This window comes from Streptomyces cavernicola (assembly GCF_029968035.1).
Classification (GTDB): Bacteria; Actinomycetota; Actinomycetes; order Streptomycetales; family Streptomycetaceae; genus Streptomyces; species Streptomyces cavernicola.
Map to the genome: position 1 here is coordinate 1 of NZ_JASCIQ010000006.1, position 228,520 is coordinate 228,520.

At 72.4% G+C, this 228,520-nt stretch carries 193 protein-coding genes and 5 pseudogenes (1 of these 198 cut by a window edge); 92 read left to right on the top strand and 106 right to left on the bottom strand.

The window, feature by feature from the left end:
• Positions 1–175 precede the first annotated feature (175 nt).
• Positions 176–1,021 carry a class I SAM-dependent methyltransferase gene (locus tag QIS96_RS07350; protein WP_282541596.1) on the bottom strand — a complete coding sequence of 282 codons (846 nt, stop codon included), beginning with the start codon at positions 1,019–1,021 and terminating at the stop codon, positions 176–178.
• 139 nt (positions 1,022–1,160) lie between these two features.
• On the opposite strand from QIS96_RS07350, the gene QIS96_RS07355 reads away from it, so the two are divergent.
• Positions 1,161–1,751 carry a TetR/AcrR family transcriptional regulator gene (locus QIS96_RS07355; RefSeq protein WP_282541597.1) on the top strand — a complete coding sequence of 197 codons (591 nt, stop codon included), beginning with the start codon at positions 1,161–1,163 and terminating at the stop codon, positions 1,749–1,751.
• Positions 1,752–1,802: 51 nt separating this feature from the next.
• The gene (locus QIS96_RS07360) at positions 1,803–3,059 is read left to right on the top strand and encodes an MFS transporter (RefSeq protein WP_282541598.1); all 1,257 of its coding nucleotides are present in this window, start codon (positions 1,803–1,805) and stop codon (positions 3,057–3,059) included.
• 46 nt (positions 3,060–3,105) lie between these two features.
• On the opposite strand, the gene QIS96_RS07365 is transcribed toward QIS96_RS07360, so the two are convergent.
• Positions 3,106–3,828, bottom strand: a complete 723-nt coding sequence (locus tag QIS96_RS07365; protein WP_282541599.1) for a C39 family peptidase — start codon at positions 3,826–3,828, stop codon at positions 3,106–3,108.
• Positions 3,829–4,019: 191 nt separating this feature from the next.
• Between QIS96_RS07365 and QIS96_RS07370 the strand changes: the two genes are divergently transcribed.
• Positions 4,020–5,117: an ArsR/SmtB family transcription factor gene (locus QIS96_RS07370; RefSeq protein WP_282541600.1), complete on the top strand. Its 1,098-nt coding sequence runs from the start codon at positions 4,020–4,022 to the stop codon at positions 5,115–5,117.
• Between the two features lie 51 nt (positions 5,118–5,168).
• Here QIS96_RS07370 and QIS96_RS07375 read toward each other — a convergent pair whose 3' ends face one another.
• The gene (locus tag QIS96_RS07375; protein WP_408907141.1) at positions 5,169–5,612 is read right to left on the bottom strand and encodes a (2Fe-2S) ferredoxin domain-containing protein; all 444 of its coding nucleotides are present in this window, start codon (positions 5,610–5,612) and stop codon (positions 5,169–5,171) included.
• 276 nt (positions 5,613–5,888) lie between these two features.
• Between QIS96_RS07375 and QIS96_RS07380 the strand changes: the two genes are divergently transcribed.
• The 4 genes from QIS96_RS07380 to QIS96_RS07395 all read left to right on the top strand — a co-directional run bounded on the left by QIS96_RS07380 (position 5,889) and on the right by QIS96_RS07395 (position 9,647).
• Complete coding sequence (locus tag QIS96_RS07380) at positions 5,889–6,635, top strand: HNH endonuclease family protein (RefSeq protein ID WP_282541601.1); 747 nt, start codon at positions 5,889–5,891, stop codon at positions 6,633–6,635.
• A complete protein-coding gene (locus tag QIS96_RS07385; RefSeq protein WP_349017372.1) occupies positions 6,632–6,898 on the top strand; it encodes a hypothetical protein in 267 nt (88 codons plus the stop codon). Before QIS96_RS07380 ends, QIS96_RS07385 begins: the two co-directional genes overlap by 4 nt.
• A gap of 409 nt (positions 6,899–7,307) precedes the next feature.
• Positions 7,308–7,874: a PadR family transcriptional regulator gene (locus QIS96_RS07390; RefSeq protein ID WP_282541602.1), complete on the top strand. Its 567-nt coding sequence runs from the start codon at positions 7,308–7,310 to the stop codon at positions 7,872–7,874.
• Positions 7,875–7,922: 48 nt separating this feature from the next.
• Positions 7,923–9,647, top strand: a complete 1,725-nt coding sequence (locus QIS96_RS07395) for an acyl-CoA dehydrogenase family protein (protein ID WP_282541603.1) — start codon at positions 7,923–7,925, stop codon at positions 9,645–9,647.
• Positions 9,648–9,808: 161 nt separating this feature from the next.
• Here QIS96_RS07395 and QIS96_RS07400 read toward each other — a convergent pair whose 3' ends face one another.
• The 21 genes from QIS96_RS07400 to QIS96_RS07500 form a co-directional block, all read right to left on the bottom strand.
• Positions 9,809–10,741, bottom strand: a complete 933-nt coding sequence (locus tag QIS96_RS07400) for a peptidoglycan-binding protein (RefSeq protein ID WP_282541604.1) — start codon at positions 10,739–10,741, stop codon at positions 9,809–9,811.
• Positions 10,741–12,306: a DUF6519 domain-containing protein gene (locus QIS96_RS07405; RefSeq protein WP_282541605.1), complete on the bottom strand. Its 1,566-nt coding sequence runs from the start codon at positions 12,304–12,306 to the stop codon at positions 10,741–10,743. Before QIS96_RS07405 ends, QIS96_RS07400 begins: the two co-directional genes overlap by 1 nt.
• Before the next feature lie 100 nt (positions 12,307–12,406).
• A complete protein-coding gene (locus tag QIS96_RS07410; RefSeq protein ID WP_282541606.1) occupies positions 12,407–14,563 on the bottom strand; it encodes a hypothetical protein in 2,157 nt (718 codons plus the stop codon).
• Positions 14,564–14,708: 145 nt separating this feature from the next.
• Positions 14,709–18,488: a putative baseplate assembly protein gene (locus QIS96_RS07415; protein WP_282541607.1), complete on the bottom strand. Its 3,780-nt coding sequence runs from the start codon at positions 18,486–18,488 to the stop codon at positions 14,709–14,711.
• Positions 18,485–21,655: a putative baseplate assembly protein gene (locus tag QIS96_RS07420; RefSeq protein WP_282541608.1), complete on the bottom strand. Its 3,171-nt coding sequence runs from the start codon at positions 21,653–21,655 to the stop codon at positions 18,485–18,487. The genes QIS96_RS07415 and QIS96_RS07420 overlap by 4 nt, the downstream gene beginning before the upstream one ends.
• A complete protein-coding gene (locus QIS96_RS07425; RefSeq protein WP_282541609.1) occupies positions 21,652–22,050 on the bottom strand; it encodes a GPW/gp25 family protein in 399 nt (132 codons plus the stop codon). The genes QIS96_RS07420 and QIS96_RS07425 overlap by 4 nt, the downstream gene beginning before the upstream one ends.
• On the bottom strand, positions 22,047–22,379 hold the full coding sequence (locus QIS96_RS07430) for a hypothetical protein (RefSeq protein WP_282541809.1): 333 nt from the start codon (positions 22,377–22,379) through the stop codon (positions 22,047–22,049). Before QIS96_RS07430 ends, QIS96_RS07425 begins: the two co-directional genes overlap by 4 nt.
• A gap of 28 nt (positions 22,380–22,407) precedes the next feature.
• The gene (locus QIS96_RS07435; RefSeq protein WP_282541610.1) at positions 22,408–22,944 is read right to left on the bottom strand and encodes a phage baseplate assembly protein V; all 537 of its coding nucleotides are present in this window, start codon (positions 22,942–22,944) and stop codon (positions 22,408–22,410) included.
• A gap of 48 nt (positions 22,945–22,992) precedes the next feature.
• On the bottom strand, positions 22,993–24,132 hold the full coding sequence (locus tag QIS96_RS07440; RefSeq protein ID WP_282541611.1) for a hypothetical protein: 1,140 nt from the start codon (positions 24,130–24,132) through the stop codon (positions 22,993–22,995).
• Complete coding sequence (locus QIS96_RS07445; protein WP_408907142.1) at positions 24,125–24,511, bottom strand: hypothetical protein; 387 nt, start codon at positions 24,509–24,511, stop codon at positions 24,125–24,127. Before QIS96_RS07445 ends, QIS96_RS07440 begins: the two co-directional genes overlap by 8 nt.
• 10 nt (positions 24,512–24,521) lie before the next feature.
• A complete protein-coding gene (locus QIS96_RS07450; protein ID WP_282541612.1) occupies positions 24,522–25,208 on the bottom strand; it encodes a hypothetical protein in 687 nt (228 codons plus the stop codon).
• Positions 25,205–25,906 carry a hypothetical protein gene (locus QIS96_RS07455; protein ID WP_282541613.1) on the bottom strand — a complete coding sequence of 234 codons (702 nt, stop codon included), beginning with the start codon at positions 25,904–25,906 and terminating at the stop codon, positions 25,205–25,207. The genes QIS96_RS07450 and QIS96_RS07455 overlap by 4 nt, the downstream gene beginning before the upstream one ends.
• 8 nt (positions 25,907–25,914) lie before the next feature.
• A complete protein-coding gene (locus tag QIS96_RS07460) occupies positions 25,915–32,958 on the bottom strand; it encodes an eCIS core domain-containing protein (RefSeq protein WP_282541614.1) in 7,044 nt (2,347 codons plus the stop codon).
• Entirely contained in the window at positions 32,955–33,251 is a 297-nt protein-coding gene (locus tag QIS96_RS07465; protein ID WP_282541615.1) for a hypothetical protein, read from the bottom strand. The genes QIS96_RS07460 and QIS96_RS07465 overlap by 4 nt, the downstream gene beginning before the upstream one ends.
• Complete coding sequence (locus QIS96_RS07470; protein ID WP_282541616.1) at positions 33,242–35,335, bottom strand: ATP-binding protein; 2,094 nt, start codon at positions 35,333–35,335, stop codon at positions 33,242–33,244. Before QIS96_RS07470 ends, QIS96_RS07465 begins: the two co-directional genes overlap by 10 nt.
• 36 nt (positions 35,336–35,371) lie before the next feature.
• On the bottom strand, positions 35,372–36,307 hold the full coding sequence (locus tag QIS96_RS07475; protein WP_282541617.1) for a DUF4255 domain-containing protein: 936 nt from the start codon (positions 36,305–36,307) through the stop codon (positions 35,372–35,374).
• A gap of 94 nt (positions 36,308–36,401) precedes the next feature.
• Positions 36,402–37,151 (bottom strand): hypothetical protein, encoded by a 750-nt coding sequence (locus tag QIS96_RS07480; RefSeq protein ID WP_282541618.1) that lies wholly within the window; start codon positions 37,149–37,151, stop codon positions 36,402–36,404.
• Positions 37,148–37,888 carry a T4 family baseplate hub assembly chaperone gene (locus QIS96_RS07485; protein WP_282541619.1) on the bottom strand — a complete coding sequence of 247 codons (741 nt, stop codon included), beginning with the start codon at positions 37,886–37,888 and terminating at the stop codon, positions 37,148–37,150. Before QIS96_RS07485 ends, QIS96_RS07480 begins: the two co-directional genes overlap by 4 nt.
• Before the next feature lie 70 nt (positions 37,889–37,958).
• Positions 37,959–38,483, bottom strand: coding sequence for a phage tail protein (locus QIS96_RS07490; protein ID WP_282541620.1), 525 nt, complete (start codon positions 38,481–38,483; stop codon positions 37,959–37,961).
• A 40-nt stretch (positions 38,484–38,523) separates the two neighbouring features.
• A complete protein-coding gene (locus tag QIS96_RS07495; RefSeq protein ID WP_282541621.1) occupies positions 38,524–40,389 on the bottom strand; it encodes a phage tail sheath family protein in 1,866 nt (621 codons plus the stop codon).
• Between the two features lie 419 nt (positions 40,390–40,808).
• Positions 40,809–41,249, bottom strand: a complete 441-nt coding sequence (locus QIS96_RS07500; RefSeq protein ID WP_282541622.1) for an STAS domain-containing protein — start codon at positions 41,247–41,249, stop codon at positions 40,809–40,811.
• Between the two features lie 355 nt (positions 41,250–41,604).
• Between QIS96_RS07500 and QIS96_RS07505 the strand changes: the two genes are divergently transcribed.
• On the top strand, positions 41,605–42,792 hold the full coding sequence (locus QIS96_RS07505; protein ID WP_282541623.1) for an acyl-CoA dehydrogenase family protein: 1,188 nt from the start codon (positions 41,605–41,607) through the stop codon (positions 42,790–42,792).
• Positions 42,793–42,816: 24 nt separating this feature from the next.
• Here QIS96_RS07505 and QIS96_RS07510 read toward each other — a convergent pair whose 3' ends face one another.
• Positions 42,817–43,833: a zinc-dependent alcohol dehydrogenase family protein gene (locus QIS96_RS07510; RefSeq protein WP_282541624.1), complete on the bottom strand. Its 1,017-nt coding sequence runs from the start codon at positions 43,831–43,833 to the stop codon at positions 42,817–42,819.
• 178 nt (positions 43,834–44,011) lie between these two features.
• On the opposite strand from QIS96_RS07510, the gene QIS96_RS07515 reads away from it, so the two are divergent.
• A complete protein-coding gene (locus tag QIS96_RS07515) occupies positions 44,012–44,905 on the top strand; it encodes a helix-turn-helix transcriptional regulator (protein ID WP_282541625.1) in 894 nt (297 codons plus the stop codon).
• Between the two features lie 35 nt (positions 44,906–44,940).
• Here the strand turns inward: QIS96_RS07515 and QIS96_RS07520 are convergent, their stop codons facing one another.
• The 5 genes from QIS96_RS07520 to QIS96_RS07540 all read right to left on the bottom strand — a co-directional run bounded on the left by QIS96_RS07520 (position 44,941) and on the right by QIS96_RS07540 (position 52,363).
• On the bottom strand, positions 44,941–45,882 hold the full coding sequence (locus QIS96_RS07520) for a LysR family transcriptional regulator (protein WP_282541626.1): 942 nt from the start codon (positions 45,880–45,882) through the stop codon (positions 44,941–44,943).
• Between the two features lie 56 nt (positions 45,883–45,938).
• The gene (locus QIS96_RS07525; RefSeq protein WP_282541627.1) at positions 45,939–47,144 is read right to left on the bottom strand and encodes a glycine C-acetyltransferase; all 1,206 of its coding nucleotides are present in this window, start codon (positions 47,142–47,144) and stop codon (positions 45,939–45,941) included.
• A gap of 50 nt (positions 47,145–47,194) precedes the next feature.
• Positions 47,195–48,226 (bottom strand): L-threonine 3-dehydrogenase, encoded by a 1,032-nt coding sequence (tdh, locus tag QIS96_RS07530; RefSeq protein ID WP_282541628.1) that lies wholly within the window; start codon positions 48,224–48,226, stop codon positions 47,195–47,197.
• A gap of 312 nt (positions 48,227–48,538) precedes the next feature.
• Positions 48,539–49,741, bottom strand: a complete 1,203-nt coding sequence (locus QIS96_RS07535) for an MFS transporter (protein ID WP_282541629.1) — start codon at positions 49,739–49,741, stop codon at positions 48,539–48,541.
• Between the two features lie 303 nt (positions 49,742–50,044).
• Complete coding sequence (locus QIS96_RS07540) at positions 50,045–52,363, bottom strand: FdhF/YdeP family oxidoreductase (protein ID WP_282541630.1); 2,319 nt, start codon at positions 52,361–52,363, stop codon at positions 50,045–50,047.
• A 193-nt stretch (positions 52,364–52,556) separates the two neighbouring features.
• On the opposite strand from QIS96_RS07540, the gene QIS96_RS07545 reads away from it, so the two are divergent.
• The 7 genes and pseudogenes from QIS96_RS07545 to QIS96_RS07575 all read left to right on the top strand — a co-directional run bounded on the left by QIS96_RS07545 (position 52,557) and on the right by QIS96_RS07575 (position 59,941).
• Positions 52,557–53,696, top strand: a complete 1,140-nt coding sequence (locus QIS96_RS07545) for a Dyp-type peroxidase (protein WP_282541631.1) — start codon at positions 52,557–52,559, stop codon at positions 53,694–53,696.
• Positions 53,693–54,505, top strand: a complete 813-nt coding sequence (locus tag QIS96_RS07550; RefSeq protein ID WP_282541632.1) for a family 1 encapsulin nanocompartment shell protein — start codon at positions 53,693–53,695, stop codon at positions 54,503–54,505. Before QIS96_RS07545 ends, QIS96_RS07550 begins: the two co-directional genes overlap by 4 nt.
• A gap of 182 nt (positions 54,506–54,687) precedes the next feature.
• Complete coding sequence (locus tag QIS96_RS07555; RefSeq protein WP_282541633.1) at positions 54,688–55,341, top strand: hypothetical protein; 654 nt, start codon at positions 54,688–54,690, stop codon at positions 55,339–55,341.
• 134 nt (positions 55,342–55,475) lie between these two features.
• Positions 55,476–56,351 (top strand): oxygenase MpaB family protein, encoded by an 876-nt coding sequence (locus QIS96_RS07560; protein ID WP_282541811.1) that lies wholly within the window; start codon positions 55,476–55,478, stop codon positions 56,349–56,351.
• Positions 56,333–58,558 (top strand): serine/threonine-protein kinase, encoded by a 2,226-nt coding sequence (locus QIS96_RS07565; RefSeq protein WP_282541634.1) that lies wholly within the window; start codon positions 56,333–56,335, stop codon positions 58,556–58,558. The genes QIS96_RS07560 and QIS96_RS07565 overlap by 19 nt, the downstream gene beginning before the upstream one ends.
• Positions 58,559–58,690: 132 nt before the next feature.
• Positions 58,691–58,945, top strand: a pseudogene (locus tag QIS96_RS07570) (FAD-dependent oxidoreductase); the annotation flags it as partial.
• 84 nt (positions 58,946–59,029) lie between these two features.
• Entirely contained in the window at positions 59,030–59,941 is a 912-nt protein-coding gene (locus QIS96_RS07575) for a hypothetical protein (protein ID WP_282541635.1), read from the top strand.
• Positions 59,942–60,510: 569 nt separating this feature from the next.
• On the opposite strand, the pseudogene QIS96_RS07580 reads toward QIS96_RS07575, so the two are convergent.
• Positions 60,511–62,372 (bottom strand): annotated as a pseudogene (locus tag QIS96_RS07580) (serine hydrolase).
• Positions 62,373–62,548: 176 nt separating this feature from the next.
• Between QIS96_RS07580 and QIS96_RS07585 the strand changes: the two are divergent.
• The 3 genes from QIS96_RS07585 to QIS96_RS07595 all read left to right on the top strand — a co-directional run bounded on the left by QIS96_RS07585 (position 62,549) and on the right by QIS96_RS07595 (position 66,609).
• On the top strand, positions 62,549–63,664 hold the full coding sequence (locus QIS96_RS07585; protein ID WP_282541636.1) for an NAD(P)H-dependent flavin oxidoreductase: 1,116 nt from the start codon (positions 62,549–62,551) through the stop codon (positions 63,662–63,664).
• A 159-nt stretch (positions 63,665–63,823) separates the two neighbouring features.
• Positions 63,824–65,374: an acyl-CoA synthetase gene (locus tag QIS96_RS07590; RefSeq protein ID WP_282541637.1), complete on the top strand. Its 1,551-nt coding sequence runs from the start codon at positions 63,824–63,826 to the stop codon at positions 65,372–65,374.
• 134 nt (positions 65,375–65,508) lie between these two features.
• Positions 65,509–66,609, top strand: a complete 1,101-nt coding sequence (locus tag QIS96_RS07595) for a calcium:proton antiporter (protein ID WP_282541638.1) — start codon at positions 65,509–65,511, stop codon at positions 66,607–66,609.
• Positions 66,610–66,736: 127 nt separating this feature from the next.
• Here QIS96_RS07595 and QIS96_RS37970 read toward each other — a convergent pair whose 3' ends face one another.
• Positions 66,737–67,255, bottom strand: coding sequence for a cytochrome P450 (locus tag QIS96_RS37970; protein WP_456316820.1), 519 nt, complete (start codon positions 67,253–67,255; stop codon positions 66,737–66,739).
• 35 nt (positions 67,256–67,290) lie between these two features.
• A complete protein-coding gene (locus QIS96_RS37975) occupies positions 67,291–67,803 on the bottom strand; it encodes a hypothetical protein (protein WP_456316821.1) in 513 nt (170 codons plus the stop codon).
• Positions 67,804–67,994: 191 nt separating this feature from the next.
• Between QIS96_RS37975 and QIS96_RS07605 the strand changes: the two genes are divergently transcribed.
• Positions 67,995–69,539 carry an acyl-CoA synthetase gene (locus tag QIS96_RS07605; RefSeq protein ID WP_282541639.1) on the top strand — a complete coding sequence of 515 codons (1,545 nt, stop codon included), beginning with the start codon at positions 67,995–67,997 and terminating at the stop codon, positions 69,537–69,539.
• 207 nt (positions 69,540–69,746) lie between these two features.
• Here the strand turns inward: QIS96_RS07605 and QIS96_RS07610 are convergent, their stop codons facing one another.
• The 6 genes from QIS96_RS07610 to QIS96_RS07635 all read right to left on the bottom strand — a co-directional run bounded on the left by QIS96_RS07610 (position 69,747) and on the right by QIS96_RS07635 (position 74,949).
• The gene (locus tag QIS96_RS07610) at positions 69,747–70,268 is read right to left on the bottom strand and encodes a GNAT family N-acetyltransferase (RefSeq protein ID WP_282541640.1); all 522 of its coding nucleotides are present in this window, start codon (positions 70,266–70,268) and stop codon (positions 69,747–69,749) included.
• A gap of 37 nt (positions 70,269–70,305) precedes the next feature.
• The gene (gene paaK, locus QIS96_RS07615; RefSeq protein WP_282541641.1) at positions 70,306–71,604 is read right to left on the bottom strand and encodes a phenylacetate--CoA ligase PaaK; all 1,299 of its coding nucleotides are present in this window, start codon (positions 71,602–71,604) and stop codon (positions 70,306–70,308) included.
• A 56-nt stretch (positions 71,605–71,660) separates the two neighbouring features.
• Entirely contained in the window at positions 71,661–72,503 is an 843-nt protein-coding gene (locus QIS96_RS07620; protein WP_282541642.1) for a polysaccharide deacetylase family protein, read from the bottom strand.
• A 108-nt stretch (positions 72,504–72,611) separates the two neighbouring features.
• Positions 72,612–72,974 (bottom strand): hypothetical protein, encoded by a 363-nt coding sequence (locus QIS96_RS07625; RefSeq protein WP_282541643.1) that lies wholly within the window; start codon positions 72,972–72,974, stop codon positions 72,612–72,614.
• 56 nt (positions 72,975–73,030) lie between these two features.
• Positions 73,031–73,462 (bottom strand): VOC family protein, encoded by a 432-nt coding sequence (locus QIS96_RS07630; protein WP_282541644.1) that lies wholly within the window; start codon positions 73,460–73,462, stop codon positions 73,031–73,033.
• Positions 73,463–73,884: 422 nt separating this feature from the next.
• Positions 73,885–74,949: a glycoside hydrolase family 5 protein gene (locus QIS96_RS07635; RefSeq protein WP_282541645.1), complete on the bottom strand. Its 1,065-nt coding sequence runs from the start codon at positions 74,947–74,949 to the stop codon at positions 73,885–73,887.
• A gap of 240 nt (positions 74,950–75,189) precedes the next feature.
• Here QIS96_RS07635 and QIS96_RS07640 point away from each other — a divergent pair, with 240 nt between their 5' ends.
• A complete protein-coding gene (locus tag QIS96_RS07640; protein ID WP_282541819.1) occupies positions 75,190–75,639 on the top strand; it encodes a hypothetical protein in 450 nt (149 codons plus the stop codon).
• 30 nt (positions 75,640–75,669) lie between these two features.
• Here the strand turns inward: QIS96_RS07640 and QIS96_RS07645 are convergent, their stop codons facing one another.
• Together QIS96_RS07645 and QIS96_RS07650 are read right to left on the bottom strand one after the other, a co-directional pair.
• The gene (locus QIS96_RS07645) at positions 75,670–76,422 is read right to left on the bottom strand and encodes a VOC family protein (RefSeq protein ID WP_282541646.1); all 753 of its coding nucleotides are present in this window, start codon (positions 76,420–76,422) and stop codon (positions 75,670–75,672) included.
• A 73-nt stretch (positions 76,423–76,495) separates the two neighbouring features.
• The gene (locus QIS96_RS07650) at positions 76,496–77,374 is read right to left on the bottom strand and encodes an NmrA family NAD(P)-binding protein (RefSeq protein ID WP_282541647.1); all 879 of its coding nucleotides are present in this window, start codon (positions 77,372–77,374) and stop codon (positions 76,496–76,498) included.
• Between the two features lie 63 nt (positions 77,375–77,437).
• On the opposite strand from QIS96_RS07650, the gene QIS96_RS07655 reads away from it, so the two are divergent.
• Positions 77,438–78,034 (top strand): TetR/AcrR family transcriptional regulator, encoded by a 597-nt coding sequence (locus tag QIS96_RS07655; RefSeq protein ID WP_282541648.1) that lies wholly within the window; start codon positions 77,438–77,440, stop codon positions 78,032–78,034.
• A gap of 44 nt (positions 78,035–78,078) precedes the next feature.
• On the opposite strand, the gene QIS96_RS07660 is transcribed toward QIS96_RS07655, so the two are convergent.
• On the bottom strand, positions 78,079–79,725 hold the full coding sequence (locus QIS96_RS07660; RefSeq protein ID WP_282541649.1) for an acyl-CoA synthetase: 1,647 nt from the start codon (positions 79,723–79,725) through the stop codon (positions 78,079–78,081).
• A gap of 168 nt (positions 79,726–79,893) precedes the next feature.
• Here QIS96_RS07660 and QIS96_RS07665 point away from each other — a divergent pair, with 168 nt between their 5' ends.
• The 5 genes from QIS96_RS07665 (at position 79,894) to QIS96_RS07685 (ending at position 84,286) form a co-directional block, all read left to right on the top strand.
• Entirely contained in the window at positions 79,894–80,703 is an 810-nt protein-coding gene (locus QIS96_RS07665; protein WP_282541650.1) for a crotonase/enoyl-CoA hydratase family protein, read from the top strand.
• 21 nt (positions 80,704–80,724) lie between these two features.
• On the top strand, positions 80,725–81,678 hold the full coding sequence (locus tag QIS96_RS07670; RefSeq protein WP_282541651.1) for a Zn-ribbon domain-containing OB-fold protein: 954 nt from the start codon (positions 80,725–80,727) through the stop codon (positions 81,676–81,678).
• Positions 81,679–82,746 carry a thiolase domain-containing protein gene (locus tag QIS96_RS07675; protein ID WP_282541652.1) on the top strand — a complete coding sequence of 356 codons (1,068 nt, stop codon included), beginning with the start codon at positions 81,679–81,681 and terminating at the stop codon, positions 82,744–82,746.
• On the top strand, positions 82,739–83,905 hold the full coding sequence (locus tag QIS96_RS07680) for a thiolase domain-containing protein (protein ID WP_282541653.1): 1,167 nt from the start codon (positions 82,739–82,741) through the stop codon (positions 83,903–83,905). Before QIS96_RS07675 ends, QIS96_RS07680 begins: the two co-directional genes overlap by 8 nt.
• Positions 83,906–84,043: 138 nt before the next feature.
• Positions 84,044–84,286 (top strand): DUF397 domain-containing protein, encoded by a 243-nt coding sequence (locus QIS96_RS07685; protein WP_282541654.1) that lies wholly within the window; start codon positions 84,044–84,046, stop codon positions 84,284–84,286.
• Positions 84,287–84,577: 291 nt separating this feature from the next.
• On the opposite strand, the gene QIS96_RS07690 is transcribed toward QIS96_RS07685, so the two are convergent.
• Both QIS96_RS07690 and QIS96_RS07695 read right to left on the bottom strand, forming a co-directional pair.
• Complete coding sequence (locus QIS96_RS07690; RefSeq protein WP_282541812.1) at positions 84,578–85,573, bottom strand: 2-hydroxyacid dehydrogenase; 996 nt, start codon at positions 85,571–85,573, stop codon at positions 84,578–84,580.
• Positions 85,574–85,617: 44 nt separating this feature from the next.
• Positions 85,618–86,787: a lactate 2-monooxygenase gene (locus QIS96_RS07695; protein WP_282541655.1), complete on the bottom strand. Its 1,170-nt coding sequence runs from the start codon at positions 86,785–86,787 to the stop codon at positions 85,618–85,620.
• Positions 86,788–87,544: 757 nt separating this feature from the next.
• Between QIS96_RS07695 and QIS96_RS07700 the strand changes: the two genes are divergently transcribed.
• A complete protein-coding gene (locus tag QIS96_RS07700; RefSeq protein ID WP_282541656.1) occupies positions 87,545–88,996 on the top strand; it encodes an aldehyde dehydrogenase family protein in 1,452 nt (483 codons plus the stop codon).
• A gap of 174 nt (positions 88,997–89,170) precedes the next feature.
• Here QIS96_RS07700 and QIS96_RS07705 read toward each other — a convergent pair whose 3' ends face one another.
• The 3 genes from QIS96_RS07705 to phnA form a co-directional block, all read right to left on the bottom strand.
• Entirely contained in the window at positions 89,171–90,304 is a 1,134-nt protein-coding gene (locus QIS96_RS07705) for a TIGR03364 family FAD-dependent oxidoreductase (RefSeq protein WP_282541657.1), read from the bottom strand.
• Positions 90,305–90,487: 183 nt separating this feature from the next.
• Complete coding sequence (locus QIS96_RS07710; RefSeq protein ID WP_282541658.1) at positions 90,488–91,831, bottom strand: MFS transporter; 1,344 nt, start codon at positions 91,829–91,831, stop codon at positions 90,488–90,490.
• Between the two features lie 227 nt (positions 91,832–92,058).
• The gene (gene phnA, locus QIS96_RS07715; protein WP_282541659.1) at positions 92,059–93,306 is read right to left on the bottom strand and encodes a phosphonoacetate hydrolase; all 1,248 of its coding nucleotides are present in this window, start codon (positions 93,304–93,306) and stop codon (positions 92,059–92,061) included.
• A gap of 235 nt (positions 93,307–93,541) precedes the next feature.
• Between phnA and QIS96_RS07720 the strand changes: the two genes are divergently transcribed.
• Positions 93,542–94,462 (top strand): LysR family transcriptional regulator, encoded by a 921-nt coding sequence (locus QIS96_RS07720; protein WP_282541660.1) that lies wholly within the window; start codon positions 93,542–93,544, stop codon positions 94,460–94,462.
• Here the strand turns inward: QIS96_RS07720 and QIS96_RS07725 are convergent.
• A complete protein-coding gene (locus QIS96_RS07725; protein ID WP_282541661.1) occupies positions 94,459–94,899 on the bottom strand; it encodes a hydrolase in 441 nt (146 codons plus the stop codon). The two genes, QIS96_RS07720 and QIS96_RS07725, sit on opposite strands and share 4 nt — an antisense overlap.
• A complete protein-coding gene (locus QIS96_RS07730; RefSeq protein WP_282541662.1) occupies positions 94,896–95,630 on the bottom strand; it encodes a leucine-rich repeat domain-containing protein in 735 nt (244 codons plus the stop codon). The genes QIS96_RS07725 and QIS96_RS07730 overlap by 4 nt, the downstream gene beginning before the upstream one ends.
• Positions 95,631–95,686: 56 nt before the next feature.
• On the opposite strand from QIS96_RS07730, the gene QIS96_RS07735 reads away from it, so the two are divergent.
• From QIS96_RS07735 to QIS96_RS07745, 3 genes are all read left to right on the top strand, one after another.
• Positions 95,687–96,304: a CGNR zinc finger domain-containing protein gene (locus QIS96_RS07735; RefSeq protein ID WP_282541663.1), complete on the top strand. Its 618-nt coding sequence runs from the start codon at positions 95,687–95,689 to the stop codon at positions 96,302–96,304.
• Between the two features lie 197 nt (positions 96,305–96,501).
• Complete coding sequence (locus QIS96_RS07740) at positions 96,502–96,954, top strand: ACT domain-containing protein (protein ID WP_282541664.1); 453 nt, start codon at positions 96,502–96,504, stop codon at positions 96,952–96,954.
• 179 nt (positions 96,955–97,133) lie between these two features.
• Positions 97,134–97,634 (top strand): hypothetical protein, encoded by a 501-nt coding sequence (locus QIS96_RS07745; RefSeq protein WP_282541665.1) that lies wholly within the window; start codon positions 97,134–97,136, stop codon positions 97,632–97,634.
• An 88-nt stretch (positions 97,635–97,722) separates the two neighbouring features.
• On the opposite strand, the gene QIS96_RS07750 is transcribed toward QIS96_RS07745, so the two are convergent.
• Positions 97,723–99,675: an N-acetylmuramoyl-L-alanine amidase gene (locus QIS96_RS07750; protein ID WP_282541666.1), complete on the bottom strand. Its 1,953-nt coding sequence runs from the start codon at positions 99,673–99,675 to the stop codon at positions 97,723–97,725.
• 498 nt (positions 99,676–100,173) lie between these two features.
• Between QIS96_RS07750 and QIS96_RS07755 the strand changes: the two genes are divergently transcribed.
• Both QIS96_RS07755 and QIS96_RS07760 read left to right on the top strand, forming a co-directional pair.
• The gene (locus QIS96_RS07755) at positions 100,174–100,680 is read left to right on the top strand and encodes a hypothetical protein (RefSeq protein WP_282541667.1); all 507 of its coding nucleotides are present in this window, start codon (positions 100,174–100,176) and stop codon (positions 100,678–100,680) included.
• A gap of 103 nt (positions 100,681–100,783) precedes the next feature.
• Positions 100,784–102,220, top strand: a complete 1,437-nt coding sequence (locus tag QIS96_RS07760; RefSeq protein WP_282541668.1) for a flotillin family protein — start codon at positions 100,784–100,786, stop codon at positions 102,218–102,220.
• Between the two features lie 108 nt (positions 102,221–102,328).
• Here QIS96_RS07760 and QIS96_RS07765 read toward each other — a convergent pair whose 3' ends face one another.
• The 4 genes from QIS96_RS07765 to QIS96_RS07780 form a co-directional block, all read right to left on the bottom strand.
• On the bottom strand, positions 102,329–103,585 hold the full coding sequence (locus QIS96_RS07765) for a cation:proton antiporter (protein ID WP_282541669.1): 1,257 nt from the start codon (positions 103,583–103,585) through the stop codon (positions 102,329–102,331).
• Between the two features lie 4 nt (positions 103,586–103,589).
• Complete coding sequence (locus tag QIS96_RS07770) at positions 103,590–104,060, bottom strand: cation:proton antiporter regulatory subunit (RefSeq protein ID WP_282541670.1); 471 nt, start codon at positions 104,058–104,060, stop codon at positions 103,590–103,592.
• A gap of 217 nt (positions 104,061–104,277) precedes the next feature.
• Complete coding sequence (locus QIS96_RS07775) at positions 104,278–105,189, bottom strand: alpha/beta fold hydrolase (RefSeq protein WP_282541671.1); 912 nt, start codon at positions 105,187–105,189, stop codon at positions 104,278–104,280.
• A gap of 211 nt (positions 105,190–105,400) precedes the next feature.
• Positions 105,401–106,531 (bottom strand): aminoglycoside phosphotransferase family protein, encoded by a 1,131-nt coding sequence (locus QIS96_RS07780; RefSeq protein WP_282541672.1) that lies wholly within the window; start codon positions 106,529–106,531, stop codon positions 105,401–105,403.
• Positions 106,532–106,763: 232 nt separating this feature from the next.
• Between QIS96_RS07780 and QIS96_RS07785 the strand changes: the two genes are divergently transcribed.
• Positions 106,764–108,263 carry a DNA-binding protein NsdB gene (locus QIS96_RS07785; RefSeq protein ID WP_282541673.1) on the top strand — a complete coding sequence of 500 codons (1,500 nt, stop codon included), beginning with the start codon at positions 106,764–106,766 and terminating at the stop codon, positions 108,261–108,263.
• Between the two features lie 179 nt (positions 108,264–108,442).
• Here QIS96_RS07785 and QIS96_RS07790 read toward each other — a convergent pair whose 3' ends face one another.
• Positions 108,443–109,882, bottom strand: a complete 1,440-nt coding sequence (locus tag QIS96_RS07790) for a PP2C family protein-serine/threonine phosphatase (RefSeq protein ID WP_282541674.1) — start codon at positions 109,880–109,882, stop codon at positions 108,443–108,445.
• 581 nt (positions 109,883–110,463) lie between these two features.
• Between QIS96_RS07790 and QIS96_RS07795 the strand changes: the two genes are divergently transcribed.
• Positions 110,464–110,634 (top strand): hypothetical protein, encoded by a 171-nt coding sequence (locus tag QIS96_RS07795; protein WP_282541675.1) that lies wholly within the window; start codon positions 110,464–110,466, stop codon positions 110,632–110,634.
• A 61-nt stretch (positions 110,635–110,695) separates the two neighbouring features.
• Here QIS96_RS07795 and QIS96_RS07800 read toward each other — a convergent pair whose 3' ends face one another.
• Together QIS96_RS07800 and QIS96_RS07805 are read right to left on the bottom strand one after the other, a co-directional pair.
• Positions 110,696–111,922: a lactonase family protein gene (locus QIS96_RS07800; RefSeq protein ID WP_282541676.1), complete on the bottom strand. Its 1,227-nt coding sequence runs from the start codon at positions 111,920–111,922 to the stop codon at positions 110,696–110,698.
• 91 nt (positions 111,923–112,013) lie between these two features.
• Complete coding sequence (locus QIS96_RS07805) at positions 112,014–112,832, bottom strand: NAD(P)H-dependent oxidoreductase (protein WP_282541677.1); 819 nt, start codon at positions 112,830–112,832, stop codon at positions 112,014–112,016.
• 225 nt (positions 112,833–113,057) lie between these two features.
• Here QIS96_RS07805 and glxA point away from each other — a divergent pair, with 225 nt between their 5' ends.
• Both glxA and QIS96_RS07815 read left to right on the top strand, forming a co-directional pair.
• Positions 113,058–115,058, top strand: a complete 2,001-nt coding sequence (glxA, locus tag QIS96_RS07810) for a radical copper oxidase GlxA (protein WP_282541678.1) — start codon at positions 113,058–113,060, stop codon at positions 115,056–115,058.
• A gap of 488 nt (positions 115,059–115,546) precedes the next feature.
• Positions 115,547–116,608: a Ppx/GppA phosphatase family protein gene (locus QIS96_RS07815; protein WP_282541679.1), complete on the top strand. Its 1,062-nt coding sequence runs from the start codon at positions 115,547–115,549 to the stop codon at positions 116,606–116,608.
• 25 nt (positions 116,609–116,633) lie between these two features.
• On the opposite strand, the gene QIS96_RS07820 is transcribed toward QIS96_RS07815, so the two are convergent.
• Positions 116,634–117,107: a MarR family winged helix-turn-helix transcriptional regulator gene (locus QIS96_RS07820; protein ID WP_282541680.1), complete on the bottom strand. Its 474-nt coding sequence runs from the start codon at positions 117,105–117,107 to the stop codon at positions 116,634–116,636.
• Positions 117,108–117,176: 69 nt separating this feature from the next.
• On the opposite strand from QIS96_RS07820, the gene QIS96_RS07825 reads away from it, so the two are divergent.
• From QIS96_RS07825 to QIS96_RS07835, 3 genes are read left to right on the top strand one after another with little or no spacing between them, the layout of a single operon-like run.
• Positions 117,177–118,007 carry an alpha/beta fold hydrolase gene (locus tag QIS96_RS07825; protein ID WP_282541681.1) on the top strand — a complete coding sequence of 277 codons (831 nt, stop codon included), beginning with the start codon at positions 117,177–117,179 and terminating at the stop codon, positions 118,005–118,007.
• Positions 118,008–118,037: 30 nt separating this feature from the next.
• Positions 118,038–119,363, top strand: a complete 1,326-nt coding sequence (gene dgt, locus QIS96_RS07830; protein WP_282541682.1) for a dGTP triphosphohydrolase — start codon at positions 118,038–118,040, stop codon at positions 119,361–119,363.
• 22 nt (positions 119,364–119,385) lie between these two features.
• Positions 119,386–119,679, top strand: coding sequence for a hypothetical protein (locus QIS96_RS07835; protein ID WP_282541683.1), 294 nt, complete (start codon positions 119,386–119,388; stop codon positions 119,677–119,679).
• A 134-nt stretch (positions 119,680–119,813) separates the two neighbouring features.
• Here QIS96_RS07835 and QIS96_RS07840 read toward each other — a convergent pair whose 3' ends face one another.
• Positions 119,814–120,698 (bottom strand): esterase/lipase family protein, encoded by an 885-nt coding sequence (locus QIS96_RS07840; RefSeq protein ID WP_282541684.1) that lies wholly within the window; start codon positions 120,696–120,698, stop codon positions 119,814–119,816.
• A gap of 154 nt (positions 120,699–120,852) precedes the next feature.
• Here QIS96_RS07840 and QIS96_RS07845 point away from each other — a divergent pair, with 154 nt between their 5' ends.
• The 3 genes from QIS96_RS07845 (at position 120,853) to QIS96_RS07855 (ending at position 124,852) form a co-directional block, all read left to right on the top strand.
• Entirely contained in the window at positions 120,853–121,575 is a 723-nt protein-coding gene (locus QIS96_RS07845) for a class I SAM-dependent methyltransferase (protein WP_282541685.1), read from the top strand.
• A gap of 383 nt (positions 121,576–121,958) precedes the next feature.
• Positions 121,959–123,329, top strand: a complete 1,371-nt coding sequence (locus QIS96_RS07850; protein WP_282541686.1) for a M20/M25/M40 family metallo-hydrolase — start codon at positions 121,959–121,961, stop codon at positions 123,327–123,329.
• Positions 123,326–124,852, top strand: a complete 1,527-nt coding sequence (locus QIS96_RS07855) for a YfcC family protein (protein ID WP_282541687.1) — start codon at positions 123,326–123,328, stop codon at positions 124,850–124,852. The genes QIS96_RS07850 and QIS96_RS07855 overlap by 4 nt, the downstream gene beginning before the upstream one ends.
• Positions 124,853–124,872: 20 nt before the next feature.
• Here the strand turns inward: QIS96_RS07855 and QIS96_RS07860 are convergent, their stop codons facing one another.
• The 4 genes from QIS96_RS07860 to QIS96_RS07875 form a co-directional block, all read right to left on the bottom strand.
• Positions 124,873–125,352: a carboxymuconolactone decarboxylase family protein gene (locus tag QIS96_RS07860; RefSeq protein ID WP_282541688.1), complete on the bottom strand. Its 480-nt coding sequence runs from the start codon at positions 125,350–125,352 to the stop codon at positions 124,873–124,875.
• Positions 125,353–125,484: 132 nt separating this feature from the next.
• On the bottom strand, positions 125,485–126,870 hold the full coding sequence (locus tag QIS96_RS07865; RefSeq protein WP_282541689.1) for a vWA domain-containing protein: 1,386 nt from the start codon (positions 126,868–126,870) through the stop codon (positions 125,485–125,487).
• Positions 126,867–127,757, bottom strand: a complete 891-nt coding sequence (locus tag QIS96_RS07870; protein ID WP_282541813.1) for an AAA family ATPase — start codon at positions 127,755–127,757, stop codon at positions 126,867–126,869. Before QIS96_RS07870 ends, QIS96_RS07865 begins: the two co-directional genes overlap by 4 nt.
• A 370-nt stretch (positions 127,758–128,127) precedes the next feature.
• Positions 128,128–129,300 carry a serine hydrolase domain-containing protein gene (locus QIS96_RS07875; RefSeq protein ID WP_282541690.1) on the bottom strand — a complete coding sequence of 391 codons (1,173 nt, stop codon included), beginning with the start codon at positions 129,298–129,300 and terminating at the stop codon, positions 128,128–128,130.
• 153 nt (positions 129,301–129,453) lie between these two features.
• On the opposite strand from QIS96_RS07875, the gene QIS96_RS07880 reads away from it, so the two are divergent.
• Positions 129,454–129,954 carry a hypothetical protein gene (locus QIS96_RS07880; RefSeq protein ID WP_282541691.1) on the top strand — a complete coding sequence of 167 codons (501 nt, stop codon included), beginning with the start codon at positions 129,454–129,456 and terminating at the stop codon, positions 129,952–129,954.
• 18 nt (positions 129,955–129,972) lie between these two features.
• Here the strand turns inward: QIS96_RS07880 and QIS96_RS07885 are convergent, their stop codons facing one another.
• From QIS96_RS07885 to QIS96_RS07900, 4 genes are all read right to left on the bottom strand, one after another.
• Positions 129,973–130,485: a GNAT family N-acetyltransferase gene (locus QIS96_RS07885; protein ID WP_282541692.1), complete on the bottom strand. Its 513-nt coding sequence runs from the start codon at positions 130,483–130,485 to the stop codon at positions 129,973–129,975.
• A gap of 453 nt (positions 130,486–130,938) precedes the next feature.
• Positions 130,939–132,690: an aa3-type cytochrome oxidase subunit I gene (ctaD, locus tag QIS96_RS07890; protein ID WP_349017373.1), complete on the bottom strand. Its 1,752-nt coding sequence runs from the start codon at positions 132,688–132,690 to the stop codon at positions 130,939–130,941.
• Between the two features lie 229 nt (positions 132,691–132,919).
• The gene (locus tag QIS96_RS07895) at positions 132,920–133,231 is read right to left on the bottom strand and encodes a zinc-ribbon domain-containing protein (RefSeq protein ID WP_282541693.1); all 312 of its coding nucleotides are present in this window, start codon (positions 133,229–133,231) and stop codon (positions 132,920–132,922) included.
• 166 nt (positions 133,232–133,397) lie between these two features.
• Positions 133,398–133,871, bottom strand: coding sequence for a carboxymuconolactone decarboxylase family protein (locus tag QIS96_RS07900; RefSeq protein ID WP_282541694.1), 474 nt, complete (start codon positions 133,869–133,871; stop codon positions 133,398–133,400).
• 183 nt (positions 133,872–134,054) lie between these two features.
• Between QIS96_RS07900 and sigJ the strand changes: the two genes are divergently transcribed.
• The 4 genes from sigJ to QIS96_RS07920 all read left to right on the top strand — a co-directional run bounded on the left by sigJ (position 134,055) and on the right by QIS96_RS07920 (position 137,636).
• Positions 134,055–135,011 carry an RNA polymerase sigma factor SigJ gene (gene sigJ / locus QIS96_RS07905; protein ID WP_282541695.1) on the top strand — a complete coding sequence of 319 codons (957 nt, stop codon included), beginning with the start codon at positions 134,055–134,057 and terminating at the stop codon, positions 135,009–135,011.
• 98 nt (positions 135,012–135,109) lie between these two features.
• Positions 135,110–136,252, top strand: coding sequence for a diaminopropionate ammonia-lyase (locus QIS96_RS07910; protein WP_282541814.1), 1,143 nt, complete (start codon positions 135,110–135,112; stop codon positions 136,250–136,252).
• Between the two features lie 137 nt (positions 136,253–136,389).
• A complete protein-coding gene (locus QIS96_RS07915; RefSeq protein ID WP_282541696.1) occupies positions 136,390–137,193 on the top strand; it encodes a class I SAM-dependent methyltransferase in 804 nt (267 codons plus the stop codon).
• Between the two features lie 287 nt (positions 137,194–137,480).
• Entirely contained in the window at positions 137,481–137,636 is a 156-nt protein-coding gene (locus tag QIS96_RS07920) for a hypothetical protein (protein WP_282541697.1), read from the top strand.
• 244 nt (positions 137,637–137,880) lie between these two features.
• Here QIS96_RS07920 and QIS96_RS07925 read toward each other — a convergent pair whose 3' ends face one another.
• Positions 137,881–138,465: an ATP-binding protein gene (locus QIS96_RS07925; protein ID WP_282541698.1), complete on the bottom strand. Its 585-nt coding sequence runs from the start codon at positions 138,463–138,465 to the stop codon at positions 137,881–137,883.
• 270 nt (positions 138,466–138,735) lie between these two features.
• Between QIS96_RS07925 and QIS96_RS07930 the strand changes: the two genes are divergently transcribed.
• Positions 138,736–140,685, top strand: coding sequence for an ATP-binding protein (locus QIS96_RS07930; RefSeq protein WP_282541699.1), 1,950 nt, complete (start codon positions 138,736–138,738; stop codon positions 140,683–140,685).
• Between the two features lie 43 nt (positions 140,686–140,728).
• Here QIS96_RS07930 and QIS96_RS07935 read toward each other — a convergent pair whose 3' ends face one another.
• Positions 140,729–141,793, bottom strand: coding sequence for an NAD(P)/FAD-dependent oxidoreductase (locus QIS96_RS07935; protein WP_282541700.1), 1,065 nt, complete (start codon positions 141,791–141,793; stop codon positions 140,729–140,731).
• Positions 141,794–142,023: 230 nt separating this feature from the next.
• Between QIS96_RS07935 and QIS96_RS07940 the strand changes: the two genes are divergently transcribed.
• Both QIS96_RS07940 and QIS96_RS07945 read left to right on the top strand, forming a co-directional pair.
• The gene (locus tag QIS96_RS07940; protein WP_282541701.1) at positions 142,024–143,037 is read left to right on the top strand and encodes a LacI family DNA-binding transcriptional regulator; all 1,014 of its coding nucleotides are present in this window, start codon (positions 142,024–142,026) and stop codon (positions 143,035–143,037) included.
• A 99-nt stretch (positions 143,038–143,136) separates the two neighbouring features.
• Positions 143,137–144,066, top strand: a complete 930-nt coding sequence (locus QIS96_RS07945; protein WP_282541702.1) for a carbohydrate kinase family protein — start codon at positions 143,137–143,139, stop codon at positions 144,064–144,066.
• 548 nt (positions 144,067–144,614) lie between these two features.
• Here the strand turns inward: QIS96_RS07945 and QIS96_RS07950 are convergent.
• The 4 genes and pseudogenes from QIS96_RS07950 to QIS96_RS07965 all read right to left on the bottom strand — a co-directional run bounded on the left by QIS96_RS07950 (position 144,615) and on the right by QIS96_RS07965 (position 149,737).
• Positions 144,615–145,387: pseudogene (locus tag QIS96_RS07950) on the bottom strand (aquaporin).
• Positions 145,388–145,513: 126 nt separating this feature from the next.
• A complete protein-coding gene (locus QIS96_RS07955) occupies positions 145,514–146,962 on the bottom strand; it encodes a tannase/feruloyl esterase family alpha/beta hydrolase (RefSeq protein ID WP_282541703.1) in 1,449 nt (482 codons plus the stop codon).
• A 188-nt stretch (positions 146,963–147,150) separates the two neighbouring features.
• Positions 147,151–148,671 carry an amino acid permease gene (locus QIS96_RS07960; RefSeq protein WP_282541704.1) on the bottom strand — a complete coding sequence of 507 codons (1,521 nt, stop codon included), beginning with the start codon at positions 148,669–148,671 and terminating at the stop codon, positions 147,151–147,153.
• 55 nt (positions 148,672–148,726) lie between these two features.
• A complete protein-coding gene (locus QIS96_RS07965; RefSeq protein WP_282541705.1) occupies positions 148,727–149,737 on the bottom strand; it encodes a hypothetical protein in 1,011 nt (336 codons plus the stop codon).
• Between the two features lie 385 nt (positions 149,738–150,122).
• On the opposite strand from QIS96_RS07965, the gene QIS96_RS07970 reads away from it, so the two are divergent.
• The 3 genes from QIS96_RS07970 (at position 150,123) to QIS96_RS07980 (ending at position 154,470) form a co-directional block, all read left to right on the top strand.
• Entirely contained in the window at positions 150,123–151,589 is a 1,467-nt protein-coding gene (locus tag QIS96_RS07970; RefSeq protein WP_282541706.1) for an FGGY family carbohydrate kinase, read from the top strand.
• Positions 151,590–151,741: 152 nt separating this feature from the next.
• Entirely contained in the window at positions 151,742–153,187 is a 1,446-nt protein-coding gene (locus QIS96_RS07975) for an FAD-dependent oxidoreductase (protein ID WP_282541815.1), read from the top strand.
• Complete coding sequence (locus QIS96_RS07980) at positions 153,181–154,470, top strand: NAD(P)/FAD-dependent oxidoreductase (protein ID WP_282541707.1); 1,290 nt, start codon at positions 153,181–153,183, stop codon at positions 154,468–154,470. The genes QIS96_RS07975 and QIS96_RS07980 overlap by 7 nt, the downstream gene beginning before the upstream one ends.
• Before the next feature lie 147 nt (positions 154,471–154,617).
• Here the strand turns inward: QIS96_RS07980 and QIS96_RS07985 are convergent, their stop codons facing one another.
• Positions 154,618–155,070, bottom strand: coding sequence for a hypothetical protein (locus QIS96_RS07985; RefSeq protein WP_282541708.1), 453 nt, complete (start codon positions 155,068–155,070; stop codon positions 154,618–154,620).
• A gap of 198 nt (positions 155,071–155,268) precedes the next feature.
• On the opposite strand from QIS96_RS07985, the gene QIS96_RS07990 reads away from it, so the two are divergent.
• The 3 genes from QIS96_RS07990 to QIS96_RS08000 all read left to right on the top strand — a co-directional run bounded on the left by QIS96_RS07990 (position 155,269) and on the right by QIS96_RS08000 (position 159,898).
• The gene (locus QIS96_RS07990) at positions 155,269–157,143 is read left to right on the top strand and encodes an FUSC family protein (protein ID WP_282541709.1); all 1,875 of its coding nucleotides are present in this window, start codon (positions 155,269–155,271) and stop codon (positions 157,141–157,143) included.
• A 60-nt stretch (positions 157,144–157,203) separates the two neighbouring features.
• On the top strand, positions 157,204–158,526 hold the full coding sequence (locus tag QIS96_RS07995) for a DUF1266 domain-containing protein (protein WP_282541710.1): 1,323 nt from the start codon (positions 157,204–157,206) through the stop codon (positions 158,524–158,526).
• A gap of 427 nt (positions 158,527–158,953) precedes the next feature.
• Positions 158,954–159,898, top strand: coding sequence for a TauD/TfdA dioxygenase family protein (locus QIS96_RS08000; RefSeq protein ID WP_282541711.1), 945 nt, complete (start codon positions 158,954–158,956; stop codon positions 159,896–159,898).
• 56 nt (positions 159,899–159,954) lie between these two features.
• Here the strand turns inward: QIS96_RS08000 and QIS96_RS08005 are convergent, their stop codons facing one another.
• Both QIS96_RS08005 and QIS96_RS08010 read right to left on the bottom strand, forming a co-directional pair.
• Entirely contained in the window at positions 159,955–160,791 is an 837-nt protein-coding gene (locus QIS96_RS08005; RefSeq protein ID WP_282541712.1) for a DUF4097 family beta strand repeat-containing protein, read from the bottom strand.
• Between the two features lie 156 nt (positions 160,792–160,947).
• The gene (locus tag QIS96_RS08010; protein WP_282541713.1) at positions 160,948–161,469 is read right to left on the bottom strand and encodes a hypothetical protein; all 522 of its coding nucleotides are present in this window, start codon (positions 161,467–161,469) and stop codon (positions 160,948–160,950) included.
• Positions 161,470–161,825: 356 nt separating this feature from the next.
• Here QIS96_RS08010 and QIS96_RS08015 point away from each other — a divergent pair, with 356 nt between their 5' ends.
• Both QIS96_RS08015 and QIS96_RS08020 read left to right on the top strand, forming a co-directional pair.
• Positions 161,826–162,914 (top strand): glutathione S-transferase family protein, encoded by a 1,089-nt coding sequence (locus tag QIS96_RS08015; protein ID WP_282541714.1) that lies wholly within the window; start codon positions 161,826–161,828, stop codon positions 162,912–162,914.
• A 134-nt stretch (positions 162,915–163,048) separates the two neighbouring features.
• Complete coding sequence (locus QIS96_RS08020; protein WP_282541715.1) at positions 163,049–163,621, top strand: DUF4232 domain-containing protein; 573 nt, start codon at positions 163,049–163,051, stop codon at positions 163,619–163,621.
• A 143-nt stretch (positions 163,622–163,764) separates the two neighbouring features.
• Here QIS96_RS08020 and QIS96_RS08025 read toward each other — a convergent pair whose 3' ends face one another.
• On the bottom strand, positions 163,765–164,169 hold the full coding sequence (locus QIS96_RS08025; protein ID WP_282541716.1) for a DUF5997 family protein: 405 nt from the start codon (positions 164,167–164,169) through the stop codon (positions 163,765–163,767).
• 179 nt (positions 164,170–164,348) lie between these two features.
• Here QIS96_RS08025 and QIS96_RS08030 point away from each other — a divergent pair, with 179 nt between their 5' ends.
• On the top strand, positions 164,349–165,179 hold the full coding sequence (locus QIS96_RS08030; RefSeq protein ID WP_282541717.1) for a LysR family transcriptional regulator substrate-binding protein: 831 nt from the start codon (positions 164,349–164,351) through the stop codon (positions 165,177–165,179).
• A gap of 30 nt (positions 165,180–165,209) precedes the next feature.
• Here QIS96_RS08030 and QIS96_RS08035 read toward each other — a convergent pair whose 3' ends face one another.
• Together QIS96_RS08035 and QIS96_RS08040 are read right to left on the bottom strand one after the other, a co-directional pair.
• Complete coding sequence (locus QIS96_RS08035) at positions 165,210–165,899, bottom strand: maltokinase N-terminal cap-like domain-containing protein (RefSeq protein ID WP_282541718.1); 690 nt, start codon at positions 165,897–165,899, stop codon at positions 165,210–165,212.
• A 96-nt stretch (positions 165,900–165,995) separates the two neighbouring features.
• Positions 165,996–167,195 (bottom strand): hypothetical protein, encoded by a 1,200-nt coding sequence (locus tag QIS96_RS08040; protein ID WP_282541719.1) that lies wholly within the window; start codon positions 167,193–167,195, stop codon positions 165,996–165,998.
• A 425-nt stretch (positions 167,196–167,620) separates the two neighbouring features.
• Here QIS96_RS08040 and QIS96_RS08045 point away from each other — a divergent pair, with 425 nt between their 5' ends.
• From QIS96_RS08045 to QIS96_RS08055, 3 genes are all read left to right on the top strand, one after another.
• Entirely contained in the window at positions 167,621–168,370 is a 750-nt protein-coding gene (locus QIS96_RS08045) for a cupin domain-containing protein (RefSeq protein ID WP_282541816.1), read from the top strand.
• 439 nt (positions 168,371–168,809) lie between these two features.
• Entirely contained in the window at positions 168,810–170,003 is a 1,194-nt protein-coding gene (locus tag QIS96_RS08050) for a cytochrome P450 (protein ID WP_282541720.1), read from the top strand.
• 32 nt (positions 170,004–170,035) lie between these two features.
• On the top strand, positions 170,036–170,233 hold the full coding sequence (locus tag QIS96_RS08055; protein WP_282541721.1) for a ferredoxin: 198 nt from the start codon (positions 170,036–170,038) through the stop codon (positions 170,231–170,233).
• Between the two features lie 365 nt (positions 170,234–170,598).
• Here the strand turns inward: QIS96_RS08055 and rbsD are convergent, their stop codons facing one another.
• The 4 genes from rbsD to QIS96_RS08075 are packed head-to-tail and all read right to left on the bottom strand — an operon-like array spanning position 170,599 to position 175,574.
• Positions 170,599–170,988: a D-ribose pyranase gene (rbsD, locus tag QIS96_RS08060; protein WP_282541722.1), complete on the bottom strand. Its 390-nt coding sequence runs from the start codon at positions 170,986–170,988 to the stop codon at positions 170,599–170,601.
• Complete coding sequence (locus tag QIS96_RS08065) at positions 170,985–172,949, bottom strand: ABC transporter permease/substrate-binding protein (RefSeq protein ID WP_282541723.1); 1,965 nt, start codon at positions 172,947–172,949, stop codon at positions 170,985–170,987. The genes rbsD and QIS96_RS08065 overlap by 4 nt, the downstream gene beginning before the upstream one ends.
• Positions 172,939–174,507, bottom strand: coding sequence for a sugar ABC transporter ATP-binding protein (locus QIS96_RS08070; RefSeq protein ID WP_282541724.1), 1,569 nt, complete (start codon positions 174,505–174,507; stop codon positions 172,939–172,941). Before QIS96_RS08070 ends, QIS96_RS08065 begins: the two co-directional genes overlap by 11 nt.
• The gene (locus QIS96_RS08075) at positions 174,504–175,574 is read right to left on the bottom strand and encodes a LacI family DNA-binding transcriptional regulator (protein ID WP_282541725.1); all 1,071 of its coding nucleotides are present in this window, start codon (positions 175,572–175,574) and stop codon (positions 174,504–174,506) included. The genes QIS96_RS08070 and QIS96_RS08075 overlap by 4 nt, the downstream gene beginning before the upstream one ends.
• A 575-nt stretch (positions 175,575–176,149) precedes the next feature.
• Between QIS96_RS08075 and QIS96_RS08080 the strand changes: the two genes are divergently transcribed.
• Positions 176,150–177,271 (top strand): MerR family transcriptional regulator, encoded by a 1,122-nt coding sequence (locus QIS96_RS08080; protein WP_282541726.1) that lies wholly within the window; start codon positions 176,150–176,152, stop codon positions 177,269–177,271.
• 90 nt (positions 177,272–177,361) lie between these two features.
• Here QIS96_RS08080 and QIS96_RS08085 read toward each other — a convergent pair whose 3' ends face one another.
• Positions 177,362–177,592 (bottom strand): hypothetical protein, encoded by a 231-nt coding sequence (locus QIS96_RS08085; RefSeq protein ID WP_282541727.1) that lies wholly within the window; start codon positions 177,590–177,592, stop codon positions 177,362–177,364.
• A gap of 264 nt (positions 177,593–177,856) precedes the next feature.
• Between QIS96_RS08085 and QIS96_RS08090 the strand changes: the two genes are divergently transcribed.
• From QIS96_RS08090 to QIS96_RS08100, 3 genes are read left to right on the top strand one after another with little or no spacing between them, the layout of a single operon-like run.
• Entirely contained in the window at positions 177,857–178,831 is a 975-nt protein-coding gene (locus QIS96_RS08090) for a metallophosphoesterase family protein (RefSeq protein ID WP_282541728.1), read from the top strand.
• 21 nt (positions 178,832–178,852) lie between these two features.
• Positions 178,853–180,151: an MFS transporter gene (locus QIS96_RS08095; protein WP_282541729.1), complete on the top strand. Its 1,299-nt coding sequence runs from the start codon at positions 178,853–178,855 to the stop codon at positions 180,149–180,151.
• Complete coding sequence (locus QIS96_RS08100) at positions 180,148–181,167, top strand: TolB family protein (RefSeq protein ID WP_282541730.1); 1,020 nt, start codon at positions 180,148–180,150, stop codon at positions 181,165–181,167. The genes QIS96_RS08095 and QIS96_RS08100 overlap by 4 nt, the downstream gene beginning before the upstream one ends.
• Positions 181,168–181,261: 94 nt before the next feature.
• Here the strand turns inward: QIS96_RS08100 and QIS96_RS08105 are convergent, their stop codons facing one another.
• Entirely contained in the window at positions 181,262–182,587 is a 1,326-nt protein-coding gene (locus tag QIS96_RS08105; protein ID WP_282541731.1) for an AMP-binding protein, read from the bottom strand.
• Positions 182,588–182,799: 212 nt separating this feature from the next.
• Between QIS96_RS08105 and QIS96_RS08110 the strand changes: the two genes are divergently transcribed.
• A complete protein-coding gene (locus QIS96_RS08110) occupies positions 182,800–183,363 on the top strand; it encodes a GNAT family N-acetyltransferase (RefSeq protein ID WP_282541732.1) in 564 nt (187 codons plus the stop codon).
• A 6-nt stretch (positions 183,364–183,369) separates the two neighbouring features.
• On the opposite strand, the gene QIS96_RS08115 is transcribed toward QIS96_RS08110, so the two are convergent.
• Positions 183,370–184,389, bottom strand: a complete 1,020-nt coding sequence (locus tag QIS96_RS08115; protein WP_282541733.1) for a LacI family DNA-binding transcriptional regulator — start codon at positions 184,387–184,389, stop codon at positions 183,370–183,372.
• Positions 184,390–184,779: 390 nt separating this feature from the next.
• Between QIS96_RS08115 and QIS96_RS08120 the strand changes: the two genes are divergently transcribed.
• The 6 genes and pseudogenes from QIS96_RS08120 to pulA form a co-directional block, all read left to right on the top strand.
• Positions 184,780–186,054, top strand: a complete 1,275-nt coding sequence (locus QIS96_RS08120) for an extracellular solute-binding protein (protein ID WP_282541734.1) — start codon at positions 184,780–184,782, stop codon at positions 186,052–186,054.
• Between the two features lie 62 nt (positions 186,055–186,116).
• The gene (locus QIS96_RS08125) at positions 186,117–187,127 is read left to right on the top strand and encodes a carbohydrate ABC transporter permease (protein WP_282541735.1); all 1,011 of its coding nucleotides are present in this window, start codon (positions 186,117–186,119) and stop codon (positions 187,125–187,127) included.
• 5 nt (positions 187,128–187,132) lie between these two features.
• Entirely contained in the window at positions 187,133–187,999 is an 867-nt protein-coding gene (locus QIS96_RS08130) for a sugar ABC transporter permease (protein WP_282541736.1), read from the top strand.
• Between the two features lie 56 nt (positions 188,000–188,055).
• Positions 188,056–189,726: a glycoside hydrolase family 13 protein gene (locus tag QIS96_RS08135; RefSeq protein WP_282541737.1), complete on the top strand. Its 1,671-nt coding sequence runs from the start codon at positions 188,056–188,058 to the stop codon at positions 189,724–189,726.
• Entirely contained in the window at positions 189,714–190,778 is a 1,065-nt protein-coding gene (locus tag QIS96_RS08140; protein ID WP_282541738.1) for a LacI family DNA-binding transcriptional regulator, read from the top strand. The genes QIS96_RS08135 and QIS96_RS08140 overlap by 13 nt, the downstream gene beginning before the upstream one ends.
• 377 nt (positions 190,779–191,155) lie before the next feature.
• A pseudogene (pulA, locus tag QIS96_RS08145) lies at positions 191,156–193,741 on the top strand (pullulanase-type alpha-1,6-glucosidase); the annotation flags it as partial.
• A 194-nt stretch (positions 193,742–193,935) separates the two neighbouring features.
• On the opposite strand, the gene QIS96_RS08150 reads toward pulA, so the two are convergent.
• From QIS96_RS08150 to QIS96_RS08160, 3 genes are all read right to left on the bottom strand, one after another.
• Entirely contained in the window at positions 193,936–195,195 is a 1,260-nt protein-coding gene (locus tag QIS96_RS08150; protein ID WP_282541739.1) for an aminotransferase class I/II-fold pyridoxal phosphate-dependent enzyme, read from the bottom strand.
• Positions 195,196–195,312: 117 nt separating this feature from the next.
• Positions 195,313–196,092 (bottom strand): alpha/beta fold hydrolase, encoded by a 780-nt coding sequence (locus QIS96_RS08155; protein ID WP_282541740.1) that lies wholly within the window; start codon positions 196,090–196,092, stop codon positions 195,313–195,315.
• Between the two features lie 95 nt (positions 196,093–196,187).
• Positions 196,188–196,754, bottom strand: coding sequence for a GNAT family N-acetyltransferase (locus QIS96_RS08160; RefSeq protein ID WP_282541741.1), 567 nt, complete (start codon positions 196,752–196,754; stop codon positions 196,188–196,190).
• A gap of 241 nt (positions 196,755–196,995) precedes the next feature.
• Between QIS96_RS08160 and QIS96_RS08165 the strand changes: the two genes are divergently transcribed.
• On the top strand, positions 196,996–197,502 hold the full coding sequence (locus tag QIS96_RS08165; protein WP_282541742.1) for a MaoC family dehydratase: 507 nt from the start codon (positions 196,996–196,998) through the stop codon (positions 197,500–197,502).
• Here QIS96_RS08165 and QIS96_RS08170 read toward each other — a convergent pair.
• Positions 197,450–198,205, bottom strand: coding sequence for a hypothetical protein (locus tag QIS96_RS08170; protein WP_282541743.1), 756 nt, complete (start codon positions 198,203–198,205; stop codon positions 197,450–197,452). The two genes, QIS96_RS08165 and QIS96_RS08170, sit on opposite strands and share 53 nt — an antisense overlap.
• Before the next feature lie 188 nt (positions 198,206–198,393).
• Between QIS96_RS08170 and QIS96_RS08175 the strand changes: the two genes are divergently transcribed.
• The gene (locus QIS96_RS08175) at positions 198,394–199,188 is read left to right on the top strand and encodes a hypothetical protein (RefSeq protein ID WP_282541744.1); all 795 of its coding nucleotides are present in this window, start codon (positions 198,394–198,396) and stop codon (positions 199,186–199,188) included.
• 148 nt (positions 199,189–199,336) lie between these two features.
• On the opposite strand, the gene QIS96_RS08180 is transcribed toward QIS96_RS08175, so the two are convergent.
• Positions 199,337–199,951 carry a maleylpyruvate isomerase family mycothiol-dependent enzyme gene (locus tag QIS96_RS08180; RefSeq protein ID WP_282541745.1) on the bottom strand — a complete coding sequence of 205 codons (615 nt, stop codon included), beginning with the start codon at positions 199,949–199,951 and terminating at the stop codon, positions 199,337–199,339.
• Between the two features lie 112 nt (positions 199,952–200,063).
• Here QIS96_RS08180 and QIS96_RS08185 point away from each other — a divergent pair.
• The 3 genes and pseudogenes from QIS96_RS08185 to QIS96_RS08195 form a co-directional block, all read left to right on the top strand.
• A pseudogene (locus tag QIS96_RS08185) lies at positions 200,064–200,897 on the top strand (LysR family transcriptional regulator); the annotation flags it as partial.
• Between the two features lie 106 nt (positions 200,898–201,003).
• Complete coding sequence (locus tag QIS96_RS08190) at positions 201,004–201,426, top strand: helix-turn-helix domain-containing protein (RefSeq protein WP_282541746.1); 423 nt, start codon at positions 201,004–201,006, stop codon at positions 201,424–201,426.
• A 10-nt stretch (positions 201,427–201,436) separates the two neighbouring features.
• Positions 201,437–201,853 carry a VOC family protein gene (locus QIS96_RS08195; protein WP_282541747.1) on the top strand — a complete coding sequence of 139 codons (417 nt, stop codon included), beginning with the start codon at positions 201,437–201,439 and terminating at the stop codon, positions 201,851–201,853.
• Positions 201,854–201,919: 66 nt separating this feature from the next.
• Here QIS96_RS08195 and QIS96_RS08200 read toward each other — a convergent pair whose 3' ends face one another.
• From QIS96_RS08200 to QIS96_RS08215, 4 genes are all read right to left on the bottom strand, one after another.
• Complete coding sequence (locus tag QIS96_RS08200) at positions 201,920–202,687, bottom strand: hypothetical protein (protein ID WP_282541748.1); 768 nt, start codon at positions 202,685–202,687, stop codon at positions 201,920–201,922.
• Positions 202,688–202,822: 135 nt separating this feature from the next.
• Positions 202,823–203,056 carry a hypothetical protein gene (locus QIS96_RS08205; RefSeq protein ID WP_282541749.1) on the bottom strand — a complete coding sequence of 78 codons (234 nt, stop codon included), beginning with the start codon at positions 203,054–203,056 and terminating at the stop codon, positions 202,823–202,825.
• 360 nt (positions 203,057–203,416) lie between these two features.
• Entirely contained in the window at positions 203,417–204,847 is a 1,431-nt protein-coding gene (locus QIS96_RS08210) for a GntT/GntP/DsdX family permease (protein ID WP_282541750.1), read from the bottom strand.
• Between the two features lie 192 nt (positions 204,848–205,039).
• The gene (locus QIS96_RS08215) at positions 205,040–205,588 is read right to left on the bottom strand and encodes a gluconokinase (RefSeq protein WP_282541751.1); all 549 of its coding nucleotides are present in this window, start codon (positions 205,586–205,588) and stop codon (positions 205,040–205,042) included.
• Positions 205,589–205,738: 150 nt separating this feature from the next.
• Between QIS96_RS08215 and QIS96_RS08220 the strand changes: the two genes are divergently transcribed.
• The 4 genes from QIS96_RS08220 (at position 205,739) to QIS96_RS08235 (ending at position 209,150) form a co-directional block, all read left to right on the top strand.
• Entirely contained in the window at positions 205,739–206,440 is a 702-nt protein-coding gene (locus QIS96_RS08220; protein ID WP_282541752.1) for a FadR/GntR family transcriptional regulator, read from the top strand.
• A 737-nt stretch (positions 206,441–207,177) separates the two neighbouring features.
• Entirely contained in the window at positions 207,178–207,768 is a 591-nt protein-coding gene (locus tag QIS96_RS08225; RefSeq protein ID WP_282541753.1) for a TetR/AcrR family transcriptional regulator, read from the top strand.
• Positions 207,765–208,778 (top strand): DMT family transporter, encoded by a 1,014-nt coding sequence (locus QIS96_RS08230; RefSeq protein WP_282541754.1) that lies wholly within the window; start codon positions 207,765–207,767, stop codon positions 208,776–208,778. The genes QIS96_RS08225 and QIS96_RS08230 overlap by 4 nt, the downstream gene beginning before the upstream one ends.
• Positions 208,779–208,802: 24 nt before the next feature.
• The gene (locus QIS96_RS08235) at positions 208,803–209,150 is read left to right on the top strand and encodes a VOC family protein (protein WP_282541755.1); all 348 of its coding nucleotides are present in this window, start codon (positions 208,803–208,805) and stop codon (positions 209,148–209,150) included.
• Between the two features lie 13 nt (positions 209,151–209,163).
• On the opposite strand, the gene QIS96_RS08240 is transcribed toward QIS96_RS08235, so the two are convergent.
• The 4 genes from QIS96_RS08240 to QIS96_RS08255 all read right to left on the bottom strand — a co-directional run bounded on the left by QIS96_RS08240 (position 209,164) and on the right by QIS96_RS08255 (position 214,014).
• The gene (locus QIS96_RS08240; RefSeq protein WP_282541756.1) at positions 209,164–211,140 is read right to left on the bottom strand and encodes a DUF2264 domain-containing protein; all 1,977 of its coding nucleotides are present in this window, start codon (positions 211,138–211,140) and stop codon (positions 209,164–209,166) included.
• Positions 211,137–212,117 carry a hydroxyacid dehydrogenase gene (locus tag QIS96_RS08245; protein ID WP_282541757.1) on the bottom strand — a complete coding sequence of 327 codons (981 nt, stop codon included), beginning with the start codon at positions 212,115–212,117 and terminating at the stop codon, positions 211,137–211,139. The genes QIS96_RS08240 and QIS96_RS08245 overlap by 4 nt, the downstream gene beginning before the upstream one ends.
• 71 nt (positions 212,118–212,188) lie before the next feature.
• Positions 212,189–212,737 (bottom strand): ATP-binding protein, encoded by a 549-nt coding sequence (locus QIS96_RS08250; RefSeq protein WP_282541758.1) that lies wholly within the window; start codon positions 212,735–212,737, stop codon positions 212,189–212,191.
• Positions 212,738–212,802: 65 nt separating this feature from the next.
• Positions 212,803–214,014, bottom strand: coding sequence for an APC family permease (locus QIS96_RS08255; RefSeq protein ID WP_282541817.1), 1,212 nt, complete (start codon positions 214,012–214,014; stop codon positions 212,803–212,805).
• A 250-nt stretch (positions 214,015–214,264) separates the two neighbouring features.
• Here QIS96_RS08255 and QIS96_RS08260 point away from each other — a divergent pair, with 250 nt between their 5' ends.
• From QIS96_RS08260 to QIS96_RS08275, 4 genes are all read left to right on the top strand, one after another.
• A complete protein-coding gene (locus QIS96_RS08260) occupies positions 214,265–214,795 on the top strand; it encodes a hypothetical protein (RefSeq protein WP_282541759.1) in 531 nt (176 codons plus the stop codon).
• A 117-nt stretch (positions 214,796–214,912) separates the two neighbouring features.
• Positions 214,913–215,509: a TetR/AcrR family transcriptional regulator gene (locus QIS96_RS08265; RefSeq protein ID WP_282541760.1), complete on the top strand. Its 597-nt coding sequence runs from the start codon at positions 214,913–214,915 to the stop codon at positions 215,507–215,509.
• An 85-nt stretch (positions 215,510–215,594) separates the two neighbouring features.
• Entirely contained in the window at positions 215,595–216,029 is a 435-nt protein-coding gene (locus QIS96_RS08270) for an SSI family serine proteinase inhibitor (RefSeq protein ID WP_282541761.1), read from the top strand.
• Between the two features lie 154 nt (positions 216,030–216,183).
• Positions 216,184–217,353, top strand: a complete 1,170-nt coding sequence (locus tag QIS96_RS08275; protein WP_282541762.1) for an acyltransferase family protein — start codon at positions 216,184–216,186, stop codon at positions 217,351–217,353.
• Here QIS96_RS08275 and QIS96_RS08280 read toward each other — a convergent pair.
• A complete protein-coding gene (locus tag QIS96_RS08280; protein WP_282541763.1) occupies positions 217,317–218,030 on the bottom strand; it encodes an HAD family hydrolase in 714 nt (237 codons plus the stop codon). The two genes, QIS96_RS08275 and QIS96_RS08280, sit on opposite strands and share 37 nt — an antisense overlap.
• 46 nt (positions 218,031–218,076) lie before the next feature.
• Positions 218,077–218,571, bottom strand: coding sequence for an Lrp/AsnC family transcriptional regulator (locus tag QIS96_RS08285; protein WP_282541764.1), 495 nt, complete (start codon positions 218,569–218,571; stop codon positions 218,077–218,079).
• 252 nt (positions 218,572–218,823) lie between these two features.
• Between QIS96_RS08285 and QIS96_RS08290 the strand changes: the two genes are divergently transcribed.
• The 3 genes from QIS96_RS08290 to QIS96_RS08300 all read left to right on the top strand — a co-directional run bounded on the left by QIS96_RS08290 (position 218,824) and on the right by QIS96_RS08300 (position 222,740).
• Complete coding sequence (locus QIS96_RS08290; protein WP_282541765.1) at positions 218,824–219,807, top strand: M23 family metallopeptidase; 984 nt, start codon at positions 218,824–218,826, stop codon at positions 219,805–219,807.
• A gap of 227 nt (positions 219,808–220,034) precedes the next feature.
• Positions 220,035–221,546 (top strand): FUSC family protein, encoded by a 1,512-nt coding sequence (locus tag QIS96_RS08295; RefSeq protein ID WP_282541766.1) that lies wholly within the window; start codon positions 220,035–220,037, stop codon positions 221,544–221,546.
• Positions 221,547–221,645: 99 nt separating this feature from the next.
• Positions 221,646–222,740, top strand: a complete 1,095-nt coding sequence (locus tag QIS96_RS08300) for a lactonase family protein (RefSeq protein WP_282541767.1) — start codon at positions 221,646–221,648, stop codon at positions 222,738–222,740.
• A 158-nt stretch (positions 222,741–222,898) separates the two neighbouring features.
• Here QIS96_RS08300 and QIS96_RS08305 read toward each other — a convergent pair whose 3' ends face one another.
• The 5 genes from QIS96_RS08305 to mmuM form a co-directional block, all read right to left on the bottom strand.
• Positions 222,899–223,825 carry a sirohydrochlorin chelatase gene (locus QIS96_RS08305; protein ID WP_282541768.1) on the bottom strand — a complete coding sequence of 309 codons (927 nt, stop codon included), beginning with the start codon at positions 223,823–223,825 and terminating at the stop codon, positions 222,899–222,901.
• A gap of 295 nt (positions 223,826–224,120) precedes the next feature.
• Positions 224,121–225,104 (bottom strand): N-acetylglucosamine kinase, encoded by a 984-nt coding sequence (locus QIS96_RS08310; RefSeq protein WP_282541769.1) that lies wholly within the window; start codon positions 225,102–225,104, stop codon positions 224,121–224,123.
• Complete coding sequence (locus QIS96_RS08315; protein WP_282541770.1) at positions 225,101–225,778, bottom strand: uracil-DNA glycosylase; 678 nt, start codon at positions 225,776–225,778, stop codon at positions 225,101–225,103. Before QIS96_RS08315 ends, QIS96_RS08310 begins: the two co-directional genes overlap by 4 nt.
• Before the next feature lie 374 nt (positions 225,779–226,152).
• Positions 226,153–227,238, bottom strand: coding sequence for a WD40/YVTN/BNR-like repeat-containing protein (locus tag QIS96_RS08320; RefSeq protein ID WP_282541771.1), 1,086 nt, complete (start codon positions 227,236–227,238; stop codon positions 226,153–226,155).
• A gap of 130 nt (positions 227,239–227,368) precedes the next feature.
• On the bottom strand, positions 227,369–228,334 hold the full coding sequence (gene mmuM, locus QIS96_RS08325) for a homocysteine S-methyltransferase (protein ID WP_282541772.1): 966 nt from the start codon (positions 228,332–228,334) through the stop codon (positions 227,369–227,371).
• 63 nt (positions 228,335–228,397) lie between these two features.
• Here mmuM and aroQ point away from each other — a divergent pair, with 63 nt between their 5' ends.
• A protein-coding gene (gene aroQ, locus QIS96_RS08330) for a type II 3-dehydroquinate dehydratase (protein WP_282541773.1) crosses the window boundary here: on the top strand, positions 228,398–228,520 show its 5' portion. Its footprint extends 339 nt past the window's final position; only the first 123 of its 462 coding nucleotides appear in the window; its start codon is at positions 228,398–228,400; its stop codon lies beyond the right edge, outside the window.

Here is a 228,520-nt window from a genome sequence, read left to right on the forward strand (position 1 = left end):
TAGGCCCTGTCTTCAATCTCCCGCCTGCCCCGCGACGCCCGGCACGCACGCTCGCCGCGTTGCGGAAATGCCCTAGTAGCTCCGCTACGAGACCATTCCCGCGCCTTGCGATCGCACGCACCGGACGCCGCGGGGCCCGCCCGTCGGGCGGACGACGGGAGATTGAAGACAGGGCCTAGGGATGCACGGCCGTCACCAGCCATGCGGTGCTGGGCAGGCTGACCCCGTCGCGCTCCTCGTACGCCGTCAGATGCTCGATGAGCGCGGCACGCGCGCGCCCGGCCGTCTCGGCGGAGACCTGGCCGGTCAGCTGGCGTCCGGGGCCGGTCGCGAGCAGGAAGTCCGCCGCGTCCTCGGCGTCCCGCCCCCAGATCCCGGACGCCTCCACATGCTCGGTGTCGACGTCGGTGAAGCCGGCCTCGGAGAGCACCGCGCGGACCCGGTCCGGCTCGGAGAAGGCGAACATGCCGGGCCGGCCCGGCTGTCCGAAGTCGCCGATCGGCAGGTACTCGCGCAGCGTCAGCATGGCGGCCAGCCAGCCGTTGCCCTCGGGCTCGGCCGGGCAGACGAACGCGAGCCGGCCGCCGGAGCGCAGGGCGCCCCCGATGTTGGCGAACGCGGCGACCGGGTCGGCGAAGAACATCACCCCGTACCGGCTGATCGCCGCGTCGAAGGCGCCGGGCGAGAAGGGGTGGACCTGGGCGTCGGCCCGTTCGAACGTCACGTTGTCCAGGCCCTCGCGCGCCGCACTCGACCGGGCCCGGTCGAGCATCGGGGCCGACAGGTCGATCCCGAGGACCCGGCCGCCCGACCCGGCCCGCCGCGCCGCGAGCCGTGAGGTCTGCCCGGCCCCGCAGCCGATGTCGAGGACCCGGCCGGCGGGCCCGAACCCGGCCGCGTCGAGCAGGGGTTGGTTGAAGCCGGAGTTGACCGCGTCCCAACGGTCCTGGTTGTCCGCCCAGTACGCACCCTCGGGGCCGTTCCAGGACTGTTCCTGCTCGGTGTTGACGACGTCACGCATCTGTTGCCTCCTGCTGGGGCCGGTGCCGGCGAACCTATGATGGGCGTACGCCCAAACAGTATGGGCAAGCGCCCAAACTCTCAACGTCCTTTGAGAGAGCGGGTGTTGACCGGTCGCGAAAAGAAGGTGGGGTGGTCCTGTGGCGCCGCGAGGAGTGGCGATACCGGATGCGCGGGAGCGGCTCTTCGCCGCCGCGGAGCGAGTGCTCGAACGGGACGGGCCCGGCGCGCTGACCAGCAGGGCGGTCACCGACGAGGCGGGCTGCTCCAAGGGGCTGCTGCACACCCACTTCGCCGGGCTCGACGCGTTCGTCGCCGAACTGTGCCTCGACCGCTTCGCCCGCGCCGCACACCAGGCCTCCGAACTCCCGGCGCGCGCGGGCGAGGGTGCCGTGGCCGCGACGCTCGGCTCGGTCGCGCTCGCCCTGCTCCGGTCCGGCGGCCCGACGATCTCGGCGCTCGCCCTCTCCCGCCCGGCGGCCACCCTGCGGGTGCGGCAGGCCCTGGAGTCCGGTGCGCCCGGCTTCGACGCGATCGAGGCGGCGATCGCCGCGTACCTCGACGCCGAGCAGCGGCTCGGCCGGATCGCGCCGACGCTCGACACCGCTGCCGCCGCCCTCGCCGTCGTCGGCGCCGTGCACCACCTCCTGATGACCGCCCACCCCGGCGGCCCGGACCCGCAGGAGCGGATCGAGCGCCTGGTGGAACTGCTCGTATCGCAGGCCGAGTAAGGCTGACGGGGAGGAGTGTACGTTCGTACGCCTGGCTTGTAGGGTCGCCGTATGACTGCCGACGTCGACGTACGGGACCGGCCCGCGCAGGCCGTGCGGCGGGCGCGGGCCGCCGTCGCCGTGCTGTTCTTCACCAACGGGGCGCTGTTCGCGAACCTGTTGCCGAGATATCCGCAGATCAAGGCAGACCTCGGTCTGGCCAACGCGCAGTACGGGCTCGCGGTCGCCGCCTTCCCGGTCGGCGCCGTCGTGGCCGGGCTCGCGGCCGGGGCGCTCATCCGCAGGTTCGGCTCGGCGCGCGTGGCCGTCCTCGGCACACTGCTCACCGGCGCGGGCGTGCTCGCCGCAGGCTCCGCGGACACGGCCGTCCTGTTCGCGGGCGGACTGTTCCTGGCCGGGGCGATGGACGCGATCGTCGACGTCGGCCAGAACGCCCAGGGCCTGCAGGTGCAGCGCCGCTACGGCCGCTCGATCATCAACTCCCTGCACGCCGTCTGGTCCATCGGCGCCGTCACCGGCGGGGCGATGGCCGCGGGCGCGATGGCCGTCGGCCTGTCCCGTACCGCCCATCTGACGGCCTCGGCGGTGCTGCTCGGCCTCGCGGCCTGCGTCGCACTGCCGTACTGCCTGCCGGGGGCGGGCGGTACGCCGGGAGCGGACGGCGCGCCGGAACAGGGCTGCGGGGAGGGCGAGTTGGCGGCATCGGGCGGCGGCGAAGGGGGCCGGGAGGTGCGGCCGCGTCCGGCGGGCCGGTTGCCGACCTGGTGCGTCCTCGCCGCATTCGTCCTCATCGCCACCGCGGGCACGCTCGTCGAGGACGCGGGGAACTCCTGGGCCGCCGTGTACCTCGCCGACGCGCTCGGCGCCTCCGCGACCCTCGCCGCCGCCGGCTTCATCGCCCTCGTGGGCGCGCAGTTCGTCGGCCGGATCCTCGGCGACCGGCTCGTGGACCGGTTCGGGCAGCGGGCCGTGGTCCGTGCCGGCGGGCTGCTCGCCGCGGCCGGCATGGGGCTCGCCCTCGCCGTGCCGACCGTCTGGGGCACCGTGCTCGGCTTCGCCGCCGCCGGGTTCGGGGTGGCGACGACGGTGCCCGCCGCCCTGCACGAAGCCGACGAACTGCCCGGCCTCAGGCCGGGCACGGGCCTCACCGTCGTCTCCTGGCTGATGCGGCTCGGCTTCCTGGTCTCGCCGCCCGCCGTCGGAGCGGTCGCCGACGCGACGTCGCTGCGCGCGGGCCTCCTCGTCGTACCGCTCGCCGGGCTGCTCGCACTCGGCCTCGCCGGAGTGCTGCGGCCCCGGCAGCCGTGAGGGACGGCGCCGGGGCCGCGCGGGGGCGCGCAGGTACGGGCCGAGGTCAGGCCGCGTAGCCCTTCGGCGGTATCAGGGAGGCGAGTTGGGCGAACGACAGCCAGTAGATCTGGTTGCCGCCGAACGACGCCGGGTCGGCGATGAGCACCGTGCCCTGCACGTCGTCGTAGCCGATCACCGTGAAGTAGTGGTAGACGGTCTGGTCCGACGGGTAGCCGGGCGGCTGGTTGCCGGGCGGGGCCACGATGTTCGCCACGATCGGATAGCCGTGGTCGACGTCCGCGACGATGTCGCTCCACAGCAGGTCCTTCTGGGCCTGCGTCGGCGGGTCGTCCGGCATCTCCCGCGTCACGTACCGGCCCGCGTCCACCCGGGAGTTGAGGACCTGCGTCACCTGGCTGATGTGCCCCGTGCCCCACTCCGTGGTGCCCAGCTCGGCGGCGAGCGTCGCCTGGTCCGGGACGGCCACGCGGGCCGAGAGGGCGATCCGGGTCGCGGCGGGCCCGCACCAGTAGCCGGTCTCCTGCACCTGGTAGTCGACCTCGACGGTCCGCACGTTCGAGGTGCGCACGGGCTCCACGTGCATCCGCGTGCCGGGTTCGTTCCGCCCGCTCACCAGGGCGGTGCCGGCCCGCGTGGAGTGCCCGGCGGCCGTGACCGAGGTGGGCGCGGGCCGGTCCTGCGCACCGGCCGGGCTGATCAGCGCGGCGAGCACGGCACTCGCGGCGAGGCCGGTCGTCAGGACGGACGGGACGAGTCGTCTGCGCATCAGGGCTCCTGGAGGGTTGTCCGAGTGGGGGGTGCGCCCGTACGGGGGTGGGGCGTTCGTGCTCGCCGCCCCGTGTACTCGCGTACGGAGACGGGGCGCATCGGATGCTAGGGAGACCTCGGCGCGGGCGGGCCACGGGAGTTCGAGCTGAACCGAAATCCCCTTGTGGCAAAGGGAGTTACTCTCCTCGCATGGCGGGGGCGCTGCGTATCCACTTCAGCGACCGGGACTTCCGGTACGTGCAACTGGCGAGGACGGCCGACCCGATGTGGGAGGCGTTCCTCGGGCTCCATGTGCTCAACACACCTCCCGGCTGCCTGCCCGCCCGCCTCCACCCCTGGCGCCGGCGCGCGGCGCAGCGGCTGCGGCAGGGCGAACTCCGTACGACCTGCCGCATGTTGCTGGACCTGGCGCCCGTCGACGCCTCCTACTTCCCCGACTTCCTGACCCCCGCCGAGTCCGAGGAGGGCCTCACCGAAGCGGTACGGGCGCTGCGCGCCACCCCCGCGTCCCGCCTGGCCAGGGAGTTGCGCGAGGCGGCACGGCACCGGCCGCTGCCCGCCTGGACCCGCAGGCTCGCCGCCGGCGACCGGGCCCTGCTCGACCGGGTCGCGGACGCGGTCCTACGGTTCCACACCGAGGTGATCGCCCCGGACTGGAGCGAGATCGAGGCCTTCGTCGCCGCCGGCCGGGAGGAGCGGGACGCGGCCCTCGACGGCGGCGTCGTCGGCGTCCTGGCCACGCTCGTGCCGTTCGTGTGGCGGGACCCGGTGCTCAGCGCGCCCTACCCGGTCGACGCCGAACTGCATCTGCGCGGCCGCGGCGTACGGCTCGTCCCGTCGTACTTCTGCTACAACGTGCCGATCGCCATCGCCGACCCCAACCTGCCGCCCGTGGTGGTGTATCCGGCCGCCGGACACGAGCGGCTCGGCGGGCGCGAGCGGACCTTCGCGGGCGACGAGGCCCACGGGCACGGGCGGGCTCTCGTGGGTGGGCGGCCCTCCGGCGCCCGGTCCGGCGCGTCCGATGGCTCCGGAGTACGGCACGCGGGTGCGTTGGCGGCGCTGCTCGGCGCGGGCCGTTGCCGGGTGCTCGGCGCGCTGACCGTCACGCACACCACGGGCGCGGTCGCCGCCCGCCTCGGCATGCCCGCCTCCACGGTCAGCGGCCACCTGAAGGTGCTGCGGGACGCGGGCCTTGTGGCGAGCGAACGGAAGGGGACGCATGTGCTGCACCGCCTGACAGGCCGGGGGCGACACCTCTTGGACGGTCACCTCCCGGACGGTTGACCCGACCGACCGACTGATCGTTTGACCGGCCCGCTGCGCGCGCGGTGTTCCTCAGCGGCGCGTGCGCGCGGCCTTCGCCTCCCGGGGCGGCGGCACGAACTGCAACTCCAACGCGGCCGGGGGAGCGGCCACTCCGGGGCCTCCGGCCGTGACCCAGGCGATCAGCTCCTCCGTGCAGTCGTCGCCCATGGCGAAGCCGATCCAGGTCGCCTTGCCGCCCGCCTGCCGACCGGCCGTCGACGGCTGTACGACGATGACGTTGGCCTGGTCGCAGGGCCCGAGGCAGTCCGAGACGCGCACGGCGACCCGGCCGCCCGAGTCGGCGGCGGCCGCGTGCAGCCGGTCGAGCTGCCAGTCGTGGTCGATGCGCGGGTACTTGCGCGGGTTGCCGCAGCAGCAGCCCCGGCACACGACCAGGGTGCACGGCCGGGCGGCCGCCGCACCGACCCGGAACCTCGGCCCGGAACCGCCCAGGGGCGCCGAACGGCCGTTCACAGTGCGCCCCTCACGGGCAGGCCGGGGCTCGCCTGCGCGGCGGCGGTGAGTGCGTCGGTCATCGGGGTCGTGCTCCTTCGGCGGCGGATTCCGTCCCCCTGATCTCATCAGAGCCCGCCGCGCCGCCGACCGGCGGGTCGGGCCGTGCGCGGCACGGGGGACGACACGGGGGACAAGTCGACCGCGTGAGCGGAGAGTTGCCGCCCGTTGGCGGAGCCCGGCCCGTGGATAGGCTGCGGCGCGACGGGGTTCGGGGTCGAGAGGAGTGCGGGTCTCATGGGACGTCAGCAGTGGTGGGGGCGGGGCCTGGCGGTCCTTGCGGTGCTCGCCGTGGCCGGGTGCTCGCCGACGGGCGGCACCGCCGCGCCGGACGCGACCGACGGCAAACCGTCCGCGAGCAGCAGCGCTTCCGACGGCGGTACGGACACGGACACGGGTGCGGGCGGCGGTGGAGGCGAGGAGGCCGGGACGTTGCCGGGCGTGCCGACCGTCGAACAGGCCCGTACGCAGCTCGCCGCTCTGAAGGTCGCGCCGCAGGGCTCGATGAGCGGCTACAGCCGGGAGAAGTTCCCGCACTGGTCCGAGCAGGGCGAGAACTGCGACACCCGCGAGGTCGTCCTGGAGCGCGACGGCACCGACGTACGGCGGAACGACGAGTGCCGGGCCGTGTCGGGGAGCTGGGAGAGCGTCTACGACGACGAGGAGTTCACCGACTCCTCCGACCTGGACATCGACCACATGGTGCCGCTCGCCAACGCCTGGCGCTCCGGTGCGGACGACTGGACGCAGACCCGGCGCGAGGAGTTCGCCAACGACCTCACGCACCCGCAGCTGATCGCCGTCTCCGCCTCGTCCAACCGCTCCAAGGGCGACCAGGGCCCGGACGAGTGGCAGCCGCCGGCCAAGACGTACTGGTGCGTGTACGGGCGGGCCTGGGTCTCCGTGAAGACGACGTACGAGCTGACCGTGACCGAGGCGGAGAAGAGCGAGCTCGACGAGATGCTGGGGACCTGCGGGGCGTGAGCGGGCGGCGACTCGTGGCGGATGTGCAGGCCGGGCCCGGCGGGGTCATGACCGACGAAGTCGGCGTGGTGACGGGGGAGTTGACGGTCGCTGTCGAGGAGCTGCCGGGCGGGGCGGTGGGCGTGACCGTGCAGTACGTCGGGGCGGAGGAGTGGTACACGGTGAGTGGGAGCCCGGTCCCTGCGGGGGGTTTGCTTGCGGGGGTGTTTGAGGAGGTGGTCGCTCGGGTGCGGCGTGGTGGCGGAGCGACGGTGTCGGGCTAGGGCTTCTTTCTTCCCCTCCCCGCCCCTTCCCGAAAGTCCTGCGGACAGCTTCGGGGCATCGCCCCTACCCCCTTGCCCGGGGCTGCCGCCCCTGGACCCCGCATCGGGGCTTCGCCCCGGACCCCGGTTGTTCTTTGGCTGCCCGCTTCGTCGTGGCTGGTCGCGCAGTTCCCCGCGCCCCTGTCGGGGCACGTACAGCTGCCCAAATTCAGCCCCTCCGGCGTTTGAGATGGGGGTCCCCCTGCTCGAGCGCAGCCGAGAGCTTGGGGGAGGGGGTCCGGGGGCTGGCCCCCGAAGCGCCGCAGGCTTTCGGGAAGGGGCGGGGTGGGGGAGACGCCGGGGGTGAGGCGTGTCTCACCCGGGCCGCACCCGCTTGCTTATGCAACAAGTTGCATAGCAAGATCCCCGCATGGCGATCGAGCACGCGATCCTCGTGTCCCTTCTCGAACAGCCGGGCTCCGGCTACGAGCTGGCCCGGCGGTTCGAGCGATCCATCGGATACTTCTGGACCGCCACCCACCAGCAGATCTACCGCGCGCTCAAGCGGATGGAGACCGACGGCTGGGTCGACGTCCGTGAGGTCCCGCAGCGCGGGCGGCCGGACAAGAAGGAGTACTCCGTCGCCGACCTCGGACGGGCCGCGCTCACCAGCTGGCTGCACGACCCGATCGAGCCCGAGAGCGTGCGGCACGACCTCGCCGTGAAGATCAGGGGCGCCGCCTTCGACGACCCGAGCGCCCTGATCCGCGAGGTCGACCGGCACCGGCAGGCGCACACCGACCGCCTCGCCCGCTATCTCGCCGGTGAGGAACGGGACTTCGCGGACCGCACCGACGGCGGCCCCTACGGCCCGGCCCACGCCGAGCGGGAGCTGCAGCACGCCGTGCTGCGCGGCGGCATCGCGTACGAACGCATGATGATCGCCTGGCTCGACGACGTGCTCGCCACCCTGCACCGCTTTCGCCCCGAGCGCTGAAGCACCACTTTCAACCCCCGCCCCCCACCTGCGAAAGGCGGCACCCTCATGGCCGACCAGCTCCTCTTCAACCCGCACACCTACGACCCGGCGCACTTCGACCCCGAGACGCGGCGGTTGCTGCGCGCCACCGTCGACTGGTTCGAGGCGCGCGGCAAGCGGCGGCTGATCGAGGACTACCGCGACCGTGCCTGGCTCGCCGACTTCCTCGCCTTCGCCGCCGAGGAGGGCCTCTTCGCGACCTTCCTGACGCCCGCCGCCGACGCCGGGGACGGCGAGTCGGACAAGCGCTGGGACACCGCCCGGATCGCCGCACTCAACGAGATCCTCGGCTTCTACGGCCTCGACTACTGGTACGCCTGGCAGGTCACCATCCTCGGCCTCGGCCCGGTCTGGCAGAGCGACAACGCCGCCGCCCGCGCCCGCGCCGCCGGGCTCCTCGCGGACGGCGAGGTGTTCGCGTTCGGCCTGTCCGAGAAGACACACGGCGCGGACATCTACAACACCGACATGCTGCTCACCCCCGACGGCGAGGGCGGCTTCCGCGCCACCGGCTCCAAGTACTACATCGGCAACGGCAACGAGGCCGGCCTCGTCTCCGTCTTCGGCCGCCGCACCGACGTCGAGGGACCCGAGGGCTACGTCTTCTTCGCCGCCGACAGCCGCCACGACGCGTACCACCTGGTGAAGAACGTCGTCGACTCGTCGAAGTTCGTGAGCGAGTTCCGCCTTGAGGACTACCCGGTCGCCGCCGCGGACGTTCTGCACACCGGCCGCGCCGCCTTCGACGCCGCCCTGAACACCGTGAACGTCGGCAAGTTCAACCTGTGCACCGCGTCCATCGGCATCTGCGAGCACGCCATGTACGAGGCCGTCACGCACGCCCGGAACCGCATCCTGTACGGCCGCCCCGTCACCGCTTTCCCGCATGTGCGGCGGGAGTTGGCCGACGCGTACGTCCGGCTCGTCGGCATGAAGCTGTTCAGCGACCGCGCTGTCGACTACTTCCGCACCGCGGGCCCCGACGACCGCCGCTACCTCCTCTTCAACCCGATGACGAAGATGAAGGTGACCACCGAGGGCGAGAAGGTCGTCGACCTCATGTGGGACGTCATCGCCGCCAAGGGCTTCGAGAAGGACAACTACTTCGCCCAGGCCGCCGTCGAGATCCGCGGCCTGCCGAAGCTCGAAGGCACCGTGCACGTCAACCTCGCGCTGATCCTCAAGTTCATGCGCAACCACCTCCTCGACCCCGCCGAGTACCCCGCCGTCCCCACCCGCCTGGACGCGGCCGACGACGACTTCCTGTTCCGCCAGGGACCCGCCCGCGGCCTCGGCTCGGTCCGGTTCCACGACTGGCGGCCCGCCTTCGACGCCTACACGCACCTGCCCAACGTCGCCCGCTTCCGCGAACAGACCGACGCGCTCTGCGAGTTCGTGCGCACCGCCGCGCCCGACGAGGCGCAGAGCCGCGACCTCGACCTGCTGCTCGCCGTCGGCCAGCTCTTCGCGCTCGTCGTGCACGCCCAACTCGTCCTGGAGCAAGCCGCGTTGACAGAACTCGACGCCGACGTCCTGGACGAGCTGTTCGCCGTCCTCGTACGGGACTTCTCCGCGCACGCCGTCGAGCTGCACGGCAAGGACTCCGCCACCGAGGCGCAGCAGACCTGGGCGCTCGGCGCGGTCCGCCGCCCGGTTGTCGACGAGGGTCGCTCGGGCCGCGTGTGGGAGCGGGTGGAGGCGCTTTCGGGGGCGTACGAGATGAAGCCGTAGCCCGGCTTGGGCCGTGTGGAACGGCATGCCCCGTTCCACACGGCCCACTTGTTTCTCCCCGCCCCGCCCCTTCCCGGAAGCCTGCGGCGCTTCGGGGGCCAGCCCCCGGACCCCTGCTCCTCAAACGCCGGAGGGGCTGGATTTGGCGGAGGGGCTGAATTTCAGGACTTGGACTTGGGCACCCTCAAGAGGTCCCAGCTGACCTTGCCCGGGATGCCGTCCGCGTCCTTGCCCTTGAAGCGCAGGTGCTGCTGCCAGGCCTGGTACGACTTGCGGTCCGCGTCCGTCCACTCGGGGCTCGGGCCCACGTCGTAGCGGCCGCAGCCCTCCTCGACCAGACGCCTGCCCATCGCCTCGATCACCGGGTGCACCTGGCCCACGTGGAAGAAGCCGCTGCCGGGGAACTCCGCGTGGCCCGCGGGCTGTTCGGGCTTCGGGCGGGGCTTAGGCTGCGGGTCCTCCGGCTTCGGCTGCGGCTTCGGCATCGGGTCCTTGCCGCCCCCGCCGCGCAGCCGCTCCGCGATGCGCTTGCGCATGCCGTCCATGGTGAAGCCGCGCGGGTCGACCTTGCCGGGCTGCCACTCCTTGTGGCCGATCACCGAGCGCTCGGTCCAGCCGTGCGCCCGGCAGATCGCCGCCGACACCCGCTCGATGGCCTCCTTCTGCGCGGCCGGCCACTCGTCCTTGCCGTTGCCGAGGTTCACGCACTCGAAGCCGTAGAAGTGCCGGTTGCCGTCCGTGTCCGTCGAGTTGTCCGCGGGCAGCCGCCGCTCGTCCACGACCGCGCTCAGCACGTCCCGGTCGCCGAGGCCCGCGTGGTTGGCGCGGCCGTTGCCGACCAGGTGCACCTCGCCCTTCTTGTCGATAACGCCGTGGCACAGCGGGCCCGGCAGGCCCGCCCGGCCCTCGTAGCAGAGGTTCACCGAGCCCTCGGTGCCCGACGACGCCGTGTGGTGGATCATCACGCCGTTCACCGGACCCCACGGGCCCTTCGTGTTCCGGTTGTGGCGGCGCCAGTTGCGCACCTCGTGGACCGTGAGGCCCTCCGCGCGCAGAATCTCCACCAGCTTCCCCGCCGACAGCGGCTTGGCCATCACAGCCCCCCTTCGTCGACGATCGCCTCCGCGGCCGCCGTCGTCTCCGACCTGCTCATCCCGGACGGCGCGGCGTTCTCCGCCGCGTATTCCTCGTCCCGTGCCCGCGCCTCCGCCGCCAGGTCCGCCTCGCTCGCGTGCGGGATGGAGCGGGTCGCGAGCGCGCTGAACGCGAGCCGCAGGTCCACCGGCTCCTGCTCGCCCTTGACAAGGGCGAGCGGCGCGTAGTGCCGCACGATGCCCGCCGGGCGGGCGAGCAGCGGCTTGCGGGCCGCGTTCACCGGCCACTCCACGTCACCGGTCGCCGTGCGCGCCGCGACCGTCCAGTAGTCGCCTGCGCGGTAGCGGCCGCCCTTCTCGAAGTACACCTCCGCCCCGTCCTCCAGGGGCAGCCACACACCCTCCTCGACCTTGACCGCGCCGCCCCGAAGGGCTGCCGTACGGCCCTTGCGGCGCACGCCCTCGCGGTGGTCCCAGCGGCGCAGGAACGGGTGCAGCTCCGGGCGGCGCCCCACCCGCGGGTCCGGCTCGCCCGACAGACGCACCCGGCGCCCCGGCAGGTCCAGCTCCTCCACCCGGAGCAGCGGCAGCGGCTCCAGGCGCGACACGTACGCGGTGTCCCCGAACTCGACCAGGTCGCCGACGTCCAGGTCCAGCTTGTCGTCCTGGCCGAGCGAGGCCAACTCGACCCAGGTCCCGTCGAGTTCCTCCACCGGGAAGACGACGGAGCCGTTCTCCCGCGACCACTTGAAGGTGGCCTCGTCCGCCGCGCCCGCCTGGTGGATCTCGACCCGGTACAGCTGGTTCTCCGGGCCCCGGTAGCGCGCCTCGGGCTTCACCAGGCACGGGTCCTCGTCCGCGTGCTCGGGCCGCTGCGCGCGCGCCGCGAACCGGGCCGTCGACGCCTGCTCCCGCGCCCACTTGTCGAACGCGGAGCGCACCTCGGCCGGGTCGGCGCCGTCCGGGTCGTCCAGGTCGAGCTGCGAGGCGGGCAGCGGCAGGGCCTGCCACACGACCTTCGCGCGCGCCGCCGTGTCCACGAGCGTCGCCCCGAGCGCCACCTCGCGCAGCGCCGGGTCCTCGACGGCCGTCACCGCCCGCTCCCACACCTGCAGGTACATCACGTACGGGTACGTGGTGGGCAGCCGGTCGCCGGGCCGCTCCGGGTCGCGGTACGCGTCGGGCTGGTCCCAGTAGTGCCACACGGTCGGGCCCGCCGGGGCCTCCTCGTCGTCGTCGGCCGAGTCGCCCTCGTCCGGTACGGCGTCCCCGTCGGCGGGCCGGTCGGCCTCGCAGAGGATGCCGTCGACGTAGTAGCGGCCGCCGTGGATCTCCAGGTCCTCGATCTCCCGGTTGTCGCCCGGGAAGTGGATGTGGAAGCCCGCGTTCTCGCGCGGCCCGCCGTGCCGCCCGATCAGGTCGGCGGCGAGCGTGCGCGCCTGGTGGAGCTGGATGGCGGCCTGCTCGTTGGCGTCGGCGTCCAGCTGCACGCGGCCCTGCTGGGCGAGGACCGCGGAGTAGTGCCGGCCGGGCCGGAACGTCGAGCGGGAGAGGTCAGCGTGCATGAAGGGGGTCCCCCTGGTTCAGGAATGTGCGGTTCAGCAAGTCGGTGGCAGGGCACGAGAGTTGAGGCGCGTCCCGCGCGCATGGGGTGGTCACGTCACGTCATGTCACGAAGAAGATCCCGGCGTCCGCTCCCGCGGGCACGTACTCGGCGAGCCGGGCGCGCAGGCTGTCCTCCCGCTGCGGCCGGTACAGCTCGTGGAACGTGCCGAGTTCGGCCCCGTCGTCCGCGCCGCGCCGGATCTCGGGCGCGCAGCGGTCCGCCAACTGCCCGTACCAGGGCGTCCCGTACCGCTCCGACACGAACAGCGGGCGCACCCGCGACGCCGCCTCCGGGGACGGGCCCGCCAGGTCCGGTTGGCAGCGGTGCCTGCGCGGGGTGCGGGAGCCCGGCGGGACGTACGAGTAGCGGACGCAGCCGACGCCGCGCCGGGCCACGTGCACGCGACCGGTGAAGATCGCGTTCTCGGCGATCTCCACGGCGTGCGTGTGCACCTCGCCGATCACCGTCGAGCGGTGCAGGTGCAGGACCGCGTGCGCGTGGCGGCAGTCCGGGGCGGAGATGGCCTCGCGGTCGCTGCCGGTGGCGTCCAGGACGCTGTCGCGGATGTGGATGTCGAGCGGGTCCTCGGACACCTCGTCGCCGATCACCTCGATCGTGCCGAGGATGCTGTCCTCGACCTGCAGACAGGCCGTTGTCCGCTCCAGGACGATGCTCGGCTCCTCCGGCGAGTGCGGGTCGCACTCCGGCTCAAGTGACCATCCCGGTACGAGAGTTGAATGCCTGACCACGACCGCGTCGACCGGGCCCGTGACGTTGATGCCGCGTCCGGCGACGAGCAGCCCGTCGAGTGTGACCCGCGGCCGCTCGCCGGGTGCGCAGTCCTCGTCGAGGCCGCGGATGTTCAGCGCGTCCGGCCGGTTGCTGTACCAGTCGAGCAGCCGGATCACCGGCCGCGCGCCCTCGGCCGCCCGCAGCTCGAACCGGTCGCCCGGGTCCAGGTCGAAGTCCAGCTGTTCCTGGTAGGCGCCGCTGTGCGTGATCTCCACGATCCCCTCGGGCCCGCACCGCCCGGCCCTGCGGTCGTGCTGCCAGGCCCGGAAGGCGTCCATGATCCGCTGGTACGGCTCGTCCGGGCCGACCCGGTAGAACTCCGCGTCCGGCCGCTCGGGCCGCGTGCGCTCGTACTCGCCGCCGCCCATGTCCGCCCCGTACGCGTAGTGGTAGTCCACCCACACGCCCTGCCGGGGCGCGGAGCGCGAGCCGAACGCGATCCGGCCCAGCTCCGGGTCGACCGCCACCTGGCCGCGCTTCGGCCGGTAGCGCCAGTCCGACAGGTCCGCGACGACGATGTCCGACATCGGCACCGGCCGGTCCTCGCCGTCGCGCCGGATCACGAAACTCTTGCCGGGCCCGTAGTAGTCGGCGAGCCGGTCATGCAGCTGGCGGCGGCGGATGAACGCGGGCACGTTGTCGACCGTCGCGATATGCGTTGCGGAGGGCTCCGGCACCGGCTTCGTCACGAGCGGGCTGTCGTTGCCGAGGATCGAGAACGTGTACAGGTTGCGGGCCCGGTCGATGCAGTACGCGGGCGACTGCGTCAGTGCGTACGCCTTCAGCCGCCACACGAAGAGCGCCACCCCGGCCGGACCCGAACTCCCTTGCCTGCGCGCCGAGTTCGCGCGGCGCACGTCGACCGTGCGGGCCGTCGACCCGAACGGACCGCCCGCCAGGTCGAGTTCGGCCCCTTCGCGTACGTCGACGAGGCGGCCGCGCGTCGTCCGGTGCGGCGCGCCGTCCGCGAGGAGCTTCACCGGCTGCTGGTGCGCCACGAGCCGGGACAGCTCCACGGCCCGCGCCGGCCACGCCGCGACCTGCTCGGAGATCTCCTCCAGGAGGTGCAGCGTGCCCTTGCGGCGGCGGTGCGCGACCGTCGCCGCCACGTCCGCGCGCGGCGCGAGCGCCTGCGCGAGGGCCGCCGGGCTCGACCCCTTGAGGCCCGTCGTCAGGACCCGCTCGTAGCCGGGCAGCGTGCGGTGCCCCACCAGGTCGCCGATGTACGGCAGAACCCAGGGCGCCGCCGTCTCCACGAACAGGTCCTCGTAGCCCTGCTCCACGCCGTCCCGCACCCGGTCCAGCTGCTCCGCCATCACCGCGAGCAGCGCCCGCAGCGGCGCTGCTTCTTCGGTGTCACCGGCATCCCGAAGCCGATGCCACTGCGGAAGCAGCTCCGCGAGCGAGTCCGGTTCCCTGGACATCAGTTGACCTCCTGTACGAACTGCGTGGGTCGGGGGCGGCGCGAGGGCAAATCCAGCCCGTCTGGGGGCACCTCCCGGCCGAAGGCTGGGGGAGATTGAGGACGAGCCCGGAGGGCGATCTGCGGTGAGCGGGTCAAGGGCGCCATCACTTGACCTCCGTAAGGACCACCGTGTCCGCCGCGCGGGGCGAGAGCAGCGCCAGTTGGGCGGGGCGGATCCCGCGGAACACGAACACCGTGCGGCCCTTCTCCAGACGCCGCGTGTCGACGATGTCGGGGTTGAGGCGCAGGAGCTCGGCGAGCGGCAATCCGTACCGTGCGCAGACCGAGGACAGCGTCTCGCCGCCCTCCTCGCGCACCGTGTGGACCCGCTCGTCGTACGTCGCCGTGCGCGCCGGAACCGCCGCGCGCGGCTCGCCCGGGTCGCGGACGATCTCCAGGAGCTCGGCGGGCGTCGCCGAGGCGGGGACGCCCGTGAACACGTCCACGTCCACGTAGTCCACGCCCGGCACCGAGTGCGCCGTCGCGAGGACCTCCGAGAGCGCGGCCGGACGCCCCAACTCCCGCCCCTCGAAGCCGAGTCGGCGAAGGAGAGCCTGCCGAAGCCGGGGCTCCACGACCGACCAGGTGTGGTCGGGTGCCACCTTCACGCGCGCGGCGAGCAGCAGCAGCACCAGCTCCCGTACGTCCACGCGCACCGCGAGCCGCGGGTCCCCGTACTCCGCGAGGGACGACCTGAGCGCCCGCAGCACGTCGGCGTCCTCGGCGATGGGCACGTCGTCCGTGCCTGCCACCGTGACGTGCAGGAGCCGCCGCCGGCCGTCGTACAGCTCGCGCGCGGAGGCGCGGCCGATGCCCGCGCGGGAGCGCGCGAAGTCCTCGTAGTCGACGGGGGAGACGAGCCGGTCGAGCGCCGCCACCGCGAGCGGCACCGTCCGGCGGGTCAGGCCGGGCCCGTCCGCGTCCGAACCGCCCGTCGCGGACACCGGGTTGGTGACCGCGGTGACGCCGAGCGGCCGCGTCACCGCCTGCGTGATCCGGTCCGCCGGGACGTTCGCGGCCCGGCCGGTGCCGAAGCGGTAGCGGGCCCGCACGTTCTCGTGCCCGCTGGGCAGCCGCGCCCCGTGCACACCGTCCCCGAACGTCACCGTCGTACGGCCGTCCGCGGTGGACCCGCTGATGTAGACGCGCTCGCGCGGCCCGCGCCCCGCCAGGCTGTCGACCTCGTGCCACAGCACCCCGTCGACCCGCACCTCCAACACCGGTGTCGCACCGAGGGGGTTGTCGGCGGCGAGCCACGTCAGCGGCGACTGCCAGAGCGCGAACGTCTGGTTCGTACGGTCCGAGTCGCCGCTGCCGATCGGCTCGTCGCGGCCCTCGCCGTGCGTCGCCGCCACCACGTTGCCGAGGACCTTCACGGTCTCGCGGCGGTAGCGGTACGCCAGGTCCGTGGTCAGCCTGAGCCGCGTGTGCGGCGCGCCGCCAGGCGGCACGGCGTCGGCCACCGCCTCCGCCTTGTCGAGGACGACGACCTCGGTGGCCTCCACCCCCGTCGCGCCGGGCACGTCGCTGCGCTCACCGGACACGATGAGCGTACGGCCGGGCTGCAACCCCTCGTACAGCGCGGCGAGTTCGAGCTCGTTGCCGTGCACGTCCTCGCCGAGCGGCTCGTCCGCCATCCGCAGGGCCTCGCCGGCCGCGTGCACCGTGGTGTCCCGGATGTGCGAGAGCAGCACGTCGAACTCGTCCAGCCACGGGTCGGCGAGCACCAGCTCCGTGCCGCGCCCGGTGATCCCGTAGTTGGTGTACGCGGCCGTGCGCACCGCCTTGACCTGCGTCGTCACGAAGGACAGCTTCGGGTCGCCGGGGATGCCGCCGTCCTTCGGGTCCTTGCCCTTGCGCGGCCGCTCGATCGCCACCCAACTGCCGACCGTGATCCGGTCGTACACCGAGTCGAGCTGCAGCACGTTCCGGTTCAGCGGCTCCGGCTTCGAGGCGATCACCACCTCCACATGGGAGGGCGAGCCGCCCACCGTGTACGACACCGCCACCTCGTACTCGCCGTGCGTGAACTGCCGGGACTCGCCGGGGCGCAGCGCGACCTCGCGCGGCTCGCCGTTGTGCACGATCACCTGCACGTTGCCCTCGTCGTCGGGCCGGGACACGAACAGGCCGCGCTCCGGAAGCCCCGCGAGCAGCCGGGCCGTGACCCCGGGCTCCTGCGAGTCGGTCGGACGCCGGCCGAGCCAGCTCAGCTCCCGGTCCTGCCCGGCCCGCGCCGACAGCTGCACCCGGCCGGGGCCGAGCGGGAACTCCACCGGCTGCGCGCCGATCAGGTTCTCCGACCGCTGGTCCGCGCCCGCACCCTCGACGTACTGGAACTCCGCCTTCTCCGGCACCTTCCCGGACGTGTCGAAGACGACCCGCACGGACGCCAGGACGGCCCCGGTCAGCGGCCAGTCCGCGGTGCGCACCACCCGGCCCCGGTCGTCCTGCACCGGCTTCAGCGGCGCGGTCGCACCGAACGGCGTGGCCCGCGCCCGCATCGCCAGGGTCGCGCGCAGCAGTTGCTGTCCTCCGCCGGGCGCCTTCACACCCCGCCAGGCCCGCTGCAACGGCCCCGTCAGTTCGGGGTGCAGGGCGGCGAGCAGCCGTACGGGATCGGCGCCGGGCTTGCCGACTCCCGTACTGCGCACCCGTGTTGACGCCTTGCTGCTCAGGGCGGGCAGCAGCTGCCCGAGTGCGGCGAGAGGGTCGCCCGCCTCGCCTGTCGCCGTCGCCTCGACCGGTCCCGGGGACTCCTCCTCGCCCACCGGCTGTGCGGGCGCCAACTCCAGGGCACGCTCGGCGAGTTCGGCGAGCACCGCCTCCAGCTGCTCGAACCACGCCGCGACGTCCTCGTACGCCGCGGCGAGCACCTGTGCCTCGCCGAGCCGCTCGACCGGGCCCGCGAGCCGGGCCGCGAACCGCTCGGGCGTGCCCGCCGACGGCAGGGTCTCCCGCAGGGGTGCGAGCACCTGCTCGTCGAAGTCCTCGATGTACCGGCTGATCGGGCGCGGGTTGGGCACCTCAGGTGTCGGGGGCTCCTCGCCCGGCTCGCCGGGGCCCTCCGGCGCGGCGATCCAGCGCTGCGCCTCGTCGACCAGCTCGCCCAGGCTCGGCGGGGCCGAGCGGGGCAGGGCGAGCGCCGTCACGTCGTCGTCCCGGTCGACACGCACCCGCGCCACCGGCAGCAACTTCCGTTCCCCGCCCGCCTGTTCACCGAAGACGAAGAGCAGCTTGTCGCCGGTCTGCAGCTGGGTCGAGGTGCCTTCCACGAACAGCTCGGCTCGACGCTGCAGGTCCTCCGGGGTGATGAGCGTGGGCCGCCGGCGGCGCACCTTCAGCTCGTTCCAGTCCCAGCGCGCCGTGAGGTCCTCGGCGGTCTCGAAGGTCTGCGCGTCCTCCTCGGCCGACGCGGGCACGCTGTGGCTGCGCGCCCCGCGCGGGACGAGCACCTGCAGCGACTCGGCCCGCGGATCGCGGTCCAGGCGGTACGCGAGATGCGTGGACGCGGCGACACCGGGGCGCGGCCGGTGCCCGACCAGACGCCCGAGCAGCACGAGCGAGCGGTGCTCGTTCGCGGTCCGCAGATAGGCCTCGTCGGCGATCCGCTCCGAGTGGAACGTGAGCAGGTCGCCGAGGACCGCCGTCGCGTCGAGCAGCCCGACCGCCGGGTCGTCCGGGGTCCGGACGGTGAGCCCGGCGAGCGCCGGATAGGCGGGCGAGGCGAGCCGGTCCACCTGCGCAGCCAGGAACGAACCGTACGTCCCCACTCGGTAGTTGAGGGCCGTACGCCCTGGCGGGTTGTGCGGGGCGACGGGGGCCCGCCGCTCGTCGTGACCGCCGGCGGCGCACGCGCCGCCGCAGGAGCATGCGTCGCTCATCGGGCACCCCCCAGGGTGATCTCCAGGAGGCCGTTCTCCGGCCGGTCCGGGTCGTTGTCACACGTGGCGATCTCCAGCGGGCCGAGCCGCAGCACGCCGTCCTCCCTCTCTCCGCGCTCCTCGTGGAACAGCCGCTTGAGCCGCGTCACCTGCACGCTCTCCACCCCCGGCACCGCGGCGGCCACCGCCACCAGGCGGCTGAGCCGCACCGGCTCGCCGAACGTCAACGCGTCCGGGTGGAAGAAGCCGAGCCTCCCGCCGGGCAGGCGTCCCGTGCCGAGCACGCGGTACAGCTCGGCGAGGATCTGCCCGTGCTGGTGCCCCGGCAGCGCGCACACCGTGAGCGCGATGTCGAGCGGCACCGTCCGGGCCGGGCCCACCACCAGGTCGTGTCCGATCCGCCGGTATGCCTCCAGGGAGTGCGCCACCGCGTCGAGCAGCTCCGGGGACGGTGTGCCGGTGCCGTGTGCGTCGACCGCGACGTGCGCCTCCTGCACACTGCCCGTCCAGCGGATCTCGGCGGCCGCCCGCTGCACTCCGGGCAGGCCCGCCGCGAGCGCCGCGTAGTCCTCGGCGGTGACGGCACGCAGCCGGGTACGCCGCAGGTCGAGCGGCGCCAACTGCCGTACCTGCTCCAGGGGTTCGGGCTCGACGCCGCCGGTCGCGGGCAGCGGGTTGCGCACCCCCGCCACCGGTACGGGCGCACCCGCGGCCTCGTCGTCCGGGTCGCGGCAGATCACCAGGTGGTTGATGGCCTCCGCGCCGACGTTGCCGCCGGTGCCGCCGCCGAGCCGGTAGCGCAGCTCCAGGCGCGCGCCCGGCGCGGGCCGCGCCCCGTGCACCCCGTCGCCGAAGCGCAGCGCGAGCCGGCCGTCGTCCTCCAGCTCGCCCACGAAGTGCCGGTCCCGAGGCCCCGAGTCGAGCAGATCGCGGCGCGGCTCCCACACGTGCTCCCCGTCATGCACCCGTACGGCGGGCAGCGCACGCCGCGGGTCCTGATCGAGGGCGGCGCCCGCAGAGCCGCGAAGGACCGGCTCGTCCGGGTGCAGGCCCGCCGCGTACGCCGGGCCCCAACTGTGGGCGATCTCCCAGGCGATGTGCCCGTCCAGCACCGTGCCCGCACGCGCCCGCGCCGTGAGCACTTCCAGACGGCGCCGCTTCTGCGCCAGCAACTGGTCCTCCCGGTGAAGGAGTTCACGCAGCGCCCGTACGGGATGGGCGCGCAGCTCGAAGCGCTCGACGACCTTCAGGCCGAACACCACGGTCAGCTCGTCGATCTCCTCGTCACCGAGCCCGTCGCAGTCCCGGGCGCTGCGCCACAGCTCCACCAGGCGCTGCCGCACCCGGCCCGGGATCGCCGCCAGCCGGTCCGCCTGACCGGCCGCCACCAGGGCCGGGTCCGGGTACGGGCCGACCTGCGCGACGGGGGAGCGGGACAGGCGCGGCCGGAAGCGCGGCACGATCCCCGGGTACACGGACTGCGCGAGCAGCGTCCTGAGTGCCGCCGCCTGCGCGTACGCCGTGCCCGGCACCACCCGCTCCTCGCGCGTGCCCGCCCGCTCCAGGCCGATCCCGGCCCGCGTGACGGCCGCGTCGCCGACGACGGCGAACAGCTCGCGCACCTCGTCGGCCGTCAGCTGACTGCCGCAATCCGCCTTGTCCGTAAGGGAGTTGACGAGCCGTCCGGGCGCGTTGCCCTCCTCGCGGTCCACGCACCCGAAGACGGGCGGCGCGCAGTCCCCGGCGACCGCCGGATCGTGCGGGGCCGTCACGGTCTCCGCGAGTCCGTCACCGCACCAGCCGAGCGTCCGGCCGTGGTCGACGAGCACCACATTGCCGCGCGCCAGCGTCACGTCCTCGACCGGCTCGCAGTTCCGCCCGCCGAGCGCCGTGAGCCGCAGCGGGAAGCGCAGCGCGTCCTCGGCCGCCCAGGTCACCTCCAGGACCGGCTGGTCCTCGACCCGGTCGAGCCCCGGCGTGACGGACGTAAGACGCACCACCTGCCGCCGGCTCGGATCGGCGTCGCCCGGCGTGCCCGTACGCGCCCCCTTGACCTCCTCCAGGATCAGCAAGTCACCGGGAACCAGGTCGAGTTGACGTGCGGCACACGTCTCCGGGTCCTGCCAGGCGTCCCGCAGCGTCGCCGCCGTGGCGCCCTTCGGCAGCGCGCACACGTCGCCGCCCCACGTCCACAGGCGGATCGCGTTGTGCGCCGCCCGCAGCCGCAGCGGCTCGTCCGCCGCCACCGGCTCGAACACCTCGACCGAGCCCCGCTCGTCCAGGTCCGTCAGGTCGCCGTCGTCGACGACGGTGCCCGGCTCCGGCCGGTCGTGCGGGTCGAGCGAGCGCACGTCCACTGACGCGAAGCGGTACGTCCCCGGCAGGAGCGTGTGCTCGCCGACGGTCTCCACGGCCACGTACGCCCGCGCCGCCTGCCCGTCGTGCATCGCGTAGTCGATGAGCCGCACATGCCGCCGTACGGAGACCCGCCGCCTGGCCGTGTCCAGATACGCCTCGGTCGCGACGGCGTCCTGCTGGTAACTGATCTGGTCACCCGTGTACGCGAGCAACTCGACCAGCGTCATGCCGAGGTCCGCCGGGTTGCGCTCCACCCAGTCGGGGGTGGTGAGGGCGAGCCGGTCGAGGAGCAGCTTGCGGATGGTGTCGTAGTCGCGGGCGGTGTAGTCGACGACGGGCGCGGCGGGGAACTCCGGCTCGTCCCGCGTCTCGTCCCGGCAGTCGAAGGGTGTCGGACAGTCCGGCCGAAAGCTGAACTCCGCGCTGTGGTACCGCTGTTCGAACCCGCGGAACGGCACGTCACCCGGCCGCCCGTACGGATCGGTCTCCACGATCGACAGCCGGTACCGGGACGTGTCCCCGGCCCGGTCGACCGTCACGTACAGCCGGTCGTCGAGCTCGGGGTCCTCCTCCCGCTCGACGCTGATGTCCACGGCCTGGACGTCCGTGATCCGCCGGCCCCCGTCGATCCGCACGTTCTCGGCGCACAGCCCGTGCGGGGCCTTGCCGAGGAACGTGACGGTCAGGACCAACCCGTCGTCGCTCACCTCGACCGCGTCGACCCCGTTCAGCTGTGCCGCCCGGATCCGCGCCCGGCGGCTCGTGCCGGAGTGGTCGCCGGCCGCGTGGTCGGTGGTTGCGCTGGTCACGCCGCGGCCCTCCCCTCGAAGACCTCGTCCCGCACGGTCCCGGTGGCCCGTACGGCATACGCCAGACCCACCCGTACGACGTTCTCCTCACCGGACACGTCCAAGGCCTCCACCTCGATCAACTCGCCCAGCCAGCGCTGCAGCGACGCCTGCACGGACAGCTCCAACGTGCTGGTCAACTCCGGGCTGTTGGGCGCGAAGACCAGATCGAGCAGACCGCACCCGAAGTCCGGCCGCATGACCCGCTCGCCGGGGCTGGTGAACAGCACCTGCTCGATCAGATCGCGTACGTGCGCGTCATGGTCCGCGTGCGCGGTCCGCCCGCGCCGGTCCACGCGGAACGGAAACGCCCAGTCACTGCGCACACGGGTACGGGCCTGGCCTCGGGCGCTCATCGGACGCTCACCTCTCGCTGCGCACTGTGGACTACGGGCGGCCCCTGCGGCACCGACGCCGCCGTGAAGCACTGCGCCGCCGAGGTGTCGAGCAGCACCGGAGCGCCGTCGATGGTCACGCCGCTCGACCCGGCGTCCCAGCGCACCGCGACGCACGGCGACGGCACGCCGTCGACGGTGTGCGGGCAGCCGGTGACCGTGAAGGGGTGCGCGGCGGTGGCGACGGGCGCGCCGTCGATGCGCACGGCCGCGCGCTCTGTCGCCGCTGCGGCCCGCCCGCCGTGCGGACAGCTGACCACCGCACCCGCACTGAGCAGATTCCCGGATATCCCGGACACGTCTCTTCGTCCCCCGTCTCTATCGCTTCGCAGCGACGCTGAACTGACCGTTGTTGACTCGGACTTCGTTTCCCTCGAGGGTGATCTCCGCCCCGGCCCCATTGGCGATCACCACGGTCTCCTCGGTGATCCGGATGTACGCGCCGTTCTTGGCCTGCAGCAGAATCCCCTCGTCGGGACCCGCCGGATCACTCATCACGATCTTGTGCTCGCCGGGCGTCTGCACGACCACGGGCTTCACCTGCGAGTCCGGCTGCACGAGCCGCCGCGCGTCGTCCGGCAACTCGTCCTGCTCCCCGTACCAACACCCCGTCCAGATCGGGAAGCTGGGATCCCCCTGCTCGAACTCCACCCACACCCCGGCCCCCGGCGACGGCACCACGAACTGCCCCGCCTGCGGCCCGGTGAACGGCAGACACGGCAACGCCCAGGTCGACGGCTCGTCCCCGAGCACGTCCGGAACCTCGACGGTGACCCGGCCGATGTGCAGCGGATCGTTGTTGTCGACGACTCGGCCGCGGAACTTGCCGAGGTAGCGGTTGCTGGGTGCGGCCATGCTGTGCTGCTCCTGGTGTGTGCGGTGTCTCTGTCTGCGTCTGCTGGTCTACGGCCGTACGTAGGCGCTGCGCGCCTCCAAGCCCTCCCGGCTGAGGGTGAAGTTCTGCTGGAAGGACCCGGGCCGCAGGACATGCGTCACGGACTTCACGAAGTAGTCCCCGTCGTACGCCCGCCCGGACCCGCGCACCCCGACGAGCTGCCGCGGCTGCAGCAGATACCCGTGCCGGTTGACGTCGAGCGAACCGGACCCGGAGATCACGTCGGCGGAGGTGGCGGCACGGGCGAGAAGCTCGGCTTCGGCCTGCTCGGGCTGGAACTTGGCGGTCCCGGACAGCCTGCGCTGCTTCAACGCCGGCGTCGGCCGCCTGCCGAGCGGCGGGCGCAGCGGGCTGATGGACGGCTGCGGGAGCGGAGTGGACTGCCGGGTGCTCGGATCCTGCCAGCGCGCCTGCGGCTCCTCGCGGGCGGTCCCGTCGTACGCGAACGTCAGCTGGTCGACGGTCGAGTTGGCGTCCATGTTCACGTTCAGCGCGTGCTGCCGGATGCCGACGCGCACCTCGGGACCCCAACGGGCGGACGACTGGCCAGGGTTGGGCCCGGGTTCGAGATAGAACACATACCCATTGGCCTTGGCCAGCTCATTGATGTACTGCAGATCGGTGCTGGTCTGGTAGTGCACGCGCAGGTTCTCGCGGGGCGGCTGGGAGACCTTCTCGGCGTAGACGTCGGGCCGGATGCCGTAACCGGAGTACCGGCGCAGGATGTTGAGAACCCGCTGCGAGGGCGGCAGATTCGGGTACTTGTCGGTCCGCTCCTGCAGATCCATGGCGAGGCTGAGGTCTTCGCCGGTGACGGTGAGGGTGGAGTGCCCGGGTTGGTTGCTGGCCCCGACCTCCTGCCGCACGATCAGCCCGTCGAAGAGCACTTCGGGGGTGCCGCGCACGGTGACGGTGATGATGAGGCGGGTTTTGGGGTCGAAGAAGCCTTGGGGGAGGAGGGTGCGGCTGATCAACCCGTTCTTGGTCAGGTCGAAGGCGAGCTGGAATCCGCTCCGCTCCCCGGCGGTGGCGGTGATCTGAGCGGAGAGCAGCGCCTCCGCGACCTCGGCGGGCACGGGGCGGGCGAGCTGGGGCCCCATGTGCAGGGTGATGTGAACGGGGCCGCGCCCGACGGGGAGTTCAGCCACGGCTGTCCCCTCGGGGGAAGTGCCCGGCGAGAGGTATGTCGACCTGGCGTCCGGGCTCCTCGGTCAACTCCCGTGGATCGAGTACGGGGTTGGCATCGGCGATCTGCCACCACTGGCTCGGGTCCCCGAAATACCGCTGCCCGAGGAGGTCGGGCCGCTCACCGGTACTGACGGTGTGCGTCTGGGTGTCGCCGTCGGCGGTCTCCTCGATGGGCGGCAGCAACCGCCGCTTGGCGTACCGGACTTCGGTCCCGTCCGGCAGCCGGTGCACACCGATCTCGGCGTCGTGGTAGCGGCTGGTACGGGGGTAGGGGTGCGCCCCGGGTATCGCGTCGAGGGCGCTCTCGTAGGGCTCGATGCCGTCGATGTTGCTGCTCATGTGGTGTCCGTCAGCTCCTTCCTGCGCCTATGTGCCCGGAGTTGAGCCCGAGGGTCCCGAGCCCCGCCGTCCGTGCGGCCCCGGCGAGGCGCTCCTTCTGCGCGAGGTGCGCGTAGTACAGCTCGGCGCCCCGGTGCCCCATGGGCAGATCGCTGACGGTGAGCACCTTCAACCCGATACTGAGACTCGCTCTGATCGGGTTGAGGTTGACGTCGAACGCCGATTCGTTGATGGACAGTTCGGTCAGCCGCACGGGCATGACGCGCTTGCTCCCCCAGGTGAAGAGGGTGAGCGGCATCTCGATCGGACTGATCTCGATGGTCCCCTTCTTCGACTGCCGGCTGGCCTCGCGGAGCTGGGCGGGCGTCGGCTGCACGAGCATTTCAAGCACGGCGAGTTGGGGGTGGATCCCATCGGGCGCGGCGATCTCGAACTGATCGGTGGCGTCGATCTCGGCGGTGAACTTCCAGGTCTCGGCGGCGGGTCCCTTGAGGCGCAGGGCCTCGTTCCGGTCGCCGCTGCCGGCCCCACCCCCGCCGGAGTCGCCACCGCTGCCCGCGGTTTGAGGGGAGAGGCTCCGCTCCAGGGTGTCGGGGTTGAACTGGAGGACTATGACGCGCTGGGGCGTGCCGAGTTCGGGATCGACGAGCACTATTCCGGAGCGGATGGGTTTGGGGATGTTGGCGTAGCGGGTCACAGGCGCTCCTGGAGGCGGGACTGGAGGTCCGTGTAGTCGTGGTCAGGGAAGAGCCGGGGGAAGACCTCAAGCATTTCCTTGAGGCCTTCAACGAGGGGAACGAATCCGAGACCGCAGTGATCCGGCCGGCAGTACAGGTATTGCCAGCCGATGACGCCCTTGGTGACCAACAGTGCTTCCAGATAGCCCGGGTAGTCCAGATCCATCGGCATGGCACCCTGGCGCATGTCGAAGAACCACACCTCGGGATCCGTCGCGCCCGGGGTGGCACGTAGGAGGGCCATGCGGCCAGAACCGGTTTGGGGCGTGTCGTCGAAGTAGCGCAGTTCGCTGTAGAGGGCGCGCTCCCAGTCGTCCTCGCCTTTCCAGGTCTTGTCCATTCGCTTGTTGACCAGCGCAGCCATGATGTGAATGAGTCTGAACTCGCCGACGAGCTTTGAATCGGCGCGCCGGGATCGCCAGGCCGCCTCCACTTGTCCGTAACGGAAGAAGTATTCCTGAAACCGTCGACTGAGTGGCAGATCTTTGTTCTTCGCGAGACTCTCGAACACGCTCTGAGCATCGTCGAGGGCATAGGGGACTTCGCCACGTTGGGCTCGGTGTACGTCGATCTCGGCGGCCTCTCTGATCTCCTGGAGGGCCTTGGCGCAATGCGCCTCGAATGGATACCGAAATTCGGAATCATCATTGTCTGTCATGGCACACCCTAGTTCCAGCTCACTTCGCCGTCGTCGATGAGCTTCTCGTACTTATCCGCCATGGTTCCCAAGCCCGCCAAGGAGATCTTGGTGCCCTTGGCGTGATCTCGCATGACCTCTTCCAGCTGAGCCTTTCCGCCTATTTCCGTGAACGTGCCACCATCTTCTTGCATCTTCTTGCGGGCATCGACGAAGTGCTGGGCGAGGTTTGGATGCTTGCCCCCGAGGAGCCTGCCCCGGATGGTAGGACCGCCGACGCTGTTGATCGCCAGACGCGTCTTTTCGTTCTCAGCGACGGGATCAGGGCTCTGATCCCAGTACTTCATCTGACCTCTCTGCTGCCAGTCCTCCCGTCTCTTCCCTGTCCCGCCGACCTTTTCGTAACTTCCGTACTGCGCATAGATATAGCTGGGCAGGTGAGGGAAATCGGAATGCTGGAACTTCGCGCCGGTTTTGTACCAAATCAGCCTCGTCCTGTCCGGAATGGCGTCGTAGGCTTCCTGCTCGATGTTGTTCAGGAAGTTGATGTTCGACTCCGGACCCCGGGCCGGGACAAGATTGTTCCCCTTCGCCTTCCCGCCGATCCGCTCCGGCAGCAGATGCATGCGTACCCAACGAGAGCCCTCGCTCAGCCCCCGGTTCACGATGTCGGTCCAGCCGGGTGGCTGGCCCCACGCCGCCTCGCCGGCATCCTCTCCCTTTCCGCCGAACACCGTTTTGGAAGACGTGCCGAGGTACTCGTGCTCGTGATTCTCCTCCGGTCGCCGCTGATTCTCGCGCAGTGACACGTCATGGAAGGGATGGAACTTCGGTTCGGGAATGTCGAAGTAGAGCCGGTTCCTCGCCTCCTTCGCGAACTCCTTCATCTTTTGCGCGAGGTCGTACGTCTTCTTGTTGGCTTCGGTCTTTTTCTTCGCCTCATCCGTTTGCACGGGAATTCGGGCCTGGATATTCTTTGCTTCCCCGTATTTCTTGCCGGCCTCTCTCAGGTACTCCAGCTGCCGCGCCTTGTCCTTCTTGGCCTCCTGCCTCTGGAGGTCCTTGCGCCAGTCCCGCATGAACGACGGCACCTCCTGCGGCGTGCTGTGGATGTACAGCGGAGCCCGGGGACCGCGGCCGTGGAACCGCAGGGTGTGCCGTTCGCCGTCGTCGGCGTCGGTGTACCTGACCGTCGGCAGGTCAATTGCCTGCTGGGTTGCCTGGTCTTCCTCGTCCTTCCGAATCTTTTCCTTGGCCTTGTCGCTCTTCGGCCGCCCGGGTTCGTCTTTGTCCTTGCCGTCCTTGCCGTCCTTGCCGTCCTTGCCGTCGGTGTCCTTCTTGCCGTCAGTGTCCTTCTTGCCGTCAGTGTCCTTCTTGTCGTCCCGATCGGTCTTGTCCTGGTCCTTGCCCTTGTCGTCCTTGCCTGGGTCCTTCTTTGTGCTGTCCGGGTCGTCCTTCTTGCCCGGGTCCTGCTTCGGCTTGGCCGGTGGCGTCGGCTTTGTGTCCTGCTTGTCCTTGTCGGACTGCTGGTCCTTGTCCTTCGGCTTGCCGTTCTTGTCCTTCGTGGACGGCGGCGTCGGCTTCGTGGACTTGTCGCTCGGGGCGTTCTTCTTGTCGTCGGACTTGCCGTCCGTCTTATCGTTCTTGGGCGTGGGGCCCTTGGGCTTCGTCGGCTTGGGGGAGGGGGAGTCGGAGTCCTTGTCCTTCGGCTTCCCCGGTGCCTGCGTCGGCTTCTTGTCCTGGGGCTTGTCCGGGGCGTCCTTGTCCTTGGGTTTGGCCGGGCCCGGCTGGTTCTTCGGCTTTGCCGGAGGCGTCTTCGGCTTGTCCGGGCCGTCCTTGTCCTTGGGCTTGGCGGGCGCATTCCGGTCCTTCGGCTTGCCCGGCCCGTCCTTGTCCTTCGGCTTCGTCGGAGGCTGGACCTTCGCCGGAGGTGTGGCCGGCTGCGTCTGGGTCTTCGGGGGAGTCGACGAGGGGGCGTCCTTGTCGCCACCCTTGTCTCCGCCCTTGTTCCCCGCCGGCGGGTCGCCCCCGCCGTCCTTCCCCTTGTCCCCGCCGGCGCCGCCCTTGTCCTTGCCCAGCCCCGCCGCCACGCCCCTCAAGCGGCGGCCGACCTTCGACACGTACTTGCCGATTCCGCTGAGCAGCAGCTCGTACGCCATTTCCAGGAGCACCACCACGCCCGCCGCTATCGCCTTCGCGAAGAGGACGCCCGCGCCGCCCTGGCGTACCGACTTCAGCCAGGTGATGACCGCGCCGATCGCCTTCAGGATCTCGCCGAGTGAGCCGATCGCCGCCTGGATCGCCTCCAGGATCGCCGCGCCCCAACCCGCGCCCGGGATGAGTTTCGCCAGGACCTTCGTGATGACGATCTCGCCGATGATGAAGGGGAGTTGGGGGACGATCGCGTCCCAGACTTCCTTCGCGATCTTCTCTAGGGTCCACCCGCCCTTCATCAGCTTGTTCCAGACGGCCTCGGTCAGGCCCGTGATCTCCTTGACCTTGTCGTTGAACCACTGCTTGACCGCGTTCTTCACCTCGTTGAAGAGGTGGTTCTTCGCACCGTCGTACGCCGAGTTCTTCGCGCCGCTCAGCCAGCCGCCCGGGTCGGAGAGGATGTCGACCAGGATCATCATGAACTCGCCGAACGCGGAGATGAACTTCGTCGCGAAGTCGAGGACCCCCTTCAAGGCTTCCTTGCACGCCTTCAGGACGTCCAGGAGCATCTTCTTCAGCATGTTCAGGATGTCGCTGAGCAGCTTCGCTATCGACTCCAGCAGATCCTTCATGATCTGCTTCAGCGCGTTGGCGAGCCGGGTCACGAAGGCGAGCGCCGCGTTGATCAGGTCCGTGATGAACTTCCGTATACGGCGGGCGATTTCGATGACCGCCTCCACCAAGGACATGACGAACTCGATCAGGTCCTCGATGAACTTCTTGATCATCTCGACGATGCCCTCGCGGGCGGCGTTGATCCAGCCCTCGACCGTCTCCTTGAACTTCTTCAGCGCCCCGATGATCGCGTCACGGGCATCCTTGATGATCTTTACGATCTTGTCCCGCAGCGCGATGAACTGTTCCTTGATCCAGTCGAGCGCCTTGGACAGCCAGTTCTTGGAGTCGTTGGTCTTCTCGTCCTTCTTCTTCTCCGCGTCCTCCTCGGCCTTCTCGCCCTTGTCCTTGACGTCCTTGTCGCTGGTCTCCTTCTCCTTCTCGACGTCCTTGTCGGTGTCCTCCTCTTCCTTCTTGACGTCGTCGCGGACCTTCTTCTCCCGGTCCGACTTCTTCGTGCCGAGCTTCTTCAGCTCGTCGTCCTGCTCCTTGGTCCAGTCGGTGCGTTGCTTGTCGACGTCGTCGAGTACGCCTTCGCGCTTGCCCGTCTGCTCCTTGGTGTTGGACTTGACTTCCTTGTCGACCTGCCGCTTGTGCTTCTCCTCGGACTTACGGGTGTCCCGGTCCTTCTTCTCCCGGCCCTTGCCCATGTCCTGACGGCCGTCGCTCAGCGCCTTCTTGAACTGCGGCTTCCGCTCATGCTCGGCGACCTCCGAGGCCGCCTCGGGCGGTACGGCACCGGTGTTCGCGCCGCCCCCGCCGACCTTCGCCTTCCCGCCCTGCTCCTTCGGGACCTTCCCCTCGAGCCGTTCCTTCGGCGCGTCCGGATAGACCTGGTCCTCGCCCATCTTCCGGCCGGCGTCGTCCGCACCGGTCTCGGCGGCCTCCTGGCTCTTGTCGTCGGTGTTGCCGCCCTGCTCCTCGGCCTTGTCGTCGGCCTGGCCCTTCATATCGACACCGGGCGCGGTGCCGTTCTGGGCCTGCTTCATCGCCTCGTCCTTGGTGGGCATCCCGGCGAACTGCGCGGCCAGATCCTCCGCCGAACAGTCGAGGCCGATCTTCTCGCCGACCCAGCCGATCGCGTACCCGGCCATCATCCCGACCTGGTCGAAGAAGTCGGGCTCCTCCATCTCCTCGGCCTCGATCTTGCCCTCGGGCTTCTTCTCGCCCTTGACCTCGGCCTTCTCGTCCTTCGCGTCGTCGGCCTTGGCGGCCTTGTCCTGGTTGTACTCCGCGGCTTCCTCGGAGTCCGGCTTGCCGTGCTGCGTCTTCGGCGCGCCCGTGGGACGGTCCATCGCGGGAGGCTTGGACGCCAGCTGCTTGTGCTCCTTGCCGACGTCCTTGTCCACCGCCCCGCCGACGCTGTCCATCGCCTCGACGGCCTGGTGGGGCTTGAGGTTCGACGCGGTGGAGAGGCCTTCCTCCGGTGAGACTCCGGACAGGTTCGGGGCGGCCTTGGAACCCTTCTTGCCCTTGGCCGCGCCTCCCTTGGCCCCGCCACCACCACCCCCGCCCTTCGATCCCCCGCCACCGCGCCGCGGTGCAGCTGATGGGGCCTTGCCGCCGGAGGAGTCCCCGCCCCCGGATTCGGTCTTGCTCTCCGCCTTGCCCTCCGCCGTGGGCTCGGCCTTGCTTTCCTGCTGCGGCGCTTCCTCCTTCGGCTTCTCCGTACGCGGCTCCTGAGCCCGCGGGCTCGGCTTCTCCGTACGAGAGGCGGAGGACGACTCCGTACGAGAGCCCGAGCTGCCCGGACCCCCGGACTCCGATGGGGAGTTGTCCGGCGTGGTGGACTGACCGGCTGCCGACCCGGAGGAGTCGGACTCCGCCGAACCGCCGCCCGAATCGGCGCTCTGCGACGAACCCGCGTCGCTTCCGCCCTGCTCCTTCGGCCCCTTCGACTCCTGCGGGCCGGGGGATTCCTCGGCCTTCGCCGCCCCCTTCGCGCCCTCGTCGGCCGCCGCCTTGTCGCCCGCCGGGGCCTTGTCACCCTCCGCGCCGGACTTGGCCGAGTCCGCAGGGGAGTCCTTGGCCGAAGTGTCGGAACGGGACTCCGCGGAGCCCTTGTCGCCGCCGCCCGAGGCCTTGTCACCCGGCCCGCCCGCCGTGGGCGTGCCCTTCTCCTCCTTAGCGGCCTTCTCCGCCGTGTCGCCGCCCGACTCCTTCGTACGGTCCTTGGCGTCCTGGACGGTGGCCTCGGCCGCCGCCGGGCCCGCCTTCGGATCATCGCCCTGCTTCGGGTCCTTCGAGGCGACCCCGAGCCCCGGCTTCGGCTCGGACTTCTGCTCGGGGTCGAGCTCGCTCTTCTTACGGCGGGACTCCTCGGCCGCCGACTCCTCCGCGCCCGGCACCGGCGGAGAGTCGTCCGTGCCCGGGTCGTCCTTCTCCGCTGCCGCCTCCCGCTCGGCGTCCTCCTCGTCCTCCCGCTCGCGCGCCGCGTGCACCTTGTCCGCCTTGGTCGGCGGCGGGGCCTGGAAGGACGGGGTGGGTGCGGTGGCGCTCGCGGAGGACTCGTCGATCTGGTCGGACGTCGGCACGTTCGACACATCGAGGTCCTGCTCCGGCAGGAAGTCCTCAGGCCTGAGCTTGACGTCCCAGGCGCTCTCCTCACCGCCGCCGACCTCGACCTCGGAGTCTCCGCCCCGGTCCTCGGCCTCCTCGCGCTCCTCCTCGCCCAACTCGTCCTGGGCGCGCGCCCCGTCGAGCGTCCCGGACCGGCCCGGGAGCTGATCGTCCTTGCCCGCGGTCGTGGGGGAGCCCTCGTCGCGCTCGGGCGCGTCCTTCTTGGCGGCCTCGGCAGCGGCGGCGCTCTCCCGCTCTTTGGCAGCCTCCTTTTCGGCGGCGTCCCGCGCCGCCGCGTCTTCCTGCCCGGCCTGCTCCTCGGCCTTCTTCTCGGCTTCCTCGGCCCCGGCCCGGTCCCCGTCCTTCTTGTCGCCCTGCTTGCCCTTGTCCTCCTGCTGCCCCTTCTGGCCGTCCTTCTGCCCGGTCTGACCGGCGCCCTGCTTCTCGCCCTGTTTCTCGCCGGCCTTGGCCCCGGCCTGGGCTCCGTCAGTCTTGGCCCCGCCGGCCTGGGCTCCTGGCTTGCCGGATGCCTCCGCACCCGGCTTCTGCTCCGACTGCGCGGCAGGCGACGTGGGCTGCTCCCCGTCCCCCTTGGTGCTGGACGCGTCCCCACCCGTCTTCGGGTCGGACTCCTTCTCGCCCTCGGCCGCTCCGGCCTCCGCACCAGGAGTGCCGCCCTGCGGAATGGTCCCGCCCGCGTTCTCCGGCGTACTGCCCGCGGCCGGCTCGGAGTCCGAGTCCGAGCCTTCCTTCTCCGGGCCCGGAGCAGGCCCGGTCCGCTCGCTGCGCGCCTGCTCCTGCTCGGCGTCCTCCTGCTCCTTCGCGCGCTCCGCCCGTACGTCGTCGGCCGTGTCCTCCTCGACCTCGGGCGCGAGCAGTCCGCGCTGCCGTGCCGTGGCCTCGCTCTCGTCAGGGCCGTCCTCGTGGATCTCCTCGACCAGGTCCGCCACGAAGTCGTGCTCCGAGGTGAGCAGCCGGTGCTCGAGACGGTCGAGGACACGCTCCTGCAGCTCCTCCGAGAGCGCGGCGAGGGAGACGCGGACGCGCTGCGCGCTGTCCGTCGGGTCCGAGCGCAGCGACCGGATGACCGTGTTGGCGAGCCGGTCGACCACCGCGGCCGGATCCAGCTGCTCCAGGCGGCCGCGGTCGGCGTGCACGGTCGCGTACCGCATCCACGTCGGCGTGCCGGACTCCCGCTCGACCGCGGCCGGCTGCTCGCCGCGCGCCACGGCCTGGGCGCTGTCCTCAGCGGCACGCTCGGCCGCCTGGTGCGGGGCACTCACCGCGCCGAGTTCGCGCCCGGCCGTCAACGCGCCGCTGCTGTACGGCTGTTGGATCGTGTGCAGCAGCTCATGCGCAAGCAGCGCACGCCCCTGCTCCGTGCCCGGCTGGTACTTGCCCTCGCCGAAGAACACGTCCTGGCCGACCGCCACCGCGTCCGCGCCGAGGAGTCCGGTCAGCGCCCCCGCATCCCGGTCCGTGTGCAACCGCACCGCGCTCAGGTCGTGGCCGAGCTGTTCCTCCAACTCCCGGCGTACGCCCGCGTCCAGGGGCTGGCCGGCGCCGCTGACGATGTTCTTCGGCTCGGGGGCGCGGTTCTTCGCGGCGCGTTCCTTGCGCTTGCGGCGGCGTTCTGCCGCGGCCCGGTCCGCCGCCTGTGCGTCCTGGGACGCGGAGGTCGTCATCGGGTCACCTCCCCGCGCCCCGAAAGACCCGAGTGCACCGCGCGCGCCAGCTCCTGCCCGAGGCGACGCGCCGACAGGCCGGCGGGGAGTGGCGGCAGGCCGGAGAGAGCGTCCACGGACACGCCGCCCGCAGCCGCCAGCGGCACGCCGTGTTCTCGTACGAGACGGGTCAACTCCCGCTCGAACGATGCCGACACGCGGCCCGGGTCCACCCCCGGGCCGAAGCCGTCAAGGACCAACTCGCCGATGTCCAACCGGATTTCGCGCGGCTCGCTGTTCTCGTTCACACCCATCCGCGGACCTCCGTCGGCGTCAAGGAGCGTTCCAGTTTCAGGTACTCCGTACGGGCCGCGGCCAGCATGTGCCGCATCTGCAGCCGGTCGCCCTCCTCGGCGGCGAGGAACGCGCCGGACAGGGCGATGTTGCGGATCGAGCCGCCCGCGACGGTGAGTTGGGCGAGCAGCTGCGGGTCGATGCCCTTCGTCGGGGTCTGCGGCGGCAGGACGCGGCGCCAGATCTCCGCGCGCTCGTGTTCCGCCGGGAACGGGAAGTCGACGACGAAGCGGATACGGCGCATGAACGCCGTGTCGAGGGCCTTCTTCATGTTGGTGGTGAGGATCGCCAGTCCCCGGTACGCCTCCATGCGCATCAGGAGGTAGCTGACCTCCAGGTTCGCGTACCGGTCGTGGCTGTCCTTGACCTCGCTGCGCTTGCCGAACAGCGCGTCGGCCTCGTCGAACAGGAGGAGCGCGCCGCCCCGTTCGGCCGCGTCGAAGACCTTCCGCAGGTTCTTCTCGGTCTCGCCGATGTACTTCGACACGACCTGCGAGAGGTCGATGATGAAGAGGTCGAGCCCGAGCTCCTTCGCCATCACCTCGGCCGCCAGGGTCTTGCCCGTGCCCGAACCGCCCGCGAAGAGGGCCGTCACGCCGAGGCCGCGCCGCAGCGTCGCCGCGAAGCCCCACTCCTGGTGCACGGTCGCCCGCTGCCGTACGTGCGCCACGATCTCCCGCAGCACGCTCGTCTGCCGCTCGTGCAGCACCAGGTCGTCCCAGCCGGCCTCGGGCTCGATCCGGCGGCCCAGCTCGTCCATGCCGATCCGGGCCTCGTCGAGGGCGGCGTTCCAGGCGCGTCGTGCCGGGTCCAGCTCGTCGTCACCGGCAAGCCCCGGCGTGTCGCGGCTGACGGTCGACGCGGCCGTACGGACGACGTGCGGCGGCAGCTGGAACTGGGCCACCAGGGACCGCAGTTCGTGCTCGTCGATGTCCGCGACGCCCTCGAACGCCCCTGCCCACAGGCCGAGTTGCTCCTCGTCGTCCAGGCGCGGCACGCTCACCCGCGCGCCGCGCGCCCGGTCCGTCTGGCGCGGGTCGGGGCTGGACACCACCACCGGCACGGCCGCGCCCGCGAGGAACGCGTCGGTCGCCGCATGCTGGTCCCGGTCCAACTCGCCGACCTCGACGAGCAGCGCCGCGGGCAGCAGGATCGCCTCGCGCTGCCAGAGCCGGGCGAGCTTGTCGCGCTCGGCGGCGTCGGTCGGGATGTCGTCGGCGGCCATCGCGTACAGGCCGAGCCCCGACCGCGCCGCCGCCGCGGCGGCGATGTCGGCCCGGCTGCGCAGATCCCCGCCCACCAGCTCGACCAGCATCGGCGCGTCGGGCCGCGCCCCCGCTGTCCACGCACCGGAGAGCCGACTCGCGGCCAGGTCGTACGAGGGCGGCAGCGCGTCCGGCGCCGGGGCGCGGCGCAACTGGCCGTGCAGCCGGGCGTCCAGGTAGGGCGAGTCGAGGAGGAAGTGCAGGATGCGCTCGTCGAGCCGCAGCCGGGACGTCGTCAGGCGGGACTCGTCCTCCAGGTCGATGAGCCGCCAGCGGCGCAGCGGCGCTACCGGCGTGAGCGCGCTCCAGTGCGGCTCGCCGAGCGCGGCGAGCGCGAGCGAGAACGTCGGGTACGCCCGCTCCGGATCCCCGCTCGCGGCAGCGCACCGCGCGGCCGCCGTCGGCTCCAACTCCTGCGCCGCGGTGAGGAGTACGAGGTCCCGCTCGAAGGAGGACAGGCCGAAGCAGGCGGCGAGGGCGGTGAGGGGCGCGGAGGCGGCGGGAGTGGTGTCGGGGAGCGGGGCGTCGACACGCCCGTCGGCCCTGGCGCCCGCAGGCTCATCAGCCGTGGCCCCGGCCCCGGCCCCGGCCCGGGGCGCGTCGGTGTCGGTCCGGGGCGCGTCGGCCCCGGCCCCGGCGCTCCCCTCCGCTTCCGTGCCCCCGTGCCCCGCCCGCTCCGCGTGCGCGTCGACCCGTGCCAGTACGCGCGCGATCTCCGCGGCCAACGGCAGGGCGCCGCCGCGTACGCGGGCCGAGCCGTCGTTGCTGTCCGCCGCCATGTCCTCACCTGCCCCCGAATGCGCCACGCCGTCGCCTCAGCTCTCCGCGTCCGTCGCCGCGTCGCCCGTACCGCCCGAGTCCTTCGCGGGCCGCGCCGCCCGCTTGCCGCCACGGGCGGTACGGGAGGGTGTGCCCGAACTACGGGAAGGCGCGGGGGACTTGGCGGCCCGCTTGGCCGGGGTCCTCACCGGAGTCTTGGCCACAGCCTTCTCCGGGGCCTTGGCAGCCGGAGCCCTCGCCGCCTCCTGCTTCCGCGTGTCGGCCCGCGGCGGCTCGGCCTCCGGCAGGTCGACCTCGGGCGTGTTGGCCGAGGGCGTGTCGGTCGCAGAAGGTCCGGCCCCCGGCCGCTCCGGCGCCCCCGGAGCCCCGAAGGGCGCCACCCGCACCGTGTGCCGCTCCACCGGCCGCGCCGGCTGCGGGGTCTCGCGGCCCTCGATGAAGATCAGGGCCGCCTGGTACACCACGGACAGGGTGTACGGCGTCTGGTGCAGCATGCCCCAGAGCTTGGACGTCTCGTCGATGTCCATGACCGTGGGCGTGAACCGCACGCGCTGCACGGCCTCCGCCAGGTCGCTGCCCGCCAAGTACGGGCGCTCACCGGCGAGTTCGATGACGTCGGCGGGCAGTACGGGTATCTCGTGCAGGGTCCGGACCACCGAGCCGATGAGGCGCTGCCCGACGAGCTCGCTCTCCTCGCCGTACGCGCTGATCAGGAAGTGCACGTCGAGCGCGGCGGCCGGCCGCTTCAGGAGCGTGCCGTCCGAGGCGCGGCTCGGCAGGTCGTTGCTGCGCTGCGAGGTGTTGGGCGTGACCTGGTACGGGAACACCGTGATCGTCGGCTCGGTCGGCGGGTCGGCCGGCGGTTTGCGCGGCTCGACCTTGACGGCCATGTCGATCTCGGGCTGCAGGTTGGCCTCGATGAGCAGGGCGAGGGCCTGGGTGACGTGGGCGATGGCAAGTGCGTTGCTCATGGGGTCGGTTCCTCGCGTCCCTCGGGCCCTACGGATTCCACCGTGCGCGCGTGCGTCACGCCTGTGTCGTCGTGCGTCACGGGTATGTCGTCGTTCACTCGCGCCCCCGCGTCAGGTAGTCGGAGAGGCTCACGGTCGCCTCGCGCCGCTCCCGCGCGGCCGGGCGGCGGGTGGTGGACTCCCGTCCTGCGGCGGTGACTTCGAGCCGCCCGATCTGCACCTGCACGACCTGCTCCTGCGGCTGCCCCCGGCGTCGCGCACCGCTCTGCCGCACGGCTTCGCGGGCCGCCGCCGTGTCCACACCGCTCGGCCGCAGCGCCGCGACCGGACGGCCGGGCGTGCCGGTGGTGTCCCCGGCCGGGCGGAGCGCCGCCGCGGGCGTGTCGCGCTGCGCCGCGGGCGCGCTGTCGCTGTGCGTACGGCGTGTCGCGTCCGGTACGGGGCGCAGCCGGGGCACGGCGTCGGCCGCGGGCCGCAGCAGCGGGGCCGCCGGGGGAGGGGGTGGTGCCGGGCGCGGCGGCTGTGGCTGCTCGGCGGCGGGCTCGCGCTCGGTGCGCACGACGGTCCGCTCGCGTTCGGTCAGCTGCCGCACTTCGCGGACCGGCGCGCCCAACTTGCCGTCGGACACCGCTGGTTGAGGTGTGGTCGGCCAGAGCGGCGCCGTGTCCTCGGGCTCCGCCGCAGGACCCCGTACCGCTTCGACGCGCTCGAACGGCCCGGCGAGGCGCGGCTGTACGCGTACGACACCGGGGCGCGCCGGGGCGGCCGGCCGGTGCCGGGCGAGCAGCCGGTCGAGGAAGTCCGTGTGATCCGGGCCCGTCGACGGCCCGGTGGGGTCGGTCATGGCGCACACAGCTCCAGGTAGTAGCGGCGCCGCAGCGGGCTCAGCGCCAGGATCTGGGGCTCGCTCCAGCCGTAGGCGGTGGCGAGCAGATGGACGTCGAGCAGGACGTCTCGGGCCCAGGCGTCCAGTTCGGTCCACAGGTAGGAGGCGATGTCGAGTTCGGCCCGGGTGGCCGCCGCGCATTCGGGGCAGCTGATGTTGAGGCTCACGTCGGCCGCCGGGTCGGCGGCCTCGGCGGCCTCGGCGATGCGCTGTTCCAGCGCGGCGGGCAGTGCGTCGACGGCCGCGGGCTCACCGTCTCGCAGAGCCGCCGTCACGCAGGTGCGGAGCAGGGCGCGCCGCGGGTCCGGCTGCCGGGCCGCCGCCGCAAGATCGGCGACGGTCGGCAGCCGGAACTCCACCTTCCAGGCGCCCTCGGAAACGGTGAGCGCCTTGGCTTTGGCGTTTTCGGACCGGGTCAGGGAGCGTGCGAACTCCCCGGCGTCCAGCTCCAGTTCGAGGTCCTCGCCGCAGGCGGAGCAGTCGAGCCGCACCTGCATGCGGTCCCCGAACAGGGCGCGGCGCAGCGCGAACAGGTCGGCCTCGCGCTGCCCGACGGGCAGCGCGAGCAGCGCCCCGCTGTCGCCCGCGAACTCGGGGCGCGCGGCGCGGTGCAGGAGCAGGGCACGGCCGAAGCCGTCCTGCCCGAGCCCGGCCTCCCAGGTGGCCAGGAGGTCGGCGGCCTGTGTGCTCGCCATGCCCGCCCCCGTTTCCGATGCCGCGTCGCCCCGACTGTGTCGCTCCCCTCGAACCTCAACCGACCCTGGATCAGGCCGGGTTGAGGAAGGAGGGCTCCTCGGGCTCGGGCACCTCGTAGTCCCGCTCCCAGCCCTCGCACTCCAGCTTCAGCGACTGGATGGCCACCGCGTTGGCGTTGGCGTCCAGCTCGCCGAGGACCTGGTACTCGCTCGGCCAGGCCCGGTAGATCTTGTGCGAGACGGCGACCTGGCCGGCCTCGTTGAGGACCTGGACGACGATGTCCTTGCGGAAGTCGGCGAGCGACACCTCGGAGCCGAGACCGGCGCCGACCTGCCACACCTTGTTGGCCCAGCGGTCGAACTCGGGGTCGTGGGTGACGCCGCGCTCCAGGGTGATGCCCTCGAACTCGGAGCGCCCCGGCGACTTCCGCGGCGAGCTGGGGTCGCCGCCGTGCCGGTGCTTGACGACCTCGGTGGTCCGCTTCAGCGGGCTGATCTTGCTGATGCCCGCGACCGTACGGCCGTCCCACAGGACCAGGAACTTGAAGTTCTTGTACGGATCGAAGCGTTGGGCGTTGACTGTGAACTCAGGCATCGGATTCCTTCTCGATCAACAGGCTCGTTTCCGCGAGGCGTCAGAGCGCGAACTGCCCGGCCGTCTGCTGGAGTTTGACGATCACGAACTCGGCGGGCTTCACCGGTGCGATGCCGACCAGCACGTTCACCACTCCGTTCGCGATGTCCTCGTCCGTCGTCGTGTCGTGGTCGCACTTGACGAAGTACGCCTCGCGCGGCGTGCCGCCTTTGAAGGCGCCCTGCCGGAACAGGTTGTGCAGATACGAGGAGGCGCTGAGGCGGATCTGCTGCCACAGGTTCTCGTCGTTGGGCTCGAACACCACCCACTGCAGGCCGCGGTGCAGGCTCTCCTCGACGTGCAGGGCGAGCCGCCGCACCGGCACGTACTTCCACTCGCTGTCCAGGGCGTCGGCGCCTTCGAGGGTGCGCGCACCCCAGACCAGTGGGCCGGCCATCGGGAAGGTCCGCAGGCAGTTCACGCCGAGCGGGTTGAGCAGGCCGTTCTCCCGGTCGGTGAGCTTGACCGTGAGCGAGTGCACGCCCGCGAGCCGCGCCTCGGTGCCGGCCGGCGCCTTCCACACGCCGCGCTCCGCGTCCGTACGCGCGAACACGCCCGCGACCGCGCCCGAGGGCGGGAAGGAGCGGAGCCGTCCGGTGAGCGGGTCGGTGAGCTGCAGATGCGGGAAGTACAGGCCCGAGTGGTTGCCGCGGACCGGTTCGAACGCGGCGAGCCCGGCCCGCGCGGTGTCGACGCTGACCCAGGTGCTGGGCGCGTCCACGAGCAGGAAGATCCGCCGCTCCTGGCAGAGCCGCTGGGCCGCCGAGACGACGGTGACCATGTCCTCGACCGACTCGTACGCGGCGAGCTCGGGCAGCACGAGGAGGTTGACGTCGGGCTCGTCGCGCAGCGCCTGGATGCCGGTCTTGCCGGACTCGCTGCCGATGAGGTCGCGCGGGCCGGGCGCGTCCCCGTCCTCGCCGCCGTCGAGCGGGAAGACCGGCGGGTTGACGGAGGCTTCGAGGCCCAGGTCGTTGGCGCATTCGCCGACGAAGCGGACCACGTCGTCCGGGTCGGTGGAGCCCGCGACGACCTGCACGCGGCGGCCGAAGGCGGTCACCTCGACGCCCGCGAAAGCGTGCTTGCCCGGCGCGTCGGGCAGGGCGCGCAGCTTGCGCTCCAGGAGCTGGGCGAGCTCGGTGACGTTGCAGGGCGCCTCGCCGTCGGCGTCCGGGTCGTAGAGCGTGAACTCGCGCTCCACCTCGCCGATCTTCACCGTCAAGTCGACGGCCAGGTCCGGGAGTTCGTGCCCGAACGGCTTGGAGACGGTGCCCGACGGGTCGGGCCGGCCTTCGCCGACGGCCTCCACCCGGATCAGGCGGGAGCCGGAGTTGATCACCGTCGGTGCGTACCGGCCGTGCGAGGCGTCCATGGAGAGGCCGGTGAAGGCCTCGCGGGCGCCGCCGCGCGCGTCGTACACGCGCAGGTTGAAGGTCTCGTCGGGGCACGGCGTGTCGTAGTCGACGGCGACGCGCAGGCCGTTGCCCCAGACGCCGGGTTCCTTGGCGTGCACCTCGAGGACGGGGCACTCGCTGCTGCCCTCGGTGGACTCCAGGGTGACGCAGGCCGCCTTGCCGCTGCGCGCCTTGGCCACCCGGACGATCACGGCGACGGTGCCGCCGTTACCGAAGAACTGGTGCACCGCGTAGCCGACGGCGCTCTGCGAGCTGAGGCCGCCGAAGCGGCGCTCGAACTCGGCGAAGCTGGTGATGCGCACCGGCTCGTTGAGCGGGCCGCGCCGGGTGTGGCCCACGAACGCGGTCACCGAGGTCGTGACGGTCGAGATGGTGCGGGCACTGCTGGGAAGCTCTTCGACGTAGACGCCGGGATACGTCGGCTTGGCAGCGTTCACTGCATGCGTCGGCATTCCCCCTCCTATCCCTTCTCAGGCACCGGTTGACAGGCACCAAGAGGTGGCAGAGGGACGCGACACCGCGCCGCGCGCCGCCGCGTCTGGTCGGGCGCGGCGCCACGCGCACTTGATCAGTTTCCCCCGTCAGTGCCCGGTCGTTTCGATCGACCGGGCCAAGCTCTGTGCTTGTGACCCCTGATGCTCGAGTGCTGAACGCAGTATTAGACGGGGGGAGTTGACGTAACAAGACGTCTTCAGGACACCCCGTGGGGAGGTTGTGTGAAGAGTCGCGCCGGAGGCGTTACTCCCCGAACTCCCCGGCAAATAAGCGGAGTTGGCTTGTTTCGCTTCGGCGTGGCGAGGTTGACGCATCGGCTGATGCACTGTCAAGGAATCCGCCTGACGCCTTGTCGGGGAGTCAGGCTGATGTCCTGTCAGGGGATCGCGCGGTGCACGCCGTTGCTCGTGCGCCCCGCCGCGTCGTGCACGGACGGCGGTCCGCAGGCCGCGCACGGCCGTCGTGGCGCTTCGAGCTCGGGCGGCAGCGACTCCCAGTCCGTGAAGCACCGGTCGAGCCCGGTGAGCAGCAGGACGCGCCGCACCCGCGGGACGCCGCGGACCAGGAACACCCGGGCGTCGCGCGCCGTGCAGTGGCGTCTGACGCGGACGAGCAGCCGCAGTCCGCTCGCGTCCAGAAAGGTCACCGGACGCAGGTCCACGACGACTTCGCGCCAGGGGAGTTCGACGAGCAGACCCGTCAGGCGTGGCGCAAGCACCTGATGGGCCCATGCGTCGATCTCGCCGTACAGGACGAGCACCAGCGTCTCGCCCACTGAGCGGTGTTGGAGGCCGAAGGCCGGCTCAGAGAACTTCATGGCCCACCTGGAAGACTCAGCTCCTTATACGAGGAGTGACGAAAACGGGGTCGGCGCCGAGTGTCGCTGCGGCGCCCTTGGCTCCCCGCCAGCCGGGGAGCGCGACGGTGTCGAAGCCATCATTCCCGCTCAGAGTGTTCGTAAGCGTGTTCCGTGGGTGCGGCCACTACTTCTCCGCCACATAAAGCCCATGTCAACTTCAACTACGCTCAGTAGTTGATGGGGAGTTGAGGCGCGTAGACCTCAACCTCCGTTACCGGCAGGTGAGTTGGTGGATCCGGCCCGCCCCTTCCGTATTCTTGAAACACGTTCTACCGTGTGCGCCGCCGCAGGACCGCGAGAGTCTGGAGGGGCCGTGCACCTCGAATACACGCCTGAGCAACAGCAGTTGCGCACCGAGCTGCGCGCCTACTTCGCCGAGCTCGTCCCCGACCACGCGTACGCGCGCTACGAGGACCCCACGGAGCAGAAGCGGTTCTACCGCGAGACCGTGCGCCGCCTGGGCTCCGACGGCTGGCTCGGCGTGGGCTGGCCGAAGGAGTACGGCGGCCGGGGGCTGAGCCCGATGGAACAGTTCATCTTCTTCGACGAGGCCGCACAGGCGGGCGTACCGCTGCCGCTGATGGCGCTCAACACCGTCGGGCCGACGATCATGCAGTTCGGCACCGACGAGCAGAAGGCGTACTTCCTGCCGAAGATCCTCGCCGGCGAGATCGACTTCGCCATCGGCTACAGCGAGCCCGAGGCGGGTACCGACCTCACCGCGCTGAAGACGAAAGCGGTGCGCGACGGGGACACGTACGTCGTCAACGGCCAGAAGATCTGGACCACCAACGGCGACACCGCGGACTGGGTGTGGCTCGCCGTGCGCACCACCGTCCCCGAGGAGGGCGTGCCGCCGCACAAGGGCATCACCATGCTCCTCGTGCCGACCTCGGACCCCGGCTACTCCTGCACCGTCATCAACACCCTCGCCTCGCACGACACGACGGCCAGCTACTACGAGAACGTCCGCGTGCCCGTCGCGAACCGCGTCGGCGAGGAGGACAAGGGCTGGCGCCTGATCACCAACCAGCTCAACCACGAACGCGTCACCCTCGCCGCGCACGGCACGATGGCGATCCGCGCGCTGCACGACGTCCAGCGCTGGGCGGCCGCCACGAAGCTCGCCGACGGACGCCGCGTCATCGACCTCGGCTGGGTCAGGCAGCGCCTCGCCCGCACGCACACCAAGCTGGACGCGATGAAGCTCCTCAACTGGCAGATGGTGAACGCCGTCCAGAACGGCACCCTCACCCCGCAGGACGCCTCCGCGGTCAAGGTCTACGGCTCCGAGGCCCGCCGGGACGCGTACGCCTGGCTGATGGAGGTCGTCGCCGCGGCGGGCCCCCTGAAGGAAGGCTCCGCGGGCACCGTCCTGCACGGCGAGCTGGAACGCGGCTACCGCTCGGCGGTGATCTTCACCTTCGGCGGCGGCAACAACGAGATCCAGCGCGAGATCATCTCGTGGATCGGCCTCGGAATGCCGCGCGTACGACGCTGAACCGGAAGGCCGGCGCCGCGAAGGTCACGGCTTGAGGAGCGTCTTGATCGCGCGCCGCTCGTCCATGGCCCGGTAGCCCTCCGCGACCTGCTCCAGGGGCAGGGTCAGGTCGAAGACCTTGCCGGGGTCGATGCTGCGGGACAGGACACGCGCGACCAGGTCCGGCAGGTAGCGGCGTACGGGGGCCGGGCCGCCGCGCAGGCCGACGTGCGAGAAGAACAACTCCTGCCCGTCCAGGGCCACTTCGTGGGGTACGCCGACGAAGCCGACGTTGCCGCCGGGCCTGGCCGAGCGCAGCGCCTGCTGCATGGCCTGGGCGGTGCCGACGCACTCCAGGACGGAGTCCACGCAGATCCCGCCGGTCAGCTCCTTGAGCCGGGCCACGCCCTCGTCGCCGCGCTCGGTGACGATGTCGGTGGCGCCGAACTCCAGGGCCAGCTTCTGCCGGGGCTCGTGCCGGGACATGGCGATGATCCGCTCCGCGCCGAACTCCTTCGCGGCGATCACCCCGCACAGTCCGACCGCCCCGTCCCCGACGACCACAGCGGTCGCCCCGGGCCTGACCTCGGCGGCATCCGCGGCCCACCAGCCGGTGCCGAGCACGTCGGACACGGCGAGCAGACCGGGCCAGAACGCCTCGTCCGGCACGCCGTCGGTGGCGACCAGGGTGCCCTGGGCGTTGGGGATGCGGACGTACTCGGCCTGGCAGGTCGACATGAACTCGCGGTGCAGACAGCCGGACTGGTAGCCGTTCCGGCAGTTCGCGCAGGCGTTGCACGAGGTGGCGAACGAGCCGACGACGAACTGCCCCGGCCGGACCGCCGTGACCTCGCTGCCGACCTCCTCCACGAAGCCCACGTACTCGTGGCCCATCGGGTGCGCCCCGTCGGTCGGCTCCGCACCGCGGTACGGCCACAGGTCGGAGCCGCACACGCAGGTGACGGCGGTACGGATGATCGCGTCGGTCGGCTTGAGGATCCGCGGGTCGTCGAGCGTCTCGAAGCGCACATCGCCGGGGGCGTGGATCACTGCTCCGCGCATGAGGGGGTTCCTTACGTGCTGTATGGGTGGGGACGAGCGCCCGTCCTGCCCTGCGAGGGGCGGACCAGGTGCGCCGCGCCATCCAGGAAACCGCCGCCCCGCGCGGGCAGCGAGTCACGGACAAGGGGTGTACCGGCAGTACATCGCTCCGGCGGCGCTCCCGCCGTACGGTCGAGACATGGACAACCGTGACGAGGTCCGCGAGTTCCTGACCTCGCGGCGCGCCAGGATCAGCCCCGAGCGGGCCGGGCTGCCCGCGGGCTCCCGACGCCGCGTGCCGGGCCTGCGGCGCAGCGAGGTCGCGTCCCTCGCCGACATGAGCGTCGAGTACTACGCCAAACTCGAACGCGGCAACCTCGCCGGCGTTTCCCCGGGCGTCCTGGAGGCCGTCGCCCGGGTCCTGCAGCTCGACGAGGCCGAGCGCGCCCACCTCCTCAACCTGGCGCGGGCGGCCGACGGCTCCGACGCCCTCACCCGGCCACGGCGCCGCCGCGCCAAGGGCCAGTGGCAGCCGCACCGCAGCCTGCAGTGGACCCTCGACGCGATCACCGCGGGACCGGCGTTCGTCCGCAACGCCCGCCTGGACGTCCTCGCCACCAACCAGCTCGCCAGGGCCTTCTACAGCGACCTCTACGCATCCCCCGTCAACCAGGGGAACCTGGCCCGCTTCGACTTCCTCGACCCCGCGGCCCGGCGCTTCTACCCGGACTGGGAGCGCTTCGCCGACATGGGTGTCGCCATCCTGCGCGCCGAGGCGGGCCGCAACCCGTACGACAAGGACCTGCACGACCTCGTCGGTGAACTGTCCACCCGCAGCGAGGAGTTCCGCACCCGCTGGGGCGCGCACGACGTCCGCCACCACGGCACCGGCAGGAAACGGTTCCGGCACCCGGTCGTCGGCGAACTCACCCTCGCGTTCGAGGGCCTGGAGCTGGCGGCCGAGCCCGGCCTGACCCTCACCGTCTACACCGCCGAACCCGGCTCCCCCTCCGAGGAGGGCCTCCGCCTCCTCGCCTCCTGGGCCGCCACCCACGAGCCCCGGACCCCTTCGGAACAGCCGACGACCAGCTGAGGGTTTCCGGCGGCGGCCCGCCGTAGGGCGTTCGCTCAGCCGGCCGCGGCCTTCCGCAGGGCGTCGAGGACCGGCTTGATCAGCGGGTGGGCCTCCGCCCCGTGGCGCACCGCCGCGAACACCTTGCGCTCGGGGGAGTGGGGGTCCCCCCTGCTCGAGCGGAGCCGAGAGCTTGGGGGAGCATCTACCGGGCGTACCGCCGCGTCCGCCAGATCCGCGCCGCGCAGGGCCGAGCGGGGGACCAGGGCCACGCCCGCGCCCGCCGAGGCCAGCGCCACCACCGCGCGGAAGTCGTCCGACGAGTGCTCGAACTGCGGGGAGAACCCGGCGTGTTCGCAGGCCAGGACCACCACGTCGTGGCAGGGATTGCCGGGGTACGGGCCGATCCACGTGTCCTGCGCCAGATCGCCGAGCCGGATCCACTCCGCGCCCGCGAGCCGATGGCCGACCGGGAGGACCGCGTCGAAGGGCTCCGCGTAGAGCGGCACGCGCGTGATCCGGTCGTCGTCGGCGCCGGGCGCGCCCCGGTACTCCACCGCGACCGCGACGTCGATCCGCCGGTCGAGCAGCATCGCCAGGCTCGCGTCGCCCTCGGTGTCCTGGACGCGGACCCGGATGCCGGGGGACGTCACGGCCAGGTGGCCCAGGGCGGGGCCCACGACCAGGCCGATGCCCGTCGCGAACGACGCCAGCGTCACCGTGCCCGCCTCACCCGTGCTGTACGCGGCGAGCTCCGCCTCCGCCCGCTCCAGCTGGGCGAGGACCGCGTTGGTGTGGGTGAGCAGGATCTCGCCGGCCGCGGTCAGCCGTACGCCCCGCGCGCCGCGCTCGACCAGCTTGTGGCCCGTCTCCTGCTCCAGGGCGGCGAGCTGCTGCGACACCGCGGAAGGCGTGAGATAGAGCGCGGCGGCGGCCGCCGTCACGGTGCCGTGGTCGGCCACCGCCCGGAGGATGTGCAGCCGCCGCGCCTCGATCATGCTTCCGATTATCCCCGGTCTCAGCCCTGCTCTCAGCCCTGCTCTCAGCCCTGGTCTCAGCCCTGGTCCGCCGCGCCCAGCTCCGCGCGGGCCGCGACGAACGCGTCCACGGCCCGGTTCACGTCCGCCGTGGAGTGCGCCGCCGACAGCTGTACGCGGATCCGGGCCTGGCCCTGCGGCACCACCGGGTACGAGAAGCCGATCACGTACACGCCGCGCTCCAGGAGCAGCTCCGCCATCCGGCCCGCGACCGAGGCGTCGCCGATCATGACGGGCGCGATGGCATGGTCGCCGGGCAGCACGTCGAAGCCCTCCGCGGTCATTCGCTCACGGAACAGCTTGGTGTTCGCGGCCAGCTGTTCCCGCAGGTCACCGGCCGATTCGAGGAGGTCGAGGACCTTGAGCGACGCGGCCGCGATCACCGGCGCGAGGCTGTTGGAGAACAGGTACGGGCGCGAGCGCTGGCGCAGCAGCGCGACGATCTCCGCGCGGGCCGCGACATAGCCGCCGGAGGCGCCGCCGAGCGCCTTGCCGAGGGTGCCGGTGATGATGTCGACGCGGTCCATGACGCCGTGCAGCTCGGGCGTGCCCCGGCCGCCGGGGCCGACGAAGCCGACGGCGTGCGAGTCGTCGACCATGACCATCGCGTCGTACCGCTCGGCCAGGTCGCAGATCTCGGCGAGCGGCGCCACGTAGCCGTCCATGGAGAACACGCCGTCGGTGACGATCAGTCGGCGGCGCGCGTCGGACGCGTCCTTCAACTGCCGTTCCAGATCGGCGAGATCGCGGTTGGCGTAGCGGAAGCGGCGGGCCTTGGAGAGGCGGATGCCGTCGATGATCGAGGCGTGGTTGAGGGCGTCCGAGATCACCGCGTCCTCGGGGCCGAGGAGCGTCTCGAAGACGCCGCCGTTGGCGTCGAAGCAGGAGGAGTAGAGGATCGTGTCCTCCTGGCCGAGGAACGCGGACAGCCGCGCCTCCAGCTCCTTGTGCACCTCCTGCGTGCCGCAGATGAAGCGCACCGAGGCCATGCCGTAGCCCCAGCGGTCGAGCGCCGCGTGCCCGGCCGCGATCACCTCGGGGTGGTCGGCGAGGCCGAGGTAGTTGTTGGCGCAGAAGTTGAGCACCTCGCCGGGCCGGCCGCCCGCCGTCACCTCGACGCTGGCGGACTGCGGGGTGCCGATGACCCGCTCGGGCTTGTGCAGGCCGGCCGCGGTGATCTCGTCGAGGGTGGCGCGCAGGTCGTCGCGTACGTTGTCGAACACGGTGAAAGTCCTTACGGGAGAGGGGAGTTGAGGGCGCTCGGGAGGCTGGGTCAGCCGGTCTGCCAGTCGAGGATGACCTTGCCGCCGCGGCCGCTCGCCGCGTCCTCGAAGGCGGCGTCGAAGTCGGTGTACGCGTACCGGCCGGTGATCACCGGGGACAGGTCGAGGCCGCCTTCGAGGAGGACCGACATCGCGTACCAGGTCTCGAACATCTCGCGGCCGTAGATGCCCTTGATCGTGATCATCGAGGTGACGATGCGGGCCCAGTCGACGGCGAACTCCTCGGCGGGCAGGCCGAGCATGGCGATCCGGCCGCCGTGCGTCATGTTGGCGAGCATCTCGCGCATCGCGGCCGGGTTGCCGGACATCTCCAGGCCGATGTCGAAGCCCTCGCGCAGGCCGAGCTGCCGCTGGCCGTCGGCGATCGTGGACTTCGAGACGTCGAGGGCGAGGCTGACGCCGACCTTGCGGGCCAGGTCGAGGCGCTCCTCGCTCACGTCGGTGACCACGACGTTGCGGGCCCCCGCGTGCGCCGCGACCGCAGCCGCCATCAGGCCGATCGGCCCGGCCCCGGTGATCAGCACGTCCTCGCCGACCAGCGGGAACGACAGAGCGGTGTGCACGGCGTTGCCGAACGGGTCGAAGATCGCCGCGATGTCCAGGTCCACGGGCACCCGGTGCACCCACACGTTGGACGCGGGCAGCGCCACGTACTCGGCGAACGCCCCGTCGCGGCCCACGCCCAGGCCGACGGTGGCCCGGCACAGGTGGCGGCGTCCGGCCAGGCAGTTGCGGCAGGTACCGCACACCAGGTGGCCCTCGCCGCTGACCCGGTCGCCGACGTCGATCCCCGTCACGTCACGGCCGGTCTCGACGACCTCGCCGACGAACTCGTGCCCCACGACCAGCGGCGCCTCGATCGTCGACTGCGCCCAGCCGTCCCAGGCGCGAATGTGCAGGTCGGTGCCGCAGATGCCGGTGCGCAGGACCTTGATCAGCACGTCCCCGGGGCCGATGGCGGGCTCGGGGACATCCGTCAGCCACAGTCCCGGTGCGGCCTTCTCCTTGACCAGTGCCTTCACGGCTCGACTCCTTCTCGTCGCGCACGCGGGCATGGCGAGGCACGGCCCGGCACGGGGTGAGCGTTGGTGGGGGTGGCGGCCGTCCCGACCGCCGCGCCCGACTCTTCCGTACGCGGCGCGGCTGGTCCATCGAGGTTTTCTTAAGCGGTGCCGCAGGTTTGCTGTAGGCCGGTGTTTTGTGCCTGTGCCTCCTGCGGGTTGTGTGTGGTTGCGGTCAGGGCTTGTTCCCCTACCCGCCCCTTCCCCAAAGCCTGCGGCGCCTGTATTTCGTCTGCTGCGCCGTCGTGGCTGGTCGCGCAGTTCCCCGCGCCCCTAGGCGGGCAGGTGGCTTCTGCTGTGGCGGGCCGTGAAGAGGAGGCAGAGCAGCCCTACGGCCGCCAGGCCCGCCAGCAGGGCCGGGTACGACGCGGAGCCCGCCGTGATCGCGAGCAGCAGCGGCGTGAGGAAACCGCTGTGCGCGACGCCCTGGTGGAGCGAGGCGGCCGAGGTGCGGTCCCGCGACGGGGCGAGCCGCTCGATCTCCCGGAGCCCGGACGCGAGCGTCAGCCCGTACCCGGCGCCGAGCAGCACCGCCGCGGCCAGGACGAGCGCCGCCGACTTCCCGTCCACCGCGAGGGCGCTGACCAGCAGACCGCCGATCACGGCGAGCATCGCGGCGAGCGTGGCCCGCGCGCTGTGGGCGTGGTCGAGCCGGTGGGCGAGGGGCTGTACGGCGATGCCCGTGCCCAGGGTCAGCGCCGTGACGAGCCCGCTGAACAGCGGGGCGTAGCCGGGCACCCGGTCGGCCACGAGCGGCGGCAGTACGACGTACGCCACGGTCGCCGCCGTGAACACCGCAGGGCTTGCCGGGAGCACCACCCGTACGAACCGGGGGTGGCGGAGCGCGCCGCGCCACAGCGGAGCGGCGAGCGGCTCGGGGCGGCGGCCCGCGAACGGCGGCACGGTCTCGGGGGTACGACGCGTAGCGAGGAGGGCGGCGACGGCGAGCAGGGCGTGCGTGAGGGCGGGCAGCACCATCGGCGACGGCAGCCACTCGGCGACCGCCCCGGCCGTGAGCGCCCCGGCCGCGAAGCCGCCACCGGTCGCCCAAGTGGCCCTGCCTGTCCCGGAGTTGGGGGTGCCCGTTCCGACGGAGAGCTCCCGCAGCCAGGTCGTGCCCGCGGTCAGGAGCACGCCCGCCGCGAGCCCGGTCGCGAAGCGGCTGACGTACACCGCGCTCGGATCCACGGCGGCCGCCGCGAGCAGCGTGCTGGCGGCGGCGCTCAGCATGAGCGCGGGCCGTACGGCGCGCCGCCGGCCGAGCCGGTCCGCGGCGGGTGTGCCGAGCAGCAGACCGGGCAGCAGGCCGAGCAGATACGTGGTGAACATGGCGGCGACCGGCACGGCGGGCCAGTGCTCCTGCGTCCGGTACACGACGGAGAGCGGCGTGAACTGGTTGGCCCCCCACCCGGCGACAGCTACGGCGGCCCCTGCGGGGAGCCAGCGGTTTCTTGCTCGCTCCTTGTGCGGGGCCATGTTCTCGTCGCGCCTTTCCCTGCGGAATTCCCTGTCTCTGGATTCCAGAATTCTCCGGGGCATTCCGGGGACGGGTCAAAGCGGAAATTCCGATGGGTTGATCGGCGCGACTTATCAAGCTGCGGGCCGGTGGGGGCTGGTCGCGCAGTTCCCCGCGCCCCTGAAGGCATGCGGCTGCGCCGCGCCTTCTCGGGAGATGGCGCACGAAGTGCCCATCTCAGGGGCGCGGGGAACTGCGCGAGCAACCACGACGAAACCCGCACCCGGCAGCAAAACGGAACCCGGCAGACGAGATGCCGACCCTCAACGCCCCCCACCCGCACGAATAACCACCCGAACATGCTTCATGATCGGCTGATCACTCTGCGTACTGAAATCCCCCAACGCGCACAGCACATTCATCTCCGGCATATACCCCGCCGCACACCCCCGAGGAATGTCGTACGGCACCGCCAGATATCCCTCGACCGACCTCGTGCTGCCGTCCCGCGCCGTGCTCGTGATGTCGACGGGGGCCATGTCGTCGATGCCGCGCTCCCGCATGTCGGCCCGGTTCATGAACACCAGGGTGCGCAGGTTCTTGATGCCTCGGTAGCGGTCGTTGTCCGAGTAGATCGTGGTGTTCCACTGGTCGTGCGAGCGCATCGTGCCGAGCGCGAGCGTGCCCGGCTCGGGGACGACGTTCGGCAGCGGCGCGGCGGAGAACTCGGCCCGCCCAGACGGGGTGAGGAAGACCAGCTCACGGGCGGGCTGCTTGATGCGGAAGCCGAGCGGCAGCCGTACCCGACGGTTGAAGTCCTCGAAGCCGTCGAGGACTTGGGCCATGGTGTCGCGGATGCGGTCGTAGTCCTCGACGTACCACCCCCACGGCGTTGGGCTGTCCGGCAGCGCCGCGCGCGCCATGCCCGCGACGATCGCCGGCTCCGAGAGCAGCTGGTCGGAGGCGGGCCGCTTCATGCCGAGCGACAGGTGCACCATGCTCATCGAGTCCTCGACGGAGGTGCTCTGCACGCCCTTGCGCTGGTGGTCCTTCTCGGTACGGCCGAGGCACGGCAGGATCAACGCCCGCTTGCCGTGCACCACATGACTGCGATTCAGCTTCGTGCTGACCTGCACGGTCAACTCGCAGTTGCGCAACGCCTCGTACGTGACGGGCGTGTCCGGCGCGGCCAGCGCGAAGTTGCCGCCCATGCCGACGAACACCTTCACGTCGCCGCGCCGCATCGCCTCGATCGTGCCGACCGTGTCGAGGCCGTGCGCGCGGGGCGGGTCGATCCCGCAGACCTCGGCGAGCCGGTCGAGGAACGCCTCCGTGGGCCGGTGGTCGATGCCGCAGGTGCGGTTGCCCTGCACGTTGCTGTGCCCGCGTACGGGGGAGGGGCCCGCGCCCTCACGGCCCAGATTTCCGCGCAGCAGAAGGAGGTTGACGATCTCGCGCACCGTGTCGACGCCGTGTTCGTGCTGGGTCAGGCCCAGGCACCAGCTGACGATGGAGCGGTCGGCCTCCTCGTACACCCGTGCCGCCTTCAGGATGTCGGCGCGGGCGAGGCCCGACTGCTCCTCCAACTCGTCCCAGGACGTGGCCTCGCAGAGCGCCCGGTACGCGTCGAAGCCCGTGGTGTACCGGTCGATGAACTCCCGGTCCAGGGCCTTCGGATCGGTGGCCGACTGTTCGATGATCGCCTTGGCCATGCCGCGGATCAGCGCCATGTCGCCGCCGATGCGCACCTGCAGGTTGAGGGTGCTGGTCTTCGTCGTCTTGAACCGCGCCATGTCGAGGAAGTCGTGCGGCACGATCGTGCGCGTCGCGGCCGCCTCCACCAGCGGGTTGACGTGCACGATCTGCGCGCCCCGGTGGTACGCCTCGGCGAGCGCGGTCAGCATGCGGGGCGCGTTGGACGCCGCGTTGACACCGAAGATGAACAGCGCGTCGGCCGTCTCCCAGTCCTTCAGGTCGACCGTGCCCTTGCCCGTGCCGAGCGAGGCCTGCAGGGCACGACCGCTCGCCTCGTGGCACATGTTGGAGCAGTCCGGCAGGTTGTTGGTGCCGAGCTCGCGCGCCATCAACTGGTACAGGAACGTCGCCTCGTTGCCGAGCCGTCCCGAGGTGTAGTACGCGGCCTGGTTCGGGTCGTCGAGCCCGCGCAGGGCGCTGCCGACCAGCTCGAACGCGTCCTTCCAGCTGATCGGCGCGTAGTGGTCGGACTCCGCCTCGTACACCATCGGCTCGGTCAGCCGCCCTTGGTCTTCGAGGTCGTAGTCGCTCCACTCGAACAGCTCCGACACGGAGTGCGCGGCGAAGAACTCACGGCCCACCCGCTTCGGGGTCATCTCCCACGTGACGTGCTTGATGCCGTTCTCGCAGATGTCCAGGTGCAGGCCCTTGGTGTCGTCCGGCCACGCACAGCCCGGACAGTCGAAGCCGGACCGCTCGTGGTTCATCTTCATGATCGCCCGCGGCCCGTCCACGTACGCCCGCTCCCGCATGAGGAACGACGTCACGCTCTTCGCCGCACCCCAGCCCGCCGCCGGGTGGTGATAGGGGCTGAACTCCGGTTCGCCGTCGGGGGCCGGGCCCACCTCGGGCTCGCGGACTTCCTGCCGTTCCTCGTCGATGCTCAAGCTGCTCAACCCTTTCGGGGCGCGGTCGTACGGCGATGAGCGGACCCGGTCGTACGAGGTGCTCCGGGGCGGTCGTACGCGCGGCGCGGGGAACTGCCCGCGACGGTGCGCGGGGCTGCACCCTCGGACGCCCCCGCCTAGGCTGACGCTGACCGATCAGTCCGCTTTGTGCTCATTGTCCGACGGGAGTCCCATGGTCGCAGCGCAACCCGTCATCACCCCGCCCGCCAAGGCCGCGGTGTTCCTGGTCGCCACCGTGAACCCCGGCGGCGAGGACACGGTGCGCGAGACGCTCCAGGACCTGGCCGGACTCGTCCGCTCCGTCTCGTTCCGCGCGGCCGAGGACCGGCTCGCCTGCGTCGCGGGCATCGGCTCGCAGGCCTGGGACCGCCTCGCCGCCGGGCCCCGCCCCCGCGAACTGCACCCCTTCGAAGCCCTGCGGGGCCCCCGGCACACCGCCCCCGCCACCCCCGGCGACCTGCTCTTCCACCTGCGCGCCCGCCGCCTCGACCTGTGCTTCGAGCTGGCCCGGCTGATCCTCGACGCGCTCGGCGACGCCGTCACCGTCGTCGACGAGGTGCACGGCTTCGGCTACTTCGACGCCCGCGACCTCCTCGGCTTCGTCGACGGCAGCGAGAACCCGACGGGCGGCGCCGCGCGGGACGCGGTGTACATCGGCGACGAGGATCCGCCCTTCAGGGGCGGCAGTTACGTCATCGTGCAGAAGTACGTGCACGACATGGCCGCATGGAACGCGATCGGCGTCGCCGAGCAGGAACGCGTCATCGGCCGCAGCAAGACGGACGACGTCGAGATGCCCGACGACGTCAAACCCGCGAACTCGCACGTCGCCCTCAACACGATCACCGACGAGGACGGCACGGAGCGGAAGATCGTCCGCGAGAATATGCCGTTCGGGGAGCTCGGCCGCGGCGAGTTCGGCACGTACTTCATCGGCTACGCGCGCACGCCCGACGTGACCGAGCGGATGCTGCGCAACATGTTCCTCGGCGATCCGCCCGGCACCACGGACCGCATCCTCGACTTCTCCACGGCCGTCACCGGCGGCCTCTTCTTCGTGCCGAGCGCCGAACTCCTGGAGGACTTCCCCGCCCCGCCGCCGCCCGGGACCGCGAACGAGGCTGCCGCGCCGGCCGAACACCCCGTACCGGCCGGGGTCCCCGAGCCCGCCGCGCCTGAGCCCAAGTCCGTCGAGGCGGAGCCCGAACGCGCGCCCGCGCCCGAGACCGCACCAGCACCCGCGCCAGAACCCGCGCCCGTTCCCGTCGCCGGCGGCTCCCTCGGCATCGGCAGCCTGAAAGGAACGCCATGACGCCCCCCGTCGTCACCAACCTGCACCGCGAACTCGCCCCGATCACCCCGGCCGCCTGGGCCGAGATCGAGGAAGAGGCCCGCCGCACCTTCCGCCGCCACGTCGCGGGCCGCCGCGTCGTCGACGTCCCCGACGCGGGCGGCCCGCGGCTCTCCGCCCTCGGCACCGGCCACCTCATCGAGATGACCCCGCCCGCCCCCGGCGTCACCGCCCGGCTCCGCGAGTGCAGACCGCTCGTCGAACTCCGCGTCCCGTTCACCGTCGACCGCTCCGCCGTCGACGACGTGGACCGCGGCGCCCAGGACTCCGACTGGCAGCCCGTCAAGGACGCCGCCCGCACCATGGCCTACGTCGAGGACCGCACGATCTTCGACGGCTACACCGCCGCCCAGATCGACGGCCTGCGCGCCTGCTCCTCCAACCCGGTGGTCAGCCTCCCGGCCGAGGCCCGCGACTACCCCGACGCCGTCAGCCGCGCCCTCACCGAACTCCGCCTCGCCGGGGTCGACGGCCCCTACCAACTCCTTCTCGGCGCCGAGGAGTACAGAGCCGTCAGCGAGACCTCCGACCACGGCTACCCCATCGCCGCCCACCTCGCCCGCATGCTCGACGGCTCCCCGATCTGGGCCCCCGCCCTCAGCGGCGGCTTCGTGCTCTCCACCCGCGGCGGCGACTTCGAACTCCGCCTCGGCCAGGACGTCGCCATCGGCTACACCGCCCACGACGCCCACCAGATCGAGCTCTACTTCCACGAAACCCTGACGTTCCTCGCGTACACCGACGAGGCCGTCGTCGTACTGGAAGCCTGACGGCCAGAGGGCGTCCCCCCGAGGCGCCCCGGACACCGCAGGGCCCGCCCTCCGGGCCAACGGCAGGACTCTACGGACACGACCCGGCCCCAACCCCCCTTGCCCGGCACCGGAATCGATCTTGCACGGTCGTACGTGATGGAATCGCCCCCGCAACAGCACGCAGCGGGGGAGGACTCCACATGGGCAGGACGACCGAGCGGACGCGGGACGCAGTCGAGCAGGCGCGCGCACTCGCGCCGGCGGGGGAGACGTTGCGCGGCGCGCACGCCGCCGGGGTGGCGATGCGGGCGCCGAAGCCGGGAAGGTTCCGCCGCCCCCGCGCCCTGCACGGCGAACGGCGCACGCTCTACAGCTGGTGCGCGGCCCCGGGGTACGTGTTCCTGGTGCTCACCACCATGAACTGGAACCCGTTCACAGCGCTGTTCGAGGCGCTCTTCGACGGGGGCTCGGGCGAGAAGCAGCGTCCGGGCAAGCCCTTCCACGGCGGCTGGGACAGCCTCGCCGGGCAGCTGGTCCGCGGCCTGCACCCGCGCACCAAGAACGGCGCGGACACCGTCATGCAGGTCACCGACCGCCGCCTCCAGCTCGTGCACGTCTCGCACGCCGGGTCCTTCCGCGGCACGCCCCGCCGCGTCGAGGCAGGCTGGTCCATGGACGTCCGGCACATCGGCTGGATCCGGGACCGCAGCGACGTCGTCGGCGGCTGCCACGAGATCGGCTTCTCCGACGGCTCCTGGTGCTCCGTGCAGTTCCAGGGCCAGGGCTGGCGCAAGATGCCCGACGCGTTCCCCTACCGCCTCAGCCACCTCGACCCGCACCCGTACGGCGGCTGACCTCGGCCCCTCCCACCCGCCGCCCAGCCCGTCCTACCCTGGGTAACGAGCAGGGAGGTGTCGGCGTGCGGGACGTGAGCGTGGACGCCGGTGGGGACCCCGGGTACTTCGGGCCCGGCACCGTGACCTGGCAGATGCACGGCGACCCGATGATGTGGATCGCCGGCATCCGCGCGCTGTACCTGCAGGCCCTGCACCCGCGCGTAGTCCGCGGCGTCCTGCAGAACTCCGACTTCCGCCGCGACCCCTGGGGCCGGCTCCTTCGCACCGCGGACTTCGTCGGCGCCATCAGCTACGGCACCGCGCAGGACGCCGAAGAGGCCGCCGCCCGCGTCCGCCGCATCCACCGCCGCCTCAAGGCCACCGACCCCGACACCGGCGAGGTCTACCACGTCGACGAGCCGGAACTCCTGCTCTGGGTGCACTGCGCCGAGGTCGCCAGCTACGTCGAGGTGCTGCGCCGCTCCGGGTTCCCGCTCACGCCCGCGCACGCCGACCGCTACATCGACGAACAGCGCGAGAGCGCCCGCCTCATCGGCCTCGACCCCGCCGACGTACCCGCCGACCGGGCCGCGATGCGGGCCTACTTCGCGCGCGTACGACCCGAGCTCACCGTCACCGCGGAGGCGCGTGAGGTGGACGAGTTCCTGCGGCACCCGCCCACGCCCCCGCTCCTCGCCCCCGCGCGCGAGCTGGGCTGGCGGCGCGTGGCGAACCTGGCGTACGCCGCACTGCCCCCGTACGCCCACGAGTTGTACGGCAGGAGCGCGCCACCGCCGGGGGTGGTGGATCTTCGGCTGCGCGCCGCCGGTAACATCCTGCGCTGCATCCCCGCACATCTGCGCTGGCAGCTGCCGCCCAAGCACATTCTGCGGGCGATGGAACGGCTCGGCCCCGGCAGCCGGCCCGCACCGTTCAAACTGCGCGGGCAGGCAGCCATACTGGACGGGCCGGGGAGGGCGATGCGAGGCGACGGGGGCGACACCACGAGATGGCGGAAACCAGGCTGATCCAGGGCCGGTACCGGCTGCTCGACCTGATCGGGCGCGGCGGCATGGGCGAGGTGTGGCGGGCGCGCGACGAGTCGCTCGACCGCCAGGTCGCCGTGAAGTGCCTCAAGCCGCTCGGCCCGCAGCAGGGCGACCCGGGCATCGGCAACGTCCTGCGCGAACGCTTCAAGCGCGAGGCCCGCGTCGCCGCGTCCCTGCAGCACCGCGGCATCACCGTCGTGCACGACTTCGGCGAGGACGACGGCGTGCTCTATCTCGTGATGGAGCTCCTCGAAGGCCGCAACCTCAGCCAGTTGATGGACGACGGCGGACAGGGCCCGCTCTCCGTGCCCGACATCGTCGAGGTCACCGAACAGATCGCGCACGCCCTCGCCTACACCCACGACCAGAGCATCATCCACCGCGACCTGAAGCCCGCCAACATCATGCGGCTCACCGACGGCACGGTGAAGATCTGCGACTTCGGCATCGCCCGCCTCGGCCACGACGTCGGCTTCACCGCGAAGCTCACCGGCACCAACATCGCCATGGGCACCCCGCACTACATGTCGCCCGAGCAGATCGGCGGCGAGCCGATCGACTACCGCAGCGACCTCTACTCCCTCGGCTGCGTCCTGTACGAGATCGCCACCGGCGCCCCGCCCTTCGACCACGGCGACGCCTGGGCGGTGCTCCTCGGCCACCGCGACACCACCCCCGAGCCGCCCCGCTCGAAACGGCCCGAACTCCCCGAGTTCCTGGAGCAGATCGTCCTCGACCTGCTCGCCAAGTCGCCCGACGACCGGCCGGGCGACGCCCGCGAACTCGCCCACCGCATCACCGCCGCCCGCGGCGGCACCCTCGCCCACCCGGCCCCCGCCGCCCGCGTCCCCGCACAGCCCACGAAGCCTGCCGAACTGCCCGACTGGACCCGCGGCATGACCACCGGGCCGAAGGCCACCGGCGCCGTCGACCTGCGCGCCGTCCCGCTCGACGCCGCCGCCGGCCTCACCGGCGAGTGGATCTCCCGCATCGACGGCCGCCGCACCCCCGACGCGGGCCAGCCCCGCCGACCCGAACGCTCCACCGCGCCACCGGAGTTGCTCTCCGTCCTCGCCACCCGGCACACCGCAGGCCTCAGCCTGAGCCGCCTCGGCAAGTGGGAGGAGGCCGTCGAGGTGCACCGCGGCGTCGCCGCCGAACGCGAACAGGCCCTCGGCGCCGACCACCCCGACACCCTTGCCAGCCGGTACGAAGTCGCCGTCACCCTCAGCCGCACCGGCCGCCCCGCCGACGCCCTGAGCGAGTACGAACACGTCGTACGCGGCCGTGAGCGCGCCCTCGGCGCCGATCACCCCGACACGCTCGGCGCCCGCCAGGAGATCGCCTACGTACTCGGCCAGTTGGGCCGCCACTTCGAGGCGCACGAGGTCTACACGGCCGTGCTCGCAGGCCGCGAGCGCTCCCCGGACCTCGGCCCCGACCACCCCGACACCCTGCGCTGCCGCCACAACCTCGCCTACAACCTCAGCCGCATCGGTCGCATGGAGGAGGCGCACCGGACGGCCGCCGAGGTCGCCGAGGCCCGCGCCCGCGTCCTCGGCCCGCAACACCCCGACACCCTCGTCACGCGGTACGAAGTGGCGTACGCGCTCGGCCAGTTGGGGCGTTGGCCCGAGGCCCTGCAGACGTACCACGAGGTGGCCGAGGCGCGCGGGCAGGCCCTCGGCCCCGACCACCCGGACACCTTCGCCGCCCGCTACGAGGTGGGCATCAGCCTCGGCCGCCTGGGCCGCAGCGCCGACGCCCTCGCCCTCTACCGCGACCTGGCCGCCGACCGCGCCCGCGTGCACGGCGCCGACCACCCGGAGACGCTGCGCGCCCGGCACGGCATCGGCGTCAACCTGGGCCGCCTCGGCCGCTGGCAGGAGGCCCTGGAGGAGGCGAGCGACGTGTGCGCCGCGCGGGAGCGCGCCCTCGGCGCCGACCACCCCGACACCCAGGTCAGCCGCCGCGAGGTCGCCGTCGGCTGCGGCTGGCTCGGCCGCTGGGAGGAGTCCCTCGCCGCGTACCGCACCATCGCCGACTCCCGCGAACGCGCCCTCGGCGCAGGCCACCCCGAAGCCCTCGCCGCCCGCCACGACGAGGCCCAGTGCCTGGAGCAGCTGGGGCGCGCGGCGGAGGCGGCGGAGCTGTACTCGCGGATCGCGGCACGGCGGGGGTCGTAGCGGGGGCGCGCCGTCGGACGGGCTGACATTCCGCCCCCGTGTTACGAAGAGCCCATGCCGACCCCCGCGTACGCCGTCCACGACGAGGTGATCGTCGGGGGCGGACACAACGGACTCGTCGCCGCCGCTTACCTCGCCCCGGACGCGCACGGGCACCCCTGCATCGAGGCGAAGACCCCGCTCGACCTGGAACGGGACCTCAGGCTGCCCGGCGGCAACATTTTCCACCGCGAGCTGTCCTTCCCGTACGCGCAGGAGGGCGCCGGGCGTTGGGGTGTGGAGACTGTGTACGCGAATGTCCTGTTGTGTGGAGCGGGGGCGGTGCGCGGAGGGGGCGTCAGCGGCATTCCGGGACACAACGCCGCGATGGTGGTTCTCGGCCGGTGACCGGGGGCGGAACCGGCCGCTCAGGTGTGGGAGGCTGGCCCGACGGCGGAACGTGCAAGGTCTGCCCGCCGGGGAGGGAGAACCGTGAGCAGTGGCCAGGTCCGCAAAATGGTGAGCCTGATGGCGCAGGGAGCGCCCGTCGAGGTCACCAGCATGTGGGCGACCGTGAACAAACTGTCCCGACTTGCGCACCTCGGTGAGCAGTTCGGCTACCAGTACGCCGACGCCCGCTATGTCAACAAGGGTACGCAGCTCCTGCTGGTCCCCGACGCGCAGCCGCAGGCGCAGCAGCGCGCCCAGCAGATGTGGGCGCAGTTCCCGCAGGCGGCCTCCGGCGGTCCGGTGCCGCCGCTGCCCGCGCAGGCGCCGGAACTCCTCAAGACGCAGGTCCAGTTCGACCTGTCCGGCCGGCACAACGAGAAGCGCCGCGTCCTGGCGATCATCCCGATCACCGTCGTGGTGCTGCTCCGCCTGATGCGCGACGGTGCGGACGCGGCGGTCTTCTGGATCCCGTTCTGGGTGTTCGCGATCCTGCTGGCTGTGGGCATGGTGTTCTACCACCGCAAGAAGCACACGGAGCACGAGGCGAAGCTTCAGGCGGCCGGGTATGTGCAGGTGCCTGACCCCACGGGTCGGGTGCACTACGTCCCTGCGGGCAGCTCGCTCGCGGCCCACGCGGGGCCGGCGCAGCACCAGCAGTACGCCCCGCAGCAGGGGGGTCAGCCTCCGTACCAGCAGCAGGCGCCGCAGCAGTACGCCCCGCAGCAGCAGCCCCCGGCTTACGGCCAGCAGCAGCCGCAGGCCCCGGCCTATGGGCAGCAGCAGCCGCAGGCGCCGTACGAGCAGCAGCCTCAGCAGCCGGCTCCGCAGGCCCCCTACCAGCAGCAGCCTCCGGCTCCGGCCCCGCAGGCTCCGTACCAGCAGCAGCCGTACGGTCAGCAGGCCCCGTACGGCCAGCAGGCGCCGTACGGGCAGCAGCCTCCGCAGCAGTACTGAGCGGGCGGGTTTTTTCTTCCCCACCCCGCCCCTTCCCGAATAACCTGCGGCATCCCGGCCCGGGGGCTCAGCCCCCGGGCCCCTGCGTGTCCGGCTCCGCCCCGGACCCGGATGCTGTTCGGCTGCTGCGCCGTCGTGGCTGGTCGCGCAGTTCCCCGCGCCCCTGAATGAACCGGGGCTTCGCCCCGTTCCCGGTCGTCGTTTGTCTGCGGCACCGTTGTGGTTGCTCGCGCCCACGCGGCGGAGCCGCATATGTCACAGCCCCGCGCCCCTAAAAGATCAGCCCCTGCCGGGGCTGAATCTCGCCGCAGCTCGCAAAATCCAGCCCCTGAGGGATTTGAGGGGTGGGGGGGCAAATTCAGCCCCTCCGGCGTTTGAGGAGCGGGGGTTCCGGGGGCTGGCCCCCGAAATGGGGTCCGGGGCGGAGCCCCGTGGTGGGGTCCAGAGGCGGCAGCCCCGAAGCAGGTCCAGGGGCGGCAGCCCCGGGGCGCGGGGGTTCGGGGGCGGAGCCTCCGATGCCGACGGCAGTCTTTCGGGAAGGGGCGGGGTGGGGGAAGAGTCCCTTGGGGTCAGTTTGGGGACTGGGCCCAGCCCGCGGGCTTGAGCTCGCCCGCATCCCCCGGACGGGACTCGTCGAAGGCGACCCGTTCCCCGTCCTCCACGCGGAGCCCGTCCACGTACACCCCCCGCCCCACGTACAACTGGTCCGTGACGTAGCGCCATCGCAACCGCAGCATCCCGCCCGCGCCCGCGAGCTCCGCGGTGAGGTCGTGCCAGGTGCGGCCCGAGTAGCCGGAGACGGAACCGGACGTGTGGTGTTCGGGCGGCCGGCCGGTGCGTCGGGTCGTGAACGGGACCGGGCGCCAGCTCGTCCCGTCGTCGTCGGACGCCTCCAGGTGCAGCAGGTCCGAGCCGGGCTCGGTGTCCCACCACAGGGAGCAGCGCAGCAGGGCCCGGTCCGAGGTGAGCCTGAGGTCGGGCAGCGTGAGCGTGGCCGTGGTGGAGCCCGCCATCCCGGAGTACCAGGCGGCGCGGCCCCGCGCCGGGCGTACCGGAACGGCGCGGGCGAGCCGGTTCGCCGCCGCCACCCGGGGCGCGGACCCGGACCGCCAACTCCGCACCGGATGCACCGAGTTGCCGAGCAGCACGAGGAACGAGTCGGTCGTCGGGTCGAGGACCAGGCACGTGCCGGTGAACCCGGTGTGGCCCGCGGTGCGCGGCGTGGCCATCGCGCCCATGTACCAGTGCTGGTAGAGCTCGAAGCCGAGTCCGTGCTCGTCGCCGGGGAAGTCCGTGTTGAAGTCGGTGAACATCAGCTCCACCGACTCGGGCGCGAGGATCCGCGCCTCGCCGTACGAGCCGCCGTTGAGCAGCGTACGGCCGAGGACGGCGAGGTCCCACGCGCAGGAGAACACCCCCGCGTGCCCGGCGACCCCGCCGAGGCTGAACGCGTTCTCGTCGTGCACCTCGCCCCACACCAGGCCGCGTTCGAGCCCCGACCAGGGCAGCCGGGCGTCCTCGGTGGCGGCGATCCGCGGGCGCCAGGACGCGGGCGGGTTGTAGCGGGTGCGGCGCATCCCGAGCGGCCCGGTGATCTCGTCGCGGAGCAGCACGTCGAGCCGCCGTCCGGTGAGCTTCTCCAGGACCAGTTGGAGCGAGATGAGGTTGAGGTCCGAGTAGAGGTACTTGGTGCCGGGCGGTGCGGCCAACTCCTCGTCCCAGATCAGGCGGAGCTTTCCCTCGTACGTCGGCTCCTTGTAGAGCGGGATCCACGCCCTGAACCCCGAGGTGTGCGTGAGGAGTTGACGTACGGTCACGTCCTGTTTGCCGGCGGAGCCGAACTCGGGGAGGTGCTGGGCGACCCGGTCCTCCAGGCCGAGTGCGCCCCGTTCGATCTGCTGCACGGCCAGGATGGACGTGAACAGCTTGGAGACGGACGCCAGGTCGTACACGGTGTCGGCGGTCGCCGGGATCTGCTGCTCGGGAGGAACTCCACGCCGGTGTCGGTCTCGTCGTCGTACGCGGAGTAGCGCACCGCCATGCCGATCGGCTGGTGCAGAGCCACCGTGCCGCCGCGGCCTGCAAGCAGTACGGCGCCCGCGTACCAGGGATGCTTGGGGGAGGGGCCGAGGAACTTCTCGGCGTCGGCGACGAGTTGGCGCAGCTGGCCGGGGAGCAGCCCGGCGCGCTCCGCGGAGCCGTGGCGGAGCGTGGGGCGGTCCTCGGCGGCAGCGGACCCGGTGGCTCTGGTGACCGCGGTGCCCCCGGTGGCCGCGGCGGCCGGTCCTGCCGGGAAGGGGACGAGGGCGACGGCTCCGCCCAGAGCGAGCAACCCGGCGCCGAATCGCCGCCGAGAGAGTCCCCTGTCATCGGCTACTTCCGAACCGCTCACCCCGTCGGCTCTGTCGACCTCTGTACCGCCGCCGTCCATCTCCCGGCCCTCCCCGCGTGAAAGATTCTTTCGGCCACGTACTCGGCAGATGAAACTTTCTTGCCGCGCCTGGGCGGTGTCAACCCTGCGAGGCCAAGGCGCCTGCCCCGCAAAGAATCTGACACTGCATCAGAAAATCTCTTCCGTCGGCCGACGCGCTGCGGCATCCTGCGCGCATGCAGACGGAGCTGAGCAAGAAACTCGGAGTCGAGCACGCCATCTTCGGCTTCACGCCGTTCCCCGCCGTGGCCGCCGCCATCAGCAGGGCCGGTGGTTTCGGCGTGCTCGGAGCAGTCCGCTACACCGCCCCCGACGACCTCAAACGCGACCTCGACTGGGTGCACGAGCACACCGACGGCAAGCCCTACGGCCTGGACGTGGTGATGCCCGCCAAGAAGGTCGACGCCAAAGGGGATCAAACACTGACCGAGGCCGACGTCGAGGCGATGATCCCGGCCGAGCACCGGGAGTTCGTGCAGGCCACCCTCGCCAAGCACGGCGTCCCCGAACTCGCCGAGGGCGAGGCCTCCGGCTGGCGCATCACCGGCTGGATGGAACAGGTCGCCCGCAGCCAGCTCGACGTCGCCTTCGACTACCCGATCAAACTCCTCGCCAACGCCCTCGGCTCACCGCCCGCCGACGTCATCGAGCGCGCCCACGTCCATGACGTCCTCGTGGCCGCCCTCGCGGGCAGCGCCCGGCACGCCCGCAAGCACGCCGACGCGGGAATCGACATCGTCGTCGCGCAGGGCTACGAGGCGGGCGGCCACACCGGCGAGATCGCCTCCATGGTGCTCACGCCGGACGCCGTCGAAGCAGTCGCCCCGCTGCCCGTCCTCGCCGCGGGCGGCATCGGCAGCGGCGAACAGATCGCCGCCGCACTGGCGTTGGGCGCTCAGGGTGTGTGGACCGGCTCCATATGGCTCACCACCACAGAGGCCGAGCTGCACTCCCGCAAGCTCACCGAGAAACTCCTCGCCGCCACCTCGTCCGACACGGTCCGCTCCCGCGCCCTCACCGGCAAGCCCGCGCGCCAGCTCCGCACGGAGTGGACCGACGCGTGGGACGACCCGGCCGGTCCTGGCCCGTTGCCGATGCCCCTGCAGGGCCTGCTGGTCGCGGAGGCGGTGTCCCGAATCCAGAAGTACGAGGTGGAGGCGTTGTTGGGGACGCCCGTGGGGCAGATCGTGGGGCGGATGAACGCGGAGCGGAGCGTTCGGGTTGTCTTCGACGAGTTGACTCGGGGGTTCGAGCGGGCGATTGACCGTGTGAATCGGATTGCCGGCCGATGAGCGGCTGCCCCACGGGGTTTCGTCGCGGGGTGCGGGCCGGTGGGGGTTGCTCGCGCAGTTCCCCGCGCCCCTGAAGGCATGCGGCTGCGCCGCGCCTTCTCAGCCACGACGAGACCCGCACCCGGCCAGACACAGAACCCCGCAGAAGGGATGCCGCACATGCCCGACAACCCCAACGGCTTCTGGGCGCAGGCAACCGCCGACCCCGACCGCATCGTCCTGCACGCCCCCGACGGGGAAGCCTGGTCCGCCGCCCGCCTGCACGCCAAGGCCAACCAACTCGTGCACGCCCTCCGCGAGGCCGGCCTCGAAAAGGGCGACGCCTTCGCCGTGGTGCTCCCCAACGGAGTGGAGTTCTTCACCGCCTACCTCGCCGCCGCCCAGGCCGGCTTCTACCTCGTCCCGGTCAACCACCACCTCGTCGGCCCCGAGATCGCCTGGATCGTCTCCGACTCCGGCGCCAAGGTGCTCATCGCGCACGAGCGTTTCGCCGACGCCGCCCGCGCCGCCGCCGACGAGGCGCAGCTCCCGGACAGCCACCGGTACGCGGTCGGCGCGGTCGAAGGATTCCGCCCGTACGGCCAACTCCTCGACGGGCGGCCCGAGTCCGCGCCCGACGACCGGACCCTCGGCTGGGTCATGAACTACACCTCGGGCACCACGGGCCGGCCCCGGGGCATCCGACGGCCGCTGTCCGGGAAGCTCCCCGAGGAGTCGTACCTCGGCGGGTTCCTCGGCATCTTCGGCGTCAAGCCCTTCGACGGCAACGTCCACCTCGTCTGCTCGCCGCTCTACCACACGGCCGTACTGCAGTTCGCGGGCGCGTCCCTGCACATCGGGCACCCGCTCGTCCTGATGGACAAGTGGACGCCGGAGGAGATGCTGCGCCTCATCGACCGGCACGGCTGCACGCACACACATATGGTCCCCACACAGTTCCACCGCCTCCTCGCCCTGCCGCAGGAGACCAGGGACCGGTACGACGTGTCGTCGATGCGGCACGCCATCCACGGCGCCGCGCCCTGCCCCGACCATGTGAAGCGGGCCATGATCGAGTGGTGGGGGAACTGCGTCGAGGAGTACTACGCGGCCAGCGAGGGCGGCGGCGCGTTCGCCACGGCGGAGGACTGGCTGAAGAAGCCCGGGACCGTCGGCAAGGCCTGGCCGATCAGCGAGCTGGCGGTCTTCGACGACGACGGGAACCGGCTGCCGCCCGGTGAACTCGGCACCGTCTACATGAAGATGAGCACCGGCGGCTTCGCGTACCACAAGGACGAGGGCAAGACCCGGAAGAACCGTATCGGCGACTTCTTCACCGTGGGCGACCTCGGGGTGCTCGACGAGGACGGCTATCTCTTCCTGCGCGACCGCAAGATCGACATGATCATCTCCGGGGGCGTCAACATCTACCCCGCGGAGATCGAGTCGGTGCTCCTCGGACACCCCGCCGTCGCCGACGCCGCCGCGTTCGGCATCCCGCACGACGACTGGGGCGAGGAGGTCAAGGCCGTCGTCGAGGCCGCCGAGGGCCACACCGCGGGGGAGGCGCTCGCCGCCGACGTCCTCGCCCACTGCGAGCAGCGCCTCGCCGGGTACAAGCGGCCGAAGTCCGTGGACTTCATCGCCGCGATGCCCCGCGACCCCAACGGCAAGCTCTACAAGCGGCGGCTGCGCGAACCGTACTGGGAGGGCCGCGAGCGCGCACTCTGAGCAGCGGCCCCGCACCGGTCCCGTACGGCCCGGCACCCCCCGCACCGCACCGGCCTGCACGGCAGTCGCCACGAGCCCGGCGGGTCGGCGCAGTTCGGGCGGCGGAACCGACAGCCGCCTGAGAGCGTGTGCGCATGGCTTCCCAACCCGGCCCTCTCACCAAGGCGGGCACCGTCGTGGTGCCGCTGCTCGCCCTCGTCGTCCTGGGCCTGACCTGGGGGCGCGACCTGCCGGGGTGGCTGGTGGCGCTCGTCGCGGTCCTCCTCGCGGGCGCGGTGCTCTGCGCCGTGCACCACGCGGAGGTGGTCGCGCACAAGGTCGGCGAACCCTTCGGCTCCCTGGTGCTCGCCGTCGCGGTGACCGTCATCGAGGTGGCCCTGATCGTCACGCTGATGGCCGACGGCGGGGACAAGAGTGCCTCGCTCGCCCGGGACACCGTGTTCGCGGCCGTGATGATCACCTGCAACGGCATCGTCGGTCTCGCCCTGCTCGTCGGCGCGTGGCGCGGCGGCGTCGCGCCCTTCAGCACCGAGGGCACCGTCGCCGCCGTCGCCACCGTGGCGACGCTCGCCACGCTCAGCCTGGTCCTGCCGACGTTCACCACCAGCAAGCCGGGGCCGGAGTTCACCGGCGCCCAACTCGCCTTCGCCGCAGTGGTCTCGCTCGCCGTGTACGGGCTCTTCGTAGCCATGCAGACCGTCCGGCACCGCGAGTTCTTCCTGCCCGTCACCCGCGACGGCGAGGTCCTCGACGAGGACGACCACGCCCACCCGCCGAGCACCAGGGAGACCTTCCTCAGCCTCGGGCTGCTGCTCGTCGCCCTCGTCGCGGTGGTCGGCGACACCAAGACCATCTCGCCGGTCATCGAGGACGGAGTCGCGGCGGCGGGCCTGCCGCAGGCGTTCGTCGGCGTCGTCATCGCCCTGATGGTGCTGCTCCCCGAGACCCTCGCCGCGTACCACTCCGCCCGCCGCGACCGCACCCAGATCAGCCTCAACCTCGCGCACGGCTCCGCGATCGCGAGCATCGGCCTCACCATTCCCGCCATCGCCGTCGCCTCCATCTGGATGGACGGACGGCTGCTGCTCGGCCTGGGCGCCACCCACATGGTGATGCTCGCCCTGACCGTGGTGGTCAGCGTCCTCACGGTGATCACGGGCCGGGCGACGCTCCTCCAGGGCGGCCTGCACCTGACGCTGTTCGCGTCGTTCGTGTTCCTGGCGATCAGCCCGTGAGGGTGTGGCCCCGGCGGACAGTTCCTGAGGGCGCGGCCCCGGCGGCCAGTTCCTCACCGTGACGGCGGTCGTGCTCCCTCCTCTTCGCGTACGTGTCTTCGCGTACGCGCGTACGTACGCGCCCCGTTCAGTTCTCGTCCCAGGTGACCGGCAGGGCCCGTACGCCGTAGATGTTGTTCTGCTCGCGCAGCGGCACCTCGGACGGGTCGACGGCGAGCCGCAGCGTGGGGAAGCGCCGCAGCAGGGCGGGCAGGGCGATCCGCATCTCCACCCGGGCCAGTTGCTGCCCGAGGCACTGGTGGGCGCCGTGTCCGAACGCCACATGTCCGACGGCCCGGCGGCGCAGGTCGAGCCGGTCGGGCTCGGGGAACCTCGCCGGGTCGCGGTTGGCGGCCTGGAAGGAGAGCGTGACCGTGTCGCCCGCCCGGATCAGCTGCCCCTCCACCTCGACGTCCTCCAGGGCGGTGCGCACGGCGGGGTCGGCGACCGTGAGGTAGCGGAGCAGCTCCTCCACGGCCTGGTCCGCGAGCTCGGGTTCGGCGCGCAGGGCGGAGAGCTGGTCGAGGTTGCGCAGGAGCGCGAACGTGCCGAGGGCGATCATGTTGGCGGTGGTGTCGAGCCCCGCGGCGAGCAACAGGCCGCCCACGCCTGCCAGTTCGTCGTCGCTGAGGTCGGTCTCCGTCAGGTCGCTGAGCAGGTCGTCGGTCGGCTCGGCCCGTTCGGCGGCGACGAGCTCCTTGACGTACGACTCGATCGCGCCGTGGGCCGCACCCTTGTCCTCGGTGCTCGCCCGCTGGTCGAAGAGGGTCGTAGCAGGCGGCGGTAGCGGGTGTGGTCAGGGGCGTCCATGCCGGTGAAGTCGCCGGGGGCGGCGGGCGGGATCTCGACGCCCTCCAAGCCCGGCATCGGCACGTGCAGCAGCTCGTACCGGGCGCTGAACCGGGGGTCGGCCATGATCGCGCGGACCGCTCCGTGGCCGGTCGCGAGCCAGCCGCGGTGCCCGTCCGGATACCGCATCCGGCGCAGCGGCAACTCCTCGCGCAGGGCGGAGAGTTCGGCCGGCGGGTCGAAGGGGCAGCCGGTGTGGCGGGCCGTGGGGAACGCGGTCACTTCGGCGGGGGCGGATGCGGGGGTGGACTCGGGTGCCGCGTCTGCATGAGTCGCGGACTCGTGCGTCGCGGACTCGTGCGTCATGGAGGTCCTCCGTACGACGGGACGGTGGGCCGGCCGATCAGTCGGCCACCGGTGACGCCATAGTGGCACACTGATGGCGTCACAAGTGAGGGGGTTGGCGCATCAGTGGTGCCAGGGGGATCGCGGTGGCGGCTCGCGCGGTGCGCGCCGATGTCTTGACCGCCCGCCGTGCCGAGGCCGAGGATCACGCCATGACGGAGGATCAGGCCAAGACGGACGTACGAGGCGATGGCGCTGCGCAGGGCGGCGGCGCGCGCGGCAACACGGTCGACGGGATGCTCCGCCGCAGCGCCCGCCGCACCCCCGACCGGACGGCGCTGAGCTACGCCGACCGCGCCTGGACCTACGCCGAACTCGACGACACGGTCTCCCGGGCCGCCCGAGTGCTGCTCGACCAGGGCCTGCGCCCCGGCGACCGGGTCGGCGCGTACGGGCACAACTCCGACGCGTACCTCATCGGCTTCCTCGGCTGCGCGCGGGCCGGCCTCGTGCACGTGCCGGTCAACCACAACCTCACCGGCGGCGACCTCGCGTACATCGTCCGCCAGTCCGGCAGCGCGCTCGTCCTCGCCGACCCCGACCTGATGGGTCAACTCCCGGACGGTGTACGGACATTGGCGCTGCGCGACGCCGAGGGCGCGCTGTTGTCGCTGCTGCCCGCGGCCCCGCCGTACGACGGTCCGCAGCCGGACGCCGAGGACCTGGTGCAGCTCCTCTACACCTCCGGCACGACGGCCGACCCCAAGGGCGCGATGATGACGCACCGCGCCCTCGTGCACGAGTACGTCTCCGCGATCCACAGCCTCGACCTGAGCGAGGCCGACCGGCCCGTGCACTCCCTTCCCCTCTACCACTCGGCGCAGATGCACGTGTTCCTGCTGCCGTATCTCGCGGTCGGCGCGGAGAACACGATCATCGACGCCCCGCAGCCGCAGCAGATCTTCGACCTGGTCGAAGCGGGCCGCGCGGACAGCCTGTTCGCCCCGCCCACGGTGTGGATCGCGCTCTCCAACCACCCCGAGTTCGCCGACCGCGACCTGGGCGCGCTCCGCAAGGCGTACTACGGGGCGTCGATCATGCCCGTACCGGTGCTTGAACGGCTGCGCGGGCGGCTGCCGGGGCTCGCGTTCTACAACTGCTTCGGGCAGAGCGAGATCGGCCCGCTCGCCACGGTCCTCGGGCCCGACGAGCACGAGGGCCGGATGGACTCCTGCGGGCGGCCCGTCCTCTTCGTCGAGGCACGGGTCGTGGACGAGGCGGGCAAGCCGGTGCCGGACGGCACGGCCGGTGAAGTGGTGTACCGCTCACCGCAGTTGTGCGAGGGCTACTGGGACAAGCCCGAGGAGACGGCCGAGGCGTTCCGCGACGGCTGGTTCCACTCCGGCGACCTGGCGGTGCGGGACGAGGAGGGCTTCTTCACGGTCGTGGACCGGGTCAAGGACGTCATCAACTCGGGCGGAGTCCTCGTCGCCTCACGCCAGGTCGAGGACGCGCTCTACACGCACCCGCAGGTCGCCGAGGTCGCGGTGGTGGGGCTGCCGCACGAGCGGTGGATCGAGGCGGTCACGGCGGTGGTGGTGCGGCGCGGGGAGGTCGACGAGTCCGAACTCGTCGCTCACGCGCAGGAGTCGCTTGCCGCGTTCAAGGCGCCGAAGCGGGTGGTGTTCGTGGAGGAGCTGCCTCGAAACGCGAGCGGCAAGATTCTGAAGCGGGAGCTGCGAGACCGGTTGTCGTGAGTTTTGGATCCCCTCCCCGCCCCTTCCCGAAAGACTGCCGTCGGCACGGGGGCCAGCCCCCGGACCCCCGCTCCTCAAACGCCGGAGGGGCTGGTTTTAAGGGGCGCGGGGAACTGCGCGACCAGCCACGACGGCGCAGCAGTCGAAACGCAGCGCCGCAAGCTTTCGGGAAGGGGTGGGGAGGGGATCAAAAAAGGTGTTGGGCGTTCACATGGGGAAGGAGCGCAGGCGGAGCTTCCCGCCCGGCCACGGGGCGTCCTCGTGGAGCGGCGCCCACATCGTGCGCAGCGGCATCACCACCACGCCCGCGTGCTGCTGGACCAGGACTTCCTCGTCGAGCAGACGCCACCCGAGCCGCCCGTAGAGCGAAACCAGCGGCGGCCGGCAGAACAGCAGTGCGTGCCGTGGACCCATGGAACGCGCGTGGTCGAGCGCCGCCGCGAGGACCTGCCGGGCCAGACCCCGCCCCCGTACGTCCGGGGCGACCGCCACCCCGCCCACGCCGACCAGCTCCGTGTCGACGTCGCCGACCGTCACGGGCAGCCGCAGCAGACCGGCGTGCGCCACCAGGCTGCCGTCGAGCCTGATCCCGAAGTGGACCTCCTTGGGCAGCCACGCCAGACCGGTGTGCGCGACGCCGAACGGGTCGTCGCCGTCGCCGAGGATCTCGACCTGCTCGGCGCGTGAGTACGAGGGCAGCTGAACTGCCTGCAAAGGCGGGGTAGTCATGACCTCATGGTCGCGTAGTGGTCGTGTACGGATGCACCTACCTCGGCCGTTCGTCGACGATTCTGCGCAGCTTCCCCACCGACCGCTCCAGCGTCTCCGGGTCCACGATCTGCACGCCGACCGTGACGCCCACCCCGTCCTTGACCGCCGCCGCGATCGCGCGCGCCGCTTCCGCCCGCTGCTCGGGGCTCGCCTCCGCGCGGGCCTCGGCGCGGACCGTCAGGGCGTCGAGCCGGCCCTCGCGGGTCAGACGGAGCTGGAAGTGCGGGGCCACACCGGGGGTGCGCAGGACGATCTCCTCGATCTGCGTGGGGAAGAGGTTCACGCCGCGCAGGATCACCATGTCGTCGCTGCGGCCCGTGATCTTCTCCATCCGCCGGAAGGACGGGCGTGCCGTGCCCGGCAGGAGACGGGTCAAGTCCCTGGTCCGGTACCGGATCACGGGCATCGCCTCCTTGCTGAGCGAGGTGAAGACCAGCTCGCCCTGCTCGCCCTCGGGCAGCACGTCGCCGGTCAGCGGATCGACGACCTCGGGGTAGAAGTGGTCCTCCCAGAGGTGCAGCCCGTCCTTGGTCTCCACGCACTCCTGCGCCACGCCGGGGCCCATGACCTCCGACAGGCCGTAGATGTCCACCGCGTCGAGCGCGAACCGCTCCTCGATCTCCCGGCGCATCTGCTCGGTCCACGGCTCCGCGCCGAAGATCCCCACCTGGAGGGAGGTGGAGCGCGGGTCGACGCCCTGGCGCTCGAACTCGTCGAGCAGCGTCAGCATGTACGAGGGCGTCACCATGATCACCTCGGGGTGGAAGTCCTGGATGAGCTGGACCTGCCGGGCCGTCATGCCGCCGGACGCGGGCACGACCGTGCAGCCGAGCCGTTCCGCGCCGTAGTGCGCGCCGAGCCCGCCGGTGAACAAGCCGTATCCGTACGCCACATGGACGATGTGGCCCGGTCTGCCGCCCGCCGCGCGGATCGAGCGGGCCATGGTGTCCGCCCACACATCGAGGTCGTGTTCTGTGTAGCCGACGACCGTGGGCCGGCCAGTCGTACCGCTGGAGGCATGGATGCGGCGCACATGGGTGCGGTCCACAGCGAACATGCCGAAGGGGTAGTTGTCCCGCAGGTCGGCCTTGGTGGTGAACGGGAAGCGGGCCAGGTCGTCGAGCGCGCGGCAGTCCTCGGGGCGCAGGCCCGCCGCGTCGAAGGCGGCACGGTAGAACGGGACGTTCTCGTACGCGTGCCGCAGGGTGGCGCGCAGCCGCTCCAGCTGCAGGGCGCGCAGCCCGTCCAGGTCGAGCCGTTCCGCCGGGTCGAGTTCCGGTTCCGATGCCGTCATCGCGTGTCTCCGTCCCGAGGGGGTGCACGGTCGTCCCACCATCGTGCGTCAAGAGTTCACACGTAGTCCTCGATGCGCGCCACCGCGTACCCCTGCTCGGTGATCGTGCGCAGCAGCTCCAGCGTGAGGTCGGTGAGCGTTCGGCCGCCGAGGCGCTCGGGCGGGAAGAAGTGGAAGAGGACGATCTCGCCGGGGCGGAGCCGGTCGGCGCCGTTGTCGTACCGCAAACCGTCGGGCTGCATGTTGACGCCCCACAGCAGGGACGCCCGCAGCCCGCAGTCGGCCACGGCGCGGAGCGTGGTGCGGTCGTAGTGGCCGCGCGGCGGGCGGAACAGGGTGGGCGTCCGCCCGAACTCCCGCTTCAGGCGGGCCTGTTGACCGCAGATCTCGGCACGCTGGCGGGCGTACGGGAGTCCGGTCAGGCTCGGGTGGGTGAGCGTGTGGTTCTGTACGCGGTTGCCGCCGTGCCGCAGCCGGTCGAAGTAGCCGTAGTCGTCGCCGGCCATGGAGTCGGTGAGGAACATGCTGAACGGCACCCGGAGTTGCCGCATCAGCCGCGCGAACCGAGGGTCTTTCGCGATGCCGTCGTCGATGGTGAGGAACACGACCCGGTCGCGGGTCGGCACCCGGTCGAGCACCGGCGCGGACCGGCCGGCGGCGGGGAGCACGGGCTTCTCACGCGGGGGCGGCGGGGGCGAGAGGAGGCGGGGGAGCGCGGGGCGGGTCGGGCTGTGCGTGGGTGTGGGCGTGTGCGCGGGGTGGTTCTGCTCGGGCGTGACCGGGGCCCGGCCTCCGCCCGTACAGCTGCCCGCAAGCACCGCCGCGGCGGCGAGCACCGCGAGCAGCCCCCGCCGCACGGACGCGCCTGCGCGCCGCTGTTGCCCCGCTCTCGTCCCCATTCCGTACGCTCCCTCTCTCCGCGTACGGACCCTGCCACCGTCCGCGCCGGCACGGGGTGAGCGGGAGGTGAACTTAAGGTGGCAGGAAGGGAGTTGCGGCTTTGCGGCTCAGCCGGAGAACGCGAGGGTCACGACGGAGAGCACGAGGACGGAGACGGGGGCGCAGAAGCAGTAGACGATGCGGCGGTCCCCGCTCTGCGGCTTGAAAGCCAGCGCCCAGGCCGTGGCGAGCAGGCAGAGGGGCACGAGCAGGCCGAACTGGAAGAGCCCGATGAGGACGGAGGCGGACGCGCCCCCGTGGTCCTCGGCGGCGGAGGCCCCGAGGACCACGATCAGATGCGCGAAGAACGCCATCGCCACCGTGACGACCGTGGAGACCAGCGGGCCCGCCAACGAGAGCGCGGTGCGGGCGCCCGACCGGGCGGGGGCGGCATTGGCAGAGGCAGAGGTTGTGGCCTGGGGGTTGCTCATGCCCCTACCCAACCCCCTTGCGGCGCCGGGCACATGAGTCGTCGTACTCAGAAAACTCACTCGGGTCGGACAGCGTGCCGGCCGCTGCCCCAGTTCCTGGTGGAGAGCACGAGCAGATAACCGTCCGGGTCCCGCAGCGTCACACCCCACTCGTCCCAGTACGGGTTGTGGGCGGGAACCCGCCGGCCGCCGTGCCGTTCGATGCGCTCGACAAGGTCGGCGGGGACCGGCCCGTCCAGGTAGACGACCAGGAGGTCCTCCGGGGTCGGGCGGGGTTCCACGGGGGCGGCGGGGTCGTGGACGAGCTCCAGGTGCCATGCGGCGCCGGGCCAGCCGACCATCAGGAGCGAGTGGCGGCCGGGTGTGCCGTCCGCCGGGTGCCGGTACTGGACGTCGAGCCCGAGACCCGACACCCAGAACCGTTCCACCGCCCCCAGGTCGCGGGACGGTCGGGCGATGCGGAGGTGAGCCGAGGCGTCGGCCGGCATGGGTCTCCCTGATGGTCCTGTGGCCACCGCCCACCGGCAGCCGACGACCGGACCCTAGCGAGCGCTCCTGCTGGGCCGCATCGGGCGTCGGACCTAGGCCCTGTCGTTTGGATCTTGCCGGGGTCGCGGGGCGTGGCACGCACATCTGCGGCGTTGTCGTCGGTTGCCATGGCTCCGCCATGTCGCCCTCCTCCGCCTTGCAGCTGCACGCTCCCCCAAGCTCTCGGCTCCGCTCGAGCAGGGAGGTACCCCCATCACCCCGCTCGACTCGACCGACCCGCACCGTCGACCAGATCCGGCCTGATCCAAACGACAGGCCCTAGACCCATCGGACCTGGACTCGACGGACGTGGACCCGCGGCCCGGGGTGCGCCCCCACAAAGCGCGTCCTCGGGCCGCGGTAGCTGTGCGCGGGCCGGGTCTCAGCCCTTGACGCGCTCCCGGATCCAGACGCCCGCCTCCTTGAGGACGTCCGTACCCGTCCACTGGTCGCCGGAGCAGGTGCCGGGCTTGAAGACCGCGCCGGAGCGGTCGTCGTCGGAGTAGTTCCAGTTGGTCCAGGAGATGCCCTTCTCGGCCATGAGGTCGAGGTACTTCTGGGCCATGCCGAAGTCGTTGGCGCCCTCGCCCGCCGAGTTCTGCGTGCCGAACTCCGTGACGAACATGGGGAGTTCGTCGGCGGCGCGGGAGAGCGTCCGCAGGTAGTCGTCGCCGTGCGAGGCCGCGTAGAAGTGGAAGGTGTACATGATGTTCTCGGCGTCGACCGGGTTGTCGATCACCTCCCGCTCGTCGCCGTCCTCGGAGACGCCGAGCGAGGACCAGGCGCGGGTGCCGACGAGGGCCACGCCGTCCGGGTCGTGCTGCCGGATCACCGGGATGACCTCCTCGGCGTACGACTTGATCTGCGACCAGGAGACCCCGCTGGGCTCGTTGGCGATCTCGTAGAAGACGTTCGGCTGGTCCTTGTACTTCGTGGCCATGTCCGTGAAGAACTTCTTCGCCGACTCCGTGTTGGCGTTGGGGTCGCCGGGGTCGAGCTGGTGCCAGTCGACGACCGCGTACATGCCGCGCTCGATCGCCTGGTCCACGACCCGCTGGGCGAGCTTCGTGAACTTCTCCGGGTCGGTCTCGTACCCGCCCTCCTGGACGTACGTCGAGACGCGCAGGACGTCGGCGCCCCAGTCCTTCGCGAGTGCGTCGAGGGAGCCGTCGGTGAGGCACTGTTCGTACCACTGGGTGCCGTGCGAGCTCATGCCCCTGAGCTGGACCGCCTTGCCCTGCGCATTGCACAACTTCTTTCCGCAGACGGCGAGTTGGCCGTTGCGGGCGACGGCGGAACCGGCCGGTGCGACCGCCTCCGAGTTCGCCGGTACGGCTCCGGCGTCGGCGCCGAACTGGGACGTGAGGGTGAAGAGCAGCGCGCCCGAGAGCGCGAGGCCGAGGGCCGCCTTGGCCGGGCGGCCGCGGGTGGGGGAGTGCTTGGCCATGGAGGTGCGCCTCCTGAGGAAAGTCCGTCCGGGTGGGGGGTGTTCGAGGCACGGCGGCACGGTGGGGGAGTGACGGGTGTGGTGCGCCGAGCCGTGTGGTGGGGGTGGGGCCGCGCTGTTCCGTGAGGTGGGGGTGGCGGGAAAGTTAGGGTTCTTTCCAGTTGGCGTCAAGAGGTTAGGAAGGTTTCCTTACGGTTAGCTGAGGGGTCGATTGCGCGCAAGCGGGCTTAGCCTCGCCGCATGAACCGCACCGCGAATGTCCTCACCTGCGCCGTCTGGGGTGCGCTGCCGGCGGCCGCGCTGTGGTGGGCGGTCGTCGCGCTCGGCACGGACGGGTACGACGGCGAACTCTGCGGCGAGACCGGTCCGTTGGCCGACTCGTGTCTCAATGCCCTGGACGCCGGCAGGGCATGGGCCCCGGGCTTCCTGCTGCTCGCGCTGCTCCTGGGGCTGGTGCTGCTCGCGCTGCGCCGTACGACCCTCCGCGGTTCTGCCCGCGTCGTCCTCGCCCTTGCGGCGCTGCTGAGTCTCGTCGCCGGCGCCACCGCGCTGACCTGGGCCTGGCAGGCCCACGCGGGCGCGGCGGCGGCACGTGGCGCGGCCCCGCCGGGCCCGGCCGTGCCCGCCCTGGCGAAGTCCCCGTCGGACCCCAACGCGGACGTACGGACCTCTGCGGGGCCGGCGGGCTGATCAGGGCGTGTGGAGTGCCCTCAAGTACCGCTAGCGAGACGCCTGGACGGTGAATTCGTTGCCGTCGGGGTCGACCAGCCGGACCGGGGCGTCGGCGGCCTCGGCCTCCGTGGTGCGGGTCGCGCCGAGGGCGATCAGGCGGTCGGTCTCGGCCTCCCGGTCGGCGGCCGTGGCGTCGGCGGGGAGGGCCAGCTCGAACTGCAGCCGGTTCGTGCCCTTCTTCGGCGCGACCGGAGGACCGCCCCAGGTGATCTTCGTGCCGCCGTCCGGCGACTGGATCGCGGTCTCCTCGTCCTGGTCCCAGACCAGCGGCCAGCCGAGCGCCCGGCTCCAGAAGTAGCCGACCGCCTGCGTGCCGTCGCAGGCGAGCGCGCCGATGAACCCGGTGTCGGCGAGGAACTCGTTGCCCGCCGCGATCACACAGAACTCGTTGCCCTCCGGATCGGCGAGCACCACATGCCCCTCTTCGGGCCGTTGCCCCACATCGATATGGCGCCCGCCGAGCTCCAGGGCCCTGGCGACGGTCTGCCGCTGCTCCTCGGGGGAGGCGCTCGTCAGGTCGAAGTGGGCCTGGTTCTGGCCGAGTTTCGTACGCGTGGCCGGGTCCTGGCTCGACAGGAACCGGATGCGGAACCCCCGCTGTCCGGCGGCGTCAGGGGGCAGCAGCGCGAGGTCGCCCTCCGGCTCTTCCGCCAACTCCCGGCCCAGGACCCCGGACCAGAACCGCGCGAGGCTTGCGGGCCGGGTGGCATTGAAGGAGATCGCGAACAGTCGACTGGTCATGGCCCCGCACCCTAGGGCGGCCGTACGGACCACGCACCCGAATTACCGCTGTGGCGCCCGCACTTGGGCGAGGTCAGGGGCTCTCCGTGAACGCGTCCGCGTGGTCGGCGGCCCACTGGCGGAACGTGCGCGGCGGTGTCCCGAGGATGTCGGCGACCGCAGTGGTGACGTACGCGGGCTGTCCGACCGCCGCGCTCCAGGCGGCGAGCAGCATGTCGACGACCGCACCGGGCGCCGTACCCGCCGACAGGCTGCGGAACGCGTCCGGCGTCATCTCCTCGAAGGCGATCCGCCGCCCCAGGGCGTCGCCGACGGCGGCCACCTGCTGGGCCTGGGTCAGCGATTCGGGGCCGGTGAGGACGTAGTCGCCTCCCGTGTGTTCGTCGCTGTGGAGGGTCCGTGCGGCGACGGCTGCGATGTCGCGGTCGTCGACCGGGGCCGCCTCGGCGGCGCCGTACGGCCACCGGACGACCTCGCCCGCGCGGATCGCCGGAGCCCACCAGGTCAGGGCGTTCGACGCGAACATCCCCGGCCGGAGGACCGTCGACTCGATCCCGGCGGCCGCGATGAACCGCTCGATGTCGGCGTGCAGCGCCGCCATGGGATTGGGCTGCTGGAAGAAGGGGTGCGGCGTCCGGTGCGGGGACGAGAGGAGGACGACCTTCCGCGCGTGGGCCGCGAGGCGTTCGACGACCGCCTCGGCGGTCTGCGGAGGCGCCGTCCAGACGAGGAAGACCGAGTCGGCGCCCCGCAGTGCCGGGTCGAGCGATGCGGGCGCGGTGAGGTCGCCGGTGAAGACCTCGACCTCCGCGGGCAACGTGGCCGCCGCCTCGGGGCGACGGATGAGGGCGCGGACCGGCACCCCGGCGTCGAGGAGCCGGTCGACGACGAGGCGGCCGCCCCGGCCCGTCGCCCCGGTGACGAGCACGGGAGGAATGTCTGTCTGATGCATGCCGACGATGAAAACGTTACCGAGTTAAAAAAGCAACCCGGTAACGAATGTTACGCTGGTCCGATGAACGAGCCGACGGGACTGCGGGCCCGCAAGAAGGCGCGGACGCGCGACGCCATCGCCGACGCGGCCGTCTCGCTGTTCCTGGAGCACGGCTTCGACCGTGTCTCCGTCAACGACGTCGCGGCGGCGGCCGAGACCTCCAAGCCGACGCTCTTCCGGTACTTCCCCACCAAGGAAGACCTGGTGCTGCACAGGTTCGCGGACCACCAGGGCGAGGCGGCGCGCGTCGTGCGCGAGCGCAGGTCCGGCACCAAGCCGATGACGGCGCTGCGCCGGCACTTCCGGGGCGGCCTCGACCGGTACGACCCGGTGACCGGCCTCAATGACCATCCCGAGGTGGTCGCGTTCCACCGCCTCGTGTTCACCACGCCGAGCCTGGCGGGACGGCTCACGCGCTACCAGCTGGAGGACGAGGAGGTCCTGGCGGAGGCCCTCGGCGAAGGCGTCCGGGGGCGGGTGCGAGCGGCCCAGGTGCTCGCGGTCCAGCGGGTGCTCGCCCGGGTCAACTGGCAGAAGATCGCCGACGGCCGTACGGCGCGCGACGTCCACCCCGAGGCCGTGGCCGACGCCGACGAGGCCTTCGGCCTGCTGCGGTGACGGGCCGTGGCCCCAGCTGAAGGTTCCGGCCGGGCGGCTTTCGCTCAGCCCGCCGCGTCCGCCTCCGCCCCAACTGCATCCGCCTCCACCGCGACCGCCTTCGCCCAGCGGTAGTCCGCCTTGCCGCTGGGCGAGCGCTGGATGCGGTCCGTGACGACCAGCTGGCGCGGGATCTTGTAGCCGGCGACGTGCGTACGGCAGTGGCTCTGGACGGCGTCCAGGGTCAACTCATCGGCCCCGTCCCGGAGTTGGACCACGGCCGCGACATGATTGCCCCACTTCGGGTCCGGCACGCCCGCCACCAGGGCGTCGTACACGTCCGGGTGCGACTTGAGGGCCTGCTCGACCTCTTCCGGATACACCTTCTCGCCCCCGGAGTTGATGCACTGCGAGCCGCGGCCGAGGACGGTCACGATGCCCTGCTCGTCCACGGTCGCCATGTCGCCGAGCAGCACCCAGCGCTCGCCGTCCTTCTGGAAGAACGTCTCGGCGGTCTTCCTCTCGTCGTTGTAGTAGCCGAGCGGCACATGGCCGCGCTGCGCCAGGCGGCCCGGCTCGCCCACGGCCACCGGCTCGTACGTCGCCGGATCGACCACCCGCGTACGCTCGTTGACCTCCAGGCGGAAGCCCTTCTCGGGCCCGGAGTCGTCGGTGGCCTTGCCGTTGGAGCCGGACTCGGACGACCCGAAGTTGTTCAGGAGCAGCACGTTCGGCACCAGGGCCTGGAACTCGGCGCGCACCGTCTCCGACATGATCGCCCCGGACGAGGAGACGCTGAACAGCGACGACATGTCGGTGCCCTTGCAGGGGCCGTTGAGGGCGTCGATGAGCGGCCGCAGCATCGCGTCGCCGACGAGGGAGACGCTCGACACCTTCTCCTTCTCGATCGTACGGAGCACCTCTTCCGGCACGTACTTGCGGTGGATCGCCACGCGCTGGCCGTAGTTGAACGCGACGAACGAGGTCAGCGTGGACGTGCCGTGCATCAGCGGGGGAGTGGGGAAGAACGTGAGGCCGCCGCCGCCCGCGGCGACCTTCTCGGCGAGCTCCTCGGGGCGCGTGACCGGGTCGCCTGCCGGGTCGCCGCCGAACAGGCCCGCGAAGAACAGGTCCTCCTGGCGCCACATCACGCCCTTCGGCATGCCCGTGGTGCCGCCGGTGTAGATGATGAACAGGTCGTCGGCGGAGCGCTCCCCGAAGCCCCGCTCGGGCGAGCCGTCCGCCTCGGCCTGCGTGAACTCCACCGCGTCCAGCGCGGGCGCACCGGCCGGGGGAGTGCCCACCCGGACCAGGTGGCGCAGCTTCTCGGTACGGGGCAGCGCGGCCGCCACCCGCTCGGTGAACTCGGCGTCGAAGACCAGCGCGGCGAGGTCGGCGTCGCGGTAGAGGTACACCAACTCCTCTTCCACGTAACGGTAGTTGACGTTCACCGGCACGAGCCGCGCCTTGAGGCAGGCGAGCCCCGTCTGCAGGTACTCCACCCCGTTGTAGAGGTGAAGCCCGAGGTGCTCGCCCGGACGCAGTCCGCTGTCGATCAGATGGTGGGCGAGGCGGTTGGCAGCCGCGTCGAGTGCGGCGTACGTGAGGCGGCGCTCCGTGCCGGTGCCCGGGTGGTCGACGTACACGAGCGCCTCGCGGTCGGGCACCACGTCGACGACGGACTCGAACAGGTCGGCAAGGTTGTACTCCACCGCTCCTCCTGACCCCGGAAGGTTTGTTGGCTCGGCCGTCATTAGAGCGTCGCCCGGCACAACTGTGAAGGGGCGCGACAAGAAATCTGACTGGCTGTCAGAAAGCTATTGAACTGGAACCCCGGCTCCTGCAACCTGTTCCAGGTCTGAGACGGGAGGACCTCAACCATGGGGCGAACTGGTGGGACGGAACACCTGACCGTGCAGCGTGAGGGCGCCACTCTGGTGCTCACACTGAACCGGCCCGAGGCCAAGAACGCGCTCTCGTTGCCGCTGCTCGTCGGGCTCTACGACGGCTGGCTGGAGGCCGACGAGGACGACACGATCCGCTCCGTCGTCCTCACCGGCGCGGGCGGCGACTTCTGCGCCGGAATGGACCTCAAGGCCCTCGCCGGCAAGGGCATGGAGGGCGAGCAGTACCGGGACCGGATGAAGGCCGACCCCGATCTGCACTGGAAGGCGATGCTGCGCCACCACCGCCCGCGCAAACCCGTCATTGCCGCCGTCGAGGGCCACTGCGTCGCCGGCGGCACGGAAATCCTTCAGGGCACCGACATCCGCGTCGCCGGCGAGTCCGCCACCTTCGGCCTGTACGAGGTGAAGCGCGGCCTGTTCCCCATCGGCGGCTCGACCGTACGGTTGCCGCGGCAGATCCCCCGTACGCACGCGCTCGAAATGCTGCTCACCGGACGGCCGTACAGCGCCGCCGAGGCCGCCTCGATCGGGCTCGTCGGGCAGGTCGTGCCCGACGGCACCGCACTCGACAAGGCCCTCGCCATCGCCGAGCAGATCAACGCCTGTGGGCCACTCGCCGTGGAGGCGGTCAAGGCGTCCGTGTACGAGACGGCCGAGATGACCGAGACGGACGGGCTGAAGGCCGAACTGGAGCGGGGGTGGCCGATCTTCGCCACGGACGACGCGAAGGAGGGAGCGAAGGCGTTCGCGGAGAAGCGAGCCCCTGTCTACCGGCGAGCCTGACGACCAAGGAGTCCACGTCCTATGCCTGAAGTACTGAAAGCCCCCCTCATCGTCGAGTTCCCCTTCACCCGGTCCCTCGGGCCCGTCCAGAGCGCCTTCCTCACGGGGCTGCGCGAGCGGACCGTGCTCGGGGTGAAGACCGGTGACGGCAAGGTCCTCGTCCCGCCCGTCGAGTACGACCCGGTGACCGCCGAGGAGATACGCGACCTCGTCGAGGTCGGCGCCACCGGCACCGTCACCACCTGGGCCTGGAACCACGAACCGCGCCCCGGACAGCCCCTCGACACCCCCTTCGCCTGGGTGCTCGTCACCCTCGACGGCGCCGACACCGCCCTCCTGCACGCCCTCGACGTCGACGGGCCCGAGGCCGTGCACACCGGCATGCGTGTGCGGATCCGCTGGGCCGCCGAACGCGTCGGCGCCATCACGGACATCGCCTGCTTCGAACCGCACGAAAGCGCGGAGGAGGCCCAACTCAAGCCGTACGACGGGGAGTTCGAGGACGCCGTCACCGGCATCGTCGCCCCCGCCCGGCTCGACTACACGTACGCGCCCGGCCGTGCGCAGACCGGGTACATCAACGCGCTCGCCGAGCAGCGGGCCGTCGGCGAGCGCTGCCCGTCCTGCCGCAAGGTGTACGTGCCGCCGCGCGGCGCCTGCCCCACCTGCGGCGTCGCCACCGACGAACAGGTCGAGGTCGGCCCTGCGGGCACCGTCACCACGTACTGCATCGTCAACATCAAGGCAAAGAACACCGAGAACGCAGCCATCGAAGTGCCGTACGTCTACGCCCACATCGCGCTCGACGGCGCCGACCTCGCCCTGCACGGGCGCATCGCGGGCATCCCGTACGACCAGGTGCGGATGGGGCTCAGGGTCGAACCGGTGTGGCGCGAGGGCGGGCGCTACCCCGACCACTACCGGCCCACGGGCGAACCCGACGCCGACTACGAGACGTACAAGGAGATGGTCTAGATGGCCGCCGCCGGACCCCTGCGGGACGTCGCGATCGTCGCCTTCGGGCAGAGCGACCACGTCCGCACCAGCGACGAGCACTCCGAGGTGGAGATGCTCATGCCCGTCCTGCACCAGGTCCTGAAACAGACCGGCCTGAAGACCAGCGACATCGGGTTCACCTGCTCCGGCTCCTCCGACTACCTCGCGGGCCGCGCCTTCTCCTTCACCATGGCCCTCGACGGCGTCGGCGCCTGGCCGCCGATCTCCGAGTCCCATGTGGAGATGGACGGCGCCTGGGCGCTCTACGAGGCCTGGGTGAAGATCCTCACCGGCGAGGTCGACACCGCCCTCGTCTACGCGTACGGCAAATCCTCGCCCGGCTCCGTACGCGACGTCCTCACCCGCCAGTTGGACCCGTACTACGTCGCCCCGCTGTGGCCCGACTCCGTCGCCCTCGCCGCGCTGCAGGCACAGGCCCTGATCGACGCGGGGGAGACGGACGAGGCCGCGCTGGCCGGAGTCGCCGCCCGCAGCCGCGAGTCGGCCCTCGCCAACGCCCGTGCCCAGGTGCGGGGTTCGCGTGCCCAGGGCGACTATCTCGTACGGCCGCTGCGCACCGGGGACGCGCCGCCCGTGTCCGACGGCGCGGCAGCCGTGATCCTCGCCGCCGGGGACCGGGCGCGTGAGCTGTGCGAGCGGCCCGCCTGGATCCGGGGCATGGACCACCGCATCGAGGCGCACTCGCTCGGCGTGCGCGACCTCACCGACTCGCCGTCGACCCGGCTCGCCGCCGAGAAGGCCGGAGCGTTCCAACGGCCCGTCGACACCGCCGAGTTGCACGCACCGTTCACCTCGCAGGAGGTCGTCCTGCGCAAGGCGCTGGGGTTGGGGGACGAGGTGGCGGTGAACCCCTCGGGTGGTGCCCTCGCCGCCAACCCCGTGATGGCCGCCGGGCTCGTCCGGCTCGGCGAGGCCGCCGCCCGCATCCACCGCGGCGACTCCGACCGCGCCCTCGCCCACGCCACGTCCGGGCCGTGCCTGCAACAGAACCTGGTCGCCGTACTCGAAGGGGAAGCCCGTGGCTAAAGAACCCGTGGCCGTCGTCGGCGTCGGCCAGACCAAGCACGTCGCGTCCCGCAAGGACGTCTCCATCGCCGGACTCGTCCGCGAGGCCGCCCAACGGGCCCTGGGCGACGCCGAGTTGACGTGGGCCGACATCGACGCCGTCGTCATCGGCAAGGCGCCCGACTTCTTCGAGGGCGTCATGATGCCGGAGCTGTACCTTGCCGACGCGCTCGGCGCCGTGGGCAAACCCATGCTCCGGGTGCACACCGCGGGCTCCGTCGGCGGCTCCACCGCCCTGGTCGCCGCCAACCTCGTCGCCGCGCGTGTGCACGGCACCGTCCTCACCCTGGCCTTCGAGAAGCAGTCCGAGTCCAACGCCATGTGGGGCCTCTCGCTGCCCGTGCCGTTCCAGCAGCCGCTGCTCGCCGGTGCGGGCGGCTTCTTCGCCCCGCACGTGCGCGCGTACATGCGACGCACCGGAGCCCCCGACACGGTCGGCTCCGTCGTCGCGTACAAGGACCGCCGCAACGCACTGAAGAACCCGTACGCGCACCTCCACGAGCAGGACATCACCCTGGAGAAGGTGCAGGCGTCCCCGATGCTGTGGGACCCGATCCGGTACTCGGAGACCTGCCCGTCGTCGGACGGGGCGTGCGCGATGATCCTCACCGACCGTGCGGGCGCGGCCCGTTCACCCCGGCCGCCCGCCTGGATGCACGGCGGCGCGATGCGCAGCGAACCCACCATGTTCGCCGGCAAGGACTTCGTCTCCCCTCAGGCGGGCAAGGACTGCGCCGCCGACGTCTACCGCCAGGCCGGCATCACCGACCCGCGCCGCGAGATCGACGCCGTCGAGATGTACGTGCCGTTCTCCTGGTACGAGCCGATGTGGCTGGAGAACCTCGGCTTCGCCGCCGAGGGCGAGGGCTGGAAGCTCACCGAGTCCGGAGTCACGGAACTCGACGGCGACCTCCCGGTCAACATGTCCGGCGGCGTCCTCTCCACCAACCCCATCGGCGCGTCCGGCATGATCCGCTTCGCCGAGGCGGCGTTGCAGGTACGCGGCCAGGCCGGCGAGCACCAGGTCGACGGGGCCCGCAAGGCGCTCGGGCACGCGTACGGGGGCGGGGCGCAGTTCTTCGCCATGTGGCTGGTGGGGGCGGAGCCGCCGAGCAGTTGAGCGGGCTGCTCGGCGCGGGGCGGCTCAGGGGCCCCTTCCATGTCCTCCTCTGTCCTCCTTCCGTGGCCTGTGCGGCGACCGTGCCGCTCGCTAGGCTGGCCCGCAGACCGAACGGGCAGTACCGGGAGGAGTACGGACGTGGCCGAGAGCACCACCGCCGAGGAGACCTTTGCGGGTTGGCAGAAGCCCGAACTCGATCTGAGCGATGCCGCGTGGCAGTCCAGCAGTCGGGGGCGTGGGGATGTGCAGATCGCGTTCGTGGAGGGGTTCATCGCGATGCGCAACGCTGGCAGTCCGGACAGCCCGTCCCTGATCTTCTCCCCGGCGGAGTGGCGGGCGTTCGTGCTGGGGGCGCGGGCGGGGGAGTTCGACCTGACGTAGCGCTCGGGGCTGCGCCCCGGGCCCCGGTTGTCGTTTGGCTGCCGCGTCGTCGTGGCTGGTCGCGCCCCGCGGCGGAGCCGCTGATGTCACAGCCCCGCGCCCCTGAAAAACCAGCCCCTCCGGCGTTTGAGGAGCGGGGGTTCCGGGGGCTGGCCCCCGAAATGGGGTCCGGGGCGGAGCCCCGTGGTGGGGTCCGGGGCGGCAGCCCCGGGGAGCGGGGGTCTGGGGGCGCAGCCCCCGGAGCCGTCCGCCAGGACTTTCGGGAAGGGGCGGGGTGAGGGAAGAATCCGCCTAGTTGACGACGTCCTGCGGGGGCTCGCCCGCCAAGAACCCCGCCACGTTCCGCGCCGCCGCGAGGGAGATGCGGACGACCGTCTCCCGCGTCACACCCCCGACATGCGGGGACAGCACGACATTCGGCGCGCGCAGCAGCCGTAGCGAGGCCGGCGGGGGCTCAGGGTCGAAGACGTCGAGGCCCGCCCCCGCCACCGCCCCCGACTCCAACGCGTCCGCCAACGCCGCCTGGTCGATCAGGGCGCCCCGCGCCGTGTTCACCACGAACGCCGTCCGCTTGAGCAGGGCGAGGCGCTCGCGGGACAGCAAGTGACGGGTCGCCTCGGTGAGCGGCGCGTGCAGGCTCACGTAGTCCGACGTGCGCAGCAGCTCGTCCAGCGGCACCCGGCGCGCGCCAAGGCGCTGCTCGACCTCCGGCGCGGCGCGGCGGCGGCCCGCGTACACCACGTCCATCGCGAACGCCCGCCCCCTGAACGCCACTTCCTGCCCGATCTGCCCGAGCCCGACGATGCCGAGGGTCTTCCCGGACAGCTCGGTGAGCGACGGCTTGAGGCGGGGCAGCGCCCAGTCGGCCTCCACCAGGGCGGTGTGCGCGGGCACCAACTGCTTCGCGAGGGCCAGCATCAGGGCGAAGGTCTGCTCGGCGACGTTCTGCTGCTCCGCGCCGCTCGAACCGATCGTGCACACCGGTACGCCACGGCTGCGCGCCGCGTCGACGTCCACGTAGTCGAAGCCGTGGCTCGCGCACTGCACCAGCCTCAACTCCGGTGCGGAGGCGAGGTGTTCGGCCGTCACAGGGGAGAGCGCCGTGATCACCGCTCGGGCCGTGCGCAGCGCCTGAAGGTCCTCGTCGACGGACTCCACGACCGTGACCCGCGCCGGGGCGGGCAGCAGCTTCGCGAACCCGGCCCCGGCCGCGCGCCCGCCGACGTGCGGCGGGACGACGGCCAGGACGTGCCGCTCGTCGCGGGCTTCCGTGGCGGCATCGGCCATGCCGTCCCTCATGCCGTCCTTCATGCCGTCCCTCATGCGGTCCCTCATGCCGTCCCCGTCTCCAGGTCGTCCCCGCTCACGGTGCCCGGCGCGGCGTGCCCGGTCAGGGCGAGGGTCAGGTCGAACTCCGCGAGCAGGCACCGGATCACGTGCTCCACGCCCGCCTGACCGTCGAGGCCAAGCCCGTACGCGTACGGCCGGCCCACGAGCACCGACCGCGCGCCGAGGGCGAGGGCCTTGAACACGTCGTCGCCGGTGCGCACCCCGCTGTCGAACAGGACGGTCAGCCGGTCGCCGACCGCCTCCGCGACGCGCGGCAGGGCGTCGGCCGCGGCGATCGAGCCCGCCACCTGGCGGCCGCCGTGGTTGGAGACCACCACGCCGTCCATGCCCGCGTCCGCCGCGAGCCGCGCGTCGTCCGGGTGCAGGATGCCCTTCAGGACGATCGGGCCGTCCCAGTTCTCCCGCAGGAACGCCAGGTCGGGCCAGGTCTTCGCCGGGTCCGCGAACATGCCGACGAAGTGCATGACCGCCGCGTTCGGGTCCTCGTGCACGGGCTTGGCGAGGCCCGCCCGGAACGCTGGGTCGGTGAAGTAGTTCGCGGTGCCCACACCATGCAGGAACGGCAGGTACGCCTGGTCGAGGTCGCGCGGCCGCCAGGCGAGCAGCGGGGTGTCGAGGGTGACGAGCAGGGCCGTGAACCCGGAGGCCTTCGCCCGGTCCAGGAAGCTCTTCGTCACCTCCCGGTCCTTCGCCCAGTACAGCTGGAACCACCGCTCGCCGTCGCCCATCGCCTCCGCGACCTGCTCCATCGGCGTGCTCGACGCGGAGGAGAGCACGAACGGCACGCCCTGCGCGGCCGCCGCGCGCGCCGCCGCCGACTCCGCGTCCGGGTGCATGATCGAGAGCACGCCGACGGGCGCGAGCGCGAGCGGCGCGGGCAGCGTGCGCCCCAACACCTCGACGGACAGGTCCCGTTGGTGCACGTCCCGCAGCATCCGCGGCACGATCCGGCGCCGGTCGAGCGCAGCCCGGTTCGCCGCGGCGGTGCTGCCGCTGCCCGCGCTGCCCGCCACGTAGCCGACCGGGCCCGGCCCGAGCCGCCGCTCGACCAGCTCCTCCAGACGCGTCAGATCGGTGGGCAGCCGCGGCACCGCGCCCGTCATGCCGTTCAGATAGATCTCGTACTGAAAGTCCGCCCGGTGACCAGCCACTATGTCGATTCCTCCGCACTAGAGGGCACATCCGAACCAGAGGAGCACGTTCGGTCACCCTCACACCTGCGCCGTGCGGTGATCAAGAGCGGGGCGGGACTTTGCGCGGAACAGGACTTTGTACGGAACAGGACTTTGTACGGAACAGGCGGCCGCCCACCCGGGCGTACCGTGGAGACAGGGCCGGGCGGGGCCCGTCTGTGCGTACGTCGATGCTCCGAGCCGCCGCAGGCGTCCCCGCGCCGGCTGCCGAAGGAGACAGCGCCTCCAGCGTTTGAGATGGGGGTCCCCCCTGCTCTTGCGCAGCCGAGAGCTTGGGGGAGGGGGGCTGGGGCTGGCCCCCGGGATGGGGTCCGGGGTGGAGCCCCGAGGCGGGGCAGGGGCGGCAGCCCCGAAGCGGGGTCCAGGGGCGGCAGTCCCGGGTAGGGGTTTGGGGGCGGCAGCCCCGTGGTGTGGTCCAGGGGTGGCAGTCCCGGGTGGGGGCCGGGCGGGAGCCCTGGGGAGCGGGGGTCCGGGGGCGCAGCACCCGGGCTGACGGCGGTCTTTCGGGAAGGGGTGGGGTGGGGGGAAGGAACAGCCCCCGGGCGGCAGGCGGGTCGGGGGCGGGCCCCGAGGGAGCGATAGGCCGTCGCTATTGCGGGCATTGGGGAATCGCGCATTGTCGCAGCCCTCCCCGCTGGGCGAGCCTGATCCGAAAGACAGGCCCGAGGTCGGCGCACCGCGCCGGCGCGGGCCAGGCGAAGGGGAGGGCAAGTCTGTGTCACAGCACCTTCGGCTCAACTTCGTAGACGGGCTATGGGCCCGCGCGGAATCGGGGCTCACCAGGGAGAACGTCAACCCCGCCGACTTCTCCGACGTACTCGGGGAGTTCGCCGAGTCCGGCGGAGTCGACGCCGACCGGGCGGTGGACGCGGCAGCCGCCGCACTCCCCGCCTGGCGCGCCCTAGGCCCGATCAAACGCGCGGCCCACCTCACCGAGGCCGGCCGGCTGCTCGCCGAACGCGCCGAAGAGGTGGCCGCGGCCATCACCCGCGAGCAGGGCAAACTCCTCAAGGAGGCCCGAGGCGAGGTCCAACGCGCCCTCGCCGTACTGGAGTTCACGGCCGGCCAGGCCCGTACGCTCGGTGGCGTGACGGTCCCCGCGGAGGACGACCGCACCTTCGCGTACACCTTCCGCCGCCCCATCGGCGTGGTCGGCCTCGTCACCCCGTGGAACTTCCCGCTCGCCATCCCGATGTGGAAGGTCGCCCCCGCACTGCTCTCCGGCTGCACGGCGGTGCTGAAGCCGTCGCCGCTCACCCCGCTCACGTCCGCGCTCCTCGTGGAGGTGTTCCAGCAGGCGGGCCTGCCGGACGGGGTGCTCAACCTTGTACAGGGCGACGTCGCGGCCGGCGAGGCCCTGGTCGCCAACCCGGCCGTCGCGGGCATCAGTTTCACCGGCTCCCTCGGCGTCGGCACCGCCATCCACACCGGCGGCGCGCACCGACTCCTGCGTACGCAACTGGAGTTGGGCGGCAAGAACGCGGTCGTGGTGTGCGACGACGCGGACCTGGACAAGGCCGTGGACGCGGTCGTGCACGGCGCGTTCGGGCAGGCGGGCCAGCGGTGCAGCGCGACCAGCCGGGCCGTCGTGGACGTACGCGTACGGGACCGGTTCCTGGACCTCCTCGTGGCGCGGGTCGCGGGCCTGCGCGTGGGCCCCGGCGACGATCCCGCCTCGCAGCTCTGCCCGGTCGTGAACACCGTGCGCAGGGACGCCGCGCTCGCCGCGATCGCGGGCGCCCAGCGCGACGGCGGCAAGGTGCTCTGCGGCGGCGGGCCCGAGGAGCGGCCGGATCTCCCCGAGGGGTGCTACGTGCAGCCGACGGTGATCCGGGACGTGCCGTGGGACAGCGAGCTGGCGCAGGAGGAGGTGTTCGGGCCGGTGCTCGCGGTGGTCGACGCGGACGGCTTCGACGATGCGATCCGGATCGCGAACTCGGTCAAGTACGGGATGAGCGGCACGGTGTTCACGGCCTCGCAGGCGCGGGCGTTCGAGGCGGTGGAGCGGTTCGAGGCGGGGATGCTGCACGTCAACCGGCCGGGGGTGGGGGCGTACGCGCATCTGCCGCATGTCGGGGCGAAGGCCTCGCAGTACGGGCCGCCCGAGTGCTCGCCCGAAGTGTTCGACTTCTACACGGAGTGGCACTCGGCCTGCATCGGCTACTGACGCCGCCCCCACGCATCACAGAGGCCCCGGCGGGAACCGTTTCCCGCCGGGGCCTCACGCCGTCTGCAGTTCCCCACCCCGCCCCTTCCCGAACTGGGGCTCCGCCCCAGACCCCGCTCCTCAACCGCCGGAGGGGCTGAAAAATCAGCCCCTCCGGCGGTTGAGGAGATTCGATCAGCCCCCCACAACCTCCTCCGCCAACCCGAACGACAGCGTCATCCCCGCCCCGCCCACCCCGTTGACCACCGTGACCCCCGGCTCGGGCGACACCACGAGTTCCGTGCGGCCGTCGCGCAGGGACGGGTAGTAGCCGGTCCAGCGCTCGGTGACGCGCGGGTCCGGCAGGTCGGCGAAGGTGCCCAGGTAATCGAGGACGGCCTCGTTGATGCCCTCGTCCTCGAACGGGTCGTGGGTCAGGCCGTACGCGTGGCTGTCGCCGATCGTGAGGCGGCCGTCGGCGGTCTGCGAGAGCAGGACGTGGATGCCGTGCTCGCGGTGGTACGGCAGCTCCTCGTTCATCCGCGCGGCGAGCGCCTCGCGGGCGGTGAGGCCGTCGAACGCCGCGTAGTGCAGGAGCGTCAGGCCACCGCACAGCATCGGGCCGAGCGGCCGGCCGCCGGGCTGGACCCCCGTACGCATCATCTGCAGCTTGCAGCGGACCAGACCACTGTCGGCGAACGCGTCCGGGTAGAGCGTGGCGAAGTCGTTGCCGCTGCACACGAAGACCCGCCCGGCCCGCCACTCGCCGGCCGTGGTCGACACGGTGGGCAGGTCGACGGAGCGGACGGTCGTGCCGAAGCGGATGTCGACGCCGTACTCGGAGATCAGGTGCTCGGCGACGGCGGGGATCGCCCGCCGCGGGTCGACGTTGAGCTCGGTCGGGCTCCACATCGCCGCCAACAGGCCCTCGGGGCGGGCCACATGGCTGCTGTCGAGGGCCTCGCGGGCGGTCATCATGGCGACCCCGCGGTCCCGGGCGGCCGGGGTGGCGGCGACGAACTCCTCCAGGACCGCCACCTCATCGGGGCGGTGGGCGAGGTGCAGCGAACCGCTCTGCTCGGCCCACAGGCCGGTCTTGGACGCTATCTCCAGCCAGATCTCCCGGCTGCGCAGGGCACGTTCGTAGATCGCGCCCCGCTGCTGTCCGACGGCCCAGATCATGCCGAAGTTGCGGATGGACGCGCCCACGGCGAACTCGTCCCGTTCGAAGACGACCACGCGTTCCCCGCGGCGCGCGGCGGCGAGGGCGTGCGCGAGTCCGACGATGCCGGCGCCGACGACGACGGTGTCGGCCTGGTTGACGCTCATGATGGAAACCTCTCTCGGTACGGCAGGGTGCGGTGAAGGCACGACGAGGTACAGCGAGGTGCAGCGAGGTGCAACGAGGGTGAATGCGCGGGGAGTTGGGCAGATCCGGGCCCGGCCGGGGCAGGTGTCGAGGCGCCCGGCCGGGCCCGGGGGAGTGCCGGACCAGGTCTCCCGGCCGGTCCGTCAGGCGGCGGCCGCGTTGCGCGGCCGCCGGTTCCAGTGCGGCAGCATCAGGAGTCCGGCGAGCAGCGCGGCCCCCGCGAAGCCGATGAACAGCGCGTCCCCGGAGAGGAACCCGGGCAGCAGGCCGCCGAGGATCGCTCCGACCGAACCGCAGCCGTTGACGAGGCCCGCGGCGGTTCCCGCGCCCTTGTCGGTGCCGAAGTCGACGGCCGCGACGCAGGAGATCATCGAGTCGGCGGCGTACACCGTGAGACCGATGACGGCGAGCACCGCGACCATCACCGGGACGCTGCCGGTCGCGGTGAGCGGCATGAACAGCGCGAGCGTCACCGTCAGGAGCGCCAGGGAGAGCACGCACGGCGGCACGCGGCGCGAGCCGAACAGCTTGTCGGAGAGCCAGCCCACCACGATCGGGGCGACGACGCCCGCGACGCCGAAGGCGATCGGGATGAGGACCGCGCCCACCTTGTCGATGTCGGGCAGCCGGCGGCTGACCAGCACGGGACCCCACAGCAGGATCGCGTATCGGGCGGGCTTCAGGAGGAAGTAGGAGGCGCCCAGGGTGAGCACCATCCGGTCGCGGAGCGTCTCCCGGTAGAGCGCGAGCCCGGCCCGCCGCGGCTTCGCCGAACCTCCCTCGGCCTCGGTCGCGGTCTCCGCACCGGTCTCTGTGCCCGTCTCCTCCTCTACGGCCGAAATCCCTGCGTCCTCAGGGGAGTTCTTCTGCAGCAGCACGAACAGGACGAGGACCACGGCGAGCGACGCCGCGCCCGCGAAGAACGCGATCCGCCAGCTGTCGAACAGGGAGTACGCGATCCAGCCGAGGAACGGCGGCGCGGCGAGCCCGCCGAAGGCGTAGTTGGTGCTCCACAGGCCGAGGACGCGCCCTCGCTGCCGTACGGGGAAGAAGCTGCCCATGTTCTTGCACAGCGGCGCCCAGCCCGTGGACTGTGCGAGGCCCTGCAGCACCATCGCGCCGCCGAAGACGAGCAGAGCACTGCTCACGCCCATCACGCAGGCGGCGACGATCGCGCCGACCATGCCGCCGATGACGACGACCCGCGGCCCGAACCGGTCGGCCCACATGCCCCACAGGAACTGGCCCACCGCGTAGGCGGCCAGATAGACGGCGTCGATGACGCCGAGGAACCGTTCCGTGAGGACGACGTTGACGGCAGGGTCCTCCAGGATGCCGAGCTTGGCGACGGAGAACGCCTGGCGTACGAAGTAGAAGCCCGCGTACGCGAGCCAGGTGACGGCGAAGATCCGCCAGCGCCAGCGAGCGGCGCCGGTGGCCCCGCTGACGGTCCGTGAACTGCCCTGCAGTGGTGCGAGGTCGGCCATGGCGGTGTCCTGTCCCTCGTCCTCGGTGCCGATAACGGGTGCGTGGGGGGCGGCTGTTGGGCCCTGGCTGTGGGGTGGGTACGCCCGGCCGGAGAAGGCCGGTCCGGCCGGGCGGTCCGGTGGGACCCCGCGCACAGGCGGGCGCGGGGCCGGTCGGTCGGGTGGTGCGGGACCCGGTGGGTCAGGCGACGGGGCCCGGCCGGGTCAGGCGGTGCAGGACCGGCCGGTCAGGCGGCGGGGAGCGGCTCGCCGGCGGCGATCGCGGCGCCGATCCAGTACGCGTCGAAGTTGCGCAGCCGGTGGTCGACGGGCAGGCCCTCGACCGGGGCGTTGACGAGGAACGGCACCTTCTGCTCGGTCAGCCCGCCGTGCGAGCGCAGCGGTTCGGTGAAGCCGGAGATGTCGTGCCGGGCCGGTGTCGTGCCGAGGACCGTGTTGCGCTCGGCGATGACGACGAGGTCGCCGATCCGGTCGCCCGGCAGCTCGAACCGCTCGCAGGCCGCCTCCCGGGTCAACACTTCCTCCACGCCCTCCAGTTGGGCGAGGCCGGCGGCCACGGCTGCGCGGTCGGCGGACGCGGGCAGATGGACGGTGGCGTACGAGCCCAGCGCGCCGTGGTGCACGGTGTACGGGTCGGTGATGGGCAGCACGACCCGCGCCGCGCCCGGTTCGAGCCGGGCGTCCAGCTCGTCCTGGAGATGGACGACACGGGCCGCGCCGTCCCCGCCCGCCTTGGCGTTCATGCCGTGGTCGGCGGTGACGACGAGGACCGCGCCGAGCGCGTCGATCCGCTCGAAGTACTGGTCGAGCATGGCGTAGAAGTCGTTGGCGACCGGCGAGCCCGGGGCGTGCTTGTGCTGGATGTAGTCCGTGAGCGACAGGTACATCAGGTCGGGCCGGTCCTTGTCGAGGATGTCCGCGCCCGCGGCCATGACGAGCTCGCTCAGCTCGGCGCTGTACACCGACGGCAGCTCCATGCCGGTGCGTTCCAGGACCTTGCCGATGCCGTTCTCCGCCTCGGTGGCCTGGTCGGCCTTCTCCGCGGAGAAGCAGATGCCGTCCTTGAGGCCGCTGCCCAGGAGCCGGCGCAGCTTGTCCTTGGCGGTGATGACGGCGACCTTCGCCCCGCGCTGCGAGAACTCCGCGAACAGCGTGGGCGCGCGCAGCAGTCCGGGGTCGTTCATCATGACCTCGGCGCCGGACTCGGTGTCGTAGAAGTAGTTGCCGCAGATGCCGTGCACGGCGGGCGACACACCCGTCGCGATGGACAGGTTGTTGGGGTTGGTGAAGGACGGCATGGTGCAGTCGGCCCGCAGGTCGGCCCCGCGCTGCAGCATCCGCTCCAGGAAGGGCATGCGGCCGTCCGCGATGGCCCGCTCGTGGTAGGCGTCCTCGCTGCCGTCGATGCACACGACGACGACGGGCCGGTGGGGCCGGTGGTAGCGGCGCCCGTTCACAGTCAGCGGCTCGGTCATGTACGGATCCACCCCTGAGGTCGAAGTCTCGCGGACGGCCTCCTCGTTCGCCGTGCCGCGTTTCATGGGTAGCACCGGCGGCGGGGGCGGAAGAACCACCGGATTCGCTATGGCGGCCATAGCCCCCCGGGCCGAGAGAGACCGCGTACGAGCCCTCCCCCGCAGGCCGGGGCGCGGGCTAGGCTCGGCGCCCGGTGATCGACGAGGCTCGCCCGGCGAGTGGGGAGGGGCGTGCGTGGAACTCAACCTCCACCGACTGTGGATCTTCATGCAGGTCGTGGAACACCAGGGCTTCTCCGCGGCGGCGCACCGCCTCTACATGAGCCAGCCCTCGGTCTCGAACCAGGTGCGCAGGCTCGAACAGTCCCTGAAGGTCACCCTCATCGACCGCTCCGGCTCCCGCGCCCGGCCCACCGCCGAGGGCGAGGTGCTCGCCGAGTACGGCAAACGCGTCTTCCTGCTCGCCGAGGAGGCGGTCGCGGCCGTGCAGCAGGTCAGCGGCCTCGCCTCGGGCCGGCTCCTGGTGGGCGGTTCGACGACGGTCGGCACGTATCTGCTGCCGCCGCTGCTCGCCCGCTACCAGGAGCAGCACCCCGGCATCGAGTGCGACGTGTTCGTCGGCAACAACGAGGCCGTACTGGAACGCCTCCTGGCCGGTGACATCGGCGTGGCCGTCGTCGCGGGCGTCCCGACCGCCTCCCAACTCCTCACGGAGACCGTCCTCGACGAGCGTCTCGTCCTCGTCGCGTCCCCCGCGCACCCCCTCGCCGGGCGCGCGGAGGTACACCCGCAGGACCTCGCCGACTGCCGTTTCCTGCTCCGCGAACCGGGCTCGCAGACCCGGGTGCTGCAGGAACAGGCGCTCTCCGAATGGGAGTTGGACACCGCGTCGCGCGGCGCCGTGTGGGGGCCCGAGGCCGCGAAGCAGTGCGTGGCGGCGAACCTCGGCATCGCCCTGATCTCGGAGCACGCCATCGTCGACGACGTACGCGCGGGCACCCTCGTGGTCCTGCCGACGAGCCCGGCCCCCCGCCCCCGCCCCGTGAACCTGGTCCGCCGCCGCGACCGGCTCCTCTCCCCGGCCGAGCGCGCCTTCATCGACCTGCTCCGCTCGGCGGACCGCTGGCCCCGCGAACTCCCGCCGCAGGGTGCCTAGTTCGGCCCATCCCGTACGACCCGCTTGGCCCCCAACAGCACCCGGTAGCGGGCCCGCCGGGCGAACTCCGCGCGCGTCCACACTGCGGGCCGCCCCGCCTCCGTGCACAGATGCAGCACGGCGTCGCCCCCGGCCCACACGCCCACATGGGCCCCGTACGGATCGTCGTCCCCGTTGAAGAGCACCAGGTCGAGCGGGCCCGGCGCCGGAACGTGCACGGTGGCGGCCGTGTCGTGCCACAGCTCGCTCGACCGCAGCGGCGGCACGCCGATCCCGAAGTGCCCGAGCACGGCGTACGCGAACAGCTGGCAGTTGGCGCCGAACCGGAGCGCGGGCCGCGCGAGCACGTCCGCCGCGCCGGGAAACCGCGAGCCCTTGTACGGCACGGACCAGAACCGTTCAGGCAGCCGCGCGAGCAGCTCCGCCGCCCCGCTCACCACAGCACCACGCACCCCCGCGCGGCGAGCCGCGCCTCCACCGCGACCGGCACCTCCACCGGATTCCACCGCAGATCCAGCTTCTCCAGTACGGGCAACTCCTCGACCCAGTCCGGCAGTTCACGCACCTGGTTGCCGCGCAGGTCCAGCCGCCGCAGCAGCGGAAGCCCGCGCAGCGCCGCAGGCACAGCCGTGAACCGGTTCTCCCGCAGCTCGACCTCCCGCAACTCCCGCAGCCGCCGTACGGAGTCGGGCAGCGCGGTCAGCCGGTTGCCGCGCAGCCACAGCTCGCGCAGCGCGCCGAGTTCGCCCAGGGAGTCGGGCAGCTCGACGAGCCGGGCGTGCTGTGCGCGCAGCTCCACCAACTCCCGTAGCCCGCCCAGGGATTGGGGCAGCCGGTCCAGGGGGTTCTCGCCGACGTTGAGATACCGAAGCCGGTTCAGACGGCCCAACGCCTCGGGCAGCACGGCGAGTTGGTTGTCGTGCAGGTAGAGGAACCCGGTGAGCGCGGGCAGGTCGCCGATCGCCTCGGGCAGCTCGGTGAGGCGGTTGTGCCCGAGGTCGAGCAGACACAGCCGGGTCAGCCCGGCAAGGCGCGGGGAGACGGCGGTGAGCAGGTTGTCCGCGAGGATCAGCTCCTCCGCGTCCACCCGCCCCCACACGGACTCCGGCACACACGTGAGCCCCGCCCGCCAGTGATCGACCCGCACCCGACCCGTCCCGAACCCCATCCCGTACCCCCTCCGAGCCCACGACCACCGGTCACGGCGAAGCTAGCATCGGGCGCATGTCCGCAGCGCAGCTCGTCCTCGATCTCGCCCTCACCGTCCGCCACGACGGCCGGGGCGGCGTCGCCGACGACCTCGAAGACGCCGAAGGCCTCACCGCCTGGGTCGCCGCGCACACCGCCGAGCTGGCCGAGGCCGCAGCCCTGCCCGACCCGCTCGCCCCGTTCACCGCCGACCCGGCCGCCCTCACCGCCGTACGCGACCTGCGCCGGGCCGTACGCACCCTCTTCGCCCGCGCCGTACGCCCCGCACCGCCCAGCCCCGCCGACGCCGAGCGGCTGCTCCCCGCCGACGAGGCCCTCGACCGGCTCGCCGCAGCCGCCGCCCGCGTCCCCGTCGCGCCCCGCCTCACCTGGCCGGAGCCCGGCCCAGCCGAGCTCACGTACCGGCCCGCCGCCCCGGCCCCGCCCGTCGACCTCCTCGTGTCCGGCCTCGCCCGCGCCGCCGCCGCGTTCCTCGCGAGCGACGACCGTGACCGGCTGCGCGCCTGCCACGCCCCGCGTTGCGTGCGCTACTTCCTCAAGGAGCACCCGCGCCAGGAGTGGTGCAAACCCTCCTGCGGCAACCGCGCCCGAGTCGCCCGCCACCAGCGGCGCCACCGCGCCGACGCCCTCTGAACGCTGCCCTAGGCCCTGTCTTCAATCTCCCGCCTGCCCCGCGACGCCCGGCACGCACGCTCGCCGCGTTGCGGAAATGCCCTAGTAGCTCCGCTACGAGACCATTCCCGCGCCTTGCGATCGCACGCACCGGACGCCGCGGGGCCCGCCCTTCGGGCGGACGACGGGAGATTGAAGACAGGGCCTAGCCTGACCCCATGCACGAGAACCCCGCGACAGAACCCCCAGGTCACGGCCCCGCCGAGCGCGACCTGACCCGCCTCCTCACCGGCCTGCGCCCCCACCTCGACCCGCACACATACGTGTACGCCACCGTCACCGGGCCGCCCCCGCCCCACCTCGACCCGGTCGTCACCGTCCGCGAGGACGAGGGCCGCACCCTCGTCGTACGGCAGGAGGAGGCCGACGCCGCCGGGCTCCCGTACGCGTACGTCGCCGGGTGGATCACGCTCCGCGTCCACTCGGCGCTCGAAGCGGTCGGCCTCACCGCCGCCGTCGCCGCGCTCCTCGCCGACGCGGGCCTCAGCTGCAACGTCGTCGCGGGCTTCCACCACGACCACCTGTTCGTGCCGTACGAGCGGGCCGAGGAGGCCGTCGCCCTCCTGGAGCGGCTGGCCGCCGACGCGGCCCAGGCCGCCCCGACCGGCTGAACTCGCCCCCGTACGGCTGGTGTTGGGCCCCGAACAGGAGGGCGGCGCATCGCCCTTCGGTGCGCGCCGCACCTTCCGCCCGCAAGGGGTCTGACCGGCGCGCATGCCGTCGGCGGCGGGGAGCGGGCCGACCGGGGCCCGGCGTCCGGCCGCGTCGAAAGCCACGTACCATGGGCGGCATGTCCTTCCTCCGCCGCCGCAGCGCCCCCACCCCCGCCGGCCCGGACTTCGACGTCCTGGCCATGGATCCGGGGGACTGGCCCGGCAACCTCGGCGCGGGCCTCCTGCCCGCCCCCGACGGCACCTGCCAGGGCGTGTTCCTGCGGTACGACCTGTTCGGCGGCCGCGGCCCCGCCATGGTCATCGGCAACCTCCCCGAGGGCTCCCCGGCCCGTGAGGTCGGCGAGAAGGACGTCCCGTTCGAGGTGGCGCAGCTGCTGCTCGCCCTGGAGAACGACGAGGAGATCGAGGTCGTCGAGACCGAGGACGTCCCCGTCATGCAGGGCGACAACCTGCTGATCGTGCGCCGCCTCAAGCTCTCCGAGAGCCGCATCTCCTGCGTCCAGTTCGACCGCAGCGACAACGTCCTGGTGACCATCGCCGCCTGGGACCGCCCCATCACGGACGACCTCTACGCCCTCCTGAAGCCGCTGCCCGCGGAGCTCTTCCAGCAGGGCTGACCAGCCGAAACAGCCCCACACACATACGCCGGGCCCGGATCTGCCCCCACACGCAGATCCGGGCCCGGCGAGCTGTCCGGCCGTACCTCTACGAACCCGACGGCACCACCTGCACGTCCGCCGCCCGCACGAACGCGACCCGGTGCCCGAACTGGATCTCGTAGTACGTGTCCTTGCCGCGCACCACCTTGTGCGTGGACGTGTCGAACGTCGGCGAGTAGAAGTACTCGCCCGGCACCTTGCCGCCCACCGCGTACTTCTGGCCCTTCAGAAGCTTGTACGGCAGCGGCGACACCGGCTGCGGCTTGATGTCCGCGGGGTACGCCGAGCTCTCCGGGTACGCCCGGCCGTAGACCGGGATCTCCTCCGCGCCCGCCTTCGGTGTGACCGTCGCGCCCTCGGCGTCCACCGCGGTCGGCTGCGCCTTCGGGTTCTTGAACCAGGCCTTCTGCCCGAGATACCAGATCGCCGTCCAGTCGCCCTCGCGGTCCGCGACCGCGTACTGCTGGCCGGTGGACACCCGCGAGCCCAGGTCGTTCACGCCGATCGTCGAGTCACCGCCGCCCGGCCGCAGGCCGATGTCCTTGACCAGCGGGGCGTCGTCGCTCGGCTCGGTGTGCAGCCGCACCGCGCTGGAACCGTGCGCCGGGCACTTCTCGCCTGCCTCCGTGCAGCCCGTGAACTCCGGCTTGTGCTCGCCGTATTGGGGCGCGACGGTCACCAGACCGCCGTCCGACCCGGCCGTGCGCTCGAAGGGCTTGCCCATCAGCGTGAAGTAGTGCTGCCAGTCCCAGTACGGGCCCGGGTCCGTGTGCATGCCCGGGATCGTCGACGTCGTCGTGCCCGGCACCGTGTCGTGGCCGAGGACGTGCTGCCGGTCCAGCGGGATGTCGTACCGCTTCGCGAGGTACTTCACCAGGCGGGCCGAGCTGCGGTACATCGCCTCCGTGTACCAGGCGTCCGGCTTGGTGAGGAAACCCTCGTGCTCCAGGCCGATCGACTGCGAGTTGATCGCCCAGTTGCCCGCGTGCCAGCCGACGTCCTTCAGCTTCAGGTGCTGCGCGACATGGCCGTCGGTGGAGCGCAGCGTGTACTGCCACGACACGTACTCCGGGTCCTGCACCAGCTTCAGAGCGGTGTCCCAGGTGCCCTCGGTGTCGTGCACCACGATGTACCGGATCTTCTGGTCGTTCGGCCGGTCCGCCTTGTCGTGGTTGCCGTAGTCCTCCTCCCCGAACTCCTCGTATGGGGCCGGCACCCACTCGCAGGAGATCGTCTCCGGGCAGTCCGTCGCGGCGGCCGACGCGCGGCGAAGGCCCAGCTTCTCCATCCGGGCCGCATCCGGCTCGACACCCCTGGTCGCGGTGAGCCGGACCCGCTGGCCCGCGTCCGTGGTGCGCTCCTCGCCGTCGCGGATCACCGCGAACACCTCGTTCGCGTACGAGGCCGCGGAAGCCTGGTCGTCGGCGCCGGAGAACTTCGCGACCGCCGCATACCAGTCCGCCGGGTTCGCGCTGTCCGTGTCCGCGCCCGCCTCGCGCTGAGCCGCGGCGAGCAGGGCCGCACCGCCGCGGACGTTCGCCGCCGGGTCGGTGCGCAACTCCTCGGCGCTGAGCCCGGTCAGCTCGGCGGCCCTCGGCAGGGTGCTGAGGCGCTCGGGCAGCTCGGCCGGGTCGGGCAGCTCCGCCTCGGGCGTGCGCGCGGGGCGGGCGGTGTCGCCGCGGGCGTCCTCCGTGCCGTGGCTGTGGTGCGGCGCCTCCTTGATCGCGGTGCGCGCATCCGTCAGGTGCATCGGGCCGTAGCCGCCGCTGACGCTGGGGGCGCCGGCGTGCCCGTCCCAGCGGGACTGCAGATAGGAGACGCCGAGCAGCACGCTCTGCGGCACCTGGTACTCGGCGGCCGCCGCGGCGAACGCGCTCTGCAGCCGCGCCGACGCGGCCCCCGGGGCGCTGCCGCTCCCGGAGGGCGCCGCGGCCAGGAGCGGCAGCAGCAGGGCGGCCGACGCGACCGCGCCCGAGGTCCTCGTCAGACGTCTGCGCACGGTCACATCTCTGGCATGGTCTGACCTTCGCAAGGCTGCCTCCTGGGGCGGTGGGGCGCTATGGGGGGTGCGGGGCCGAACGTGGGAGTCAGTGGTATCGGCTCTCCGACGATCCGTCAATCATGCCTACGGGACCGGGATTTCCCATGTCAGGACGGTTCCCGGCGGGTTTCTCCGGCGCACGTCGACCCGCCTGCGCCGCGTCAGTGGCCTGGACCTCTGAAGCCCCGCTGAACAGGAGCGACACGGACCGTGCCCGCCGGGCCCGCGCCGCCGGTGGCCGGGCGGACATCCGTGCCCGGTCCACCTGTTCGGGCGAAGTTCCGGGAGAAGGGCGGCCGCAGAGGCCTGAGCGGCCCTCCCGTACCGCCGAGTCCCGGCATCAACAGCGCGTAAAGACTGCCGAGAACCGGCAATGACGCGGCAGCGCCTCCCGTGGAAATCTCTAATCGTCCACGGGGGACAAGCGGGGGACGAGCGGGTGAGGAGGCGGTTGCGGTGACCTTGTTTCTAGGTCTCGGCATGGCGGGGGTCGTCCTCCTCGCCCTCTCCCTCGTCCTCGACGGACTGCTCGAAGGGCTCCTCGGCGGCGCCGTCGACGGACTCCTCGACGGCTGGCTCTCGCTGCCCGTCGTCGCCGGGTTCCTGTCCATGCTCGGCTTCGGCGGCGCCCTGACCCTCGGCACCACCGGCCTCGGGACCGTCGCCGCCACCGCCGTCGGCACCGGCGCGGGACTCGTCACCGCGTACGGGGTGTGGCGGGCCAGCCGCGCCCTGCTCCGGGACTCCACCGAATCCCCGCGTGGCGACGACCTCGTAGGCAGTGCGGGACGCGTCGTCACGGCCATCCCGTCCGAGGGGTACGGCGAAGTGCTGCTCCAACTCGCGGGCCAGCCCGTCAAGTTGGCCGCGAAGTGCGCCGAGCCCGTCACGCGCGGCACCGAAGTCTGGGTGGAGCGGACCCTGTCGGCCACGTCGGTCGCGGTCCGCCCCGTAGAACGCTGAACACCCGGGGCGCACGGCACACCGGGGGCCCGCGCGGCCCCCCGCCCCACCACACGTACATCTCGAAAGCGCCCGCAGCGGCGGGCACCAAGGGGGAACCCCGATGAGCCCAGTAGCGCTCTCCGTCGCCGGAGTCGTCGTACTCCTCGTCCTGCTCGCTCTCGTCGTCGTCACCCGCTACAAGGTGGCCGGGCCCAGCGAGGCGTTCATCGTCACCGGGCGGCGCGGCAAGAAGTCCACCGACCCCGCGACGGGCCGGGTGGTCACCGACAACAGCGGTCAGAAGGTCGTCGTCGGCGGCGGCGTCTTCGTGGTGCCGTTCGTGCAGCAGAGGTTCACGCTCGACCTGTCCTCGCGGCACATCCCGATCGCCGTGCGCGGCGCCGTCACCCTGCGCGGTGTGAAGGCGAACCTCGAAGGCGTCGCCATCGTCAAGGTCGGCGGCACCGAGGACTCCATCCGCGCCGCCGCCCAGCGCTTCCTCATGCAGCAGGACGGCATCGTCGGCTTCACCCAGGAAGTGCTCTCCGGCGCGCTGCGCGCCATCGTCGGCCGGATGTCCGTGGAGGACATCATCCGCGACCGCGCCGCGTTCGCCGGGCAGGTCGCCGAGGAGGCCGAGGCCTCCCTGTCCGGACAGGGCCTCGTCCTCGACGCCTTCCAGATCCAGGACATCTCCACCGAGGGCTCCTACCTGGAGGACCTCGGCCGGCCCGAGGCCGCCCGCGCCAAGCAGGAGGCCGACATCGCCGAGGCCGTCGCCCGCCGCGCCGCCGAACAGGCCCGCCTGAAGGCCGCCGAGGAGATCGCCGTCGCCGAGCGGACCTTCGCCCTCAAGCAGGCCGAGATCCGCGCCGAGACCGACGAGGCCGCCGCCCGCGCCAACGCCGCCGGACCGCTCGCCGACGCCGCACGCCAGCAGGAGGTCCTCACCGAGCAGGAGAAGGTCGCCGAGCGCCAAGCCGCCCTGACCGACCGGGAGTTGGACACCAAGGTCCGCAAGCCTGCCGACGCCGCCCGCTACCAGGCCGAGCAGGAGGCCGAGGCCCGCCGGATCGCCCTGGTCAAGCAGGCCGAGGCGGACGCGCAGCGCTCCCGCCTCACCGGTGAGGGCGAGAAGCTGCACCGCGCCGCGCTCGCCGAGGCCGTACGCATCGAGGGCGAGGCCCAGGCCGCGGCCATCGGCGCGAAGGGCGCGGCCGAGGCGGAGGCCATGCAGAAGAAGGCCGACGCGTTCGCACAGTACGGCGACGCGGCCGTGCTGCAGATGCTGGTCGAGGTGCTGCCGCAGGTCGTCGCCAAGGCCGCCGAGCCGATGAGCGCCATCGACAAGATGACGGTGATCTCCACGGACGGCGCGAGCCAACTCCCGCGCACCGTCGCCGACAACGTCGCCCAGGGCGTCGAACTCATCGGCTCCACCACGGGAGTCGACCTCGCAGCACTCCTGCAGAACATCACCGCGAGCAAGGCGAACAGCGCGAACAAGGCGAACGGCTCGGCCCCGGCCGACGGCAGGATCGAGGTCGCCGGCGACTGACCTTTTCGTACGGGGAAACGACTGACCTTTCGTACGGGAAAACGTCCTGGAAACACAGAGGCGGCGAGCAACTGCTCGCCGCCTCCCCGCGGTTGCCGCACGATGGCGCTAGGGCTGCGCTCCGCCCTGAACTTCGGCCGCCTCCGGCTGCTCCTGCGCGGGCGCGGGCGCGGTGGAGGCGGACGCTCCGCCCGAGTCGCCCGAGCCCTGGCGACGTTTGATGAAGTACCCGGCGACCGGCTGCGTGTAGCGCGCGGTCAGCGGGCCCACGATCACCAGGATCAGGACGTACGCCGTGGCGAGCGGGCCGAGGGACGGCTCGATCCCGGCCGTCACGGCGAGGCCCGCGATGACTATGGAGAACTCGCCGCGCGCGACCAGCGTGCCGCCCGCCCGCCAGCGCCCCTTGACGCCGACCCCGGCGCGCTTGGCCGCCCAGTACCCGGTGGCGATCTTCGTGAGCGCCGTGGCCACGGCCAGGACGAGCGCCGGAAGCAGCACCGGGGGAATGCTCGCCGGGTCGGTGTGCAGGCCGAAGAAGACGAAGAACACCGCGGCGAACAGGTCCCGCAGCGGGCTGAGCAGCGTGTGCGTGCCCTCGGCGACCTCGCCGGAGAGTGCGATGCCGACGAGGAACGCGCCCACCGCGGCCGACACCTGGAGCTGCTGGGCGATGCCCGCCACGAGCAGCGTCAGGCCGAGCACGACGAGCAGCAGCTTCTCCGGGTCGTCGCTGGAGACGAAGCGGGAGATCACCCGGCCGTAGCGGAGCGCGACGAACAGGACGAGCCCGGCCACGCCGAGCGCGATGGCCAGGGTGACGCTCGCCGCCGCGAGGCTCACACCCGCCAACAGGGCCGTGATGATGGGCAGATACACGGCCATCGCCAGGTCCTCCAGGACGAGGACGCTGAGGATCACCGGGGTCTCCCGGTTGCCGACCCGGCCGAGGTCGCCGAGCACCTTCGCGATGACACCGGACGAGGAGACCCAGGTGACGCCCGCGAGCACCACCGCCGCCACCGGACCCCAGCCGAGCAGCAGCGCGGCGAGCGCACCGGGCAGCGCGTTCAGACAGAAGTCGACGAGCCCCGCCGGGTACTGGGTCTTGAGGTTGGACACCAGGTCGGTGGCCGTGTACTCCAGGCCCAGCATGAGCAGCAGCAGGATCACGCCTATCTCGGCGCCGATCGCCACGAACTCCTCGCTCGCGCCGAGCGGAAGCAGCCCGCCCTCGCCGAACGCGAGCCCGGCGAGCAGATACAGCGGGATCGGCGAGAACTGGAACCGTCCGGCGAACCGGCCGAGCAGCCCGAGGGCGAGGATGATCGCCCCGAACTCGATCAGGAAGAGAGCAGAGTGCACGCGCTCACTCCTGCCCGAGGATCGCTGCGGCCGCCTCGACGCCCTCACGGGTGCCGATCACGATCAGCGTGTCCCCGCCGGCGAGCCGGAAGTCCGGTGCGGGGGACGGAACCGCCCCCGAGCGGCGCAGCACGGCGACGACGGACGCGCCCGTGTCCGTCCGCATCTTCGTGTCGCCGAGCACCCGCCCGTTGAAGTGCGAGTGCGTCGACAGCTCGATGCGCTCGGCGACCAGACCCAGATCCGTGGTGTGCAGCACGTTCGGGCTGTGGTGCGCCGGCATCAGCGCGTCGATCAGCGAGGCCGACTCGGGCCCCGTCAGATGCAGCGACTGCTGGCACGCGTCCGGGTCGTCGGCCTCGTAGACGTTGACGGTGCGCGTGCCGTCCCGGTGCGCGACCACCGAGACATGGCGGTCCTCACGTGTGGTGAGGTCGTACTGGACGCCGATGCCGGGCAGCGGCGTCGTGCTCATCCGTGGAGCAGGCACAGCCTGTCCCCTCCCTGGTCCCCTGACTTGCTGGTGAACTGGGCCGCGCCGGCGCGGAGCGCGAACGCGGCAAGAGCGACATCTTGTCATCCGCGTCAGAAGCCCCGACATGGGTGTCAGCACGGATGGACACGGGCATGTCGCAGCGGAAAGGATGCCCGGGGGACCTTTGTCGCCGCAGGTTACAGAGGTACGGGAAGAATCACCGGTACGAGGCCGCACCCGCGTGCGCCAGGATCGCCGCCGCGAGCGGGTCCAGGACCTGGCGGGGCAGTGCGTGGCCCATGCCCGGGATCTCGACGAGACGGGCGCCCCGGACCGTCTGTGCCAGGTGCTGAGCGTGCGGCGGCGGGAACACCGGCTCGGCCGGGCCGGCGACGACGAGGACCGGCACGTCGGTGGCGGCGAGCTCCTCCGTGCGCAGCAGGCCCGAGGGGTCCGCGTGGGCGTGCGCCGCGCTGTTCTCGTGGTGGCCGGTGTGCTCGACGATCCGCCGCTCCAGGGCGCGGGCCTCCGCCGCGTCGAAGGGCAGCTGCTCGCCGGAGAGCAGCCGCCAGTGCTCCACCCGCCACGCCAACTCCTCCTCCAGGGACCGGACTCGGGGCGGCTCGGCCCACAGCGCGAGCAGCCGGGGGTCGGTCCCGGGCAGGCGCTCGGGCGGGGTCTCGTGCCCGGCGGCGTCGACGTAGGGCGTGGTGCTCAGGGAGCTGGTGCCGATGAGGGTGGCGCTGAGCAGCCGGTCCGGGTGGTCGGCGACGAGGAGTTGGGCGAGGAGACCGCCGAGTGAGAGGCCGACGACATGGGCGCGGGCCACGCCGAGGGCGTCCAGGACGGCGACCGCGTCGACCGCGAGATCGGCGATCGCGTACGGCTGTTCGTTGAAGCGCCGGCTGGAGCGGCCGGTGTCGCGGTGGTCGTACCGGATGACGCGGCAGTGCTCGGCGAGCGTGTCGACGAGGGCGTCCGGCCAGCCGAGGCCGGAGGTCTGCGCGCCCATGATCAGCAGCAGCGCCTCGGCGTCGGCGGGGCCGCACTCCTCCACCCACAGGCGGGTGCCGGGGGCTGCCTCGACGAAGTGTTCGGTGCGGTGGTGGCGTGCGGGGCGGTGGTCCATGGGGCTCCTTGTCCGGCGTCTGCGTGCGGGCGGCTGAGCGCGGGCGGCTACGTGAGGGCGTCCGTGTGCGGGCCTCTATGGGAGTCTCTACATGAGACGATACGTAGCGTCTCGCTCTCCCGTCAACGCAAAAGCAGGGCCGGGGGGAGTCCCCCCGGCCCTGCACCCCCCTCGGCGGTGGCCTGCTTTCCGAGCCCCGGTGCGCCGGCCTTCAGCGAGTGCCGACCGCTGCGCGAACCGCCCTGCGGGCGAGCGCGCAGTCGTCGTGCAGTCGGCGCAGGAGCAGCCGCTGTTCCTCACCGTTCGGCACCGCGCCGGACGGGTTCTGGCCCGGCGCCGTCGGGGCCTGCTCGTTCATGGCGCGCTGCACGGCCGTCTCGTACGTCCGGATCTCCCGGGTGAGGACCAGCATCAGGTTCACCAGGAAGGCGTCGCGCGCCGCCGGGCCCGCGGACTGGGCGAGTTGGCTGATCTGCCGCCGCGCCATGGGGGCGTCGCCGAGACAGGACCAGAGCGTCGCCAGGTCGTACCCCGGCAGGTACCAGCCCGCGTGCTCCCAGTCGACCAGGACCGGCCCTGCCGGGGAGAGCAGGACGTTCTGCAGCAGCGCGTCGCCGTGGCAGAACTGGCCCATGCCGCTGGGGCCCGCGGAGTGCGCGATGCCGTGCAGCAGCTTCTGCAGGTCGCCCAGGTCCCGGTCGGTGAGCAGGCCCAGCTCGTGGTAGCGGGAGATCCGCGAGGCGTAGTCCAGCGGGGCGTTGAACATGCCTGCCGGCGGCCGCCAGGCGTTGAGCCGGCAGATCGCGCCGAGCGCCGCACGGATGTCCGCCCGCGGCGGCGCCTCCACGGGGTGCCGCTGAACTGCCGCCACCCGTCCGGGCATTCGCTCGATGACCAGGGTGCCGCCCACCGGGTCGGCGGCGATGAGCCGCGGCGCACGTACCGGCGGACGGTGCCGGACGAACGCGCGGTATGAAGCTATTTCGTGCTGGATCCGCTCCGACCAGGCGGGCGAGTGGTCCAGTAAGCACTTGGCGACCGCGGTGGAGCGTCCGGTGGTGCCGACCAGGAGCACGGAGCGTCCGCTGCGCCGCAGCACCTGCACGGGGTTGAACTCCGGGCAGATCCGCAGCACGGACGCGATGGCCGTACGCAACTGCGCGCCCTGGGCGCCGGACAGGTCGAGTCTGCCGCTGATCGCTTGCGTGCCGGGCGCCGGGCGCCGCATCCGGCCGCCTATGGCGGGGACCGCCTGCCGGGACGGTGCCAAGTACGGGCCGCTGCCCTGACGGTGGGCCTGGGGCCGGGGCGGAGCGGACACGGAGGACGATGCTGCGTACATGGGCGAGACAGATCCCTTCGTGTGCCGACGAGTCACATGGCCACCCGGCCCGGCCGAAGTGCCGCACCCTGGGGAGTGCCGTACGACCGCCGGGGCGGGGTGGCGCATATCTACCTGACACCTCCCGGCGCGTGGCACACCACGTAGCGCACCCTGGCGAACCCTGGCGAATAGTCGCACCGCATCTGACAGGCGGTTAATGTCAACTCAGCCGAGAACCTGGGGGCTTGACGTGAGCAGCGAACCCAACACTCGCCTGCAAGACCTGTTCGGCCTGGCCGGCTGGTCCAAGGGCGAACTGGCGAGACTCGTGAACCGGCAGGCGGCGGCCATGGGCCATCCGCAGCTGGCGACCGACACCTCGCGGGTGCGGCGCTGGATCGACATGGGAGAGATCCCACGCGATCCCGTGCCGCGGGTCCTGGCGGCCCTGTTCACCGAGCGACTCGGCCGTGTCGTGACCATCGAGGACCTCGGTCTGGTCCGGCACGGGCGTACGGGGAAAAGGCAGAGCAAGGGGCAGCAGGACAACCCCGACGGACTGCCTTGGGCGCCCGAGCGGACAGCCGCGGTCCTCACCGAATTCACGGGAATGGACCTCATGCTCAACCGACGCGGCTTGGTGGGCGCGGGCGCCGCGCTCGCCGCGGGCTCCGCACTCAGCAGCGCCATGCACGACTGGCTGCACACCGACCCGGCCCTGACCGCCGACGCACCCCGCTCCCACGACCCCCTGCACGCCGACCCCGCTGGGTACGACCGGTACGAGGCCGCCCCCATCGGGTCGCAGGAGATCGAGGAGCTGGAGCGTTCGGTGGAGGTGTTCCGCGCCTGGGACGCCTCCCGTGGCGGCGGACTGCAACGCAAGGCCGTGGTGGGCCAGTTGAACGAGGTGGGCGGCATGCTCGCCTACCGCCACCCCGACCATCTGCAGCGCCGCCTCTGGGGCGTCGCCGCCAACCTTGCGGTCCTCGCGGGCTGGATGTCGCACGACGTCGGCCTGGAGCCCACCGCCCAGAAGTACTTCGTCATCGCCGCGCACGCCGCGCGCGAGGGCGGCGACCGGCCGCGCGCCGCCGAGGCGCTCTCCCGGGGCGCCCGCCAGATGGTGCACCTCGGCCGGCCCGACGACGCCCTGGACCTGATGAAGCTCGCCAAGTCCGGTTCCGGCGACGAGGTGTTGCCGCGTACGCAGGCGATGCTGCACACCATCGAGGCCTGGGCCCAGGCCGCCCTGGGCAAGGGCCAGGCGATGCGGCGCACCCTCGGCGAGGCGGAGGAGCTGTTCGTCTCCGACAAGGGCGATGTGCCGCCGCCGAGTTGGATGCAGATGTTCGACGAGGCCGACATGCACGGCATGCAGGCCCTGGCGTACCGCACGCTCGCCGAGCACGACCCGAGCGCGTCCGGCATCGCCCAACGGCACGCGAAGGAGGCCTTGGAGCTGCGGGTCGGCGGGCGGCAGCGGTCGAAGATCTTCGACTACATCTCGCTGGCCTCCGCCTGCTTCATCGCTGACGACCCGGAGCAGGCCGACCGGTATGCCCGCCTGGCCCTGGTGTCCATGGGCGAGACCTCCTCGCACCGCACCTGGGACCGGCTGCGCGAGATGTACCGGCTCACCGGCCAGTACGCCTCGTACCCGAAGATCCAGGATCTGCGTGAGGAGATTCAGCTCGCGCTGCCGAAGGAGCGGTCGAAGGGGGCGACAGGCAAGAGCACGAAGGCGTGAGGACCTTCGCCGGCCGCCCCGACAGCGGGGGCTCGTCTGCCGGGTGGCGGATCGTCGCCGAGTGACGGGCCGGTGGTCCGTCCTCGCGCCCACGCGGCGCCAGCCGCAGATCGACACAGCCCCGCGCCCCTGAGAGGCGGCTCCGCCGGCCTCTCAGGGGCGCCCGATGGTTGCGCCCCTCAGGGAGCCCCGACCCTGGCGATCAGTACGCACGCGTCGTCCTCGCGCTCGGTCTGTCCGAACGTCTCGACGACCGTGCGTACGCAGTCCTGCGCGCCGCGCGCCCCGGCGAACCGGGGGGCCAGCGCCAGGAGTCGCTCCGCGCCGGTGGCGGCGTCGCGTCCGGGGACCAGGCCGTCGGTGTGGAGGACGAGCAGGTCGCCGATCTCCAGGCGCTCCTCGGCCTGCCCGTACACGGCGCCGGTGGTGGCGCCCAGGAGCACGCCGTCGGGCGGTGTCAAGGCGCGCCCGGTGCCGCCGCGGAACAGCAGGGGAGCGGGGTGTCCGGCCTGGGCCCAGGTGAGGATGCGCCGCACCGGGTCGTACCGGCAGCACACCGCGCTGCCGAGGGCGGGCTGCACGGAGGCGTCCAGCATCTGGTTGAGGTGGCCGAGCAGCGGCCCGGGGCGGGAGCCGGCGACGGCCATGCCGCGCAGCGCGCCGAGCAGCATCGCCATGCCGGAGGTGACGGTGACGCCGTGCCCGGTGAGGTCGCCGACGCTCAACAGGGCGTCGCCGTCGGGGAGTTGCATGGCGTCGTACCAGTCGCCGCCGATGAGCGCGCTGGACGAGGACGGCAGGTAGTGCGCCGCGAGGTCCAGGGATGCGGGGCTGCCGTGCGGGAACTGCAGCTGGCCGCGCCACGGCGGCAGGACGGCCTCTTGCAGTTCCACGGCGACACGGTGCTCGGTCTCGGCGAGGTGCTGCTGCCGCTGCAGGGACTCCCTGGTCTCGCGTACGGCGAGCTGGCTGCGGCGCAGTTCGCTCACGTCCCGCAGGACGGCCCACATGGAGGCGGTCATGCCGTTGGAGTCGAGGACGGGCTCGCCCATCATGTGCACGGTGCGCACGTCGCCGTCGGGGCGGACGATGCGGAACTCGCCGTCGATGGGCCGCCCGTCGACGAGGCAGTCCGTCACCATCGTGGTGAGCAGTCGCTGGTCGTCGGGGTGGACGAGGGCGGGGAGTTCGTCGAGGGTGAGCGGCTGCTTGGCCTGGTCCCAGCCGAATATGGCGTAGAGCTCGCCGGACCAGGTCACCTCGTCCGTGAGGAGGTTCCACTCGGCGCTGCCGACCCGGCTGAGCAGGGAGCCGCGCGGGGCTTCGGGCCGCGCCGGGGCAGCGGTGAACTCGGGGACGGGCTCGTCCTCGGGGGCGTCGACGGGGATGCCGGCGCGCAGCTGGCCCAAGTGGGCGTTCAGGTCGTCGAGTTGGTGGACGGCGAGTTCGCAGAGGGCGCGCTGCCAGCGGCCCTGCGGGTCGGTCTCGGCATGCACGGTGTCGCGGCGTACGGCGTCGACGTCGACGCGGAGCCGCTGCGTCTGGGAGATGAGCGCGTCGACCGTGCCGCGCTCGGGCGGCTGAGGTGCGGGGCGGTCCGCAAACAGATGGGACGGCATGACGTACTCCGATGCAGGCGCGGTGCGACCAGGGCTGACGGAAGAGCCGGTTATGACTGTTGCACAGCCAGCGATGCCCCGTAAGGGATTTGGCAACACACGATCCGGTGGTGCTGGCGGCATATGCCTGCGTCCTCCTTGGCGCGTTGCCCTGTTTCGCACCCTTTGCCGGGTGCTTTGTGGCGTTGCGCGCTGCCGTCAACTGTGCCTCGGCCAGCGGGAGTTCAGGCCGAAAATAGCCGTTTGCCCCGGGCAGGTGCCCACTCCGGCCGACCGGACCTCAGAGCCGGTCCGCACACCGCGTAACCCCAGCTCCGCCCCCCCCCACCGAGGACCCCGGCACCGACCGGGCCCTCGGCCGGAAACACCTGCTGGCCACCCCGAGGACGATACCGGCGACCACCCCCGGGCACGCACCGAAGCACCCCGCCTCGAAGCCGCGCACCGAGCACGGCAACCCGCCCACGGAGAGGCGACGCGCCCCCGCCCCCTCGCAGCGCACCTCCGCCCCGGGGTCGAATTCGCGCGCGATCCGTGCGCGCGCGGTCGAGCGGGCGCCGGCGGCGTGAGCCAATGGGCGCATGAGCTGGTTCATGTACGACGCCCTGGGTGTCACGGTCGACGAGCCGGGGCCGGAGACGGTGCGGAGGGTGCTCGACAGTTTGGCGGCGCGTGCGGAGGTGCTTCGGCTCTTCGGGCTGCTCGTGGCGGGCGACATCACCGCGGTCGAGGCGTCCCCCTGGGAGAGGTGACCGCCCGGGAGAAGCGGCCCCCTGGGAGAGGTGAACGTCCCGGGCCGCCCTTGGACTGGGCTCACAGGGGCAGTGCGCACACCGCCACAGGGGAGGGGTGGTCCTCGCCCGTCGGGTGGAGGCGGCCGTCCGTCGGGTCGATGTGGAAGCCGGTGACGCTGCTGGAGCGCTGGTTGGCGGCGAAGAGGAGGGTGCCGTCGGGGGAGAGGGCGATGTGGCGGGGGAAGTCGCCGCCCACGGGGACGGTGTCGAGGAGCCGGAGGCGCGCGCCGTCGGACTCGATCGCGTACCGGGTGAGGCTGTTGTGGCCCCGGTTGGCGAGGTAGGCGTACGTGCCGTCGGGGGTGACCGCGAACTGCGCCGGATAGCTGGTGCCGGACCCGGTGCCGGTCTCCTGCGGCTCGCCCGGCGCGAGGCGGCCGCTCGACGGGTCGTACGCGCAGACCACCGCGGTGTTGTCGAGCTCGCAGGCGACGTACGCGTACCGCCCCGACGGGTGGAACGTGAGGTGCCGCGGTCCCGCGCCGGGCTGCAGCGTGACCTGGGCGACGCGGGTCAGGGAGCCCGCCGGGAGGTCGAGCCGGTACGTGTAGACCGTGTCCGTGCCGAGGTCCACCGCGAGCAGGTGGTCGCCGTCGGGGGCGGTGACGAACTGGTGGGCGTGCGGGCCCTCTTGGCCGGGGCCGGGCGCCGGGTCGTCGTGCGTGACGAGAGCGGTGCGCTCGCCGAGGGCGCCCGACGAGTCGATCGGGTGGACGGCGACGCTGCCCGAGCCGTAGTTGGCGCTGAGCAGCCACTTCCCGCTCGGGTGCACGGACAGGTGGCAGGGCGCGGCGCCGCCGCTCTCGCGCCGCCCGATCACCTCGTGCGGCCCGCCCTCCCGGAAGCGGATCGCGGTCAGGCCGCCCTGCTCCCGCTCGTTCACCGCGTAGTACGTGCGCCCGTCCGGATGGACCGCCAGATAGGACGGGTCGTCGACGCCGGTGAGGGTCTGACCTGCGGTGATCCTCCCGTCGGTCGGGTCGTACGAGGCCACGGAGATGCCCTTGCCGCCGCCCTCGACCGAGGTGTACGTGCCGATGAGCAGCGGGCGCGGGCCCGACTTCGCGCGGCGGGGCGGCGCGGGCCGCGGGCGCGGCTGCGGCCCGGACGGGTCCGGTTCGGCGCTCGCGCCGGAGAGGGTGGCCAGGGTGCCCACGGCCGAGAGCGCACCGAGGAAGCGCCGCCTGCCGAGGCCGCCCTCGGGTTCGCGGGGCGTATCGGTGCCGGGAGTTGTGGGGCGGTCCATGGGGACACAGTGACGGGTGTGACCCCTGCCGGACAAGTGCCGCAACTCGAATTGCACGCTGCGCAACGGCAGTTGGGGAAGTGTGCCGGCCTCACGCGGTGACGGCCCGCACCCGCTCCCGTACGTCGAGACGCTGTGCCGCGACCCCGGACCTTCCCGGTGCGACGTGCGGCCGCAGCACCAGGTCCTCGTCGTAGTCGCCGCCCTGCTCGTGCCGGTAGCGCAGCGGCTCCTCGTCGGGGAGTCCGCGCAGTCGGGCGCTCAGGGCCTCGGTGGTGGTGCGGGCGTCCGGGGCGGTCATCCGGTCGGCGCCGTAGACGGTGAACGGGGCGAGCGGGGCCATGCCCGTGTACCAGAACGTGCCGTGCAGCAGCGGGAACAGCACCTCGTCGATCGCGCCGTGGATGCCGCGCGGCCCGAAACCGGACTCGCGGGCCCCGACCGAGGTGACGATCAGCGCGCGCTTGCCCGCAAGCCCGCCGTCCCCGTACCGCAGCGTCGTGCCGGACTCGTCTTTGAGGCCGAAGGCGAAGCCCTGGACGAGGACCCGGTCGAACCAGCCCTTCAGGATCGCGGGCGGCCCGAACCACCACAGCGGGAACTGGAAGACGACGACGTCCGCCCAGTCGAGCTTCCGCTGCTCGGCACGGATGTCCGCGCTCAACTCGCCCTGCGCGTACGCCTGTTCCTGCGCGTCTCCCACGAACAGGCGGTCGCCCTCGGGGCGTCGGTCCGTGGGGTCGGGGCCCCGGAAGTCCTCCGCGTCGACGACGGCCTTCCAGCCCATCGCGTACAGGTCGGACACCTGGTGCTCGTGCCCGAGGGCGTCGAGGGTGCGCAGGCCCGCGTCGAGCAAGGCGCCGTTCAGGGAGTGCCGTTCGGGGTGGGCGAAGATCCACAGAATTCTCATGCCTCGATCCTGCGCGCACGCCCCCGGCCGAACCAGTGGCCAGATGGACCAGAACCGCAAGCATCTGGCCACCGGTCCCGGCAGGCCTGCGGCGCTCGGTCGGGCGCCGAAGTCCCTACCGTCATCCAGGACTAATGTCCGGACTCGTCATAGAGTGCAAAACGTTCAAAACGCCCATTCGTGGGCGTTACGGTCGTCGCTGAAGTGCCTCATGGGGAGTAGTCGATGGGATTCCGTCCGAACCGCCGCACCAGCCGATTCCTGCTGGGCAGCGGAGTAGTCCTGGTGCTTGCCGCGACCAACGGCCCGGCGGTGTACGACTTCGCCTCGGAGAAGTACCACGCGTACGAGATCGATCAGCCGGAGTACAAGGCGCGGAACGGCCAGTGGCAGCTTGTGGACGTCCCCGAGAAGTACCGCATCAACACCATCCACGCCGCGCTCCTGCACACCGGGAAGGTGCTCCTGATCGCGGGCTCGGGCAACAACGCGAAGATGTTCGACGCGAAGACCTTCCGCACCGTGCTGTGGGATCCCGTGAAGAACACCTTCGAGAACGTGGAGACCCCCGCCGACCTGTTCTGCGCCGGGCACACCCAACTCCCGGACGGCAACCTGCTGGTGGCGGGCGGGACGCAGCGCTACGAGTCACTGAAGGGCGATGTGGAGAAGGCCGGCGGCCTGATGATCGTCTACAACGAGAACCCGGACAAGCCGAAGACCCTGCCCGCCGGCACCCGCTTCACCGGCCAGGAGACCGGCAAGACCTTCGAGTCCCAGGTCAGCCTGGTCGTGCCGCGCGCGAAGAAGACCACCGACCCCAAGACCGGCAAGGTCAAGGTCACCGCGAGCAGCGCGCGCGTGTACGTGGAGGCGACCGAGAAGGGCGAGGAGCACCAGACCGGCGCACAGGACCAGTACCGCATCTCCGGCCTCAAGGGCGACGAGAAGAAGAACGTCTACGGCATCGCGCAGAAGCTGTCATTCGACAAGAAGGACTTCCAAGGCATCAAGGACGCCTACGAGTTCGACCCGGTCGCCGAGAAGTACATCAAGGTCGACCCGATGGGCGAGGCCCGCTGGTACCCGACCCTGACCACCCTGGAGGACGGCAAGGTCCTCTCCGTGTCCGGGCTCGACGAGATCGGCCAGGTCGTGCCGGGCAAGAACGAGGTGTACGACCCGAAGACCAAGAAGTGGCGCTACCTCCCCAAGTCCCGCTTCTTCCCCACCTATCCGGCGCTGTTCCTCGCCGACGACGGCCGGCTCTTCTACACCGGCTCCAACGCCGGGTACGGGCCCGACGACCGGGGGCGCGAACCGGGCCTGTGGGACCTGGACTCCAACGAGTTCACCAAGGTGCCCGGCATGAGCGACCCGGACGTCCTGGAGACCTCGATGTCGGTGCTCCTTCCGCCGGCCCAGGACCAGAAGTACATGGTGCTCGGGGGCGGCGGAGTCGGCGAGTCCGAGAAGGCCACCGACCGCACGCGTCTCGCCGACCTCAAGGCGCCTGACCCCCGCTTCGTCGACGGGCCCAAGCTGTACGAGAAGGCCCGCTATCCCACGAGCGTGATCCTCCCGGACGACAAGGTGCTCACCACCAACGGCTCCGGCGACTACCGAGGCAAGGGCGACAGCAACGTTCTCAAAGCCTCGCTCTACGACCCGAAGAGCAACAAGTTCGAGTCGGCCGCCGCGCCGCTCGTGGGCCGCAACTACCACTCCGGGGGGCTGCTGCTTCCGGACGGGCGGGTGATGACGTTCGGCTCCGACTCGCTCTTCGCCGACAAGGCCAACTCCAAGCTGGCCACGTTCGAGCAGAGCATCGAGCTCTACACGCCCCCGTATCTGCACCAGGGCGGCGAGCGGCCCGAGTTGCGGGACCCCAACGGGGGGCGGAGCAGTGTGCGGTTGGGCGGGAAGACGAAGTTCAGCAGCAAGGACGCGGCGTCCATCAAGCGGATGCGGCTGATGCGGCCCGGGGCGTTCACGCATGTCACCAACGTGGAACAGCGGTCTGTCGCTCTCGACTTCGAGCGTACGGAGGGGGGTGTGGAGGTGACGTTGCCGAAGAACCCGGCGCTGGTGCCGCCTGGTTGGTACATGGTGGTGGCTGTCGATGATCGTGGCGTGCCGTCGGAGGCGGTGTGGGTTCATGTTCCGGTGAGTGAGGATGCGCCTACGCGCAAGACGACGGCGGAGATCCCGGCCGCAGCCCACTGACCCGCCTCCGGCGGGTTCTTCTCCCCTCCCCGCCCCTTCCCGAAAGTCCTGCCGGACAGCTACGGGGGCCCCGGCAGTCTCTTTTCGGCTGCCACGCCGTCGTGCCTGATCGCGCAGTTCCCCGCGCCCCTGGAGAGCCGGGGGCTTCGCCGCCCCGGACCCCGGTTGCTTTTTCGGGTGCCGCGTCGTTGTGGTTGGTCGCGCAGTTCCCCGCGCCCCTGGGGAGCCGGGGGCTTCGCCGCCCCGGACCCCCGGCAGTCTTTTCGGCTGTCCGCTTCGTCGTGGCTGGTCGCGCAGTTCCCCGCGCCCCTGACGGGGCACCTCCCCAAATCCAGCCTCTCCGGCGTTTGAGGAGCGGGGGGCCGGGGGCGGAGACCCCGGGGCTGTCTGCTGAGGACTTTCGGGAAGGGGCGGGGAGGGGAGCAAAAGGCGAAGCCCGTCCGGAAGTGCTTCGCATTGGTGACCCCCGCACCGGGTACCGGGAAGGAATGCGTATGGGAGTGATCGATGTCGGCTCGAACACGGCACGCCTGGTCGTCGCAGACACAGACGGCGCCGTCCCGTTGCCCGTGCACACCGCGAAGCGCGCACTACGCCTGGCCGAACACGTGGACCGCGGCGGCCACGTCCCCGACGAGCAGGTCGACCTGATCGTGGACGCCGTCGCCGCCGCCCTCGCGGAGGGCCGCCGCTGGGGCGTGACCGAACCGTTCGCCTTCGCGACGGCCATCGTCAGGGACGCCCCGAACAGGGCGGAGGTACTGCAGCAGGTCACCGCCCGCACCGGGCTCCGCCTCAACATCCTCCCCGGCGAGCTGGAGGCCGAGCTGACCTTCCTCGCGGCGCGCCGCTGGATGGGCTGGCGGGCGGGCCCGCTCGCCATGCTGGACATCGGCGGCGGCTCCCTCGAAGTCGCCTTCGGCCGCTCGAAGTTGCCGGACTTCGCCCTGTCCCTGCCGCTCGGCGCGGGCCGCCTCACCCGTGAGTTTTTCGGCCCGCAGGACCCGCCCGCGCCTCGCCGGGTCAAGGCGCTGCGCCGGCACGTACGCCACCAGATGCGGGACGCGGCCGCCCGCGTCCGCTGGGAGACGCCTCGGACGACGGCGGCGACCTCGCGTACGTTCCAGCAGTTGGCGCGGTTGTGCGGGGCGCCGCCCGGACGGTTGGGGCCGTTCACGGCACGTCGTCTCGCGCGGGCCGATCTGCGCGTCGCCCTGGACGAGTTGGCGTGCCGCAGCAGCGCCGAGCGGGCCGAGCTGCCGGGGATCTCGGCGGCGCGCGCCCGGCAGTCCCTGGCGGGGGCGGTGGTCGCGCACACCGTGATGAAGCTGACCGGCATCGACGAGTTGACGATCTGCCCGTGGGGGCTGCGCGAGGGCATCCTGCTGCGCTGCATCGAGGACGGCGGCACGGAGTGGTGGGGCCGGACCGCGGCCCTCGCCCTGGACGCGGAGGCAGGCGGAACGGACGTCGCCGAGTCGTACGAGACGTATGCGCTGCCCGTGCTGCATCACCAAATGCACAACGGCCTTGCCGCAAAGGGTGCCTGACGGGGTGTGAGGCAGAAGGAAGGCCTCAGCCCAAGTCGACGTGGTCGATGAGCGCCAGCATCCGCGAGAGCACCCGCAGGCAGGCCGTGACCTCGGCCTCCGTGAGGTCGCCGTCCACCTGGCTCAGCAGGGCGTGCTCGCGGGCGACGACGGCGGTGATGGCGGCCCGGCCCTCATCGGTGAGCCGGACGAGCGAGGAGCGGCGGTGCGCCGGGTTGGGCGCCGTCTCGACCAGGCCGAGGGCCGCCCCGTCGTTGACCATCCGCTGCACGAACTGGCGGCTCAGCGCCTGGGCCCGGCCCATCTGCGGCACCGTCATGGGCCCGTTGACCCGCAGCAGGTCGAGCACGGCGCGCACGCCGACGGTGAGGCCCGCCACCGGCAGGCTCAGCTCCACGTTGCGCTGCGCGCGCCGGTACAGCGGCCCGACCAGGGCGTACACCTCCGCCAGGCGCTCGGCGAGGAGGTCGGGAGGCAGTGGCTCTTTCGCTTCGGTCACGCGGCCCATGATTGCACCCAGATGACACCTGGGTTGTCACCCGTCCACGCGTATGACACCTTGGTTGTCATGACTGTTGGTGCTGGACCCTCGGACCTCCACTCCTTGACCGTCGCCGGCGACCGCCTCGCCTACCGGGACTCCGGCGGCCCCGGTCGACCCCTCGTCCTGCTCCACGGCGGCTTCCTCGACCACCGCATGTGGAACGCCCAAGTGCCCTACTTCGCAACGGAGTTCAGGGTGCTCGCGCCCGACGCCCACGGCCACGGCGGCTCCGACAACGCGAGCGGGCCCTTCCGCCCGGCGGACGACGTGGCCGCGCTCCTGCACCACCTCGACCTCGGCCCCGCCGTCGTCGCCGGCGTCTCCATGGGCGGCGGCACCGCCGTCGACGTCGCGCTCGAACATCCTGATCTCGTACGGGCGTTGGTCGTCACCGCGGCCGGTACGAGCGAGCCCGAATTCGCCGATCCCTGGGTCCTCGGCGTGCAGACCGAGCAGCAGCGCGCCTTCGAGGCGGGCGACCCGGCGGCCTGGGTCGAGGCGTATCTGCAGTTCGCGGCCGGGCCCCGGCGCACCCTCGACGAGGTGGACCCGCAAGTCGTGGCCCTGATGCGGGACATGGCTTCCAGCACCCTCGCCAAGCACGCCTCGCCCGGCCCCGACCTGCGCATCCTCCCGACCGACACCTGGGAGCGCGCCGCCGGGATCAAGGCGCCCGTACTGACACTGAACGGCGAGCTGGCCTCCGACGACCACCTCGCCATGGCCGAACGCCTCGCCCGCACCGTCCCCGACGGCCGCACCGCCACCGTCGACGGCACCGCGCACTACCCCAACATGGAACGCCCCGACCTGTTCAACGCCCTCGTGCGGGACTTCCTGGCCGAACTTCCGTAACGACGGGGGAAGCGCGCGTACGATCCGGCCATGCGCCCCGCCCAGTACAGCGACGACGACCTCGAACAGCACTCCCTGCGCCGCCGGGTGTCCGACGACGGGCAGCGGTCCGGCTTCGAGCACGACGTGGACCGCATCCTCTACTCCACGCAGTGGCGGGCGCTCGCCGGCAAGAGCCAGGTCGTCGCGAGCGGTGAGCTCGGCGCGTACCACACCCGCCTCACCCACTCCATGAAGGTGGCCCAGCTCGGCCGCCGCATGGCCGAGCGGCTGCAGCGGAAGTACGGCGGGCCGAGCCCCGCGCTCGTCGAGGCGGCCTGCATGGCGCACGACATCGGCCACCCGCCCTTCGGCCACGCGGGCGAGACCGCGCTGCGCGCCACCATGGACGAACTCCGCGCGCAGTCAAGCCAGTTGGACAGCTTCGAGGGCAACGCGCAGACCTTCCGCGTGGTCACCTACCTCGCCGCCCACAAGTACCCCGGCCACCGCGGACTCCACCTCACCCGCGCCTGTCTCGACGCCGCCACGAAGTACCCGTGGGAGCGCGCCCCGCTCGTCGACAACCCCGCGCGGCACTTCAAGTGGGGCGTGTACGACGCCGACCGGACCGCGTTCGCCTGGGTGCGGAACGGGCGTACGGACACCGCCGTGCCCGTCGAGGAACAGGTGATGGACTGGGCCGACGACGTCACGTACGCCTGCCACGACGTCGAGGACTTCTACCGCACCGGGCACATCCCGCTCGCCTCCCTCTTCCCGCCGCCCGGCGCCGCGGGCGGCGACACCGAGCGCGAGGTGCGGCGCTTCCTCGACTATGTGCAGGACAAGCGGGCCCGTACCGGCGAGCCCTTCGAGCGGGGCGCGGCACAGGAGTTGCTGACCGAGATCGGCAAACGCCTCTCCGTGCCCGCGCCCTACACCGGCAGTCACGACGACGCCGTCGCGGTCAACCGCCGCACCTCCGACCTCATCGACTACTTCACCCGCGGCATCACCCTGGACGTCGGCGGCAGCGCGCCCATCCGCTATGGCGCGCGCCTCGTCATCCCCGCCGAGCGGCGCGCCGCCTGCGATCTGCTCAAGGAACTGGTGTGGGCGTACGTCATCGACCGGCCGGCCCTCGCCACCCAGCAGCACGGCAAACGGCGCATCGTCGGCGAACTGCTGCGCTGGACGCACGAGTCGCCCGAGCTGCTGCCGCCGGACCGCGCCGAGGAACTCGCCGGGCACGGCGACGTGTTGAGGGCCGCGGCCGACCACGTCGCGTCACTCACCGAGGACCAGGCGCTGGCACTGCACCGCCGCCTCTCGGGCACGGGCCTCGGGTCCGTCAACGACAACGTGTGGCTGTGAGCCGGGGCTAGGATCAACCGCCATGGAAATAGGCATCTTCATCATGCTGTTCGGTCTGTTCTTCGTCGCCAGCGCCATCGAGAGCAAGATCAAGCGCGCTGAGCGCAGGACCGCCCGCGTGGAGCGCAAGCTGGACCTGATCATCGAGCACCTCGGCGTCGACGCGGGCGGCCTGATGCCGAACCTCGCCCCGGTCCACATCTTCCTTGCGCAGGGCGAGCGGATGAAGGCGATCAAGGAGTACCGGAAGATCACCGGCGTCGGCCTGAAGGAAGCGGTGGACGAGATCCAGCGCCTCACGGACACCCACCGCTGATCCGACCCCTGTTCCCCCTCCCGCTCCCGCCAGCTGGGCGATCGCGCGGGGAACGCCGCCGACCAGGCCGCCGAGGTGGACCGGCTGCTCGGGCTCGGCCGGTCCCGTACTCGTAGCCGTACTCGTGAACGGGCTCAACTCGTCGCGGACAGACAGGTGGTGGGCGTGGCGTGCTCCGGGTCGAGGGCGTTCGCGACCTCGTGGAACGCGAGCCGGTCGGCAAGGCCGATCGCCACGTGCCCGGACAGGTCGGCCGCGCACTTGTCCTGCAGCAGCACGTTGTTCACACCGGGCCCGTCCAGGAACTGCGTGCGGTACGGCGTGACGACCTGGTCGTACTTGGTCGCGATGACCGTGTACCTGACGCCGGGGACCGTGTCGCCGCCCTCGTTCAGCCTGGTCAGGAACGGGGAACCGGCGACCTGGTCGGTGAGGGCCGGGGCGTTCTCGTCGACGAAGTCACGGGCACCGGGGAACGCGTCGAGCAGCTGTGTGAGGCCGTTCACGGTCGTGCCGTGGTTGCTCGGCGCGATGCCGACAAGCGCGTTCACCTCGTCCGCGCCGCCCAGGAACTTCAGATAGTGGCGCGGCATCATCCCGCCCTGCGAGTGGCCCACCAGATCGGCCTCGCGGGCGCCCGTCGCGGCGAGCACCTTGCCCACGTACGCGTCCAGCTGCTCGGCGGACTTCTCGACCGGGCCGAGTCCGTGGAACAGCGGCACGTTCGGCAACTGCCCGTAGTCCAGGGAGAAGACGCAGTAGCCGCGGTCGACCAGATAGGGGGCGAGGCCCAGCCAGTTGTCGACGGAGTTGCCGAGCGTGCCGTGCACGAGGACCACCGGGCGGGGGTGCGCGGCCGACGGCTTGCAGTCGTAGTCGTTCCAGCCGCTGCTCGACGAGGCGGTCTGGGTGGGGGCGGCGTCCGCCTGGGCGGCGGTGGGCGTCGTCAGTGCGGCGGCGGCCAGCAGCAGAGCGACGAGGGGGCGCAGTGCGCGCGGGGCTCGGGACCTGGACAGCATCGAACGGTCTCCTTGCGGCTCGTGGGGTGAGCTTGCGTAGGGGAGGAGCGTCGTGCTCCAGCCAAGTTACGGGCAGGTAGCCCGACGGGGAAGTAACGGGTCGGCAAAAATTGACACAGAGTCAATAACGAGGAGCCGCAGCTAGGGTGACGGAATGTTCACCTCCCAGGGGCCGACCCTTCGCGAACTGGCCGAACAGGCGCTGACCTCCGTGGAGCGGGGCTACGACCTGCTCGCCCCGAAGTTCGACCACACCCCGTTCCGCACCCCGGACCGCATCCTCGAAGCCACCGAGGCCGCCCTCACCCGCCTCGGCCCCTTCGACACCGGGCTCGACCTGTGCTGCGGCACCGGCGCAGGGCTCGACGTGCTGCGCGCGGTCTGCCGCCGGCGGGCCACCGGCCTCGACTTCAGCGCCGGCATGCTCGCGCGGGCGGCCGCGGACCGGGCGGGGGAACCGGCGCAGCTCGTACGGGGCGACGCGCGGGCGCTGCCGTTCGCCGCCGGGGCGTTCGACCTGGCCGTCAGCTTCGGGGCGTTCGGCCACTTCCTGCCCGCGGAGCGGCCGGGGCTCTTCGCCGAGGTGCACCGCGTGCTGCGCCCCGGCGGGGCGTTCGCCTTCCCGGTCGCGGCCCCGCCCCGCTTCGGCACCCCGGCGTACTGGGCGCTGCTCGGCTTCGACGCGGCGATGCGGGTACGGAACCGGGTGCGGCGGCTGCCGTTCGTCATGTACTACCGGACGTGGCCGCTGGGCGCTGTCCGCGCGGATCTGGAGAGGGCGGGGTTCGGGGTCGAGCTGCGGGTGCTGGAGGAGTTCGGCAGGCGGCGCGACGGGAGCCCACGCTGCAGGCTGATCGTGGCCCGCAGGGCGGCTTGAGGGTCACCTGTCCGGCGGCGTTCTTCTTCCCCAGCCCCGCCCCTTCCCGTAACTGAGGCTCCGCCCCAGACCCCTCCCCCAAGCTCTCGGCTGCGCTCGAGCAGGGGGGACCCCCATCTCAAACGCCGGAGGGGCTGAATTCGGCGGCGACCCGTGCCCCGATAGGGGCGCGGGGAACTGCACGACCAGCCACGACGGCGGGCAAGCCGAAAGACAGCGCCGCAGGCTTTCGGGAAGGGGCGGGGAGGGGAAGGAACGAGCCCGCAGGGCGATCGACGGCGCCCGAATCGACGGTGCGGAACCAGGCGCCCCCAGATGCGCCCCACCCCCACCTCCGCGATGCTCGGCGCGTACAGCGAGGACCCCGCGGCCGAGAGGAACCCATGTCGGACGACACCCCGGACACCCTCCCCGCCACCGTCGACGCCCTGATGGACGAGCTCCGCTCCGACCTGGAGGAGCTGGCCGCCATCCCGTCCATCGCCTTCCCCGGCTTCCCCGCCGGCCCCGTGCACGACGCCCACGACCTGCTCGTACGGCTGCTGCGCGAGGCGGGCGTGGCGAACGTCGACCGCATCGACCTGCCCGACACCGCGCCCGTCGTCTTCGCCGAGATCCCGCCGCCCGACCCGGCCGCGCCCACCGTGCTGCTCTACTCCCACTACGACGTACAGCCGCCGGGCGACGAGTCGCTGTGGCTGTCCCCGCCGTTCGAGCCGACGCCGGTCGCGGGCGGTCTGCGGGCGCGTGGCGTCGCGGACGACAAGGCCAACGTCATCGCCCACCTCGGCCTGCTCCGGGCATACGGCGGACGGCCCCCGGTCGGCGTGAAGATCGTGTTCGAGGGCCAGGAGGAGTACGGCAGCGCCTTCGACGCGTACCCGCAGACGAGGCCGGAGCGGTTCGCCTGCGACGCCATGGTCATCGCCGACCTCGGCAACCTCCGCCCCGGCACCCCCACCCTGACCACCGGGCTGCGCGGCGCGAGCGAGGTCGTCGTCGAGGTCCGCACCCTCGAAGAGCCGCGCCACAGCGGCGGGTTCGGCGGCGCCGCGCCCGACGCGCTGCTCGTCCTGGTCAAGGCCCTCGCCACCCTGCACGACGTGCACGGCGACGTCGCCGTGGCCGGGCTGCGCCGCGCCCCCTGGCCCGGCCCCGGCTACACGGAGGACGAGTTCCGCTCCCTCGCCGGCGTCCGCGACGAGCTGCCGCTGCTCGGCTCCGGCACGCTCGGGGAGCGCCTGTGGAGCGGGCCCGCCGTCACCGTCGTCGGCCTGGACGCCCCGGCCGTCGAGGGCGCCGCCTCCGCCGTGGTGCCGTACGCCCGCGCCAAGCTCAACCTGCGCTTCCACCCGCGCCAGGACCCGCAGGAGGCGCAGGCGCTGCTCGTCGACCACCTGCGCTCGCTGCGCCCCTTCGGCGTGCCGCTCACCGTCACACCCGGCGACACCGGCCCCGGCTACGAGGCCGCCACCGACGGGCCCGCCTACCGCGCCGCCCGCACCGCGCTCAAGGAGGCCTGGGGCGAGGACGCCGCACACGTCGCGACCGGCGGATCCATCCCGCTGGTCAACGGGCTCGCGCAGGCCGCGCCCGACGCCGAGGTGCTGCTCTTCGGCGCGCAGGACGGCCTGTGCAACCTGCACGCCCCCAACGAGCGCGTGCTCTTCTCCGAACTCCGCAACACCGTCCTCGCCCTGTGCGCGTTCGTCCGCGAGTACGCGGCCGACTTCCGCGGGGACGCCTCCCGATGAGCGGTCCGAGTACGACGGAAGAGCCCCAACAGCCTGACCGCGGAGGGAAGTTCACGTTTCCGAGCGCCCTCACCGTGCTCGTGCTCGTCACCGTCGCCGTCTGGCTCCTCGCCTTCCTGATCCCGCCCGGCGCGTACGAGCGGAACGCGGACGGCGCGCCCGTGCAGGGCACGTACCACCGCGTCGCGGCCACGCAGAGCTTCGTCGACCGTCTCAACGACCTGTTCCTCGCGCCGGTCAACGGCCTCTACGGCGGGCAGGACGAGAAGACCGGCCAGGTCGGGCCCGACCTGACCGGCGCCCTCTACGGCAGCGCGGGCGTGTTCCTCTTCGTGCTCGCCATCGGCGCGTTCATCACCGTGGTCTTCGCGACCGGCGCCCTCGACCGTGGCATCGCCCGCCTCGCCCACCGCCTGCGCCACCGCGGCGCGTTGCTGATCGCCGGCGTGATGCTGGTCTTCTCCGTTCTCGGCACGGTCGAGGGCTTCGCCGAGGAGACACTCGGCTTCTACGGCCTGCTCGTCCCGATGATGCTCGCCCTCGGCTACGACCGGATGGTCGCCGTCGGCGCGTCCATCCTCGGCGCGGGCGTCGGCGTGCTCTGCTCCACCGTCAACCCGTTCGCGACCGGCGTCGCCTCCTCGGCCGCCGACATCTCCCTCGGCGACGGCATCGTCCTCCGTTTCGTCATGTGGCTCGTCCTGACCGCCGTCACCATCGGATACGTCGTGCACTACGCGACGCGCGTGCAGAAGAACCCCGACCGCTCCGTCTGCGGCTTCCTGCCCGGCGACCGCGAGCAGTCCGTCGCCGCCACCGAGGAGGCCCCCGAACTCACCCGGCTCCACAAGGCCGTGCTCGCCCTGCTCTGCCTGGTCTTCGCATTCATGATCTTCTCGGTGGTGCCCTGGTCCAGCGCCCTGACCGGCGACGCGGACGCCGAGCCGTACGGCTTCGAACTCGGCTGGTCCTTCCCGCAGTTGGCGGCCCTCTTCCTCTGCGCGGCGGTCCTGGTCGGGATCGTCGCCCGGTTCGGCGAGCAGAAGCTCAGCTCCGCGATCACCCAGGGCGCCGGCGACTTCATCTCCCCGGCGCTCGTCATCATGCTGGCCCGCGGCGTGACCGTGATCATGAACAACTCCCGGATCACGGACACCGTCCTGCACTCCATCGAGGGCGTCGTGCAGGGCACCTCGTCGGGGCTGTTCGCGGTGATCGTGTTCCTGGTGAACCTGCCGCTCGCCTTCCTGATCCCGTCCACCTCCGGGCACGCCACGCTCGCCATGCCGATCCTCGCGCCGCTCGCCGACTTCGCGGGCGTCTCCCGTGCCGTCGTCGTCACCGCCTGGCAGGCCGCGAGCGGCTGGACGAACCTGTGGGCCCCCACCACGGCGGTCACCATCGGCGGCGTCGCCCTCGCCAAGGTCGGCTACGACAGGTACCTGCGGTTCGTCTGGCCGTTGCTCGCGATCCTGCTCGTGCTGATCTGCGGGTTCGTGGCCCTCGGCGCGATCCTCACCTGAGGTCCGACCCCGCGGGGTGCTCAGTCCGCGTACGCGGCGAACATGCCGGGCTCGTACGACCCGCCGGGGTTGTGCACGATCACGTTCATCCTCGTGGACGCGTTGATCAGGGCGATCGTGCAGACCAGCGCGCCGAGCCGGTCGTCGTCGAAGTGCTTGCGCGCCGCCGCCCAGGTCTCGTCGGTCACGCCCCGGTCGCCGAGCAGCGTGCCCTCCTCGGCGAGCGCGAGCGCCGCCCGCTCCGCCTCGCTGAACACGGTGGTGTGCCGCCAGGCGGCGACCAGGCTCAGCTTCAGCGCGCTCTCCCCGGCGGCGGCCGCCTCCTTGGAATGGATGTCGAGGCAGAAGCCGCAGTCATTGAGCTGGGCGACCCGCAGCTGCACCAGCTCCCGCAGGCCCTTCGGCAGCGTCGACTGCTCAAGCGGCAGCGCGGCGTTGAAGAACCGCTTGGCGACCTTCGCGGCGGTCGGGCTCTGCATCAGGTCGAAACGGGGTTCCATGGCGTACGTCCTCACGGTGGTGGCGCGGGCCCGGTGCCCGCGCCGTACGCACACAAGACGCCGGTGCGAGCGATCCTGTGACACCCGCCTCTGCGGCCGACAGTCGGGGGTGCCGTGCGTCGGGGGGGCGGCTTACACCGGCACCAACCGGCCGATCAGCGCGCCGAGTTGGCGTGCCGTGCGGCACTCGTACATGTCGACGACCTCCGCGTACGCCGACGCCGCCGAGTCGCCCGTGTCCCACAGGGCGCGCCGCTCCGGGTTGAGCCAGTACACGCGCTGTGCCCGGTCGCGGATGTGACGCAGCGCGTCGGCGTTCGGCGGGGTGCGGTTGGTGCGGGCGTCGCCGAGGACGAAGACGCAGGCGCGCCGGCCGAGCGTCGACACGTACCGCTCCGCGAACTCGCCGAGCGCCGTGCCGTAGTCGCTGCTGGAGTGGAAGCGCGTGACCTCCGCACCCGACAGGATGCGGGCGCTGAGCCCCTCCGGGTCGGCGCGGCCGCGGTCGAGCAGGTCGGTCACCTCGTCGACGCTGTTGACGAAGGCGAACACCCGCACCTTGCTGAACTCGTCGTGCAACGCCTGCACCAGCAACATCGTGAACTGCGCGAACCCCGCCACCGAACCGGACACGTCGCACAGCAGCACCAACTCCGGCCGGCCGGGCCGCCGCCTGCGCAGCACCGGCCGCATCGGCACCCCGCCCGTCGACAGTGAACCGCGCACCGTACGGCGCAGGTCGATCCGCCCGCGCGCGGCCCGACGCCGGCGCGCGGCGAGCCGCGAAGCCAGTTTCCGCGCCAACGGCCTTACCGTGCGGTGCAGTTCGGCCAGCTGGCCCTGGTGTGCGACGAGGAAGTCCACACGGTCGGCGGTGGGGGCGACGGCCCGGCGCGCGATCGAGTCGGTCCCGCGCCGCTCCGCGACCCGCCGCCGCGCCTCGGTCGCCACCAAACCCCGGAAGTCCTCGATGCGCCGGCGGATCTCGTCGGCGGTGAGCCGGTCCGTGAACCCCGCCCGCTCGTCCTGGCCTTCGCGCAGTGCCGCGAGGACACGCGCGAGCAGGGTCTGCGGCCGCAGCCGCTCCAGCGTCTGGTACGCGGACCAGCCGTCCGAACCGGGCGACTCCCCGTACCCGCCGAGCGAGTCAACGGCCTGCGCGGCGAGCTGCGCCATCGCCGCCGCGTCGTTCTCGGCCAGCGCCGCGGCGAGCCGCGCCCTCAACTCATCCCGATCCAGGGGGACTTCGGCCGCCGCCGACGGATCCCCGGGCGCCCCGACCGTCCGCGGAAAGTACAGGTCGAAGACCTGGTCGAACACCGGCCGCTGGCCCTCGCCGTGCAGCAGCGTCGCCGCGAGCCCCGCCCGCAGCCGCTCCCGGTCGGCCAGGCCGAGCGCCGCCACCGCGAGGCCCGCGTCCACGCTCTCGCCGGTGCCGACCCGTACGCCCTGGTCGCGCAGCGCCCGTACGAACCCGGTCAGCCGCTCCGCCACACCCGCACCGGAGAGGGCACTCACACCGCGTCCAGGTCCAGCTTCGCCGCCGCCTTCGCCACGTCCTCCTGGTGCTTGAGGACGACGCCGAGGGTCTGGCGTACGACGGTCTCGTCAAGCGTGTCCGCGCCGAGGGCGAGGAGCGTGCGCGCCCAGTCGACGGTCTCGGCGACCGACGGGGCCTTGCGCAGGTCCATCGCCCGCAGCGCGCCCACCACCCGCACCACGGACTCGACGAGCGCCGCGTCGAGCCCAGGCGCCTTCAGACGTACGATCCGATGCTCCAACTCTTCCTCGGGGAAGCCGATATGGAGGAACAGACAGCGCCGCCGCAGCGCCTCGGACAGCTCGCGCGCCGCGTTCGACGTGAGCACCGCGAACGGCCGCCGCTCGGCCCGTACGGTGCCCAGCTCGGGCACGGTCACCTGGAAGTCGCTGAGCACTTCGAGGAGCAGGCCCTCCACCTCGACATCGGCCTTGTCGACCTCGTCGATCAGGAGGACCTTCGGGTCGCCGCCCCGGATCGCGGTCAGCAGCGGCCGGGCGAGCAGGAACTCCTCGCTGAAGATGTCCGTACGGGTCTCGTCCCAGCTCTCGTCGCGGCCCGCGGTGATCCGCAGCAGCTGCTTGGCGTGGTTCCACTCGTACAGCGCCCGCGCCTCGTCCACGCCCTCGTAGCACTGCAGCCGTACGAGGCGGGCCCCCGCGACCTGGGCGACGGCCTTGGCCAACTCGGTCTTGCCGACGCCCGCGGGGCCCTCGACGAGGAGGGGTTTGCCCAGGCGGTCGGCGAGGAAGACGGTGGTCGCCACGGCGGGGGAGGCGAGGTACCCCACTCCGGCGAGCCGCGCTTCCACGTCTTCGACGGAGTCGAAGTGCGGGGTCGACGTGGCGTCGACGAACGTCTCTATGGTGCCCAAGTCGACCTCCCGGAACGGCGGATGAACCCGTCGGCGCACTCTAACCGCTACGGATTTCTCCCCCTCCCCGCCCCTTCCCTGAACTGGGGCTCCGCCCCGGGGCTGGCTGTCAGGGGCGCAGGGAGGCGGGGCCCCGTAAGGGGCGCGGGGAACTGCGCGACCGGCCACGATGGCGGGGCAGTCGAAGGGCGGCGGGGTCCGGGGTGGAGCCCTGTGAGGGGGCGCGGGGAACTGTGCGACTAGCCACGACGGTGGGACAGCCGAACGACGGCCGGGGGTCCGGGGCGCAGCCCCGAAGCTGCCGCAGGCTTTCGGGAAGGGGCGGGTAGGGGGAAGAACCCACCCGCCCCCACACCCGCCCTCACCCCCCAACACACAAGCGGACAGCGTCAATCAGCCGGTTCGCCCGATCGTCCCCCCACCCCACCATCCGATTCGCCACATACGCGAACCCCACCCCGAACTCGTCGTCCCCGAAGCCGAACTGCCCGCCCGCACCGTCGTTGCCGAAGCTGCGCGCCCCGAGCAGGGGCCGGAACGCCGCCGAGTCGAGCAGGAAGCCCGACCCCCACCGCACCCCCATGTCAAGCCCCGACCAGGAGGTCCCGGAGGACAGTTCCCGTACCGCTTCGGACACCGTGTCCTCGGACAGCAGCCGGGGCGAGCCGTCGACGCCGGTGGCGGCGGCCGCGTAGAGGCCCGCGAGCCCGCTCGCCGAGGCCAGCGCCCCCGAGCCCGGCAGCTCCATGGCGAACAGGTCCGGGTCGTTCCAGCCGCGCGGCCCGTCCAGGCCGGGGAAGTTGAGCGCCCCGTTCATGGTCACGATCCGCGTCAGCAGATGCTCGGGCTCCGGCATCGCGGGTCGCCCTTCCGCCTCGACCAGCCGGGCCCGCCCCGCCGACTCCGCCTCGAACGCACCGATCCACGCGCGCAGCCCCAACGGCTCCCCGACGACTTCACGGAAGTGCGCCCCCGGCGTGCGCCCGGTGATCCGCCGCACCACCTCGCCGAGCAGAAAGCCCAGCACCTGACCGTGGTACTCGTACGCCGCCCCCGGTTCCCACAGCGGCTTCTGCTCCTCCAGGGCCCGCACCACCGGCGTCCACGCGGCGATCTCCTCGAACGACGGCGACGCGTCGAGCACCGGCACACCGGCCCGGTGCCCGAGCACCATGCGGCAGGTCACGGATTCCTTGCCGTACTGCGCGAACTCCGGCCAGTAATCGGCCACCGGCGCGTCCAGATCGAGCAAGCCCTCCTGCGCGAGCAGGTGTACGGAGACGGCCACCAGGCCGTTCGCGCAGGAGAACACCGGCACGACCGTGTCCTGCTCCCAGCGCCGCCCGGTGCGCTCGTCCGCGACGCCGCCCCACAGCTCCACGACCTTGCGGCCGTCCACGAACACCGTGGTGGCCGCGCCCAGTTCGGGGAAATCCTGAAAGTTCCTCGCGAAGGCGTCGGCCACGGCGCCGTACCCCGCGTCCACCCAGCCCGGCTGCTCCACCACGACCGCCCCGTTCCTTCTGCTGCGCATACGCGCACTGGTCCGCCGGAATGCCGACCGGCGCACGCTACGCAGCGCGCGCCACCCCTGGCCATCTAATTACGCGCGCTGCCGGGCGGCCGTGCTATCCGAGGTGTGCTATTCGGGGTGTGCCCGGCACACATGTGGGGCGACCATGGGCCCATGCCCACCTCCCTCTCCTCCCGCTCGCCCTCTTCCTCCTCGCCCTCGCTGACCTTCCGCTGCCGCAGCTGCCACACCGTCATCACCGGCCCCGTCGTGGAGGTCGCGCTGCCCGACCCCGACAAGGCCCCGATGCCGTACAGCCGGCAGGGCGTCGGCGACTGCCCGTCCCGGGTGGGCCCCGGTGCCTTCGCCTACGAGCCGCCCCGCGCAGCGGCCTCCCGGATCCGCCCCACCGAGACCTGGGACGTCCGCGCCCTCTACAAGTCCCTTGCCCTCGACGGCGTGATCCTCGCCAAGGCCGACCTGCGCAACACCCGAACCACCACCCGCCGGGGCCGTGTCAACGGCTGCTGCGGGCTCGACGGCTGCGACGGCCCCAACCTGGAGTGCGCGCAGTGCGGCAACTTCGTCGCCACGGAACAGTCGGACTGCTGGACCGCCCAGCAGATCGCCCTGGTGCCGGCGGCGGTGGAGCTGGGCCCGGCTGCGGGGGACTGAGGCGGTACGAGCGGCTGGTCAGTGTCGTCCGTTCCGGTCGGCGGCCCGCCCGACCAGCTCGCGGGTGAACTGGAGGCCCGGCATCCCGTCCAGCGTCGTCTCGCCCGCCGGGACGAACCCCGTACGGGTCAGGACCGCCTGGGAACCCGCGTTAGCCACGGTCGTCTCGGCGAGCAGTGTGCGCAGGCCATATGTGTCCGCGGCGAGCGCGAGGACGCGGCGTACGGCGCTCGTGGCGAGGCCGCGGCCGGCCGCGCGTTCCGCGATGCGGTAGCCGAGGGATGCGGTGCCGTCCGCCACATCGACCAGGTTGACCCGGCCCAGGACCGAGCCGTCCTGGTCGACCAGGACGTGGAAGTGGCAGACGCCTGCGGCCTGTTCGGCGAGGAGCGCCGTGTGCCGGTCGGCGAACTCGGCGAAGTAGGAGTCGCCCCGGTCCGGTACCCAGCGCGCGAAATAGGCGCGGTTCTCCCGCTCGAAGTCGAGGAGAGCCGGGGCGTGTTCGGGGCGCAGGAGCGTGAGTTCGGGCATGGCGACACCGTACTGGCCGTGCGGTACGGGAGAGACGGCCGCTCGATCGTCTGATCTTTGCCCGAAGTGTTCGAATCGGGTCCACGAATTCCCCGTACGTCATCGGGGAGTTGACCAGCGTCGATTACACAGGGCGAAGAACTGCCACAGCGGAGGCCTTGGTTCCGTCACCCGTCCGGGGCAATGGGGGTCGGCGCACGCTTATGGCGATTCTGTGAAACTGCATTCCTATCCGATGACCGGGCGCCGGCAGTCGAGGCGTGGACGGGGTGGTGCGCGCCGACGGCCGCACGGCGTGTCCGGGTCGGATACGCGTACGCCGGAGGCGGCTGGCCAGGCATACGCGGCGGGGGCTCCGGTGCACCACGGAGCCCCCGCGAAATCCCTCTGGACGGCCCGGACCTTGAATCCAGGAACCCGGACCGTCAAGTCTCAACCGCTCGAATTCGCCGCCTACTTGACGCGGTCCCCGCTGCTGCCGCCGGACCGCAGGCGCTCCGCGTCGGCCTGCTCGATGGCGGCGATCTCCGGGTGGTGCAGATCGAATGCCGGGGACTCGGAGCGAATACGCGGAAGCGCCTCGAAATTGTGCCGCGGCGGCGGGCACGCGGTGGCCCACTCAAGAGAACGCCCGTACCCCCACGGATCGTCCATGCCGACCGGCTCGCTGTATTTCGAGGTCTTCCAGACGTTGTAGAGGAACGGCAGGACCGAGAGGCCGAGCAGGAACGAACTCATCGACGAAACGGTGTTGAGGGCGGTGAATCCGTCGGCCGCGAGATAGTCCGCGTAACGCCGCGGCATGCCTTCGACGCCGAGCCAGTGCTGCACCAGGAACGTGCCGTGGAATCCCGTGAAAAGCGTCCAGAATGACATCTTGCCCAGACGTTCGTCGAGCAGTTTCCCGGTGAACTTCGGCCACCAGAAATGGAATCCGGCGAACATCGCGAAGACCACGGTGCCGAACACCACGTAGTGGAAGTGCGCCACCACGAAGTACGAGTCCGATACGTGGAAGTCCATCGGGGGCGAGGCCAGGACGATGCCGGTCAGGCCGCCGAACAGGAACGTGACGAGAAAGCCCGTCGTCCACAGCATCGGCGTCTCGAAGGAGAGGCTGCCGTTCCACATGGTGCCGATCCAGTTGAAGAACTTCACGCCCGTCGGCACGGCGATGAGCATCGTCATGAACGAGAAGAACGGCAGCAGCACCCCGCCCGTGACGTACATGTGGTGTGCCCACACCGTCGCCGAGAGGGCGGCGATGGCGATGGTCGCGCCGATCAGTCCCATGTAGCCGAACATCGGCTTCCGCGCGAAGACCGGAATGACCTCCGAGACGATCCCGAAGAACGGCAGCGCGATGATGTAGACCTCCGGGTGGCCGAAGAACCAGAAGAGGTGCTGCCACAGCAGCGCGCCCCCGTTGGCCGGGTCGAAGATGTGCGCCCCGAACTTCCGGTCCGCCTCAAGAGCCAGCAGCGCCGCCGCGAGGACCGGGAACACCATGATCACGAGCACGGCCGTGAGCAGCACGTTCCAGGTGAAGATCGGCATCCGGAACATCGTCATTCCCGGCGCCCGCATGCAGATGATCGTGGTGATGAAGTTGACCGAGCCGAGAATGGTGCCGAACCCGGAGAGCGCGAGGCCCATCAGCACCATGTCGGCGCCGATGTTCGGTGAGTGCATGCCGTCCGAGAGCGGCGTGTACATGAACCAGCCGAAGCTCGGCGCACCGTCCGGCGTCAGAAAGGAACCGATGGCGATCAGCGAGCCGAAGAGATAGAGCCAGTACGCGAACATGTTCAGCCGCGGGAACGCCACGTCCGGCGAGCCGATCTGCAACGGCATGATCCAGTTCGCGAAACCGGCGAACAACGGCGTCGCGAACATCAGCAGCATGATCAGGCCGTGCAGCGTGAACGCCTGGTTGAACTGCTCGTTGGAGATCAACTGGCTGCCAGGGCGCGCCAGTTCAGCACGCATCACGAGCGCGAGCACGCCGCCGAACAGGAAGAACGCGAATGACGTGACCATGTAGAGCGTGCCGATGGCCTTGTGGTCGGTGGTCGTCAGCCACTTCACCACCGTGAGGCCGGGCCCGCTGGGCCGGGCCGCCGCCCGCGCGTGCGGGCCGCCCCCGGCGGACGCGGGCTCCTCGGGCGCGGGCTGCGGGGAAGGGGACGGAGGATGGATGGCCACGCGAACACCAGGCCCTCTCTGCATCGGCGACATCGGCACGGGGCCGCCGTACGAGCCTGCCGTCGCCCCGGCCCGTGAGGACCGGTGCGACGGGCCCCGCGACGGACCCCCGACGACGATGTCCCTCCGCCACCGCACGGCGCACGGAGCCACTCGGGCGCGTCACCCGGGCTCGCCCGTCCGGGGTAACGGCCGGAGTGACAGCCGGGCGTGCGCCCCCGCGCGCCCCTTACGCGTAGGGGTTGTTGCCGTGCGACGGGCCGCCGGGCTGCGGCTGACCGGGCGCACCCTGGCCGCCCTGGACGCCGGTGCCGTGCGCGAGGAGACCGTCGGCCTGCTCCTTCGGCACCTTGTGCTCGGTCCCGCAGAACGTGCACTGGGTCTGGTACGACGTGGCGATCGGGAACAGCGGCACGAAGAACAGCGAGAACTTCGTGACCTTCTTGCGCAGCGAATGGGCCGCGGGATTCCCGCAGTTGCCGCACACCAGCGTGACGATGGCCAGCTGGTACAGATAGCTCTTCGTGCCGAAGATGATCACGGCAGCCCCTCCCGGTCCCGGTAGGCCGCCGGCCTTGAGCGACGGCTTGTGCGGTCATCGTACGTGGGTGCTGTATCTGTGGCCGGGCCACATGTGGTCCGGCCACATAGGAGGCGGGGCGGGGCTGCTGCTCGGAGTCGGCCGGGCTCAGCCGGTCCGGCCGGGCTCAGCCCAACTGGCCGGGCACGTACGCGCCGCCCGCCTGCCGCGTGATCACGTTCAGGCGGTTGAAGGCGTTGATGACGGTGATCGTGACGAGCAGCGCCCCGAGCTGATCCTCGTCGTAGTGCTTGACGGCGTTCTCCCACACGTCGTCCGGGACGCCGCCCGCCGCGTCCGCGATCCGGGTGCCCTCCTCGGCGAGCGCGAGGGCGGCGCGCTCGGCCTCGGTGAACACGGTGGAATCCCGCCACGTCGCCACCAGGTGCAACCGGACCGAGGACTCCCCGGACCGCGCGGCCTCCTTGGTGTGCATGTCGACACACATGCCGCAGCCGTTGATCTGGCTGCAGCGAAGCAGCACCAACTCCCTTGTGGCGGGCGGCAGCGCGGAGTCCGCCATCGCCGTCCCCGCCGTGGCGAGATGTTTGATGGCCTTGGCGACGACGGGGTGGGTGTGGATGTCGAGCCGTGCGGTCATGGTGTTCTCCTCTGCCGAGCTGTGCTTGCGTCCCTACGCCCTGTACGACGGCACGGCCCCGCGGAATGTGAGGTCCCCGCCGCCGGAGCCCCGGACCTCACACATCGGGCGGTTGCCTCGTCGTAGAGGTGAGACATGTGCGACGCGCACACAGGCGGACGACAGCGGAGGAGCGGCGACACCATGGACGGCGAGCAGGAGCACGGCGAGGACGGCTTCGCGTCGGGGCGGGAACCGGAGCCGGGGGTGAGCGTGATCATGGGGGAGCGGCGGCAGCTGCTCAACCTCGCCTACCGGCTGCTCGGCTCCCTCGCCGACGCGGAGGACGTGGTGCAGGAGGCGTACACCCGCTGGTACGCCATGGACCTGGACCGCAGGCAGGCCGTGGACTCGCCGGGCGCCTGGCTCTGCAAGGTGGCCGGGCGGATCTGCCTCGACCAGCTCCGCTCGGCCCGCGCCCGCCGCGAGAGCTATGTGGGCGCGTGGCTCCCGGAACCCGTGCCCGACCGGTCGGAGTGGCCCGCCGGGCGGATCGGCGACCGGACCGCGGACCCGGCCGACCGCGTCACGCTCGACGAGTCGGTCAACATGGCGTTTCTCGTGGTGCTCGACGCGATGACCCCGGCAGAGCGGGTCGCGTTCGTCCTGCACGACGTGTTCCGGTACTCGTTCGCCGAGGTCGCCGAGATCGTGGGCCGCACTCCGGCCGCCTGCCGCAAACTCGCCTCGTCGGCCCGCAGCCGCCTGCGCGCGTCCCGCCCTGCCCCGCAGCAGAAGGCCGAACGGGCCGATGTCGTACGGGAGTTCAAGCGGGCCTGGGAGGCGAAGGACGTGTCCGCGCTGGTCGGCGTGCTCGACCCCGCGGTGACCGGCCTGGCCGACGGCGGCGGCCTGGTCAGGGCCCGGCTCCACCCCATGCGCGGCGCCGTCGAGATCGCGGAGTACCTCACCGCCGTCTCGGCCGGCGCCGTCGACCGGACCGTCCTGGAGCGGACGGTCAACGGCGAGCCCGGCCTGGTCGTGCAGGACGGCGGCGTCACGACCGTGGTGATGTCCTTCGAGATCGAGGACGGCCGCATCACCCGCCTCTGGGCCGTACGCAACCCGGAGAAGCTCCGCTCGTGGACGGCGACCGATTGACGCCGCCGCCCCCTGGACCGAAAGGCCCTCGCACCCGCACGCTTGAAGATGTGTCAGCCAACACCACAAAAGAGGCCTCTTCTGTAGGCCGCGCCCCTATGTGGTGGGCGCGCCCCGCCGCCCGTGCCTGGACCTGCGCCCCGGCCCCGGCCGGGGCGCGCGCCTTCCACGCCGCGCTGCCCGGATACGCCCCGACACCCCTCACCGAACTTCCCGCCTTGGCTCCTGAGTTGGGTGTCGCGCGCGTGTTCGTCAAGGACGAGTCCGCCCGCCTGGGCCTGCCCGCGTTCAAGGCCCTCGGTGCAACCTGGGCCGTGCACCGCGCGCTTGAGGAGCGGGCGGGAGGCACGGCGGACCCGGGAGTCACCCTGGTGTGCGCCACCGACGGCAATCACGGGCGCGCCGTGGCCCGTACGGCCCGACTGCTCGGTGCGCGTGCCCATGTGTTCGTGCCGCAGGGCGTCTACCCCCACGCGGTGCGCGCCATCGCCGCTGAACAGGCCGAGGTCACTCGGGTCGAGGGACCGTACGACGACGCCGTGCGCCGCGCCGCCGAAGCCGCCGCCGCGCCGGACTCGCTTCTGATCCAGGACAGCGCGTGGCCCGGTTACGAGCAGGTGCCCGCGTGGATCGTCGAGGGCTACTCCACGCTCTGCGCCGAGATCGACGCCCAACTCGCCGACGCCGGTGCCGAGTTGCCCGGACTCGTCGTCGTGCCCGCGGGCGTGGGCTCCCTAGCCCAGGCCGTCGTCACCCACTACCGCAGTACCTCCTACGGCGGTACCCGCGCACGCGAAGGGAGCCCTTCCGGCCCGCCCCCGGCGCTGCTCACCGTCGAGCCCGAGTCCGCGGCCTGCGTCCTGGCGAGCCTCGCCCGCGACGAGCTCCACACCGTGCCCACCGGCGAGACGGCCATGGCCGGGCTGAACTGCGGTACGCCCTCCAGCCTCGCCTGGCCCGTCCTGCGCGGTGGCCTGGACGCGGCGATCGCCGTCACGGACGCCGAGAGCGCCCGCGCGGCCGAGGTGCTCGCGGCCCTGGGCGTCTCCTCCGGCCCGTGCGGGGCGGCCCCGCTCGCCGGTGTGCGCGCGGCCCTGGCCGGCCCCGGCGCTGAACAGCGCCGCGCCTCCCTCGCCCTCGACCCGGGCGCGGTCGTCGTCCTCCTCAGTACGGAGGGGGCGGCGGCGAACCCGCACGGATCGGACGTACGCGGCGAAGTGAAGCCGGCCCGGAGGGCCTGAGGGCCGGACGGAACGGGGCCCAGGGGTGGAGCCGGAAAACAAGCTTTGACCTGCGCAAACTCCCTGCGTGGCGGACTGGTCGGGCAGTAGGCTCGACCGGGTGCGGCCGAGTGTCGGTCGTACGCGAAGGGGTGGGGATGAAGCGGGACATACGCACCACGGACGATCTGCTCGGCGTGCTCGACCGGCTGTTCGCGGACGGCGGCGCGGACCGGTGGACCGAGGAGAGCGGCGCCTCCTGGTGGGACGGGTTCTACGCCAACCGGAACCGCCCGATCCCCTTCTTCGTGGACAAGCCGGACGAAAACCTCGCCGCGTACCTCGACCGAGGGCTGATCGCCGCACCCGGCCGCGTGCTCGAACTCGGCTGCGGGCCCGGTCGCAACGCCGTCCATCTCGCCTCTCGCGGCTTCGCCGTGGACGCCGTCGACCTGTCGCCCGCCGCTGTCGCCTGGGGTGAGGAACGGGCCCGCGCGGCCGGCGTCGATGTCCGCTTCCACTGCGCCGACGTCTTCGCCGCCGAACTGCCCGCCGAGCCCTACGACCTGGTCTACGACTCCGGCTGCCTCCACCACCTGCCCCCGCACCGTCGCCTCAGCTACCTCGCGCTGCTCGACCGTGCCCTCGCGCCGGGCGGACACTTCGCCCTCACCTGCTTCGCCGCGGGACGCATGGGCTCCGAACTCCCCGACGAGGAGTTCTACCGCCGCCGCAGCCTGGAGGGCGGACTCGCCTACGCGCCGGACGACCTGCGCCGCTTGTTCGCCAGGTACGAGGAGGTCGAACTGCGCCCGATGGCGGAACAGCCGGACAGCGCCCCCGTGTTCGGCGTGCCCTTCCTCTCCGCGGGCCTGTTCCGACGGCCGCCCGGCGACTCGCCCCGCCCCGGCCGGCCGGGCGTCGAGGTCGCCCCGGACCGTCCGGAGTCGCCCGGCATGTGACGTACCGCACGAGGGGCGTGCGGTGTGGTGTACGCCGCAAGGAGCGCGAAGGCGGCTCGGAGAGTGGAGTGGTCTGCGTCACGAGGAAGGACGGATTCCGGCCATGATCGGGTGCGTTCAGGGCGGTCCTGTCCCGGAATGGGGTCATGTTTCCGTCCCCACCCGTGACGAATTGGTGACGAAGAGTTTTATCGACCCCCCTGCACACCCGGGAGGCGAACTCGTAGACTCACCTCTCGCTGTCGCCTGGCAGCACGAGACATGTACCCGAGGGAAAGAGATCCACGGTGAGCCCCGCTGACAGTGCCGAAGCTCCTATCTACGCCGACCTGGTGGAAGAGAGGGGAGACGTTCCTGCCGAGGTGCGCCAAGCCGCCGAGGAGGCGCTGCGCGAAGCCGACCGCGTCCTCGACTTCAGCACCCTCGAGGTCGCCGCGGCCTGACCCGTCCGCGGCCGGCCCTGGGTCCGCACTGCCCGGTGGCCGAAACCCCTCGGCGGGACGGCCGGATGCGCCTGCGGCGCGCCACGACGGCCTCCCTATACCTTTCACCACCCCAACGCCCCGCCCCACAGGGCGACTTGGGGATATGGGCCTGGCCCCCATGTGCGGTCAGGACCCCCTGCGGGGCATCAGGCTCCCTGTGTGACATCGGGTTCCCTGCGTGTCGGCAGGCCCCTGTGTGTCGTCAGGACAGCGGCACACTCGCGCACACGCGCTTGCCGCCCGCCCGCTGCTCCACCGTCACCGCACGGCTCAGCGCATGCACGATCTCCAAACCGTGCCGGGAAGGGCGCAGCGCATCCGGCGCCGCCATCACCGGAAGCGCGGGCTCCGTGTCCCACACCGTGATGTCCAGAACGTCAGAGGCCAGTTCGAGCTCCAGGACGCACGGGCCCGAGGCATGCTTCACCACGTTCGTGACCAGCTCCGTGACCACGAGCAGGGCGGCGCCGAGCGCCTCCGCAGGCACGGTGAACGCGGCGCTCGCGCGGAGCCGGGCGACGAACTCCGACACCAGATTCCTGGCGTGTACGGCGCTGTCCGTGCGGCCCTCGAAAGCCGCACCCGCGTAAGTACTGCAGCCGGTCGGCATGATCGCGGCCCTCTCCTGTGGTGCTCGTTCGTCCAGCTCCCGCCGCCGGGCGCGCCTCGTGAACGAGGTGGGCCGGTGCGGCGGGTCGGTGCGCAACTCCTCGACGTACGCCTCGAAGCGCTCCTCACCTGGAACGCGGATACCCGCCGCGCGCCGCCGCATGCATGTATCGATCATCTGAATTGCGGGCATCCGGATCACCGCCCGAACCGAGCCCACAACCCCCGCCCCGAGCCACCGTCCCGACCCCTGGCCTCCGATTCGCACACAGTGCCTGGCCTTAGCTGTGGTGCGTGGTAGAGGCGGAGCGCGCGATACCGCATAGGGCTCCGGACAGTTGGAGCTTTCGCCGTTTTCGTTGCAGTGACGATTCTGCACGGGATGGTGGTTCGGGCCGGACCCGCGTGTGCGGCGGCTGTGTGCTGGGAGTCAACGGGGAGTTGGGGCGTGCGCAAGCACCAGCGTGGGGTGGGACGCCGGGGTGAGGGGCGCGTACGGGCGCCCGTGGCGGTCCTCGGACGGGACACGGAGCTGGCGGTGGTGCGCCGGCTGCTCGCGGCGGGCCGCCTCGTGAGCGTCGTCGGCGCGGCGGGCGTCGGCAAGAGCAGCGTCGCCCGGACCGCGGCCGTCCTCGCCCGCCGCTCGCTGCCGGCCGAGGCCGCGGTGGAGGGCGTACTGCGGGTGCCCTGCTGGGACGACCGGCCGGGACAGGGGGCGGGGGACGTGTCGGGGGGAGTGGTGCGGGCGCTCGCGCGGGCGCTCGGCGGCGGGCCCGGGGGCGTACGGGACGTGGTGGACCGGCTGCGGTCGCGGCGGGTGTTGTTGCTGCTCGACGACGTCGACCCGGTGCACTCGGAGTGCATTCGCCTGGTCCAGGGCGTCCTGCAGCACGCGCCGGGCGTACGCGTCCTCGTCACCGGGCGGCAGCCGCTCGGGCTCGGCGAGGAACAGGTGGTGCGGCTCGGCGGGCTGCCCGCGTCGGCGCCGGACGGTGGAGACGGGCCCGCCGTCGAGCTGTTCCTGCGGCGGGCGCGGACCGTGCAGCGCGGGTTCAAGGCGGACGCGGCCGGGCGTCGGCAGGTGCGCGAACTGTGCGAGCGGCTCGACGGGATGCCGCTCGCGATCGTCCTCGCGGCGGCGCAGGTGGCGCGCTTCCCGCTGCCCCGGCTCGCGCGGCTGCTCGACGCGGGCCAGTGCTGGCTGCGCGACGAGTCGCAGCCGGTGCGGCGGCAGCGCTCGCTGCGGGCCGCGATGGAGGCGCAGTACGCGCTCTGCGACCGCTCGGCCCGGCTCGTGTGGGCCCGACTCTCCGTCGCCACCGGGGACTTCGCCCAGGACGCGGCCGTGTTCCTGTGCCAGGGCGGCGGGCTCGACCCGCGCGAGATCCCGGCGTGCCTGGCCCGGCTCGCCGCCGCCGCGATCCTCGAACCCGTACGGGAGGCGGGCGGGGTGCTGCCGCCGCGCTATCGCATGACCGGCGCCGCGCGGGACTTCGGCGCCGAACGGCTGCACGCGGCGGGTGAGTCCGACGAGGCCGCCGACCGGCACCTGCTCTGGTACAGCAGGGTCGCGACCGGCGTGCACGACCTCTGGCGCGCCGGCCAGCCCACCCGCGCGACCCTCCTCGTACGGGACGAGTCGGCGAACATCCAGGCCGCCCTCGAGCGGCCGCCGCGCGACGAGATCCAGGCCGACAGCGCCCTGGCTATGGTGCTCGACCTGTGGTTCTGGTGGGCGGTCTGCGGGCACGCCGCGGAGGGGCGCGAGGTCGTCGAACGGCTGCTTCCGCTGGCCGACGGGACCGGTCCGCTCTACGGACGCGGGCTCTGTCTCGCCGCGTGGCTGGCGGCGGGCAGCGGGGGTGAGGGCGTGGCGGACCTGCTGTGCCGGGCCTGGGAGGCGGCGGTCCTGGTCGGGGATGTCGCCACGGCCGGCCATGTCGCCCTCGTCCAGGGCCTGGTGGCGCTCGGCGGCGGCGACCTGGACCGGGCGGCGACGCTCCTAGGGGACGCCGCCCACATCGTGCCCGCCGCCCCCGCGCACGGCCCGCCCGCCGCGTTGAGCCGGCTGCTGCTCGGCGTGGTGCGGGCGCTGCGCGGCGAACCGGCCGGGGCGCTGCGGGAGATCCGGGGTGCGCTGCGGGACCCGGAGGCGCAGACCGATCTGCTGGTCCGCTGCCTCGGGAGTTACGGCCTCGCGCTCGTCGACCGGCTCACCGGCCGCCGCAGCCGTGCCTGGCGCCGCGCCCACCGGGCCCTCGCCCAGGCCGTCTCCCTCGGCTGCCCGTCGGCGGTCTTCGCCATCCAGCACCTCCTGTACGACGTGGAGCACGGCGCGGACGGTGCGACGCCGCGCCCGCCGGGGCTGTTGTGCGAGGCGGCGGCGGGGAGTTGGTGAAGGGGCGGGGCCGGCGGTCGCGGTACGTCCTGAACTCCCGCTCCTATAGGGCGACTTGAGAGGACGAGGCGAGCTCGCGGTCGGCGGCCGCACGGTGGGCCGTCACGGCGGCTCGGGTGTCCTCGGAGACCAGGTCGGCGTTCAGGGCGGCCCCGGCCCGTACGCCCGCGGCCGCCGCGACGATCACCTGGCTGCTCACCTCGACCACGTTGCCCGCCGCCCACACGCCGGGCACGTCCGTCCTCCCGGTCGGGTCGGTGGGGATGTGGCGGCCCACCATGGTGCCCTGGACCATCTGGTCGGCGAGCTCGACGCCGAGCGGGGTGAGCCAGTCCGCGCGGGCGTTCATCCGGGTCGCGACGGCGAGGGCCGCGAGGTCGAAGACCCGGCCCGATGCGAGCCGCAGACCGGTGAGGCGACCGTCGGCCCGCACCAGCTCGTCGACCTTCCCGTCCACGACCGTGATGCCGCGCGCCGCCAACTGCTCATAGCTCTCGTCGTCCGGCTCCGGGCCCGTGTGCAGGAAGAGCGTGACGTCGTCGCTCCACTGCCGCCACAGCAGCGCCTGGTGCACGGCGAGCGGCCCGGTCGACAGGACGCCGATGCGCCGGTCGCGTACCTCCCAGCCGTGGCAGTACGGGCAGTGCAGCACGCCCGTGCCCCACAGCTCCGCGAGGCCCGGCAGCTCGGGGAGTTCGTCGACGAGACCGCTCGTGACCAGGAGCCGCCGGGCGCGTACGGCCGTGCCGTCGGCCAGCGTCACGCGGAAGCCGATGCCGGAACCCGCGCGTGCCGCGGCGTCGTCGTGCTCTGCGGCCACCACCTCGCCTTCGCGGATCTCCGCGCCGTAGCGGCGGATCTCCTCGCGGCCGTCGGCCATCAGCTCGGCGGGCGGGGTGTTCTCCCGGCCCAGGTAGACGTGGACGCCCTCGGCGGGCGCGTTGCGCGGGCGGCCGCTGTCGATCACCAGGACGGAGCGGCGTGCCCGGCTCAGCGCGAGCGCCCCGCTCAGCCCGGCCGCCCCGCCGCCGACGACAACGACGTCGTACGCGTCCGCCGTTCCGTGGGCCTTCTCGTCGTTCTTGTCGTTCACTGCCGTCTCGGTCATCGCCGCACTCCTTCGCCTCGTCGTTCCCGCCGCGTCGTCACGGTGTGAGGAGAGTGCACCCGGACCTACGGTCCTGACAAACCTAGTTGCTGATATGGCAAATGGCAGGGGTGCGCAAGCGATTGCGCAAACGTTTACGCCGTGCGTTTCGTGAGGTAGGTTCGGGCCCGCGAATCCGCCGGGGCCCGGTCCCGGCGCGGTCCGGACGGGAAGAGTCGGGAAGGAGAACGGTGGCGACCATGGTGGACGTGGCGCGGTGCGCGGGCGTGTCCGTGGCCACGGTGTCGCATGTCGTCAACGGGACCCGGCCGGTGCGGCCCGCCACCCGCCAGGCGGTCCTGGGCGCGATCGACGAACTCGGCTACACCCACAACACGTTGGCCCGCTCGCTCGTGACCTCGCGCACGCACTCGATAGGGCTCGCGGTGTCGGCGACCAGCAACCCCTACTTCACGGACATCCTGCGCGGCGTCGAGTCGAGCGCCCTGGAGCACGGCTACAGCCTGCTGATCGCCGACCCGCACGAGGACCCCGAGCACGAGCTGAGGGCGGTGAAGCTGCTGCATGAACGGCGCGTGGACGGGCTCCTCGTCGCGCCGTCCGCACGCCCGGACGCGCTACTCGACCATGTGCGGCGCGCAAGGATCCCCACCGTGTTCCTGGACCGCCTCGCCGGGGATGAGCACGACCAGGTGTGCGCGGACAACACAGGGCCGGTCGCCGAGCTGGTCACACACCTCGCCGAGGCCGGGCACCGCCGGATCGCCCTGGTCTCCGGCGTGCCCGGCCTCTCCACCACGACGGAGCGCATCGCCGGCCACCGCATCGGCCTCGACCGCGCGGGCCTGGCGTACGACCCGGCGCTCGTCGTCGGCGGCGAGTCGAGCGCCGAGGGCGCCGAGCGGGCCACGGCCGAGCTGCTCGAGCTCGACCGGCCGCCCACCGCCCTCGTCACCGCCAACAACACGATGACGATCGGCGCGCTGCGTGCCCTGCGGTCGGTGGGGCTTGTGGTGCCGGACCACATGGCGCTCGCCGGGTTCGACGACTTCGCCTGGGCCGATGTGTTCGAGCCCCGGCTGACCGTCGTCGACCAGCCGAGCCGCGAGATCGGCGCGACGGCCCTGCGCCTCCTCGTCGACCGGCTCGCCGAACCCCGACAGGCCCCGCGGACCGTCCGGTTGCCGTGCGCGTTCGTGCACCGGGAGTCGTGCGGCTGTGGTCGTCCGGCCGACGGCGCGTGAACCCCCGTACGACACTCCTGATCCGCACACCCACACCTGCGTACCGCTACCTGTGTATTGCTACTGCTACCTGCGTACCGCCACGAGAAAGGCCAGCCCATGATCGTCGTCGCCGGCGAAGCCCTCATCGACCTCGTCCCGGCGGGGCCCGCCGCCGAGGACGAACTGCCCGCGCTGCTGCCCAAGCGGGGCGGCGGCCCGTACAACACGGCCGTCGCGCTCGGCCGCCTCGGCTCGCCCACGGCGTTCTGCTCGCGGCTCTCCACCGACCACTTCGGCACGGCGCTGCTCGGCGGGCTCGCCGCCGACGGGATCGACACCTCGCTCGTGCAGCGCGGCGACGAGCCGACCACCCTGGCCGTCGCCCACCTCGCCGCCGACGGCTCGGCCTCCTACAGCTTCCACGTCGAGGGCGCGGCCGACCGCCTGTTCGCACTGCCCGCCGCGCTGCCGGACTCGACGCGCGCGGTGTCCTTCGGTACGTGTTCGCTCGTACTGGAGCCCGGCGCCAGCGCGTACGAGGCGTTGATGCGGCGGGAGTCGGAGCGGGGCACGTTCACGGCGCTCGACCCGAACATCCGGGCCGGCCTGATCGCCGACCCGGACGCGTACCGGGACCGGTTCCGCGCCTGGCTGCCGTACGTGTCCCTCCTGAAGCTGTCCGAGGAGGACGCGGTCTGGCTGGCCCGGTCGGACGACCTGGTCGCAGCCGCGAAGGGGTGGCTGGCGCTCGGGCCCGCGGCGGTCGTGATCACGCGGGGCGGGGAGGGGCTGACGGCGTTGACGCGGGAGGGGGCGCGGATCGATGTGCCGGGGGTCGCGGTCGACGTCGTGGACACGATCGGGGCGGGTGACACGGTCAACGCGGCGCTGCTGCATCGGCTTGATGAGCATGGGGCGCTCGGTGGGGCGGGGGTTGAGCTGGGGGGTGAGGAGTGGCGGGACGTACTGGGGTTTGCGGCGAGGGCGGCTGCCCTCACCTGCTCCCGGGCGGGGGCGGAGCCGCCGTACGCGGGGGAGTTGGGGTAGGCCGCGGGCGGCCGGCCCCGCCCCGCCCCGTCGACTCGGTGACCGTCGAGCGCTGCCCCTCCCCGCCCCTTCCCGAAAGTCCTGCAGTCAGCTCAGGGGGCTGCGCCCCCAGGCCCCCGCTCCCCGGGGCTGCGCCCCCAGGCCCCCGCTCCCCGGGGCTGCCGCCCTGGACCCCGCTTCGGGGCTGCGCCTTCGGCCCGCGCTTCCCGGGGCTGCGCCCCCCCGCTCCCCGGGGCTGCCGCCCCCGGCCCCCGCACCCCGGGGCTGCCGCCCCTGGACCCCGCTTCGGGGCTGCGCCCCGGACCCCGCTCCTCCAACGCCGGAGGGGCTGAATTTAGGGGCGCGGGGAACTGCGCGATCGACCGCGACGGTGCTGCAGCCGAACGAAAGCGCGCGGGCTTTCGAGAGGGGGCGGGTTGGGGGTTGGGTGAGGGGTTGGTGCCCCGGCAGGGGCGCGGGGAACTGCGCGATCGGCCACGGCGGGGCGGCAGCCGAAAAGACGGCCGGGGGCTGGGGCGGAGCCCCGGGAGTGGGGGTGCCCGGGGGCGCTAGTCCGCCGGGAGGATCGGGCGGGTGGGTGGGTCCGGCGGGGGTGTTGCGGGGGTGCGGCCGAACAGCAGTGTCGCGAGGGCGATTCCGATGACGCCGCCCGCGAGTTGAGCGATGACGAACCCCGGCAGGGACGCGGGAGAGATCCCGGTGAACGAGTCGCTGAAGGCCCGCCCGATCGTCGCCGCGGGATTCGCGAAGGAACCGGACGACGTGAACCAGATCGCCGCCGCGATGTACGCCGCCACCGCCACCGGCGTGAGCTGCGGCCGGCCGATCCGGGCCAGCCCGTAGATCAGCAGCACAAGCCCCGCCGTGGCGACGACCTCGCCGAGCAGCAGCCGGTCCCCGACCCGCACTTGGGTGGACCACGAGATGGAGGCGCGCCCGAACATCGCCTCCGCGAGCAGCGCACCCCCACCGCCCCCGCGGCCTGGGCCGCGACGTACGCACCCGCGTCGCGGGCGCGCGGCCCCGTGCCGTCGTGCCGCCCCGCCCACCATGCGGCGAGTGTCACCACGGGGTTGAGGTAGCCGCCCGAGACCGGTCCGAACAGGACGATGAGCAGACCGAGTCCGATGGCCGTGGCCAGCGAGTTGGCCAGGAGTTGTACGCCGATGTCCGCACTGAGCTCGGCGGCCTGGATGCCGGAGCCCACGACGATGGCCACGAGGGACGCGGTGCCGATGAGTTCGGCGGCGGCTCTGCGGACCAGCGGCGCAGAAACGTGGGCAGGGCTGTGCAAGGCCTCTCCTTCCGGGGTGCGCGGCATGCCGTCTGTGCGGGGGACGGTCGCCAGCTGCGCGATGCAGCGGAAAAGATATTCCGAACTTCGGAATTAATCTAGGTGTAGTGGGTAGGAGGGGCCGACGTTTTCGGACTTTGTCCGCGCGGCGGCTCAACGCCCCGTGTCGAGCCCGCACTCCCGCAGCAGTTCGGCCGCGTCCGCACCCGCCGGCCTGCGCACCGTGCCGCCGGCAGGCGGTCGTATGCCGTGGTCGAGGTGGCGTTCGAGGGCGGTGAACGCGGCGCGGTGGCAGGGGACGAGGGGGCGGAGGCGGTCCGGGAAGGTGTCGACGAGCGAGTCCGTGTGGGTGCCGTCCTCGATGCGGTACGTGCGGTGCAGTGCGCCGCGGCCCGCCGAGCGCACCAGTTCCGCGTACGCGTCGGCGCTCTCCCGGATCGGCAGGAGCACGTCGAGCGTGCCGTGCACGGTGAGCAGCGGTTTCCCGATCCGCCCGGTCAGGGCCACCCGCCGCACCGCGCGCCGCACTTCGTCCGGCCGTTCCCCGTACACGTAGTCGGCGTCGCAGCCCGGCGTGCCCGGGGTCTCGGGGGTCCCGGGGGTGCAGTACGGGGTGCCGGCCTCGGTCGCGCCGTCGAAGTCCGGGTCGAACTCCTCGCGGTAGAGGCGCTGCGTGAGGTCCCAGTAGACGCGGTGGTGGTACGGCCACAGGAACTCCGACCCGGCCGGGAAGCCCGCGGCGTGCAGGGCCGCGCGGGCCCGCTCCGCGTCCGGGCCGCCCGCGGCGACGGCCGGGTAGTGGCGCAGCGCGCTCGGCAGGAACGTGAAGAGGTTCGGCCCCTCCTCGCGCCAGAGCGTGCCCTCCCAGTCCACGCCCCCGTCGTACAGCTCGGGGTGGTTCTCCAGCTGCCGGCGGACCAGGTAGCCGCCGTTGGACATGCCGGTGGCGATGGTGCGTGCGGGCGGCCGGCCGTAGCGCTGGGCGGTCACCTTCCGGGCGGCGCGGGCGAGTTGGGTGACGCGGGTGTGCCACTCGGCGACCGCGTCACCGGGGCGGCGGCCGTCGCGGTGGAAGGCCGCGCCCGTGTTGCCCTTGTCGGTGGCTGCGTAGGCGTAGCCGCGGGACAGCACCCAGTCGGCGATGGCCCGGTCGTTCGCGTACTGCTCGCGGTTGCCCGGCGTACCGGTGACGACGAGGCCGCCGTTCCAGCGGTCCGGCAGACGGAGGACGAACTGGGAGTCGTGGTTCCAGGAGTGGTTCGTGTTGCTGCGGGAGGAGTCCGGGAAGTACCCGTCGATCTGGATGCCGGGCACGCCGCGCGGGACGGGGAGAGCCTCGGGTGTGAGGCCGGCCCAGTCCGCGGGGTCGGTGTGGCCGGACGCCATGGTGCCCGCGGTCGTCAACTCGTCGAGGCAGGCGGCCTGTTGGTGTGCGGCGTCAGGTATGTGGAGCGCGGACATGTGGGGGCAGTGCGCCATGCCCTCCTCCGGTGCGGCCCGCGCCGGACCCGGCGGCGGGAGCAGTGCGGCCGTGGCGGCGAGCGCGAACGCGGCGAGGGCGGGGCGGCGCCTTCGCGGACGAGGGGTGGCGAGGGGGAACATGGGGCCTCCAGAGGCAGCCGCACGGCTTCGACGGCTGGAGGCTAGGCGGACCACAGCGCTCGCCATATGGGTGCGTACACCATGGTCGTAGGCGTTCCGCAGTGGTCCCGAGACATGAACAACCACGTGTTGTGCCCCGCCTGAACGTCAACAGCGGGGCACAGCACGTCACTTCGGTGGGGTGCGTCTCAGACGATGCCCTCCGAGATCTCCGCCTGCTCACGCTCCGAGCCGTACGCGGACGGGGTGCTGTACGAGCGTCGGGCGGCGAACCACCAGGCGGTGGCGAGGACCAGGACCACGGCGAGGGCGACGGCCGCGTAGTTCATCGAGTCGACGGTCACCGGGGCGGACTGCGGCAGGCAGAACAGGACGGTCACGAAGGCCACCCAGATCACCGCGATCCAGCCGACCGGCTTGCTCCACCGGCCCAGGTTCCACGGTCCGGGTGTGAACCGGTCGCCCGCGCGCAGCCGCAGGAAGATCGGGATGGCGTACGCGGGCGTGATGCCGATGACGTTGATGGCGGTGACGGCGCCGTACGCGGTCTCCGAGTACAGGGAGGGCGCCGCGATCACGGCGGCCAGGCCGACGGAGAGCCACACGGCCGGGACCGGGGTCCGGTTGCGGGTGCTGACCTTGCGCCACAGCGCCGAGCCGGGCAGCGCGTTGTCCCGGCTGAACGCGAACACCATGCGGCTCGCGGCGGCCACCTCGGCGTTGCCGCAGAAGAGTTGGGCGACGATCACCACGAGCAGCAGTCCGGTCGCCCCGGTCGTGCCGACGGCGTCGATCATGATCTGGGCGGGCGGCACGTCGGCCGCGGCGGTCTTGTCGTAGTCCTGGATGGCGAAGGTGAGGCCGGCGAGCAGGACGAAACCGGCGATCCAGGAGGCCCAGATGGCGCGCACGATGCCGCGCGCCGCCGATACCGAGGCGTTGGAGGTCTCCTCCGACAGGTGCGCGGACGCGTCGTAGCCGGAGAACGTGTACTGGGCGAGCAGCAGGCCGATGGCCGCGACGTACAGCGGGTTGGACCAGCCGGTGTCGTTGACGAAGTGCCCGAACACCTCGCCGGGGGTGCGGTGGCTGTCCGGGGCGATGACGAGCACGCCGACGATCAGGGCGACACCGGCCAGGTGCCACCACACGCTGATCGAGTTGAGGAGGCTGACGAGCCGCACGTCGAAGAGGTTGAGCAGGGCGTGCAGGAGCAGGATGCCCAGGAAGATCACGAAGGTGGAGCCGGGCGTCGCCTCGAAGCCGAACTGCAGGTCGAGCAGCGCGCCGGTGAAGAGCGCCGCGCCGTAGTCGATGCCCGCGATCGCACCGAGCAGGCCGAGCACGTTGAGCCAGCCCGTGTACCAGCCCCAGCGCCGCCCGCCGAGCCGGTCCGCCATGTAGTAGAGGGCGCCCGAGGTGGGGTATGCGCTGGTGACCTCGGCGAGTGCGAGGCCGACGCACAGCACGAACAGGCCGACGCCCGCCCAGCCCCACATCATCACGGCCGGCCCGCCGGTGCCGAGGCCGAAGCCGTACAGCGTCATGCAGCCCGACAGGATGGAGATCACCGAGAAGCTGATCGCGAAGTTGCCGAAGCCGCCCATGCGGCGGGCCAGGACCGGCTGGTAGCCGAGCTCCCTGAGCCGGGCCTCCTCGTCCTGGACCGGTGGGGGAGGTGCGGAATTCGACAAGGTGGGGCGGGACACGCGCGTACCTCCGGAGGGGGACAGGGGGCAGGGGGACGAGGGGGGCGGGGCCGGGTCAGGAGCGGTCGCGGCCCCGGCGCCCGGCAGCGGCCCGGCAGCGGGCTCGGGCCTGAGTGAACAGGTCGGCCGCGGCCTCGGACGAGCCGGGTGTGGCGGTGCGGTACGACCAGGGGACGACCGTGAAGTACGGGTCGAGGGCGTCGAACACCCGGAGCGCGTCGTCGAATCGGTGGGCGCCCCACAGGGCGTGCGCGAGGTGGTTGAGGTCGAGCAGCGACCGCGCTTCCGGTGCCGGGGTGGTGTGGTCGAACCACATGTGCAGCGCGTGCAGCGCCCCGCGTGTCGCCTCCTCGGAGATCCAGTGCAGGTCGAGGGCGCGTTCCTGGCCGCCCTCGCGGCGGTACCGCTCCACGCGCGCGTACAGCGGAAGCATGTGCAGGGCGGACCCGGCGGGGGCCGAAGAGGCCGCCCACTGAACGAAGTTGACGGCCGCGGTCATGGACGTGCCGGGCCGGTGCCGGTACGCGAACTGCAGCATGCGGTGGTACGCCTCGCGGTTGCCGGGGTCGCGTTTGTCGGCCTGGGCGAGCAGCTGCCAGGGGCCGTCGAACAGCATCGGCTCGGGCGCGGGCATCCGGTGCTCCTCCCGGCGCCGCCCGTCGTCGAGCTGGGCGAGGGCGAGCAGGCCGATCCACGGCACCGGGTCGTCGGGGGCGGCCTGCGAGGCGTACCGGCAGGCCTCGGCCGTCTCGCGCCACAGCTCGGCGGTGTGCCGGTGGCCCGACCGGTGGGCGCGCAGGGCCCGTTCGACGGCCACGCGCGCGTGCAGCACGGCGAGGGCGACGCTGTGCGGCTCCTCGGCGTGCCACACCCGTAACAGGTCGGATCCGGCCACGGCCGTGGCCAGGATCTGGGTGCGCTGTGTCCACGTGGCCCAGTCGCGGGTCTCGCCGAGCAGGGTGCGGGTGGAGACCCAGCGGCCGGCTCTGAGGTCCTGCAGCACGGCGCGCAGGGCGGCGTCGTGCCCGGCGGGGTGGTACACCGGGCGGGCGTGCGGCATCGGCATGAATCCTCTGGTGAACCCTGGTCTGCCTGGGGGTGGGCATGGTTGTGGGCGGGCCGCGCGGTCGGATCGCCTCGGCGTTCCGCCCGAACTCCCGTGCTGTGGTGGGACGTTGGTCGGCGATCAGTGTAGAGCGGAAGGTTCCGAATCTGGCTGGGTCGAGAAAAGTGGCTTGATCATGGCGCGACCGGTCCGTGTGCCGATTTGCGCGTACGGGTTACGTGGGCGGCTGCGTGCGCAGTCGCCGGCGTGCGGGGTGGGTGTGAGGCGCGTGCGAGTTGCGCGCGAGCGTGCACCGCGGGCCTCTGACGGCGGTTCAGTTCAGGCGCAACTCCGCTGAGCGGAGGGGTCCTTGACTGCCCCGCTGAGGCTGTAGCAGGCTTCCGCGGTGATCACAGCCGACCGCGCAGCCCGCCCCGACCGCCCGGTGCTCGCCGTCGACCAGGGCACTTCCGGCACCAAGGCCCTCGTCGTCTGCCCGGAGCGAGGTGTGATCGGCGCCGGCTCCGCACCCGTACGCCCACGGCATCTGCCCGGCGGGCTCGTCGAGGTGGACCCCGCCGAGCTGTTCGACTCCGTGGTGGCCGCCGGGCGCGCGGCTCTCGCCGATGCGGGCGAACCCGTCGCCGCCGTCGGCCTCGCCAACCAGGGCGAGACGGTCCTCGCCTGGGACCCGGAGACCGGCGAGCCGCTCACTGACGCCGTCGTCTGGCAGGACCGCCGCGCCGCCCCGCTCTGCGACGAACTCGCCGAGTACGCCGAGGAGTTGAGGCACCTCACGGGCCTTCCCCTGGACCCGTACTTCGCGGCGCCCAAGATGATGTGGATCCGCCGCCACCGCACGCGCCGCGGCGCGGTCACCACCAGCGACGCCTGGCTCGTGCACCGCCTCACCGGCGCGTTCGTCACCGACGCCGCCACCGCGGGCCGCACCCAGCTCCTCGACCTCGACACGGTCGCCTGGTCGCCGCGCGCCCTCGACCTCTTCGGGCTCGCCGACGAGCCGTTGCCGCGCGTCGTCGACGCCGCCGGCCCCGTGGGGACCACCACCGCCTTCGGCCCCGAACTCCCCCTCACCGGGCTCCTGGTGGACCAGCAGGCGGCGCTCCTCGCGCAGGACGTCACCGAGCCGGGCGGCGCCAAGTGTACCTACGGCACGGGCGCGTTCCTGCTCGCCCCGACCGGCGACCGGCCGCGCCGCGGCGGTTCGGGCCTGGTCAGCTGCGTGGCCTGGCGCCTCGACGGCCGCAGCAGCTACTGCCTCGACGGTCAGGTGTACACGGCGGCCTCCGCGGTGCGCTGGCTCTCCGAACTCGGCGTCATCGGCGGCGCGTCCGACCTCGACCCGGTCGGCGGCAGCGTCCCGGACGCGGGCGGCGTCACCTTCGTGCCCGCACTCGCGGGACTCGCCGCGCCCTGGTGGCGGGGCGACGTCCGCGGCTCCCTCACCGGCCTCGGTCTCGACACGGCACCCGGCCATGTCGTACGGGCCCTCTGCGAGGGGATCGCCGCACAGGTCGTCCAGCTCGCGGACGCCGTGGCCGCCGACCTCGGCGCACCGCTGCGCTCGCTGCGCGTCGACGGCGGCCTCACCCGCTCCGCCCTCCTCATGCAGACCCAGGCCGACCTGCTCCAACTCCCGGTGGAGGTGGCCGAGTTGCCCGACGCCACCGCACTCGGCGCGGCGGCCGTGGCCCGCATCGGCCTCGACCCGACGCTCACCCCGCGCGACGTCGTCCCACGGCGCGGGCGCGCCACCGTGTACGAGCCGCGCATCGGCGCGGACGGAGCGGCGCTACGCCTCGACCGCTTCCGTGAGGCCGTCGCCGCACTCGTCGAACGGAGCCCGGCATGACCGCACAGCCACCGGAGGGGCCGACGCCCGTGCACGCCAAACGCCCCGTACGCGGGGAAGGCCCCGTACGCGCGAAAGCCCCCGCCCCGCTTCCGGCCCCCGACCCGGAGAGTGCCCTGGCGCCCCGAGCCGCAGCCCTGCCGACCCCGTCCATGCCCGGCGACGTCACCCGCTACGGACCGCTGCAGGACGCACGCCCGTACGACGTCGTGGTCGTCGGCGCGGGCGTCGTCGGCGCCGCGATCGCCCGGGAGCTGGCCCGCCATCGGCAGCTGCGCATCGCCCTGGTCGAGGCGGCGGGCGATGTCGGCGACGGCACGTCGAAGGCCAACACCGCGATCCTGCACACCGGTTTCGATGCCACCCCCGGCACCCTTGAGGCCCGTCTCGTCCGCGAGGGCCACCGGCTGCTCAGCGCGTACGCGGCCGAGTGCGGCATCCCCGTCGAGCCGGTCGGCGCGCTCCTCGTCGCCTGGGACGAGGAGCAGCTCGCCGCCCTGCCGGGTCTCGCCGCCAAGGCCGACCGCAACGGCTACGACGCGGCCCGCCTCATCGACGCCGACGAACTGTACGCCCGCGAACCGCACCTCGGCCCCGGTGCGCTCGGCGCGCTCGCGGTGCCGGACGAGAGCATCGTCTGCCCGTTCACGACGCCGCTCGCGTACGCGACCCAGGCGGTGCGCGCCGGCGTCGACCTGCACCTCAACGCGCGGGTGCTGAGCGTGAGTTGGGACCCGGGAGCGACCGGCCACACCCTGCACACCGGTCGCGGCCCGCTGCACGCCCGCTGGCTGGTCAACGCGGCCGGGCTGCACGCCGACGCCGTCGACCGCATGCTCGGCCGCGACACCTTCACCGTCACGCCACGCCGAGGCCAACTCGTCGTCTTCGACAAGCCCGCCCGCGACCTCGTACAGCACATCCTGCTGCCGGTGCCGACGGCGCTCGGCAAGGGCGTCCTCGTCGCGCCGACCGTCTTCGGCAACGTGCTGCTCGGCCCGACCGCCGAGGACCTCGACGACAAGACCGCCACCCACTCCACCGAGGAAGGCCTCGCCGCCCTGCGGGCCCAGGGCGAGAAGATCCTCCCCGAACTCCTGGAGGAGGAGGTCACGACGGTCTACGCGGGGCTGCGCGCGGCCACCGACGAGGAGGACTACCGCATCGACTCCTGGGCCGAGCGGCGCAGCGTCACCGTCGGCGGCATCCGCTCCACCGGGCTCACCGCCTCCCTCGCCATCGCCGCGCACGTCACCGGGCTCCTGGCCGAAGCGGGCCTCGACCTCGGCGCACCGACCAGCCTGCCGCCCGTCCACATGCCCAACCTCGGCGAGCGCTTTCCCCGCCCCTACCAGAACCCCGAACGCATCGCCGCCGACCCCGACTACGGCCGCATCGTCTGCCACTGCGAGCGCGTCACACTCGGCGAGATCCGGGACGCGTTGGCGAGTACGGTGCCGCCGGCGGGGCTGGAGGGCCTGCGTCGGCGTACGCGGGCGCGGGCGGGGCGTTGTCAGGGGTTCCATTGCGGGGCGGGTCTGCGGGAGTTGCTCGACGGTGAACTGTCGCGTCAGGGCGGGGAGTTGAGGTCATGGTGAGCGAGGGAGGCACGGGTGTGGGGCGGCGGGAGCGTGACGTCGATGTGCTCGTCGTCGGGGCCGGGCCCGCGGGCCTCACCGTCGCCGAGCATCTGGCCGCCGCGGACTGCGGCACCGTCGAGGTGCTCGAACGCGAACCGCAGGCGGGCGGCGCACCGCGCTTCTGCCACCACGGCGGCTTCGGCACCCCCTGGACCAGCGGGCCGCGCTTCGCCGCCCGACGGCTGCGCGCCGCCACCGACGCCGGCGCCGTGGTCCGCACCTCCGTCACCGTCACCGACCTGCCCGCGCCCCGCACCGTCGACGTCACGGGCCCCGACGGCCTGGAGCGCATCACCGCCCGCGCCGTCGTCCTCGCCACCGGTGCCCGCGAACGCCCCCGGGCCGCCCGCCTCGTGCCCGGCACCCGGCCCGCCGGGATCCACACCACCGGCGAACTCCAGCAGGCCGTGCACCTGTACGGGCGGTACATCGGCCGCCGAGCCGTCGTCGTGGGCGCCGAGCCCGTCGCGTACGCCGCCCTCGAAACCCTGCACCACGCGGGCGTCGCCGTCGTCGCCCAGCTCACCGAACTCGACCGGCCGCAGGTTCCGCCGCTGCGCGCCGCCGACGCCCGGCTCCGCCGCACCGTGCCGCTGCTCACCCGCACCATGCTCACCGAGGTGCTCGGCCGCGGCCGGCTCACCGGCGTACGTGTCCGGCACGCGGACGGCCGCACCGCCCAACTGCCGTGCGACACCCTCGTGTTCACCGGCGACTTCGTCCCGGAAGCCGAACTCGCCCGCAGCGGGGGTGTCTGTCTCGACCGGGCGACGCGCGGCCCGCTCGTCGACACCGAGTTCCGTACGGACGTCCCGCGCGTCTTCGCCGTCGGCAACGTCCTGCACGCCGTGGAGACCGCCGCGACCGCCGCCGCCGAGGGGCACGCGGCCGCGGTGGCCGTGCGCCGCCTGCTCGCCCACGAGAACCGCGAGGGCCGTGCGGCAGCCGAACCGGCGGGCCCCAGGCTCGTGGTCGCGCCGCCGCTGCGCTGGATCACCCCGGGACGCCTGCCGTGCGACGCCCGCGCCGACGACTCCCTGCGGTTCCTCGTACGCGCCGCCGAACCGCTTTCCGTCCGCCCGACGCTGACGGTCACTCAGGACGGCCGTACGCTGCACAGCGAGCGACTGCGGGGACCGGTGCGCACGGGCAACTCCCTTGAGTTGCAGGGGCATTGGGTGCGGAATGTCAATGCCGACGGCGGCCCCGTGCACATCACGACCGGCACCGGCGGGCGCTGAACCGTGACCGCACCCGACGTCGCGGAGACCGCCTTCGACCGTCGCACCCCAACTCCCGCCCGGCGAGCTGGACTTCGACCGGGACAGGGTCTTCGCTGTCCGCCGAGTTCCTGACCTGACCGCCGATCCGCCCCCCCGGCCAACCCCCTAAAGCTCCTCCACCGTTCGCGTCATCAACTCCCGTGCCTCCGCCTCGCGTCGGTCGTAGCGCTCCGGATACGCCGACACCTGCACGGCCTGCGCGAGCTGCCCCGGCGTGAGCGAAGGGTTCTCCTCGTCGACGGTCAGCGCCCGCGTGAAGAACTGCCGCGCGGCGTACGCCACGTTCGTGACCTGCTCCGGCGTGCCCCACCCCATGCTCGGGCGCTGCTGGAACACGCCGAGCGAGTCGCCCTCGCCGTGGTCCAGGTTCTCCATCCCCGACTCCACGAGCGCCGCCTCGAACGACGCCAGAAGCACCTTGTCGCCCGCACCCAGCTCCTGACCCACCCGGTACACGACCACCGACACCGCGAGATCAGGCTCGCCCGTCCCCGGCCCCGGAGGCGGCCCGTCGTCGTCCGTGCCGCCGCGCTGCTCGCCCGCTGCCCTGTCGACCACTGCGCACCCTCCCCGTCGCAAACATCGCGTCCCCTCGACCGTACGCACCGCCGCGCGGAGGCGAAACCACGCCTGCACCCATGTCACACCCCGGAAACGCGCCCGTACCCTCCCCTCCAACAACGCCCCCTACGCTCGACCGCACGCACAGGCCGACGTCGTCCGGTGAACCAGATCGAGACGACAGGAGCCCGCACCGTGCCCCAGTACGCCGTATCCGCACCGCCCTGGCTGCGCCACGCGCTGACCGCACAGGCGGGGCCCGTGCCCTGGGACGCGGTGCTGCGCGGGGCCCTCGCCTGCGGTCCGCTGCTGCTCGCCGCCGTCCTCGCGGACCGGCCCGGCGCAGGGGTGTTCGCCGCGCTCGGCGCCATGCTCGCCGGGGTCAACGACCGGCCCGGCAGCCGCCGCGCCGCCGTCACCCGCCTCGGCGCACCCGCCCTCGCGGGCGGCCTCGGACTGCTCCTGGGCACGGAGACCGCCCAACAGGCCCCGCACGCCTGGCAGTTGAGTGCCGTGTTCGTGCTGTGCGGGCTCATCGGCGGGACGCTGAGCGCGGTCGGGCCCGTCGCCTCCGCCTGCGGTACGCAGTTCCTCGTCACCACCGCCGTCGGCGCGGGCATGCCCCTGCCCGAGCCCGCCGGGGAGCGGGCCCTCCTCTTCGTCGCCGGCGCCGGCCTCCTCCTGGTCCTGCGCATCGCCCTGCCCGGCCGGGCCGCGCGCAGCGGCGGGCCGCGCCGCTTCGACGGGGAACGCGCCGCCGTCGCGGCCGTCTACGACGCCGTCGCCGCGCTCCTCGAAGCCGTCGGCACCCCCGCGGCCAGCACCCGCCGGGCCGCCCTCACCGCCGCCCTCGACCACGCCCAGGACGCCCTGTCCGGGCCCCGCCTGCGCCGCACGGCGAGCACCGCCGCCGAGCGCCGCGTGCACGCCCAGTACGCGGCGGCCCTGCCGCTCGCCGAGGCCGCGACCGCCCTCGCCTGGTCGCGGCACGCCCCGCTGCCCGGCGCCGCCGTCGGCCCGCGCCGCCTCGCCACCGCCGTACGCGCCGCCGCCCCTGCCGGACCGCTGCCCGCTCCCTCGCGCGGGGATGCGGCACTGTGCGCCCTCGACGACGCCCTGCTGCACGCCGCCGACACCTTCGACAAGGGCACCGCCCAAGCCCTGCACGCCCGCCGCCCCGCCCCAAGTGCCGTACTGCGCAAGGCGATCGGGCCCGCAGGACGCGAGTACGGCGTGCGCGTCGCGGTCTGCTACGGCACCGCGACCGCCGTCGCCCAGGCCCTCGACCACACCCACTGGTACTGGCTGCCCGCCACCGCCGTGTTCCTCGTCAAACCCGACCTCGGGCCGCTCGCCTCGCGCGTGCTCTGCCGGGCGCTCGGCACGGTCGTCGGCGCGGCCCTGTTCGCCGGGCTCGCCGCGCTCCTTCCGCAGCCGGCCGGACTCGTCGCCGTCGCCGGGGCCTGCGGGGCTCTGATCCCGGTCGCCGCCCGGCACTTCGCCGCACAGACGGCTGCCGTCACCGCCCTCGTCCTCGCCCTCGCGATGCTCGGCGGCGAACCGCAGATGGCCTGGGTGCGCTGCGGCGAGACCCTCCTCGCCTGCGCCGTCGTCCTGGTCGTCGGACATGTGCCCTGGCCACATGAGTCCGGCGGCGTCACCGCCCGCCTGACCGCCGCCCGCGCCGCCATCCATGTGTACGTACACCATGTGCTCGCCGAACACGACGGCCGCGCCGACCGCTGGACCCTGCGCCGCGAGGCGTACCGCACCCTCGCCGAGGCACGTGCCGCCATCGACCGCGCCGCCGCCGAACTCCCGCCCCTGGCCCGCCGCACCGCGGGCGCCGAACGCACCGCGGCGGCCCTCGAACGGCTCGCCGATGCCACCACCGCCTGCGCCGTCCACCTCGACGACAGCGGACACATCCCCGCACCCCAGGCCGCCGCAACCTGCCACGAGGCCCAACTCCTGGGCCTGGCGGGCGAGTTCAGGCCGCTGCCGCGACCCGCGACCACCGGGAGCGCGGCGAAGGAGCCGCTGCCCGCCCGCAGTTCAAGCCGTGCGTGAACCGGGCCCCGTACGTCCGATAGCGTGCCCCCGGAAGATCCACACAGAGGGGAAAACGGCATGCAGACAGCCGACGGGGGCGCAGCGGAAGAGCAGGTCGACGACGTGCAGGACGTGGCGCACGACGAGCTCTTCCCGCAGATCCCCGACCCGGAGGACGGCGTCCGCTGGCTCGCCCCGACCGACGTGGAACAGCACGTCCACCGCCTCCTCCGCCGCGACAACACGTACGCCTATCTGCGCGTCCTCGCAGCCGAGGGCGTGTACTACCCGGTGCGGCGGGAGGACGCGGACGCCGCGAGCGAGGACGAGTTCCCCATGTTCACCAGCGAGAGCAACGGCCGCGTCTGGGCGCCCGTCTACACCGAGGGCCTGCTGCCGCGGCCGCACCCCGACCTGGTGTACGAGTACGCCAACCTGGCCCGGATCGCCCAGATCGTGCCCGCCGAGGTCGACGTCCTCATGGTCAACCTGTCCACGCCCTGCCAACTCCTGCTGGCCGTCGACGAGGAGGAGCGGGACCTCTGGGGTGCGCTGCGGGACGACATGTACGCGTCCGACGCGTTCGGCAACCGCGTCGTGACCCGTCGCAGCGGCAACGGCGTCCCCGACATCGGCCCGCTCCTGCACGGCCTGGCCTGTGGCGCCCACCTCTGCTACGGCAACGGCGACCCCTGGAACACCCTGCACTGGCACGGCATCGGCTACCGCAACGAGATCAAGCGGCTCAGCGAATGGTGGGGCGTGGACAGCCGCGCCGACTGGCTGGAGATCCAGGAACGCCTCCTTACCCGCCAAGTCAGCCCTTGGTACTGGGACTTCGTGCTCGCCGCCCGCGACAAGCTGCTGCTCGCGCAAGGCGCGAACACCGCGATCGTCGAGGAGGCCGCCTGGCGCGACACCGTCGAGGCCACCCTCCGCGAACGCGTACGGCGCTCCGGCGGCGACCACCAGCCGGGCGCCGACGCCGACTTGGACGGTTTCGTCGTCGAACTCCGCGGCCTCGTCGGCAAGATCATGCGGTACGAGGCCCGCTTCCGCGCCGACGGACTCCTGCCGCCCGGGGGCCTGGTGCGTACCGTCGCCGCCTGGGACGTCGGCCGCGCCTCGAAGATGGCCCGCTGGGGCCGCGGCGCGCGCTACGCCACCGAGCCCGAGATGTACGAGGCGATCGAGCGGGCCGGCGCGGGGGCGCGGGCCGCGTACCACTCGTGGGAGGAGTTCTCCGCGGGCTATGTGCTCGGCCGCTGTCTGCACTTCGACGAGGAGGAGTTCGGCAGCTGGTACACGACGGTCCTGGACGCCCACCGCGCCCTCGTCACCGACCCGGACAGCCCCTGGCTGACGGTGCCGTTCCTGGGCGCGGCGGTGCGCGGGCGCTGAGCGGACCGCCCGTACCGGTGGGCGGGCGGGCTTGACGCGGGCTTGACCGGGCGGCGGCGCGGGCCGCAGGATGAGGGCGTGATCGCGCACCTGACCTGTACCGCAGCCCGCTCCGGCACCCTGCCGGACCGCTGCGGCTGTGCGCGCAGCGGCTTGTAGCGGACGCCTCCTGTTCCAGGGGGCTCTGTCCCCGCGCCGCCGCCCTCCGGCACCGGCCTCGCCCGCCTCGCGGTGTCCCCGACCCCGCGAGCGGCGACCCGCACCGCCGACGGCGACCGCACTGCCACCCCTTCCACCGGCGGGCGCACCGCGTCCCACCCGGGCGTTCCCCGTGACCGCGCACCTCCAGGCCCGCAGGGCCGTGCGTCACGGGGAACGCCCGGCCGGGTCGTGCCGCCGACCCGCCTCAGCCACCGGGAGCCTGTCGATGACCTCGACGACCACGCACAGCCCCGCTGTGCCCACGCTGCGCACGGCCCAGATCCCCCCGAACGGCCTCTACGAGGGCCACCGCGTACTGCGCCGCCTGCCGGACGGCGCGCCGTCGCGGCCGTACGAACTCTTCGACCTCGCACCGCAGTCGGCGACCATCGGGGCCGAGATCAGCGGCGTCGACCTGTCCCGGCCGCTCACACCCGAGCTGCGCGCGGAACTGAACCGGGCACTGCTCGAATGGAAGGTGCTGTTCTTCCGGCAGCAGCACCTCAGCTCCCTGCAGCAGCGCGAATTCGCCCGCAACTGGGGCGAGTTGGAGACCAACCCGCTCCTCGACACGGGCGACAGCGACGACGTCGTCCGCTTCGACAAGGGCGCGGGCGCCACACCCAGCTTCGAGAACGTGTGGCACACCGACGTCACCTTCAGGACCCGCCCGGCCATGGGCGCGGTGCTGCAACTCCGTGAGATCCCGCCGCGCGGCGGCGACACCATGTGGGCGGACATGGCCGCCGCCTACGACAACCTGCCCGAGGACGTGCGTACCCGCATCGACCGGGCCACCGCCGAGCACGACTTCCTGCCCGGCTTCCGCCGCTTCTACGGACCCGAACGGCTCGCCCCGATGCAGGACCTGTTCCCGCCCGTCACCCACCCTGTGGTGCGCACCCACCCCGAGAACGGGCGTCGTATGTTGTTCGTCAACACATCGTTCACCACCAGGATCCACGGCCTGGAGCGGGCCGAGAGTGACGAACTGCTGCGGCTCCTCTTCCAGCAGGCGCATGTGCCCGAGTTCCAGGTGCGGTTCCGCTGGCAGGCCGGCGACATCGCGTTCTGGGACAACCGCGCCACGCAGCACTACGCCGTGAACGACTACGGCGACGCGCGGCGGGTCGCCGAACGCGTCGCGATCGCGGGCGACCGGCCGTACTGACGCCCCCGCCAAGGGAGTTGACGAGGGATCAGGCGAGCGGGGTCAGGTTCGAGGGGTCAGGCGCGCCTGACCACGATGTCGCCGACGCTGGTGTTCGCCCGCACCTCGACCGTCTCGTCCGTGTCCTGCGGACCGGCCGCGGGGCCGAGGGAGTTGAGGACCGAACCGACGGCCGTGCTCACGTCCAGCCAGGCCGCAGTGGACTCGCGGATGCCGACCTCCAGGTCACCGGCCGCGGTGCGCAGCGTGATCCGGCCGCGGGCGACGTCCCCGACCCGGATGTGCCCGTTGGCCGACTTGGCCTCCACGGAGGCGTGCGCCACGTCCACCGAGATGCGGCCGTTGGACGAGGTGGCCTTCAGGTCGCCGACCGCCTCGCCGATGGTCGTGTCCCCGTTGCCGTTGCGCACCGTGGCCGCGCCGCCCAGGGTGCTGATCTGGATCCGGCCGGCGCCGGACACCTCCGCCGTGCCGTCGACCCGGCCCACGGTGACGTCGCCGTGGCTCGTCCGCAGCCGCACCGTGGCCGCCTCCCGTACGTGCAGGTAGCCGAGGGAGGTCTTGAACTCGCAAGCCCCGAGGGGCCCTTCGCAGACCAGGTCGCCCATCGGCGAACCGCCCTGCAGGTCCGAGCCGGCCGGCACCTCGACCGTGATGTCGAGGCTGCCGGGCCGGCCGAAAAGGGAGCGCTTGCGCGGCCCCTTGACCAGCAACTTGCCGTCCGAGCAGGTCACTTTGGTCTGCTGCGCGGCCTGCACGTCGTTGTCGTCGGCGCCGTTGCGCGGCAGCACCTCCACGACGGTGTCGCCGCGCTCGCCCGCGACGATCCGTGCGGAGCCCAGGTCGAACTCGAGGGTCACCGAGATCGGTTCCGGGGTGTCGAAAGTAGGCATGGCGGTCCTGCTCCTCCTGGCTGTGATGGGCTCCTGCGGGGTTTCCGGGCAGGGCCTGTCGTTCGGGTCAGGCCGGATCCGGCCGGCGGGCATCGGCCGGTCGCGTCGACCCCGCGACCCCGGCAGGATCCCAACGACAGGCCCTGGGCGTCCGGGTCAGCGGACCCAGCCCGTGAACCCCTGGTGACCGCGGCCGCGCCCGCGAGCGGGGGAGCGCACCGCGGTGTTCCCGTCCGCCGCGGTGGCCACCGCACGCACCAGCCATGCGTTCACCGACAGCCCCTCGCGCCCCGCCGCCTCCTCGACGCGCGCCTTGAGATGCGCGGGCAGCCGGAAGTTGATCCGCGACGTGCCGCCGTCCTCCCCGTCGACCGGCGCGGGCGGGGCCGCCGCGGGCGCGGGCGCCTCGGCCTCTTCGCCGTACGACTCAGGGGCGGGCGGGGCCGTCACCACGAACTCGGGGTCGCGCCCGCGCAGCCGTACGTCGACGGAGCCGGGGGCCAGGTCCTGGGTCACTTCGGCCATCGCCGCCGACAGCGCTTCGAGCAGCGTGAGGCGGGCGGCGGACTCCAGGGGCGCGCTGAGCCGCTCCGCGAGCGCGCGGCTCTCCTCGCCGCCCGCCTCCGCGGCGACGGCGAGCTCTTGGCGGAGGTGGTCGACATAGGGCGTGAGATCCATGGCGTCAGTATGGTGCCACTGTGACGCCAGGGGCAAGTTCCTCCAGGCCGCCGAGCGGGGCGATTCCGCTGGTCACGGCCGCGAGACAGCGGCGAAGGAGGGCGGCCGAGGGGGAGGGGCGGGGCTCTGTGATTGCGCGGGTGCCCCTGCGCCCGCGATGGTGGCAGAGCGGGCCGGAGCACAGCCCGGCGCGCGACACCGCAGTGCGAGCCGGCGCGAGCGCACGCGACCTGATGAGCACGCTGGGCACGCTGAGCGCGCGGAGTGCCCGGAGTTGCCCGGGGCGCGCGGAGTGCGCGGAGTGCGAGCCGTGCACGCGGTGCGGACAGCGCGACCTGCGACGGAGAGGACCGGCCGTGACCAGCACCGACGGCACCGCCCCCGACGACGACGCCGACAGCACACAGGGCCCCAGCACACAGGGCCCCGGCACACATAGCTCCAGCACACAAGGCTCCGACGAGAGCGGCTACGGCAACGCCGCGTACGGGCGCCGGAAGTTCAAGCGGTCCAAGAGCCACTTCGCCGACCGCATCACCGCCGACGGCCGCGACGGCTGGCCCGTGGAGGCGGGCCGCTACCGCCTGGTCGTCAGTCGCGCCTGCCCCTGGGCCAGCCGCGCCCTGGTCTCGCGCCGCCTGCTCGGCCTGGAGGACGCCCTGTCCCTCGCCGTCGCCGACCCCATCCAGGACGACCGCAGCTGGCGCTTCACGCTCGACCCCGGCGGTCGCGACCCGGTGCTCGGCATCCGCTACCTCCACGAGGCCTACGACGCCCGCGAGCGGGACTACCCGGGCGGGGTCAGCGTGCCCGCGATCGTCGACGTCCCCAGCGGCAAGCTCGTCACCAACGACTTCAAGCAGATCACTCTCGACCTCGCCACCGAGTGGACCGCCCTGCACCGCCCCGGCGCGCCCGACCTCTACCCCGAGCCGCTGCGCGAAGAGATCGACACCGTCATGGAGGGCATCTACCGCGACGTCAACAACGGCGTCTACCGCGCCGGATTCGCCACCGAGCAGAGCGAGTACGAGGAGGCCTGCCGTGATGTGTTCCGCCGCCTCGAAGAGGTCTCGCAGCGCCTCGTCGACCGCCGTTACCTCGTCGGCGACACCATCACCGAGGCCGACATCCGGCTCTTCACCACCCTCGTCCGCTTCGACGCCGTCTACCACGGCCACTTCAAGTGCAACCGCTACAAGCTCTCCGAGGACCCGGTCCTGTGGGCGTACGCACGCGACCTGTTCCAGACGCCCGGCTTCGGCGACACCGTGGACTTCGACCACATCAAACGGCACTACTACCAGGTGCACACCGGCATCAACCCCACCGGCATCGTCGCCCTCGGCCCCGACCCGGCGGGCTGGACCGCCCCGCACGGCCGCGAGGCGCTCGGCGGCCGCCCCTTCGGCGCCGGCACACCCCCGAAACCCGTCGCCCCGTGAGGAGTTGGGGCATCACCACATGGCTACGAGGCACACACCGGCCCCGCCCGCAGCCGCACGTACAACCGACCGCGCCCCTCGTGTGTCACACCGGACAACGCGCGTACGCATCCAGTGAACTGACCCTTCCGACCGTGAACCGCGAGGGAACCGCCATGCTCACCCGCCGCACCGCCACCGCCGCGCTCGCCGCGGTCCTGCTCCTCACCGCCTCGGGGGCGGCCGCCGGCCGGCCCGCAGCCCCCGAGGCGCGCGGCAAGGCGACGCCGCAGTGCCGCGCCAACCAGGTGCGCGTGGCCGCCGTCACCGTCGACCCGGAGGCCGGCGGCTACCCCAACGTGCTGCACATCAGCGTCACCAACGAGAGCAAGAAGAAGTGCGCCGTGGACCGCATCCCCACCGTCACCTTCGGCGAACTGGACGGCCCCGCCCTGCCCGAGCCGTTCGGCCAGAGCGGCCCGTACGTCCTGGCGCCCGGCAAGAGCGGCCACGCCGCGGTGCGCACCATCGAGGACCTCGACGACCCCGAGACCCGCCTCGTGGACGACATCACCGTCGCCGGAGCCCCCGCCCACCCCGGCGCGCTCTTCACCGCCGACGACCTGGACATCGACGGCAGGATCCGCGTCTGGGAGCCCGTCACGACCTGGTGGCAGCCGACCTTCGCGGCAGCCGAGGACATCCTGGAGAACCGCGTAGAGGTGTAGGGCCCGGCACTATGTGGGTCCGGCCCATGTCTCCGGCGTACGACGGGCCGGGACCGCCTCCCTCGGTGAGAGGGGCGGTCCCGGCCCGGACGTATGGGTGGGCTGTCGTCTCCAGCGGCCGGCGGGTCGGCCGGCCGTGCGGGTCAGCGGTCCTGGGCGGCGGCCTTCTGCGCCTGTTCCGCCTTCTTCTCCTTCAGACGGATCGCCTCCTTGCGGACCTCGGCCTGCGTGGCGCGCTCCTTCTGCAGCCACTCCGGGGACTCCTGCTTCAGGGCCTCGATCTGCTCTGTCGTGAGCGGCTCCGTGACGCCGCCGCGGGCGAGACCGGCGATGGAGACGCCGAGCTTCGAGGCGACCACCGGACGCGGGTGCGGGCCGTTGCGGCGCAGCTCCTGGAGCCACTCCGGCGGGTCGGCCTGCAGCGCGTTCAGCTCCGCGCGGGAGACGACACCCTCCTGGAACTCGGCGGGGGTGGCCTGGAGGTACACGCCCAGCTTCTTCGCCGCGGTCGCGGGCTTCATCGTCTGGGAGTTCGCTTGCGTCGTCATGGTGTCAAGGGTAACGAGCCGAACGACCTCCCTCTGACCACGGGGAACGGCCACGGGGAACGGCCACGGGGAACGGCCATGGGTTGCTGCCGGGAGGGACGGCCCCCGCGCCCGCGGGGCCGGCGGCCTCCGGCCACTCCGGGTGACCGGCCCACGACCACGCCCGGTAACCTGGCGGAGTGACTGGCTCGGAAGCAACCCCTTCGTTCCGGCTCGCCTACGTCCCCGGCGCGACCCCCGCGAAGTGGGTGCGGATCTGGAACGAGCGGCTGCCCGACATCCCCCTGAACCTCGTCGCGGTCCCGGCCGCAGAGGCCTTCGACCTGCTGCGGGACGGCGGGGCGGACGCGGGCCTCGTGCGCCTGCCCGTCGACCGGGATTACTTCAGCGCGATCCCGCTCTACACCGAGACCTCGGTCGTCGTGATCCCCAAGGACCACCTCGCGGCCGCCTTCGACGAGGTCGCCGCCGACGACATCGCCGACGAGATCGTGCTGCACCCGCTGGACGACACCCTGGACTGGGAGAAGCCGCCGGGGCAGCCCGCGTTCGAGCGGCCCGCGACGACCGCCGACGCCATCGAACTGGTCGCCGCCGGCATCGGCCTCCTCGTCGTGCCGCAGTCCCTGGCCCGGCTGCACCACCGCAAGGACCTCACGTACCGGACCATCAACGGCGTCCCGCAGTCGCAGGTCGCCCTCGCCTGGCCCGAGGAACGCACCACCGACCTGGTGGACGACTTCATCGGGATCGTGCGCGGCCGCACCGTGAACAGCACGCGCGGACGCCGGGGCGGGCAGGAGGAGACCAAGCCGCCGAAGAAGGGCACGCAGGCGTCGTCCGGGAAGCCGGGCGGAGCCAAGTCCGGCGGTACGAAGGCGGGCACGCGGTCCGGGGCCAAGTCCGGCGGCAAGCCCGTGGGCAAGTCCTCGCGCACCGGCGCCAAGGCGGGCGGCTCCCGGTCCGGCGGCGGTCCGGCGAAGAAGGGCAAGCCCCGGCGCCGCTCGTAGCGGGGCCGGGGCGCCGGCCCGCGGTTCAGCTCACAGCTCCCGTACGTCCGGGCCCGCCGACGCCTCCACGAACCGGTCCCGCTCCGTGCCGCCGTCCTCGGGCAGCTTCCAGTCGGCCGTGATGTGCCCCTGCGGAGCGGGCTGCCCTGCCGTGGCTTCCTGCTTGCCGAGCACTCGGCGGATCCGCAGCTCCACATGTGCCGCGGCCACACCTGCGGTCTTCGCCAGGATCCGGGTGCCCCGCTCGTCGTCCGCGATGGACAGCGGGCCGACGGAGGACCCGAACTCGGGTCCGTCGAACTCCGCGGTCACCGACCGGTCCGGTACGTCGGTCTCGTTCTGCGCCTGTGCCTGCGCACGCCCCTGCAGCAGGGCGAGCAACTCCCCGACGGCGACCGGGTCGTGGGCCGCGTCGTACACCCAGCGCTTGCCCAGCACCCCGTGCTCCGTCGTCCCGACGAGACCGTCCTCGGCACCGTCGAGCGGGGCGCCCCGGTAGCTGAGCGGCACGTGGTAGGTGACGGGCGCGGCGCCGGAGACATCGGTGACCACCATGAACTCGATGCCCACCTCGCCCTCCGGGTCGTCGAGCCGGAAGCCGCCCGCCTTCCGGAGCTCGGGGGCGGCCCCCGTACCGGCGTACCAGGCGCGCGACGGCAGCCAGTCGGTGAGGAGTTCCAACTTGGTGGGCTTCAGGGTGGTCTGGTGAATGAGAGCCATCCCTGATGGATATCACCCGGGGCGCGACCGGAGTGCGCCAGGGGCCTCAACTGCGGTTTCCCACCAGGGGATTGGCGTGTCAGGCCCCGGTGCCGCCTACTTCCGGTTGCCCTTCCGTGACGCCTCGCGGAAGCGCCCGAAGGCGTTGGTCAGGGTCGTGGACAGCGTCGAGCCCTCGGGCCGGGGCACCAGCGGCGCGGACGGCTGTGCGGGCAGCGGCGCGGACTCGCCGCGTTCGGCCAGGGCGGCCTGTGCGAGTTCGGCCGCTTCCCGGTACAGGTCACGGGACTTGGTCATCGCGTCGAGCGCGTCGGCGTACTTCGTGACCAGTTCGCGCGTACGGGCCAGCTCCTCCTCGATCGTCAGCAGGTGCCAGTGGCGGCGCAGCTGTTCCACGGCCTGCTCCGCGTCTGCGGTCAGCGGCCGGGGCAGACGCGCGAACTCCGTGATCTTCTGGATGAGTTCGGTCGGCTCGGAGCCGTCCAGGAACACACTGCGCACCGAGAACCGCTCCGCGTCGTACCCCGGCACGGGCGGCGACGAGGGCAGGACGACCGCGCCGCCGCGCGGCACCCGTACGTCCAGGTCCTTCATGGCCCAGTTGACGATGTCGAACTGCTCGGGCGCCGCCCGGTGTTCGACCACGCGGTGCCGCAGGCTCGGCGGCAGATACGGGGCGAGGGGCTCCAGGCCGCGGGCGTCGGGCGTCATCGCCTCGTGCACGACGACGTGGATGTTCCAGCTGCCGCGCGTGCAGTTCTTGAGCAGTCGGCGCAGGTCTTTGTCGTCGTCCGCGACGAGGCGGTGCGTGCCACGGAGGCGCGGGCCCGGCACCACGTCGTGGTCCCAGGGCGTGAGTTCGCTGTCGGGCCAGAACACCGTGGCGGGCGAGAGCCACTCCAGGTCCCAGGACTTCTCCGCCTCGGCCGCGAGCACCCAGGAGACCGCGCCGCCGCCGCGCCTGCGCCCCGGGGCGTCGTACGTCGTGAGCTGGGCGCGGACCGTGACGTCCTCGTCGACCCGCCAGCGGGCCTCGAAGAGGCGGCGCGCGGTGGGCGCGGGGGTCGCCTTGTCGTCCTCGGACTCGAACGGATCCGGCAGGCCGGGCATGCCTGCCACTTCGGCCGGGGACGAGTCGTCGGGCGCGAGGTCGAGGAAGTCGTCGATCAGGCCGATCGACTTCAGCGCGATGAGGTTGCGCCGGACGTCCTGCTCGGGCTCGGGCCCGAGGTGGCGCCCATGGCCCAGCCACGTCGTGTCGGGGGCGGCGGTCACGGATGAGCTCGTCTTAGGCATGGAGTCGTTCTGTGGGGGTCGCGTGGAGGCTCCAGTATGGTCCAGTCGCCCGGTCGGCGGTACGGGGGAGGGGGACGACATGCGGTGATCGCATGTCCGTCTCACAGTGCGGGCGGTCGCCGTACGGGGAGTGAGGTTCGGGGCGGGTTCTGTCGGAATGCCACATGGCGGCACGCACCGTTGACCGGCCGCAGGCCACGGCTTACGTTCACCAGGCGGGGGAAAGCGCTTGCTGAGCTGCCGTATGTGCCGTACGCCCATGTGGCCTGGGCTCATGTGGCGTGGACCCATGTGGCGTCGGCCCAGGCGTCGTTCGCCCGATGTGTTGTGCGCCCATGTGCCGATCGCCCCGCCGATGCCCGCCAGTGCCCGCCGGACCCCGAGGAGTACCCGTGGCGACGTCCTCCGAACGGCGAGCGGACCACGTGCTCGCGCAGCCCCCGGCCGCCGCAGCCGCCGCCCCGCCGCCGGAGCCCTTCACCGGACTGCCGGGTTCTGTGGCCGTCTCGCACCTCAGCGTCTACCACTGGCCGGCCGCCGACGGCCGCCGCGGCGGCACCCCGCACATGCATCTGACCTGCAGCGAGGGGTACGTCGTGACGGCGGGCCGGGGCTCCGTGCAGACCCTGACCGCCTCCGGGTACGAGGAGACCCCGCTGGAGGCCGGCACCGTCGCCTGGTTCACGCCCGGCACCATCCACCGCCTGGTCGAGGTGGACGGCCTGCGCATCGTGGTCCTGATGCAGAACAGCGGACTGCCCGAGGCCGGGGACGCCGTCCTCACGCTGCCCCCGGAGCACCTGGCCGACCCGGCGGCGTACGCGGCGGCCACCGCGATCCCCGAGGACGCGCCGCGCGCCGAGAAGGCACGGGCCGCGCGCGGCCGCCGGGACCTCGCCGTCGAGGGGTACCGGCGGCTGCGCGACGCCCGCGACCCGCAGGCCCTCGCCGACTTCCACGCCGCGGCCGCCGAGCTCGTACGGCATCGGCTCGGTGACTGGCGGGAGCGGTGGGAACGGGGTGCGGCGGCCGCCGCCGCGGCGACCGGGGACCAGCTCGACCGGCTCGCCGCCGGGGACGTCTCGCATCTGGCCGACGCGGCGGTGCGGTCCCGACGGCCCGCGGAACAGGGCAGGTTCGGGATGTGCGGGCACCTGGACGTCTACCGCTTCTGAGCCCAGGGGTCTGGGTGCCTGGACGTGTACTGCTTCTGAGGCCAGGGGTGTGGGTGCCTGGACGTGTACCGCTCCTGAGGCCGGGGCGCCGGGGCACCGGGCCGACGGGGCGTGGGGCGTGGGGCCGTTTTCCGGGCGGGGCGGGTGCCGGGACGCATCTGCGGCCGCCCTTGCCTGGCGTCTTTCCGGCCCTCGTCCACGGGGCGATCAGGCCGAGGCTGGTCTCGTACGGATGCACGGAGCGGACCGTTGCACGCCGCTGACCTACCCCTGACCTGCGGTGACGAACGGCCGTGACGGGCCGTGGGCCGGGGCTCTGCGGCGGGAACCGGCCAGCGGGGCGGCCCTCGATCTGGCCGGTGCGAGCGTGGACCTTCTAGATGCCTGGGGCATCGAATAGTGCCGGCAACAACGACAGCAGAGCGCTTGCGAGGTCAGCATGACGGAAACCGAAGCAGTCGCGTTCCCGCAGGACCGCACCTGCCCCTACCACCCGCCCCAGGCCTACCAACCCCTGCGCGACGCCCGGCCCTTGACCCGCGTCACGCTCTACGACGGCCGCTCCGTGTGGGCCGTCACCGGGCACGCCGAGGCGCGTGCGCTGCTCGCCGACGGCCGGCTCTCCAGCGACCGCACCACCGACGGCTTCCCGCTGCCCAGCGAACGCGTCGCCCAGGTGAAGGACCGCCGCGTCGCCCTCCTCGGCGTCGACGATCCGCTGCACAACGTCCAGCGCCGCATGCTGATCCCCAGCTTCTCGGTCAAGCGGATCGCGGCGCTGCGGCCGCGTATCCAGGAGGCCGTCGACCGGCTCATCGACGCCATGGAGGAACAGGGCCCGCCGGCCGAGCTCGTCGAGGCGTTCGCCCTGCCGGTGCCGTCGATGGTGATCTGCGCGCTCCTCGGCGTCCCGTACGCCGACCACGACTTCTTCGAGGAGCAGTCGCGGCGGTTGCTGCGCGGGCCGAAGGCGGCCGACGTGGAGGCGGCGCGGGACGAACTCGAGGCGTATTTCCTGCAGTTGATCGACGCGAAGGTGCAGAGCCCCGGCGAGGGACTCCTCGACGACCTCGTCGCGCAGCAGCTCGCCGCGGGCGCGGTGGACCGTGAGGAGCTGGTCGCCATGGCGACGATCCTGCTCATCGCCGGGCACGAGACCACCGCGAACATGATCTCCCTCGGTACGTACACGCTGCTCCAGCACCCCGAGCAGTTCGCGGCGCTGCGCGCGGACGACGGCCTGATGCCCGCCGCCGTGGAGGAGCTGCTGCGCTTTCTGTCCATCGCCGACGGCATGCTGCGCGTCGCCAAGGAGGACATCGACGTCGCCGGGGCCACGATCCGTGCGGGCGACGGCGTCGTCTTCCCCACCTCGCTCATCAACCGCGACGCGGACGTGTACGGGGAGCCCGAGCGGCTCGACTGGAACCGCGGCACCCTGCACCACGTCGCCTTCGGCTTCGGCATCCACCAGTGCCTCGGGCAGAACCTGGCCCGCGCGGAGATGGAGATCGCCCTGGGGACGCTGTTCCGCCGCCTGCCGGGGCTCGCGCTCGCGGTGCCGGCGGACGAGATCCCGTTCAAGCCGGGCGACACGATCCAGGGCATGCTCGAACTGCCCGTCACCTGGTAGGAGTTGGCGCTGCGATGGAGGAGGAGAGGCGCGTGCGCGTGCATGTCGACCGGGACCGGTGCATGGGTGCGGGGATGTGCGCCCTGACGGCCCCCGGGGTCTTCACCCAGGACGACGACGGCCTCAGCGAGGTGCTGCCGGGCCGGGCGGACGGGGGAGGGGATCCGCTGGTACGCGAGGCTGTGCGGGCTTGCCCTGTGGGGGCGGTGCGGATCGAAGGGGGCGAGTAGGAGGCGCGCCGTCGACTCGGTGGCCGTGGATCGCCCTCCGGGCTCGTCCTCAAACGCCGGACGGGCTGGTATTTGATCCCCTCCCCGCCCTTCCCGAAAGACTGCCGTCGGCTGCGGAGGCTCCGCCCCCGGACCCCTGCTCCTCAAACGCCGAAGGGGCTGAATTTGCCCCGGCAGGGGCGCGGGGCTGTGACATTGGCGGCTGCGCCGCGTGGGGCGCGACCGGCCACGACGGCGCTGCTTTTCGGCCGCTGCGCCGTCGTGGCCGGTCGCGCAGTTCCCCGCGCCCCTTGAAAGCCAGCCCCTCCGGCGATTGAGGAGGCCCGTCCGGCGAGGACTTTCGGGAAGGGGCGGGGAGGGGGAAGCTAGAAGAACACCCCGCACCGCAGCAGCACGTTCGCGTACGGACGAGCCTCCCCCGTGCGGACGACCAGGCGGGCCCCGGCCGTCAGCCGCTTCAGCTCCTCGTGCGGGACGAGCCGCAGATCCGGGACGCGCGCGGCCAGCAACCCCGCAGCGTCCGGGTTGGCCTCGGTCACCTCGACCGCCGCCGTACCCCCCTCGATCACCAGCTCGTCGAGGAGCCCGTCGAGCACCTCCGCGAACGACGGCACGCCTGCCCGGAACGCCAGGTCGACCACACGGGGCCCGTCCGGTATCGGCATGCCCGCGTCGCAGACGAGGACACCGTCGCCGTGCCCCAACTCGGCCAGTGCGCCCGCCAGTCGGCGGTTCAGGATGCCTGCGCGCTTCACTTGAAGTCCCCCACGTTCTTCGCCGTGACGACCTTCACCGGCACCTTCAGCTCAGCGGGCACGTCCTTGCCCTGCGCCGCGCGCACCGCGTTCCGCACGGCCATCCGGCCCAGCTCGTCGGGCTGCTGCGCCACCGAGGCGTACAGCGTGCCCGCCCCGACCGCCTTGATCCCGTCGGGCGTGCCGTCGAAGCCGACCACGGCCACGGACTTGCCGGCCTTGGAGCCGAGCGCCTTGGCCGCGCCGAGGGCCATCTCGTCGTTCTCCGCGAACACACCGTCGATGTCGGGGTGCGACTGCATCAGGTTGGTCATCACGTCCAGGCCCTTGGTGCGGTCGAAGTCCGCGGGCTGCTTGGCGACGACCTTGATGTCCGGGTACGCCTTGATGCCCTCGGCGAAGCCCTTGCCGCGCTCCCGGCTGGCCGAGGCGCCCGGGGTGCCCTGCAGCGTGACGACCGTGCCCTTGCCGCCGAGCTTCTCGGCGAGCGTCTTCGCCGCCTGCCGGCCGCCCTCGACGTTGTCGGACGCGACGAACGTGGCCGTCTTGGCCTTGTTGACCCCGCGGTCGACGGCGATCACCGGCACGTCGGCCTTGTTGGCGGCGCGTACGGACGGGCCCACGGCGTCCGAGTCCACCGGGTTCACGACGATCGACTTCATGCCCTCGCCGCTGAAGTTCTGCAGCTGGTTGGCCTGCTGGGACGGGTCGTTCTGCGCGTCCGTGACGGTCAGCTCGACGCCCTGCTTCTTCGCCTCGGCCTCTGCGCCCTTCCGCATCTGCACGAAGAACGGGTTGTTCAGCGTCGACAGGGACATGCCGACCTTCGTCGTCGTACCGGCCGGGCCCTGGTTGAACAGCGACATCGCGCCGAGCACCGCCGCCACCACGACCGCCGCGAGCGCCAGCTTGAACGCGCCGCGCTTGCCGCCGTTGCCGCTCGCACCGCCGGCGCCCGCACCAACGGCGCCGCCGCCGGAGCCGCTGCCGGCCCGGCGCCGCACCGTGTCCAGGAGCACCGCCAGCGCGATCACGACACCGATGACGACCTGCTGCCAGAACGCCGAGACCGAGAGGAGGTTGAGGCCGTTGCGCAGCACCGCGAGGATCAGCGCGCCGATGAGCGTGCCGGACGCCTTGCCGACACCGCCCGCGAGGCTCGCCCCGCCGATCACCACGGCGGCGATGGCGTCCAGCTCGTAGCCCTGCGCGGCCTGCGGCTGCGCCGAGACCAGACGGGAGGCGAGCACGATGCCCGCGACGGCGGCGAACAGACCCGACAGGGCGTAGATGACGAGCTTCTGCCGCGGCACGCGCAGACCGGAGAGGCGCGCGGCCTCCTCGTTGCCGCCGATCGCGTACATCGAGCGGCCGATGAACGTACGGCCCAGGATCAGCGCCGTGAGCAGGCCCGCCGCGATCATCACGAGCACGGGCACCGGCAGCCAGCCGCCGATGGTGTCACCGAGCACGGAGACCGAGTCGGGGAACGGGATGGGGCTGCCCTGCGAGATGACGAGCGACAGACCGCGGCCGATCGACAGCATCGCCAACGTCGCGATGAACGGCGGGAGTTTGCCGTACGCGACGAGCGCGCCGTTCACCAGACCGCAGGCGATGCCCGTGGCCACGGCGAGCAGCACGGCGAGCCACACCGGCACGCCCTGCGAAGTGGCCGTCCAGGCGAGGACGGTGGCCGAGAGCGCCGCGACCGAGCCCACCGACAGGTCGATGCCCGCCGCGACGATCACGAACGTCACACCGAACGCGAGGATCGCCGTGACGGCGGCCTGCACGCCGACGTTGAGGAGGTTCTGGGTGGTCAGGAAGTCACCGGAGAGCAGCGACATCGCCACCACCAGGACTATCAGCGCGCTCAGGGCGCCGTTCTCGAGCAGGAAGCGGCGGACCGCTCCGGCGCTGCCCGCGCCCGTCTTGCTCTGGAGCGTGTCAGCGGCCATCGGGGTCCTCCACTGCGTTGTCGTCGTTCTTCTTGAGGGGTACTTCGGAGGTGGGCGGCGCGGAGACCGCCAGGGCCATCACCGCGTCCTGGCTCGCCTCGTCCGCGCTGAGCTCGCCCGCGAGGCGGCCCTGCGCCATCACGAGGACCCGGTCGCTCATGCCGAGCACCTCGGGCAGATCGCTGGAGATCATCAGGACGGCGTGCCCGGACGCGGTCAGCTCGTTGATCAGCTGGTAGATCTCGACCTTCGCGCCCACGTCGATGCCGCGGGTCGGCTCGTCCAGGATCAGCACACGGGACTTGGCGAGCAGCCACTTGCCGATGACGACCTTCTGCTGGTTGCCGCCCGAGAGCGTGCGCACATGTTGGTCGATGCCCGCCATCCGCACACCGAGCTGCTCGGCGACGTCGACGGCCGCGGCCCGCTGCCCCTTCAGGTCCACGAGGCCCGCGCGGGTGGCCGCCCGCAGCGTGACCAGGCCCAGGTTCTCCTGCACGGACGCGTCCAGGACGAGCCCCTGGCCCTTGCGGTCCTCCGGTACGAGGCCGATCCCTGCGCCCATCGCGGCGTTCACGTCGTGCCGCGGCAGCCGCTCGCCGTGCACGTCGACCCGGCCCTCGTCGTACGGGTCGGCGCCGAACACCGCCCGCGCCACCTCCGTACGACCCGCGCCGACCAGACCGGCGAGGCCGACGACCTCACCGGCGCGCACCTCGAAGCTCACGTCCTGGAACACGCCGTTCCGGGTCAGTCCGCGGACCGACAGCAACGGCCGCTCCCCGTCGCCCTGTCGGGCCGGGGTGCGCTCGCGCGGGTACTGCTGCTCGATGCTGCGGCCCACCATCAGCCGTACGAGCTCGTCCTCGGGCGTGGACGCGGGCACCTGGTCGATGCTGCGGCCGTCGCGCAGGACCGTGACGCGGTCGCCGAGCGCGGCGATCTCCTCCAGGTGGTGGGTGATGAACACGATGCCGACGCCGTCCTCACGGAGCCTGCGCACGATCGCGAAGAGCTTCTCCACCTCCTCGGAGGTGAGCACGGCCGTCGGCTCGTCCATGATCAGGACGCGCGCGTCCAGGCTCAGCGCCTTGGCGATCTCCACCATCTGCAGCCGGGCGATGCCCAGTTCCCGCACCCGGGTGCGCGGCGACACGTCGACGCCGACCCGCTTCAGGAGCTCGGCGGCGTCCGCCTCCATCTTCTTGCGGTCGACGAGACCGAAGCGGCGGGGCTGGCGGCCCAGGAAGATGTTCTCGGCGACCGTCAGATCGGGCACCAGGTTGAACTCCTGGTAGATCGTGGCGATGCCGAGCGCCTCCGAGTCCTGCGCGCCGTGGATGCGCACTTCGCGCCCCTCGGCCAGGATGCGGCCGCTGTCCGGACGGTACGCGCCCGACAGCATCTTGATCAGCGTGCTCTTGCCGGCCCCGTTCTCGCCGAGCAGCACATGCACTTCGCCGCGGCGCAGGTCGAAGTCGACGGAGTCGAGCGCGACTACGCCGGGGAAGGTTTTGCGTATCCCTTCGATACGCAGCAACTCGTCCGGATGACTCACGGGTTGCTCCTCGGTCGGGGGCGGGGGGTCGGTGACTGGTCTGGTCGGGCTGGGGGTGCCGTGCCGGGTGGCGCGCCCGGCTCGCCGCACGAGCGGCGTACGACGAGCCGCGCGGGCAGGGTCACGGACCGCGCGCGGCGGCCCTCGATCACGGCGGTGAGCGCGCGCACGGCGGCGCGGCCGAGCTCGCGGGTCGGCTGGGCGATCGCCGTGACCGGCGGATCGGTGTGCACGAACCAGGGGATGTCGTCGAACGCGGCGAGCGCGATGTCGCCGGGTATGCGCAGGCCCCGGGCCCGTATCGCGTCGAGCGCGCCGAGCGCCATCAGGTTGTCGGCGGCGAAGACCACTTCGGGCGGCTCGGGCAGCGCGAGGAACGCCTCGGTGACGCGCCGGCCGCTCTCCGCCTGGAAGTCGCCCTGGCCCACGTACTCCTCGGGCAGTTCGAGCCCGTACGCGCCGAGGGCCGCGCGGAAGGCGTCCACGCGCTCGCTGCCGGTCGTGGTGGCGGCCGGGCCCGCGATGATCGCGAGCCTGCGGTGGCCGAGGCCGTGCAGATGGGCGACCAGGTCGCGGACGGCGGCGCTGCCGTCGGCCCGTACGACCGGCACGTCCACGCCCGGGATCCAGCGGTCCACGAAGACCGTGGGCGTTCCGGCCCGCGCCGCGTCGAGCAGCTGCGGGGAGCCGCCGTCGGTGGGGGAGACGAGGAGTCCGTCGATGCGGCGGTCGAGCAGGGTGCGCACGTGGTCGTCCTGGAGCTTCGGCGACTCGTCGGCGTTGCCGATGATCACGCTGTAGCCGAGGGCCCTTGCCTCCTCCTCGACCGAGCGGGCCAGCTCCGTGAAGTACGGGTTCATCACGTCGCTGATGATCAGGCCGAGGGTGCGGGTCTGGGCGGTGCGCAGAGAGCGGGCCACGGCGTTCGGGCGGTAGCCGAGCTCGTCCACGGCGGCGAGGACCCGGCTGCGGGCGTCCTCGCTGACGGAGGGGTGCGCGTTGAGCACGCGCGAGACCGTGGCGACGGACACGCCCGCCGCGGCCGCGACATCCTTGATGCCCGCCATCTCCGGACCACCTCTTCGTGGGTTCCGTGGAATCGATTACACGGAGGATTGGAAACGATTACACGGGGCTGGGCAAGGGGGTGCGGGGGAGCGAGATTCAATTGTGATGTGGGGTGCGCGGATGAGCGGCTTTGTTTTTCGGGGCTCGGGTCGACGGTTCCGCGAGGTCCGGCCGAGCTCTTGTCGGGCTTGGCCGGCCTTGGTCGGGGGCTTGTGTCGACCGTTCCGTCTGGTTGCGCGGGGCTCGGTCTGCGGGGTTCGGGTCGGGCGATCCGCACCGTCGTACGGGGTGCTGTCCGCGGGGCTGCCGCCCCGGACCCCGCCTGGGGCTCCGCCCCAGCCCCCTTCATCGGCCTGCGGCCTCGTCCTCAGGCGCCGGACGGGCTGGATCGCCGGCCTGCGGCCTCGCCCCCGAGCGCTGGACGGGCTGGTTCTCGGTCACCGGCCTCCCCCCCCCCCACGCACACCAGCCGGGCTGAGCGGTAGCCCTCCCGCCTCGCCCCCTCCCGAGTGCAGGTCGGACGGATCCAGGCGCCGTTGACCCTGACGTCACGTCATGCCGCATAGTCCGTTGCATGGAGGAGCTGGAGCGTCTGACCGTCGGGCGGGTGGCCGAGTTGGCCGGTGTGACCGTTCGTACGCTGCATCACTACGACAGGATCGGCCTCGTGCGGCCGTCCGCGCGGACCGCCGGCGGGTACCGGGCCTACGCGGCCGGCGACGTGGAGCGTCTGCGGGAGGTGCTCGCCTACCGGCGGCTCGGCTTCGGGCTGCGCGAGATCGCCGCTCTCGTCGACGATCCGGCCACCGACGCGGTCGCCCACCTGCGCCGGCTGCGCGGCCTCCTCCTCGACCAGCGCGACCGGGCCGCGGCCATGGTGACGGCCATCGATCGGGAACTGGAGGCGCGTGCCATGGGGGTCAGGACCACGCCGGAGGAGCAACTCAAGGTGTTCGGAGCGGAGTTGTACGACACCATCGGGTCCGCCTACCCGGCGACGCGGCGCACCGAGCCGCGGATCGCCGCCAGGATCTGGGAGGCGCTCGGGGACGCGCGGACCGTCCTCAACGTCGGGGCGGGCACCGGCTCGTACGAGCCCCGCGACCGTGACGTGACGGCGGTGGAGCCGTCGGCGGTCATGCGGGCGCAGCGTCCGGCGGGCGCGGCTCCGTGTGTGGCGGCGAGCGCGGAGAACCTGCCGTTCGAGGACCGGTCCTTCGACGCCGCGATGGCGGTCAGCACCGTCCACCACTGGCCGGACCCGGTCGCCGGCCTCCGGGAGATGCGGCGCGTGGCCCGGCGCGTGGTGGTCTTCACGTACGACGCGAGCACGACCGGGTGGCTCGAACGGTTCTGGCTCACCCGCGACTACCTGCCCGAGTTCGGCGAACTCCTCGCCGACTGGCCCTCGTTGGCCGACCTGACCCGCGCGATCGGCGGCCGCGCTGAGCCCGTGCTGGTCCCCTGGGACTGCACCGACGGCTTCTTCGAGGCCCACTGGCGGCGGCCCGAGGCGTACTTGGACGAGCAGGTGCGCCGCGCGGTGTCCGTCTGGACCAGGGTCGGGGCGGAGGCCGAGCGGCGGGCGGTGGAGGGCCTGCGCGACGACCTCGCCTCGGGCTGCTGGGCAGAACGCAACCGCGACCTCGTCGCCCTTGACGCGGCAGAGCTCGGCCTCCGACTGCTGGTGGCTTGAGCATGAACTCCGGGGGTGGGGGCGGGGGTTGGTGCCCCGCCCTCGGGTCCCGGGTCCCGGGTTCCGGGTCCCCTCAACCCCGAAGGCCCCCTACGCCCCCTGCCGTACCCCGTTCTCCGCCATCAGGTCCGCCACCAGTTGGAACAGGCGCTGTTCGTTGCCGGCCAAGCCCGCCGCCCGCAGTGCGCGGTCGGTCTCGGCCATGGGTTCGTGGAGCAGGGGTGGCGCGCCTGCGGGATGTGACGTGTCGTCGAGCGTCGCACGCACGCCCTTCACGAGCCTCACGTACGCCTGCACCGCCGCCAGTTCAAGATCTGTCATCGTCCTTCTCCTCCTCGAAGCGTCGGACTGCCCGACTCCCCAGTCTTGCGTGCGCCACTGACAACGGGCGGAATCCCGGCCGTCGGTGCACGCGGACGGACCAAGATCCAGAGCAGGTTCGCGGGGCAACGCCGCTGCCGGTGACGGCAGTTGAGTGGTAGTAAAGTTTCCTAACAAAGTGCGTCCCGGTATCTTGACGCGTACATGGCGCATCGCCAGGATTCCTCGCGACGGCTCCCCCCACGCCGACCGAGGAGACCCCCCATGTCGCGCAGCCACATCACCCGTACGCACATAGCCCGCCGTCCCGAATCCCCGTTCCGGAAGCGGAAGTTCGTGATTCCCGCCGCGCTCGGCGGCGCGCTCGCCGTCGTCGAGGGCGCGTTGCTCTGGTCGCCCGCCGGGGCCGCCGACGCCGCGCCCGCGCAGCGGCCGCGCGCCGCCTTCACGGCGGTGGCCGTGGGCGACATCGCCGAGCAGTGCACCGCCGACGACAGCGGATGCGAGCACCCGAAGACCGCCGCGCAGGTCGAGAAGATCGCCCCGTCGTTCGTCATGACCATGGGCGACAACCAGTACGACGACGCCCGCCTCCAGGACTTCGAGCGCTACTACGACACGACCTGGGGCGCGTTCAAGGACAAGACGCGGCCGGTGCCGGGCAACCACGAGACGTACGACCCGGACGGGCCGCTCGCCGGGTACAAGGCGTACTTCGGGGACGTCGCCTACCCCGAGGGCAAGAGCTACTACAGCTACGACCAGGGCAACTGGCACTTCGTCGCCCTCGACTCGAACAGCTTCGACGACGACGCGCAGCTCGACTGGCTGAAGGCCGACCTCGCCGCAAACGACAAGAAGTGCGTGGCCGCGTACTGGCACCACCCGCTGTACTCCTCCGGCGAGCACGGCAACGACCCCGTCGGCCGCCCGGTGTGGAAGCTGCTCGACGACGCGGGCGCCGAGCTCGTCCTGAACGGCCACGACCACCACTACGAGCGGTTCGCGCCGCAGGACGCCGACGGCAACGCCGACCCGCAGGGCATCGTCGAGATCCTCGCCGGCACCGGCGGAGCCCACCCGTACAAGATCGAGGAGGTGCAGCCGAACAGCGAGAAGCAGATCACCGACACCTTCGGGGTGGTGAAGCTGAACTTCGGGGACGACGGATTCGACTGGCAGCTCATCGGCAGCGACGGGCAGGCAGCCGACACCAGCCCGTCATACATGTGCCACTGACCCATAGAACGACAGGCGCGTATGTATCTCGCCACCACAGGCGCGGGCGCCACCTCGGGCCGTGCGCCCCGGCGCGGCCGTGTCGCCGGACCCGTCCTCGCGCTCGGCGCGGTCAGCCTCGTCACCGACATCTCATCCGAGATGGTCACGGCCGTGCTCCCGCTCTACTTCGTTCTCCAACTCGGCCTGTCCCCGCTGCAGTTCGGTTTCCTCGACGGTCTCTACAACGCCGTCACCGCCGTCGTGCGGCTCGCGGGCGGGCACGCCGCCGACCGCGGCGGCCGCCACAAACTCGTCGCCGGCGGCGGCTACGCCCTCTCCGCGCTCTCCCGCCTCGGCCTGCTCCTCGCGGGCGGCGCCACCGCGGGCATCGGCGCGGCTCTCGCGGCCGACCGGATCGGCAAGGGCGTACGGACCGCGCCGCGCGACGCGCTGATCTCGCTGAGCAGCCCGCCCGACCAACTCGGCCGCGCCTTCGGCGTGCACCGCGCGATGGACACGACCGGTGCGCTGCTCGGCCCGCTCGCCGCGTTCGCCCTGCTGTGGGCCACGGCCGACGCGTACGACGCGGTGTTCGTCGTCAGCTTCTGCTGCGGGCTGCTCGGTGTGCTCCTGCTCGTGGCGTTCGTGCCGGGGCGCCGGGACCTGCCGCGCGCGGCGACACGCACCCCCCGGGCCTCCCCTTCGCGCGCCCGTGACCTGCTGAAAGTCCCTTCGTTCCGCCGCATCCTCGCAGCCGCCGCGGTGCTCGGGGCGGCCACCGTCGGCGACGCGTTCGTGTATCTGCTGCTGCAGCGCCGGATCGGCTTCGCCGAGAGCTGGTTCCCGCTGCTTCCGCTCGGCGCGGCCGCCGTGTATCTGCTGCTCGCCGTGCCCGCGGGCCGGCTCGGCGACCGCATCGGCCGCCGCGTGCCGTTCCTCGCGGGCCATGCCGCACTCGCCGCCGCGTACGCCCTGCTCCTCACCCCGCTCGGCGGCACGGCGCTCCTCGTGGGCGTCCTGCTGCTCGTTGGCGTCTTCTACGCGGCGACCGACGGCGTCCTGATGGCGCTCGCCGGGCCGTTCCTGCCGACAGAACGCCGCGCCGCCGGCCTTGCCGTGGTGCAGACGGGCCAGGCCCTCAGCCGCCTCCTCGCCGCCGCCGGGTTCGGCGCGGCATGGACGTGGTGGGGTACGACCACGGCCCTGACGGCGGCCGTACTGGCGCTGCTCGTGGCACTCAGCGCGGCGGCGTGGCTGTTGCGGGGCGTCGAATCCGGAAGGCCCGATCACTTCAACGCGCGGACAGCAGACGCCTGTTCGGAAGGTGCCGCGTCATGAACCTCACCCCGAGGGCCTCCCTGCGCACCCGCGTCCTCGCCGTCGCCCTGGCCGCCGCCGTCCTGGCGGGTGTCGCCGTCGCCTACACCGTGCAGGCCGCCCGCCGCGCCCAACCGGCCGCCACAGCCTCGGAGTTCGGCCTCACGGCAGGGCAGTTGTACGTACGCGACGAGCGCGGCGGCACGGACGACGGACGCATCGCCCACGTACCCCTGGACGCCCCGGAAAAGGCCGGGCAGCGCCGAACCGGTGGCGGTCCGGCCTGCGCGCGGTTCTACGCGGCGGGCGGCACCGCGCTCTGCCTGCAGCGGCGGCCCGGCATCCCGCCCAAGTCGTACGCGGTCGTCCTGGACCGGGAGTTGCGCGAGAAGCGGCGGATCGCGCTCACCGGCATCCCCGACCGGGCGCGCGTGTCCGCCTCCGGCCGGATGCTGTCCTGGACCATGTTCGCCACCGGCGACTCCTACGCGGGCTCGTCCTTCTCCACCCGCACCTCGATCCTCGACACCCGCACCGGCTACCTCGTCAAGAACATGGAGGAGATCCCCCTCACCGTCGACGGCCGCCGCTACCACTCCCCGGACGTCAACTACTGGGGTGTCACCTTCGCCGACGACGACAACCGCTTCTACGCCACCGTCTCCACCAAGGGCCGGACGTACCTGGTCCGCGGCGACATGCGCCGCTGGTCCGCGCGCGCCCTGCGCACGAACGTGGAGTGCCCGTCCCTGTCCCCGGACGGCACCCGCATCGCGTTCAAGAAGCGGGTACGGGAAGGGAGTTCGGACCCGTGGCGGCTGTACGTCCTCGACCTGCGCACGATGCACGAACACCCCGTCGCCGAGCGGCGCAACGTGGACGACCAGGCAGCCTGGCTCGACGACGACACCCTTGCGTACGCGCTGCCGAGCGGTGAAGGTGGCCGCAAGAGCGACGTCTGGACGGTTCCGGCTGACGGGTCGGGCACCCCCAACGTGCTTGCGCGGGAAGCGAGTTCACCGTCCGCCGTGCGGTGACCCGGCACGCGAAGGCCTTCAGCGGTAGCCGTGGGAGTTCGAGGGCGAGCGCCTCAGCGCGATACGGGGCCCGGAGTCGGAGTCGGAGTCGGAGTCAGAGGAGGAGAACGGTCCCGTCCGGCAGGACCCGCGCCGCCGTCCCCGTGCGGAGGAACCCGTCCGGTGTGAAGGCGCGCGCGTCGTGTTCGGGTGCGCGGTAGTGGCCGCGTGGGGTGTAGGGGCCGCGGAAGAGCAGCTCGCCGGGTTCGCCGGGCGGTACGTCGCTGCCGTGGGCGTCGACGATGCGGATCTCGTCGTCGGGGGAGAGTGGGCGTCCCTGTGTGCCGAGGACCGTCTCGTACGCGTCGGAGAGGCGGGTGAGCGTGAGCGGCCCCGCCGCCGTGCCGTGCACCTGCTGCAGGCCGCACCCCAGGGTCGTGCCGATCCGCTGGGCGGTCGCGTACGGCAACGGGCCGCCGCCCACCTGCACGAGCCGCAGGCTGTTCAAGTCGGCCCGCACAGCGGGAAGTTGAGACATCCAGTGGTCGACTGCGGCGGGCGTGAGCGAGGTGACCGTGACCCGTTCCCGCTCGACGGCCGGGAGGCACACGCCCGGGTCGGCGTCCTCGGCCAGGACGACGGTGCCGCCCACGCAGAGCGTGCCGATGACGCCAGGGCCGCCGAGGCCGAAGGCCGAAGCGGCGGGCAGCGCGGCCAGGTACACGTCGTCCGCGGTGAGCGCCGCCGCGTCCGCCGCGGCCCGCGCCTGGTACGCGTAGTCGTCGTGGGTGCGCGGCACGAGCGTGGGCGCGGCCGTGCTGTCGTCGCAGGGCAGCAGGAACGCCACGTCGTCGGCGCCGAGCGGCGGCGCGGGCTCGGGCGGTGCGTCGACCGAGCCGAGCGGGGCGTAGTGGCAGCCCGACACGTCGGTCCTGAGCCCGCCGCCGTACGCGGACGCGCCCGGTGGGTCGAAGGTGAACACCCGCCGCAGATAAGGGCCTTGGGCGGCGATGGCGGCGGCCGTCGCCATGTGGTCGACGCCGTTGTACGCCGTGGGGCAGACATAGCCGACGGCCTCCGTGAGCCGTACGACACGCGCCACCTCAGGCGCCTCGTACGAGAGCGGCAGGAGCACCGGCACCGCGCCGGCGCGCAGCAGTCCGAAGAGGGCCACCACGAACTCGGGGACGTTCGGCAGCTGCACGACGACCCGCTGCCGGGGCCGGATGCCGCGCAGCCGGAACCCGGCGGCCATGCGGTCCGCGCGCCGGTCCAGGTTCGCGTACGTGAGCCGGGTCGCGCCGTGCACGAGCGCCGTGCGGGGGCCGTGGTCGAGGGCCCAGAGGCGCAGCAGGTTGTCGAGCGTGCAGCCGCTCCAGTGCCCGGCCGCCCAGTAGCGGTCCACGAACTCCTCGGGCCAGGGCGTGCAGCCGTCGAGCATGAAGGTGCTCCTTGCTTCCTTGTTCCCTTGTTCCTTGCGGTGACCTCGGCAGTCCAGGCGCTCGGCCCGCGCGCAGGCAAGACGCAGTCCCGCCCAGGGCCGCCGGGCCACCTCGGCGGAACGTCCAAGGCGCGCCCCTGACCAGCGGGAACGGCAGGATGCCGACGGAAATGGGTTGCCGTCGCGGGCGGTGCGGCAGAACCATGGACGCCATGACCACCGCCGACACCGCCGACACCACCGTGCGCGAGGTCCGCGCCGACGAGTGGAGCGCCGCCAAGGAACTGCGCCTCGCCGCGCTGCGCGATCCGCTCGCCGCCATCGCGTTCATGGAGACCTACGAGCAGGCGCAGGCGCGGTCCGACGCGCACTGGAAGGACCGCACCGCGCGTTCCTCCGCGGGCGGGCCCCACCGCCAGTTCGTCGCCGAGAGCCCCGAAGGCCCGGGGAGCGGGTTCGCGGGCACGGTGACGGTGATCCTGGAGGAGCCCGGCACGGAGGACTTCATGGGGGAGCGGATCGCCGAGCGGCAGGCGCACCTCGTCGCGGTGTTCGTGCGGCCCGAGCACCGGGGCGGACGGGTGGCGGCCGACCTGTTCCGGGCCGCCGTCGACTGGGCCCGCGCGCAGGACGGCGTGCGCCGCGTCCGCCTCCTCGTGCACGTCGACAACGAGCGGGCGCTGGGCTTCTACCGCAAGGCCGGGTTCGTACGGGTCCGGGAGCTGGGCGAGGAGTGCGAGTGGGTGTACGGGGGCGTCAACTCGCCGTCGGAGTAAGGGAGTTCAGCTGCGCGGGCCCGCGCCCGTGGATCCGCGTACCACCAGCTCCGGCTGGAACAGGAACTCGCCGGGTGGCGCGGGCGTGCCCGCGAGGTCTTCGAGGAGGGCGCGGACGGCGGCCTGGCCCATGGAGTGCACGGGCTGGCGGACCGTGGTGAGCGGCGGGTCGGTGAAGGCGATCAGCGGGGAGTCGTCGAAGCCGACCACCGAGACGTCGTCCGGGACGCGCAGGCCCAGGTCGCGGGCGGCGCGGATCGCGCCGAGCGCCATCATGTCGCTGGCGCAGACGATGCCCGTGCAGCCGCGGGCGAGCAGGGTCGCGGCCGCCGCCTGGCCGCCCTCCAGGGTGAAGAGCGAGTGCTGGACCAGGTCCGCCGTGTCCGCCTCCGCCAGGCCGAGGCGTTCCCGCAGGGCGCTCTGGAAGCCCTCGATCTTGCGGATCACCGGCACGAACCGCCGCGGGCCCACGGCCAGGCCGATACGGGTGTGGCCGAGCGCCGCGAGGTGGCTGACCGCGAGGCGCGCCGCGGCCCGGTCGTCGGTCGACACGAACGGCGCCGTGACGGCCGGCGCATAGCCGTTGACCAGGACGAACGGGACGCCCTTGGCGCGCAGCGCCTCGTAGCGGCCGGTGTCGGCGGTGGTGTCGGCGTGCAGCCCCGAGACGTAGACGATGCCGCTGACGCCGCGCTCCACGAGCATCTCGGTCAGCTCGTCCTCGGTGGAGCCGCCGGGGGTCTGGGTGGCGAGCACGGGCGTGTAGCCCTGGCGGGTCAGGTCCTGGGCGATGGTCTGGGCGAACGCCGGGAAGATCGGGTTGTCCAGCTCCGGGGTGATCAGGCCGACGAGGCCCTCGCTGCGGCGGCGCAGCCGTACCGGGCGCTCGTAGCCCAGGACGTCCAGGGCGGCGAGCACTGCCTCGCGGGTGGTCACGGCGACGCCGGGTTTGCCGTTGAGGACCCTGCTGACGGTGGCCTCGCTGACCCCCGCCTGGGCTGCGATGTCGACGAGCCGTGCGGTCATGGGCGGACTGTACCCGCCATCCGTCGGCTTGCCCACCGCCCTTGCACGCTCTTCCTGACAGGTTCTTGCAAGCCTCTTGCAGAGGTCCGTCGGCCGGATCCAGGGGAGGTCGGCGGCCGGTTGTCGCCGTCCGTGATCGGGTAATTGCGAGATTATCTCCGGGTTTTACGGGGGTATGCCGGGCCTGTGGCGGCGGGAACCAGTGCAATGCGCAGGACACGCGGGCGTAACGATCACGGTTCCTTGCAGAAATTTCTCGCAAGGTCTTTCGGCGGCTTTTCATCGCTGTTACGTTCCTGGCAACCCGGCGCCGCGTCGAGAGCGGCCCGCAGGAGATGCCCGTTTCCGGGGCGATCTCCCTCTGTTCCGGGATCAGTTGAAGGAGTTCACATGCGGCGTGGCACAGCGGCGACCGGGCTGATCGCGGCCCTGGCCATCACAGCGACGGCCTGCGGGGGCGGCGAGAGCACCCAGGGCGGCGGCAAGGGCGGCAAGCTCTCCGGCACCGTCACCTTCTGGGACACCTCGAACGACGCCGAGAAGGCCACGTACGAGAAGCTCGCCAAGGGCTTCGAGCAGCTGCACCCCGGCGTCCAGGTGCGCTACGTCAACGTGCCGTTCGGCGAGGCCAACGCCAAGTTCAAGAACGCCGCCGGCGGCAACTCCGGCGCCCCCGACGTGATGCGCACCGAGGTCGCCTGGACGCAGGACTTCGCCTCGCTCGGCTACCTCGCGCCGCTCGACGACACCGCCGCACTCGACGACGAGACGGACTACCTGAAGCAGGCCGCGGCCAGCACCAAGTACCAGGGCAAGACCTACGCCGCACCGCAGACCATCGACACGCTCGCCCTCTTCTACAACAAGAAGCTCCTGAAGAAGGCCGGCGTGGGCGTCCCCACCTCCGTCGACGACATCAAGTCCGCCGCGAAGAAGATCAAGTCGAAGACCGGCGCCACCGCCCTCTACCTGCGCGGCGACGACCCGTACTACTACCTCCCGTACCTCTACGGCGAGGGCGGTGACCTGCTCGACGCCAAGAACAAGAAGGTCACCGTCGACGACGAGGAGGGTGCCAAGGCGTTCTCCGTGATGAAGGACCTCGTCGACTCCAAGGCCGCCGTCACCGACGCGAGCGACGGCTACAACAACCAGCTGAACGCCTTCAAGGACGGCGACGTCGCCATGGCCCTCGACGGCCCCTGGTCCATCGAAGGGGCCCTGCAGGGCAAGGAGTTCAAGAGCGACAAGGGCAACCTCGGCGTCGCCCCCGTCCCCGCCGGCACCTCCGGCGGCCAGGGCTCCCCGCAGGGCGGCTGGAACCTCGCCGCCTACGCCGGGTCCAAGAACCTCGACGCCTCCTACGAGTTCATCAAGTACATGAGCTCCGCGAAGGTGCAGCAGCAGACCACCGAGAAGCTCAGCCTCCTGCCCACCCGCACCTCCGTGTACGAGCAGCAGTCCGTCAAGGACAACCAGATGGTGCAGTTCTTCAAGCCCGCCGTCGAGAAGTCCGTCGAGCGGCCGTGGATCCCGGAGAGCAACGCCCTGTTCGAGCCGATCCGCCTCCAGCTGGAGAAGGTCCTCAGCGGCAAGGCCAAGCCCGCCGAGGGCGCGAAGGGCGTCGGCGACGCGTACCGCAAGCTCCTCAAGGACTACAAGTAACCCGAAGCCCTTCAAGGAACGTGAAGCACGGGAACGTGAAGAACAGGAGGGCTGAACGCCCCATGGCTGTCGACACCGGCCGGCCTGTGGCACGGGCCGCGGACACGAAGAGCGTCCGCGGCCCGGGGCGCCACGACGGCAAGAATCCGGGACGGCTGCGCCGCTCGCTGTCCACCCACTGGTACGCGTGGTGCATGGTCGCCCCCGTGGTCCTCGTCATCGGCGTGATCGTCGGATATCCGCTGGTCCGCGGCGTCTACCTGTCCACGACGAACGCCAACGAGGCCAACGTCGAACGCCACATAGGCGTCAACCACATACCCGCCACGTACGAGTCCGTCGGGCTCGACAACTACACGGCGATCCTCAGCGACAGCGTGTTCTGGGACCGGCTCGGCTGGACCGTGGTGTGGACCGTGTCCTGCGTGGCCCTGTCCTTCGCGCTCGGCCTGGCCCTCGCCACCATGCTCAACCGCAAGCTGGCGGGCCGCTCCTACTACCGGATGGCGCTGATCCTGCCCTGGGCGGTCCCGGCGTTCGTGTCCGTGTTCACGTGGCGGCTGCTCTTCAACGAGAAGAAGGGCATCCTCAACCAGCTCCTCGCCGGCGGCGGCATCGACGCGATCCCGTGGCTCAACGACCCCACCTGGGCGAAGCTCTCCGTCATCACCGTCAACGTCTGGCTCGGCGTGCCCTTCATGCTCGTCGCCATGCTCGGCGGACTCCAGTCCATCCCCGGCGAGCTGTACGAGGCCGCGGAGATGGACGGCGCCAACGCCTGGCAGCGCTTCCGCCACATCACCCTGCCGGGGCTGCGCACCGTCAGCAGCACCGTGGTCCTCATCAGCGCCATCTGGACCTTCAACATGTTCCCGGTGATCTTCCTGCTCACCAGAGGCGGGCCGGGCGACGCCACCGAGATCCTCGTGACGTACGCCTATCGCCTCTCCTTCGTCGTCAGCCCACGGGACTTCTCCGGATCCGCCGCCTGGGGCGTGCTCATCCTGCTGCTCCTGTCGTTCTTCGCGGTGATCTACCGCCGCGCGCTCCGCAAGCAGGGAGAGGTGTGGTGACCGCCATGACCACCGAACAAGCCACCGCTGCAAGGAAGTTCAGGCCGCGCGGTGAGCGCGGGCAGCTCGCCTCCGTCGTCCTGCACGTGACGCTGCTCATCGCCTCGGCCGTCGCCGTACTGCCGCCGATGTGGCTGCTCGTGACGTCGTTCAAGCCGAAGAGCGAGGCGTTCTCCACCGCCCTGGTGAAGGACTTCACCCTCGGCAACTACGACCACGTCCTGAGCGACACGTACTTCCTCAGCTGGCTCGGCAACTCCCTCCTGGTCGTCGGACTGACCACCGTCATCGGCGTGTTCATCTCCGCGACCACCGGATACGCGGTCTCCCGCTTCAAGTTCCCCGGCATGCGGCCGCTGATGTGGCTGCTCCTGATCACGCAGATGTTCCCCGTGGCCGTACTGATCGTGCCGCTCTACAACCTTCTCGCGAGCCTCGGACTGCTCAACCAGCCGGTCGGCCTCGTCATCACGTACCTGACGATCGCCGTGCCGTTCTGCGCCTGGATGATGAAGGGCTACTTCGACTCCATCCCCGTCGAGATCGACGAGGCGGGCCGGGTGGACGGGCTCAACCCCTTCGGCACGTTCTGGCGGCTGATCGTGCCGCTCGCCAAGCCGGGCCTCGCCGTCACCGGGTTCTACAGCTTCATCACCGGCTGGGCCGAGGTCGCGTACGCCTCCGCGTTCATGACCGGCGAGGAGAACCTGACGCTCGCGGGCGGCCTGCAGACCTTCGTCAACCAGTACACCAGCGACTGGGGTTCGCTGACCGCGGCGGCCGTGATCGTGGCCGTACCCGCGGCGGTGATCTTCGGATTCGCACAGCGGCACCTCGTCTCCGGACTCACGGCGGGCGCGATGAAGTCCTGAGCACACCTCGCGACTTCACCCACGCGCCGCCCACCCCACACGAACCCAGGGAAGACATGACCCAGCATCTCGCTGCCCCTGCCGCCGCCCCCACGCCCACGGAACCCACCGCAGCCAAGGCCTCCGACTGGTGGCGCCACGCCGTCATCTACCAGGTCTACCCGCGCAGCTTCGCCGACGGCAACGGCGACGGCATGGGCGACCTGGCCGGCATCCGCGCCCGCCTGCCGCACCTGCGCGACCTCGGCGTCGACGCCGTCTGGCTCAGCCCGTTCTACGCGTCGCCGCAGGCCGACGGCGGCTACGACGTGGCCGACTACCGCACCATCGACCCGATGTTCGGCGACCTCCTGGACGCCGACGCGCTGCTCCGCGAGGCCCACGCGCTCGGCCTGCGCGTCATCGTCGACCTGGTGCCCAACCACTCCTCCGACCGGCACGACTGGTTCAAGCGCGCCCTCGCCGAGGGCCCCGGATCGCCGCTGCGCGAGCGCTACCACTTCCGCCCCGGCAAGGGCGAGCACGGCGAACTCCCGCCCAACGACTGGGAGTCCATCTTCGGCGGCCCCGCCTGGACCCGCGTCGCGGACGGGGAGTGGTACCTGCACCTGTTCGCGCCCGAGCAGCCCGACTTCAACTGGGAACACCCCGCCGTACGCGACGAGTTCCGCTCCATCCTGCGGTTCTGGCTGGACATGGGCGTCGACGGGTTCCGCGTCGACGTCGCCCACGGCCTGGTCAAGGCGGAGGGGCTGCCCGACATCGGCAGCGGCGACCAGCTGAAGCTCCTCGGCAACGACGTGATGCCGTTCTTCGACCAGGACGGCGTGCACGAGATCTACCGCAGCTGGCGCCAGGTCCTCGCCGAATACGCGGGCGACCGTGTGCTCGTCGCCGAGGCGTGGACGCCCACCGTGGAGCGCACCGCGCACTACGTCCGCCCCGACGAGATGCACCAGGCCTTCAACTTCCAGTACCTGGGCACCAGTTGGGACGCACGCGAGCTGCGCGCCGTCATCGACAGCTCCCTCGCCGCGATGCGCCCCGTCGGCGCCCCCACCACCTGGGTGCTCTCCAACCACGACGTCACCCGGCACGCCACCCGCCTCGCCAACCCGCCCGGCGCCGGCACCCAGCTGCGCACCCCCGGCGACCGCGCACTCGGCCTGCGCCGCGCCCGCGCCGCCACCCTCCTGATGCTGGCCCTGCCCGGCTCGGCCTACCTCTACCAGGGCGAGGAGCTCGGCCTGCCCGACGTCACCGACCTGCCCGACGAGGTGCGCCAGGACCCGTCGTTCCACCGCGCCGAAGGCCAGGACGGCTTCCGTGACGGCTGCCGGGTGCCGATCCCGTGGACCGTCGAGGGCTCCTCGTACGGCTTCGGGGCCGGGGGCAGCTGGCTGCCGCAGCCGGACGGCTGGGGCGAGTTGAGCGTCGAGGCGCAGAGCGGCGACCCCGACTCGACCCTGGAGCTGTACCGCAGGGCGCTCGCCGTACGCCGCGCGCAGCCGGGGCTCGGCGCCGGCGAGTCGGTCGAGTGGCTCGACACGCCCGAGGGAGTCCTGGCGTTCGCCCGGCCCGGCTTCGTGTGCACGGTCAACGCCACGGGCGAGGCCGTACGGCTGCCCGCGCCCGGCCAAGTCCTGCTCTCCAGTGGGGAGTTGGAGGAGGTTGCGGGCGGCGAGGTGCTGCTGCCCGCCGACACCGCCGTCTGGTGGGCGGTGTGACCCTGCCGAGGGAGGAGGCCGTCGTCCGGTCCGCCGCGCCGCGCCTCGCCGACATCGCCGTGCAGGCGGGCGTCAGCGAGGCCACGGCGAGCCGGGTGCTCAACGGCCGCGCGGGCGTCGCGGCCGCCACCCGGCACCGGGTTCTGGCCGCCCTCGACGTGCTCGGCTACGAGCGGCCCGTACGCCTGAAGCGGCGCAGCGCAGGGTTGGTCGGCCTGGTGATCCCCGAGCTGACCAACCCGATCTTCCCGGCGTTCGCGCAGGTCATCGAGCAGGTCCTGGCCGGGCACGGCTACACGCCGATGCTCTGCACGCAGATGCCGGGCGGCGCCACCGAGGACGAGCTGGTCGGCCATCTGGAGGCGCGGGGCGTCAGCGGCATCGTGTTCATGTCGGGTCTGCACGCCGACCTGTCCGCGGACCCGACGCGCTACCGCGAACTGGTGCAGCGCGGCACGCCGTTCGTCCTCATCAACGGCTTCAACGAGCAGATCCCCGTCTCCTGCGTCTCTTCCGACGACCGCTCGGCGGTGCGCATGGCGGTACGCCACCTCGTCGAGCTGGGCCATGAGCGCATCGGCCTGGCGGTGGGCCCGACCCGGTACGTGCCCTCGCGGCGCAAGGCCGAGGGCTTCACGGCCGCTCTGCACGAGTTCCTCGGGCTCGGGCCCGAGCAGGCCGAACTCCTCGTGGAGCGCACCCTGTTCACCGTCGAGGGCGGTCAGGCGGCCGCGGCCGCGCTGCTCGACCGGGGCTGCACGGCGATGGTGTGCGGCAGCGACCTGATGGCGCTCGGCGCGGTCCGTACGGTCCGTGAGCGCGGCCTGTCCGTGCCGGGGGACGTGTCGGTGGTGGGCTTCGACGACTCGCCGCTGATCCCGTTCACCGACCCGCCGCTGACCACGGTGCGCCAGCCGGTGCAGGCGATGGCCACGGCCGCGGTCGGGGCGCTGCTCGAGGAGATCGACGGAAACCCGGTGCAGCGCACCGAGTTCGTGTTCCAGCCGGAGCTGGTGGTACGCGGCTCCACCTCGGCCCGCGCCCGGAGGTGACCGGCCCGACCGGCCGGGCGCGTAGGGCCCCTCGCGGGGCTCTCGGCCGGCCGGACCGGAGTCTCCGCCGGGAACGTAAAACCGATGCAATGTCTTGCGGAAGAACTTGCGTAAGCGCGTGACGTCCTGAACTCCCTTTGGTGCGGCCCCGGTTGAGCGAGCCGCACCCCCACAGACCGGCCGCCCGGCCCATCCATGTCCCCGCATGCCGGGCGGCCGACCCACCTCCTGAGGAGAATCCCGTGACCGGCTCACCTCGTCGTCGCACCGCCGCCACCGTGGCCCTCGCCCTGCTCGCCACGGCCGCGCCCCTCACCCTCACGGCCACCGCGGCCCCGCTCACCGCCCCGGCGGCGGCCACCGCGGAAGCGCCTCTCGACGTGACGAAGTCCGAGGCGCAGTGGATCGACCGCGACACCCTCGCCTGGAAGCCCGCCGGCTCCGCCGACGGCGCCGTGCACGCCCTGCGGTACGCGCCCGACGGCGGCCTCACCGTCAAGGACGGCGCACTCCAGGGCACGGCGGAGCGCATCCGCCTGACCCCGGTCGACGGCGGCCTGACGGACGCTCAGCGCGCCAAGTACCCGCACCTGAAGGGCTATTCGGCCTTCCGTATCGACCCTCGGGACCAGGACCGCGTCCGCACGGCCCTCACCGGGCAGCTCGTCGCCACCCGGCACGCCGCTGACGGCACACTCCTCGCCGCGACCGGCGTGCAGACCCAGGGCGTCCTGGACGACCTCTACAGCGCCCGCGCCACCGAGGCCACGCTCGGCCCGAGTTTCGCGCCCGACCGCACCACGCTCGCCGTGTGGGCGCCCACCGCGCAGCAGGTGTCCCTGGAGATCGGCGGCCGTACGGTGCGCATGCGCCGCGACGCCGACTCCGGGGTGTGGACGGCCACGGGGCCCGCGAGTTGGGCCGGCCAGGCCTACCGGTACGTGGTGAAGGTGTGGGCGCCCAGCGTCCAGAAGGTCGTCGTCAACAAGGTCACCGACCCGTACTCCACCGCCCTCACCGCCGACTCCGAGCGCAGCCTCGCCGTCGACCTGAACGACCCGAAGCTGGCCCCCGAGGGCTGGAACGCCTTGCGCAAGCCCGCCGCCGTGCCGGCCCGCGAGGCGCAGATCCAGGAGCTGCACATCCGCGACTTCTCCGTCGAGGACCGCACGTCCCGACACCCCGGCCAGTACCGGGCGTTCACGGACGAGAACTCCGACGGCATGAAGCACCTGCGCTCCCTCGCCCGCTCCGGCACCTCGTACGTGCACCTCCTGCCCGCCTTCGACATCGGCACGATCCCCGAGCGCAAGGACCAACAGGGCACCCCCGACTGCGACTTGGAGTCGTACGCGCCCGACTCTGAGTCCCAGCAGGAGTGCGTCGGGCAGGCCGCGGGCAAGGACGCGTACAACTGGGGCTACGACCCGCTGCACTACACGGTGCCCGAGGGCTCGTACGCGAGCGACCCCGACGGCACCCGCCGCACCGTGGAGTTCCGGCAGATGGTGCAGGCCCTCAACGGCTCGGGCCTGCGCACCGTGATGGACGTCGTCTACAACCACACCGTCGCGAGCGGCCAGGCGGACAAGTCGGTGCTCGACAAGATCGTGCCCGGCTACTACCAGCGGCTGTTGGAGGACGGCACGGTCGCCACCTCCACGTGCTGCGCCAACACCGCGCCCGAGAACGCCATGATGGGCAAACTCGTCGTGGACTCCCTGGTCACCTGGGCCAAGCAGTACAAGGTCGACGGCTTCCGCTTCGACCTCATGGGCCACCACCCGAAGGCCAACATCCTCGCCGTCCGCAAGGCCCTGGACGAGCTGACCCCGGCGAAGGACGGCGTCGACGGCAAGAAGATCATCCTCTACGGGGAGGGCTGGAACTTCGGCGAGATCGCGAACGACGCCCGCTTCGAGCAGGCCACCCAGCAGAACATGGCGGGCACCGGCATCGCCACGTTCTCCGACCGCGCCCGGGACGCGGTGCGCGGCGGTGGCCCCTTCGACGAGGACCCCGGCGTGCAGGGCTTCGCCAGCGGCCTGTTCACCGACCCCAACTCCTCGCAGGCGAACGGCACTCCGGCCGAGCAGAAGGCCCGCCTCCTGCACTACCAGGACCTCATCAAGGTCGGCCTCACCGGCAACCTCGCGGGCTACTCCTTCACCGACTCGTCGGGCCGTACGGTCAAGGGTGCCGACGTCGACTACAACGGCGCCCCCGCCGGGTACGCCGCCGCCCCGGGCGACGCCCTCGCGTACGCCGACGCGCACGACAACGAGACCCTCTACGACGCGCTCGCCTTCAAGCTCCCCGCGACGACGAGCCGCGCCGACCGCGCCCGCATGCAGGTCCTCGCCATGGCCACGGCGGCGCTGTCCCAGGGCCCGGCCCTCTCCCAGGCCGGCACCGACCTGCTCCGCTCCAAGTCCCTCGACCGCAACTCGTACGACAGCGGCGACTGGTTCAACGCCCTGCACTGGGACTGCCGCGACGGCAACGGCATGGGCCGAGGCCTCCCGCCCGCCCCCGACAACCAGTCCAAGTGGCCGTATGCCAAGCCCCTCCTCTCGGCCTCGACCACCACGCCGGGTTGCACGGAGATCAACGGCACGTCGGCGGCGTACCAGGACCTCCTGAAGATCCGCAGCACGGCACCGGAGTTCAAGCTCGCGACGACGGAGGAGGTGCAGCACAAGCTGGCCTTCCCGCTCTCCGGCACGGCGGCCGAGACCCCCGGCGTCATCACCATGACCCTCGGCGACCTGGTGGTGGTCTTCAACGCGACGCCGCAGGAGCAGCACCAGCGAGTGCAGACCGCACAGGGAACGCCGTACGCCCTCCACCCCACCCAGGCCTCAGGCGCCGACGAGACCGTCAAGTCCGCGCGCTACGAGGCGAGTTCGGGAACGTTCACGGTGCCGGGCAGGACGGTGGCGGTGTTCGGTAAATCCAGCTAACCATCCAGCCCCTCCGGCGTTTGAGGAGCGGGGGTCCGGGGGCGGAGCCCCCGTAGCCGACGGCAGTCTTTCGGGAAGGGGCGGGGAGGGGAACAAAACAAGCCCGTCCGGCGCGTGAGGACGAGCCCGCAGGGCGACCTGCGGTGCCCAACCCCACGGCGCCGGACGGGCCGCGTCGGTCAGGTCAAAAAGACCTACTGCTCCGAGCAAGCCAACCGCACGCAAACGGCCAACGCGACGATCGCCTCCTCCAGCTCCTCCAGCCCCGGGAAGCTGGGCGCGATGCGAATCGTGCTGTCCTGCGGGTCACGCCCGTACGGATGCGACGCACCGGCGGGCGTCAGCGCGACCCCCGCCTCACCGGCGAGCCGCACCACTTCGCGCGCCCGACCGTCCCGCACGTCGAGCGTGACGAAGTACCCGCCCTCAGGACGCGACCACGTCGCCAGGTCCGTGCCGCCGAGCTCACGCTGCAGGATCCGCTCGACCAGGTCGAACTTGGGGCGCAGGAGCTCGCGGTGGCGGGCCATGTGCGCCCGTACGCCGTCGGTGTCCTTCAGGACGCGCACATGCCGCAGCTGGTTCAGCTTGTCGGGGCCGATGGTGCGCTTCGCCGCGTGCTTCAGGAACCACTCCACGTTCGCGGGCGACGAGCCGAAGAACGCGACGCCCGCACCGGCGAACGTGATCTTCGAGGTGGAGCCGAAGACGAACGCACGGTCCGGGTGGCTCGCGTCGGCGCAGGCCGTGAGCAGGTCGGCGACCTCCACCTCTTCGTCGGTGAGGTGGTGCATCGCGTACGCGTTGTCCCAGAAGATCCGGAAGTCCGGCGCGGCCGTCTCCATCTCGGCGAGCCTGCGCACGGTCGCCTCGCTGAACGTGACGCCCGAGGGGTTGCTGTACTTCGGCACGCACCAGATGCCCTTGATCCGCGGGTCGCCGCCGGCCAGCTCGGCCACCACGTCCATGTCGGGGCCCTCGGCCGTCATCGGCACCGGGATCATCTCGATGCCGAAGCGCTCGCACAGCGCGAAGTGCCGGTCGTAGCCGGGCACCGGACACAGGAACGCCACGTCGGGCTCGTCCGACCAGCGCTGCTCCGCGCCCGGCAGCACGCTCAGCAGGGCGTGCACGATCGTGTCGTGCATCAGCGCCAGGCTGGAGTTGTCCATCGCCACCAGCTGGTCGGCCGGCACCTGCAGCGGCCCGCTGAAGATCTCCCGCAGCTCGGGCAGGCCCTGCAGGCCGCCGTAGTTCCGGCAGTCCGTGCCGTCGGCCGCCTTGTGGTCGGACAGATCGCAGGAGAGCAGTGCTCCCGCGAGGTCCAGCTGGCGCGGGTCGGGCTTGCCGCGCGTGAGGTTCAGCGAGAGTGAGCGGTCGAGCAGGGCCGCGTAGTCGGCGGCCGCCTGCTCGTGATCGATGGCCGTGCTGCTGGACTGCGGGAGCGTGGACATGTGCTGCTTCCCTCCGGGGTCGGCTTGCGGCGCGAACGATACCCGCAGCGCACCCGGTGATGACCAGGTCGTTTCTCACTTATTGAGACGGCTGCCCGGCCCCCGCCCTTCACCCGGTCAGCCCTGGGAGGTGAGCGCCGCCGCCGTGGCCCGTACGAACCCCTCCGGGTTGTCCAGCATCACGTTGTGCCCGCAGTCGGGCACGGGCAGCAGGGCGACGCCCGCGGCCACGAGCTGCTCCGCGCCCGGCACCGGCCCGTCCGCCTCCGGGTACAGGAACGCACGCGGCATCGTCAGGCCGACGAGCAGCTCGCGCATCGTGGGCGTGGAGCCCTGGGCCAGCCGGACCGCGCTGCGGTGCAGGGCGGTGCGGCCCGCGAGGCGCATCGTGGACCACCAGTGCGCCCCGGCCCGCTCGCGCACCTCACGCCAGCCGCCCGCCAGGAACTCCTCCTCGCCGTACGCGGCGATGCCCCGGCTGCCGAGTGCGCCGCGCTCGGGCTCCAGCGGGTCGAGGTTGGCGTCGACGAGGACGAGCCGGGACACGAGCTCCGGGTGCCGGGCCGCGAGCAGCACGGCCACCGAGCCGCCCATGCTGTGCGCCACGACCTGCGCGCCGGTCACGTCCGCGGCGCGCAACGCCTCGGCCACGGCGTCCGCGTGCGCTTCGAGGGCGTACGAGAAGTGCTCGGGGCGGTCGCTGATGCCGTGGCCCAACAGGTCCAGGAGGAGCGAGCGGTGCCCGGCGAGCGGGGCACGGGTGGCGACGTCCGCGAAGTACGCGGGGGAGGTGGCGCCGAGGCCGTGCAGGTAGACGCGGGCGGGCGCGTCTTCCCGGCCCGGGAGTTCGACCCAGCGGATCCGGTCGCCCTCGGCGGTCACGACGGCGCTGCGCATGGCTGTTGCTCCAGTTCTTCGGGTCGTCCGGTTCTCAGGCCGGGTCGGCTTCTCAGGCAGGGTCGGCGAGGCTGTCAGGCGGGGTTGCCCTGCCGTCAGGCGGGGTTGCCGTGGAACGCCCGCCAGTCCGGGGCGAGCACGGACCAGATCTCCATGTCGTGCCGCTCGCCCCGGTAGAGGTAGCTCTCCCTGAGCACGCCGTCGCGGCTCATCCCGAGCCGCCGCGCCACGGCGATGCTCGGCGCGTTGCCCGCGGCGACCCACCACTCGACGCGGTGGATGCCGCGCTCCACGATCGCCCAGTCGATCACCTGCCGGGCGGCCCGGGTCACGAGCCCGCGGCCCGCGGCCGCCGGTTCGAGCCAGCAGCCCGCCTCCGCGACGCCCTGCGCGAGGTCCATGGTGCGCAGGATGACCGCGCCGACCAGGGTGCCGTCCGCGAACCGGATGCCGCGGATCCGGCCCGAGTCGGCGGTGGTCTTGTCCGCGTACGCCTGCAGGTAGGACCGGCTGGACTCCAGGTCCGTGACGACGTCGGGCAGCCCGTTGTAGCGGCCGATGAACTCGCGGCCCCGGTCCATGTGGGCGAGGAACTCCTCGGCCTGCCCCGGCTCCAGCGGGCCCAGGGTCGCGCCGTCGTCGCCCAGGGAACTCGCGTGCATGGCCAACCCCTTCCGCCGAGGCCGCTGGCCCCGTCCGACCTGCGGCGGGCACGCACCCCGCGCACCCGGCGGACGATCATCTCACGCCCGTCCCGGCGGCCGGCGGAGCAGGGGGGCCGGTCAACTCCGCCTGACACGCGCGTACTTGACGACCGCGGCCCGTGCGAGCGGCTCCCCGCGGTCGTACAGAATGCCGTCGGAATGCCTTGCGCGCCCCGACTCCCCCGGAAAGGCGGCCCACATGACCGCTCCGATCCCGCCGAGCGCCGACTTCGCCACCCCCGTCGAGGACCGGTACTACGAGGACTACGTCCCCGGCGCCACGTACACCTTCGGCCGCATCACCGTGACCGAGGAGGACATCCTCGACTTCGCCCACCGCTTCGACCCGCAGAGCTTCCACACCGACCCCGGGGCCGCCGAGCGCAGCCAGTTCAAGGGCCTGATCGCGAGCGGCTGGCACACCTCGGCCGTGATGATGCGCCTGTACGCCGACCACTTCGTCGGCAGACCGTCGAGCCTCGCGTCGCCCGGCATCGACGAGCTGCGCTGGGTGCAGCCGGTACGCCCCGGCGACGCCCTGGCCATCCGTACGACGGTCCTCGACGCCCGCGTCTCCCGCTCCAAGCCGGACCGTGGCCTCGTCCGCACCCGCGTCGAGGTCCTCAACCAGCGCGACGAACCGGTGCTCACACTCACGGCCATGAACTTCTTCCTGCGCCGCCCGGACACGTCTCCCCGGGACTAGCGAGCCAACTCCGCCAGACATAGCGGGTGTTGGGCAGCTCCGGGCGGTCGAGAAGGTGGAGGACGTAGCCGGCGTGCAGCCGCGCCCAGGGCCGGTCCGTAAGGGCCGCATCGGCGAGCTTGCGGCGCAGCTCCGGGCCGTCGACCGCCCGTGCGACGCGCACGTACTCGCGGTCCTTGCACCGGTGGGCCCGTAGCACGGCGAGTTCGACGAGCTGGGTGAGCTTCGCCCTGACGTCGTCCGTGTGGTCGGGGACGGCCAGCCGGCGGATGAGGCGCTGCTTCGTTCCCCAGTCCTTGGCGTGCGCCGTCCACTCCTGCGGAAAGCGCGCCTCCCACTCCAGGAAGAGCAGCGCGTACGGCAGACCCGGCCAGGCGGTGATGCTCCGCTCCCTCACCCCGTCGTCCCCGAGGCCGCTGGGCAGGGAGTGCCTGAGGGTCTCGTAGTACGCGTCGAGCGCCTTCCTGAAGGCCGGTTCCCGGTACTGCTCCTCCGGGCCGAGCGGCAGCGTCAGCCGCCAGTACTCGTTGGACCGGGCAAGCGCGGCACGGGTTGCCGCCCTCGCCTCGTCCAGGTGCGCGAGCGCCGCGGCCCGGACCTGCGGGTCGTCCGCCACAAGCCCGAACGCCCACCCCAACCGGGCACGCCAGGCATCGGCGTCGTCGTAGCCACCCGAGCCTCCCGCCACCGTGTCCTTCGTCATGCGGCAGATCATCGCCCACGTCGCCGCGGTGTTGCGCCACGGCCGTGACGCCCGTACGCCTCAGGTACCGATTTCCTCAACTCCCGCCCCGCGCAAGGGTGAGGTAATGCGACTTCGGTGGACGTCGGGCACACCTGCGTGAGTAGCATCCGGGCACGTCTCCAACAACTCGACGAAAGGGAGCCGTTGTGTCTGACGACATTGGCAACTCCTCGGTCCAGGACCGGTACGCCCCGCAGTTCGCTCAGGAACTCGCTCGCAACGAGCAGGAGCAGAAGGAACTTGAGGCGCGTCTCGCCCAACTCCGCGAGGACCACACCGCGTTGAGCGGCATGCTCGCGGCGCTCGGCCACGAGACCACGCCGAAGAGCGAGCCCGCCGCAACCCCGGCGTCCGTCACCGACGAGGCCAAGGCGGCGGGGGACTCGGTGCCGCAGCAGCGCCGTACGGGCCGGAAGGCGAGCGCGAAGAAGGCCACGGGCACCGCGAAGAAGGCCGCTGCCCCCAAGAAGCCCGCGACGGCAGCCAAGAAGGCCGCAACCAAGACGGCCACCAAGTCGGCGGCGAAGAACGCGGCCAAGGCCGCGACCAAGCCCGCGCCGAAGACGGCGACCAAGGCAGAGGCCAAGGCAGAGCCCAAGGCGGAGACCAAGAGCACCGCCGCCCCCAAGGCCACCGGCGGACCCACCCTGCAGGACGTCATCGCCGGCCTGCTCGGCGGGCACTCCCCGGAGCGGCGCACCGTCCGGGAGATCTTCGACGAGCTGAAGCAGAACCACCCCGAGCGGGCCTCCAGCACCCAGTCCGTGCGCAACGCCCTCAACGGCCTGCTGCGCAAGGGCGCCATCGAGCGTGAGGAGAAGCAGGGCGCGGTCTGGTTCGGCACCGCGGCTCCCACCACCACCGCTTCCCCCGCCGCCCCGACGGACACCGCTCCCGTCGAGCCGGCCGAGGAGAAGGCCAAGGCGGTCGCCGAGGCCTGACGGCCCGGACGAGGCGACGGGTGGCGGCAGCCCGACTCACCACCGGAAGCCCGGCAGCTCCGCCACCTGCGCCCGCACCCTCTCGTCCGCGCCCCCTCGTCCGCCCCCCCCGCAACACAGAGCAACGCCCGTACTCGCCGAGCTTCACTCAGCCCTCCCGCGCACCCCTCGCACCCCGCACGAGCCGCCCCTCCGGCACCTTCCGCCCGTACGCGAACAGCAGCAGGTCCTGGGCGGAGCCGGTCACCGGAGTGCCGCTGCCGAAGGACCAGTCGACGTCGTCGGCGCGCAGACACACCCCGGTGAGGTCCGTACCGAAGAACCTGGCGTTCTTGTACGAGACCTGGTCGAGGAGGACCCGGAGGCGGTCCTCGGGAATCCTGCGGCCGAGGCCGAGCGCCACAGTGATGTCGAGACCGTGCACCGCGTCGTGCCCGAGCGCCGCAGCGGGGCCGCCGACCGGGGGCGCCCACGGGTGCTCGGCGTTCTCCCGCAGCCAGTCGGCGAGTTGACCGGTCGACGCGGCCGCCGCGTCCGCGTGCGCGAGGCGGTCCGTCATCCGGTGCAGACTCCCGCGCGCCCGTACGAGCTGCCCGAGCAGCCGCGGCAGCGAGTACCGGAAACCCAGCGACATATGGGCCGCGACCTCCCGCACCCGCCAGCCCGCGCACAAGCTGGGCGCGTCCCACTGCTGCTGCGTCAGACCGTCCAACAGGTCGGCCAGATCCCGGCGTTCGGCGGCGATCAGACTCTTCAACTCCATGCCCCAACGATCAACGCGGCAACACCGGAAGTCCAAGAGAGGTTCGTTATCGCACCCAGAACCCGTACTTCTGGAACCCTCCCCGAACAGTTCCTCCCTAGAATCCCTCCCCATGGAACTGCGGCAGCTGCGGTACTTCGTGACCGTCGTGGAAGAGGCCTCCTTCACCCGCGCCGCCGCCCGGCTGCACCTCGCACAGCCCGGCATCAGCGCCCAAGTGCGCCAGCTTGAACGGGAGTTGGGGCAACCCCTGCTGCACCGCTCCGGGCGGACCGTGACGCCCACGGAGATCGGCGAGGCCGTACTGCCGTACGCCCGTGCCGCCCTCGCGGCCGCCGAAGGGCTGCGCGACACCGTCGCGGAGTGCACCGGCCTGCTGCGCGGCCATGTCCGGGTCGGGTTCGTCTCCGGCGCTGCCGCGCACGCACTCGACGTGGCCGGGGTGCTCGCCGACTTCCACGACGCCCACCCCGGCGTCGACATCGCCCTCACCGAGGACACCTCCGAGCGCATGCTGAAAGCGCTGGCCGACGGCGCACTCGACATCGCGGTGGTCGGCCTCACCGGCGCCTACCTCGGCCCGCACCTCGCGCACGAGATCCTCGTCGACCTGCCCCTGGTCGCCGCGGCCGCCCCCGGCGACCCCCTCCTGACCGCCGTGCCCGACACCGGCCTGCCCCTCACCGCCCTGCGCGACCGCCCGCTGATCGGCCTGCCCCGCGGCACCGGCATCCGAGGCGTCCTCGACCGGGCCTGCGCCGCCGCCGGCTTCACACCCCGCATCGCCTTCGAGGCCGCGGCCCCCGAACTCCTCGCCCGACTCGCCGCCCGCGGCCTCGGCGTAGCCGTCGTACGCCGACTCGACCCCGGCGAACAGCGTCAACTCGGCCTGCGCACCGCCCCGTTCGCCGACCCCGCCCTCCGTGGCCGGGTCGCCCTTGCCTGGCCGGCCGGCGGCCCGAGCGGCCCGGCCGCCCGCACCCTCCTCGAACGCCTCCGGTCATCACTGCCCGTGACCGAAGCGGTTCCCGGGCCTGTGGGAAGCTGGACGAGTGAGCAACCTGGAGGATCTCGTCCGGCTGCGCAAGGCCAGGGACGTCATGGACCGCGACTACGCCGAGCCGCTCGACGTCGCGGCGCTCGCGCGGGTCGCCCTCATGTCGCCCGGCCACTTCTCCCGCAGTTTCCGCGCCGCGTACGGAGAGACCCCGTACAGCTATCTGATGACGCGCCGCATCGAGCGCGCCAAGGCGCTGCTGCGGCGCGGCGACCTGTCCGTGACCGAGGTGTGCTTCGAGGTGGGCTGCACCTCGCTCGGCTCGTTCAGCTCGCGCTTCACCGAGCTCGTCGGCGAGAGCCCCAGCGCCTACCGGGCGCGCGACCACGCGGCCGGGGCCGCCGTCCCGGCGTGCGTCGCGAAGGTCTACACCCGACCGGTCAGGAACGGAGAAGCGAAGCCCGCGCCCCGCGCCTAGCGTGAAGCGCATGGACATCAACCTCTCCACCTGCTTCATCGCCGTGGACGACCACGACAAGGCGCTCCCCTTCTACCGGGACGTGCTCGGCCTGGAGGTCCGCAAGGACGTCGGCTTCGAGGGCATGCGCTGGGTGACCGTCGGCTCGCCGGACCAGCCCGACGTGAGCATCGTGCTCGAACCGCCCCTCGCCGACCCGAACGCCGCACCCGAGGACCGCCAGGCCATGGCGGAACTGCTCGCCAAGGGCCTGCTGCGCGGAGTCATCTTCCAGACGGACGACGTCGACGCCACCTTCGAGCGGATCCGCGCCGCCGGCGGCGACGTGCTCCAGGAACCCGTCGACCAGCCCTACGGAGTCCGCGACTGCGCCTTCCGCGACCCCGCGGGCAACATGCTGCGCTTCAACCAGACACCCAAGAGCTGAGCCCGACAGCTGAACCCGACAGCTGAACCCCAGAGCTGAGCCCGCGACCGTACGAGAACACCCGGCTCACGGAAAGATCTGCTTGCCCGCGTCCCGGATCGCCGCCAACTCCCGCTCGTAGAAGGAGTGGAGAGGCGATCCGGGACGGTACGCGTGGCACGGGACCGACTGCCGGTCCGGCTGCGCGTGGTACTGCGTGACGACCAGCGCATCGTCCATGCGGTAGATCGTGGACGGCCGGAACCCCGAGCAGGCCCAGACCTCCACCGCCCCCGCGGGACCCGCCGCCGCGAGCCGGACGCAGTCCGCCACCGCCTCCTGGACCTTCGCCCGTACGTCGTGCTCCGTGTAGACGGGGTGGAAGCGGGCGGCGAGCGCGGACACGCACGCCGGGTCGGTGTGGTCCGGCAGGAAGAACCGCACCTTCGCGCCCGGCCGCCGCACCAGCCTGAGCAACTCCTCGCGGTGCGCGGCCCGCCAGGTCGTGGACCAGGCCCCTGACACGTCGAGGGTGCGGGTGCGGGACAGGCCGCGGTCCCAGTCGAGCAGGTCGAGGTAGTCGGTGCCCACCGCGAGCAGACCGCTCTGCTCGACGTCGTGGCGAAGCCCGATCGCCTCGGTCAACTCCTGCCGGTCCCGGCGCTTGTTGACCAGATTCACCAGGACGGCGATGCCCACCGAAGTGATCAGCACCTCGCCCGCGAGGGAACGGAGTTCGGCCGGCGAAGGGCCGATGGAGAGCAGCAGCGCCGCACCCGCGGCGAGCGCCGCCGTCCCCAGGAACCAGGTGGCCAGGCTGTTGAGCTGTCGATACGGGAGCGCGGGCGCACGCATGCGAGGTCTTTCTCCGTACGGGCGGGGGCGGGGGCAAGGGGAGCGGGAAGGGGATCGGCCCCGGACCGTGCCGTCGCACGCTCCGGGGCCGAGGTCGTGTCCGGACGGACACGACCCGGTCGGGGCCGGGGCCCGTCAGGTGAGCAGACGCAGCAGCGCCGCGCAGGCCTCGGCCTCCGTACCGTGATGGGTGATCACTTCGTACAAGCCGCGCTCGTACGCGCCGGTCTCCCACGCGCCGTCCGGCGACCTGCGCAGGAACAGGAAGTCCGGGGGCGTGGGGGCCGGTTCGTGGACGCCTTCGATGCGGTAGTGGCCCTCGGGCACTCCCGCGGCGGCGAGCGCGGCACGCAGGTCGGTGCGGTTCATGGCAGGCGGCCGGTCGGCTGCACTCAGGACCTCCTCGTACGGCACGGGAGCGGCCCGTCGGGGACCCGCCCACTCGAAGTACGCACGGTAATGACCGAGTTGCCGTGTGTGTCTCCGCAACGCCGAAGTGGCTTGATCCGCACGGCAGTCGACGGCTCGGGGCCTCCGGGATCCGCTGCTCTCCTGCTGTACGAGAAGGGGTCGCTGCAGGAGAAGGAGCCCGCCGGACGACCCGCCGTACGCAAAGACCGACCCGCCCTGCCGCGACATACGGCCGGGGGAGCCGTGGTGTCGGGCGGGGCGGGTCGGTCGGGCCGGAAGGGGTTCCGGCCGGGGATGCCCGCAGGGCGCGCGGGCGGGCTAGATGATCAGCGACAGCAGCAGGACGAGGCCTCCGGCGACGACCGAGATGATCGTCTCCATGGTCGACCAGGTCTTGATGGTCTGGCCGACGTTCATGCCGAAGTACTCCTTGACCAGCCAGAAGCCCGCGTCGTTCACATGGCTGAAGAACAGCGAGCCGGCGCCGATCGCGAGGACGAGCAGGGCCGCGTGCGTGGTCGACATGTCGGCGGCGAGCGGCGCGACCAGACCGGCGGCGGAGACTGTCGCGACGGTGGCGGAGCCCGTGGCCAGGCGGATGACGACGGCGATCAGCCAGGCGAGGAGGAGGGCCGGGATCGCCCAGTCCTCGGAGATCTCCAGGACCATCTGGCCGACGCCGGAGTCGATCAGCGTCTGCTTGAAGCCGCCGCCCGCGCCGACGATCAGGAGGATGCCCGCGATCGGGGCGAGCGACTTCTCGACCGTGGCCGTGATCTTGCCCTTGGAGAAGCCGGCGGCGCGGCCCAGGGTGAACATGCCGACGACGACGGCCGCGAGCAGGGCGATCAGCGGCGAGCCGATCACGTCGAAGACGCGCTGCACGGTGTGCTCGGGGTTGTCCACGACGATGTCGACCAGAGCCTTGGACAGCATCAGGACGACGGGCAGAAGCACGGTGGCGATGGTCGCGCCGAAGCTGGGCAGCTTGGCGACGTCCTTCGACGGACGCTTGTCGAGGGCGTCGGACGGCCCGTCGGACGAGGTCTGCAGCATCTTCTCGGGCACCGGGATGTCGACCCAGCGGGCCGCGACCTTGGAGAACAGCGGACCCGCGATGATCACGGTGGGGATCGCGACGAGCACGCCGAGGGCCAGGGTCACGCCGAGGTTGGCGCCGACCGCGTCGATGGCGACCAGCGGGCCGGGGTGCGGCGGGATCAGGCCGTGCATCACGGAGAGGCCGGCGAGGGCCGGGATGCCGATGCGCATCAGCGAGTAGTTGCCGCGCTTGGCGACCATCAGGACGACCGGGATCAGCAGCACGATGCCGACCTCGAAGAACAGCGGCAGACCGATGACGCTGGCGATCAGCACCATGGCCCAGGGCATGGACCGCCCGCCGGCCTTGGCGAGGATGGTGTCGACGATCTGGTCGGCGCCGCCGGAGTCCGCGAGCAGCTTGCCGAGGATCGCGCCGAGCGCGATCAGCACGCCGACGCCCGCGACCGTGGAGCCGAGCCCCGCGGTGAAGCTGGTGATGACCTTGTCGAGAGGCGCGCCCGCGAAGGCGCCGAGCGCGAGCGACCCTATGGTCAGCGCCAGGAACGCGTGCACCTTGAACTTGGTGATGAGCAGGACGATGACGGCGATGCCCGCGAGCACGGCGATCCCGAGCTGGGCGTGGCCCGCAGAGGTGATCGGCTCGACGGCGTCCGCTGCCAACATCTCCACGCTGAGACTGGTCACGGTGTTCTCCTTGTAGGAGAGGGGTGTTTACGGGGGAGGGGCGGCGCAGGCGCACGGGGTGTGTGCGCACGCGCCGGGATGCCGCCGGGGGAAGGCGGCGAGGCGGCCCCCTGCGGAGGGCCGTCGTGCGGGGGTAGCCACGGGGAGGTGGCTACGAGGGGGTGGCCACGAAGAGGCGGCTACGGGGAGTGGCTACGAGGGGTGGCTACGGGAGGCGGGTGTGCCGCCGCCGGCCGTGTCCAAGGCCCGGAGGGCGTCCATCGCGCGATCGGTGATCTCCTCGGGGCTGCCCGTCACGTCCACGTCGACACCGGCCTCGTCGGCGCCGAGCGGCTGGAGCGTGGCGAACTGCGAGTCCAGGAGCGCCGTCGGCATGAAGTGGCCCTGGCGGTGCGACATCCGGTCCTCGATGAGCTCACGCGAACCGGTCAGATGGACGAAGACGAGGCCGGGGGCGGCGGAGCGCAGCCGGTCCCGGTAACTCCGCTTCAGCGCCGAGCTGCTGACCACGCCGCCGAGCCCGGCCCTGCCGTGCGCCCAGAGGCCGATGGCGTCCAGCCACGGCCAGCGGTCGTCGTCGGTCAGCGGGGTGCCGGCCGACATCTTGGCGATGTTCGCCTCGGGGTGGAAGTCGTCGCCTTCGGCGTACGGGACGCCGAGCCGTTCTGCGAGCAGGGGGCCGATCGTGGTCTTGCCGGTCCCTGCCACGCCCATGACTACGACGACGTGGGGGGTGTCCATTGCTGCGCCTCGCTGTCTTCTTCGACATCGGTTCACACGGCCGGGGTCGTGTGTCACGACACTGAAACCCATAAGGTCAGAGGAATTCAAGACCCTGTGACTTAAAAGTCAGACTTATCTTCGGGTATTCCCAACTCGTAGAGTTACGCCATGACTGCACAGGTCCGAGGGCTGCACGCCCGCGTACTGGAGAGCCTCGGGCCCGCGATCACGGGCGGCGAGTATCCGCCCGGCAGCGTCCTCCGGATGGACGAGCTGTCGAAGGAGTTCGAGGTGTCCCGCTCCGTGATGCGCGAGGCGGTGCGCGTACTGGAGTCGATGCACCTGGTCGAGTCGCGCCGCCGCGTCGGCGTGACGGTGCTGCCGACGCAGGAGTGGAACGTGTACGACCCGCAGGTCATCCGCTGGCGTCTCGCCGGCGCCGACCGGCCGCGGCAGCTGCGCTCGCTGACCGTGCTCCGCTCCGCCGTCGAGCCGACCGCCGCGGGCCTGGCCGCCACGAACGCCACCGCCGAGCAGTGCGCGGCCCTCACCGAGTGCGCCATCGGCATGGTCGCCAACTCCCGCGGCCACCAGCTGGAGGGGTACCTGCGGCACGACGTAGAGTTCCACCGCACGATCCTGCGGGCCTCGGGCAACGAGATGTTCGCCCGCCTCGGGGATGTGGTGGCGGAGGTCCTCGCGGGGCGTACGCACCACCAGGTGATGTTCGAGGACCCGGACCCTGCGGCGGTCACTCTGCATGTGAAGGTGGCTGAGGCGGTGCGGGAGCGGGATGCGGCTCGGGCGGAGGAGTTGACCCGAGAGATCACTCTTGGGGCACTCGAGGAACTGGACGTGCTGGCCCCCTAGCCCCGTCGCCCCGCCTCGGGGCTCCACCCCGCCCCGTCTCGGGACTGCGCCCCGCCCCCGTCTCGGAGCTGCGCCCCGGCCCCGGCTGTCGTTCGGCCGCCGCGCCCGCGGTGGCTGGTCGCGCCCCTGGCTGCGGGGCTGCGCCCCGCCCCCGCTCGTCGTTTGGCTGCTGCGCCGCGGTGGCTGGTCGCGCAGTTCCCCGCGCCCCTGGGTGCGGGGCTTCGCCCCGGCCCTCGGTTGTTGTTTGGCTGCTGCGCCGTTGTGGCTGGTTGCGCAGTTCCCCGCGCCCCTGGCTGCGGGGCTGCGCCCCGCCCCCGCTCGTCGTTTGGCTGCTGCGCCGCGGTGGCTGGTCGCGCAGTTCCCCGCGCCCCTGGGTGCGGGGCTTCGCCCCCGCCTCCGCCCGTCGTTTGGCTGCCGCGCCGTTGTGGCTGATCGCGCAGTTCCCCGCGCCCCTGTTGGGGTGCTCAACGCAGCCCCAGTTCGCAACACTCAGCCCCCCCGCTCCGCGAAATCCAGCCCCTCCGGCGTTTGAGGAGCGGGGGTCCGGGGGCTGGCCCCCGAATCGGGGTCCAGGGGCGGCAGCCCCGGGGAGCGGGGGCCCGGGGGCGCAGCCCCCGAAGCTGACCGCAGGTCTTTCGGGAAGGGGCGGGGTGGGGAAAGGAACGGCCCGGGGCGGGACCAGTCGCGTACCCGTTAAGCTAGGTAGACCGACCTACCTAGCCAAGGAGTGTGCCGCGATGCCAGGGAGAGCCGCCCCCCGCCCCAGACCCGCAAGGGACAAACTCCTCGCCGCCGCAGCCCGCCGCTTCTACGCCGACGGAGTCGCCGCCACCGGCATCGACACGATCACCGCGGAGGCCGGCGTGGCCAAGATGAGCCTCTACAACAACTTCTCGTCGAAGGCCGAGCTGGTCGCCGCCTACCTGGACGCCCGGCACGAGGAGTGGCTCGGCCTCTACCGGGCCCGCCTGGACCAGGCCGAGGGCCCCCGTGCGGCGGCGCTCGCGGTCTTCGACGCGTACGCCGACCACGCCTCGGCCGCGTACGAACACGGCTTCCGCGGCTGCGGCCTGCTGAACGCCGCGGCAGAACTCCCCGCCGAGGACGAGGGCCGCACCGTGGTCCGCCGCCACAAGGAAGAGGTGGAGCAGCTGCTCGCCGGCCACCTCGCCGAGCTGTTGCCCGAACAGCCCGAGCGGGCAAGCGAGTTGGCGGAGCACCTCGCGTTCCTCCTGGAGGGCTCCATGGCGCGGGCCGGCCTCGAAGGCGACGGCGCCCGCGTGCAGCGCGCCCGCGCACTCGCCGCGACCCTCCTGGACACCCTGTGAGCAGCCCCGCGCAGCGGACCCCGCACCGGCCCGCCGCGCATCTCGGCGCCCTCTCCGTCCTGGCCGCCTCCGTGTTGTGGGGGACCACAGGCACCGCCGCGACCTTCGCCCCCGGCGTGGGCCCGCTGGCGATCGGCGCCGTCGCCATGGGCCTCGGCGGGCTGCTGCAGGCACTGATCGCCGCGCCCCTGATCGCCCGGCACGCCCCCGCACTGCGCGCCCGCCGCGGCACCGTGCTGCTCGGCGCGCTCGCCGTGGCCGTCTACCCGCTCGCGTTCTACAGCTCGATGCGGCTGGCCGGCGTCGCGGTCGGCACCGTCGTGTCCATCGGCACCGCACCCCTCGCCTCCGCCGTCATCGAACGCCTCGTGGACCGGCGGCAGTTGACCCGCCGCTGGAAGATCGGCGCCGCCCTCGGCCTGACCGGCACCGTGCTGCTCTGCCTCGCCGAGGCCGCGCACGCCCCCGCCTCCGGCGGCCAGGACGGCGGCCAGGGCGGCGGCCACACCCTCGCGGGCACGCTCCTCGGCGTGGCCCTCGGCCTCGTCGCCGCCGCCACGTACGCCCTCTACTCCTGGACCGCGCACCGGCTCATCGTCGGCGGCGTCCCCTCGCGCGCCGCGATGGGCGCGGTCTTCGGCGTCGGCGGGCTCCTGCTCCTGCCCGTGCTCCTCGTCACCGGCGGCCCGCTCCTCGCCTCCTGGTCCGGCGCGGCCGTGGGGGCGTACATGGCGCTGGTCCCGATGTTCGCCGGATACGTGCTGTTCGGCTGGGGGTTGGCGCATGTGCCGGCGAGCACGGCCACCACCCTGTCGCTCCTCGAACCGGCCGTCGCCGCCGTGCTCGCCGTCCTCGTCGTCGGCGAACGGCTCCCGGCCGTCGGCTGGGTGGGCGTCGCGCTCGTCGTCGCCTGCCTGGCCGTGCTGACCGCGCCCGTACGGAGGCCGCGTCGGGGACGTGTGGAGACGGCGGCCACGGAGAGAATCAGGGACGCAGCGCCGTCGTCGTAGCACCGTGGACAGGAGTGAGTGACCATGACCATCCGCCGGGCCATGCCCGACTTCCACACGCAGGACATGGAGGCGAGCCGGGACTTCTACGGCGCACTCGGCTTCGAGGAGGTCATGAACCAGGGTTGGATCATGACGCTCGGGTCGCCCGCCAACCCCACGGCCCAGATCAGCTTCATGACGCACGACAAGACCGCGCCCGTCGTGCCCGACGTCAGCGTCGAGGTCGAGGACGTGGACGCGGTCCATGCCGCGCTGCGGGCGAGCGGCGCGGAGATCGTGCACCCGCTGCAGGACGAGGAGTGGGGCGTGCGCCGGTTCTTCGTACGCGACCCCGACGGGCGGGTCGTGAACGTGCTGAGCCACCGCTGACCGCCCGGCGGGCTCAGCCCTTCGGCAGCTGAGCCTCCGTCACCGCCCCGTCCGGCCATACGATCCGCACCAACTGGCCCCCGGAACCGGCCTGTTGGACCTCCAGGGAGGGGCGGCGGACGGGGGCCTCGCCGCTCAACGTGACCGCCGCCGCGAGGACCGTGCCGGGCGCGGGAACGTCGGCGGTCAGCCAGGGGATCGCCGTGGCCCGGCCCAGCGGCCCCGTGCCCTCCTCCAGGTGCACGCCCGCCGCCCCGAACCCGGCCAGGGAGTACAGCCGCGACGTCAGCCGGTCCGTCGAGACGGTCGCGTACGCCTCCGGGGTGTTCCCGTACGCCGCTCGCGGATCGGTATCCGAGCTCAACGGCCAGCCGCCCAGGCGGAGTTGGACCGCCGGCCCCGGTGGGCCGTCGACCCGGCAGAGGCGGACCTCCACGCCCGCGCGCACGACCGAGGCGACCGTGACCACGGGGCCCTCGACGGCCGGGCCGGTGCGGCCGGAGCCGTGGTCGAGCCCGTCGTCGTCCGCGCTGTCCACCCAGTGCACCCGGCCCGAGGAGAGCGCGAGGAGCGCGCCGCAGGGGAGTTCGCGGGTGCCGAGGGCGGTGAAGCCCGTGCGGTGGGAGGCGTGGCCGTCGGTGTCCAGGAGGGCCACGGTGTTGTCCACCGGGTCCGCGACCGTCGGCCCGGTGAGCGGCGGCAGCGTGGCCGTCGAGTAGCCGAGCCGGGCGTAGAGCGGGGCGTCGGCGCGGACCGTGCCGGGCAGGGCGTGGTCCGTGCCGTGGTTCAGGACCGTGACGAGGCCGTCGGCGCGGCGGGCCGAGACCAGCCAGCCGGGCGCGGCGACCGTCCTGGACTGGTCGGACACCTCGACCGGCAGCGGCTCCTCGACCGCCGTCCACACCGGATGGTCGGCCGGCAGGGCGAGCCCGAGCATGCCCTTCGCCGCCCAGTACGGCGAGCCGGGCCCCGAGTAGGACTGCCGCATCGCGGGCCAGGCGTGGTGCCAGCCGAGCGTCAACAGGCCGTCCGCGCCGGGCACTTGGCGGAGGGCGAAGTGGTCGAGCATGCCGCTCGCCGCGCGTCGCGTGAGCCCGGGTGCGAGCCGGGTGGCCCCGGTGAGCGCGCCCGTCCACAGCGGCGCCGCCGCCGCGTACCGGTAGATCAGGGAGCGGCCCTGCAGCAGCGGCGAGCCGTCGGCGCCCACCAGGCGGACCGCGTCGTCCAGATAGCGGGCCAGGTCGGCCTCCCAGCGGGCCCGCACCTCCGGCGGGCACAGCGAGCCGGTGACGTCGAACAGGTGGGTCCAGAGCAGCGGGTAGGTGTGCAGCGCCCAGCCCACGTAGTGGTCGAAGTTGCGCTCCGCGCCGTCCGCGAGCCAGCCGTCCTCGCGGCGCATCGTGGCGTGGAACGCCAGGTCCTCCTCGATGTCCGTCGCCGACCAGGGCCCGCCCGCCTCGCGCAGGAAGGACTCCGTGACGATCCGGAACCACACCCAGTTGTTCCGTACGTACGGCTGGTCGATCACCGTGGCCAGCCAGGCCACCGTCGCCTCGCGCACCCGGTCGTCGAGCTTGTCCCAGAGCCACTCCCTGGTCAGCTGGAGGATCAGGGCGAGCGACGCGGCCTCCACCTTGGCCTGCGGGACCAGGTCGGGGCGCGGCCAGGCCTCCGGGTGGTGCGGGTCGGTGCCCGCGGCGAGCCCGGCCGCGTACCGTTCGAGCAGGTTGCCCGGGTCGGCGCCGCCCTCGCCCGCGATCCGGAACCCGGCGAGCAGCAGCGACCGCGCATACCCCTCAAGGCCGTCGGAGTCGGGGCCCGAGACGCTGTGCGGGCCGGGCAGCAGGATGCGCGCCCCGCCGGGGGAGCGGTGGGCGTCGAGAGCCGAAAGCATCCGGTCGGCGAGCGCGCCCCAGTGGTGCCGCTCCCAGCCGGTGTACGGCGAGACGCGACTGCCTGACGATGCCTCAACTTCCTTACGGGGACTCATGCCTGCACCGCCAACGTCTCTCGGGTGATCGGGGCGAGCGGGGGCCGGCCGCTGGTGAGGCGGTCCAGTTCCGTCAGGGCCATGGCGCTCATCCGGCGGGCCTCCGAGCCGAGGGAGCCCGCGATGTGCGGGGTGAGCATGACGTTCGGCAGGTCGTACAACGGCGAGCCGGCGGGCAGCGGTTCGGGCTCCGTGACGTCGAGGATCGCGTGCAGTCCCGCACGGCACGCCTCTTCGAGGGCCCGGGTGTCGACGAGGCTGCCGCGCGCGGTGTTGATCAGAACCGCGTCCGGCGGCAGGGCGGCGAGTTCGGCGGCGCCGATCAGGTGCCGGGTCTCGGGCAGCGCGGGCGCGTGCAGGCTCAGCACGTCTGCCTGCGGCAGGGCCTCGGCGAGGCTCGCGGGCTCGGCGCCGGCCGCGCGGACCGCCGCGGGGTCGGCCACCGGGTCGACGACCAGGACGCGGGCCAGGTCGAGTTCGCGCAGCAGCCGGACCACACGGCCGCCGATGCGGGAGAAGCCGACGACGACCACGGTCCGCCCGACGCCGCTGAGCTCGCCGCGCCCCGCCGCGTAACTCAGGTCCTCCCGGTGCGTACGGGCGTCCTGCGCGAGGAACGGGGCCTTCTTGAACGCCCAAAGGACGGCCGCGAGGGTGTAGTGCGCGACCGGCTCGGCGTTGGCGTCGGCGGCCGTCGTCACCAGGACGCCCCGGTCGAAGAGCGCCTCCGTGACATGCCCGCGCACCGAACCGGCCGCGTGCAGAACGGCCCGCAGCCGTGGAGCGGCGTCCAGCACGTCCGCGTCCAGGCGCGGACAGCCCCACGAGGTGATCAGCACCTCGGCGGCCGCCAACCGCCGCCGCGCCTCCGCCGAGCTCAACTCCCGTACGGAGAGCGGCTCTTCGACCTCCGCCAGCGCGTGCAGGCGGGCGCGCTCGGCGGGGCCGAACTGCATGGCGAGCGCCCGGTCCGCCATGACGAGCAGCACACGCGGCCGGGACGGAACGTCCGACTCAGGCTCGGGAGCAGCGGGGTCGGGCACCCGGCTCACCGCCCCGCGCCGGGCGTCGACCAGCCCACCGCGTCGAGCACATCCGCCGCGATGTCGCCGATGGTGCGCCCGTCCGTCGCCACCCGCACCGTGTCCCGCGGCGCCTGCTCGTCCAGGAGCCGGGCCTTCCGCAGGCTGCCGCGCAGCTCGCTCTCCAACTCCGAGCCCTGCTCACGGGCGGCGAGCCGCGCGTGCGTCGTCGCGTCGGACGCGGTGAGCAGCACGCGTACGATCCGCACGTCCGCACCCATGGCGCGGCGGAACATGTCGGCGGTGTCGGCGAGGACGCTCACGGTGTGCGTGTAGATCAGCCGGCGGTGGCCCAGTTCCGCGTAGTTCGACCAGACCGCCGTGAGGTTGCGCTCGGTGAGCCTGCGGCGGCGCGGGTCGTCCTGGGGCGCCGGATGGGCCTGCCCCAGGTAGTCGCCCTCGATGACGCAGTGCGTGACCACCGCGGCCCGCAGCAGCGCGGACACCTCCCAGCCGACGCTGGTCTTCCCGACGCCGGCGCGCCCGCCGATGAGCAGTGCTTCAGCATGATCCATGGGGTCAGCCTGCCAGCGTCACCTGCGTACGACCATGGCGCGGAGGGGAGTTGGACCCCTCCTGCTCACGCCCCGCCGCCTTGCCCCTTCCCGCCCGCCGCACGCCGGACCGCGTAGAACAGCGCACCCGCCGCGAGCACCGCGGCGCCGGCGATCACCGAGGCGACCGGCAGCGAGAAGGCGAGCACCGCGCACCCGGCCAGGCCGACCAGCGGCACGACCCGGGGCGGCCGGCCCTCCGCCGAAGTCAGCGTCCAGGCCGAGGCGTTGGCGACCGCGTAGTACGCGAGGACAGCGAACGACGAGAAGCCGATCGCCGCCCGCAGATCCACCGTCGCCGCCGCGACCGCGACGATCGCGCCGACGGCCAGTTCGGCGCGGTGCGGCACCTGGAAGCGCGGGTGCACGGCGGCCAGGCCGTGCGGCAGATGACGGTCCCGGGCCATCGCCAGTGTCGTACGGGAGACGCCGAGGATCAGCGCGAGCAGCGAACCGAGCGCGGCCACCGCCGCGCCCACCCGCGTGACCGGCACCAGCCACTCCGCGCCCACCGCACGCGCCGCGTCCGCCAACGGAGCCGTCGCCTCGGCCAGGCCCCGCGGCCCGAGCGCGGCGAGCACGGCCACCGACACGGCCGCGTACACGACGAGGGCGATGCCGAGGGCGAGCGGGATCGCCCGGGGGATCGTGCGCTGCGGATCGCGCACCTCCTCGCCGAGCGTGGCGATCCGCGCGTACCCGGCGAACGCGAAGAACAGCAGACCTGCCGCCTCCAGGACCCCGCCCGCCGACACCCCGTCCCCGATCGCGAGGTGCTCGCCCCAGGACGCCCCGGACGGCGGCCCGCCCGAGGCGACGACGGCGATCACGACGGCGGCGAGCACCGCGAGGACGACGCCGACGATCACCCGCGTCAGGAGCGCCGACTTCTGCACGCCCGCGTAGTTCACGGCGGTCAGCACCGCCACGGCCGCCACCGCCACGGCGTGCTCATGCCCCGGCCAGACGTACGAGCCCACCGTGAGGGCCATCGCCGCGCACGACGCCGTCTTGCCCACCACGAAGCCCCAGCCGGCCAGGAACCCCCAGAAGTCGCCGAGCCGGGCCCGGCCGTACACATAGGTGCCGCCCGACGCCGGGTAGCGAGCCGCGAGCCGCGCCGAGGACGTCGCATTGCAGTACGCCACCACCGCGGCTAGCCCCAGACCGAGCAGCAACGCGGAGCCGGCCGCGCGCGCCGCCGGGCCGAGGGCGGCGAAGATCCCCGCCCCGACCATCGATCCGAGGCCGATCAGGACTGCGTCGGAGACCCCCAACTGCCGCCGCAGGGCCTCGGGTTGACCGGCCTTGGCTTCTGACTCGTTCACGTTCCCCTCCGTCGCCGGTTCGCTCGCCCGGCCAATTACTGGAAGAAATTTCTAGAAATCTGTTCCACTCGGCGTCCGCTGAGGCCATACTTCTCGGAGGCCGCCGGACTCGGGGGAAGGTACCCGCTGCGGGTAACGGGGGGTTGTGCGGAGGTCGCCGGTGTCTGACCTGCAGTTCGTGTGGGTGTGCGGGGCAGCCGGAGGGGTGCTGCTCGGCCTTGCGGCGCGGGGGGTCGCAAGGCGGCGCAGGTCGGTGCGGAAGGCCTCCGCGCCCGAGCCTCGGGGAGGGCTCGAAGCGGCGGCGGACCACGCGGAGCTGCGCCGCCTCGCCCGCCGACTCGACCGCGACCGCGACGAGTTGAGGGCCCGCGGCCACAAGGCGGAGGCCGCATACCGGGCACGGGCCGCCGCCGAACAGTGGCAGCGACTCGTCGCGGCACAGCCCGGCCGCTTCCAGGGCGAGCGGCACGCCGCCCTGGTCCGCCTCAGCGAACTCCTCGTCGAGACCGGCCAATTCGAGGAAGCCGCTCGCGTACGACAGGAGGCGGCCGAGGTCGCCTGGCGCGGCAGCCGCGGCCCGACCCTCCCCGGAACCCCGCCCGGCCGCCCGCCGAGAGGCGCACGCGGCCCGGCGGACCGGAAGCGACAGCCACCGCCAGGCCCCAACCAGCCACCGCCGCCCGGCACTTGAGCACCGCCCGGACCGCCCGCTCCGTCGCAGCTCTGCCGGCCCGCCCTGCCCGCCCACTCCGATCGCCGACTCCGCCCGCCCACTACTCCGATCGCCCCACCCCGACGGGAGCCGCCCATGCCCGCCAAGCAGCAGCGCGGTGCGGCCACCGTCGACCGCGTGCTCGCCGCCGCGCTCCAGGTGTTCGCCGAACCCGGCCGGCACGGTTTCACCGTCAGCGCCGTCGCCGAGGCCGCGGACGTCAGCCTCGGCAGCATCTACCACCACTTCGGCAGCTTCGACGGCCTCGCCGCCCACCTCTACGACCGCTGCCTCGACCACCTATGCGACGCCCTGATCGCCGAGCTGAGCCAGGCCCGTACGGCCCGCGCGGGCATCCACGCGCTCGTCTCGGCGTACCTCCGCTTCACCGCGGACCACCGCGACGAGGCCCTGTTCCTGCACGGCTCCGCACACTCCGGCCGCCTCGCCGCACAGGCCGCGGAGATCCGGGCGTTCAAGGCGGAGCGGTTAACGGCCGTCGCCGACCGGCTCCGCCCGCACCTCGACGCCGGAACGGTCGAGCGACTTCCCGCGCCCGTACTCGACGTGCTCGTCCTCGGCCCGGTCGAGGAGGCCGCGCGCCGCTGGCTCTCCGGCGCCTACGACCTCGACCTCGACGCGGCGGCGCAGCTCCTGCCGGACCGCATCTGGCGCTCACTGCGCCCGGACTGACACGGTCGGGGAGCCGGGGCGCGACACGCTCCAGTCGGGTGACGGTCGCGGAACAACGGGTTGCGAAGAGCTACACGTATGACTTATGACTGCACGCATCTCTCGCACCCGGGCGGCCCTCGCGGCCGCGCTCTGTGCGATCGCCCTCGGGGCGCAGCCCGTCGCCGCCGCCGAGTCGGAGTCAGCGCCCAAGCCGGCGCGACCCGGAGCCAAGCTGACGCTGATGAAGCACGACGGGACCTACAGCAGCACCCCATCGGAAGCCTCCTTCGCGCTTCTGACCTGCAACCCTCCCGGCGGCACCCACCCGTCGTCGCAGGCCGCCTGCAAGAGCCTCCGCAGCTCCGGCGGAAACATCCAGAAGCTCGCCGAGAACCCCGAGGCGATCTGCAACAAGCTGTACCGGCCGGTGACGGTGCACGCCTACGGCCAGTGGAACGGCCGCCACGTGAACCAGTGGAGGACCTTCTCCAACAGCTGCGAGGCAGAGGCGGCCACCGCCACGGTCTTCACCTTCTGACCGCCCCGAGAGACATCGCCACGCATCGCCACACGAGCCGTGCCGCACACGAAAGCGGCACGGCTCTCGCGTTGCCCGCCACCACCGCACCGGACCCGCCTCGTTCACAGAGGGAAAGGACCGACAAAGCACGTATGCGAGGAAGCAGCCGCCCGTGACCCTCTCCACGACGCTCCGGCCCCTGCGCCGACGCCGCACCACCCGGACCGCGCCGCTCCCGCAGTCCGGACGCGACCCCTTCTTCGACAACGCCAAGTTCCTGCTCGTGGTCCTCGTCGTCATCGGCCACAACTGGGCCGTACTCGTACGGGACATGGACACCGTCAAGGCCGCGTACACCGTCGTCTACCTCTTCCACATGCCGGCGTTCGTGCTGCTCTGCGGCCTCTTCTCGCGCGGCTTCGCCGGCACGGCACCGCAGATCCGGGCCCTGCTCACCCGCGTCCTGGCGCCCTACCTGCTGTTCACCGTCGCCTACAAGGCGCTGCCGACCCTGCTCCACGACGCCCCGTTCTCGCTCATGCCCACCGAGCCGACCTACCTCCTCTGGTTCCTGGTCGCGCTCTTCCTCTGGCGCATCACCGCACCCCTGTGGCGGGCCGTCCGCTTCCCCGTGGCCCTCGCCGTCCTCGTCTCGCTCGCCGCGGGACTCACCGGCGTCGGCTACCAACTCGCCCTGCCCCGCGTCCTGATGTTCCTTCCCTGGTTCGTCCTCGGACTGCGGCTGCGCCCCGAGCACTTCCACCGCCTGCGCACCCGCGCCGTACGTTGCACGGCCCCGCTCGTCCTCGCCGCGGCACTCGGCCTCGCGTACCTCAACGCACCGCACATCAACGCCAACTGGCTCTACATGCGGGCCAACCACGTCGAGCTGCAGACCGGCCCGTGGGAGTACCTCGCGATGCGGCTCGGCCTGTTCGTGGTCTCCGCCGCGCTGATCGCGGCGTTCTTCGCGCTCGTCCCCGCCCGGCGCACCGCGTTCACGGCGCTCGGCGCGCTCACCATGTTCCCGTTCCTGGTGCACGGCCTGCTCGTCCAGACCGGGCAGGCGTACGGGATGTACGACCTGGTGGGCCTGCTCGGCGCGGGCGCGCTGCCGCTGCTCGCGGTGTTCGGCGTCGCCGTGACCGTGGCGCTGTCCAGCGCACCGGTCCGCCGCGTCCTGCGCCCGGTCGTCGAACCACGCTTCCCGCGCTGGCTGACGCCGACGGACGCCGACTCCTGTGGGCCGTTGGGATCTCCGATGGGTCGTCAGACGCCAGCGGAGAAGCGGCTGGTGACGACTGATCAGGCCTCGGCGCGGGACGCGAGCAGCCAGTCGTAGGCCGCCTTCGCCGTGAACTCCCGCTGGCCGCCCGGGAACACGAGGCCCGCCGTGGCGAAGGCCGGGTCGCCCGCGGTCGCCGCCACGTACGGGATCGCGATGCAGTCCATGCCCGCCTTGTGCGCGGCGACCGCGCCCGGCGCCGCGTCCTCCAGGACCACGCAGTCCGCGGGCGCGACGCCGAGGCGACGGGCCGCCTCCAGGAACACATCGGGCTCCGGCTTCCCCTGCGGCACCTCCTCGGCCGAGACCAGCGTGGTCAACAGCGCGTCGAGACCCGTGCCCCGCAGGATCGCCGCGATTGCCGCGCGCGACGAACCCGAGGCCACGGCCATCGGCACGCCCTGCGCGTGCAGCAGCTCCACGAAGGCCCGCATTTCCGGGTACGCGTGCGTCTCGGCCGCCGCGAGCTCCAGGTACAGCCTGTTCTTCTCGGCGAGCAGCCGGTCGAGGGGCGTGCTCAGGCCGTACTTCTCCCGCCAGATCGCCAGCGTCTCGGCCGTGCTGATGCCGACGTACTTCTCGTGCTCCGGCCAGTCGAAGTCCGTGACGCCCTCGGCGGCGAGCAGCTGCCGGCCGGCCTCGAAGTAGTTGGGCTCGCTGTCCACCAGCGTGCCGTCGAGATCGAAGACGACGGCGGTGCCCGCGAGGACCGTGCTGCTGCTCGAAGTGCTCATGCCGCCAAGGATGCCAAGGCAGGGCCCGAACCGGCCTGCCGGGGCGTCACCGCTTCTCCTTCTCCCGCCGGTCGGCGGCCGCGCCGACCGACTCGACGAGCGGAAGCAGCCGGTGCGGCACCCGCTCGCGCAGCGCGACCTCGGTCCGCGTGCGGACCACGCCGGGCAGTTGGATCAGCTGCTGGATGATGTCCTCGAGGTGGGCGTTGTCGCGCGCGGCGACCCGGGTCAGGAGGTCTCCGCCGCCGGTGATCGAGAACGCCTCGATGATCTCCGGCACCGAGGCGAGCGCGTCCCCCACCTCGTCCAGGTGCCCCTGCGTGACCTCGACGTGCACGAACGCGAGGACCGGGTGCCCGAGCGCCGCCGGCGAGAGCGTCGGCCCCGCCCCGGTGATCACCCCCTCCCGCTCCAGGCGGTCGAGCCGCGCCTGCAGGGTGCCGCGCGCGATGCCGAGGATCCGGGCGTACTCCCGGACGCTCGTGCGCGGCTGCTCCAGCAGCAGCCGGAGAATGCGGGTGTCGAGTGCGTCCACAGCCATGTCGCCCGGCCTCCTGCCCCCGCCGGGCCGGTGTGCTCCGTCCGCGGCGTTCCTTGCGCTCGTACGCAATTCGATCCGTACGTACGAGATGTCCTGCCGCGAATGTACCAATGGCGTGGCTGGGCAACGCGGCCGTGGGCCAACGGCCGACCGGCCCCGACCGGCTCTGAGGCTGTGTGCGAAAGCCTGGGGTCCTCCGGACGGCCGCGGTCGGCGTGCACGGAGGCCGGGAGACCCCGTGTGCTCTTCCGTATGTCCCCTCAGGTGAGCGACCACAGCAGCGCCGCACAGCAGCCGACCCCGGCGACCCCCGCGACCGCAGTCACCCCGGCGACCCCGGGAGACGGGCCCGCGCCTCCGACCGCGACCCGCAGGCGGGCGCTCGGCCTCGCGGCCGGCCTCCTCGGCGCGGGCACCCTCGGCTTCCGCCTCCCGGTGCCCGAGAGCGCCCTGCGTGAGCCGGTCGACGTGAGCGCCCTGACCGGAGGGTGCGGCGCTTTCTACGACCCGGAGTACGAGGACCTGCTCGCGGCCGTCGACGAGTCCCGGTTCCTGCCGGCCGACTGGGAGCTGCGCGACCCCGGCCTCGCGGGCGCCTGCGCCGACCCGGCCGACCCCGCCATACAGGACCGGCAGGCCGGCTGGGGGCCTGCGACCGACAGGGACTGGGCGCACGAGGCCGCACCCGACGGGCCCTGGTCCTGGACGGGCGGCGACGCCGGCCGCTGGCCGGACGAACGGTCCCTGTGCCCCGCAGAGTCCGCCGGGTCCGCCGGTTCCTTCGAGTCCGCCGCGGGCCCCGAGGCCGCGGGCGCCCCCGCGGCGGGACGGCCCTGGGCCCGCCCGCTGACCCGGAGCTACCGCATCACCACCGGCTACCGCGTCCGCGGCGACTGGATCGCCGGCTACCACACCGGCGTCGACCTGGCCGTCCCGCAGGGCACACCGGTCTGGTCGGTCGCGGCGGGCGTCGTGGTCCTGGCCCGCTGGTCCGGTGCGTACGGCAGGGCCGTCACGATCCGGATGCGGGACGGGCGGTACGTCCTCTACGCCCACCTGTCCCGGATCAACGTGCGGGAGGGCGCGCGCGTCCACGCCGGGCAGCGGGTCGCCTACAGCGGCAACACCGGCCGCTCCACCGGCCCCCACCTGCACCTGGAGATCCGTGCCCGACGCGGCTACGGCTCCGACATCAACCCGATCACGTACCTGGCGAAGCGCGGCATCAAGATCTAGCTGCCGTCCGGCTGCCGTCCGGCGGCCGAGTGGTCCGTTGGCCCTTCGGTGGCCGGGCGACGCCGGCAGCCGCTGGGCCATTGGCCCAGGCGTTTCGACGGCTGTTGAACCAGCAGCGGTCCAAGTGCTGAGATGTACGAGTCGATGGCGCTGCGGATCCTCCGGGATCTCCGCGGCGCCTTTCTCATGTCACGGCCGCCTGCGGGGGCCGGAAGGGGCGGGGCAACTTGCTGAAGAAGGCGTTCGTGACGCCGGACCCGGGTCGGGTGCGGCTTCGGTTCGCGACCCGCGGCGTGCTCGGGATCGGGCTCGCCGTCGCGCTGTGCGGAGCCGTGGGGCACTCGCTCGTGGCCGCGATCACCGGCGGCCTCGCCGCGCTGCTCGCCCTGTTCACGGTGACCGACGCGACCGTGCGCGGACAGGCGGTGACGACGGCCCTGCTGCCGCTCGTCGGCCTCCCGGTGCTCGCGCTCGCGGCCGTCCTGCAGGATGCGCCGCTCGCCCGGGACCTCGCCTTCCTCGCGGTCGTCGGCGCCGGCGTGTACGCACGGCGCTGGGGACCGCGCGGGCACTCGCTCGGCGTCTTCGCGTTCATGAACTTCTTCGCCGCCCAGTTCCTGCACACCGTGCCCGGCCAGCTCCCCGAGCTGTACGCCGCCGTGCTGCTCTCCCTCGCCGCGGCGGCGACGGTCCGGTTCGGGGTGTGGTGCTACGAGCGCCGCTCGCCCGCCCCGGCCGCCGTGGCCGCGCCCACCGGTGGCAGCGGGCTCCGGCGGATCACCACCCGGCAGGCCGTACAGGCCACCGTCGGGGCCGCCTTCGCGCTCGGCATCGGACAGGTCCTCTCCGACGAGCGCTGGTACTGGGCCGTCGGCGCGACCTGGTGGGTGTTCGTCAACACCAGCTCGCGCGGCGAGACCGTCGTCCGCGGCTTCCGTCGCTTCCTCGGCACCGTCCTCGGCATCGTGCTCGGCTTCCTCGTGGCGGTGCCGCTGCACGACGAGCCCGTCGCGGCCGCCGTCATCGTCGCGCTGAGCGTCTTCGGGATCTTCTACACGGCGGCCGTCTCGTACACCTGGATGATGCTCGCCGTGACCGTCATGGCGAGCATGCTGTACGGCCTGCTCGGCGTGCTCGACCCGGCCCTGCTCGCGCTCCGGGTGACCGAGACCGCCGTCGGCTCCCTCGGCGCCGTTCTCGCCGTACTGCTTCTGCTGCCGGTGACCACGCACTCCGTGACCGAGGCGTGGGTGGAGCGCGCCCTGTGGTCCGTGCACGCCTGCACGGCGGAGGCCGCCGCCCGGCTCGCCGGGAGCACCGCGGCCGACCCGGCGGCGCGCGTCGCCGAGCTGGAGCAGAACCTCGGTCGCGTACGGCTCTCGCTCGCGCCCCTCGTGCATCCGCTCAGCCCGATGAAGGCCCGCAAGGGGCGCGCCCGGCGGGTCCTCGCGCTGCTCGACGACTGTGCGCGCGAGGTGCGTGGTCTCGCCGCCGTCGCCGCGGACCCGGAGGCCTCGCACGACGCCCGGCTCGCCGCCGCGTGCTGGCGGGTGGAGGCGGCCGTCGAGGCGCTGACCGACGCCCCGGCCGTCGGGCGGCAGCGCCGGGCGGGCGAGACGACGGCGCCCGAGCCGGCCGGTACCGAGCCGGTCCTCGCCCACCTGCGGGCCCTCGAGCACTCCCTGCTCGAACTCGCCGTGCCGCTGCGCCGGCCCCGGCGGACGCCCGTGGGGGCCTGAACTCCCGGTCCTGCCAAGCACTCCCCTCTGGTCTAGACCCGCTGCTAGCGTCGGTCGCGACAGGCGCTTTTGCCGATCAGCCGATCAAGGGAGTCGCACGTGGGCACCGCTCGGGCGTACATCGGTTCCTTCACCTCCGCCGGAGGGCGCGGCATCACCGTCGCCTCCGTCGACCCGGACAGCGGGGCCCTGACCCCGCTGTCCGCCACCGACGCCGTCCCCGACCCCTCGTACCTCGCGCTCGCGCCCGGCGGGGACGTCCTGTACGCCGTGAGCGAGACCGACGACGGCGCGGCCGCCGCGCTCTCCGTACGCGGCGATTCCGTACAGGGCCATTCCGTACGCGGCGATTCCGTACGCGGTCATTCCGTACGCGGCGACGTGCCGAGCCTCATCGCCCCGCCAGCCCCCGTCCAGGGCTCGGGCCCCACGCACCTCGCGCTCGCCCGGGGCCACCTCTTCACCGCCAACTACGGCTCGGGAAGCGTTTCCTGGCTGCCCCTGGGCCCGGACGCCGCCCCCACGCCCGGTCGCGTACTGCAGCACCGCGGGGCCGGGCCCGACGCGGAACGGCAGGAGGGCCCGCACGCCCACCAGGTGCTGCCCGCGCCGAGCGGCGGCTGGATCCTGACCGTCGACCTCGGCACCGACACCGTCGGCGTCCGCACCCTCACCGACGGCGTGCTGCGCGCCCACGACGAGGTGGCGCTGCGCCCCGGCAGCGGACCACGCCACCTGGCCTTCCATCCCGACGGCCGGACCGTGTACGTACTCGGCGAGCTCGCCCCGACCCTCACCGTCTGCGACTGGGACCCGGCCGCGGGACGGCTCGCACCCCGCGCCGAGATCCCCGTGCTCGACGGCGAACCGGACGGCGACGCGTACCCCTCGGAGGTCGTCGTCGCGCCCGACGGGCGCTTCGTGTGGACCGCCACGCGCGGCCAGGACGTGATCTCCGTCCTGGCCGCCGACCCGGACGCGGCGGACGGCTCGGGGCTGCGCCTCGCCGCCACCGTCGACTGCGGCGGGCACTGGCCTCGCGACCTGGCCCTGCACCCCTCGGGCCGCTTCCTGTACGCCGCCAACGAGCGCTCCGGCGACGTCACTTGGTTCACCGTCGACCCGGACTCGGGCGTCCCGAGCCGCGGCGGATCGGTCCCGGCCCCGGCGGCGTCCTGCGTCATCTTCGGCTGACCTTCGGGTGATCTTCGGGCGATGGCCCGCTGATGGGTGGCTGATCTTCGGCTGAGCCGGGCGTCGGCGTACGCGAAGGGCCCGTCACCCGGAGACCGGGGGACGGGCCCTGGAGGGGACCTGGGGTCGATCAGGCGATAAGGCGCTCTGGTCGCCGCTCAACGCGACTGCGGGGCGCCCTGCGCCTGCGGCGGGGTGATGCCGAGGGCGGCCATGTACTGCGAGAGCGCCAGCTTGCCGATCGCCGGGTACGCGCCGAGCGCCTCGGCGTAGGCGCAGCCCGCGTCCTTCGCGGCGGCGTCGAGGACGCCCTCGGGCACCTCGGGGCCGATCAGGTGCGGGGCGAGCGCCAGGTGTGCGGAGCCGGAGCCCCGCAGCTGGTCGGCGGTCGCGGAGATCGCGCCGTCCTGGTCGAGGGCGGCGGCCATCACCGGCACGGCGAGGCGCGCGGCGAGCAGCATGCCGGTGATCCCGGCGGCCTGCACGGCCTCCTCGCCGCCTATCGTCGCGAGGATGATGCCGTCCGCGGCGGTGGCGACGGTGAACAGGCGCGCCCGGTCGGCGCGGGCGAGCCCGGCCTCCGAGAGGCGCACGTGCAGCGCCTCGGCGAGCAGCGGGTGCGGGCCGAGCACATCGGTCAGCTCGGCGGGCACGCGGCTGTCCATGACGGCCTGGCGGACCTGGCGCATCAGCGCGTTGTCCGGGCCGGCGAGGAGCGGCACGACGACGGCCACGGGGCCCTGCGGCGCGGGCACGTCCTGGCCGGCGGCGAGCGCCTGCTGGTGGCGGGCGGTGCGCTGCTCGGCGGTGTGCGCGAGCACGCCGGCGAGCGTGGGGTACTCGGCGTCCTCACCGTCGAGGTAACCGATCCTCGCGTCGAGGCCCGGCAGCTCGGAACGGGCGATGCTGACGACCTCTTCGGCGAGGCCGCGCGTCGCGGCGGACGGTGTGCCGGGCACGGCGAGAACCAGCGCGGGTGCTCCCTCGGGAGCCACCGCGGGTTCCGGGCGGCGGTGCCGACCGGGCTGTCGAGGTCGCGGCATTCGTACGGGCAGGCCGTTGTCGGGCCCAGTGGGGGAGCTCATGGCGCCGCATGCTACTGGTTTCCCGCGTGCCGCTGTTCGGGCAGGTGCCACCTGAGTGGTATCCGTCCGGTTTTATCCCTTCAGTGGCGAATTTCTCGACTGTCGGAATCGGCGCCCGAGTTGCTGCATATCGACACACCTGCAGGTCAGGGCGGTGAACGCCAGGGGCGCACGGCGCTGTGACGTACACCCCATCCGCCTATGGCGAGTTGCAGCCCTTACGGCAGGCTCACGACGGGTTTGCGACAGGCTTACGGCGGGCTTTCGGCAGGCTTACGGCGGGCTCGCGCGAGGCTTACGGCAGGTGCAGCATGCGCCCGTCGTGTGGCAGCCGCAGCGTCCCGGCGGCGAGCGCCCGCGCGAGTACGACGGCGCCGTCGAGCGGGTCCCCGTCCGCCACCGAGACGCGTGCGGCGGGCAGTTGGGCGGCCAGCTCCTCCTCCAGCGGTACAACCAAGGGGGCGCCCATCTTGAACAGGCCGCCGGTGAGGGCGACTTCACACTCCGTCCCGCTCGGGCACACGGCGACCGCCGCCTCCGCGATGTGCCGCGCGGCCTCCCGCAGGATCCCCTCGGCCACCGGGTCGTGCGGGGCGCAGCGGGCCACCTCGGGCGCGAACGAGGCGAGCACGGCCGGCCGGTCGGTCCGCGGGTAGAGCTTGCCGGGCAGCTCGTTCAGCGGCCCGTCGAAGACGGCCTCGGCACGCGCGCGGAGCGCCGGCGAACAGCCGCGCCGGCCGTCGTACGCGCGCATCGCCGCGTCGAGTCCGGCCCGGCCGATCCAGGCGCCGCCGCCGCAGTCGCCGAGGAGATGCCCCCAGCCGTCGGCCCGCCGCCAGCTCCGCAGGTCCGTGCCGAGCGCGATCAGGCCGGTGCCCGCCGCGACGACCGCGCCGGGGCGCTGCCCGAGCGCCCCCGCGTACGCCGTCACCGCGTCCGCCGCGAGCGCGAGCCGCCGCGTGCCGAAGGCCCCGTCGAGCGCGGCGGGCAGCCGCTCCCGCAGGTCGCCGCCGAGCGTCGCCATGCCCGCGGAGCCCACGGCGACGGCCGCGACCGCACCGCCGCCCGCGCCGTCGATCAACTCACGGGCCATCGGCCCGAGTTGCTGCATCAGGTGCCCGGCGTCGATCCCGGCGGGGCCGGTGCGCACGGGCTCACGAGAGGTCAGGGTCCGGGGTGGGCCGTCTCCGCCCGCCGGTGCGAGGGCCACCCGCAGGCCGGAGCCGCCGGAGTCGACGCCGACGACCCAGGGCACGTCGGGCGTCGCGGCGGCGGTCACGGCAGCCGCCAGTCCACGGGCTGCGCGCCCTGCCGGGCGAGGAGGTCATTGACGCGGCTGAAGGGGCGCGAGCCGAAGAACCCGCGGTCCGCGGACATGGGGGAGGGGTGCGCGGATTCGACCGCGGGAAGCTCGCCGAGGAGCGGCCGGAGGTTGCGGGCGTCCCGCCCCCACAGCACCGACACCAGCGGCTTGCCGCGCGCGGCCAGGGCCCGGATGGCCTGCTCGGTGACCTCTTCCCAGCCCTTGCCCCGGTGCGCTGCGGGGCGGCGGGGCGCGGTGGTGAGCGCCCTGTTGAGCAGCAGCACGCCCTGCCGGGTCCAGGGGGTGAGGTCGCCGTTGCCCGGCTGGGGCAGTCCCAGGTCGGTGCCCAGCTCGCGGTAGATGTTGAGCAGGCTGGGCGGCAGCGGCCGGACCTCGGACGCGACGGAGAAGCTCAGGCCCACCGCATGTCCCGGTGTCGGGTACGGGTCCTGGCCCACGATCAGCACCTTCACCTCGTCGAATGGCTGCTGGAAGGCTCTCAGGACGTGCGCACCAGAGGGGAGGTAGGTCCGGCCCGCGGCGATCTCCGCGCGCAGGAAGTCCCCCATGCCGGCGATGCGTTCAGCCACCGGCTCCAGCGCCTGGGCCCACCCTGGTTCGACGATTTCATTCAACGGTCGTGCTGCCACGGCGTCACCCTACTGGTGCAACGGGTCTGGCGATCAACCTGAGTTCGGGTTCGGGGGGAGGCTGCTCAGTTCGGTTCTGGGGTTCGCCCCCCGAACGGGCCCCCGAACACGACCCCCAGCGCGTTTCCCCCCCGGGTTCGGCTTCGAGGGACGGCCGGGGTACGGGCCTCCCCCCAGCCCCGCCCCGGGGCCAGCCCGTCAGCTCGGTTCCGGGGACAGCCGTCCTCGGGCACGGCTCCGGGGTTCGACCCGCGAACACGACCCCCAGCCCGAGCGCACGCGGCTGTTCCGGGAGTCACTCCCCGAACCGCCGCACGCCCCGTGCCCGAGCCCGAGCCCGTACCCTCGTTCTCCCTGCCTGGCCGGAGGGCCTGTCAGTCGATCACCGCCGCCCGTACGCACAGCACGTCCGGCAGGTGGGAGGCGAGTCGTTGCCAGCTCTCGCCGTCGTCCGCGCTCGCGTACAGCTCGCCGTTGCGGTTGCCGAAGTAGACGCCCGCCGGGTCCGCGTCGTCCGTGCAGAGGGCGTCCCGCAGCACCGTGCCGTAGTGGTCGGTCTCCGGGAGGCCTTCGGCGAGGGGCTCCCAGGTCTTGCCGGCGTCCTGCGTGCGGAAGACCCGGCAGCGGTGCTCGGCGGGGACGCGGTCGATGTCGGCGTTGATCGGGAAGACGTACGCCGTGTCCGCGCGGTGCGGGTGGGCGGCGACGGCGAAGCCGAAGTCGGAGGGCAGGCCCCCGCCGATGTCGGTCCAGCGCGCGCCGCCGTCGTCGCTCCGGAACACCCCCCAGTGGTTCTGGAGATACAGCCGGTCCGGCTCGGCGGCGTCCCTCGCGACCTTGTGCACGCACTGGCCGAACTCGGGGTCGGGATCGGGCAGGAACACCGCCGACACCCCGGAGTTGGAGGGCGCCCAGCTCGCGCCGCCGTCCTCGGTGCGGAACACGCCGGCCGTGGAGACGGCCACCGTGATCGCCCTCGGGTCTCTCGCGTCGGTCAGGATCGTGTGCAGGCCCTCACCGCCACCACCCGGCACCCACTGCTTGCGCGTCGGGTGCTCCCACAGCGGCCGTACGAGCTCGAAGCTCTCGCCGCGGTCCTCCGAGCGGTACAGGGCGGCGGGTTCCGTGCCCGCGTACACCACGTCGGGCTCGGCCGCCGAGGGGTGCAGTTGCCAGACGCGCTCGAGCGAAGCCCCGGTGTCCTTGGGGAACTTGACGGGTGCCTTGGTGGGTTCGGTCCAGGTGGCGCCCAGGTCGTCGGAGTGGAAGACCGACGGTCCCCAGTGCGCACTGTCCCCGCCGGCCAGGAGACGGGGGGTGTCGCCGCGGGTGTCGATCGCGACGGAGTACACGGCCTGCGCGTTGAAGTGCGGTCCGTCGAACTCCCAGGCGACACCTCGCCTCCGTCCGAGGAAGAGCCCCTTGCGCGTGCCTACGGCGAGCAGAACATCGGTCGGCATGCCGACCACCTCCGGTACATGTCGGTTGACCTCGTTGTCACGACATGCCTCAGTCTGCACCCGGCCACTGACAACGGCCCGGAAACCGCCCCGGACCTGTGACGATCCGGCATTTCACGCCGACGGGCCGCTACGCCGAGGCGTCGTCGCGCCCCGCCACGAGCGAGCCGATCGAGGCGATCTCCCCGGGCCCCACCCGGCAGCAGCCGCCCACCAGGCGCGCGCCCGCGTCTACCCAGCCCCGTACGCGCTCGGCCGAGAACGTGGCCGGGCCGCGCCAGCCGCGGGCCGTGGCGTCCCAGTGCTCGCCGCTGTTGGGGTAGACCACGACGGGCTTGCCGGTCACCCGCGCGGCGATCGGCACGGCCACGTCGGCGTCCTGCGGGCTGCAGCAGTTGACGCCGACCGCGAAGACCTCGTCGCTCTCCGCGACCAGTGCGAAGGCCTCCTCCAGCGGCTGCCCCGCCCGCGTCCGGGCCCCCGCCACGCTGTACGACAGCCAGGCGGGCACGCCCAGGCCGCGCACCGCGCGCAGCAGCGCCGCCGCCTCGTCCGTGTCCGGCACGGTCTCCAGGGCGAGGACGTCAGGACCGGCCGCGGCGAGGGTCTCCAGGCGGGGGCGGTGGAAGCGTTCGAGGGCGTCGACCGAGAGCCCGTACCGCCCGCGGTACTCCGAGCCGTCCGCGAGCATCGCCCCGTACGGCCCCGCGGAGGCGGCCACCCACAGCGGGCGGCGCACTCCGGCAGAGCGGGCGCGCGCGGCGGCTTCGCGCGCCGACTGCACACTCAGGTGCAGCAGTTCGCTCGTGCGTGCGGCGTCGAAGCCGTACCGGGCGAACCCCTCGTACGTCGCCTGATAGCTGGCCGTGATGGCGACGCTCGCGCCGGCCTCGTAGTACGCGAGGTGGGCCTCGGTGACGGCCTCCGGGCGGTCCGCGAGCAGCCGCGCGGACCAGAGGGCGTCGCTCAGGTCGTGCCCGGCGGACTCCAGTTGGTTCGACATCCCGCCGTCCAGGACCACCGGCCCCGCCGCGACCGCCTCGGGCAGTGAGGGTCGCTCGCGCGGTGCTTCCGTCGCCTTCGCCGTATGTCCCATGCGTCGAAGCTAACGCGTTCTCCCACCGCCGGACCCTCGCGGACCCCGCCGTACGCTGTGGCCATGGCAAAGGTACTGATCCTGAACGGCCCCAATCTCAACCTGCTCGGCACCCGTGAGCCCGGCATCTACGGGGCGCAGACCCTGAGGGACGTCGAGGCCCTGTGCGAGGAGACCGCGGCGGAG

What these genes read in the sequence shown, in the direction of transcription:
- QIS96_RS07350 (WP_282541596.1), bottom strand. Translation starts at nt 1,021, where the DNA reads ATGCGTGACGTCGTCAACACCGAGCAGGAACAGTCCTGGAACGGCCCC.
- QIS96_RS07360 (WP_282541598.1), top strand. Translation starts at nt 1,803, where the DNA reads ATGACTGCCGACGTCGACGTACGGGACCGGCCCGCGCAGGCCGTGCGG.
- QIS96_RS07365 (WP_282541599.1), bottom strand. Translation starts at nt 3,828, where the DNA reads ATGCGCAGACGACTCGTCCCGTCCGTCCTGACGACCGGCCTCGCCGCG.
- QIS96_RS07370 (WP_282541600.1), top strand. Translation starts at nt 4,020, where the DNA reads ATGGCGGGGGCGCTGCGTATCCACTTCAGCGACCGGGACTTCCGGTAC.
- QIS96_RS07380 (WP_282541601.1), top strand. Translation starts at nt 5,889, where the DNA reads ATGGGACGTCAGCAGTGGTGGGGGCGGGGCCTGGCGGTCCTTGCGGTG.
- QIS96_RS07390 (WP_282541602.1), top strand. Translation starts at nt 7,308, where the DNA reads ATGGCGATCGAGCACGCGATCCTCGTGTCCCTTCTCGAACAGCCGGGC.
- QIS96_RS07395 (WP_282541603.1), top strand. Translation starts at nt 7,923, where the DNA reads ATGGCCGACCAGCTCCTCTTCAACCCGCACACCTACGACCCGGCGCAC.
- QIS96_RS07400 (WP_282541604.1), bottom strand. Translation starts at nt 10,741, where the DNA reads ATGGCCAAGCCGCTGTCGGCGGGGAAGCTGGTGGAGATTCTGCGCGCG.
- QIS96_RS07405 (WP_282541605.1), bottom strand. Translation starts at nt 12,306, where the DNA reads ATGCACGCTGACCTCTCCCGCTCGACGTTCCGGCCCGGCCGGCACTAC.
- QIS96_RS07410 (WP_282541606.1), bottom strand. Translation starts at nt 14,563, where the DNA reads ATGTCCAGGGAACCGGACTCGCTCGCGGAGCTGCTTCCGCAGTGGCAT.
- QIS96_RS07415 (WP_282541607.1), bottom strand. Translation starts at nt 18,488, where the DNA reads ATGAGCGACGCATGCTCCTGCGGCGGCGCGTGCGCCGCCGGCGGTCAC.
- QIS96_RS07425 (WP_282541609.1), bottom strand. Translation starts at nt 22,050, where the DNA reads ATGAGCGCCCGAGGCCAGGCCCGTACCCGTGTGCGCAGTGACTGGGCG.
- QIS96_RS07435 (WP_282541610.1), bottom strand. Translation starts at nt 22,944, where the DNA reads ATGGCCGCACCCAGCAACCGCTACCTCGGCAAGTTCCGCGGCCGAGTC.
- QIS96_RS07445 (WP_408907142.1), bottom strand. Translation starts at nt 24,511, where the DNA reads ATGAGCAGCAACATCGACGGCATCGAGCCCTACGAGAGCGCCCTCGAC.
- QIS96_RS07455 (WP_282541613.1), bottom strand. Translation starts at nt 25,906, where the DNA reads ATGACAGACAATGATGATTCCGAATTTCGGTATCCATTCGAGGCGCAT.
- QIS96_RS07460 (WP_282541614.1), bottom strand. Translation starts at nt 32,958, where the DNA reads ATGACGACCTCCGCGTCCCAGGACGCACAGGCGGCGGACCGGGCCGCG.
- QIS96_RS07465 (WP_282541615.1), bottom strand. Translation starts at nt 33,251, where the DNA reads ATGGGTGTGAACGAGAACAGCGAGCCGCGCGAAATCCGGTTGGACATC.
- QIS96_RS07470 (WP_282541616.1), bottom strand. Translation starts at nt 35,335, where the DNA reads ATGGCGGCGGACAGCAACGACGGCTCGGCCCGCGTACGCGGCGGCGCC.
- QIS96_RS07475 (WP_282541617.1), bottom strand. Translation starts at nt 36,307, where the DNA reads ATGAGCAACGCACTTGCCATCGCCCACGTCACCCAGGCCCTCGCCCTG.
- QIS96_RS07480 (WP_282541618.1), bottom strand. Translation starts at nt 37,151, where the DNA reads ATGACCGACCCCACCGGGCCGTCGACGGGCCCGGATCACACGGACTTC.
- QIS96_RS07485 (WP_282541619.1), bottom strand. Translation starts at nt 37,888, where the DNA reads ATGGCGAGCACACAGGCCGCCGACCTCCTGGCCACCTGGGAGGCCGGG.
- QIS96_RS07490 (WP_282541620.1), bottom strand. Translation starts at nt 38,483, where the DNA reads ATGCCTGAGTTCACAGTCAACGCCCAACGCTTCGATCCGTACAAGAAC.
- QIS96_RS07495 (WP_282541621.1), bottom strand. Translation starts at nt 40,389, where the DNA reads ATGCCGACGCATGCAGTGAACGCTGCCAAGCCGACGTATCCCGGCGTC.
- QIS96_RS07500 (WP_282541622.1), bottom strand. Translation starts at nt 41,249, where the DNA reads ATGAAGTTCTCTGAGCCGGCCTTCGGCCTCCAACACCGCTCAGTGGGC.
- QIS96_RS07510 (WP_282541624.1), bottom strand. Translation starts at nt 43,833, where the DNA reads ATGCGCGGAGCAGTGATCCACGCCCCCGGCGATGTGCGCTTCGAGACG.
- QIS96_RS07515 (WP_282541625.1), top strand. Translation starts at nt 44,012, where the DNA reads ATGGACAACCGTGACGAGGTCCGCGAGTTCCTGACCTCGCGGCGCGCC.
- QIS96_RS07520 (WP_282541626.1), bottom strand. Translation starts at nt 45,882, where the DNA reads ATGATCGAGGCGCGGCGGCTGCACATCCTCCGGGCGGTGGCCGACCAC.
- QIS96_RS07535 (WP_282541629.1), bottom strand. Translation starts at nt 49,741, where the DNA reads ATGGCCCCGCACAAGGAGCGAGCAAGAAACCGCTGGCTCCCCGCAGGG.
- QIS96_RS07545 (WP_282541631.1), top strand. Translation starts at nt 52,557, where the DNA reads ATGGTCGCAGCGCAACCCGTCATCACCCCGCCCGCCAAGGCCGCGGTG.
- QIS96_RS07550 (WP_282541632.1), top strand. Translation starts at nt 53,693, where the DNA reads ATGACGCCCCCCGTCGTCACCAACCTGCACCGCGAACTCGCCCCGATC.
- QIS96_RS07555 (WP_282541633.1), top strand. Translation starts at nt 54,688, where the DNA reads ATGGGCAGGACGACCGAGCGGACGCGGGACGCAGTCGAGCAGGCGCGC.
- QIS96_RS07560 (WP_282541811.1), top strand. Translation starts at nt 55,476, where the DNA reads ATGCACGGCGACCCGATGATGTGGATCGCCGGCATCCGCGCGCTGTAC.
- QIS96_RS07565 (WP_282541634.1), top strand. Translation starts at nt 56,333, where the DNA reads ATGGCGGAAACCAGGCTGATCCAGGGCCGGTACCGGCTGCTCGACCTG.
- QIS96_RS07585 (WP_282541636.1), top strand. Translation starts at nt 62,549, where the DNA reads ATGCAGACGGAGCTGAGCAAGAAACTCGGAGTCGAGCACGCCATCTTC.
- QIS96_RS07590 (WP_282541637.1), top strand. Translation starts at nt 63,824, where the DNA reads ATGCCCGACAACCCCAACGGCTTCTGGGCGCAGGCAACCGCCGACCCC.
- QIS96_RS07595 (WP_282541638.1), top strand. Translation starts at nt 65,509, where the DNA reads ATGGCTTCCCAACCCGGCCCTCTCACCAAGGCGGGCACCGTCGTGGTG.
- QIS96_RS37975 (WP_456316821.1), bottom strand. Translation starts at nt 67,803, where the DNA reads ATGACGCACGAGTCCGCGACGCACGAGTCCGCGACTCATGCAGACGCG.
- QIS96_RS07605 (WP_282541639.1), top strand. Translation starts at nt 67,995, where the DNA reads ATGACGGAGGATCAGGCCAAGACGGACGTACGAGGCGATGGCGCTGCG.
- QIS96_RS07610 (WP_282541640.1), bottom strand. Translation starts at nt 70,268, where the DNA reads ATGACTACCCCGCCTTTGCAGGCAGTTCAGCTGCCCTCGTACTCACGC.
- paaK (WP_282541641.1), bottom strand. Translation starts at nt 71,604, where the DNA reads ATGACGGCATCGGAACCGGAACTCGACCCGGCGGAACGGCTCGACCTG.
- QIS96_RS07620 (WP_282541642.1), bottom strand. Translation starts at nt 72,503, where the DNA reads ATGGGGACGAGAGCGGGGCAACAGCGGCGCGCAGGCGCGTCCGTGCGG.
- QIS96_RS07625 (WP_282541643.1), bottom strand. Translation starts at nt 72,974, where the DNA reads ATGAGCAACCCCCAGGCCACAACCTCTGCCTCTGCCAATGCCGCCCCC.
- QIS96_RS07630 (WP_282541644.1), bottom strand. Translation starts at nt 73,462, where the DNA reads ATGCCGGCCGACGCCTCGGCTCACCTCCGCATCGCCCGACCGTCCCGC.
- QIS96_RS07635 (WP_282541645.1), bottom strand. Translation starts at nt 74,949, where the DNA reads ATGGCCAAGCACTCCCCCACCCGCGGCCGCCCGGCCAAGGCGGCCCTC.
- QIS96_RS07640 (WP_282541819.1), top strand. Translation starts at nt 75,190, where the DNA reads ATGAACCGCACCGCGAATGTCCTCACCTGCGCCGTCTGGGGTGCGCTG.
- QIS96_RS07645 (WP_282541646.1), bottom strand. Translation starts at nt 76,422, where the DNA reads ATGACCAGTCGACTGTTCGCGATCTCCTTCAATGCCACCCGGCCCGCA.
- QIS96_RS07650 (WP_282541647.1), bottom strand. Translation starts at nt 77,374, where the DNA reads ATGCATCAGACAGACATTCCTCCCGTGCTCGTCACCGGGGCGACGGGC.
- QIS96_RS07655 (WP_282541648.1), top strand. Translation starts at nt 77,438, where the DNA reads ATGAACGAGCCGACGGGACTGCGGGCCCGCAAGAAGGCGCGGACGCGC.
- QIS96_RS07665 (WP_282541650.1), top strand. Translation starts at nt 79,894, where the DNA reads ATGGGGCGAACTGGTGGGACGGAACACCTGACCGTGCAGCGTGAGGGC.
- QIS96_RS07670 (WP_282541651.1), top strand. Translation starts at nt 80,725, where the DNA reads ATGCCTGAAGTACTGAAAGCCCCCCTCATCGTCGAGTTCCCCTTCACC.
- QIS96_RS07675 (WP_282541652.1), top strand. Translation starts at nt 81,679, where the DNA reads ATGGCCGCCGCCGGACCCCTGCGGGACGTCGCGATCGTCGCCTTCGGG.
- QIS96_RS07690 (WP_282541812.1), bottom strand. Translation starts at nt 85,573, where the DNA reads ATGGCCGATGCCGCCACGGAAGCCCGCGACGAGCGGCACGTCCTGGCC.
- QIS96_RS07705 (WP_282541657.1), bottom strand. Translation starts at nt 90,304, where the DNA reads ATGAGCGTCAACCAGGCCGACACCGTCGTCGTCGGCGCCGGCATCGTC.
- QIS96_RS07710 (WP_282541658.1), bottom strand. Translation starts at nt 91,831, where the DNA reads ATGGCCGACCTCGCACCACTGCAGGGCAGTTCACGGACCGTCAGCGGG.
- phnA (WP_282541659.1), bottom strand. Translation starts at nt 93,306, where the DNA reads ATGACCGAGCCGCTGACTGTGAACGGGCGCCGCTACCACCGGCCCCAC.
- QIS96_RS07730 (WP_282541662.1), bottom strand. Translation starts at nt 95,630, where the DNA reads ATGGGGTTCGGGACGGGTCGGGTGCGGGTCGATCACTGGCGGGCGGGG.
- QIS96_RS07735 (WP_282541663.1), top strand. Translation starts at nt 95,687, where the DNA reads ATGTCCGCAGCGCAGCTCGTCCTCGATCTCGCCCTCACCGTCCGCCAC.
- QIS96_RS07740 (WP_282541664.1), top strand. Translation starts at nt 96,502, where the DNA reads ATGCACGAGAACCCCGCGACAGAACCCCCAGGTCACGGCCCCGCCGAG.
- QIS96_RS07745 (WP_282541665.1), top strand. Translation starts at nt 97,134, where the DNA reads ATGTCCTTCCTCCGCCGCCGCAGCGCCCCCACCCCCGCCGGCCCGGAC.
- QIS96_RS07760 (WP_282541668.1), top strand. Translation starts at nt 100,784, where the DNA reads ATGAGCCCAGTAGCGCTCTCCGTCGCCGGAGTCGTCGTACTCCTCGTC.
- QIS96_RS07770 (WP_282541670.1), bottom strand. Translation starts at nt 104,060, where the DNA reads ATGAGCACGACGCCGCTGCCCGGCATCGGCGTCCAGTACGACCTCACC.
- QIS96_RS07775 (WP_282541671.1), bottom strand. Translation starts at nt 105,189, where the DNA reads ATGGACCACCGCCCCGCACGCCACCACCGCACCGAACACTTCGTCGAG.
- QIS96_RS07780 (WP_282541672.1), bottom strand. Translation starts at nt 106,531, where the DNA reads ATGTACGCAGCATCGTCCTCCGTGTCCGCTCCGCCCCGGCCCCAGGCC.
- QIS96_RS07790 (WP_282541674.1), bottom strand. Translation starts at nt 109,882, where the DNA reads ATGCCGTCCCATCTGTTTGCGGACCGCCCCGCACCTCAGCCGCCCGAG.
- QIS96_RS07795 (WP_282541675.1), top strand. Translation starts at nt 110,464, where the DNA reads ATGAGCTGGTTCATGTACGACGCCCTGGGTGTCACGGTCGACGAGCCG.
- QIS96_RS07800 (WP_282541676.1), bottom strand. Translation starts at nt 111,922, where the DNA reads ATGGACCGCCCCACAACTCCCGGCACCGATACGCCCCGCGAACCCGAG.
- QIS96_RS07805 (WP_282541677.1), bottom strand. Translation starts at nt 112,832, where the DNA reads ATGAGAATTCTGTGGATCTTCGCCCACCCCGAACGGCACTCCCTGAAC.
- glxA (WP_282541678.1), top strand. Translation starts at nt 113,058, where the DNA reads ATGGGATTCCGTCCGAACCGCCGCACCAGCCGATTCCTGCTGGGCAGC.
- QIS96_RS07815 (WP_282541679.1), top strand. Translation starts at nt 115,547, where the DNA reads ATGCGTATGGGAGTGATCGATGTCGGCTCGAACACGGCACGCCTGGTC.
- QIS96_RS07825 (WP_282541681.1), top strand. Translation starts at nt 117,177, where the DNA reads ATGACTGTTGGTGCTGGACCCTCGGACCTCCACTCCTTGACCGTCGCC.
- dgt (WP_282541682.1), top strand. Translation starts at nt 118,038, where the DNA reads ATGCGCCCCGCCCAGTACAGCGACGACGACCTCGAACAGCACTCCCTG.
- QIS96_RS07835 (WP_282541683.1), top strand. Translation starts at nt 119,386, where the DNA reads ATGGAAATAGGCATCTTCATCATGCTGTTCGGTCTGTTCTTCGTCGCC.
- QIS96_RS07840 (WP_282541684.1), bottom strand. Translation starts at nt 120,698, where the DNA reads ATGCTGTCCAGGTCCCGAGCCCCGCGCGCACTGCGCCCCCTCGTCGCT.
- QIS96_RS07845 (WP_282541685.1), top strand. Translation starts at nt 120,853, where the DNA reads ATGTTCACCTCCCAGGGGCCGACCCTTCGCGAACTGGCCGAACAGGCG.
- QIS96_RS07850 (WP_282541686.1), top strand. Translation starts at nt 121,959, where the DNA reads ATGTCGGACGACACCCCGGACACCCTCCCCGCCACCGTCGACGCCCTG.
- QIS96_RS07855 (WP_282541687.1), top strand. Translation starts at nt 123,326, where the DNA reads ATGAGCGGTCCGAGTACGACGGAAGAGCCCCAACAGCCTGACCGCGGA.
- QIS96_RS07860 (WP_282541688.1), bottom strand. Translation starts at nt 125,352, where the DNA reads ATGGAACCCCGTTTCGACCTGATGCAGAGCCCGACCGCCGCGAAGGTC.
- QIS96_RS07875 (WP_282541690.1), bottom strand. Translation starts at nt 129,300, where the DNA reads ATGCGCAGCAGAAGGAACGGGGCGGTCGTGGTGGAGCAGCCGGGCTGG.
- QIS96_RS07880 (WP_282541691.1), top strand. Translation starts at nt 129,454, where the DNA reads ATGCCCACCTCCCTCTCCTCCCGCTCGCCCTCTTCCTCCTCGCCCTCG.
- QIS96_RS07885 (WP_282541692.1), bottom strand. Translation starts at nt 130,485, where the DNA reads ATGCCCGAACTCACGCTCCTGCGCCCCGAACACGCCCCGGCTCTCCTC.
- QIS96_RS07900 (WP_282541694.1), bottom strand. Translation starts at nt 133,871, where the DNA reads ATGACCGCACGGCTCGACATCCACACCCACCCCGTCGTCGCCAAGGCC.
- sigJ (WP_282541695.1), top strand. Translation starts at nt 134,055, where the DNA reads ATGGACGGCGAGCAGGAGCACGGCGAGGACGGCTTCGCGTCGGGGCGG.
- QIS96_RS07910 (WP_282541814.1), top strand. Translation starts at nt 135,110, where the DNA reads ATGTGGTGGGCGCGCCCCGCCGCCCGTGCCTGGACCTGCGCCCCGGCC.
- QIS96_RS07915 (WP_282541696.1), top strand. Translation starts at nt 136,390, where the DNA reads ATGAAGCGGGACATACGCACCACGGACGATCTGCTCGGCGTGCTCGAC.
- QIS96_RS07925 (WP_282541698.1), bottom strand. Translation starts at nt 138,465, where the DNA reads ATGATCGATACATGCATGCGGCGGCGCGCGGCGGGTATCCGCGTTCCA.
- QIS96_RS07935 (WP_282541700.1), bottom strand. Translation starts at nt 141,793, where the DNA reads ATGACCGAGACGGCAGTGAACGACAAGAACGACGAGAAGGCCCACGGA.
- QIS96_RS07945 (WP_282541702.1), top strand. Translation starts at nt 143,137, where the DNA reads ATGATCGTCGTCGCCGGCGAAGCCCTCATCGACCTCGTCCCGGCGGGG.
- QIS96_RS07955 (WP_282541703.1), bottom strand. Translation starts at nt 146,962, where the DNA reads ATGTTCCCCCTCGCCACCCCTCGTCCGCGAAGGCGCCGCCCCGCCCTC.
- QIS96_RS07965 (WP_282541705.1), bottom strand. Translation starts at nt 149,737, where the DNA reads ATGCCGATGCCGCACGCCCGCCCGGTGTACCACCCCGCCGGGCACGAC.
- QIS96_RS07975 (WP_282541815.1), top strand. Translation starts at nt 151,742, where the DNA reads ATGCCCGGCGACGTCACCCGCTACGGACCGCTGCAGGACGCACGCCCG.
- QIS96_RS07980 (WP_282541707.1), top strand. Translation starts at nt 153,181, where the DNA reads ATGGTGAGCGAGGGAGGCACGGGTGTGGGGCGGCGGGAGCGTGACGTC.
- QIS96_RS07995 (WP_282541710.1), top strand. Translation starts at nt 157,204, where the DNA reads ATGCAGACAGCCGACGGGGGCGCAGCGGAAGAGCAGGTCGACGACGTG.
- QIS96_RS08000 (WP_282541711.1), top strand. Translation starts at nt 158,954, where the DNA reads ATGACCTCGACGACCACGCACAGCCCCGCTGTGCCCACGCTGCGCACG.
- QIS96_RS08005 (WP_282541712.1), bottom strand. Translation starts at nt 160,791, where the DNA reads ATGCCTACTTTCGACACCCCGGAACCGATCTCGGTGACCCTCGAGTTC.
- QIS96_RS08010 (WP_282541713.1), bottom strand. Translation starts at nt 161,469, where the DNA reads ATGGATCTCACGCCCTATGTCGACCACCTCCGCCAAGAGCTCGCCGTC.
- QIS96_RS08025 (WP_282541716.1), bottom strand. Translation starts at nt 164,169, where the DNA reads ATGACGACGCAAGCGAACTCCCAGACGATGAAGCCCGCGACCGCGGCG.
- QIS96_RS08035 (WP_282541718.1), bottom strand. Translation starts at nt 165,899, where the DNA reads ATGGCTCTCATTCACCAGACCACCCTGAAGCCCACCAAGTTGGAACTC.
- QIS96_RS08040 (WP_282541719.1), bottom strand. Translation starts at nt 167,195, where the DNA reads ATGCCTAAGACGAGCTCATCCGTGACCGCCGCCCCCGACACGACGTGG.
- QIS96_RS08050 (WP_282541720.1), top strand. Translation starts at nt 168,810, where the DNA reads ATGACGGAAACCGAAGCAGTCGCGTTCCCGCAGGACCGCACCTGCCCC.
- QIS96_RS08065 (WP_282541723.1), bottom strand. Translation starts at nt 172,949, where the DNA reads ATGGCCGCTGACACGCTCCAGAGCAAGACGGGCGCGGGCAGCGCCGGA.
- QIS96_RS08075 (WP_282541725.1), bottom strand. Translation starts at nt 175,574, where the DNA reads ATGGCGGGCATCAAGGATGTCGCGGCCGCGGCGGGCGTGTCCGTCGCC.
- QIS96_RS08080 (WP_282541726.1), top strand. Translation starts at nt 176,150, where the DNA reads ATGGAGGAGCTGGAGCGTCTGACCGTCGGGCGGGTGGCCGAGTTGGCC.
- QIS96_RS08085 (WP_282541727.1), bottom strand. Translation starts at nt 177,592, where the DNA reads ATGACAGATCTTGAACTGGCGGCGGTGCAGGCGTACGTGAGGCTCGTG.
- QIS96_RS08090 (WP_282541728.1), top strand. Translation starts at nt 177,857, where the DNA reads ATGTCGCGCAGCCACATCACCCGTACGCACATAGCCCGCCGTCCCGAA.
- QIS96_RS08095 (WP_282541729.1), top strand. Translation starts at nt 178,853, where the DNA reads ATGTATCTCGCCACCACAGGCGCGGGCGCCACCTCGGGCCGTGCGCCC.
- QIS96_RS08100 (WP_282541730.1), top strand. Translation starts at nt 180,148, where the DNA reads ATGAACCTCACCCCGAGGGCCTCCCTGCGCACCCGCGTCCTCGCCGTC.
- QIS96_RS08105 (WP_282541731.1), bottom strand. Translation starts at nt 182,587, where the DNA reads ATGCTCGACGGCTGCACGCCCTGGCCCGAGGAGTTCGTGGACCGCTAC.
- QIS96_RS08110 (WP_282541732.1), top strand. Translation starts at nt 182,800, where the DNA reads ATGACCACCGCCGACACCGCCGACACCACCGTGCGCGAGGTCCGCGCC.
- QIS96_RS08115 (WP_282541733.1), bottom strand. Translation starts at nt 184,389, where the DNA reads ATGACCGCACGGCTCGTCGACATCGCAGCCCAGGCGGGGGTCAGCGAG.
- QIS96_RS08120 (WP_282541734.1), top strand. Translation starts at nt 184,780, where the DNA reads ATGCGGCGTGGCACAGCGGCGACCGGGCTGATCGCGGCCCTGGCCATC.
- QIS96_RS08125 (WP_282541735.1), top strand. Translation starts at nt 186,117, where the DNA reads ATGGCTGTCGACACCGGCCGGCCTGTGGCACGGGCCGCGGACACGAAG.
- QIS96_RS08130 (WP_282541736.1), top strand. Translation starts at nt 187,133, where the DNA reads ATGACCACCGAACAAGCCACCGCTGCAAGGAAGTTCAGGCCGCGCGGT.
- QIS96_RS08135 (WP_282541737.1), top strand. Translation starts at nt 188,056, where the DNA reads ATGACCCAGCATCTCGCTGCCCCTGCCGCCGCCCCCACGCCCACGGAA.
- QIS96_RS08150 (WP_282541739.1), bottom strand. Translation starts at nt 195,195, where the DNA reads ATGTCCACGCTCCCGCAGTCCAGCAGCACGGCCATCGATCACGAGCAG.
- QIS96_RS08155 (WP_282541740.1), bottom strand. Translation starts at nt 196,092, where the DNA reads ATGCGCAGCGCCGTCGTGACCGCCGAGGGCGACCGGATCCGCTGGGTC.
- QIS96_RS08160 (WP_282541741.1), bottom strand. Translation starts at nt 196,754, where the DNA reads ATGCACGCGAGTTCCCTGGGCGACGACGGCGCGACCCTGGGCCCGCTG.
- QIS96_RS08165 (WP_282541742.1), top strand. Translation starts at nt 196,996, where the DNA reads ATGACCGCTCCGATCCCGCCGAGCGCCGACTTCGCCACCCCCGTCGAG.
- QIS96_RS08170 (WP_282541743.1), bottom strand. Translation starts at nt 198,205, where the DNA reads ATGACGAAGGACACGGTGGCGGGAGGCTCGGGTGGCTACGACGACGCC.
- QIS96_RS08180 (WP_282541745.1), bottom strand. Translation starts at nt 199,951, where the DNA reads ATGGAGTTGAAGAGTCTGATCGCCGCCGAACGCCGGGATCTGGCCGAC.
- QIS96_RS08195 (WP_282541747.1), top strand. Translation starts at nt 201,437, where the DNA reads ATGGACATCAACCTCTCCACCTGCTTCATCGCCGTGGACGACCACGAC.
- QIS96_RS08200 (WP_282541748.1), bottom strand. Translation starts at nt 202,687, where the DNA reads ATGCGTGCGCCCGCGCTCCCGTATCGACAGCTCAACAGCCTGGCCACC.
- QIS96_RS08205 (WP_282541749.1), bottom strand. Translation starts at nt 203,056, where the DNA reads ATGAACCGCACCGACCTGCGTGCCGCGCTCGCCGCCGCGGGAGTGCCC.
- QIS96_RS08215 (WP_282541751.1), bottom strand. Translation starts at nt 205,588, where the DNA reads ATGGACACCCCCCACGTCGTCGTAGTCATGGGCGTGGCAGGGACCGGC.
- QIS96_RS08220 (WP_282541752.1), top strand. Translation starts at nt 205,739, where the DNA reads ATGACTGCACAGGTCCGAGGGCTGCACGCCCGCGTACTGGAGAGCCTC.
- QIS96_RS08225 (WP_282541753.1), top strand. Translation starts at nt 207,178, where the DNA reads ATGCCAGGGAGAGCCGCCCCCCGCCCCAGACCCGCAAGGGACAAACTC.
- QIS96_RS08235 (WP_282541755.1), top strand. Translation starts at nt 208,803, where the DNA reads ATGACCATCCGCCGGGCCATGCCCGACTTCCACACGCAGGACATGGAG.
- QIS96_RS08240 (WP_282541756.1), bottom strand. Translation starts at nt 211,140, where the DNA reads ATGAGTCCCCGTAAGGAAGTTGAGGCATCGTCAGGCAGTCGCGTCTCG.
- QIS96_RS08245 (WP_282541757.1), bottom strand. Translation starts at nt 212,117, where the DNA reads ATGGCGGACCGGGCGCTCGCCATGCAGTTCGGCCCCGCCGAGCGCGCC.
- QIS96_RS08250 (WP_282541758.1), bottom strand. Translation starts at nt 212,737, where the DNA reads ATGGATCATGCTGAAGCACTGCTCATCGGCGGGCGCGCCGGCGTCGGG.
- QIS96_RS08255 (WP_282541817.1), bottom strand. Translation starts at nt 214,014, where the DNA reads ATGGTCGGGGCGGGGATCTTCGCCGCCCTCGGCCCGGCGGCGCGCGCG.
- QIS96_RS08265 (WP_282541760.1), top strand. Translation starts at nt 214,913, where the DNA reads ATGCCCGCCAAGCAGCAGCGCGGTGCGGCCACCGTCGACCGCGTGCTC.
- QIS96_RS08270 (WP_282541761.1), top strand. Translation starts at nt 215,595, where the DNA reads ATGACTGCACGCATCTCTCGCACCCGGGCGGCCCTCGCGGCCGCGCTC.
- QIS96_RS08280 (WP_282541763.1), bottom strand. Translation starts at nt 218,030, where the DNA reads ATGAGCACTTCGAGCAGCAGCACGGTCCTCGCGGGCACCGCCGTCGTC.
- QIS96_RS08285 (WP_282541764.1), bottom strand. Translation starts at nt 218,571, where the DNA reads ATGGCTGTGGACGCACTCGACACCCGCATTCTCCGGCTGCTGCTGGAG.
- QIS96_RS08290 (WP_282541765.1), top strand. Translation starts at nt 218,824, where the DNA reads ATGTCCCCTCAGGTGAGCGACCACAGCAGCGCCGCACAGCAGCCGACC.
- QIS96_RS08305 (WP_282541768.1), bottom strand. Translation starts at nt 223,825, where the DNA reads ATGAGCTCCCCCACTGGGCCCGACAACGGCCTGCCCGTACGAATGCCG.
- QIS96_RS08320 (WP_282541771.1), bottom strand. Translation starts at nt 227,238, where the DNA reads ATGCCGACCGATGTTCTGCTCGCCGTAGGCACGCGCAAGGGGCTCTTC.
- mmuM (WP_282541772.1), bottom strand. Translation starts at nt 228,334, where the DNA reads ATGGGACATACGGCGAAGGCGACGGAAGCACCGCGCGAGCGACCCTCA.